Source organism: Leifsonia shinshuensis (genome assembly GCF_013410375.1).
Lineage (GTDB): Bacteria > Actinomycetota > Actinomycetes > Actinomycetales > Microbacteriaceae > Leifsonia > Leifsonia shinshuensis.
Genome location: NZ_JACCFL010000001.1, coordinates 3,315,157 through 3,542,341, shown reverse-complemented (window position 1 = coordinate 3,542,341; position 227,185 = coordinate 3,315,157). Strand labels below are relative to the sequence as shown.

The following is a 227,185-nucleotide window of genomic DNA, read 5'->3' as shown; positions in this document are numbered from 1 at the left end:
GGTGGACGACGGCTCCCACGTCATCCGGCTCGCCCACGAGGCGGCGCCGGACGTGCTGGAGACGATGATCGGCGCGGCGGAAGAGACGACGAGCGGTCTGCGCCCGCTCCGCGCCATGGCAGCGGAGGGGCGGCTGCGCATCCCGGTCGTGGCCGTGAACGACGCGCGCAGCAAGACCCTCTTCGACAACCGCTACGGCACCGGCCAGTCCTGCCTGTTCACCATCCTCGGCCTCACCGGACTCGACCTGGACGGCCGCACGGTCGCCGTCGCCGGCTACGGGCATGTCGGCGAGGGCCTCGCCCGGCACGCCAGGGCGTTCGGCGCGAGCGTGGTCATCGCCGAGCCGGACCCGGTGCGGGCGCTCGCCGCGGCCTTCGACGGATTCCGCGTCGCACCGCTCCTCGACGCGGTCGGCTCGGCGGACCTGGTCGTGTCGGCCACCGGCGTGCGGGACACCATCGGCCTCCCCGTCCTGCGCGCCTGCGCGCCGTCCGCCGTGGTCGCCGTCGCCGGCGGGGTGCCGCAGGAGGTCGCCGTCGACGACGCGCTCGCGGCAGGCGCCGTTCGCGAGAGCCTCGGCCGGAAACGCGAGCGTCTCGTCTTCCCCGACGGCCACGGCGTCGAGCTCCTCGACGACGGCGGCTGCATCAACGTCACCGCGGGGGAGGGCAACCCGATCGAGATCATGGACCTGTCCTTCGCCGTGCAGCTCTCCGCCATCGAGCACCTCGTCGCCACGGCGGGCGCCCTCGCCCCCGGCGTCCACCCGCTGCCCGCGCAGGCGGACGACGCCGTGGCCGCGGCGGCGCTCGCCGCAGCCGGCGTGCGCATCGACGCGCGCCAGCCCGCCCCGCCTGCCGCGGAACTCTGGCCGCGGTTCGGAGGCACGGCATGAGGGGCGACGTCACGGTCTACTCGGCCGCCCTGGTGGTGCCGATGACGGCGCCGCCCATCCTGCGCGGGGCCGTCGCGGTCGCCGACGGCCGCATCCTGCACGTCGGGGAGCGCCGCTGGGTGATCGATTCGCTGGAGCAGCAGGACGTCCCGTACCTCGAGCACTACTGGGACGGCGCACTGCTGCCGGGCCTCGTGAATGCGCACTCGCACCTGCAGTACACCGGCATGGCCGAGGTGGGCTCGCGGCGGTACACCGGCTTCGACGACTGGGCGGATGCCTTCACGGTCGTCTACGAGGAGCCGCACGACTGGCGGGCCGACGCGCTCCGCGGGGCGGACGAGCTCATCCGCAGCGGCGTCACGGCCGTCGCGGACATCGTCACCGACCGGGAGGCCTCCGACGTCCTGCACGTCGCCGGGCTGCGCGGGATCGCCTTCTGGGAGGTGATGAACTGGGAGACCGCCGAGTGGAACGCGCGCGGCCGCGAGCAGGTCATCGCCGACCTGGAGCGGATCCCCGCCACGCCGGGCGCCGGGCTGTCGCCGCACGCGCCGTACTCGCTCGACACCGTCCCCCTGCTCGACATGCCCGATATCGTCCGGCAGCGCGGCCAGCGGCTGCACATCCACCTGGGCGAGTCCGCGTTCGAGGAGGAGAGCCCCGACGCCGAGGGCGGCGAGACCCACCGGGCCTGGCACTTCGTCGGCGTGCAGAGCTTCCGCGCCCTGCGCTCCCTCGGCTTCGGCACCGGCGCGACGGAGTTCGTCGACCGGCTGGGCGTGCTCGGACCGGACTGCCACGTCGCCCACGGCGTCTACATGACGGCGAAGGACCGCGCCCTGCTGCGTGCGCGCGGGACGTCCGTCGCGCTGTGCCCGCGCTCGAACGAGGTCATCGGGCTCGCCCCGCCTCCCGTCGCGGCCTACCTGCGGGAGGGCAGCGCGATCGCCGTCGGCACTGACTCGCTCTCGTCCAGCCCGTCCCTCGACCTGATGAGCGACGTGGCCGCGCTGTACCGGATCGCGCGCGAGCAGGGCTACGCGCGCGCCGACCTGCACGAGCGACTGCTCTCCGCCGCGACCCTCGGCGGCGCGCACGCGCTGGGCCTGGACGTCGGCCCGGAACGGATCGGGCACCTCGCCGTCGGCGCGCTCGCCGACCTCGCCTTCTTCGACGTCGCGGTGGGCCGGGTGGACGACGCCCTCGCCGAACTGGTGGAGGCGGGCGCCGGCCGGGTGGCCGCCACCGTGATCGGCGGGACGACCCGGTGGTCGGCGCCGTCGTGGACCGGCCGGCGCGCGGTGGCGGAGGCGGCGTCGTGAGCGCGCCGGTCGCGCGGCGCACGGTCGACGGCGAGATCATCGAATGGGTGGTGCCCCCGGCGCGCGCCGTCGCCCTCGGGCTGGAGCCGCACCCGGAGGGCGGCTGGTATCGCCGGACCTGGACCGCAGGCGCCGCCGTGGCCACCGACCGGGGCGAGCGGCCGGCCGCCACCCTGATCTACTTCCTGCTGCCGCCCGGCGAAGCCTCCGCCTGGCACGTCGTCGCCTCCGACGAGCTCTGGCTGTGGCACGGACCCGACCCGCTGCTGCTCCAGCTCGGCGGCTCCGGCCCCGCTCCCCTCGCCGGGGAGGTCATCGCCCTCGGACCGCGGGAGGAGGCGGGGGAGCGCGCGCAGGCGCTGGTGCCCGCAGGGGTCTGGCAGCGCACGCTGCCCTCCGACGGGGAGACGCTGGTCAGCTGCGTCGTGTCTCCGGGCTTCAGCTTCGACGACTTCCGGCTGGGCGAAGAACACAATCCGTAACGTCCCGGAAGCGCTGTCCGGTTGTCTTCTACTATCGAATGATTTGGTCGCCCGAGACCGACTGAAAGGTGATTCCCGTGTCCGTTGCCTCCCGCTTCTCCCGTGCCATCGCTGTGGCCGGCGCCGTCGTCGCCATCACCGCCCTGGCGGCCTGCAGCTCGCCCGCATCGAACGCCGGCTCGTCCAGCAACGGCCTGCAGACGCAGACCGCGGGCAAGCTCACGATCGCGACCGGCCAGCCGGCGTACTCGCCCTGGGTGATCGACGACAAGCCGCAGAACGGCCAGGGCTTCGAGTCCGCGGTCGCCTACGCCGTCGCCGAGAAGCTCGGCTTCGCCAAGAAGGACGTCGTCTGGACCCGGACCACCTTCGACAGCGCGATCGCCCCCGGGCCCAAGACGTTCGACCTCAACATCCAGCAGTTCAGCATCTCGGCCGACCGCAAGAAGGCCGTCGACTTCTCCTCCCCGTACTACACGACGAGCCAGGCGCTGGTGACGACGAAGTCCTCGCCCGCCGCGTCCGTGACGACGGTGGCCGGGCTCAAGAAGATCAAGATCGGCGTCGCCACCGCCACCACGACCCTCACCCTGCTCAAGAAGGAGGTCGGCGGCGACGGCATCCAGGTGTTCAACTCCAACGACGACGCCGTGCTCGCGCTCAAGAGCGGTCAGGTCGACGCCGTGGCGACCGACCTGCCGACCGCCTTCTACCTCGCCGACTCGCAGGTGGACGGCGGGGTCGTCAGCGGGCAGTTCTCCGACACCTCGGGCGGGGACCAGTTCGGCATCGTCCTGCCCAAGGGCTCCCCGATCACCAAGCAGGTCAGCGCGGCGGTCGACGCGCTCCGCTCCAGCGGTGAGCTCGACGCGCTGACCAAGAAGTGGCTGTCGACCACGGTGAACGTCCCGGTCTTCAAGTGAGCGCACGGACGGCGGCGCCGGCCACGCGGCCCGACGGTTCGCCGGTCAGCGCGATCGAGCTGGACCGGCGGGCCTTCCGCGCGAAGCAGTCCGGCCGGTCGGTCCTGATCAGCCTCGCGAGCACGGTCGTGCTCGCCGTGCTGGTCTGGCTGACCGTGGTGAACACGCCGGGCTGGGCGCTCGTGCAGCAGTCGTTCTTCGACGTGAAGACCGGCTGGGAGTACCTCGGCTCGATCCTGCTCGGCCTCTGGCTGAACATCCAGATCCTGTTCTTCGCCGCGATCGGCGTCGCCATCGTCGCGACGCTGATCGCGATCGTGCGGAGCCTCCGCGGGCCGGTGTTCTTCCCGCTGCGCGTCATCGTGACGGTCTACACCGACCTGTTCCGCGGGATGCCGCTGATCATCGTGCTGTACCTCGTCGGCTTCGGCATCCCGGCGCTCGGGGTCTTCCCGCGGATGCCACCGGAGTTCTGGGGCACCACCGCCCTCATCCTCACCTACTCCGCGTACGTGGCGGAGGTGCTGCGCGCCGGGATGGAGGCCGTGCACCCCTCCCAGCGCCTCGCGGCGCGCTCGCTCGGACTGTCGCACGCCCAGATGCTGCGGCTGGTCGTCCTCCCGCAGGGCGTCCGCAAGGTCACGCCGGCGCTCGTCAACGACTTCGTGTCGATGCAGAAGGACGTCGGCCTGGTCTCCGTGCTCGGCGCCGTGGACGCGGTCCGGGCGGCGCAGATCGCGTCGGCCGACGCCTACAACTTCACTCCCTACGTCGTCGCGGGGCTCCTGTTCGTGGCGATCAGCTGGCCGCTGATCCGGCTCACGGACTGGCTGTCGGCGCGGGCGCAGCAGCGCGAGCAGATCGGAGGCGTCGTATGACCGGACCTGCAGCCGAGCAGGCCGCGGAAGCGGTGCTGCGGGTCGAGGGCCTGTACAAGAGCTTCGGCGACACCCCGGTGCTGCGCGGGATCGACCTGGAGATCGACCAGCACCAGGTGGTCGTCGCGATCGGGGCCAGCGGCTCCGGCAAGTCGACCCTCCTCAAGACGATCAACCTCCTGGAGCGCATCGACGACGGCCGCATCTTCCTCAAGGGGGAGGACATCAGCGACCCGCGCGTCGACGTGGACCGCACCCGCGCGCGGATCGGCGTCGTCTTCCAGCAGTTCAACCTGTTCCCGCACCTGAGCGTGCTCGACAACGTGACGCTGGCGAGCCGCAAGGTGCACGGGATCCCGCGCGCCGAGGCGGAGGCGACCGCGATGCACTGGCTGGAGCGCATCGGCCTCGGCGCCAAGGTGAAGGAGTTCCCGGATCGCCTCTCCGGCGGCCAGCAGCAGCGCGTCGCCATCATCCGCGCGATCGTCACCAACCCGGAGCTGCTGCTCCTGGACGAGATCACCAGCGCCCTCGACCCGCTGCTGGTCGGCGAGGTGCTGGACCTGGTGGCCGAGCTGAAGGCGGCGGGCTCCACGATCCTGATGACGACGCACGAGATGCACTTCGCCCGGACGGTCGCGGACCACATCATCTTCCTGAGCGACGGCGTCCTGCTCGAACAGGGTCCGCCGGACGAGGTCTTCGACCGTCCGCGCGAAGCGGCGACGCAGCAGTACCTGGCGCGGGTGCACGCCGGCTAGCGGCCGTCGCGCACCCGGCCGCGTCAGCTCACGTTGTCGGTGAACTCGATGTCGCGAGTCTCCTTCGAAAGCAGGAGCGCGACGAGCGTCAGCACGCCGGCGGCCGAGAGGTAGACGCCCACCCAGACCGTGCTGCCGCCGCCGATCGTCCACAGCCACACCGCGATCGTAGGCGCGACCGCCGCGCCGAGAACGCTGGACAGGTTGTAGGCGACGGCGGAGCCCGTGTACCGGACGTTCGTCGGGAACAGCTCGGGGAGCTCCGCGCCCATCGGGCCGAAAGTGAGGCCCATGAGCGTGAAGCCCACGATCAGCAGCGCCATCGTGCCGACCGTGCCGCCCGCGAACAGCGGGACGAACAGCAGGCCGAACAGGATGATCCCGATGGTCACCCAGATCAGGGTCTTCCTGCGGCCGAACCGCTCCGCGAGCGGACCGGCGACGAGGGTGAAGACGCCGAAGAACACCACACCGACGATCAGCATGATCAGGAAGTCGTTGCGCGGGTAGCCGAGGCCGGGCACGAAGCCGGCGGCGGAGAACGTCTTGCCGGCCTTCGCCGCGGCGGCCTGCGCCGCCTCCGGGGTCGCGGCGGTCGTCCCGTAGGTGAGCGTGAACGCGGTCATCAGGTAGAAGAGCACGTAGGTCGCCAGCATGATGAAGGTGCCGAGAACGATCTGCCGCCAGCTGGTCCGGAACACGCGCGCGACGGGGAGCTTCGCCACCTCGCCGGTGTCGACCACCTTCTGGAAGGCCGGGGTCTCGACCAGCTTCAGCCGCACGTAGAGGCCGACGATGACGAGCACCGCGCTCAGCAGGAACGGGATGCGCCAGCCCCACGCGGCGAACTGCTCCGCGTCGATGCTGAGGCTGAGCACCAGGAAGAGCAGGTTGGCGACGATGAAGCCGATCGGCGCGCCGAGCTGCGGGAACGTCCCGTAGATCGCGCGCTTGCCGGCCGGCGCGTTCTCGGTGGCGAGCAGCGCGGCGCCGCTCCATTCGCCGCCGAGCCCGAGGCCCTGGCAGAACCGCATCACCACCAGCAGGAACGGCGCCCAGAACTCCCAGCCCGGCACCTGCGCGGTGGGGAGGCAGCCGATCAGCACCGTCGCGATGCCCATCGTCAGCAGCGAGCCGACGAGGGTGCCCTTGCGGCCGATGCGGTCGCCGAAGTGGCCGAACAGGATGGAGCCGACCGGGCGCGCGATGAACGCGACGCCGAAGACGGCGAAGGAGGCGAGCAGGGCGGTGGTGGGGTCCTCGCTGGTGAAGAACAGTGCGGGGAAGACCAGCACGGCGGCGGTGGCGTAGACGTAGAAGTCGTAGAACTCGATCGAGGTGCCGATGAGGCTGGCGAGGATGACGCGTCCGCGCGTGTTGGCGGTGGCGGGAGGGGTGACGGAGGCCGTCGTGGACATGCGTGAAGAACTTCCGGTGACGTGACGAACAGCCGCAGAGCGTGGGCGTCGGTCGGGCGTCGCGCGGGCGGTGAGAGGAGGGACGGGCGCTTGTGGCGCCCTTTTCACCCTATGCCGCCCGCGTGGCCCGGCCGAATCGGGGCACGCGCACCGCTCGATAGGCTGGAGGCATGGAAACCCTCTTCGCCGTCCTGCACGTCGTGTCCGCCGTCTTCATCGTCGGGCCGATGGCCATCCTGCCGATGACCGCTATGCGCGCCGTGCGCGCGGGCAACGCCGGTCAGGTGGAGGTGCTCGCGAAGTCGACGAACCTGATCTCGCTGCTGTCGCTGCTCGTGGTCTTCTTCGGCTTCGGCGTGATGGGGCTCGCGGACAAGAAGTACGGCCTGAGCATCGTGACGCCGTGGATCCTCTGGTCGATCATCCTCTACGTCGTCGCGCTCGGGCTGACCCTGTTCCTCGTCGTGCCGACCATGCGCCGCGCCGCCGAGGCGCTCACGGCCGCGGGCGCCGCGGAGGGCGGGTCCGCGACCGCGACGCCCTCGAAGTACCCCGCCATCGCCGCCGGCTCCGGCGTCGCCAGCCTGCTTCTGGTCGCCGTCGTCGTCCTGATGGTGTGGAAGCCGTAGCCTTCGAGCGCCAGGCCGCCTCGATGTACCGGGCCTAGCCGCGCAGCTCCCGCAGCGCGATCGCGGTCGCGAGCGCCGCGTGCGCGGCCTCCTCGCCCTTGTCCTCCTTGGAACCGGGCAGGCCGGCGCGGTCGATGCCCTGCGCCTCGTCGTCCAGCGTGAGCACGCCGAACCCGACGGGCTTGCCGGTGTCCAGCGCCACGCGGGTGAGGCCGTCGGTCGCCGCCGCCGAGACGTACTCGAAGTGCGGGGTGCCACCGCGGATGATGACGCCGAGGGCGACCACCGCGTCCGCTCCGGACTCCAGCGCGGCCTTGCTCACGACCGGGAGCTCGAAGCTGCCGGGGACGCGCACGAGCGAGTAGTCCGCGCCCGACGCCTCCAGCGTCCTCGTCGCGCCCGCGATGAGCCCGTCGGTGATCTGCTCGTGCCAGGTGCCCGCGACGATGACGACCCGCAGGCCGCTCCCGTCGATGGCCTCGTTCGCGTTCGGCGCTCCGGCTCCGCTCATCGTGCTGTCCTCTCCGCCGCGATGGCGGCGTCGTCGTCTGATTCGATCTCGTCGATCACGTGACCCATCCGGTCGCGCTTGGTCTCCAGGTAGCCCTCGTTGAACACGCCGACGCCGACGACGAGCGGCACGCGCTCCGCGACGGTGATGCCGTGCTCCTCCAGCTGGCGCACCTTCTCGGGGTTGTTGGTCAGCAGGCGCACCGACTCGACGCCGAGGTCGTTCAGGATCGCGGTCGCCGCGCCGTAGTCGCGGGCGTCGATCGGCAGGCCCAGCGCGAGGTTGGCGTCAAGCGTGTCGAGGCCGTCCTCCTGGAGCTTGTACGCGCGCAGCTTGTTGATGAGCCCGATGCCGCGGCCCTCGTGCCCGCGCAGGTAGACGACGACGCCGCCCTCGCGCTGGATGGTCGCCAGCGCCGCGTCGAGCTGCGGGCCGCACTCGCACTTGAGCGAGCCGAACGCCTCGCCGGTCAGGCACTCCGAGTGCACCCGGACGAGCGTGCCCTCGGCGGCGGGCGTGCCGGAGACGATGGCGACGTGGTCGGCGCCGGTCATCCGGTCGCGGTAGGCGCGCATCCGGAACGAGCCGTTCGTGGTGGGGACGGTCGTCTCCACCTCGAAGATCACGCGCGACGACTCCGGGATCGGGGTCGGGGAGGCGAGCTGCTGGTCGCAGTGGAACTCCTGCAGGTACGCGATCAGCGCCTCGATCGTGATGACCAGGACGCCCTCGCGCTCGCCGAGCTCCAGCAGGCCGGGGAGGCGCATCATCTCGCCGTCGTCCGCGACGATCTCCGAGATCGCGGCGACCGGGTTGAGGCCGGCCAGCTTCAGGAGGTCGACCGCGGCCTCGGTGTGGCCGTCGCGCTCGCGCACGCCGCCGTCGACCGCGCGCAGGGGCATGATGTGGCCGGGCCGGTGCAGGCTGGCGGGGGTTGACTCGGTGTTCGCGAGCACGCGCAGGGTGTGCGCGCGGTCTGCGGCGCTGATGCCGGTGGACAGCCGGTTGGCGGCGTCGACGCTCACCGTGTAGTTGGTGCCGCGCGCGTCCTCGTTGTTCGCGACCATCACCGGCAGCTCGAGGCGGTCGGCGATCTCGTTCGTCATCGGCGCGCAGATGAAGCCGGAGGAGTTCTTGACCGTCCAGGCGATCCACTCCTGGCTGGCCAGCTCGGCGGCGATGACGACGTCGCCCTCGTTCTCGCGGCTCTCGTTGTCGACCACGATGACCGGCCGGCCGGCGCGCAGCTCGGTGAGGGCCTCGGGGATGGTGGCGAGTGTCATGACGCACTCCGTTCTGCAGCGGGCACTGCGGGTTCGAATCGGGCGGCGAAGTCGGGCTCGAGCGCGAGCATGCGCTCGACGTGCCGGGCGAGGATGTCGGTCTCGATGTTCACGCGGTCGCCGGGGACCCGGTCGCCGAGCGTGGTGGCGGTGAGGGTCTCCGGGATGAGCGAGACCTCGAACCAGCCATCCTGGCGGCCGCCGCCCACGTCGCTCACGGTGAGCGAGACACCGTCGATGGCGATGGAGCCCTTGCGGGCGACCAGCGGCGCGTGCTCCGGGTCCAGGCTGAGCCGGACGACGCGCCACGCGCTGCCGTCCTCGATGGAGAGGACGGTGGCGGTGCCGTCGATGTGGCCCTGGACGATGTGGCCGCCGAGGCGGTCGCCGACCTGCGCGGCACGCTCCAGGTTCACCCGCCGGCCCGGCGCGACGTCGTCGAGCGTGCTCATCGCGAGCGTCTCGGCCATCACGTCGGCGGTGAAGGTCTCGGCGTCCTGGTCGATCACGGTGAGGCAGACGCCGCTGACCGAGATGGAGTCGCCGTGGCCCGCGTCGCTGACCGCGAGCGGGCCGCGCACGGTGATCCGCATGGCGTCGGCGTCGCGCTCGACGGCGGTGACCTCGCCCAGCTCTTCGATGATTCCGGTGAACACGCTCAGGCCTCCTGGTGGCTGGTCGGGACGGGCACGGCCCGCAGGTAGAGGTCGACGCCGAGCCGTTCGACGTCGAGGATGCGCAGCTTGCGCTGGTCGCCGATGGTGTCCGCGCCGATGTCGCCGAGCGCGAGCTTCGGGCCGCCGAGCAGCGCGGGCGCGAGGTAGATGGCGAACTCGTCCACGAGCCCCGCGGCGACGAACGCGCTCGCCAGGGTCGGGCCGCCCTCCACGTAGACCCGGCGGAAGCCGCGCTGGTGGAGGTCCGCGACGACCTCGTGGAGGTCGTGGGTGCCCTCGAAGATCACGGGGTGCGGGTGCCGGAACACCGCGGCGTCCTTCGGGACGGCGCGCGTGCCCACGACGACCGGCGTCGGCTGCTTCGGCAACAGCTCGCCCGCGTCGCCGCGCGCGGTCAGGCTCGGGTCGTCGGCCAGCACGGTGCCGGTGCCGACGACGATCGCGTCGGAGGCCTCGCGCTGCTCGTGCACGCGCTGCCGGGCCGCAGCTCCGGTGATCCACCGGCTGGTGCCGTCGGCCGCGGCCGTGCGGCCGTCGAGGGTGCTGGCCCACTTGACCGTGATGTGCGGGCGGCCCAGCCGCGCGGCCGTCAGCCAGTCGCCGAGGAAGCGCTCCGCCTCATCCGCGAGGACTCCGCCGATCACCTCGACGCCGGCCTCCCGGAGCCGTTCGGCCCCTCCGCTGGAGTGCCGGCCCGGGTCCGCGACCGCGTAGACCACGCGGGCGACGCCGGCGGCGATCAGCGCCTCCGAGCACGGCCCGGTGAGTCCCCAGTGGTTGCAGGGCTCCAAGGTGACGACGGCGGTCGCGCCACGTGCGCCGCCCTCGGGGAGGCTGCTCAGCGCGTCCACCTCGGCGTGCGCGGTGCCCGCGCCGCGGTGGAAGCCCTCCGCGATCGTGCGGCCCTCGGCGTCGAGGATCACGCAGCCGACGCGCGGGTTCACGCCGGTGGCCGGACCGCCTTCGGCGAGCCGAAGCGCGGTGCGCATCGCCGCTTCCCATTCTCCAGTCCGGGTCATCCGGGCGTCGTCCTGTCTCTCGCTGCGAGATCTCTCTCGTCATGTGAGACGTGATGCCGGGGTCGCTGGAGCCGAAAGCTCGCGTTCGCGGCGGTTGTCGACCGCCGACGTGCGCCTCCCATCCGGACTGAGCGCCCAGGCTCTCGCCTGCACGCATTACCGTCGGTGCCGGAATTCCACCGGCTCGGCAGGGGGCTCTCGCCTCCCGCTCGCGGACTGTCACCGCCGGTTCGGACTCTCACCGACCCCGGAGCACGTTCTTCTGTTGTCGAGTGTAGATCAACGCCGGAACGCGCGGACTATTCCCGGACATATGCGGACATCGAGGAGCAGCGTCTTGCCTGCGGCGAGTTGGTAGGCTCAGGGGACGCTGGCGTCTCAGATGTATGAGTGCTGATGGAAGATTTCGTAGGCGAGTAAGGAGCAGTCATGCGGTTTGAAGATGCCCATGAATGGTCGAACGACATGACGATTCGCGTGTCCGACGGTGCGAACCTGATCGACCTCTTGTGGTTGCGCCACATGGCGGTGGGAAACGCCGAGCCGTCGTTGCCGCCGGCGACGCTTCCCGGGGAACCGGTTTCCTCGGATGACCACCGACTGGTCGGGACCTGGGAGAAGCTCTGGAAGGACAGCCTCGAGCACTCGCGGCGTGTGCATGAGCTCGACCCGCTCGCTGTGGCGGAGCACCCCGAACTCTGGGCTGCGCCCGACGTCGGAGCGTTCGCGGATGAGCTCGGTCTCGATGCCGGCGAGGGCGTGCGTTCGTGGCGAGGAGCCCCCGATTTCTACAATGCCGAGAGGGCGGTCGTCGAGGATGTCCGCGTCGCCTGGCAGCGCGGTCTGCGGACGGTCATCGAGCTCCCTCTCGCCGGCGGGTACTGGCGGAAGCTCTCCGCGGCGACGCTCGTCGTTTCGAGCGTCACCCGCCGCGACGTGGCCGGCTACTCGGAGGCGTTGCGTTCGTTCGGGCGGATTTGAGCAAGCGGGTGTGGCCGCCGCGATGACACCCGCTCGTCGTGCTCGGTCGGTCACGAATGGAAATTCTCTCCCGGCGATCCGGATGCGCAGACGGCCCCGTTGTTCATGACGACGTTGGAGCCAGGGAGCACGTTCGCGAAGCCATCCCCGGGCATGGAGAATGACCAGCTACTGCTCCAGGAGGACCCGCTCGCGCCGCCCCACCAGTACGAGGGCATGCCCGACCATCCCCACACCTGCACGGTCCAGTTCTTGGCGATCACCGGCCGCGGGACGACGAAACCAGTGGAGATGAATTTCGAGTTGCCGCGGCTGACGGCGTTGATCCAGGAGTTGCCGCAGGGACCCTCGACCCAGGTGGTACGGCTCATCGCGAGTGACTTCTCGAACCGGACGGCTTCGGGACTCACGGCGACCGAACGCTGCTGACCATCGCTGTCCGTGACGATCCGGTAACCGTTCGCTTCCGCGACGGCCGAGTCGAATCCGGACGGGACCATCGCGACGGAGATTGTCTCCGTCTCCGCGGTCGCGTCGTCGGCCTGGGCGGCGAGCGCGCCGGATAAGGCGAGCGCGCCGGCGAGCGCCGAAGCCATGCCGACACGGATTGCGTTGAGCCCAAAGGTCATGGGGTTCCCTTCATCGTTGAATTGGCGACCAGATTCCGATCGTCGACTTCAACACTACAAACGTTAGATTGCAGTTAGAAGGTTAAATTTCAGGCGACGTCAGGCCGCGTCCTCCACGGGCCCCACCGCCCCCGCCGCCTCGCCCGCCTCCCCAATATCCGCCAGCGCACGCGCCGTCCCCTCGTCCACGATCAGGTCGGTGATCAGCCCCGCCGCCAGCGCCCCGCGGAGGCTGTGCACCTTCGACGGACCCGACACGATGCACACCCGCCGCGGCACCCGCTTGATGAGGTCGATGTCCGGACCGCTCGCGCGCTCGTTCAGCGGGATCCCGTGGTGGCTGCCGTCCTCGCGGAAGAAGACCGTCGCCACGTCGCCGACCACTCCGGACGTGTCCAGCGACGCGTAGTCCGCCGCGTCGAGGTAGCCGCCGGCGTAGACGTGCGAGCGCACCTCCGAGAACGGCGAGCCGAGGCCGAAGAGGGCGACGTCCATGCGCTCCTGGATGTCGAGGATGCGCCGCGTGCTGCGTTCGCGCCACATCGCCTGCTTGGTCTGCGGGTCGTCGAACAGCGCCGGCACGGGGAACTCCTGGATCGTGCCCGAGTAGGTGTCGCCGAACCGGCGCAGGATCTCGGACGCGTAGAGCACGCCGGTCGTGTATGTGTTGCCCGCCCCGTTGAGCTGCACGAACTCCACGTTGTGCAGGTCCTTCGGGATGAGGTGCCGGCTGAGGGCGCTCATCGTCGAGCCCCATGCCACGCCGACCGTCATGTTGGAGTCGATGAAGCGGTCGAGAATCCGTGCAGCGGAGATCGCGACGCGCTCCAGCCGGTCGACGTCGCTGATGGCGCTCGGCATCGGGACGATGTGCGCGCCGATGCCGTAGCGGGCGTGCAGTTCCTGCTGGACGCGGGTGGCGCCCTCGTGCGGCTGGGCGATCTGGATGGTGACCAGCCCGGAGGCGCGCGCATAGGAGAGGAGCCGGGAGACGCTGGACCGCGAGGTGTGCATCTCGTGGGCGATGGCCTCCATCGTCAGGTCCTGCATGTAGTAGAGGTGGCCCGCTTTGAGGGCGTCGCGGACCTTCTCCGGGAGGTTCTGGGTCTCGGGTGCGGACATTCGGGGACCGCCTTCTGCTTTCGGGTGGTTGCACGTATGTGCATCCGGCTTGATCGAAGTTGTGCCGGCATCGAAGACTATAGCGAAACCCACCGCCGTTCAGTAGAAGCACCAGGAGTCACCGTGACGACGAAGTCGAATCCCCGCCCCGAGATCCAGCAGCTGCGCGAACGCCCGAACGCGCAGGTCGTCATCGTGGGCGGCGGCATCAACGGGCTCGGCACCTTCCGCGACCTCGCCCTGCAGGGCGTCGACGTGGTGCTCGTGGAGCGCAACGACTTCGTGTCCGGCGCGTCCGCGGCCTCCAGCCACATGATCCACGGCGGCATCCGCTACCTGGAGAACGGCGAGTTCCGCCTGGTCAAGGAGTCGGTCACCGAGCGCAACGGCCTGCTGAAGATCGCGCCGCACTATGTCAAGCCGCTGCAGACCACCATCCCGATCTACTCCACCTTCTCCGGCATCCTCGCCGCGCCGCTGCGCTTCCTCACCCACAAGCAGGGCAAGCCGAAGGAGCGCGGCGCGTTCCTCATCAAGACCGGCCTGACCATCTACGACACGTTCTCGCGCGAGGGCGGCACCGTGCCGCGGCACAGCTTCCACGGCCGCCGCAAGTCGCTGGAGACCCTCCCGAAGCTCAACCCCGAGCTCAAGTACACGGCGACCTACTTCGACGCCTCGGTGCACGACCCGGAGCGCCTGGCGCTCGACGTCCTCGCCGACGGGCTCGCGGCCGGCCCGCACGCCCGCGCCGCCAACTACCTGGAGGCGATCGGAGCGCAGGACGGCGGCGTGCTCGTCCGCGACCGGGAGACCGGCGACGAGTTCACGATCACCGCCGACATCGTCGTCAACGCCTCCGGTCCGTGGACCGACCTCACCAACGCGGCCCTGGGCCGGGCCACGCAGTTCATGGGCGGAACCAAGGGCTCGCACATCGTCCTCGACAACCCGGAGCTGCTGGAGGCGTGCGCCGGCCGGGAGATCTTCTTCGAGAACAACGACGGCCGCATCGTACTCATCTACCCGCTGAAGGGCAAGGTCATGGTCGGCACGACCGACCTCGAGGCCGACATGGCGGTCCCCGCGGTGTGCACCGAGGAGGAGATCGACTACTTCATCGAACTGGTGTCGCACGTTTTCCCAACGATCCCGGTGACCCGCGAGCAGATCGTCTACAGCTTCTCCGGAGTCCGCCCGCTGCCGCACCACGACGACACGGCGCCCGGCTTCGTCTCCCGCGACTACCGCATCGTGCCCGGCACGATCGCCGGCCTCGGAGACACCACCGTGCTCAGCCTCGTCGGCGGCAAGTGGACGACCTTCCGCGCCCTGAGCGAGCACCTCGCCAACGAGACGCTGGCGGCCCTGGGGATGACCCGCACCGTCGCGACGCTCGGCCTGCCGATCGGCGGCGGAGCCGGCTTCCCGGCCACGCCGGAGGCGGAGCGCGACTGGGTGGCCCGCTACGGCGCCGACGTGGGCGCCGCCCGCGCCACCGCGCTGCTGCACCGCTACGGCACCAAGGCGGCCTTCGTCATCGACGCCATCGCCGGCTGGGACGGCGACGACGCGCCGCTCGCCGCCGCTCCCGAGTACTCCCGCGCCGAGATCGACCACCTGGTGCGCACCGAGCGGGTCGCGCACCTCTCCGACGTCTTCCTGCGCCGGACGAGCCTCGCGTTCACCGGATCGGTCTCGATCCCGCTGGTCCGCGAGATCGGGGAAATCGTCGCAAACGCCCTCGGATGGTCGCCAAACCGTCGGTCGGAGGAGGAAGATGCGTTCCAAGCGGAACTGGCGGCCGCCCACCGGGTGAACCTGGCGTCGGGGGACGGAAGCGAGGCCGCGGCGCTCCGATAATGCACGAACGTGCATAGAACGGTCCTTGCCCGGGCGGACCCGACCGCAATAGCGTTCAAAGGCCCACCCTGGCGAGAGCCACACCATCGCACGACAGGGTGCGGGTCAACTGAACAACTGGAAGGTCAACGTGGACAATATCGGTATTGATTTCCTGTCAGAGTTGTGCGGAACGGCAATGCTGGTGCTTCTCGGTACCGGTGTCGTCGCGAACGTCGCCCTGATCAAGAACAAGGGCTTCAACGGCGGGTTCCTGATGGTGAACTTCGGCTGGGGCATCGCGGTCTTCTCGGGCGTCGTCGTCGCGTACAACTCGGGAGCCCACCTGAACCCGGCGGTCACGCTGGGCCTGGTCGCCAACGGAGCCAAGGCGTTCGGTAACGCCGCGGCGCACACGCTCGTGCCGGTCAACTTCGTCACCGTGCTCTTGTACATCGTGGCCCAGCTGATCGGAGCGTTCATCGGCGCCTGCCTGACGTTCCTGGCGTACAAGAAGCACTTCGACGAGGAGCCGGACCCGGGCAACAAGCTCGGCGTCTTCTCGACCGGACCTGCGATCCGCAGCTACGCGTGGAACCTGGTCACCGAGATCATCGGCACCTTCGTCCTGGTGTTCGTCGTGATCGCCTTCGGTCACCAGCCCGGCACCGCAGCCGGTCTCGCCGCCCTCGGCGCACTGCCCGTCGCCCTCCTCGTGGTCGGCATCGGCGCCAGCCTCGGTGGTCCGACCGGGTACGCGATCAACCCGGCGCGTGACCTCGGCCCGCGCATCGCGCACGCCGTCCTGCCCATCCGGGGCAAGGGCACCAGCGACTGGTCCTACTCGTGGGTCCCGATCGTCGGCCCGATCATCGGCGGCCTGCTCGCCGGCTGGCTCGCGCTGCTGCTGCTCCCCATCCTCACCAAGTAACACCCGGGGGCCGGCCGGGGGAGACCCCGACCGGCCCTCTTCAGTCCCACCCCCAAACAAAGGAGTTACGTATGGCCGACTACGTCGTCGCTATCGACCAGGGCACGACCAGCACGCGGGCGATCATCTTCGACAAGTCCGGGTCGATCGTGTCGACCGGGCAGCTGGAGCACGAGCAGATCTTCCCGCGCGCCGGCTGGGTCGAGCACGACCCGAAGGAGATCTGGAACAACACCCGCGAGGTGATCGGGCAGGCCCTCTCCAAGGCGGACCTCACCCGGCACGACATCGCGGCGGTGGGCATCACGAACCAGCGCGAGACCGCGGTGGTGTGGGACAAGAACACCGGTGAGCCCGTCTACAACGCCATCGTCTGGCAGGACACCCGCACCCAGCCGATCGTCGACCGCCTCGCGGCGGACGGTGGCGTCGAGCGGTTCAAGCAGATCGTCGGCCTCCCGCTGGCGACCTACTTCTCCGGCACGAAGATCGCCTGGATCCTGGAGAACGTGGAGGGCGCCCGCGAGCGCGCCGAGCGCGGGGACCTGCTGTTCGGCAACACCGACGCGTGGGTGCTCTGGAACCTCACCGGAGGCCCGGACGGCGGCGTGCACGCCACCGACGTGACCAACGCCTCCCGCACCATGTTCATGGACCTGGAGACCCTCAGCTGGCGCGACGACATCCTCGAGGTGTTCGGCGTGCCGCGCTCGATGCTCCCGGAGATCAAGGCCTCGTCCGAGGTCTACGGCACGGTCGAGTCCTCCAGCCTGCTCCGCGAGGTGCCCGTCGCGGGCATCCTCGGCGACCAGCAGGCGGCCACGTTCGGCCAGGCGGCGTTCGATCCGGGCGAGTCCAAGAACACCTACGGCACCGGCAACTTCCTCATCTTCAACACGGGTGAGGAGATCGTCCACTCCAAGAACGGCCTCCTGACGACGCTCGGCTACAAGCTGGGCGACGACAAGCCGCACTACGCCCTGGAGGGCTCGATCGCCGTCACCGGTTCGCTGGTGCAGTGGCTGCGCGACAACCTCGGCCTCATCTCCAGCGCCCCCGAGATCGAGGACCTGGCGAAGACCGTCGAGGACAACGGCGGCGCCTACTTCGTGCCGGCGTTCTCGGGCCTGTTCGCGCCGTACTGGCGGTCGGACGCGCGCGGCGCCCTCGTGGGCCTCACGCGCTACGTCAACAAGGGCCACATCGCCCGCGCCGCACTGGAGGCCACGGCCTTCCAGACCCGCGAGGTGCTGGACGCGGTCAACGCCGACTCCGGCGTGGACCTGACCGAGCTGAAGGTCGACGGCGGCATGATCGCCAACAACACCCTCATGCAGTTCCAGGCCGACATCCTCGGCGTGCCGGTCGTCCGACCGGTCGTCGCGGAGACCACCGCGCTCGGCGCCGCCTACGCTGCCGGACTGGCGGTGGGCTTCTGGGAGAACCTGGACGACCTGCGCAAGAACTGGCAGGAGGACCGCCGCTGGGAGCCGAAGATGGACGCCGCCGAGCGCGACCGCCAGCTCCGCCTCTGGAAGAAGGCCGTCACGAAGACGTTCGACTGGGTCGACGACGACGTTAAGTAGCCTCCGCACAACCAGCCTCTGGCCAGTGCCACCGAGCGCCGTCCGGCTTCCGCCGGGCGGCGCTCGTGCGTTGCAGTGTGGATGTGGATTCTTGCAGACTCCTCATCCCCGGGAAAGGATTCGCGCAGATTGCTGCCTTAGCTTCGAAGGATGCGTCATTCCACGGTCCCGCGACCGACCCCGGTACGGCACGGCCGTCTCCCGGTCCGTCGCGCCCGCGGACCGGTCGCGCGCCTGCTCGCGGCCATCGTCGCCGTCGCCGTGGTCTCCGCCGGAGCCGTCGCGGCGTACGCGGTGCAGGACACCGTCCGCTCCCTGAAGCCCTCCGTCCACCTGGTGTCCGCGGCAGGCAAGGCCGTGACGGTGCCCAGCATCGGCGCGGAGTCCGGAGCTGTCAACATCCTCCTGGCCGGCACCGACACCCGGACCGGCCAGGGCGGCCAGTTCGCCAGCGCTCAGGAGCTCGCCGGGAGCTCGGGCGCCGGCAACAACGACGTCACGATGGTCCTGCATCTCTCGGCCGACCACCAGCACGCGACGGTGATCAGCATCCCGCGCGACCTGATGGTGCCGATCCCGTCCTGCCCGACGTCCGGAGGCGGCTCCACCTCGCCCCAGGACAAGGCCCAGTTCAACACCACGCTGTCGACCGGCGGCCTATCCTGCGTCGTGCTCACGGCGGAGGCGCTCACCGGCCTCAGCATCCCGTACGCGGCGGAGGTGAGCTTCGACGGCGTCTCGGCGATGTCCGACGCCGTCGGCGGCGTCACCGTCTGCCTCGCGACGCCGCTCACCGACCCGTACGTCGGGCTCAAGCTCCCCGCCGGGCAGCAGACCCTGGTCGGCGCCCAGGCGCTCGCGTTCGTCCGCAGCCGGCACGGCGTCGGCGACGGCAGCGACCTCGGCCGGATCAGCAACCAGCAGCTGTTCCTGTCGTCGCTGCTGCGCAAGGTGACGAGCGCGGGCGTGCTGGCCAACCCGCTGACGCTGTTCACGCTCGCGAAGGCCGCGACCTCCAACCTCACGCTCTCGGACACGATGTCCTCCCCGACCACCCTGGTGTCGATCGGGCTCGCGCTGAAGAGCGTGCCGCTGAGCGACTTCGTCTTCCTCCAGTACCCGGCGATGACGGACCCGGAGAACGTCAACCGGGTCGTCCCCGAGCCGACCGGAGTGGACGCCCTCAAGCAGGCGCTCGCCTCCGACACCCCGGTCCAGCTCACCGGGACGACGGGCAACGGAACGGTGTCGGCGACGCCGAGCCCGTCCGCGACGCCGGCCACGCCCAGCACGGCCGCGACGCCCGCGCCGAGTGCGACGTCGAGCGCCGCGAGCGGCAGCACCGCCGGCGGCAGCACGGCGGGCGGCAGCACGGCGACGGGCAGCACGCCGGCCCCGACCTCGTCGGCGGTCAGCCTCCCGTCGAACGTCACCGGTCAGACGGCCGCGCAGCAGACCTGCACGAAGGGGAACTGACCGCGGGCCCTGACTCCCTGGCAGAACACGCCGTCTGGGTAGAGCGGCACGCGGCGTGTTGTGCCAAGCGGATCAGCGAGCGAGTGCCGCGGGCAGCTCGGCGAGCGTTGTGAGCTCGATCACGCCGAGCTCCGCGGCCTCCGCCGCATCCTCGCCCGTCGGCACATCCCCGCGCCGGTTGAGCCACACGCCCGTCAGCCCTGCGCGCGCCGCGCCGATCGCGTCCGTGCGGAGCCGGTCGCCGACATAGGCCGCCTCGGCGGGGAGCACCCCGAAGACCGCGCACGCGTGCTCGAAGATGCGCCGGTCCGGCTTCGCCACCCCGACCTCCCCGGAGGCGATCAGGTGCTCCATGCGGGCGTCCAGGCCCACAGCCTCCACCTTGCGTCGCTGGAACGCCAGGTCGCCGTTGGTGATGAGCCCGAACCGGACGCCGGGGATCGCGGCCTCCAACGCGTCCAGGCATGGGATCGCGTCGTCGTGCAGCGACCAGGCCGCCACGTAGTGCTCGAAGTAGTCCGCGAACCAGGCGCTCGCCTCGGCGTCGCTCAGCGCGACGCCGTGCCGGGCGGCGAAGTCGCGGGCGCGCGCCTGGCGCTGCCCCTCGAAGTCGAGCCGGCCGGCGAGGTAGGAGTGGTAGTGCTCCTCCTCCAGGTCGTGCCAGAGCGCGGTCAGGTCGACGGCCTCCATCGTGGCGTACGGCTCGCCGAGCCGGGAGGCGTAGTGCTGGATTCCCGTCGACACCGCCGCGCGATGCGCGAACAGGGTGTCGTCGAGGTCGAAGAGGACGACGCGAGGGCCGGTCACCGCGCGGCCTGCGCGGAGGTGAAGGCCGGCCAGCCGTCCGCGGGCTGCCGCGGGTCGCCGGGCAGGAGCGCTGCCTGCCAGTCGTCGCGCCGCACGCCGCGATGCGGGGCGCCCAGGCGGGCGACGCCCTCCCACTGGAAGCCGGCCCGGCGCGCGACCGCGGCGCTCGCGGCGTTGCCCGCGAAGGCGTGCCACACGACGCGCTGGAGGCCGAGCCCCGCAGACGCGTCGAACGCGTAGTCGAGCACCACGTCGACGGCGGCGGCCATCCAACCGCGCCCGCGGGCGCCCGCGGACAGCCAGAAGCCGATCTCGCCCTCGCCGTCGTGGAGGTGGTGCAGCCCGATCATCCCGTGCAGCAGGCGCGTCTGCGCGTCCCGGAGCGCCCAGGTGCACTCCCGGCCGCTCGCCCAGCCGTCCGGGACGATCCCGGCCACGAACTTCTCGGCGTCGGCGCGCTCGTACGGCGACGGCACCGTGGTCCAGGCTGCGATCTCCGGGTCGCGGCAGAACTCCGCGATCCGGTCGATGTCGGCCTCCACCGGCGCCGACAGGACGACGGGGCCGCCCGCCAGCTCCACCGGCGCCGGAGCCATCAGTGCGCCCGCCGCAGCAGGCCGATCGCGTTGTAGGCCTTCGCCAGCGTCCGCTCGGCGACCTCGCTGGCCCGCGCCGCGTTGCCCGCGAGGATGCGATCGAGCTCGGCCGGGTCGGACAGCAGGTCGAGGGCGCGCTCGCGGATCGGCCCGAACGTCTCCACCACGACCTCCACGAGGCCCTTCTTGAAGTCGCCGTAGCCCTTGCCGTCGTACTCCAGCTCGATGTCGGCCACCGCGCGGCCGGAGAGCGCGGAGTAGATGCTGAGCAGGTTGGAGATGCCCGGCTTGCCCGCGCGGTCGAACGACACGACGCCGTCGGTGTCCGTGACGGCGCGCATGATCTTCTTGCGCGTCACGTCCGGCTCGTCCAGCATCCAGACGATGCCGGCGCCAGACTCGGCGGACTTGGACATCTTCGACTCCGGGTTCTGGAGGTCGTAGATGCGCGCGCCGTCCTTGAGGATCATCGCCTGCGGCACCACGAACGTCTCGCCGAACCGGCTGTTGAACCGCTCGGCCAGGTCGCGGGTCAGCTCGACGTGCTGGCGCTGGTCGTCGCCGACCGGCACGACCTCGGAGTCGAACAGCAGGATGTCCGCGGCCATCAGCACCGGGTAGGCGAACAGCCCGACCGAGGTCGCGTCCGCGCCCTGCTTGGCCGACTTGTCCTTGAACTGCGTCATCCGGGAGGCCTCGCCGAACCCGGTGATCGTGTTCAGCACCCAAGCCAGCTGCGCGTGCGCGGGCACGTGCGACTGCACGTACAGGGTGGAGGCCGACGGGTCGATGCCCGCGGCGATGTACTGCGCCGCTGTGCGGCGGGTCTTTTCGCGGAGCTCGGCCGGGTCCTGCGCGACCGTGATGGCGTGCAGGTCGACCACGGAGAAGAACGCGTCGTGCGTGCTCTGCAGGTCCTTCCACTGCAGGAGGGCGCCGACGTAGTTGCCGAGGTGGAGGGAGTCCGCCGACGGCTGCATGCCGGAGTACAGGCGGGGGAGTGTGCTCATGTCACTGCTTTCGAAGTAGAAGGGGTGCGGATGCTAGAGGGCGTAGTCGACGACCACGGGGGAGTGGTCCGACCATCGCTCGTCGTAGGCGGCCGCACGGTCCACCGCATAGTTCTTCACCGTCGCCGCCAGCTCCGGGGAGGCCAGCTGGTAGTCGATCCGCCAGCCGGTGTCGTTGTCGAAGGCCTGCCCGCGCCACGACCACCAGGTGTACGGGCCGTCCACCTCGCCCGCGGCCTTGCGGCCGACGTCGACCCAGCCGAGCCCGGCGCCGTCGTTGTAGCGCGGGTCGTCCTCCGCACCCAGGATGCGGTCGAAGTAGGCGCGCTCCTCGGGGAGGAAGCCCGCCTTCTTGACGTTGCCCTTCCAGTTGCGGATGTCGAGCTTCCGGTGGCCCACGTTGAGGTCGCCCATCACGACGGCGTACGCGCTGTGCGCGGTCAGCCGGGGGAGCCGGGCCTCCATCGCGTCGAGGAAGGTGTACTTGGCGTCCTGCTTCTCGGTGCCCGCCTCGCCGGAGTGGACGTAGGCGCTGACCACCGTGACGACCGTGCCGTCGACCTCGTAGTCGGCCTCCAGCCAGCGGCCCGCGCTGTCGAAGTCGGCGGCGCCGAGCTCGACCCGGTGGATCTCGGCGCGCGGGTGCCGGCTGGCGATCGCCACGCCCGCGCGGCCCTTCGCCGTCGCAGGGTCGTGCACGACGTCCCACTCGGGACCGAGCAGGCCCTGGAGGTCTTCGGTGCTGGCGCGCACCTCCTGCAGTGCGAGGATGTCCACGTCCCTGGCGTCGAGCCACGCTCCCATGCCCTTGCGGTAGGCGGCACGGATGCCGTTGACGTTGACCGTCGCGATGCGCAGGGGTTTCGAGGGCATGCCTCCAGCCTAGCGGCGGGCGGCGACGCCGCTCTCGTCGAGCAGGTCGTTGAGCTGGTGCTCGGCCTTCTCGACCCTGCGCTGCGCGCTCAGCCGGGCGAGGAACTTCGCCCGCGCCAGTTCGTCCCGCGCGTTCTGCAGCTCCGCCTTGGCGACCAGCACCCGCGCCTCGTACTCCGCCGCCGCGCGCTCGGCCGCGGCCTGCTCGGGCGTGATCATCCGCGGCGAGATGCCGCTGTCGAACATCCCGACCGCGATCCAGGAGGCCGACAGCAGGATGACGCGCGACACCAGGTTGAACCAGATCAGCAGACCGACGAAGACGGCGAAGGTCGCCAGCAGCGGGTTCTTGGTCGCCCCGGTCAGCAGGAGGCCGCCGAGGGCGCTCAGCCCGGCGAGCACGCAGGCGCCGAGCAGCACGCCGAAGAACAGGTTGCGCCACGGGATCGCGACCCGCGCCATCACGCGGAACATCGCGCCCAGCGTGAAAATGTTGAGCACCACCGAGATCAGCAGCCCGGAGAACCGGGTGAGCGCGTCGGTCCAGAACGTGTCGGAGCTGAGTCCGACGAGCTGGAGGAAGAAGGCGACGGCCTGGGTGCTGATGATCGAGATCAGCGCGGAGAAGATGAGGACCAGCCCGAACCCGAGCGCGAGGAACAGGTCGCGGATCTTCTGCAGCACGTAGTTGGTGGTGTCCCGGCTGAGCCCGAAGACCGCGCGCACGGCCTGGCGGGTGTAGTACAGCCAGCCGATCGCGGTCCAGAGCAGGCTGACCGCGGCGACGACGCCCGACCAGCCGAACGACGTCGCCGACTCCAGCTGCTCGGAGTTGATGACGCCGGTCGACGTGGGCGTGGAGATGAGCCCGGGGATCGCCCGGTTGATGATCTCCACCAGCGACTCGTAGATGTCGTTGTTGCTGCTCAGCCAGACGCCCGCGACGGAGAACCCGAGCCAGACCGCCGCGAATACGGCGAACAGCGACTGGAAGCCCATCCCGGCGGCCCGGAGGTTGCCGTCGGAGTGCGAGAAGTTGATGTACACGCGGTACGGCCGTAGCGACTGCACCCACTTGGCCCAGCGGGAGACCCGCGCGACCGGCTTCTCGAGCCGCTCCTTCAGCGGCTCGGCGGCGTCGAGGATGCGCTCCTTGAGCGTCTCCTCCGGCTCGACCGTCCCCTCGGCGCGCTGGAGCGACGGATCGGGCTGCGCCGTCACCGTGCCCTCCCCGTGTCGCGACTTCCTGGCCACGCGGAAAGGATATCGACTCGCCGGCGGCGGCAGTGGCATCCGTCGTCCGGCGCCGGGGGCCTCCCTCTCGGCGGGACGCCTACAGCGCGACCGTGTAGCGCGCAAGTATTTGTATAGTTAGCGTACCGGTGCTAGATTTCAGGTTGGTACATGGTATTTGTCAGGCGTGACTGTCCGTCTCCCTCGCTCCACCTTCTCCATCGCTCCACCTGAAAGGACCTCGATGAACGACACCCCCGAGACCGAGCCCGCGCGCTCCGACCACCTCGTCTCCCGGCGCACGGTCGCCAAGACGGCGGCGTGGGCCGCGCCGGCGATCCTCGCGACCGTCTCCTCCCCGGCTTTCGCCGCTTCTTCGTCCCCGGCCGCCCTGGCAGTGAGCTTCGACAAGGCGCTGTACACCGTCGCGCCGAGCGAGAGCCTCCCGGCCGGCGGCGTCGTGGTCACGGTGGTCGACGCGGGCGGTCCCGTCGCGAACGCCCGCGTGACGGTCACGATCGCCCAGATCGACGACGTCGGCGGCCCGGGAGCCGACGACGGTGTGGACGGCCCGGGGGTCGAGGACCCGGGCGAGGGGGTCTCGGGCCTCGAGCGCCCCACGGCGAGGTTCGCCGCAGGCACGACGTTCGTCGGCGTGACCTCCCCGACGGGAGTGCTCGTGCTCCCGCTCATCACCGCCGGCGCGTGGCAGGGCGCTCTGAACGTCACTGCCGAGACCACGGTCGCGGGAGTCCCCGCCTCCGCCGCGGCGGTGCTCCGCGTCTTCCGCGACGCGGCCATCGTGTCCTGGGGCTACAACTATCTCGGCGTCCTCGGAGCCGGCATCGCGGCGGGAGACGCCGTGGTGCCGCTCGGCACGACCATCCCGGACATCGCGGGGCTCACACTGGGCCGCTCGGCGGGGGTCAGCCAGTTCGCGCTCGATCGGAGCACGGGCCGGATCTGGGGCTGGGGCTACGGAGTCCCCGGCATCCCCGGCAATAGCGTCGTCAACCCCGAACCGGTGAGCGTCGGCACCTTCCCCGGGGCCGTCGACGTCGTCTCCGGGTACTACGCCCACTACGCCCTGATGTCGGACGGTCGCGTCCTGTCGTGGGGCTACCGCGCCTACGCCATGCTCGGCGACGGCGACACCGCGGACCAGGGCGGCTACAAGCGCACGCCGTCCGAGGTGAAGTTCCCCGCAGAGGCGGGCAAGATCGTCAAGGTCGCCGCCGCGCTCTGGAACGTCTATGCGCTCGACGAGAACGGCGCCGTGTGGTCGTGGGGCGACATCGCCTTCGAGGCTCGCGGTGACGGCCTGGGCGTGCGGACGTGGGTGCCCACGCGGGTCCAGCTCCCGGAGGGCCGGCGTGCCACCGACGTGTCCGCCCACTTCTACGGCGGCCACGTGATCATGGAGGACCGCACGGTGTGGGGATGGGGCTGCGGGCTCTACGACATGCTCGGTGTGCCCTCCATCGCGGCCCGGGCGGCGGTGCTGCAGGTCCCGGGCATCGCGGACGCGCAGAGCCTGTTCGGCGGGTGGTACAACTCGGCGGTCGTGCTCGGCGACGGTTCGCTGCGCACCTGGGGCACCAGCGACTACGCGGCCAACGGCCAGGGCGTGAGCGGCGGCTACCCGGTCGGCGTCTTCGACAACGGACTCACCGGCGTGAAGAAGGTCGTGTTCAACGCCCACTCCGGCCTCGCTCTGAAGAACGACGGCTCGGTCTGGCACTGGGGCTACAACGGGTCGGGAGAGAACGGCAACGGCAACCGGGTCAGCCCCGTCCTGCGCCCGAAGCGGGTGGAGGGCCTGGTAGGGATCCGGGACATCGGCACGACACAGTACAGCTACTTCGCCAGCACTCGCTGACGAAGATCGAGCCAGGCGGAGGGGCGCTCTGGCGTGCCTTCGGGCGCCCCTCCGCCTTCACCCCTTCCGGGTTGCCGGTTGGATGCCGAGCAAGGAAGCGGACGAGAACCGCACATAGACGCTCCTGCGTGCCAGGTGCTAGATTGTACGTTGTACATTTCACGAGTTCCGCGAAAGGCTCCTTGACGTAGTGAACGGCATTACCCCCCCCCCCCCCGGAAGTCCGCATCCGTAACTGACGGGATCGCCCCCCCCCCCCCCCGCAGATGAGGGTGCGTCCTTCGGCATAACCCGGCGCACTGTCGCCAAGACCGCCGCCTGGGCCGCACCCGCCGTCGCCCTGGCGGTCGCTTCGCCGGCCTTCGCCGCGTCCCCTCCTCCCGTCGGCACGTTCACCGTCACGCTGACGTCGATGGTCTACACGACCAGGCCCGGCGAAGAGTTCGCCCTTCCCGCGGTCGCCGCCACTGTCCGCGACCGCAACGGCGTGGTGGCCGGTGCGCAGGTCGAGTTCCGCATCGACGAGATCGAGGACGGCGAGGCGCCCGAGCCGGAGGAGCCGGGCGAGGACGACGAGCCCGATACGGACGACCCTGGCAGCAGCTCCCCCGCCTCGGCCGGCTTCGGCGGCGTCGACGGTCCCAAGAAGGTCATTGTCACCTCCTCCGCCAGTGGCCTGGCGACCCCTCCGCCGGTCAGGGCGGGGCTGGGGCTGGGCGTGCTGCGTATCACCGTCACCGCCACCCGCACCATCGCAGGCAAGCCGGACGTCGCCACGGACGAGGGCTTCCTTCGCGTCCAGGCCGTCATGATGGTCCTGTCCGCCGGTTACGGCGGCACCGGCGAGCTCGGCAACGGGTCCACCCGCAACAGCCCGATCCCGTCCGGTGTGAGCATCCCGGCCAGCGTGGGCTCCATCCGGCTCATCGGCACGAGCCCCAACCGCAAGGGCTGGGCCGTCGACGCCTCCGGGACGCTCTGGGGCTGGGGGTCGGACGCCGGCCACGTCCAGGCCTCGCGGGGCACGAAGACCACCCCGCAGCCGATCCACGGCCTCCCGACGGACATCGCCCAGGTCGCGGGCACCGACAAGGCGACCTACGTCCTCACCGAGGACGGCCACGTCTGGGCATGGGGCTCCCGCGTGTATTACGCGATGGGCGACGGGAACAACAAGAGCGAACAGCTCACCCCCGTCCTGCTCGCCAACATCTCGAACGTCACGAAGATCGCCGCGAGCACCCGCACCGTCTATGCCATCGACGGCGACGGAGCCCTCTGGGTCTGGGGCCACGGCAACTACGGCTCGCTGGGCCTGGGCTCCGCGGGCGGCGACGCCCAGATCCCCACCCGCATCACCGGCTTCCCCCCGGGCCGGAAGGTCGTCGATATCGGCGGCCGGTACAACGGCGCGACCGCCGTCCTCGACGACGGGACGGTCTGGGGCTGGGGCCACAACGGCCACGGCGCTATCGGCGACGGCACCGTGACCAACCGCACCGTGCCGACCCGGGTGCCTGGCATCGACACCGCCGTGCGCGTCGACACCGGCTGGTACAACACCAGTGTCGTCCTCGCGGACGCGACGGTGCGGGCGTGGGGCCGCGGCAACTACTACAACATGGGCCTGGGCGACACGACCCGCCGCGTCAGCCCGGTCGACCTCGGCCTCAGCCACGTCCACTCGATGGCGTGGGGCTGCGAGACCGGCCACGCTCTCCTGACGGACGGAAGCGTGCTCGGCTGGGGTTACAACGGCAACTACGAGGTCGGAGCCGGTGTGAAGGAGTCCCGCACGAAGGTGCCGCGCGTGCTTCCGGGGGTCAAGGCCACTGCGATCGCATCCACGCAGTACGCGACGTTCATGCTGCAGGCGCGGGACTGAGGCCAGGCGAGTCGGAGGCGGGCGCCGGTGCATCGCCCGCCTCCGCCGAGCACCCACTGACCACTCGATCGCACCTCGATGTGCAATCGAGCATGGTTAGCAGGTAAGATTGGCGTGAGAAATTTCAGCACGCCAAGAAAGGCCTTCCTCTCGTGAACGACACACCCGACTCCGACGCGCCTCGTCTCGTCTCCCGACGCGCGGTCGCCAAGACGGCCGCCTGGGCCGCCCCGGCCATCGCCCTCGCCGCCGCCTCGCCGGCCCACGCCGCCTCGCCGGCCAAGGACCCCGCCGGCGTGATCGGCATCGACAAGAGCACCTACACGCTGGAGCCGGCCGGCGCCTACGTGGGGCGGATCACCGGAACCATCACTCCGGCGGCAGGGGGAGACGTCCCCGCGAACCTCGTCCTCACCGCGACCGTCGAGGACGCTGCTTACTTCGAGGTGCTGGCCCAGCCTGTCCTGAGCGACGACCGACGCACCTTCGAGATCATCGTGCACGGACTGCCCACAGGGGCGCGGACGGGCCGGGTGACGATCTCCGCCGCGAATCACGCCAACTGGGTGCCCGCCGAGGCCGCGCTGGAGAAGGACTTCCCCACCACCCCGCCCCCCGTGGGGACGCCGACGCTCGTCTACGACCAGTTCCTCTTCGAGAGCCCGCGCGGAGGCACGACCACGCTCACCGGAAAGATCCTGGTGCCCGAGGGCACGCAGCTGCCGGAGGGCGACATCGCTCTCGCGGCCTACTCGGCCATCGAGGGCTGGGAAGTCGTCGGGGGAGTGACGCTCGTGGGCAACACCTTCTCGTTCGACGTCAAGCAGACCCAGTTGGTCCGGCACTTCGGCTACTTCACGATCGTGTGGCTCGCACCGAACCTGGGTGCCGAGGTCAAGGTCCCGTTCGCCCGTGCCTACACGTGGGACGGTGTCAACTGATCGACGCCTGCACACGGTCGGCGCGGCCGTGACATAGCGACCACCACGCGCGGAAGCGCCCCCGAACATTCGGGGGCGCTTCCGCCCGTTCGGGCTGTCGCTTCCACCGCAGCGCCGCGCGCTGAGGCGCCGCGAACGACGGACGCAGCACATGGATCAGGGGCAGGTCGCTATGAGCAGTCGAGAGACGCGTGGCACGCCGAACGCCGAGCCCGATGAAGAGTCGTTCGCGTCGGAGACCGGCGTGGAGTTCTACTCATCGCCTGACGGTGCGGTGAAGCTGCCGGTGCGGTTCGACGGAGAGACGGTGTGGGTCACACAGGCGCAGATGGCGGAACTGTTCGCGGTCGATGTGCGCACCATCAACGAGCACCTGGGAAATGCTTTCAGCAGCGGCGAGCTCGAACGTGAGGCAACCATCCGGGATTTCCGGATAGTTCGACGTGAAGGCTCTCGCGATGTCGCACGAAGCATCCAGCACTACGATCTCGATGGAATCATCTCGGTCGGCTATCGGGTGCATTCGCCGAGAGGCGTTCACTTTCGACGGTGGGCTACCGGCATTCTCCGCCGGCGCATTCTGGACCAGAATGCCGCTGAACTCCACCGGCTGCGCCAGGTGACGGAGCTGCTCGCGACCTCCCACGATGAGCAGTTGGCGAGTATCGGTCGGATCATGCAGCGGTACGCCGGGGACCTCGACCGCCTCGCCGACTATGACCGAGGAGAGGTGAAAGTATCGGAGGAGGCGCTGGCGACCGCCCGTATTGACATCGCCGACGTCGAACGCATCGTCGAAGAACTCCGCGAGCGCTATCCGGACGATGAACGGCTGGGCATCGCAAAGGATGACTCCATTCACGGAGTCATCGGGCAGATTGACCAGACGTTCACGGGTCAGGACCTCTATCCGAGCGCGCAGGAGAAGGCCGCGAACCTTCTCTACCTGGTGGTCAAAGATCACCCGTTCGGTGACGGCAACAAGCGCACCGGGGCGGCGCTGTTCGCCTACTTCCTCGACCGGAACGGCATCGGGCTCGAAAAGGCGGTCCCGCGCAACATGCTGACTGCGCTCACCCTCATCGCGGCCGCCAGTGACCCCAGCAAGAAGAATGAGACGGTGGCCCTGATCCGGAGCCTCATCTCGGTCGATTAGGGCGAACGCACCGAATCGTTCAGTGAACCGCGAACGACGAAGGCGCCCCCGGTCTCCCGGGGCCGCCTTCGTCGTCAGCGGTTCGCTCAGGCCGTCGCGGCCGACGTCACGCCTTGCCGCGCATGATGGCCTGCTTGACCTCCGCGATGGCCTGCGTCACCTGGATGCCGCGGGGGCAGGCGTCGGTGCAGTTGAAGGTCGTGCGGCAGCGCCAGACGCCCTCCTTGTCGTTGAGGATGTCGAGGCGCACCTGCGAGTTGTCGTCGCGGGAGTCGAAGATGAAGCGGTGCGCGTTGACGATCGCGGCCGGGCCGAAGTACTGGCCGTCGGTCCAGAACACCGGGCAGGACGACGTGCACGCGGCGCACAGGATGCACTTGGTGGTGTCGTCGAAGCGGGCGCGGTCGGCGACGGACTGGATGCGCTCCTTGCCCTTCTCCGGCTTGCTGTTCGCGACCAGGAACGGCTGCACCTCGCGGTAGCTCGCGAAGAACGGCTCCATGTCGACGATGAGGTCCTTCTCCAGCGGCAGGCCCTTGATCGCCTCGACGTAGATCGGCTTGGAGATGTCCAGGTCCTTGATCAGCGTCTTGCAGGCGAGGCGGTTGCGGCCGTTGATGCGCATCGCGTCCGAGCCGCAGACGCCGTGGGCGCAGGAGCGGCGGAAGGTCAGGGAGCCGTCCTGCTCCCACTTGATCTTGTGCAGCGCGTCCAGGATGCGGTCGGTCGGGAACATCTCGACGTCGAAGTCCTGCCAGCGCGGCTCCGTGTCCACGTCCGGGTCGAACCGGCGGATGATGAGCGTCACGGTGAACGACTGGACCGGGGCCTCCGGGGCCGGGGGAGTCTCGAGCACGGCGCTGGACATCAGTACTTCCTCTCCATCGGCTGGTAGCGGGTCACGACGACCGGCTTCCAGTCGAGCGTGATGTGGTCTGCCGCGTCGGCGGAGTGCGGGTCGCCGGTGAGGTAGGCCATCGTGTGCTTCATGTAGTTCTCGTCGTCGCGCTTCGGGTAGTCGTCGCGCATGTGGCCACCGCGGGACTCCTTGCGGTTGCGGGCGGAGAAGACGACGACCTCGGCCAGGTCGAGCAGGAAGCCCAGCTCCACGGCCTCCAGGAGGTCGGTGTTGAAGCGCTTGCCCTTGTCCTGCACCACGATGTTCTTGTAGCGCTCGCGCAGGCGGTGGATGGTGCCGGTGACCTTCTCGAGCGACTCGTCGGTGCGGAACACCTGGGCGTTCCGGTCCATCTCGTCCTGCAGCTCCTTGCGGATGGCGGCGATGCGCTCGGTGCCGGTGGAGTTGCGGAGGCCCTCGATCATCTCGCGGACGTTCTTGGCGGGGTCGGCCGGCAGCGGGACGGCCGTGGCGGTCCGTGCGTACTCGACCGCGTTGTTGCCGGCGCGCTTGCCGAACACGTTGATGTCGAGCAGCGAGTTGGTGCCGAGACGGTTGGAGCCGTGCACGGACACGCAGGCGCACTCGCCGGCGGCGTAGAGACCGGGGACGACGGTGGTGTTGTCGCGCAGCACCTCGGCGTTGTTGTTGGTGGGGATGCCGCCCATCGCGTAGTGCGCGGTCGGCATGACCGGCACCGGCTCGACGACCGGGTCGACGCCCAGGTAGGTGCGGGCGAACTCGGTGATGTCGGGGAGCTTGGTCTCCAGGACCTCCGCGCCGAGGTGCGTGCAGTCGAGGAGGACGTAGTCCTTGTGCGGGCCGGCGCCGCGGCCCTCCGCGACCTCCTGGACCATGCAGCGGGCGACGATGTCGCGCGGCGCGAGGTCCTTGATGGTCGGCGCGTAGCGCTCCATGAACCGCTCGCCGGAGGCGTTGCGCAGGATCGCGCCCTCACCGCGGGCGCCCTCGGTGAGGAGGATGCCGAGGCCGGCGAGACCGGTCGGGTGGAACTGGAAGAACTCCATGTCCTCCAGCGGCAGCTTCTTGCGCCAGATGATGCCGACGCCGTCACCGGTGAGGGTGTGCGCGTTGGAGGTCGTCTTGAAGATCTTGCCGAAACCGCCGGTCGCGAAGACGATCGCCTTCGAGTGGAAGACGTGCAGCTCGCCGGTGGCCAGCTCGTACGCGACCACGCCGGCCGGCTGCTCGACGCCGTCGACCTCGTTCATGATCACGTCGAGGACGTAGAACTCGTTGAAGAAGTTGATGCCGAGCTTGACGCAGTTCTGGAACAGCGTCTGCAGGATCATGTGGCCGGTGCGGTCGGCGGCGTAGCAGGCCCGGCGGACCGGCGCCTTGCCGTGGTCGCGGGTGTGGCCGCCGAAGCGGCGCTGGTCGATCTTGCCCTCGGGCGTGCGGTTGAACGGCAGGCCCATGTTCTCGAGGTCGATGACCGCGTCGATGGCCTCCTTGGCGAGGATCTCCGCCGCGTCCTGGTCGACCAGGTAGTCGCCGCCCTTGACGGTGTCGAAGGTGTGCCACTCCCAGCTGTCCTCCTCCACGTTGGCGAGCGCCGCGGCCATGCCGCCCTGCGCCGCGCCGGTGTGCGAGCGGGTGGGGTAGAGCTTCGAGATTACCGCGGTCTTGGCGTGCGGTCCGGCCTCGATGGCCGCGCGCATGCCCGCGCCGCCTGCGCCGACGATGACGATGTCGAACTCGTGGTAGTGGACGCCGTCGATGACGGTGGATTCGGTGGTTTCAGTTGTCACAGCGTTTGTTTTCCGTCAATCAGTCACTTGGCCGGGCAGAACGAAGGCAGGTCGGCCGCGTGGGCTCCCGCCGGGCACGGGTCGAAGGTGAAGATCACCAGGGTGCCGAGCACGATCAGCACGACGACCGCCGCGAGCACCGCCCACTTGAGGATGCGGTTGACCAGGACGTTGTGCGCGTAGTCGTTGATCAGGGTGCGCATGCCGTTGCCGCCGTGGATCAGGGCGAGCCACAGCATGAGCAGGTCCCAGACCTGCCAGAACGGCGTGGCGTACTTGCCGGCGACGAAGGCGAAGTCGATCTGCTTGACGCCCGCGCCGAGCACGAGGTTGATCAGCAGGTGGCCGAAGATCAGGATCACCAGCAGGATGCCGGAGAGCCGCATGTAGATCCAGCCCCACTTCTCCCAGTTGACGCCCTTGCGGGCCGGGCGGGCCGGCGTGCGCGGAGCCTCGATGGTCGTCACGTCAGTTCACCTCCGAGAAGATGTGGATGAGCTGGGTCGGGACGAAGCCGGCCATGAGGATCACCCAGAGGGCGATGACGATCCAGAACATGACCTTCTGGTACTTGACGCCCTTGCTCCAGAAGTCGATCAGGATGATCCGGATGCCGTTGAAGGCGTGGAAGATGATCGCCGCGACGAGCGCCATCTCCCCGAATCCCATGATCGGGTTCTTGTAGGTGCCGATCACCGCGTTGTACGCCTCGGGGCTGACCCGGACGAGCGAGGTGTCGAGGATGTGGACGAGAAGGAAGAAGAAGATGGCGACGCCGGTGATGCGGTGAAGCACCCACGACCACATGCCCTCACGGCCGCGGTACAGCGTGCCGCCCGGCCTCGACTTCGTCGGTTGCAGGGTCCCTGCCGCTTGCTCTGGCACGAACAACCCTCCCTGGTTGCGATCGCTGAAAGAAGGCGCACGAAGCGCGTGGCAAGTCTATGCCGCGGGGCGGTTCCGCGCTGCTTAGGGTGCCCTTGGTTATCTCGACGTCGAGATAAATGGCGAGAGCGGCCCGGCGGTGCCGCTCAGAGCACGTCGGTCGAGCCGGTGACCTTGAGCGCGTCCACGACCGACTTCACCCGCTGGGCGTTGTCGGTGGTGGTGACGAGCAGCGCGTCGGGCGTGTCGACGATGACGATGTCCTTCACCCCGATCAGGCTGATGACCCGCTTGGTCTGGCTCACGACGATGCCGCTGGAGGCGTCGGCGAGCACGCGGGCGTCCGCGCCGAGGATCGCCAGGTCCGTGGTTCGGCCGCCGGAGTTCAGCTTGGAGAGCGACGCGAAGTCGCCCACGTCGTCCCAGTCGAAGTAGCCGGGGATGACCGCCAGCCGCCCGGCCGCCGCAGCGGGCTCGGCGACGGAGTAGTCGATCGCGATCTTCTCCAGGTTCGGCCAGATCCGGTCCACCGCCGGGCCGCGCGTGGCGGGGTCGTCCCACGCCTCCGCCAGCTCCAGCAGACCCTTCAGGAGGGCGGGCTTGGAGCGGCCGATCTCCTCCAGGAGCCGGTCGGCGCGTGCGATGAACATCCCCGCGTTCCACAGGTAGGAGTCGCTGGCGAGGTAGGCCTCCGCGGTGGGCAGGTCCGGCTTCTCGACGAACGACTCGACGGCGAGGGCGTTGGGAGCGCCGGTCACCGTCAGCTCGCCGCCGCAGCGGATGTAGCCGAACCCGACCGCGGCCTCGGTCGGCTTGATCCCGATGGTCGTGATGAAACCGGCGTCGGCGGCGGCGACGGCCTCCTTGACCGTGGCGGCGAACAGCCGCGTGTTGCGGATGACGTGGTCGGCGGCGAAGGACCCGACGATCACGCCGGGCTCCCTGCGCTCCAGGATGGCTGCGGCCAGCCCGATCGCTGCGGTGGAGTCCCGCGGCTCCGACTCGAGGACGATGTTGGCGTCCGCGAGCGCGGGCAGCTGGGCCTCGACGGCGGCGCGGTGGGCGCGGCCGGTGACGACCATGATGCGCTGCTCGCCGGCGATCGGGGCGAGCCGGTCCCAGGTGTCGCGCAGCAGCGTCTGCCCCGACCCGGTCAGGTCGTGCAGGAACTTCGGCGCGTCCGCCCGGGACAGCGGCCACAGCCGGGAGCCGATACCGCCGGCCGGGATGATGCTGTAGAACCGGTCGAGCGCGCCAGGAGAAGTCATGGCGAAAGGATACCGAGCGGTTCTGGACACCTTCCGTTCACAGCCCCGACATTCCCGCCCGGGACACTGTGGTCATGCGGGTCGCCGTCGTCAGCGAGAGCTTCCTCCCCACAGTGAACGGGGTGACCACCAGCGTCCTCCGGGTGCTCGATCATCTGGCCGCCGAAGGGCACGAGGCCATCGTGATCTGCCCCGAGGCGGGCGCTCCGGATGAATACGCGGGTTATCGCATCCACCAGGTGCCCTCCATCGCGTACCGGCAGTTCCCGGTCGGGCTGCCGAGCCCGCAGGTGCAGCGGATCCTGGCGAAGTTCGAGCCGGACGTGCTGCACGCGGCCTCTCCGTTCTTCCTCGGCGCGCAGGCGATCGCCGCCGCCAACCGGGTCGGCGTGCCCTCCGTCGCCATCTACCAGACCGACGTCGCCGGGTTCGCCCGCCGCAACGGGCTCGGGATGACGGCCGCCATCGCCTGGAAGTACGTGCGGTGGGTGCACGAGGGCGCCGACATCACCCTCGTGCCGTCCTCGGCCAGCGAGTACGACCTGCGCGAGGCCGGCGTCAGCCGGCTGGCGCGGTGGGGCCGCGGCGTGGACCTGGAGCGGTATCACCCCAACAATCGCCGGACGCCGGAGGCCGCCGCGCTGCGTGAGCGGCTCTCGCCGGACGGCGAGGTGGTCGTCGGCTACGTCGGCCGGATCGCGCCGGAGAAGCAGGTGGAGCGGCTGCGCGTGCTCCGCGGAGTGCCCGGCGTCTCGGTCGCGATCGTCGGCGACGGTCCCGCCAGGGAGACCGTCGAGCGTCAGCTGCACGGCGTCCCCACCACCTGGCTCGGCCGGCTCGGGGGAGCGGACCTGGGCGCCGCGTACGCGGCCTTCGACCTGTTCGTGCACACCGGCTCCGAGGAGACCTTCGGGCAGACCGTGCAGGAGGCGCACGCCTCCGGCCTCCCGGTGATCGCGCCGCGGGCCGGCGGCCCGATCGACCTGGTCGAGCACGGCGTGGACGGGTTGCTCTTCCCGCCGGCCGACGACCGCGGCCTGCGGGCCGCCGTCGCGATGCTCGCCACTGACGCGCCGCTCCGGCTGCGGATGGGGGAGGCCGGCCGCCGCCGCGTGCTCGGCCGCGGCTGGGACGTGCTCTGCTCCGAGCTCATCGGCCACTACGAACGGGTGATTCTGGACGCCTGCACGGACGTCCGCCGCGGCGGAGCCCCGCGGGTGGGCCGCCAGCGCGCATACAGTTAGGTGGCTCCTTCTCGCCCCGGCTCCGGCCGGTGTCGAACGGGCCACCTCACGTTTCCGTGCACCAGGAGGTGATCTTGGCGAACCTGAATCGACGCGGCATTCCGATGCCCTTCGTCTCCCGAGCCCGGCGGGCCGATCCTCCGAGCTCGCCGTCGCCGGTCCTCACCGAGCCGCAGCCGGCCGGCGCGCGCTCCAGCATGGTGGACAGCGCGATCTACGCGGACGGCGTGCGGGTGGCCTCGCCGCGCACCCTGGCCGAGACCTACCGCGCGCTGGACGACACCCCGGGCGGGGTCGCCTGGATCGGCCTCTACCGGCCGACCGAGCAGGAGCTGATGTCGCTGGCGGAGGAGTTCAACCTGCACCCGCTGGCGATCGAGGACGCGATCGTCGCGCACCAGCGGCCCAAGCTGGAGCGCTACGACTCCGTGCTGTTCGTCGTGCTGAAGGCGGCCAGCTACCTGGACGCGCCGGAGGAGGTCGAGTTCGGCGAGCTGCACCTCTTCGTCGGGCCGAACTTCGTCATCACGGTGCGCCACAGCGAGTCGCCCGACCTGTCGACGGTGCGCCACCGGATGGAGCGCGAGCGCGACCTCCTCGCCCTCGGCCCGCAGGCGATCCTCTACGCGATCATCGACGCCGTCGTGGACGCCTACGGCCCGGTCGTCGCCGGCCTCGCCAACGACATCGACGAGATCGAGACGCAGGTCTTCGGCGGCGACGTCCTGGTCTCCCGGCGCATCTACGAGCTGTCGCGGGAGGTCATCGACTTCCAGCGGGCGACCCACCCGCTCTCCTCGGTGATGGTCGCCCTCGAGCGCGGCTCGGCGAAGTACGGGGTCACCGAGGAGCTGGAGCGGCGCCTGCGCGACGTCGCCGACCACCTCACCCAGGTGAACGAGCGCGTCGACGGGTTCCGCTACCTGCTGCGCGACATCCTCACGGTGAACTCGACCCTCGTCGCCGAACGCCAGAACGAGGAGCTGACGCGGCTCGCGCACTCGTCGCACCGGCAGGGCGAGGAGGTCAAGAAGATCTCCTCGTGGGCGGCCATCCTGTTCGCGCCGTCGCTGATCGCGGGCGTCTACGGGATGAACTTCGAGAACATGCCGGAACTGGCATGGCCGCTCGGCTACCCGATGGCGATCCTCGCGATGCTGGGCCTGAGCAGCCTGCTGTACGCCATCTTCAAGAAGCGCGGCTGGATGTAGGGACGGTCTGCTCCTTTAAGAGGGACGGCCTCCGCGCGGACCCGCGAGTTCTGCTCAAATGAGCAGGTGCCAAACAGGCGCGCATTTGTAACGCTTGCATGAAGAAGCCGAATTCGACCACAGTGCGGTTCGTCACATTCGGTAACGTGCACTGCGTATCCTTGCCCGCGCGCACCCGAGCGGGCACCGCATCTTGGAGGACAACCTTGACAATCACAGCCCCGAAGGCCGCCCTCACCGGCCTTGTCGCAGCCGGCGTCGTCGCGCTGCTCGCAGCCTGCGGATCGGCGCCGAGCTCGACCAGCACCGCCGCGAACTCGAAGTACCTGCCCTGCATCGTGTCCGACCAGGGCGGCTTCAACGACCGCTCCTTCAACCAGCTCGGACTGGAGGGCGTCCAGGAGGCCGCTCAGAAGATCGGCAGCTCGTACAAGTCGGTCCAGTCGAAGAGCGCCAACGACTACCTGCCGAACATCAAGAGCCTGATCCAGCAGGGCTGCAACATCATCGTCGCCTCCGGCTTCAACCTCGTCGCGCCCGTCAAGCAGGCCGCCGCGGAGAACCCGAAGGTCAACTTCGTGATGGTGGACGACAACAGCATCAAGGCGGACAACGTCAAGCCCGTCGTCTTCAACACCGACGAGGCCGGCTTCCTTGCCGGCTACGCCTCGGCGAGCTACTCGAAGACCGGCGTGATCGGCACCTACGGCGGCCAGAAGCTGCCGTCGGTCACCATCTTCATGGACGGCATCTCGGACGGCGTCAAGTACTACAACCAGCAGAAGGGCGGCTCGAAGAAGGTCATCGGCTGGGACGTCGCCTCGCAGGACGGCCAGTTCGTCAACAGCTTCGTCGACCTGAACACGTCCAAGACGATCGCGCAGACCATGCTCGGCCAGAACGCCGACGTGCTCGCCCCGATCGGCGGACCGATCTACCAGGGCGCCGCCTCGGCGATCAAGGACGGCGGCAAGAACGTCGCCCTGATCGGTAACGACGCCGACGTCTTCCTGACCGACCAGAACGGCTACAACAGCCTGTTCCTCACCTCGATCATGAAGAACATCAAGCCGACCGTCTCGACGATCGTGCAGCAGGCCGCCTCCGGCAGCAAGTTCGACAACTCGCAGTACGTCGGCACGCTGAAGAACAACGGCGTCGGCATCGCCCCGTTCCACGACTTCGCCTCGAAGGTCGACCCCGGCCTGCAGGGCGAGCTCGACAAGATCAAGGCCGGCATCATCGACGGCTCGATCAAGGTCGAGTCCCCGTCGGCGTTCGCCGAGTAGTCGTCACCGACTGGTCGTAAGCGACACCCGGGAGGCCGGCCTCGTGCCGGCCTCCCCACCTCGTCCGCTTCCGGGCGACGCATCGCCCGACACCCACAAGGCCCCCACATGAAACTCGAACTCCGCGGTATCACCAAACGCTTCGGCGCGCTGGTCGCCAACGATCACATCGACCTCACGGTCGAACCCGGCGAGATCCACTGTCTGCTCGGCGAGAACGGCGCAGGCAAGTCGACCCTCATGAACGTCCTGTACGGCCTCTACCAGGCCGATGAGGGCGAGATCCTCCTGGACGATGTCGTCCAGGACTTCGCCGGACCCGGTGACGCGATGAAGGCGGGCATCGGGATGGTCCACCAGCACTTCATGCTCATCCCCGTCTTCACCGTCGCGGAGAACGTCATGCTCGGCCACGAGCAGACGAAGTTCGGCGGCCGGCTCGACCTGGCCGCAGCCCGCGCGAAGGTGCGCGAGATCTCGGCCCGCTTCGGGTTCGACCTCGACCCGGACGCGCTGGTCGAGGACCTCCCGGTCGGCGTCCAGCAGCGCGTGGAGATCATCAAGGCGCTCTCCCGCGACGCCAAGGTCCTCGTCTTCGACGAGCCGACCGCGGTGCTGACGCCGCAGGAGACCGACGAGCTGATGACGATCATGCGCCAGCTCGCCGAGAGCGGCACCGGCATCGTCTTCATCACCCACAAGCTGCGCGAGGTCCGCGAGGTCGCGACCCGCATCACCGTCATGCGGCTCGGCAAGGTGGTCGGCGAGGCGGAGCCCACGGCCTCCAACGCCGAGCTCGCCTCGCTCATGGTCGGCCGCAGCGTCGAGCTGAGCGTCCACAAGGAAGCCCCGACGCTCACCGACAACAGCCTCCGGGTCCGCGACCTCACGGTCTCCGACCCGAACGGCGTCGTCCTCGTCGACCATCTCGACTTCGAGGTGCGCGGCGGCGAGGTGCTCGCCATCGCCGGTGTGCAGGGCAACGGCCAGACCGAGCTGACCGAGGCCCTCCTCGGCCTGCAGAAGCGCGTCTCCGGCTCCGTCGAGCTGGACGGCAAGGAGATCCTCGGCCTGTCCGTGCGCAAGGTGCTCGACGCCGGCGTCGGGTTCGTCCCGGAGGACCGCAACGTCGACGGGCTCGTCGCCGAGTTCTCGATCGCCGAGAACCTGATGCTGGACCGCTCGGGCCGCGGCCCGTTCGTCAAGGGCTCGAACCTCCAGCTCAAGTTCCGCGACACGTTCGCGGAGGAGAAGACGAAGGAGTTCGACGTCCGCGCCCAGGGGATCACCACCCACGTGGGCCGGCTCTCCGGCGGCAACCAGCAGAAGGTCGTGCTCGCGCGCGAGCTGAGCCGCGACCTGCGGCTGTTCGTCGCCGCCCAGCCCACCCGCGGCCTGGACGTCGGCTCGATCGAGTTCGTCCACGAGCAGATCATCGCCGCCCGCGACTCGGGCGTGCCGGTCATCGTCGTCTCCACCGAGCTGGACGAGATCGTCTCGCTCGGCGACCGGATCGCCGTCATGTACCGCGGCGGCATCGTCGGGATCGTCCCGGCGTCGACGCCCCGCGAGATCCTCGGCCTGATGATGACGGGCGAGGCCCCGCCGGCCGAATACCTCGTCGATGCCCAAGGAGCCTCCGCATGAGCGAACAGATGCCCACTGCCGATGTCGAGGCCGCCGTCGGAGAGACCCCCGTCGACGTCCCGGCACTCGACCAGATCCCCGAGGAGCAGCGCGCCGCCGAGCCGCCCGCGCCGGAGATATCCAAGACCCACCGGATCCTGCGCGAGATCGCGTCGGGGAGCGTCGTGCTCTCCATCTGCGCGGTCATCGTCGCGCTCGTCGTCGGCGGCGTCTTCATCGCCCTGACCAACCAGCAGGTGCAGCAGGCGCTCGGCTACTTCTTCGCGCGTCCCGGCGACACCTTCGCCGCCATCGGCAACGCGGTGGGCGGCGCCTATGCCGCGCTGTTCCAGGGCGCGATCTACAACACCCACGCGCCCGACTTCGCGACCGGCATCCAGTCGCTGTCGACGACGCTCACCTTCGCCACGCCGCTGATCGCGGCCGGCCTCGGCGTCGCGCTCAGCTTCCGGGTGGGCCTGTTCAACATCGGTGGCCAGGGGCAGATGCTCATCGCCGCGCTGTTCGCCGGCCTGGTCGGCTTCAAGCTGCCGATGCCCCCGGGAATCCACCTGCTGATCGCGGTGCTCGCCGGCCTGATCGGCGGCGCGATCTGGGCGGCGATCGCCGGTGTCCTGAAGGCGTACACGGGCGCGCACGAGGTGATCGTGACGATCATGCTCAACTACATCGCGCTCAACCTGCTCAGCTATCTGCTGACCACCTCGTTCCTGCGCGCGCCCGGCGCGAACGACCCGCGCACCCCACCGACATTGCCGACCGCGGTATTCCCGAAACTGTTCGGGAGCAACTACTCGTTGGACATCGGCATCATCCTCGTGGTGCTGGCGACCGTCGCGGTGTGGTGGCTGCTGGAGCGCTCGAGCCTCGGCTTCCGCTTCCGTGCGGTCGGCGAGAACCCGAACGCCGCGCGTGTCGCCGGCATGTCGGTCCGCTCGATCTACGTCTGGGCGATGGTGATCTCCGGCGCCCTGGTCGGCCTCGCCGGCGCGACCCAGGTGCTCGGCCAGATCACGACCGGCTTCGGCAGCGACATCGACGCCGGCATCGGGTTCTCCGCGATCACGGTTGCCCTGCTCGGCCGGTCCCGCCCGTTCGGCGTGCTGGTCGCCGGCATCCTGATCGGCGCGTTCCAGGCCGGCGGCTTCGCCATGCAGGCCGCGGACAACGTCCCGGTCGAGGTCATCGCGATCATCCAGTCGGTGACCGTGCTCTTCATCGCCGCACCGCCGCTGGTGCGCGCCATCTTCCGGCTGCCCGCCCCGGGCAGCGCCCCGCGCCGTCGCCGCTCGGCGACCCGCACGAAGGGAGCGGTCGCACGATGACCGTCATCACCCAGCACCCGGCCCCGGCGCTCGCCGACGGCGAGAGCACGCGCGTGGTCGTCCGCCACTGGCGCCTGCCGATCGTCTTCGCGGTGTTCAGCGCGATCAGCATCCTGCTGTTCCTGGTCTTCCCGCGTCCGGGCACGACCACCTACACGTTCAGCACGAAGAGCGACTTCTTCACCATCCCGAACGTCCAGATCCCCTCGATCGCGACCGGCATCGTCGTGACGATCATCGCCCTGATCATCACCGCGGTCGCGTTCGTGCTGGTCGCCCGCGGCCGGAGCGTCCCGCTCTGGCTGGGCGCGATCTTCGCGGTCGCTCTCCTGGTCGGGTTCATCACGTGGTCGGTCGGCGACGGCACCGTGCCCGTCGCGGGCCTCCTCGCGGCCGCGCTCGGCCTCAGCGTCCCGATCATCTACGGCGCGATGGGCGGCGTGCTCTCCGAGCGCGTCGGCGTCGTCAACGTGGCGATCGAGGGTCAGCTGCTCGGCGGCGCGTTCACGTCGGCGATGCTCGCGACGATCACCCACTCGGTCGTCGTCGGGCTCATCGGCGCCGCGGTCGCCGGGATGATCGTGTCGTTCATCCTGGCCGCGTTCTCGATCAAGTACCTGGTCGACCAGGTGATCGTCGGCATCGTGCTGAACGTGCTCGTGTCGGGCGTCACCGGCTTCTTCTACACGGCCGTGATGGCGAACAACACGGCGGCGTTCAACCTGCCGCCGACCCTGCCGAACCTGCCGATCCCGCTGCTCAGCCAGATCCCGGTCGTCGGCCCGGTGCTGTTCAACCAGACCCTGATCGTCTACGTGATGTACGTGGCGGTCGCCGGCGTCTACTTCTTCCTGTTCCACACCCGCTGGGGCCTCCGGGTCCGCGCGGTGGGCGAGCACCCGAAGGCGGCGGACACGGTGGGCGTCAAGGTCAACCCGACCCGGTTCTGGACCGTGCTGATCGCGGGTGCGATCGCCGGCTTCGGCGGCGCGTACTTCACGATCGGCGGCGTCGGCGGCTTCGTCAAGGACATGACCAGCGGCCTCGGCTATATCGCCCTCGCGGCCGTGATCTTCGGACGCTGGGACCCGATCCGGGCCACCCTCGCCGCGCTGCTGTTCGGCTTCGCCGGCGCGCTGCAGAGCCTGCTCGGCCTGCTGCACGCGCCGATCCCGAGCGAGTTCCTGCGGATGCTGCCCTACCTCGTCACCATCTTCGCGGTGGCCGGGCTGGTCGGTCAGTCGCGCGGGCCGGCGGCGTCGGGCAAGCCGTACATCAAGTCATGACCGAGCGGATCGACTGGCCGGCGCTGCGCGCCGCCGCGAACGAGGCGATGACGCACGCGTACGTGCCGTACTCGCGGTTCCCGGTCGGCGCGGCTGCGCTGGTCGACGACGGCCGCATCGTCAGCGGCTGCAACGTCGAGAACGCCAGCTACGGCGTCACGCTGTGCGCCGAGTGCGGCCTGGTGTCGTCGCTGGCGATGACCGGGGGAGGGCGCCTCGTCGCGTTCACCTGCGTGAACGGCGACGGCGACACGCTCATGCCGTGCGGCCGCTGCCGCCAGTTGCTCTACGAGCACTCGGCGGAGGGGATGCTGCTGGAGACGGTCTCCGGCATCCGCACGATCGACGAGGTGCTGCCCGACGCGTTCGGCCCGCGCCAGCTCGTGGCGTACGCCGAGGAGCACAGCGGGGTCGACGACGGCACAGCAGCCGACTGAGACCCGCCCACCGACACGCCGCCCACTGACACACCGCCCACCGGCACAGCACGACGAACGAAGAGGGTTATCCATCGTGAGCACCGCAGCAGGAGTCGAGGCGTTCGACGCCGTCGACCTGATCAGGACCAAGCGCGACCGTGGCGAGCTGACCACGCCGGAGATCGACTGGCTGGTCGACGCGTACACGCGCGGCTACGTCGGCGACGAGCAGATGGCGGCCATGACGATGGCGATCTTCCTCAACGGGATGACCCGCCGCGAGATCAAGGACCTCACCCTCGCCATGATCGCGTCGGGCGAGCGCATGGACTTCTCCGGCCTCGGCAAGCCGACCGCCGACAAGCACTCCACCGGCGGCGTCGGCGACAAGATCACCCTCCCGCTGATGCCGCTGGTCGCGTCGTTCGGCGTCGCCGTGCCGCAGCTCTCCGGTCGCGGTCTCGGCCACACCGGCGGGACGCTCGACAAGCTCGAGAGCATCCCGGGCTGGCGCGCGAACCTCAGCAACGAGGAGATGTTCGCCCAGCTGCGCGGCCCGGGCGGCGTGATCTGCGCAGCGGGCTCCGGCCTCGCGCCCGCGGACGGCAAGCTGTACGCGCTCCGCGACATCACCGGGACCGTGGAGGCGATCCCGCTGATCGCGTCCTCGATCATGTCCAAGAAGATCGCCGAGGGCACCAGCGCGCTGGTGCTGGACGTCAAGTTCGGCTCCGGCGCCTTCCTCAAGGACATCGACAAGTCCCGCGAACTCGCCCGCACGATGGTCGAGCTCGGCAGGGACGCGGGTGTGGCGACCTCCGCCCTCCTCACCGACATGAACGTGCCGCTCGGCCTCGCCATCGGCAACGCCAACGAGGTGCGCGAGTCGGTCGAGGTCCTCGCCGGCGGCGGACCCGCCGACATCGTCGAGCTCACCGTGGCGCTGGCCCGGGAGATGCTGGCGCTGGCCGGGCAGCCCGACGCCGACGTGGAGGCCGCGCTGAAGGACGGCCGCGCGATGGACAAGTGGCGCGAGACGATCCGCGCGCAGGGCGGGGATCCCGACGCGGCCCTCCCCGTCGCCCGCGAGACCCACACCGTCGTCGCGGAGGCGGACGGCGTGCTGGTCGAGCAGCAGGCGCTGCCGTTCGGCATCGCGGCCTGGCGGCTCGGCGCCGGGCGCGCCCGCAAGCAGGACCCGGTGCAGCACGCCGCCGGCATCGACCTGCACGCCAAGCCCGGCGACGAGGTGCGCGCCGGCCAGCCGCTGTTCACGCTGTCGGCCGACGAGCCCGCCCGCTTCGAGCGCGCCCTGGAGGCCCTCGAGGGCGCCTACCGCGTCGCGCCGGTGGGCACCCCCTTCACGCGGACCCCTCTCGTCGCCGAGCGCATCGCCTAGCGCTCGCAGCGAGCACCCGGCGAGTACGCGAATAATCCACCGAAAACCGCCGAGTAGGCAGACTATTCGCGTACTCGGCGGCTGCCATCGACCACGCGCGCACCGATAGATTGAGAGCCATGAGCCTGAACGAGAACAGCACCTACACGCTCGCCGACGGGACCGACATCCGGGCGCTGCCCAAGGTCTCCCTGCACGACCACCTCGACGGCGGCCTGCGCCCCGAGACGGTCCTGGAGCTCGCGGACGGCATCGGCCTCGAGCTCCCGGCCGACGACCCGGTGGCGCTCGGCGCCTGGTTCGCCGAGAAGTCCAACTCGGGCTCCCTGGTCGAGTACCTCAAGACCTTCGACATCACCACCGCGGTGATGCAGACCCGCGAGGGCCTGACCCGCGTGGCCCGCGAGTTCGTGCAGGACCTGGGCGCCGACGGTGTCGTGTACGGCGAGATCCGCTGGGCGCCCGAGCAGCACCTGACCCGCGGCCTCACCCTCGACGAGACGGTCGAGGCCGTCCAGGAGGGCCTGGAGCAGGGCATCGAGGACGTGCGCGCCGACGGCGGCCGGATCCGCGTGGGCCAGCTGGTGAGCGCCATGCGCCACACCGACCGCAGCCTGGAGATCGCCGAGCTGGCCGTGCGCCACCGCGACCGCGGCGCCGTCGGCTTCGACATCGCCGGCCCCGAGGCCGGCTTCCCGCCCTCGAACCACAAGGCCGCCTTCGACTACCTGGCCGCCCAGTTCTTCCCGGCGACGGTGCACGCGGGGGAGGCCGACGGCCTGGAGAGCATCCGCGGCGCCCTGCTCGACGGGCGCGCGCTGCGCCTCGGCCACGGCGTGCGCCTAGCGGAGGACATCACGATCGAGCGCCAGGACGACGAGAACACCTACGTGACGCTCGGCACCCTGTCGCAGTGGGTGAAGGACCGCGAGATCGCGCTGGAGACCAGCCCGACCTCCAACCTGCAGACCGGTGCGATCGCCGCCTGGGGGAACGACATCCTCGACCACCCGTTCGACCTGCTGTACCAGCTCGGCTTCCGGGTGACGGTCAACACCGACAACCGCCTGATGAGCGGCACGACGCTGACGCGCGAGCTGAGCATCCTGGCCGACGCGTTCTCGTACGACCTGACCGACCTGGAGATCTTCCAGCTGAACGCCGCCGCCGGGGCCTTCCTCCCCATCGAGCAGCGTGAGGAACTGGCCGAGATCATCACAGCAGGTTTCGAGGGTTCGTGACCCGCTAACGCGTACGCTGGACCCATGCCGCTGCCACCGTTGCCCGACTCCGCCGTGACCGTCGGAGCCCACGCCTCCGACTGGCGCGAGGCGGTCGAGCTCGCCGGGGAGGCGCTGGCCCGCTCCGGGGCGACGGAGGAGACCTACGGCGCCCGGATGATCCAGGTGATCGAGGAGTTCGGCGCGTACATCGTGATCGCGCCCGGCCTCGCGCTGGCGCACGCCCGGCCGGGGCCGGACGTGAACCGCGACGGGCTCTCGGTGGTCACGCTGGACGCCCCCGTGGTGTTCGGCCACCCGCACAACGACCCGGTGTCGGTCGTGATCGGTCTCGCCGTCACGTCGCCGGAGGGCCATGTCACGAGCGTCGCCGAGCTGGCCAACGTCTTCAACGATCCCGACGCGATCCCGGCCCTGGCGGCCGCGACCGACGTCGCGGAGGTGCAGCGCATCCTCACGCTCAGCGAGGAAGCCGCGCGATGACAGGCACGGTCCTGTGAAGATCGTCGCGATCTGCGGCGCCGGCATCGGCACCTCCGGCATCCTCAAGGTGAACGCCGAGCGCGTCCTCGACCGCCTCGGCATCGACGCGGACGTGACCGCCGCCGACGCCGCCAGCGTCGCCACGGCGTCGAGCGACGCCCAGATCATCCTCACGTCGCCCGAGCTGGTCGACCGGATCGGGCCGACCAACGCGGACGTGATCGTGGTGCAGAACTACTTCGACCTCGACGAGCTGGAGCAGAAGCTCGACGAGGCGCTCGGCTGAGCTCCCCGACATTCGTCACGAATGTCGGCTCTCGCGTCGCCGAAGGCAACATTCGTCACGAAGGTGCGCGCACGACGACGCGGACATTCGTCACGAATGTCGACTCTCGCGCGGCGAAAGGCGACATTCGTGACGAATGTCGGGGCGATTACGCCGTGAGGGCGCGCATCGCGTCCGCCAGGGCGGCCACGCGGGCCGTGGCGGTGGCGCGACGCTCGGCGATGTCGCCCTGGTCGCTGGACGCGTCGATGTAGATCTTCAGCTTCGGCTCGGTGCCGCTCGGCCGCACCATGACGCGCGAGCCGTCCGCGAGGACGATGCGCAGCACGTCGCTCGGCGGCAGCGCGCCGAAGCCGTCGCGGAGGTCGTCGATGTGGTCGACGGCGACGTCGCCCAGGCGGCTCGGCGGGGTCGCGCGCAGCGCCGCCATGATCTCGCCGATGCGGGACAGGTCGGTGACGCGGAGCGAGATCTGGTCGCTGGCGAAGTAGCCGAAGCGCTCGGCGAAGGCGTCCAGGTGGTCCGCGATCGTCCGGCCGGAGGCGGCGAGCTCGTTCGCGAGGTCGAGGAACGCCGTGGCGGCGGAGATGCCGTCCTTGTCGCGGACCGTGGCGGGGTTCACCAGGTAGCCGAGCGCCTCCTCGAACCCGAAGATCAGGCCGGGGGCGCGGGAGACCCACTTGAACCCGGTGAGGGTGTCCGCGAAGTCGAGGCGGTAGGCGGCGGCGACGGCCGCAAGGGCGGGCGAGGACACGATCGAACACGCGAGCGTCCCGAACGCAGCCCCGGCGGTCGAGGTCCGCTCGGCCAGCTCCGCGGCGCGCCAGCCGAGCAGCGCGCCGACCTCGTTGCCGCTCAGGCGGCGGAAGCCGTCGGTGGAGCCGTCCGGGATGGCGACGGCCAGCCGGTCGGCGTCCGGATCGTTGGCGATGATGAGATCGACGCCGCCCGCGCGGCCGGTCGCGAACGACAGGTCCATCGCGCCCGGCTCCTCCGGGTTCGGGAAGGCCACGGTGGGGAACGCCGGATCGGGATCGCGCTGCTCCGCCACGACGACCGGCTTCGAGAAGCCGGCGCGCTCGAACACGGCCTCCGCCGTGCGCCAGCCGACGCCGTGCATCGCGGTGTACGCGAACGAGACGGCGTCGCGCGGGGCGGCGGTGGATGCGACGGCCGCGGTGGCCTCGATGTACGCGGCCTCCACGTCGCCCGACGCGATCTCGAACTGCTCCGAGCGCGGCAGGTCGCCGATGTCGCCCTTCGCGACCTCCAGGATGTGCGCCTCGATCTGCGCGTCCGTCGGCGAGACGATCTGCGAGCCGTGGTTCTCGCCGCCGAGGTAGACCTTGTACCCGTTGTCGTTCGGCGGGTTGTGGCTCGCCGTGACCATGACGCCGGCGCTGACGTCCAGATGCCGGACGGCGAAGGCGAGCACCGGGGTGGGCAGCAGGCGGGGGAGCAGGACGGCGCGCACGCCGGCGCCGGCCATCAGCTCCGCGGTGTCGCGGGCGAAGACGTCGGAGTTCTTGCGGCCGTCGTAGCCGATGACCACCGACGGCTGCGTGCCCGCGGCGTGCTCCAGCAGCCAGCGGGCGAACCCGGCGGCCGCCTGGGCGACCAGGACCCGGTTCATCCGGTTCGGGCCCGCCGCGATCGCGCCGCGGAGGCCGGCGGTGCCGAACTCCAGGCGGGTGTCGAAGCGCGCGTGGAGGTCCTCGACGGCCACCGCGGAGCCGGCCTCGGCGGCCACGATGAGCGACTGCAGCTCGGCGCGGGTCTCCGGGTCGGGGTCCTGCGCGAGCCAGGCGCGCGCCTGCTCGAGGAGCTGTGGGGTGTCGACGGCGTGTGCGTCTGCTGGGGTCACAGGGCCTCCACGATCTGGGCCAGGAGGGCGCTGATGACCGGCTCGGCCTCCCGGCCGGCGTCGATCACCTCCTGGTGGCTGAGAGGGGTCTTCTGGATGCCGGCCGCCAGGTTGGTGACGAGTGACATGCCGAGGATCTCCATGCCGGCCTGGCGGGCGGCGATGGCCTCCAGGGCCGTGGACATGCCGACGATGTGGCCGCCGATCGCCTTGGCCATCTGCACCTCGGCGGGGGTCTCGTAGTGCGGGCCGCGGAACTGTGTGTAGACGCCTTCGTCGAGGCTCGGGTCGATGGTCCGCGCGAGGTCGCGCAAGCGCTTCGAGTAGAGGTCGGTGAGGTCGATGAAGGTCGCGCCCTCCAGCGGGGAGTCCGCGGTCAGGTTGATGTGGTCGCTGATGAGGACCGGGGTGCCCGGCTTCCAGTGCTCCTTGATGCCGCCGGCGCCGTTGGTGAGGACCATCGTCGTCGCTCCGGCGGCCGCGGCGGTGCGGACGCTGTGAACGACCCGGCGCACGCCGTGGCCCTCGTAGTAGTGCGTGCGCGCGCCGATGACCAGCGCGTGCTTGCCGTTCGCCAGCCGGAGCGAGCGCAGGGTGCCGGCGTGGCCCTCCAGGGCGGGCTTGCTGAAGCCGACGATCTCGTGGGCGGGGAGGACGGCGACGGTCTCCCCGATCAGATCGGCGGCCTTGCCCCAGCCGCTGCCGAGCGTCAGCGCGATGTCGTGCTTCTCGACGCCGGTCTTCTCGGCGAGCTGCCTGGCCGCCTCCCTGGCGACCTCGAACGGGTCGGTCGCGGGGTCGTCGAGCGGGTTCTGCGTGGTTTCGAGCATGAGGCAACTCTACTGAGCGGGCCTCGGCGGTACAGCGCTCGCGTGGATGCGCATCGGTGCACCGGGATACGGAAGAATGAGTGGCATGGCCTATGAATTCGAGCGGAAGCAGCGCATCGCCGTCCTCGGCGGCGGACCGGGCGGTTACGAGGCGGCACTGGCCGGCGCGCAGCTCGGCGCTGACGTCACGCTCGTGGAGCGCTCGGGCGTCGGCGGCTCGGCCGTCATCACCGACGTGGTCCCGTCGAAGAGCCTGATCGCGACCGCCGAGGCCACCAACTCCATCGCCGAGGCGACCGACCTGGGCGTGCAGTTCTTCACCCGCGGCGCGAGCGGCAAGCCGGTGCGCCCGGAGATCGCCGTCAACCTCGCCGCCGTCAACAAGCGCCTGATGGGGCTGGCCCGGCAGCAGTCGGAGGACATGCGCGCAGAGCTCGTGCGCGCCGGCGTCCGCATCGTCACCGGCGAGGGCCGGCTCGACGGCGACGACGCGATCATCGTCTCCACCGGGACGGGCGCCGCCGGCACCGACTTCGACCGGGTGGAGGCCGACACCATCGTCATCGCGGTCGGCGCGAGCCCGCGCATCCTGTCCTCCGCCGTGCCGGACGGGGAGCGCATCCTCACCTGGACGCAGCTCTACGACCTCGCCACCGTCCCGGAGCACCTCATCGTGGTCGGGTCGGGCGTCACCGGCGCGGAGTTCGCCTCGGCGTACACCGCCCTCGGCTCGAAGGTCACGCTGATCTCGTCGCGCGACCAGGTCCTCCCGGGCGAGGACGCCGACGCCGCCCGCGTCATCGAGAACGTCTTCAAGCGCAACGGCATGCAGGTGCTCTCCAAGTCGCGCGCCGAGTCCGTGGTCCGCACCGAGAGCGGCGTGGTCGCGACGCTGACCGACGGCCGGACGGTGGAGGGCAGCCACTGTCTGATGGCGGTCGGCTCCATCCCCAACACGGCGGGCATCGGGCTGGAGGAGGCTGGCGTGCAGCTCACGCCGTCCGGCCACATCCGGGTCAACCGGGTCGCGCGCACCTCCATCCCGAACATCTACGCGGCGGGCGACTGCTCCGACCTGCTGCCGCTGGCGTCCGTCGCCTCCATGCAGGGCCGCACCGCGGTGTTCCACGCGATGGGCGACGCGGTCAACCCGATCGAGCTGCGGAACGTCACCTCCAACATCTTCACGCAGCCCGAGATCGCGACGGTCGGCTGGAACCAGAAGCAGATCGAGGAGGGCATCGCCCAGGGCGACATCTACAAGCTGGCGCTCAAGTCCAACCCGCGCGCCAAGATGCTCGGCATCCGCGACGGGTTCGTGAAGCTGTTCGCCCGCACCGGATCCGGCACCGTGATCGGCGGCGTCATCGTCGCGCCGCGGGCCTCCGAGCTGATCTTCCCGCTCGCCCTCGCCGTCGAGCACCGGCTCACGGTCGACCAGGTCGCGCGGGCGTTCACGGTGTACCCGTCGCTCTCCGGATCGATCTCGGACGCCGCCCGGGCGATGCACATCGTGCTCTAGGCGGGAGGCCGCGGCATGGAGGAGGTCCTGGTCGTCGGCGTCCTGGCCGTGCTGACCATCGCGGCCGCCACCGTCTACGGGCAGCGCTCGGGGGTGGCGTCGCCGCTCATCCTCGTGGTGTTCGGCATCCTGGTGTCGTTCCTGCCGTTCGTGCCGGTGCTGGAGGTCCAGCCGGAGTGGATCATCGCGGGCGTGCTGCCTCCGCTGCTCTACTCGGCGTCGGTCTCGATGCCGGCGATGAACTTCCGGCGTGAGTTCGGCGCGATCGGCGGCCTCTCGGTCGTGCTCGTGATCGTGAGCTCCGTGCTCCTCGGGATCTTCTTCGCCTGGATCATCCCGGGACTCGGACTGGCCTGGGGCGTCGCGCTCGGGGCGATCGTCAGCCCGACGGACGCGGTGGCGACCGGGATCGTGAAGCGCGCCGGGGTGTCGCCGCGCGTGGTGGCCATCCTGGAGGGCGAGAGCCTGCTCAACGACGCCACAGCGCTGGTGCTGCTGCGGGCGGCGGTCGCGGCCGCGGCGGTGGCCTCGTTCACATTCGGCGCGGTGACGCTGACGTTCCTGTACTCCGTTGTCGTGGCCGTGGTGTTCGGCTGGATCGTCGGGCGGCTAAACCTCATCGTGCGGGCCCGGGTCAAGGACGCGACGGTGAACACGGTGATCTCGTTCACGGTGCCGTTCCTGGCGTCCATCCCGGCCGAGGCGCTGGGCGCGTCCGGGCTGGTCGCCGCCGTCGTCGCCGGCCTCATCACCGGCAGCAGGGCGCCGCGCGTGCTGTCGCCGGAGCACCGGCTGTCGGACACGCAGAACTGGCGCACCGTGGAGCTCGTCCTGGAGGGGATGATCTTCCTCACGATGGGGCTGGAGCTGTTCGGCATCGTGCAGAAGGTGCAGACCGACCACTCCGGCGTTCTGCCCGCTGTGGGGATCGCGGCCGTCGCGCTGCTGCTGACCCTGGTCGTGCGGGCCGCGTTCGTCGCCCCGCTGCTCGCCCTGCTGGCGCGCAGAGGCCGCCGCCGCGAGCGGATGCGGCCGGCGCTCACCAAGCTGCAGGAGCGGCTGGAGGACCCGGAGGCCGCCCGGCGGCTGCTGGAGCAGGGTCCGCCCCCGCCCGACGCCGCTGCAGCCCTGCCGGCCGGGGTCGACCTGGCGGAGGATCCGGACGCGCACGCGGACGTGCTCGCCGCCGACCCGGACGTCGCCCACGCCGAGGTCGCGAAGGTGGCGGGCGTGCCGGAGGCGGCCGCCGTCACCCGCGACCGGCTCGGCACGGCGTCGGGATGGCGCGCCCGGCTGGTGCGGCGCCAGCGCGCCAGGCAGCGGGCCTGGACGGTCGAGAACCTGGCCAGGTTCGGCACCAGGCTGCGCCGGGTCCTCGCCGACATCGACTACTTCACCGCGGCCCCGCTCGGCTGGCGGGAGGGCTCCATCGTGGTGTGGGCGGGGATGCGCGGGGCGGTCACCGTCGCCGCGGCGCAGAGCCTCCCGTCGAACACGCCGGGCCGCTCGGTGCTCGTGCTGATCGCCTTCCTGGTCGCGGCCGGGTCGCTGCTCCTGCAGGGCGGCACGCTCGGGCTGGCGCTGCGGCTGGTGAAGCCGACCCCCGCCGATCCGGAGGCCGAGAAGGAGGAGCGGCGACGGCTGCTGGAGCTGTTGCACGAGGCCGGTCAGGCCGTGCCGATGCCGTCGACGACCGAGCGGACGCCGGAGGCGTTCACCCAGCACAAGACCGCGCGGCTGAAGCGCATCCGCGCGCAGCGCGACGCGCTGCTCGACGCCCGCGACGACGGCACCTTCAGCGCCGACGTGCTGGCCGGCGCCCTCAGCAACCTCGACGCCGACGAGATCAGCATCGACCTCAAGGGCGACCCCACCGAGGCCACCGGCTAGCCCACCGCGTCGTCGCCACCGGAGGAGATCCACCCTCCGGTAGCCCCGATCTCCTCCGTTGACTGCGATTCCCGGGCGGGTCGGTGCAAATCTCCTCCCCTCCCAACACCGCTGCCGGCGCGAGTTCTCCACAGATCAGGCGAGAGCCGGACCCGCGAGCGGATGGTTCCGCAGTGTGGGGGGATGAGTTGGCACAGGGTGCTTCGTGAACGGGGCGGGGCGGCGACGCGGCGGGAGTTGCGGAGCGTCACCGATCGCGCGCTGACGAACGCGGTGGACGAAGGAAGGCTTCTGCGACCGAGGCGGGGGATCTATGCGTTGCCGGAGCTGTCGCGCGAGGCGCTGGCGGCGCTTTCGGCAGGCGGGAGGTTGTCGTGCGTGTCGGCCGCGCGGAGCTATGGGCTGTGGGGAGGCCAGGACGGCCGGCTGCATCTGAGTGTCCACCCGCATGCCGGGCGGGTCGCCGACGACGCGGTGCGGCACTGGGGCGCGCACGACGAGAATCCCGAGCTGTGGCGGGTCTCTCTGGCGGACTGCCTCCGGTCGGTGGTCGAGTGCGCGGACGAGGAGACCGCTGTCGCGGTCCTCGACACCGCGCTTGCCGCGCGGCTGGTCAGCATGATCGGGCTGCGAGGCGTCTTCGCCGCGAGCACGGCTCAAGCCAGAGCGGTGGCCGCAGCCGCACGACCCGGATCCGACTCCGGGGTGGAGTCGATCCTCCGCCAACGCCTGACCGCCCGTGGTCATGTCGTCGAGCAGCAGGTGGCCGTGCCCGGAGTGGGGCGTGTGGATGCCCGGATCGACGGCCTCCTGTTCGTGGAGATCGACGGGTACGCGTTCCACTCGGGCAAGGAGGCGTTCGAACGGGACCGCACCAGGGACACCGCGCTGGCCCTCCTCGGCGCGCGACGGCTGCGCTTCCCGGCGCGGGATGTCCTGGCGGACGCCGATGCCGTCGTGGCGACGATCGAGGGCGTGTTGGCAACGGAGGAGTTCCGCGCGTGAAGGACCCCGAAACGCAGCTAACGGAGGAGATCGGGGCCTGGGGAGGGGGGATCTCCTCCGCTAGCTGCGGAAGAACGGGGGGTGGGGTGGGGTGGGGTGGGGTGGGGTGGTGGGGTGGAGGGGTTAGACGATGTTGAGGAGGAGGTGGCCGGAGGAGACGGTCTCGCCGACGGTGGCGTTGATGCCGGCGACGGTGCCGTCCTTGTGGGCGGTGAGGGGCTGCTCCATCTTCATGGCCTCCAGGACCAGCACCAGGTCGCCCTTGACGACCTCGTCCCCGTCGGCGACCGCGACCTTCACGACGGTGGCCTGCATGGGCGCGGTCACCGAGTCGCCGGTCGCGGTGTCGACGGCGTGAGCGCCGGAGCGCCGGCGCGGTGCCGGAGCCGCGGCCTCGGCCGGTCCGCCGCCCGCGAGCAGGCGGGCGGGGAGGGAGACCTCGATGCGCTTGCCCTCGACCTCGACCACGACGTTGCTGCGGCGCTCGGCCGCGCCGGCCTCGCCCAGCTCGCCGGACCACGGCTCGATGCCGCCGGCCCACTCGGTCTCGATCCAGCGGGTGTAGATCGAGAACGGCTCGCCGTCCTGCGGGGCGAAGGCGGGGTCGCGCACGATCGCGCGGTGGAAGGGGAGCACCGTCGGCAGGCCGGCGACCTCGAACTCGTCGAGGGCGCGGCGGGCGCGCTCCAGCGCCTCGTCGCGGCTGGCGCCGGTGACGATGAGCTTCGCCAGCATCGAGTCGAACGCGCCGGAGATGACGTCGCCCGCCTGGATGCCGCTTTCCACGCGGACACCGGGGCCGCCCGGCGCCTTGAAGACGTGCACCGGACCGGGGGAGGGGATGAAGTTGCGGCCGGCGTCCTCGCCGTTGATCCGGAACTCGAAGGAGTGCCCGCGCGGCGTCGGGTCGGCGTAGTCGAGCTCGCCGCCCTCGGCGAGCCGGAATTGCTCGCGGACGAGGTCGATGCCGGTGACCTCCTCGGAGACCGGGTGCTCGACCTGCAGGCGGGTGTTGACCTCCAGGAACGACACGGTGCCGTCCTTGCCGATCAGGAACTCGCAGGTGCCGGCGCCCTGGTAGCCGACCTCCTTGAGGATGGCCTTCGACGCGGTGTACAGCTTGTCGAGCTGCTCCGGGGTGAGGAACGGCGCGGGCGCCTCCTCGACCAGCTTCTGGTGGCGGCGCTGCAGCGAGCAGTCGCGCGTGGACACCACGACGACGTTGCCGTAGGCGTCCGCGAGGCACTGGGTCTCGACGTGGCGCGGCTGGTCGAGGTACTTCTCGACGAAGCACTCGCCGCGGCCGAAGGCGGCGATCGCCTCGCGCGTCGCGGAGTCGAAGAGCTCGGCGACCTCGTCGCGGGTGCGGGCGACCTTGAGGCCGCGGCCGCCGCCGCCGAACGCCGCCTTGATGGCGACCGGGAGGCCGTACTCATCGACGAAGTCGAGGACCTCGGCCGCGTCGGCGACCGGGTTGAGGGTGCCGGGGGCCAGCGGCGCGCCGACCTTCTCGGCGACGTGCCGGGCGGACACCTTGTCGCCGAGGCGCTCGATGGCCTCCGGCGACGGGCCGATCCAGGTCAGGCCGGCCGCGATGACGGCGCGGGCGAAGTCGGCGTTCTCGGCGAGGAAGCCGTAGCCGGGGTGCACGGCGTCGGCGCCGGAGCGGCGGGCGACCGAGAGGATCTTGTCGATGACCAGGTAGGTCTCCGCGCTGGTCGTGCCTTCGAGCGCGTACGCCTCGTCGGCGAGCCGGACGTGGAGGGCGTCACGATCCTGGTCGGCGTAGACGGCGACGGAGGCGATCCCGCTGTCTTTCGCGGCACGGATGACGCGGACGGCGATCTCGCCGCGGTTGGCGATGAGGACCTTGGAGATACGAGGCACAGTTACTTAGCCTATTCCGGGAGCGGGACCAGCTTTTGGACGATCCCCACAAAAAAGCATTTTCACGATGTCAGAGAGTCGACAAGTGACAGGGCGCGGGGATCATGCCCGGTTCCACAGTTCCGTCCACTCCACGCCGAGCCGCCGCACCAGCTCGCGCAGCGTCGACAGCGACAGGCCGACGACCGTGCTCGGGTCGCCCTCCACCCGGGTGATGAACGGGCCGCCGAGGCTGTCGATGGTGAACGAGCCCGCGACCTCGAGCGGCTCGCCGCTGGCGACGTAGGCGTCGATCTCCGCGTCGCTGACGTCGGCGAAGGTGACGGACGCCACCGCGGCCGCGCCCACCGCGCCGTTCTCGCGGCCGTCCCTGTGGTCGATCAGCCAGTGCCCGGAGTGGAGCATCCCGGTGCGGCCGCGCTGCTCCCGCCAGCGTTCGCGCGCCACCTCGGGCAGGTGCGGCTTGCCGTGGATGCGGCCGTCGATCGCGAAGGCGGAGTCGCCGCCCAGGATCAGGCCGTCGACCGGCGCGCCGTTCAGCGTGCCGCGCACCGCCTCCGCCTTGTGCCGCGCGAGCAGCTGCACCATCGCCTGCGGCGAGAGCGGGCCGTGCTCGGCCTCCGCCGCGGCGACGGCGGCCGGCTCGTCCACGTGCGACGGCACCACGATCGGTTCGACCCCGGCCGCGCGCAGCAGGGCGAGGCGGGCGGGGGAGGTGGAGGCGAGGTAGAGGCGCATGGTCACCTGTGGGATGCTCGATGGATGCCCCAGAAGGACGAGGTCGAACTCGACATTATCAATGTCGCGCACGGCGGCGTGTTCGTCGCCCGCCACGAGGGCCGGGTGGTCTTTGTGCCCGACACCCTCCCGGGGGAGCGCGTCCGCGCCCGCGTGGCCGACCGCGCGCACGACCGGTTCTGGCGCGCCGAGCTCCTGGAGGTCCTGGAGCCCGCCGCCGAGCGCCGCGAGCACGTCTGGGACGCTGCCTCCGTTCGCCGCGCCCCCGGACAGCGCGCGGGCGGCGCCGAGTTCGGCCACATCCGCCTCGACCACCAGCGCGAGCTCAAGCGCCGGGTCATCGTCGACGCGCTCCAGCGCACGGCCCGGCTGGACGCGGAGACCATCGACGCGCTCGGCGTCGACGGCGCGGGTCCGGCGGTGGAGGCCGTCTCCGGCGAGACCGAGGACGGCACGGGCTGGCGCACGCGCGTCCGCCTCCAGGTCGGCGAGGAGGGCGCGATCGGCCCGTTCGCCGCGCGAACGCACACCATCGTCCCGGTCACCGACCTGCCGCTCGCGACCGCGACGGTCGAGGAGTCCGCTCCGTTCGGCCAGCGCTTCCCCGGCGCGGAGTCGGTGGACGTCGTCGCGACCGGGTCCGGCGCGACCCATGTGCTGGTCAACGACCGCCCGGAGCGGCGCGGCAAGCGGCTCATCCGCCCGCGCCGCCGGCCGGTCCCGATCCGCGAGCGGGTGGGCGAGCGGGAGTTCCGGCTCGACGCCCGTGGCTTCTGGCAGGTGCACCGCCAGGCGGCGGCGACGCTGACGGAGGCGGTGCGCTCCGCCGTCGACGAGGCGCTATTCGACCCGCGCGCGGCGAACCTCGACCTCTACGGCGGCGTCGGCCTGCTCGCCGCGGCCCTCGGCGACCGGTTCGGCCCGACCCTGCGCATCACCTCGGTGGAGGCCGACGAGGCGGCCACCGACGACGCCGCGGAGAACCTGGCCGAGTGGGTCGGCGCGACCGCCGTCACCGCGCGCGTCGAGCGCTTCGTGACCGGGCTCGCCGCCGAGGCCACCGCCGCCGAGCGCTCCCGGTTGCGCGCGGCGACGGTCGTGCTCGACCCGCCGCGCTCCGGCGCCGGCCGCGAGGTGGTGGACGCGATCGCGTCGATGCGCCCGGCCCAGGTCGTCTACGTGGCCTGCGACCCCGTCGCCCTGGCCCGCGACGTCGCCTACTTCGCCGAGCGCGGGTACCCGCTGCGGACGCTGCGCGCCTTCGACCTGTTCCCGAACACCCACCACGTGGAGGCCGTCGCCACGCTGACCCCCTGACGCCGGAATACTTGTACTCGCGCACTACGATGGTCAGCATGGTGCGAGTGGCAATCGTCGACGATCACGAGTCCGTGCGGCTCGGGCTCAAAGCGGCCTGTCAGGACGCCGGCTACGACGTGGTGGTCGCAGCGGCGACGGTGGACGACTTCGTCCGGCAGCTCGGCTCGCAGGAGTGCGACGTCGTGGTCCTCGACCTCTCCCTGGGCGACGGCTCCAAGGTCACCGACAACGTCAAGCGCGCGCAGGCGACCGGCGCAGCCGTGCTCGTCCACAGCATCGCCGACCGGGTCGCGAGCGTGCGCGAGGCGCTCGCCGCGGGCGTCATCCCCAAGTCCTCGCCGACCACGACCGTGATGAACGCGATCGAGACGGTCGCGCGCGGCGACGTGCTCAACAACCTGGAGTGGGCGACCGCGATCGACGCCGACAGCGACTTCGCGAAGGCCCAGCTCGGCCGCCGCGAGCGCGACGTGCTGCACCTGTACGCGTCCGGCCTCCCGCTCAAGGCCGTCGCGGCCCAGCTCGGGATCGCGAACTCGACGGCGCGCGAGTACCTCGACCGCATCCGCGTCAAGTACGTGGAGGTGGGCCGTCCGGCCCCGACGAAGGTCGACCTGCTGCGCCGCGCGGTGGAGGACGGCATCCTGCCCGGGCTCGACCCCGACACGGGCAATGAGCGCTCCTAGCCTCGAGCGCTCCACGGCGGGAGCACCCCTCGAGACGTCCAAGCCACGCAATCCGCTGAGTCGCGCCAGGATCGAGCGCATCGCCGACCGCACGGTGTCGGCGTTCGGCCTGGTGTTCGGCCTGCAGTCCTTCCCGACGGCGCTCGGCCAGCTGGGCGCGCTGCGCAGCCCGTGGGGCCTGGTCGTGCTGGTGCTGGTCTTCGGCGGCCTCGCGTTCACCGTGCTGCTGGCGATCTTCGCGCAGCGCTTCGTCAAGATCACGATGGGCGTGCTCTCGCTGGTGTACTTCGCCGCGATCGTCACCTGGCCGCTGCTCGCCGACGACCCGCAGGCGTTCGCCTCGGACAAGCCGTGGGTGTGGTTCCTCTGCTCGGTGTTCACCGCGTTCGCCGCCGTCGCCTACCCGCTCTGGCTGGCGATCGTCTACACGTTCATCACTCCGATCGCGTACGGCGTCGTCCGCGCGCTGCCCGCCGGCGGCGGGGTCGGCGCCGAGCTGGCGGGCCTGGACGCGGTGTACGCGATCATCCTCGGCGGCGTGATCCTGGCCATCATCGCGATGATGCGCCAGGCGGCGACCGCTGTCGACGTCGCGCAGAGCCAGGCGCTCGCCAAGTACGGCAACGCCGTTCGGCAGCACGCCACGGAGGTCGAGCGCGTGCAGGTGGACGCGATCGTGCACGACAGCGTGCTGACTACCCTGCTCTCCGCCGCGAGCGCCCGCACGCCGGAGCAGAAGGACCTCGCGGCCCGGATGGCGGCGGACGCCATCGGCCACCTGCACGCCGCGGAGGCGTCCGGACCGGAGGACCAGACGCAGGTCGGTGTGGAGCAGCTCTCCGACCGGCTGGTCACGGCGGCCCGTGCCTTCTCGTCGCCGTTCGAGGTGGACGTGCGCGACGACGCCGAGCTGCACAGCCTCCCGGTCAACGTCGCGGAGGCGGTCTATTCGGCGGCCGTGCAGGCGATGGTCAACAGCATGCAGCACGCCGGGGGAGAGGACGTCCACCGCAGCGTGGTCGTGCGCGGCGGCGACCACGGCGCCGCGGTCAGCGTGGTGGTGAGCGACGACGGCCGCGGCTTCGACGCCGACGAGGTCCCCGCGGAGCGGCTCGGGCTCCGGGTCAGCATCCGGGAGCGCCTCGCCAAGGTCGGCGGCCGGGCGACGGTCGTGTCGGCCCCGGGCGAGGGCACCTCCGTCACCATCGTCTGGCCGGCGGGCGAGCGCGGCTCCGTCGTGGAGCGCGAGCAGGAGGCGGCCGGATGATCACCCTCAACCGCCTGCTGTTCCTCGGGCTCGGGGCGCTGTTCTCGGCGTACCACCTGTTCCTCGGCCTCTCGTCGCTGTCGATCCCGCGCACGCCCGTCCCGGCGGTCGTCGCGATGGCGCTGTACGCGGTCGCGACCGTCATCAGCCTGTGGCCGACGAGCCCGACCAAGATGCCGCTGTGGCTCGCCGCGTTCGACCTCGCGGTGTGCGTCGTCATCCCGATCCTGGTCACCAGCGAGCTGAACCCGGCCAAGGACAACGGCTACGCGACCTGGTACGTCGCGGCCGTCGGCACGCTGATGACGATCGCCGCGGTGCGCCGCCAGCAGTTCGTCGCGTGGGTGGGCGTCGGCTTCCTCGCGGTGCAGACGGTCGTCTGGGCGGGTCCGGGTGCGCTCGCCGGCCTGGGCGTGATCGGCTCCGTCGTCTGGGTGGGCGTCGCCGTCGTCATCTCCGGTTCGCTCGCCAAGGCGGGCAGGGACGCCCTGCAGTTCGCGCGCGCCGAGCGGGAGGCCACCGAGTGGCAGGCCGCCCAGGAGGCGCACGTCATGGAGCGCCAGCTGCGGCTGCGGCAGACCTACCGGGTCGCCGCTCCCATGCTCGCCGAGATCGTGCGCAGGGGCGGCGACCTCACCGAGGCGGAGCGCCGGGAGTGCCGCTACCTGGAGGGCGCGATCCGCGACGAGATCCGCGGCCGCCGGCTGCTCAACGACGACGTGCGGCGCGAGGTCATGGACGCCCGCCGTCGTGGAGTGGTCGTCAGCCTGCTCGACGAGGGCGGGATCGACGACCTGGACCAGACGGGCCTGGAGACGGTCCTGCGGCGGCTGGCGGACGCCATCCGCGGCACGACGACGGACAAGCTGATCGTGCGCACCGTGCCCCGCTCGTCGAAGACCGCCGTGACGGTGGTCGGCCTGCGGATGTCCGACGACGGCGCCGCCAACGCGCTCGGGGCGGAGTCGGAGGACGACGAGGTCGACCTCTGGCTGGAGATCCCGCGGCCCGTCGCCGTCGCCTCCTCCTGAGCCCCCTGCGCTGCGTAGCCCCGGAACGCCCCTCGGGCGTGCGGCTGGGGCCGTTCACGTGCTCCCGGCCGATGACGCGTGGTCCGACTGCGCGTTAAAAGGAGAAAGGGGCCGACACCCGAATTTGTCGGCCCCTTTTCAAACCCCGAGTCAGGGCGACAACCCGAATATCGCCCTGACTCGCCCCCAAAGCACTCGCCCGCTTACCCTAGTCGGCGAGTGATTGGCGGTGTGACTCACGAGGAGAGACACCTAGCAATAACAATATTGTCGGCCCGGGCGATAAATACATAGTCGTCATTTTGGGGGACCCCTGGGGGACACTTTTCCGGCGTCGCAAAACGAGTGTGGCGGAATGTCGACTGACCCACGAGTGGGGGACTCCCCGATCGGGGTACAAATCCGGTTTCGGGGTACGTTGCCCCGCGCTCGGGGGACGCCTCAGCCGGAGAACGAGCGCCACACGCCCGGGCCCGGCGTGAGCGGCGAGCGGAGGCCGCGCTGGGTGCGCTGCCAGCCGTCCGGACCCCGCTGCGGGCGCGCGTCGCGCGCCGCCGCCGCGGCCTCGGCGGCGGCGGTCGCGAGCACAGCGGTGACCGCTGCGATCTCCTCCGGGGTCACGCCCTTCGTGAGGAACCGCAGCTGCGACGGGTCGAGCGGGGACGGGCCGGCCGACGCCTGATGCGCCCCGCTCACAGCGGGATGTTCCCGTGCTTCTTCGGCGGCATCGACGCGCGCTTGGTGCGCAGCGCACGCAGCGCCTTGATGACCGAGATGCGGGTGGCGGCCGGCTCGATCACGCCGTCCAGCTCGCCGCGCTCGGCGGCGAGGAACGGGCTGGCCACGTTGTAGGTGTACTCGCTGGCGAGGCGGGCGCGCACGGCGGCGACGTCCTCGCCGGCCTCCTCCGCGCGCTTGATCTCGCCGCGGTAGAGGATGTTGACCGCGCCCTGACCGCCCATGACCGCGATCTCGGCCGTCGGCCAGGCGAGGTTCATGTCGGCGCCGAGCTGCTTGGAGCCCATCACGATGTAGGCGCCGCCGTAGGCCTTGCGGGTGATGATCGTCACCAGCGGCACCGTGGCCTCGGCGTACGCGTAGAGCAGCTTCGCGCCGCGCCGGATGACGCCGGTCCACTCCTGGTCGGTGCCGGGCAGGTAACCGGGCACGTCGACCAGGGTGAGGATCGGGATGCTGAACGCGTCGCAGAAGCGTACGAACCGGGATGCCTTCTCGCCAGCGTCGATGTTGAGGGTGCCGGCCATGGAGCTCGGCTGGTTGGCGACGATGCCGACCGAGCGGCCCTCCACGCGGGCGAAGCCGATCACGATGTTGGGCGCGAACAGCGGCTGGATCTCCAGGAACTCGCCGTCGTCGACGATGCCCTCGATGATCGTGGTCACGTCGTACGGCTGGTTGGGGGAGTCCGGGATGATCGTGTCGAGCCGGCGGTCGGCGTCGGTGATCTCCAGCTCCGGCTCCGCCTCGAACACCGGCAGCTCGGCCAGGTTGTTCTGCGGCAGGTAGCTGAGCAGGGTGCGCGCGTAGTCGAGGGCGTCCTCCTCGTCGCTCGCGAGGTAGTGCGAGACGCCCGAGATCTTGTTGTGCGTCAGCGCGCCGCCGAGCTCCTCGAACCCGACGTCCTCGCCGGTGACGGTCTTGATGACGTCCGGGCCGGTGACGAACATGTGGCTGGACTTGTCTACCATGATGACGAAGTCGGTGAGGGCGGGGGAGTACACCGCGCCGCCCGCCGCCGGGCCCATCACGATGGAGATCTGCGGGATGACGCCGGAGGCCGCGGTGTTGCGGCGGAAGATCTCGCCGTACTTGCCCAGGGCGACCACGCCCTCCTGGATGCGTGCGCCGCCGGAGTCGAGGATGCCGATCATCGGCACGCCGGTCTTCAGCGCGTGATCCATGACCTTGATGATCTTCTCGCCGGCGACCTCGCCGAGGCTGCCGCCGAAGATGGTGAAGTCCTGGCTGAAGACCGCGACGTTGCGGCCGTGGATGGTGCCGACGCCGGTCACGACCGCGTCGCCGTACGGCCGCTTGGCCTCCATGCCGAACGCGTGGGTGCGGTGGCGCACGAACTCGTCGAACTCCACGAACGAGCCCTGGTCGAGGAGCAGGTCGATGCGCTCGCGGGCGGTCAGCTTGCCCTTCGCATGCTGCTTCTCGATCGCGGCCTGGCCGCTCGCGGTCACGGCCTCGTGGAACCGCTCCTTGAGGTCGGCGAGCTTGCCGGCGGTCGTGAAGGGATCGGGGGTCTGACGTGCTTCGGTGTCGGTCACGCCGTTCACTCTACCTGCCAGCCGAACAGCCATGCCGTCTAGGGAATCCTACAAATCCGCGCCCGTTCGCTGGCAGAATTGAGCAATGAGCTTCCGTCGCAGCAGGGCCGTCGTCCCCGTCCTCGAGGTGCTGCCGGAGGCCGCATCCACCAACGACGTGCTGCAGGCGCGCGCCGGAGACCTGCCCGACCTCGCCGTCGTCGTCACCGACAACCAGACCGGCGGCCGCGGCCGGCTGGGCCGGGTCTGGGTCTCCCCGCCCGGCAAGGCGCTGGCGATCTCCGTGCTGCTGCGTCCGGAGGGCCTCGGCCCGGAGGCGCTCGGCTGGTTTCCGCTCCTGGCGGGGGTCGCGATGAGCCGCGCGCTCTCCGGCTTCGTCTCCCGCGACGTCGCGGTCAAGTGGCCGAACGACGTGCTCATCGAGGAGGCGAAGGTCTGCGGCATCCTCTCGGAGCTGCTCCCCGGCATGGACGGCGTGATCGTGGGAGCGGGGGTGAACCTGACGCTGGAGCAGGACGAGCTGCCGACCCCGACCTCCACCTCGCTGGCCCTCGCCGGCGCGGAGGACATCGACCCGGACGCCGTGCTGGCGGCGTACCTCACCCAGCTCAGCGTGCTCTACCGGGAGTTCGTGGCCGCGGGCGGCGACCCGGTGCGCAGCGCGCTGCGCGACGAGGTCGTGGAGGCCTGCCACACCATCGGGCGCTCGGTGCGCGTCGAGCTGCCCGGCGGCGACGTGCTGCTCGGCACCGCGACGGGGATCGACGAGACCGGCCGGCTGATCGTGGAGTCGGATGACGGCCCGACGGCGGTGGCGGCGGGCGACGTGACGCACCTGCGGTATTAATGGGAGACATGAGCAGCACGCCGGAGGGTACGCCCGCGCCGCCGCCCGAGCGGGTCATCGCCCGGCTGCGATCGAACGCGCGCGCGATGTTCTGGCCGAGCCTCGTTCTGATCCTCGCTGCGGGCGGCGTCGGCTACTTCGCCGGACGCGTCTCGGAGGTGTGGGAGGTCGTGCTGCTCTGGAGCGCCGCGGCCGCCGTGGTCCTGCTGCTGTTCCTGCTGCCGCTCGCGGCCTGGCTGAGCCGCCGCTACACGATCACCACGCGCCGGCTCATCCTCCGGCACGGGTTCTTCGTGCGGGTGCGGCAGGAGCTCCTGCACAGCCGCGGCTACGACGTCGCGGTCAAGCGGAACTGGCTGCAGAGCATGTTCCGCTCCGGCGACGTGCGGATCAACTCCGGGCTCGACCACCCGGTCGTCCTCAAGGACGTGCCGAAGGCCGATCAGGTGCAGCGCGCGCTGACCGAGCTGATGGAGCACGCGCAGACCGTCGTCGCGGTGCGCAGGCAGCAGTCGGAGTCAGTCTCCGACGAGACCACCGTCTGGGGTTCGCGCTAGCGTCGAGGCCGTCGTCGCCGCGGGCTCGATCGCGGCCTCGCGCTGCGCGGCCTTCGCGGCGCCGCGGCCGGGCGCGAAGACCCACCAGCGGTAGAGGGCGAAGCGGAACAGCATGCCGATCGCCAGGCCCACGACGTTCGCCGAGATGTTGTCGGCGACCGGGTTGGCCATGCCCAGCAGGTAGTGCGACACCCACACGCAGACCAGCGGGATGCCGGTGCCGGTGGCGAGGCTGACCGCGAAGAACTCGACGCCCTCCCGCGCGGCGTTCTCCTGGCGCTGGCCGGAGAACGCCCAGTAGCGGTTGCCGATCCAGTTGGTGAGGATGGCGATGACCGTGGCGATGATGGTCGAGTAGATCGTCGCGTGCTGCACGTTGCGCAGCACGATCAGCAGCATCACGTTGAACACGACGAGGTTGACGCCGAAGCCGACGGCGCCCACCGCGCCGAACTTGATCAGCTGCGGGAGGATGCGCGCGGTACGGCGCGCTGTGGTCGTCTCGGTCGTCATGCTCCAGCCTGGTGATGCGAGAAGATAGGAGTGCGTTCGCCACAATACGCGGCCCAGGTGTCCGGTATCTGGGAGTTGCCCGCGCACCATGTGAAGAGTATCGAGGAGAGACATCGGAGATGGCCAGGAACAGGGTCGGTGTGATCGGCGGCGGACAGCTGGCACGGATGATGATCCCTCCCGCGGTCGAGCTCGGGATCGACCTCCGCGTCCTCGAGGAGGCGGAGGGGATGAGCGCCGATCTGGCCGCGACCGGCGTCGGCGACTACCGCGACCTGGACACCGTGCTCGCGTTCGCCGAGACGGTCGACGTGGTGACCTTCGACCACGAGCACGTGCCGCCGGCGATCCTGCGCGAGCTGGTCGGCCGCGGCATCCCGGTGCACCCGGGCCCCGACGCGCTGCTGTACGCGCAGGACAAGCTGCAGATGCGCGCGAAGCTCAGCGAGCTCGGCCTGCCGGTGCCGGACTGGGCCGCGGTCGAGTCCGCGGATGAGCTCGGCGTCTTCCTCGCCGACCACGGCGGCCGCGCGGTCGTGAAGACGGCGCGCGGCGGCTACGACGGCAAGGGCGTCCGCGTGGTGACCGAGGCGTCGGGAGCGGACGACTGGTTCCTCGCGCTCGCCGAGGACGGCCACGGCGGCGCGCTGCTGGTCGAGGAGCTGGTCGACTTCCGCCGGGAGCTGGCCCAGCTGGTCGCCCGCCGGCCCTCCGGCGAGGTCGCTGCGTGGCCCGTGGTGGAGACGGTCCAGCGCGACGGCGTCTGCGCCGAGGTGATCGCGCCGGCCCCCGGCGCCGCCGGCCGGGTCGCGCAGGCATCCGCCGACATCGCCCGCCGCGTCGCCGAAGGCCTCGGCGTCACGGGCGTGCTCGCGGTGGAACTGTTCGAGACCACGGACGACCGCGTCCTGATCAACGAGCTCGCGATGCGCCCGCACAACAGCGGCCACTGGTCCATCGAGGGCGCCGTCACCGGCCAGTTCGAGCAGCACCTGCGTGCCGTCCTCGACCTGCCGCTGGGCTCCACGGCCCCCCGCGAGGACTGGTCGGTCATGGTCAACATCCTCGGCGGACCGGCCGAGGGGACCCTCCAGGACCGCTACCCGGCCGCGCTGGCGGCGCACCCCGAGGCGAAGTTCCACGGCTACGGCAAGGCGCCGCGGCCGGGGCGGAAGGTCGGGCACGTCACGGTGGGCGGCGACGACCTCGACGACGTGGTCTACCGGGCGCGGGCGGCCGCGGCGTTCTTCGAGGGGTGAGCGGCGCCGTTAGGCCCGCACCTCCGCGCGCCTAACCCGCCCATCCCGCGGCGCCCCTATCCTGGTTCCCATGCCCGCACAGTCCCTGCCTTCGGTGTCCGTCATCATGGGCTCCGACTCCGACTGGTCGGTGATGGAGGAGGCCTCGAAGGTGCTCACCGAGTTCGGTGTCGCGCACGAGGTGGAGGTCGTCTCCGCGCACCGCACGCCCGAGAAGATGATCGCCTTCGGCAAGGCGGCGGCCGCGCGCGGCGTGCGCGTCATCATCGCCGGCGCCGGCGGGGCGGCGCACCTGCCCGGCATGGTCGCGGCGGTCACGACGCTCCCCGTCATCGGGGTGCCGGTGCCGCTCGCGCGGCTGGACGGGCTGGACTCGCTGCTGTCGATCGTGCAGATGCCGGCCGGCGTCCCCGTCGCCACGGTCTCCATCGGCGGCGCCAGGAACGCCGGGCTGCTCGCGATCAAGATCCTCGCCACCTCCGACCCGGAGCTGTCGGACGCTCTTGCGCGCTTCGCCGCCGACCTCGAGGCGAGCGTGGAGGAGAAGAACCGGGCGCTGCAGTCGCGGCTATGAGCTCGGCGACCCCGCTTCGCCACCCTGACGTCTCGTCGCCGGGGGAGATGACCGCGCGCGGCTGGTGGCTGGTCGGCCTGAACATCCTGCTCCCCGGCACGCCGCAGCTGGTCGCGGGCAACCGGGTCCTCGGACGGGTGGGGATCCTCGCGACGCTGCTGCTCTGGCTCCTCGGGATCGTGGCGCTGATCCTCGCGCTCGCGTCCCCGTCGTCGCTCTACACCTTCGCGACGCAGGCGGGAAGCCTGACGGCCGTCCAGCTGCTGCTCAGCGCGTACGCCATCCTGTGGGTCGTGCTCACGCTCGACACGCTGCGGCTCGTCCGGCTGGTCAAGGCCCGAGCGAACGCGCGCGGCTGGATCGCCGCGTTCTCGGTCGTCGTCCTGGTCGGGCTGGCGGGCACCGCTGCCTACGGGTCGGCGGTGGCCGGGTCGGCCCGCGGCGCCCTCGGCGACATCTTCGCTGACGCGGCGCCCGTCGCGCCGGTGAACGGCCGCTACAACATCATGTTGCTGGGCGGCGACGCCGGGCCGGACCGGCAGGGACTGCGGCCGGACAGCATGTCGATCGTCAGCATCGACGCGAGCACCGGCAAGGCGGTCACGATCGGCCTGCCGCGCGACCTGAACCCGGTGCCCTTCCCGGCCGGCTCGCCGCTGCACGCCCTCTACCCGGACGGCTACGGCTATCACGACAAATGCGATGTCGACGTCTGCCAGCTCAACTCCATCTACACGGAGGTCGAGCTCTACAAGCCGGACCTGTACCCGGGTGCGAAGAAGCAGCAGAGCGAGCCGGGCATCGAGGCGATGCGCGACGCGCTGGCGGGCGCGACCGGCCTGACGATCCAGTACTACGTCCTCATCGACATGCAGGGTTTCGCCGACCTCATCGACGCGCTCGGCGGCGTCGATGTCACGGTGAGCGAGAAGGTGCCGATCGGCGGCGACGAGAACCTGAACGGCGTCGTGGAGTGGATCCAGCCCGGCCAGCGCCACCTCGACGGCTATCACGCCCAGTGGTACGCCCGGGCGAGGCACGGCACCAGCGACTACGACCGGATGGCGCGGCAGCGGCAGCTGCAGGACGCCATCCTCAAACAGGTCAACCCGCTCAACGTGGTCACGAAGTTCCAGGACATCGCCAAGGCCGGCACGCAGGTGATGAAGACCGACATCCCGCAGTCGATGCTCGGCTACTTCGTCGACCTCGGCATGAAGACCCGCGCGCAGCCCGTCGACAAGCTGGAGCTGGTCCCGCCCACGATCCCGGACCCGACGGACCCGGACTACACGCAGATCCACCGGCTTGTGCGGCAGGCGCTGACGCCGTCGACCGCGACCCCCGCCCCGGCCGGGCACTGAGGCGGAATCGGCGCAATTCCGCGCAATTCCGCGCCCGCGGATGGCCCCGCCGCTCCCAGGTGACCCCTGAACAGGTCACAGGAACCGCCCAGGGCCCGCCGGTACCGTCGCCCGCCTATGACGGGTACTGGTGGACGTGTGGACGAGAAGACGGTGACGAAGAACGGTGCACGCCTGACGGCCCTCGACGGGCTGCGCGGACTTGCGGCGGTCGTGGTCGTGCTGCACCACTCGCTCTACACGAACCCCGAGTTCCCGGGCGCCCCGGGCGGCGGGCACGCCCCGGCCGGGTCGTTCATGTGGTGGATCAGTTACACGCCGCTCAAGCTCGCGACCGCCGGCGTGGAGTCGGTGATCGTGTTCTTCGTGCTGTCCGGGCTCGTCGTCACGCTGCCCGTCGTGCGGCGCCGCGGCTTCGACTGGGTCGCCTACTTCCCGCGCCGCGTGGTGCGGCTGATGGTGCCGGTCGCGGCGTCCGTCGTGCTCGCCGCGGCGTGGGTCGCCGCCATCCCGCAGGTGAGTCCGCAGCCGAGCGGCACGTGGCTCAGCAACTCCTCGACCCCCGACTTCTCCTGGGAGTACATCGTGAAGGCGATCGACCTCCTGGGCGGGGACGGGCAGATCAACAACCCGCTGTGGTCGCTGCGCTGGGAGCTCGCCTTCTCGCTGCTGCTGCCGGTGTTCGCGATCGCGGCGCTCGCCGTGCGCAGGTGGTGGATCGGCGGCCTGGCGCTGGCGTGCGCGCTGACCTGGCTGGGCGCGCACGCCGGGTCGGGGGAGCTGGAGTACTTCCCCGCGTTCTTCGTCGGCGCGATCGTCGCGGTGCGGCTGGACGCGGTCCGCGACGCGGCCGCGCGGATCAACACGCGCTGGTTCCGGCATCCGCTCTGGGCCGGGCTCACCATCGGGAGCGCACTGCTGCTCATCGCGCCGTGGCTGGTCGGGCCGGGCGTCGGGAGCATCCCCGAGCTGGACAACGTGCTGAAGGGGCTCGTCCCGCTGGCGGCGGCCGGTCTCGTGGTGGCCGCGCTCGGCTGGACGCCCCTGCGCGCGGTGTTCGAGTCGCGGCCGTTGCAGTTCCTCGGCGCGATCTCGTTCAGCCTGTACCTGGTGCACGTGCCGATCATCCTGTTCAGCACCTACCTGTTCGCCGGTCAGACCTGGTACGTGCCGCTGCTGTTCGCCATCCCGCTCGCGGTGCTGGTCGCCGTGGGGTTCACCTGGCTGATCGAGAAGCGCAGCCACGGCTGGTCGAAGGCCGTCGGCGTCTGGGCGTCCGCCCGCTACCGCGCCTGGTTCGGCCCCGAGGACGCGGCTGACGCCGCTCCCCGCGAGCCCATCGCCTCCTCGACCCGCGCCTGACGCCGCTCACATTCGTCACGAATCGCGGCTTTCGCGCGAGAATTCACCACATTCGGCACGAATCGCGGGGACGCACATTCGGCACGAATCGCGGGAATGGGGCGCTGATTCGCGACATACGGCACGAATCGCGTGGAGTGCGCGTGCGCGTCAGAGGTCGGCGTGCAGCGCCCAGACCCGCTCGGCGGAGTCGCGCCAGCTGAACGCCCGCGCCCGGTCGGAGGCGAGCACGCCGAGCCGGCCGCGCAGGTCGGCGTCGTCGAGCACCCGGCCGATCGCGCCGGCGAGGCGCTCGCTGTAGCCGGCGTCGTCCTCGGCGGAGGCCGGCCGCTCCACGACTAGGCTCGCGCCGGCGGCGACCTCCACCAGCGCCGGGTCGTCGGAGTGGATCACCGGGAGGCCGAACTTGAAGGCCTCCACGATCGGCAGGCCGAAGCCCTCGGCGAGGCTCGGGTAGACGAAGAGCGTGGCCCGGTCGAGCACCACAGCGAGGTCGGCGTCGTCGAGCCGGCCGAGCGCGCGCACGCGGTCCTCCGGCAGCCCGGCCGCCGCCGCGACGCCGGTCGCGGTGCCGTCGCCGTAGCGGTCCGGTCCGGCGATGAGCAGCGGGATGTCGTGCGCCTCCGGCCGGGCGACGGCGCGGATCAGCGGGGCGATCCCCTTGCGCGGCATGATCGAGCCCAGCGTGAACGCGTAGGCGTCGGGGAGCTCCAGCCGGGCGGCCCGCTCGTCGGCGTCGGCCGGGAGCCGGAGCGTCGTCGCGGGCGCGCCGCCGATGACGCGGATGCGGTCGCCGAAGTCGAGCGACTCGGCCAGGCTGTTCGCGACGGCGTGGGTCGGCACGACGATCGCGTCGGCGTGCTTGCGGGCGCGCTTGGCCATCGACTTCGTCCACATCACCGTGGTGGCGCCGAGCGTGTCGGGGTGCGTCCAGGCGAGCGCGTCGTGGATGGTGACCGCGATCTGGTCGCCGTCGTTGATGGTGTCGTGCTTGCGCAGCGGGGCGAGGAGGCTCGGCGCGTGCACCATGCCGCGGATGCCGCCGACGGCGATGCCCGACTGCCAGGCCAGCGAGAGCTCCCGCCGGGCGAGCGGGAGGCGCACCAGGTCGGCGAGGCCGGGCAGGAGGGCGCGCAGCTCGTCCAGCTGCTCGTCGGGGATGTTCGACACGTACGCGCGCACTTCGCACCCCGCGGGTGCGGTGGCGATCAGCTGACGGGTCAGCTCCTCGGTGTATCGGCGGGCTCCGCCGGTATCGGCCGAGGTGAGCTCATCGACCACCACGCTGAGTGTCGTCATTCGTCTCCAGGTCCAGGACTCCCTGCCGCGCGGCGTCTGCCAGGGCGGCCTCCCACGACCGCATCGGCGCCAGTCCGGCCTTCGCCCAGGCCCCGTGCGCGAGCACGGAGTAGGACGGTCGGGGTGCGGGACGGACGAACGTCGCGCTGTCGGTCGGTGTGACCCTATCAGGGTTCAATCCGGCCGCGCTGAAGACCGCCTTCGCGAACTCGAACCAGCTGGCCTGGCCGGAATTCGTGCCGTGGTAGACCCCGGACGGTGCGTCCGACTCGAGGAGCGCGACGATCTGCTCGGCGAGGTCGCCGGTCCAGGTCGGCTGGCCCAGCTGGTCGGCGACGACGCTCACGGTCTCGTGGCTGCCGGCGAGCTTCACCATCGTCTTGGCGAAGTTCGCGCCGCCCGCGCCGTAGAGCCAGGCCGTGCGCACGATGTACGTGCCGTCGGGGTGGGCCGCGAGCGCGAGCTCCTCGCCGGCGGCCTTGGTGCGGCCGTAGGCGTTGATCGGGTCGCGCGGGGTGTCCTCGGCGTACGGCTCCGTGGCGTGGCCGTCGAACACGTAGTCGGTGGAGACCGTGACGTAGCGGGCGCCGGCCTCGGCCGCGGCGACGGCGAGGTTCTCGGTGCCGAGCGCGTTGATCGCGTAGGCCTCGTCCTCGTGCGTCTCGGCGTCGTCCACCTTCGTGTAGGCGGACGCGTTGACGACGGCGTCGTGCCCGGACGCGGCGGCGACGGCCGCGGCGCGGTCGGTCACGTCGAGGTCGGCGCGGCCGAGCGCCGTCACCTCGTGGCCGTGGGCGGCCAGGGCCTTCCGCAGGTCCTGGCCGAGCTGTCCGTTCGCTCCGGCGACGAGGACGCGCATCAGTTGTCCAGCGCCGCGCGGGCCTTGAGCGGCTCCCACCAGTCGCGGTTGTCGCGGTACCACTGCACGACGTCGGCGAGGCCCTGCTGGAACGGGACCAGCGGCTGGTAGCCGAGCTCGTTCTGGATCTTGGAGATGTCGACCGAGTAGCGCAGGTCGTGGCCGAGGCGGTCGGCGACCCGGTCGACGTACGACCAGTCCTTGCCGGTGGCGTCCAGCAGCAGCTGGGTGAGCTCCTTGTTGGTGAGCTCGGTGCCGCCGCCGATGTTGTAGATCTCGCCCGCGCGGCCGTTGACGAGCACCATCGCGATGCCGCGGGTGTGGTCGTCGACGTGCAGCCAGTCGCGGATGTTGTTGCCCTCGCCGTACAGCGGGACGTGCTTGTCGTCGATGAGGTTGGTGACGAACAGCGGGATGACCTTCTCGGGGAAGTGGTACGGCCCGTAGTTGTTCGAGCAGCGCGTGATCGACAGGTTCAGCCCGTGGGTGCGGAAGTAGCTGCGCGCGAGCAGGTCGCTGCCGGCCTTGGATGCCGAGTAGGGCGAGTTCGGCTCCAGCGGGCGGTCCTCCGCCCACGAGCCTTCGGCGATCGAGCCGTAGACCTCGTCGGTGGAGACGTGGACGAAGCGCTCGACCTTGTTGCGCAGCGCCGCGTCGAGCAGCTGCTGGGTGCCGAGGACGTTGGTCTCCACGAAGATCGACGCGTCGCGGACCGAGCGGTCGACGTGCGACTCGGCGGCGAAGTGCACCACCGCGTCGATCGTGGGGAAGAGCTCGTCGAGCAGGCCGCCGTCGCGGATGTCGCCCTTGATGAAGGTGTAGCGCGGGGAGTCCGCGACCGGTGCGAGGTTCGCCAGATTGCCCGAATAGGTCAGTGCGTCGAGGACGACGACCTCGGCCCCCTCCAGGCCCGGATAGGCGTCCTGCAGCGTGCGGCGGACGAAGTTGGAGCCGATGAAACCGGCGCCACCGGTGACGAGAATCTTCATAGGGGGTATGACCTGCCTTGGGAGATCGGAAAATGTCCGGCCCGATTCTACCGGGTCGTTGACGGGAGCCCACTGAGGACCGATATCCTGCGGAGATGGTCTCTGGGGGGAAGCGGACTGTGCTCCGCGTCATTGTCACGTCCGTCATCGCGCTCGCGGTCGCCGCGGCCACAGCGGTTCCGGCTGTCGCCGCGAACGATGCCGGCCACGGCGCAGGCTCGGGAGGTTTCGACCAGCCGAGCAACGCGCAGCTGCAGAAGAACCTGGAGGAGGGGCTCCGGGGTTCGTTCTCGCCGTCGTCCGCGGCCGACGCCGACCTGACGAAGTTCATCGACGGCGACCTGGTCAGCGACGCGGTGTTCTACAACGGGACCGCATGGGACCAGACGCGCATCCAGTCATTCCTGGACATGAAGGCGACGAACAACCATTGCGCTCCCTCGTCGGGTGGGCCGTCGTGCCTCAACGCCTTCTCGATGACGACGCCGTCGAAGGCGAGCAGCACCGCGTGCCAGGCGTACACGGGCGTCACGAACGCATCGGCCGCTCAGATCATCGCGGGTGTCGGCGCCGCCTGCGGCATCAACCCCGTCGTGCTGCTGGCGATGATCCAGAAGGAGCAGGGCCTCGTCTCCACGGGCACGCCGACCCAGCGGATGTACGACTACGCGACGGGCTGGAACTGCCCGGACGTGGGCGGCGACCCGTCGTGCGACAACTCGCCGACCTCGACCGGCTTCTTCAACCAGGTGTTCGGGGCCGCCTGGCAGCTCAAGCAGTACGGCTCCGACCCGTACTTCAGTGACTACCCGGTCGGCAAGGTCAGCGCGGTGCTCTACCACACCGACCCTTCCAACTGCGGCACCAAGCAGGTCGCCGTCCAGAACAAGGCGACCGCGGCGCTCTACTACTACACGCCGTACACCCCGAACGCGGCCTCCCTCGCGAACTACCCTGGCGAGGGCGACAACTGCTCCGAGTACGGGATCCGCAACTTCTGGTACCTCTTCAACGCCTGGTACGACGGCCCCTCCACCGCCGGCTCCGTCCCCGCGAGCACGCGCATCGCCGGCGGCGACCGCTTCGCCACCTCGGCCGCCGTCTCGCAGGCCGCGTTCCCGAGCCCCGGCGCCGGCATCCCGGCCGCGTACATCGCCAACGCCTACAACTTCCCGGACGCGCTCGGCGCCGCCCCGGCCGCGGCCAAGCGCCAGGGGCCGCTGCTGCTCTCGATGCCGACCGCGGTCCCGACCGTGATCCTGAACGAGCTGACCCGGCTCAAGCCCGCCACCATCTACGTCGCCGGCGGCGTGTTCGCCCTCTCCGACTCCGTGGTGTCCCAGCTGCAGGGGCTCTCGTTCCACCCGACCGTGACCCGGGTCGCGGGCTCCGACCGCTTCGACACCTCGCGCACGATCGCGCAGGACGCCTTCGGCACGTCGTCGAGCAAGGCGTACCTCGCGAACGGCGTCAACTTCCCCGACGCGCTCTCCGCGGGCGCCGCCGCCGGAGCGCTCGGCCAGCCGGTGATCCTGATCAACGGCCCGACGCCCGACGACGCGACGGTGTCCACGCTCAAGAACATGGGCGTCACCTCGGTCAAGGTCGTCGGCGGCAGCGCGGTGATCCCGGACTCGTACCTTTCCGGCCTGTCGGCGCAGGGCATCACCGCCACGCGCGTGAGCGGCGCCGACCGGTACGCCACCAGCCTCGCGATCTCGCAGGACGCCTTCCCGTCGGCCACCCCCGCGGCGTTCTTCGCGTCCGGAGCGCTCTTCCCGGACGCGCTCTCCGGCGCGGCCTACGCGGCCAAGGTCGGCTCGCCGCTGTTGGTGACCCCGGGCGGCTGCGTGAGCGCGGGAGCGGCGGAGGTGGCGATGCGCACGCAGACCATCGGCGTGATCGGCGGGGCGAACGCCCTGGCGGACGCCGTGGGGATGCTCAGCATCTGCCAGTAGACTCCCGGGGTGCAGATCCGAGAACTTTCGATCCCCGACGCCTACGAGATCACCCCGGTGCAGCACGCGGACGACCGCGGCCTGTTCTTCGAGTTCTACCGGTTCGACCGGTTGGCGGAGGCCGTCGGCCACCCGCTGGACCTGAAGCAGGGCAACACGTCCGTGTCGCGGCGCGGCTCGGTGCGCGGCATCCACTTCGCCGACATCCCGCCGAGCCAGGCCAAGTACGTGATGGCGCCGCGCGGCGCGGTGCTCGACTTCGTGATCGACATCCGCGTCGGCTCGCCGACGTTCGGGCAGTGGGACTCGGTGCTCCTGGACGACACCGACCGCCGGGCGATCTACGTGGCGGAGGGCCTCGGGCACTGCTTCGTCGCGCTGACCGACGACGCGACCGTGAGCTATCTGGTGACCGACGTCTACAATCCGGGGCGTGAGCACGGGATCAACCCGCTGGACGGCGACATCGCCCTCGAGTTCCCCGTGCCGGCGGACGAGCTGCTGCTCTCCGCCAAGGACACCGACGCCCCCGGCCTCCACGAGGCGAAGGAGAGCGGGCTGCTCCCGACCTGGGATGCGGCGCGCGCCTTCTACGCCTCGCTGGACCAGAAGTAAGGACGACCACAAGAACATGCGCGGAATCATCCTGGCCGGCGGGTCCGGCACCCGGCTCTGGCCCATCACCAAGGGCATCTCGAAGCAGCTCATGCCCATCTACGACAAGCCGATGGTCTACTACCCGCTGTCGACCCTGATGATGGCGGGGATCAACGAGATCCTGATCATCACGACCCCGGAGTACAACGAGCAGTTCCGGGCGCTCTTCGGCGACGGCTCCCAGCTCGGCATCCGGCTGGAGTACGCCGTGCAGCCGTCGCCGGACGGCCTCGCGCAGGCGTTCATCATCGGCGAGGAGTTCATCGGCGACGAGTCGGTGGCGCTGGTCCTCGGCGACAACATCTTCCACGGCACCGGCCTCGGCTCGGCGCTGCGCCAGCACAACGACATCGACGGCGCCCTGATCTTCGCCTACCAGGTCAGCGACCCCACGGCCTACGGCGTCGTGGAGTTCGACGACAACTTCACCGCGCTCTCCATCGAGGAGAAGCCGGCGGTGCCGAAGAGCAAGTACGCCGTGCCCGGCCTCTACTTCTACGACAACTCCGTGGTCGGCATCGCGAAGACCATCGAGCCGAGCGCCCGCGGCGAGCTGGAGATCTCCACGGTCAACGAGCGCTACCTCCAGTCCGGCAAGCTGCAGGTGCAGGTGCTGGACCGCGGCACCGCGTGGCTGGACACCGGGACGTTCGAGTCGATGATGCAGGCGTCCGAGTACGTGCGCGTCATCGAGGACCGCCAGGGCTTCAAGGTCGGCTGCGTCGAGGAGATCGCGTGGCGGGCCGGCTGGATCGACGACGCCCAGCTGGCCGAGCTGGCGGCGCCGCTGGTGAAGAGCGGCTACGGCCGGTATCTGAAGGGCCTGCTCGGCTGAGGGGTACCCCCCGTGGCTACCCCCCAATGGGGTGAATCCCCGAGTGACGCCGGTTTTCGCGGCGTTCGCTGTGGTTAGCTAGCTGCGACTCCGTGGCTCGACGCGGAGCCGGAGAAGGGCTGGCCCAGTGGTTTCTGCGCGTTCGATGTTCGCCGGTGTCTCGGTGTTGGCTCTGACCGGAGCTCTGCTCGCCGTGGGGGTCGGCGCACCGGCGGCGACGGCGGCGGCGCCGGCCGCTACGGGGACTCCGAACGGCCCGTCGCACGCGCCGACGCCGACCAAGATGGGCGACTACTCCGCATCCCGCTTCGCCGCGGCGGCGGCCCAGCTGCCGCCCGCGCTGGCGGACGCGGTCGAGCGCGACCTGGGCACCACGCCCCAGCAGTACCTCAGCGACAGCGCGGCGGCGGCGGATGCCGCGGGCGTCGTCCAGCACCTGCGCGACAGCGGCGTGAAGGTCACCGACGCGCGCATCGACGGCACCACCCTGCGGCTGCGGGTGGCCTCGGCGGCGGACGTGGCCGCGGCGAAGGCGACCGGCGCCCAGGTGAGCGTGGGGGCGAAAGAGCCGTCACCGTACGAAGGCAAGCACTTCAATGCCGCCAACCAGACCGCGAACGGCGGGACGGCGTGGGGCTACATCTCCGGCAGCAGCGGCTACCGCTGCTCGGTCGGCTTCAACGGCTACGGCCCGGCCAAGCGGACCGACTTCGTGACAGCGGGCCACTGCGTCGCCGGCTATTCGGGCAACGTGTTGGGGATCACCCAGACGCGCCCGACCGTGACCGGCGCCCAGACGTCATTCGACCAGACGATGGGATCCGTCGCTGGTGTGAGCCAGTTCGGAAACAATGTCGACACCGCCCGGGTGAACGTGACGAACACCGGCTACTACGCAAACCCCTTCGCTGTCGCTACCTGGGGCGGAGGGCCTGGAGACGTGGCTGCGAGCCCTCTCGCGGTCCGTGGCGACGCGGCCGCCATCAAGGGTGCTTCGATGTGCAAATCTGGTTCGACGACCGGATGGACCTGCGGAACCATCATGGACGTCGATGAGACGGTGACCGTCGGCCCCGATAGCACCTATCCACAGGTGAATTCGATCGTCACCTCTGCGTGTGTCCTGGCTGGTGACAGCGGCGGTGCGGCGATGCTCGGTGGGTTCGCTTTGGGGACGACCACCGGAAGTTCTCATGGGGAGAACGAGCATGCGTGCACTCCGGGCAATGAGCTATCCGTCTTCTTCCCGATGAAGTCCGCGACCCCGTACAGCATCGAGGCTGTGCAGACCGACTGGGAACTCGGCGTGACCGTCTCCACGCCCGTCGTGAGCACCCCCGCGACCGTGTGGACCGGCGGCACGTTCTCCGGGCAGGTGCCGGGCGCCAACGCGCAGACCACCGTCTCGCTGTACTGGGACGGCGCCGCCGTGCCCAGCGCGACGACGCACCCGGACGGGACCGGCGCCTGGTCGTTCCCGCTCCCGGCCGCGGGCACCCACAGCTACAAGCTCGTAGCGAGCTGGGGCGCGAACTCCGTCTCGGCGCCGGCGACCGGCAGCCTCCAGGTCGTGCCCAAGCCGACCGCGTCCCGCATCGCGGGCGGCGACCGCTTCGACTCGTCGGTGCAGATGTCGCAGGCGGCGTTCCCGTCCCCTGCGCACGTGCCGTACGTGGTCATCGCCAACGGCGTCGCCTTCCCGGACGCCCTGAGCGCGGCGCCTGCCGCCGTCAAGCTCGGCGGACCGCTGCTGCTCACCGCGCCCGGCTACCTGCCGGCGAGCGTCCAGGCCGAGGTCCAGCGGCTGCACCCCGACCACATCCTCGTCGTCGGCGGCCCCAACGCGGTGTCCGATGATGTGTTCACCTCCCTGAACGCGATCGCGCCGACCGAGCGCGCCTACGGCGGCGACCGCTTCGGCACCGCGCAGGCCGTCGCGACGAAGGCGTTCACCTCCACGGCCTCGTCGGTGTACCTGGTCTCCGGCGGCAACTTCCCCGACGCGCTGTCCGCGGGCGCCGCCGCGAGCCACGCCGGTGGTCCGGTCCTGCTCGTGCCGGGCGGCGGCACGGCCGACGCGGGCACCCTGGCGGCCATCGACCGCCTGCACCCGACCGCGATCAAGGTCGTCGGAGGCGTCAACGTCATCGCCGACAGCTATGTGCAGTCGCTCTCGGGCCACGGCACCGTCACGCGACTGGCCGGGGGAGACCGCTTCGCGACGGCCCAGGCGGTCAACGCGGACGCCTTCGCCTCGGCGGCGAACGTCGAGCTGGCGTCCGGGGTGGCGTTCCCCGACGCGCTCGCCGGGTCCGCCCTCGCGGGCAACCGCGGCGACCCGCTCTACATCAGCCTGCCGGGCTGCATCCCCGCGTCCGTCGCCTCCGAGATGGGCCGGCTGGGAGCGACCAGCCTCACCGCGCTCGGCGGAACGGCCGCACTCGGCCCCGCCATCGACTCGTTGACGCTGTGCTGAGGGAGAGTGGTCCCGTGACCGTCCGAGGCTCCGTCCGCCCGCTGGTCGCAGCGGTCGCGGTCCTGGCCGTGCTGGTGACCGGAGTCATCGTCGGCGCCGCCGCCCCGGCCCCGGCCACGGCAGCGCCGGTGGGCGGTCCGGTGAAGGCGGCCGTCGCGTCGAGCTTCGACCCCGGCTACATCATCAGCGACTACAACTTCTACGCGGGCCAGGCGCTCTCCGTCTCGACGATCCAGACGTTCCTGAACAGCAAGGTGAGCTCCTGCCGCGCCGGCTACACCTGCCTCAAGGACTACGCCGTCTCCACGACCTCCCGGGCCGGGGACGCGATGTGCGGGCCGTACACCGGTGCGGCCAACGAGACCGCCGCGACCATCGTCTACAAGGTCGGCGTCGCCTGCGGGATCAGCCAGAAGGTGCTGCTCGTGCTGCTCGAGAAGGAGCAGAGCCTCGTCACCGACGACTGGCCGACCACCGGCCAGTACATGAAGGCCACCGGGTACGCCTGCCCGGACACGTCGGCCTGCGACACTCAGTACTACGGCTTCTACAACCAGGTCTACATGGCGGCCTGGCAGTACAAGCGCTACGGCAACCCGCCGGGGACGAGCAACGCGTTCACCTGGTTCCCCGTCGGCCAGACCACCGCCGTCCGCTACAGCCCCGACGCGACCTGCGGCTCGAGCCCCGTCTTCATCCGCAACGCCGCCACCGCGGCTCTGTACTACTACACGCCGTACCAGCCGAACGCCGCGGCCCTCGCGAACCTGTACGGCACCGGCGACGCCTGCTCCGCCTACGGCAACCGCAACTTCTGGCGGCTCTACACCGACTGGTTCGGCCCGACGAACGCCAGCGTCCCGCCGATCGGCAACTACGAGTCGGCGGCGCTCGGCTCCACCACGTTCACGGTCGCCGGATGGGCCATCGACCAGAGCGTGATGAACGCCGTCGCGAGCGTCCAGATCACCTGGAACACCCCGGCGGGCGTCAGCACCACGACGGTGGCCGCCAACGGCACGCGGCCGGATGTCGGCAACGCCTACCCGTCCGCCGGCGCCGCCCACGGCTTCAGCGCCAGCGTGCCGCGCAGCGGCGACGGCCAGTACTCCGCCTGCGTCACGGCGCTGGCGCTCCCGCAGAACCCCGCGGGGAATGCCGACTTCGGCTGCCGCACGGTGTTCTTCTCCACCGCGGCGGGCGGCACGCCGGCGACCAGCAGGCTGCAGGGCTCCGACCGCTTCACGACGTCGACCGTGATCTCGCAGGCCGCGTACCCGACGCCCGGTGTGCCTGTCGTCTACATCGCCTCGGGCATCGACTTCCCCGACGCCATCTCGGCCGCTCCGGCGGCCGCGGCGCAGAAGGGACCGCTGCTGCTGAGCATGCCGGGCGGCCTCCCGGCGGCGACCCTCGCGGAGGTCAAGCGCCTGGCGCCGAAGAAGATCGTCGTCGTCGGCGGCACCTCCTCGATCACGGACGGGGTGTACGCGACGCTCGCGGGCATCCAGCCGAACATCGTGCGCGTCGCGGGCGGCGACCGGTTCGAGACCTCCCGGGCCCTGGCCGCGTACGCGTTCCCGGCGGCCAAGGGGGCCTACTTCGCGAGCGGGCTGGCGTTCCCGGACGCCCTCTCCGCCGCGTCGGCCGCGGCGGCCACCAACCAGCCGGTGATCCTGGTCACCGGCTACGGCGCCGCGGACGCCCCGACGTCGTCGTACGTGACGACGGCGAAGCTGACCAGCGCGACGATCGTCGGCGGCGTGAACGCCATCGCCCCGGCGTTCGACACCTCGCTCCAGGCGATCGGCGCCGCGCCGACCCGCGTCGGAGGCGGCGACCGCTACGACACCAGCCACATCGTGAACTCGCGCGCGTTCCCGACCGCCTCCACGGTCTACATCGCGTCCGGCATCGACTTCCCGGACGCGCTGTCGGGGTCGACGATCGCCGGGGGGACGAAGTCGCCGCTGTTCATCACGCCGGGCTGGTGCCTGCCGCGCGCGATCGGCAACGACATCGTGACCATGCGGAGCACGAAGGTGGTGTTCATCGGAGGGACGACCGCGCTCGCGCCGGACGTGGCCGCCTTCAAGCCCTGCTGAGCGGGCACAGGAAGCCCTGCTGAGCGGGCACAGGAAACCGTGCTGAGCGGGCTCAGACCGCGTCGTCGAGCTGCAGGTAGCGGTAGAACTCCGCCTTGCGCTCGGCGAGCGTGTGGTGCTGGTTGGTCTCGTCCAGGACGAACTCGACCGGGGTGTCGACCTTGCGCAGCAGCCAGCCGCGCTTGCGGGCGTAGCCGCACATCCAGATGTCCTCGAGGAACGCGAAGTAGCGCGGCAGCTCGGTGAAGAACGACAGGTCGGCCACGATGTCGATGTCGCACGCGCAGCCCCCGGTGCCGACGTAGCTGACCCGGTCGCCGGGGAAGGCGGGCACGCGGGCCCAGTAGTCGCCGGACATGGTCCACGCCCAGTAGCCGGCGATGGTGTGCGGGCCGGAGGCGGCAAGCAGGTCGGCGAGGAAGTGGTCGCTGACGTCCTGGTCGTCGTCCAGCATCACGAACGTGCCGCGGTACCCCTCCGTGCGCAGCCGCCGGGCGATGAAGAAGCGGCCGAGGCCGCCGACGTTGACCCGGCTGCTGACCAGCGAGACCTCGGCGAGGGCGCCGTGCGGGGTGTAGGCCGCGATCCGCTCCCGGTAGAAGTCGTCGTCCGCCGGCCGGTTGTTCCAGAGCAGGAGGCGCACCCGCGGGCCCTGCTGGGCGTCCAGCTGCGTGAGCAGCGCGTCGATGCGCTCCCTGCGGTTCCAGAGGCAGACGATGACGGCGATCGGGGCCGGGGCGCCGGGCTCGCCTCCGCGGCCGCGCAGGAGCGTCCTGGACCGGAACCGTCCGGCCCGGTAGCGGCGCATGGCGATCCGCCAGTCCAGCGCGGAGCGGGCCCGGCGGACGAACGCGACCGGCGCGCTCACCGGCGCGCCGCTCACCGCGACACCCACCAGAGCCGCCCCCAGAGCCCGAGGCGCACGGCGAGGCGGAGCGGCGCGAAGTACCAGGCGGCGTAGCGGCGGGAGAGGTAGCGGTAGGCGCTGTCGTGGTGCGCCTTCTCCATCGTGCGCCGGACGCGCGAGGTGGAGTGCGCGCCGGTGTGGGTGACCACCGCCTCCGGGACGTAGAGGTTGCGCCAGCCGGCCCGGCCGAGCCGGTCGCCGAGATCGACGTCCTCGAAGTACATGAAGTAGCCGTCGTCGAAGCCGTTCACGTCGCGGTACGCGCTCGCCCGGATCAGCAGGCAGGCGCCGGAGAGCCAGCCGGCGGAGCGCCGGGTCTCCGTCTCGTTCTCGGCGCGATAGCGCACCGTCCACGGGTTCGACGGCCAGATGCGCCCGAACAGCGCGTGCGCGACGCCGGTCCGCAGCGACGGCAGCCGGCGCGCGGACGGGTACACCGTGCCGTCGGCGTCGAGGATCTTGGGGCCAAGCGAGCCGGCGTCCGGGGTCTGCTCGGCCGCAGCCGCGAGCGCGTCGATCGCGCCGGGGGCGAACACCACGTCGGGGTTCGCGACCAGGATGAGGTCGGGATCGTGCCGGGCCGCGTCCACCGCCGCTCGCACGCCGCCGCCGTAGCCGAGGTTGCGGTCGAGGGCGACGAAGGTGCCGCCCGCCGCGCGCACGCGCTCGCCGACGACGCCGGCCTCCTCGGAGTGGTTGTCCACGACGACGAGCTCGTCCACCGTGCCGGCCTCCGCCAGCGACTCCAGGAACGCGTCGATCGTGTCAGCCGAGTTGTAGGCGACCGTGACGACCAGGACCCTCACGCGGACGGCTCGACGACCTCGGGCACCGCGTGGACCATCCCCACCGCGAGGGGATAGTAGGGCGCGTCGAACGAGCAGGCCTGCGGCATGTCCGAGAGGTGGCGTCCCGCGCTGTCCATCAGCGAGGCGTTCACGAAGTACTTGCCGGCGCCGAACCGGGCGTCGCGCAGCACGAAGGCGACCGTGCGGCGCTCCTTCAGCGGCGTGAGCGCCGAGCCGACGCGGGTGGTCGTCGTGCCGTAGACGGGCTGGCCCAGGGTGTTGTCGATCTGGATGGCGCACATCCAGTCGGTGATCCCGGTGTCGTGCTCCAGGGTGACCTCGATGCGGAGGTCGTCGCCCGGCTGCACGGGCTCGCCCGGCTCGCGGCCCTCGGCCCAGGCGGCGGCGGAGACGACCCTGCCGTGCTCGACCACGGGGTCGACGCCCTTCGCGACCTGCACGGCGGCCTCCGCCTCGGCCTCCTTGACGCGGCGGCCCTCCAGGATGTTGCGGAACTGGGTGACCGCTCCGCCCGGCTCGCCGTCGTAGACGACCTCGCCGCGGTTGAGCAGGATGGCGCGGTCGGCGAGCTCGGTGACCTGGCTCAGGTTGTGGGTGACGAGGATGATCGTGCGGCCCTCCTCCTGGAAGGACCGGATCTTGTCGAGGCACTTGCGCTGGAAGGCCTCGTCGCCGACGGCGAGCACCTCGTCCACGAGCAGCAGGTCGGGGTCGGTGTGCACGGCGACCGCGAACGCGAGCCGCACGTACATGCCGGAGGAGTAGAACTTGACCTGCGTGTCGATGAAGTCGCCGATACCCGAGAAGCTCAGGATCTCGTCGAACCTGGACTCGGTCTCCTCGCGGCTGAGCCCGAGGATGGAGGCGTTGAGGTAGACGTTCTCGCGCCCGGTGAGGTCGGGGTGGAAGCCCGCGCCGAGCTCGAGCAGCGCGGCGATCCGGCCGCGGCGCGCGACGCTGCCGCTGCTCGGCTCGATGATGCCGCCGATGACCTTGAGGAGCGTGCTCTTGCCGGAGCCGTTGTGGCCGATGAGCGCGACGGTGTGTCCCGCCTGGATGTCGACGGTCACGTCCTTGAGCGCCCAGAACTCCTCGCGGTGCTGGCGCCCGCGCCCGAAGGCGACGAGGCGCTCCTTGAGCGAGTTGTCCTTGCGGATCACGAACCGCTTGGACACGTTCGTCACGCGGACGATCTCAGGGGTCTCGGTGGACTCCGTGCTGGTGGTCTCGATGCTGGTCATCTCACACCACCTGCGCGAAGTTGCCCTGCAGCCGCGAGAACACGCGCTGGAAGCCGAGGAGGAGGACGACGCCGATCACGAACGCGATCGCCATCCGGCCCAGGAGGAAGTCCGGGTACTCCGCGACGCCCTGGCCGCCGACCCACATCGCCTTCTGGAAGCCGAGCACGGCCAGGGTGACGGGGTTGTCGGTGTAGATGTCGAGGGCGAGGCCGTGGCCGAGCGCGTCCTTCACCATCGTCCACGAGTAGACGATGGGGGAGGCCCAGAGCAGGAGGAGCAGGACGACCTCGACGAGGTACTGGATGTCGCGCAGGTACACGTTGACCGCCGACAGCAGCAGGCCGAACGCCGTGCCGAATACGAGCAGCAGCAGCACCGACGGGATGAGGTACCACGTCTCCGGATGCAGCGGCGGCTTGCCGATGACGATGGTCGCGCCGAGCAGGATCACGAACTGGATGAGGAAGTTGAAGATCGCGGAGCCCACACTCGCCAGCGGGAAGATCTCCCGCGGCAGGTAGATCTTCTTGATCAGCCCGGCGTTGCCGACGATGGACGCGGTGGTCCCGCTGATGATCTCGGAGAACAGCGCGTACACCGTCAGGCCGGTGAACACGTAAATCGCGAAGTCGGGGATGTTCTTGGCGGCGCCGAGCACCTTGCCGATGACGATCGCGTAGATGAGCAGCTGGGTGAGCGGGCGCACCAGCGTCCAGACGAAGCCGAGGACGCTGTCCTTGTAACGCGATTTGAGATCGCGGCGGACCAGGAGCGAGAGGAGCTCCCTGTGCCGGAAGATGTCGACGAGCGATGCCCACGACCCTCCGGACTTGTCGTCGCCGCCGACCGTCACCATGCGCTCTGTCGCGAGCGCGCGGTATCGATCCTGTGCTGTCATTCAGTCGTCAATTCTGTTTCGGGAACTGGGGAGATTATAGCTGGCGGCCCCGCCGCGAGGCCCAGGTGGAGACCGTGCGCAGCGGCCGGGTGACCCGCCAGGACGAGCTGGACTCCAGGCCGGCGATGCGCGTGCGGAGGTCGTTCGCGATGCGCGTGCGCTCGGAGACGATGCCCTGGACGTGGTCGGGGGCCGGGCTGGGATCGGCGCAGAACGCGAGCAGCGGCTGCAGCGTCTTCTCCCAGGTGTGGTCCTTGGAGTACTCGGCGATGTTGGCGGCGATGCGCGCGCGGGCGTCGCCGTCGTAGAGGAGCTCCTCGATCGCGCGGGCCAGGGCGTGCGGGTCCTCCGGCGCCACGACCCGGCCGAGGTCGTGCTCGCGGATGATCCCGGCGAAGGTGTCGCCGTCCGTGCTGATGATCGGCAGCGACGCCCACAGGTAGTCGAGGATGCGCGTGCGGAAGCTGAAGGCCGTCTCGAGGTGCTCGTAGTGCGTGCTGACGCCGAGGTCGGCGTCCAGGAGGAAGTCGGCGCGGTCGGTGTAGGGCACCCACGACGCGTTGAAGAAGACCGTCTCGCCCAGCAGGCCGAGCTCCTCGGCCCGCTCGCGGGCGGCGACGGCCATCCGCATGGTGGGGATGTTCGGGTTGGGGTGCGCCGCTCCGAGGAAGAACAGGCGCAGGTCGGGGTGCGCCTCGCGGGCGATCGCGACGGCGTCGATGAGGGTCAGCGGGTCGAACCAGTTGTAGATCCCGCCGCCCCAGATGATGACCTTGTCGTCCGGCCCGATGCCGGGGACCGTGCCCTTGATGCCGTGCTTCTTCTGAACGGGCGGCTCATTCTGCACGCCGAACGGCACGACGTCGAGCAGCGTGCGGAGGCTGGGGTCGCGGTCGTAGGTGGCCGGGTTGATCCGGGCGAGGCCGGCGAGCTGGCCGAGCCAGAAGTCGCGCTGCTTCTCGGACGCGCAGACCAGGAAGTCGGCGCGCTCCAGCTGGTCGTTGAGGACCTCCACGGTGTCGATCGCGACGGCCAGGCGGTCCACCGGCTCCAGGTCCTTGCCCTGCTCCAGCTGCTCCAGGTGCATCGGGTCGTAGATGTCGGCGACGATGATCGTGTCGGTGTCCTTGATCCACGGGTAGCTGCGCAGGATGTGGCCCTGGAAGACCAGCACCTCCGCCCACTCGACGTGGCCGCGCAGGGCCGCCTCGTCGGAGAAGGCGACGTGGAACGCGTCGGCCGAGATGGTGGACTTGGTGGTCGAGACCAGCCGGACGTCGGCGGTCGCCGAGAGCGCCTTGGCGATCTCCCAGGAGCGGATCGCGGGGCCGGCCATGAGCTCGCCCAGCGTGTCGGGCGTGACGACAAGGATCCGTCTGCGTGGAGCCGGTGACGGCGCGGTGACGGACATGTCTGCTCTCCTGTTCCTGCGGCGCGTCGTGCTCGCGCGCCGACGTCGTCGTGGTGGCCCCCATACGCGACCGCGAGTACGCAACCGCGTTCCGAGCGCTCCTAGCCGCTGGGCAGGTTACCACTGCGCCCGGAGAGGAAGATGGACGGACCCGTCGGTCAGCGCCGCCGGAGGAGCCGGGCGGCGCCGTCGGTGAGGCGCACGACGCGGCGGTTCGCCATCCTGGCGAGCTGCTCCCTGGCCTGGCGGAGCTCCTCGCGCGCGACGGCGGCGTCGGCCTCCGCCCGGTTCGCCCGGTCCGCCGCGTCGGCCACCTGGCGGTCCAGGTCGGCGAGCGCGAGGCCCATCGGCCGCTGCGCCGCGGCGGACTCCTCGTCCAGCGGCCGGTCGGCGACCGGGGACGGCACGGCGTCGGCGATCCGCCGGTCCGTGACGAACGTGCCGTCCGCTAGACCCGCCTCGAGCTCGTCGGCGTCCGGGTGGCGCACCAGGTAGAGCGGGAGGAGCACGCCGTCGAGCAGCCGCCGGTAGTCGCGCATTCCGTGGTGGTTGGGGCTGGGTGTGAGCTGAGAGTTCTCGTAGGCGCTGCCGGCGTTGCGCACCTTCCTGGCGTACTGGTCCCAGGAGCGCCACGGGAAGTGCAGGACCTCGATCTCCGCGCCGGCCGGGACCGCTCCGCGGTTCTCGAGGTTCACGAAGTGGTTGCCCTGGACGACCTCGACGGCCGGGTCGCCGATGTGGGCGACGTCGTGCGTGGCGTGCGCGCGCAGGCCCACCCGGCGCAGCTGCTCGGTCGTCCGCAGGTCGCGGTGCACGAGCCGCTGCAGGCCGCTGCCGGCCATCGCCGCCGGGCCGATCATGTCGTGGACGGGAACGTCGAAGGCCTGGATCGCGACCGGGATGCGCTCGAAGGCCTCCTTGAGCGTGAGCCCCGGCGCCGCGGGCAGCCAGAACTCGTCGGCGTCGGCGTTGATCACCCAGTCGGCGCCGTGCAGCTCGGCGGCGTCGCGCGCCATCCGGGTGACCGTCTGCGCCTGCTGCTTGCGGTGCTCCGGGTCGTGGCGCAGCTCGATCAGGCCGCGCCGCTCATAGTCGGCGAGCAGCTCCGCCGTGCCGTCCACCGAGCCGTTGTCGGTGACGATGATCACGTCGACGCCCTGGCCCAGGTGGTGGTCGAGCATCGCGCCGACGATGTCGGCCTCGTCGCGGACCATCAGGGTCATCGCCAGTCTCACACGCGCCTCCCGGCTCCCCATCCTAGACGGGCGGCCTGGACGGGGTGGTCCTGGACCGGGTGGTCGCGGGCCCGCCGATACACTGGCACGGATGACTTCATGGATGGATGGCGCCGGCAAGGCGCTGCGCACCGTCGTCGCACCCGGGACGACAGTGGGGAAGACCCTTCGAGCGAGCAAAGACGCCGCCAGGGCCTTCCGCGACGGGGTGTGGCCGGTCGAGCCCGCCCCGGAGCCGGTGCGCGAGGGACCGGGACTGACCGACTATGCGGAGTGGCTGGCCGAGCAGCCCGAGCTGGATCCGCTGCCCGACGCCCCGGCGACGGACTTCCTCGTGCTGATCGAGGCGCCGGCCGGTGCGGACGAGGCCGCCGCCGAGGCCGTGGCCGTGACGGCGGAGAGCGTGCGCTCGCAGGGCTCCGCCCGGGCGCGGACGCTCGTCGTGACGACGGGCACGCCGATGCGCGACGCGCTCGACGGCGCCACGGAGGGATTCGTGCTGTTCCTGCGCGCCGGCTCGGTGCTGCGGGAGCACGCGCTGGAGCAGATCGCCAAGCGCTACCGGGTCGACCCGGTGCTGACCCTGGTCGCGTTCGACGCCGACACGCTGGCCGGCGACGGCGAGCGGATCGAGCCGCGCTTCCGGCCGGCCTGGTCGCCGGAGATGCTGCTGGGCGCCAACTACCTGGGCCGCGCGTTCGCGATCCGCTCCGAGCTCGCGCGGGACGTCCCGTCCGGCGCCGTGGACGATCACGGGGTGTGGCGGCTGCTGCTCTCCGGCGAGTTCGCCGAGGACACGGTCGGGCTCGTCCCGCACGTCCTGCTGTCCGAGCCGGAGGGCGCCACCCCTGCGATCCGGGACGCCGACGCGGCGATGGTCGCCGCCGTCCTGACCGCGCGGGGCGAGCCGGCGACCGCGGAGGTCGTCAACGGCGTCGTGCGGGTGCGCTTCCAGCAGGAGCAGTGGCCGACGGTGTCGATCGTGGTGCCGTCGCGGCACTCGCGCGCGAACCTCGAGCGGCTGCTGACCAGCCTGGTGACCACCGACTACCCGACCTTCGACGTGACCGTGGTCGACAACGGCGGCGCGTCCGACGACAACGACGAGTGGTACGCCACGCTGCAGCCCGGCTTCCCGCTCCGCCACGTCTGGTGGACGGAGGAGCCCTTCAACTACTCGCGCGTCAACACCGTGACCGCCCGCGAGACCGAGGGCGACGTCCTGGTCTTCCTCAACGACGACACCGAGATCGTGGACGCCGGCTGGCTCCGCGAGCTCGTCGGGCTGCTGCTGCGCGACGGCGTCGGCACCGTGGGCTTCCAGCACCGCACGCAGGACGGGCTGGTGCAGCACGCCGGCGTCATGATCGGCCCCGGCGGGTTCGCCGCGAACCTGTTCGCCGGGCTCGACCCGGACGACGACACCCTGATGGGACCGGTGCGCTGGTACCGCGACTCGCTGGCCGTCACCGGCGCCTGCGTCGGCATCCGGCGCGAGCACTTCGAGGAGGTCGGCGGGTTCGACCAGCGCTTCCAGCTGACCGGCAGCGACGTGGTGCTGGGGCTGGACCAGGTCATCCGGGGACGCCGCAACGCGGTCATCCCGTTCGACGCCGTCCGCCACTTCGAGTCGCTGACCCGCGGCGCGCACGCCCCGCGGGCCGACTCGTTCGCGAGCTACTGGCGCTACCAGCCCTGGATCGCCGGCGGCGACCCGTACATCTCGCCCAACGTGTGCAGGCTCACCGCGGTGCCGCGCTTCGCGGCGGCCGACGACCCGACGCCGACCGAGCTGGCGCTCGCGGGCCTCGGCCGGCCGTTCACCTCCAGCGCGCAGCAGCAGTCCACGATCTCGGAGGACGCCACCAGCCTGCTCCCGATCGCCGACATCTCCGCCGCCGAGGTGGCCGCGGTGCTCGACACGCACCGGTCGACGACCGGGCGCCGCGAGGTCCGGACGGTCAACTGGCTGCTCCCCGGCTTCGACCTGCCGTTCTTCGGCGGGGTGAACACGGCGCTGCGGATCGCGGACAAGCTGCGCCGCGACCACGGCGTCGAGAACCGGTTCTTCGTCAACGGCCACCCGCACGACGAGTTCTACTCGTCCGCCATCGCGGCGGCCTTCCCCGCGCTCGCGGACGCGCTGGTGACCAACTACTACGGCACCGACGAGGGCCTGGCCGCGATCCCGCCCGCCGACGCGGCCATCGCGACGTTCTGGCTGACGGCGCGGGACGTGGCCAAGACGCCGGGGACGCCGCGCAAGTTCTACCTCGTGCAGGACTACGAGCCCTCGTTCTACCCGGCGAGCACCATGTTCGCGATGACGGAGCAGACCTACCGGCTCGGCCTGTACGGCATCTGCAACACCCGCAGCATGCACGACATCTACGCGGGCGGGTACCGCGGCACGGCCACCTACTTCACGCCGGCGGTCGACCGCGGGATCTTCCATCCCGAGGGCAGGCGGCAGAAGGGCGAGGACGAGCCGCTGACGATCTTCGCCTACGCCCGCGACCACTTCCGCAACTGCTGGGAGCTGGTCTTCGCCGCGCTCAGCGAGATCAAGCGGCGGCACGGCGACGGCGTCCGCATCATCGCGGCCGGGGCGAAGTACCTGCCGCCGAGCGCCGACTTCCTCGACCTCGGCCTGCTCGACTACCGGGCGACCGGCCGGCTCTACCGCACGACGGACATCGGCGTGACCATGCAGATCTCCCGGCATCCGTCGTATCTGCCGCTGGAGCTGATGGCGAGCGGCGTGGCGATGGTGGTTCCCGACTCGCCGTGGTTCCGCTGGCTGTTCCGCTCGGGTGAGAACGCGCGCACGACCATGATGACCGTGGACGACGTGGTCGCCGGCATCGAGCAGCTGATCGTCGACGCGCGGCTGCGCCGCGACATCGCCACGGCGGGCACGGAGACGATCGACCGGTCGCACTCCGACTGGGACGTCGCGCTCGACGGGATCTACGACTTCCTCGCGGACCCCGAGGGCACGGCCATCCCCACCTCCGCTCCGGAGTGGATCGCCCCCTGAGACGAGGTGCGGCCCGCCGGCTCAGCCGGCGGGCACCACCATCGACGCCAGGAACACGACGACGCCTGCCGCGCCGAGCAGCGCGCCGGGGACCGGGCGGCGGGGGAGCAGCAGCGCCGCGCAGCCCAGGGTCAGCGGCAGCAGCGAGATCCCGTAGCGCGACGGCAGCGGGAACGGGTACGTGCCCAGCGTGACGTAGGTCGCGATGGTGAGCAGCGGAGCCGACACGATCACGGCGATGAAGACGCCGAGCGCGATCGCCGCGCGCCTGCGGCCCCAGCGGGACACGATCAGCAGGCCGATGGTGCCCGCGATGGCGAGCCAGGTGGTCACCAGCTGGATGAGCAGGCCGGGGGCCCGCAGGACCGTGCCGGTGTCGCCGACGCCCGCGGAGGCGCCGCCGAGGAAGAGGCCGGCCTGCGACAGCAGCTGGGTGATGCTCAGGGGCGGGACGGCGCCCATGTCCGGGGACGGGCCGACGGCGGTCGCCGTGCGGAGGCCGAGCCAGAGCAGCTGCGCCACCACGCCTGCGACGACGCCGATGATCGCCGAGAGCGCCCGTGGATCGCGGAACCCGCGGCCGATCCAGCCCCAGCGCGACGGCCGCTCCCGGTAGGCGGCGATGCCGGCGCGCAGCAGCAGGAAGAGGGCCGCCGCCGCGACCGCGGCGAGGTTCTGCACCTTCAGCAGCGTCACGAACGCGGAGGCGAGGGCGAACCAGACCACGCCCTTGCCCTTCAGGTCGAGGCGCACGGCGAGGTAGAGCATGAGCGCGCCGGCCGGCAGGGCGGTGGCGTCGGTGCTGATGTAGGTGTTCGACCAGTACGCGGGCAGCGAGCCGATGATGAGCAGGCCCGTGCCGAACGCGGGCAGCGCGGCCACCTTGAGCCGCCGCAGCGACAGATAGAGGAGCACGGCCGCCACGGCCAGCCAGAGGGCGCCGACGGCGCGGCCCGCGTCGGTGAGGCCGACGCCGAACCAGGTCAGCGGCTGCGCGAGCGTCCAGGTGACCATGAAGTACGCCGGCGAGTAGATGTCGGCGCTGGTGCGGCCGCCGAACGGGAACCGCCCGTTGTCGGCGGCGACGGAGACCTGGCAGCGGTCGTCCGGCGACGGCGCCAGCAGGCGCAGGCCGCGGCAGCCGAGCTGCGTGCGTGCGTACGAGCCGGTCTGCTCGCCGCGGTGGACGTAGCCCTCGGTCGGCACCTTCGAGAGGTAGTCGATGTAGGTGTACTCGTCGATCGGCGACAGGGTCTTGTGCTGAGGGACGTGCACGATCCCGACGAGCAGCGCCGCGATGACGAGGACGATGGGGGCCAGCGCCGGCGCGGCGAGGAAGCGGCCCAGCCGCCCGCGGGGAGCGGGGCGCTCGCCCGGGGCCTGGCGTCCTCCGGAGGCGGTCGGTCCCGTCTGGACGGCAGGCTCGGGGTTCATCAGGGCGGACCTCGCAGGGAGTGGATGCGGTCGGGGCGGATCGGGCCGGTCGGGCCGCAGCAAGCATAGCGCGGCGGGCCTGCGAGGCCCGGGCGGCGGGCCCGGCTGACGGGCGATCGACGGGTGCCCTTGGTAGGCTGGCCGCCGCAGCAAGCGAAAGGACCCCATGCCCGAACAGCGCTCCGGAGTCGTCTCCGTCGTCCTCGTGAACTTCCGGGGGACCGACGACACGCTCTCCGCCATCGAGCACCTCGGCCGGATCGACTGGCCGGCGGACCGGCTCGAGATCATCGTGGTCGAGAACGCCTCGGGCGACGACAGCGCCGAGCGCATCCGCCGGGAGGCCCCGGGCGTGCGGCTCATCGAGTCCTCGGAGAACCTCGGCTTCGCCGGAGGCTGCAACCTCGGCGTCGCGGCGTCCAGCGGCGAGTACGTCGCCTTCCTCAACAACGACGCCCGGCCGGACGCCGCCTGGATCAGCGCGGCGGTGGGCCGCTTCGAGCAGAGCGCGCGCGTCGGCGCCGTCGCCTCGCGCGTCCTCGACTGGGACGGCGAGAAGGTCGACTACATCGGCTCGGCGATGACCTGGTTCGGCCAGGGCTACAAGCCGCTGACCGCCCAGCCCGTCCCGGCCACCCCCGACCGCACGAAGGACGTGCTGTTCGGCACCGGCTCGGCCATGTTCGTCCGCCGGAGCGTCTACGACCAGCTCGGCGGCTTCGACGAGCGCTACTTCATGTTCTTCGAGGACGTCGACCTCGGCTGGCGGCTCAACCTGCTCGGCCACCGCTTCGTCTACGAGCCCGACTCGCTCGCGTTCCACAAGCACCACGCGTCGATGTCGTCCTTCGGCGCCTTCAAGGAGTCGTACCTGCTGGAGCGCAACGCGCTCTACACGATGTTCAAGAACCTCGGCGATGAGGCGCTCGACGATCTGCTCCCCGCCACGCTCGCCCTGACCGTCCGCCGCGGCGTCGCCAAGGGCGGCCTGGACTCCGCGTCGTTCGATCTGCGGGCCGGCGCCTCCAACGACCCCACGATGGAGATATCCAAGGAGACGGTCGCCGCGGTGTACGCGATCGACCAGTTCGTCGAGAACCTGCCCGGCCTGGTGGAGGCGCGCGAGGCGGTGCAGGCCTCCCGCGTGGTCTCCGACAGCCGGATCTGGGCGCTGTTCGGCGAGACCGACGCGCCGTCCTACACCGACGAGCACTACCTGGAGGGCTACGACAAGCTCGCGAACGCCTTCCCGGTGACCGAGAGCCCCGCGGTGACGCGCGTCCTCATCGTCACCGGCGACCCGCTCGGCGCGAAGATGGCCGGCCCGGCGATCCGCGCCTGGAGCATGGCGGAGGCGCTGGCGAAGGACAACCTGGTGACCCTCGTCTCGCTCGCCGGCGTCGAGCCGATGTCGGCCCCGTTCGAGATCGCGCACGTGCGGCCGGGCGACGACCGGGCGATGAAGCGCTTCGAGCAGGAGACCGACGTGGTGGTCTTCCAGGGCCTCGCGATGGCGCTGTTCGACAGCCTCCGGACCACGGACAAGATCGTCGTCGCCGACATCTACGACCCGATGCACCTCGAACAGCTGGAGCAGGGCAGGGAGCTCGGCGCCGCGCAGTGGGACAAGCAGGTCCTCGACGCCACCGACGTGCTCAACGAGCAGCTGGAGCGCGGCGACTTCTTCCTCTGCGCCTCCGAGCGGCAGCGTCACTTCTACCTCGGCCAGCTCGCCGCGCTCGGCCGGATCAACCCGGCCAACTACGCCGATGACCCGGACCTCGAGCGGCTCATCGCCGTCGTCCCGTTCGGGCTCTCGGAGCAGCCGCCGGTGCACGAGCGCTCGGTGCTCAAGGGCGTGCTGCCCGGCATCGGCGCCGACGACAAGGTGCTGCTGTGGAGCGGCGGGCTCTACAACTGGTTCGACCCGACCTCGCTCATCCGCGCCGTCGCGAAGGTCTCCGAGACCCACGACGACGTCCGGCTGTTCTTCCAGGGCACCAAGCACCCGCACCCCGGCGTCCCCGAGATGGGGATCGTGGCCCAGTCGCGCGCGCTGGCGTCCGAGCTCGGCGTCCTCGGCCGCTCGGTGTTCTTCAACGACTCCTGGGTCGACTACGCCGACCGGCAGAACTACCTCACCGAGGCGGACGCGGGCGTCAGCACGCACTTCGCCCATGTCGAGACGACGTTCTCGTTCCGCACGCGCATCCTCGACTACCTATGGGCCGGCCTGCCGATGGTCGTGACCGAGGGCGACCACTTCGCCCAGCTCGTCGCCGAGGAGAAGCTCGGCGTCGTGGTCCCGTCCGGGGACGTCGACGCGCTCGCGGCCGCGCTGGAGACGGTGCTGTTCGACGAGAAGTTCATCCGCGCCGCCAAGCGCAACGTCCAGCGGGTCCGCGAGCGCTACTTCTGGGGCACCGTGCTCGAGCCGCTGACCGCCTTCGCCGCCGACCCGCGGCACGCCGCCGACCTGGTCGCGCGCGGGGTGGTCTCCGGCGGGTCGCCCGCGCGGCGCACCACCCGGCGGCGCAAGAAGCACGGCCTGCGCCACGACGTCGGGCTGTTCTTCCACTACCTGCAGAACGGCGGCCCGAAGGTCGTCGTCACCAAGGTGAGAAGCCGGCTCGGGAGGCGCTGACGTGACCATCTCGGTCGCGCTCTGCACCCACAACGGCGAGCGGTTCGTCGGACGCCAGATCGCCAGCATCCTGGACCAGACGCGCCAGGCGGACGAACTGGTGCTCTCCGACGACGCGTCGGCGGACGGGACGGTCGCGGTCGTGGTGGACGCGTTCGAGCAGGCCCGGCTCGCGGGGCGCGCGGTGCCGGAGCTGATCGTGCTCCGCAACCCGGAGCCGCTCGGGGTGACCGCGAACTTCGAGGCGGCGCTCGCCGCGTGCAGCGGCGACCTTCTGGTGCTGAGCGACCAGGACGACGAGTGGGAGCCCGACAAGCTGCAGCGCCTGGAGGAGGGTTTCGCCGCCCGGCCCGGGCTGCTGTTCCTGCACTCCGACGCCGCGCTGATCGACGACGCGGGCACGCCGGCCGGCGGCACGCTGTTCGGCGCGCTGGAGGTCGGCGAGGCCGAGCGGGCCGCCGTCCACTCCGGAGCCGCTTTCGGGGTGTTCCTGCGGCGCAACCTGGCGACCGGGGCGACCTCGGCGATCGCGCGCGAGCTCCTGGCGCTCTCCCGGCCCTTCCCGGCCGAGTGGGTGCACGACGAGTGGCTGGCCATCCAGGCGGCAGCGCGGGAGCGGCTGGACCTGACCGAGCGGGTGCTCACCCGGTACCGCAGGCACGACGCCAACCAGATCGGCGCGGGCGACCCGACTCTCCGGCACAAGGTCTCCCGCGTGCTGGGCACGCGCGGCGACCGCAACCTCCGGCTGGCGAGCCGGTCGGCCGTGCTCCGCGACCGGCTGGCGGAGGCCGCCGACGTCCCGCGCGGCCATGTCGCAGCGGCCGCGGCCAAGGCCGAGTTCGAGCGCACGCGGGCCGCGTTCCCGGCGTCGCGGCTGCGGAGGTTCCTGCCGACGCTGCGCCTGGCGCTCGGCGGCGACTATGCGCGGTACGCGAGCCGGGGCAGGCTCGACATCATTCGAGACCTGTTGCAGCCGGTGTGACCAACGCGGGCGCGGGCTTCGGCGCCCGCGGGCCGAACGCCTCGCGGAGGGTGAGCCACACACCGACGACGCAGAGCCCGGCGAACAGCGCCAGCAGCGCGGCAGCCCCTCCCGGTGGAGTCCAGGGGGAGGAGCCGACCAGCATCTGCTTGAGCGAGCCGCCGATGCCCACCGTGTAGCGGCGCAGCGTGTTCTCGAACGAGTAGAACTGGCCGAACGCGAGCGCGACGGCCACGATCCAGCCGAGCCGCCGCCAGGTGACAGAGGCCCACGGCGCCGTCGTCCAGTGCCCGGGTCCCGTCGCGCCCTCGAGGACCGACTCGCCCAGCAGCACGCCGACGCCGACGACCATGCAGAGGAACATCGGCAGGTTGTAGCGGCCCTGCCAGATCAGGCCGCCGCCGGTGATGTAGACGCCCTGGACGATCGGAGGCAGCAGCAGGAACGCGCCGAGCAGCAGGCCGGCGAGCAGCAGCCGGCGCCGGCGGAGCAGAGTGAAGGCGGCGAGCAGCATCAGGCCGACCAGCGCCGCCCAGAGGAAGTAGACCTCGGCCGGGGCCGGCGTGTCCAGCCAGCCGAAGATGCCGACGACGCCATGCGCGAACTCCACGGTGCGGGTCAGGGTCAGCCAGGCTCCGGTCAGCGGGTTCGTGCCGACGCCGGCGTAGTGCTGCGGCGTCTGGTCGGGGTTGTCGACCGCGTTGAGGAGGGAGTTGCTGCCGAGCGTCCACGCCAGCGCGGCGACGGCGCCCACCGCGATCGCGCCGATCGCCGTCAGCACCGCGGGCCGGCGGAGCAGGGCGCCGAGCTCTCGCCCGCTGAGCAGGACCAGGGGCAGGACCGCGGCGACGAACACCCAGAGCGGGGAGAGGCCGCGCGCGTTGACCGCGACGATCCCCGAGACGCCGGCGATGACCGCGCGGTGCCAGATCAGGCCGGGACGGCGGTCGATGACCACGGCGAGCACACCGGCGAAGACGGCCAGCGTGGCCGTGGCCTCGATGCCGTTCGGGTTGACGGAGGCGTTGAGGAAGAGCGTCATCGGCGTGATCGCGACCGCGAACCCGAGCGCCGCGATCCGGCGGCCCGGGAGCGTGCGCAGGACGCCGAACGCCAGCGCGGCGAACAGCGAGGCGATGACCGCGCTGACGAGCCGCATCGCGTAGATGCCGCCGCTGTCGTGGAAGAGCAGGCTCGTCCAGCCGACGGCCGCGTAGTAGAGCGGGTTGTAGAGCCCCGCCGTCGTCGTGGCGGTCGTGAGGGCCCCCGGCGCGGCCGGCGCGGCGACCGGGCAGTTCGCCGTCACATCCGGCTTGAACGCGAAGCAGGTGTCCTTCTGCGTCAGCGCGATGTACTCCGGGACCGTGACGACGTGCCCGTCGGGCGACGGCGTCCCGACGATCTGGCCCCTGGCCACGCTCGCAGCCCGGACGATGTGCGCCGGCTCGTCCGGCGAGGCGCCGATCGGCGTCGCCAGCGCCCAGACGGCGGAGAGCGCGGACAGCAGCGCCCAGACGACGAACGTCGCGCGCCAGGGGAAACGGAGGCGGGCCGCCGTGCCGGCGTCGCGGGGCCCGGACATCGGGCTACTCCTCGTTCCGCGGCAGCTTGGCGATCCGGTCGCGCAGCTCCTCGATCTCGAGCTGCTGCAGCGCGCTGCGCTCGGCGAGCGTGCGCGTCTTGCTCTCGAGGTTGGTGAGCTCGGTGCTGTGCTGGATGCAGACCAGGAACAGCACCGCGATGCTCACGAAGAACACCAGGTTGACCGGGGCGCCGACGCCGATCAGCTCGGCGAACCAGTCCAGGATGCCGGGGAAGATGCCGATGATGAGCGCGAGGACGCCCGCGAGCAGCCACCAGATCGCGTGCCGCTCGCGCATCCGGCCGCGCCGCAGCAGGTCGACGACGACCGCGAGGGTGAAGAGCGCGGCGAGCATGCCGAAGATGTAGGTCGTGAGGGACATCAGGCTGTCGAGGTCTCCTTGTTCGCGGCGCGGGGACGCAGGAGCGCGACGACGAGCGCCAGGAAGGCCCTGCCCAGGTAGACGGCCGACTTCACCGGGTTGTGGCTCGGGGTGCCGCCGGAGCGCGGCCGCATCGAGACCGGGAGCTGGGTGACGCGCAGGTGGCCGCGCGCGGCGATCACGAGGGCCTCGACGGTGTCGCCGAGGTATTCCGCGGGGTAGTTCTGCGCGAACATGGCGATGGCCCTGGGGCCGCTCGCCTTGAAGCCGCTCGTGGTGTCGTCGAGCTTGGCGCCGGTGATGCGGCTCAGCACGGACGACAGCAGCCGCATCGCCCACTTGCGCGGGCCGCGGACCTCGTAGTCGCCCTGCCCGGCGAAGCGCGCGCCGATCACGATGTCGGCGTCGTCGAGTGCGGCGACCAGGGCGGGGACGCCGGTCGGATCGTGCTGCCCGTCCGCGTCGACCTGGACGACGGCCTCGTAGTGGTTCTCGACCGCGTACTGGAAGCCGAGCCGCATCGCGCCGCCGACGCCCATGTTGAACGGGAAGCGGGCGACGAGCGCTCCCGCCGCCCTGGCCTCCTCGGCGGTGCGGTCGGTGGAGCCGTCGTCGACGACGAGCACGGCGACCGTCGGCAGGGCGGCGTGCACCTCTGCGATGACGGCGGCGACGGTGGCCTCTTCGTTGAACGCGGGCATGACGATGAGCGTTCGATCGAGGCGGTCGGGCATGGCGTTCACGATACTAGACACGTTCTGAATGGTCGGTCACCGGGGAGCCCGGTTGCTGAAGATGTGGCGGACCAGGGTGTCCCGGCCCTCGGCGTCGCCGCCGCGGATCGCGCCGGGGAGCTTGGTGAGGGCGTTCAGCCTGCTGGTGACGTGGCGGCGGGCCGCGCGAGCGGCGCGCTTCCAGCCCATCCCCTCGAGCCGGACGGCGACGTCGTTGAAGAACCGGCGCTCCTCGTCGAAGCGGCCGCCGTAGCGCGCGGCCGACGACGACACGCTCGCCTCGTGCCGGCGGTAGCGGAACTCCACCTCGGGCAGCAGCGCCAGGGAGCCGCCGTCCATGATGATGCTGAGCTGCAGCGCGAGGTCCAGGACGATGTCGTACCGGCTGTCGAAGCCGCCGGCCGCGCGCACGGCGTCGGTGCGCCAGCAGATCGACGGGAAGTAGGTCCAGTTGCCGCGCAGCAGGCTGACGGCCAGCGGCTCCCCGCGCAGCACCGACGCGCGCGAGCGCGACGGGCGCGTCCAGCGCTTCACCCGGTCGGAGAGCGGGAGGATCTCGTCGCCGCGGTCCGACATGACCGTCACCTGGGGCTGGAAGTAGGACGTGCCGGGGAACTGCCGGATGGCGTCGGCCATGCGCGCGACGTAGCCGGGCTCCAGTGCGTCGTCGCAGCCGATCAGGACGAAGTGCTCGCTCTCGACCAGGTCGAGGGAGCGGGAGAAGTTGCCGCTGACCCCGAGGTTCCTCTCGTTGAGCAGGTAGTGCACGCGCGGGTCGTCCAGGGAGCGCACCCATTCGCCGGGCTTCGGGTCCGGGTACTGGTCGTCGATGACGACGAGCCGCCAGTCCGGGTCGGACTGGTCGAGGACGCTCTGGACGGCGACCCGCAGCTGGGCGGGGTCGCCGTAGAACGGCATCATGATGTCGATCGTCACGTTGGGGGGGAAAGCTCTCGTCGTGGAAGAATCGGCGCGCTGCCGCTGGCGGGTCGGGTCCTCCTATCTTCGCACGGCGGCCTGTGAGGTCACGCCACGAGCTGCCGGGCGCGCCCTCTCCGCAGGCCGAACGTGTCGCGTGGCCAGGACAGCGCGGCGGCGGCCGCCAGGACGATCAGGAAGGCGAGCGAGCCGATCCCCCAGACCCAGATCGGCCCGATCGGAAGCCCCGACCACCACCAGGCGGTGCCCGCGTCCAGGTTGAGCCCCTTGGCATTGTCGCCCGTCACGTAGCGGCGGAGGTTCGTGTAGAGCGCGATGTGGTTCGCGAGCCAGAGCGCGCCGACGATGAGGATCAGCTGGAAGCCGGACAGCCCGATGCCGATCCGGTTGAGCCCCCAGAGGCAGAGGCCGACGAACAGCAGGATGAGCGGGTAGATGTAGCGCGGCTGCACGCCGGCGCCCACCAGGATGCGGTCGTGCACCAGCACGTACAGCGGCACGACGATCAGGGCGAGCCCGACGAGCGCGACGACGATCGACTTGCGGAGGTCGGCGAACCGGAGCGCGCCGAACGCGACGCCTGCGACGATCGTGATGGACGGCATCCAGACGATGGCGGGCATCATCGTGTCGAGCCAGCCGAGTCCCCAGGTGCCCAGCGTGCCGGTCCAGAGCGACGGGAGCATCAGCAGGTTCATCATCGCCAGGTGGAGCGTGGCGCGCCCGCTCAGCGGTGTGGCGCTCTCCGGGTTGATGACGCCGCCCTGGCTGCCGGACAGGTAGAACGCGACGCAGATCACCGCGAGCACGAGCGTCCAGAGCGACAGCAGCCAGAACCGCTTGGTGCGCTCCGCCTTCAGCACCATCACGACGATCATCGCGAGCACGGAGTACGTCGCGGCGTCGGACCGGGCGCCGGCGCCCATGAGCGTGGTCAGCAGCGCGAGCGCGCCGAAGCCGATCAGTCTGCCCCGCGTCCTCGCCTCGTAGAAGCCGACGAGCGAGAGCCACAGCGTGGCGGCGGAGATGGACGCCCAGCCGGACGGATTGACGCTGGGGATGATGAACATGCCGAACGGCACCAGCGCGATCAGGCCGCCCCACAGCACGATCCCGCGTCTGCGCGGCTCCAGGAGCAGGAACAGCGCCGTCAGGATGCCGACGAACAGCAGGGCGTTGAGTGTGCGCATGGCGAGGACGGAGGCCGCGGTGTCATGGCTGACGAAAACGCTCATGGTCACGTAGAACAGCGGAGGGTAGCCGTTGTCGTTGAACGTGCCGCGCTTGCTCTTCTCGAGCTGCTGGGAGTCGGCGGCGGGGCAGTAGCCGCTCAGGTCGGCGCGGAACGCGTAGCACTTGGCGGCCATCGTGACGGCCTTGGGCACCAGCTTGACCCCCGGGTCCGAGGTGGACTCGCAGAAGCCGGCGCGGTCGCCCTGGGCGCACCAGATGCTGCCGAGGTGGTAGTCCTCGTCCGGGCTCGCGCCGACGGGGGAGGCGAACGCCCAGGAGACGAGCGCGAAGAACAGGGCGACGGGGAGCAGCGCGGCGACGATGACGCGCCAGCGGCGCGGCCGGGCCCGGGGCGTGCTGACGGGCGCCTCGACCGTCGGGGCGTCGGTCACCGGCCGGCCCGATTCTCGTCCAGCACGGACTCGATGGCGATCTCGCGCTCCTCCGCGGCGGACCGCACGACCGCCTCGGCGACGCCGAGGGTCGTGGTGCCCTCCGCCATCGTGACGATGCCGGGGGTGCCGTTCACGATCGCGTCGCGGAAGGCCTCGTGCTCGATCCGGAGCGGCTCGCGCTTCTTGAGGGCGTAGCGGATGACCGAGCCCTCCGCGACCCCGCGGAACGCCGTGACGGCGTCCCACTCGGTCTCGACGGTGCCGTTCTCGTAGAAGGTCAGGTCGCCGCTGATCGTGTCCGCGACGAACGCGCCGCGCTCACCGGTCACGACGGTGACGCGCTCCTTCATCGGGGAGAGCCAGTTCACCAGGTGGTTGGTGATGATGCCGTCGTGCAGGTGCCCGTTGAAGGCGACCATGTCCTCGTGCGGGCGCCCGCTGCGGCGGGAGGTGCTCGCGTAGACGGTCTGGAACGGGCTCTGCGCCAGCCAGGCGGTGAGGTCGATGTCGTGGGTGGCGAGGTCCTTGATCACGCCCACGTCCGCGATGCGCACGGGGAACGGCCCCTGGCGGCGGGTCGCGATCTGGTAGACGGTGCCCAGCTCGCCGGCCTCCAGGCGCGTGCGCAGGTTCTGCAGCGCGGGGTTGAACCGCTCGATGTGGCCGACGGCGCCGACCAGCCCGCGTTCGGCGAACGCCTCCGTCATCCGGTGCGCGCCGTCGAGGTCCGCCGCGATCGGCTTCTCGACCAGGGCGTGGACGCCGGCCTCCGCGAGGCGGAGGGCGACCTCCACGTGCATGGTGGTGGGAACCGCGACGACGGCGGCGTCGATCCCGGCCTCCAGCAGCGAGTCCAGCTCGGCGTGGACCGGGACGGCGAGGCGGTCGTCGTGCGCGGCGAACGGGTCGACGACGCCGACCAGCTCGACGTCCTCCAGCTCGCGCAGGACGCGGGCGTGGTTGCGTCCCATCACGCCGAGGCCGACGACGCCGTAGCGCAGCCCGGCCATCAGCTGCCCGCCTTCGCGAGGCGGTTGACGGCGTCGACGATGCGGTCGAGGTCGGCGTCGGTCAGCGAGGGGTGCACCGGGAGGGACAGGGCGGTCGCCGCGGCGCGCTCGGTCTCCGGCAGGTCGTCGGACTGCGCGAACGAGGGCAGTCGGTGGACGGGCGTCGGGTAGTAGACGCCGGTGCCGACGCCGTACTCCTCGCGCAGGGCGCGCGCGAAGCCGTCGCGGTCCTCGGCCACCCGGATCGTGTACTGGTGGTAGACGTGCTCGACGCCCGGGGCGACCGGGGGAGTGACCACGCCCTCCAGCTCGGCGTCGAGGCGGCCCGCGTTGCGGCGGCGGTCGGCGGTCCAGCCGGCGAGCTTGCGCAGCTGCACCCGGCCGATCGCGGCGTGCAGGTCGGTCATGCGCGCGTTGAAGCCCGCGACCTCGTTCTCGTACTGGCGCGCCATGCCCTGGTTGCGGAGCAGCCGGACGCGCTGGTCGGTGGCCTCGTCGGCCGAGACGACCATGCCGCCCTCGCCGGAGGTCATGTTCTTGGTCGGGTAGAGGCTGAACATCGCGAAGCGGCCGAAAGTGCCGACCTGGCGGCCGTCGATGGTGGCGCCGTGGGCCTGGGCGGCGTCCTCGAAGACGGCGAGCGAGTGCCGGTCGGCGACGGCGGCCAGCGCGGCCATGTCGGCCGGGTGGCCGTACAGGTGCACCGGCATGATCGCGGCGGTGCGCGGGCCGATGACGCTCTCGACCGACGCCGCGTCCAGGTTGAACGTCGCGGGGTCGATGTCGGCGAAGACCGGGGTCGCGCCGGCGAGCACGACGGCGTTGGCGGTCGCGGCGAAGGTGAAGGAGGGCACCACGACCTCGTCGCCGGGGCCGATCCCCGCAGCGAGCAGGCCGAGGTGCAGGCCGGACGTGCCGGAGTTGACCGCGGCGGTGGGCCGGCCTCCGCCGAGCTCGGCGGAGAACTCCGACTCGAAGGCGGCGACCTCCGGGCCCTGCGCGAGCATTCCGCTGCGCAGCACGGCGTCGACCGCCGCGCGCTCCTCGTCGCCGATGATCGGCCGGGCGGCCGGGATGAGTGTCGTGTCGGTCATGCGATGATCTCGAGAGCGTCTCCGCGCTCTCTGTACCTTTCTCCAGTCTGTGGGCAGACCCAGTCGTCGCCGTCGGAGGCCAGCGGCACGCCCGCTCGCCCGACCCAGGCTATCCGCCGGGCGGGGACGCCGGCGACGAGGGCGAAGTCGGGGACGTCCTTGGTGACGACGGCGCCCGCCGCCACCGTCGCCCAGGCGCCGACCGTCAGCGGGGCGACGCACACCGCGCGGGCCCCGATGGAGGCGCCGGTGCGCACCGTCACCCCGACGGGGTGCCAGTCGGCCGCGGACTTCAGCGTGCCGTCCGGGTTGACCGCGCGCGGGTAGGTGTCGTTGGTCAGGACGACGGCCGGGCCGATGAAGACGCCGTCCTCGAGCACGGCCGGCTCGTAGACGAGCGCGTGGTTCTGGATCTTGCAGCCGTCGCCGACCGCCACGCCGGAGCCGATGTACGCTCCGCGGCCGATGATGCAGTCGCGGCCGATCGTTGCGCCCTCGCGCACCTGGGCGAGGTTCCACACCTTCGTGCCGTCGCCGACGGTCGCCTCCGCCGAGACATCGGCGTCCTCCGCTACGAACACGGCTCCTCCTCCTGAACACGGCCGGGCCGGACGGGCGCCGGCCGGATCGCCGGGTGGTGCGCGCATCGGGCGTGCTCCCGCCTCGATGTCGGCCCCCCGGGCGAAAACGGTCCTGCAAGAAGGTATCATTCCGCCGGTCCCGACTCCGTGCAGCGGCTGTGGGGATATTCAGCATCCTCATGGTTGAATGGTCCGTGGCTCCGGCCGGAGCGAGCGTCCTGAACCACCCGCGGCCGGCACCCCGCGACGCACTCCTGGCGGAGTCCCCGGTGCGTCCGCCACCCGCGACCCACGACCCAGAAGGCCCCTGAAGCAGCACATGATCGTCTTCATCTACGGAACCACTGCGGAGGCGATCAAGATCGCCCCGGTGATCCGCCGCCTCCGCGACCGCGGTGTCCAGACGCAGCAGTGGATCACGATGCAGCACACCGAGGCCCTGGTGAAGGTCATGGGCCAGCTCGGGCTCGGCGAGCCGGACATCGTCATCGCGCACGGCGCCAAGGGCCGTCCGCTGCGCGGCAGCAAGGACGTCCTGACCTGGGGCACGACCATCGCGGGCTGGCTGCGCCGCAACCGCAAGCGGCTCAAGGCGACGCTGCCCGACAACACCGTGATCGTCGTCCACGGCGACACGATGACCAGCGTCGTCGGCGCCTACATCGCCAAGCGCCTCGGCCTCCCGTGCGCGCACATCGAGGCGGGACTGCGCAGCGGCAACTGGCGGCACCCGTTCCCCGAGGAGCTCGACCGGCGGATCGTCGGGACGATGGCGACCGTGCACTACACGCCGTCCGAGGAGGCCACGCGCAACCTCGCCAAGCGCAAGAACGTCGTCTACACCTACGGCAACACCGCCCTCGACGCGGTGCTCGACCACGGCGACCAGGCCGGCGCCGCCGACGACCCGTTCGGCGTCGTCCTGCTGCACCGCTACGAGTTCATCTCCAACCCGCAGCTCGTGGACGACACGATCGCATCGCTCCAGCAGAGCCCCGTCCCGCTGCGGCTCATCGTCGACGTCTACAACCGCGAGACGCTGGAGAAGTCGCTGGCGAAGTCCGGCGGCGACCGGATCACGATCATCCCGAAGCTCAGCCACGACGCGTTCGTCGAGATGCTCAAGAGCGCCTCGTTCGTCGTCACCGACTCCGGCGGCATCCAGGCCGAGAGCGCCCTGCTCGGGCTGCCGACGCTCATCCACCGCAAGACGACGGAGCAGGGCGAGGGCATCGGCCGCAACATCGTGCTCTCCGAGTGGGACCTGGGCCGGCTGACCGGCTTCCTCTCCGACTACGAGTCGATGCGGCACGGGCTGGAGCGCCCGGAGCACTCGCCGTCCGACATCATCGTCGACGACCTCATCGCCAGAGGGTACGGCCATTAGCGGAACGCCCGCCGCAGCGCCCGGCCGCGAGCCGGGCCTCGTCGCCCGGCACGGCAGGGCGCTCGTCGAGATCGCGTTCGTCAGCGGCCTCGGCATCCTGGCGACCACGGCGTTCCAGATCATCACGATCCGCGGGCTCGGCCCGGCGTCGTACAGCCTCCTGGCCGCCGCGCTGGCGCTCATCAACGTGGCCGCCATCGGCAGCTCGGCGCTCCGCAACTCCGTCGCGGTGACCACGGCCGAGGCGCTGCACGAGTCGGCGCTGCACGCTCCCGCCGCGCCGCTGGTCCCCGGCCGCCGGCGCCCGGACGGCTCGCTGATCGAGGCGCTCGTCCTCGGCGGGATCGGCACGATCGGCGTGTTCCTGCTCGCCTCGACCCTCGCGGCGCCCGGCGCCACGGGCGTGTGGATCGTCGTGCTGACGGCCGCGGCGATGATCCCGAACTTCCTGTTCGCGCGCGCCCAGGGCCGCCTGCAGGGCGCGGGCGACTCCCGGGCCGTCGTCTGGTGGTCGACCGGAGCGCAGGTCGCGCAGGCCGTGCTCGCGCTCGTCGCCGTGCTGCTCGGCGCGCAGACCACGGCCATCCTGCTCATTCTCGTGGTCACGGCCCTCGCGGGCGCGATCGGCGCCGGCTGGCAGGCGCGGCGGGAGACCCTGCCGCTGCACGGCCGCGCCTTCACGGCGAGCAGCACCGTCGTGCTCCTCCTCACGATCGGCTTCGCCTGGCTGACCAACGCCGACGTGGTGTTCGTTCGCGCGCTCGCGCCGGAGAACGCGGCCGGCGCCTACGCCGCCGCCGCGGTGCTCATCAAGACCACCCTGATCGTGCCGGCCACCTTCTCGCTGTACCTGCTGCCGCGGTTCGTCCGCAGCCGCGGCAACGCCGCGCTCACCAACCTCGGCGTGACGGTGATCCTCGCGATCACCCTCCTGACCGGACTGGTCATGTTCGGCCTCGTCTCGATCGCGGGCCCGTGGATCGTCGGCCTGCTGTTCGGCTCGCACTACGCGCAGACCGCGCAGATCGTCGTCGGCTTCTCGATCGCCTGGATCCCGTGGGCGCTCGCGCAGGGCATCCTGGTGCGGATCACCGCGGCGGCGTCGAAGGCCGCGCTCGCCGTCTTCGCGCTCGCCGCCGTTGCGCAGTGGGTCGTCGCCCAGCTGGCGCTGCCCGACCTCACGCTGTGGCTGATCGGCAACGGCGCGGTGGGCCTGTTCGTGTTCGCGTCGCTGTACGTGATCCACTGGAGCATGCTCCGCACGAGCCGCAAGGAGACGGCATCACCAGCTACGAGCCGCTGAACGAGCCGCTGCCCGGCGAGGACGGCGCCCCGGCCGCGTCGGGGTCGTCCCGGACCACCGTGCCCCTGCTGCTCGCCGCGACCGTCGTCTCGGGCCTCGCCGGCTACGTGGTGACCTGGCGCGTCTTCGTGGAGGCCGGGGCCGCGGGCTACGGCGTGTTCTCGGTGTTCTGGTCGGCGCTGTTCCTCGTCGTCGGCGTGCTGTTCGGCGTGCAGCAGGAGGCCACCCGCGCCGTCGCCCAGACGGATCCGGGGAGTCTTGCGGACCCTCGCACGCCGGGGCCGCGCACCTCCCTCGCCACGTTCGCGCCGGCGCTGGCCGCCGTGGTGGTGCTGGTCGTCCTCGCCACCTCGCCGCTCTGGGCGCCGTCCGGGCTCGGCCCGGCGAACGCGGGCCTGGCCTGGTTCGTCGCGGTGGGCGCCGGCTTCAACTGCCTGGTGGCCGCGGCGTCGGGGATCCTGGCCGGCGCCGGCCTGTGGCGGCAGCTCGCCGCGATCATCTCCCTGGATGGCATCCTCCGCGTGGTGTTCGTGCTGGTGGCGCTGGCGGCCGGCGGCCCGCTCTGGCTGCTCGCCCTCGCGGTCATCCTGCCGTTCCCGCTGTCGCTGCTGGCGGTGGTCGCGTCCGCGCCGCGCCGCATCCTCGGCCGGGTGACCGTCTCCGAGAGCTTCGGCTCGCTCGCCGCCAACACCGGCCGGACGATGCTGGCCGCGTCGGCGACGGCGGTGCTGATCAACGGATTCCCGCTCGTCCTCTCGTTCTTCGCCACCGGCTCCGGCCACGCCGGGCTGGGCTCGCTGGTGCTCGCGGTCACCCTCACCCGGGCCCCGATCCTGGTGCCGCTCACGGCGCTGTCCAGCTTCCTGGTGAGCCGTTTCACCCACCACCCGGAGCAGGTCGCCCGCACTCTCACGGCCATCATGGCCGGCATCGCGGCGCTCGCGGCGGTCATGTGCCTGTGCGCGTACCTGTTCGGCCTCCCGGTCATGAAGGCCGTGTTCGGCCCCCAGTTCGACCTGGCCCCCGGCGCGCTGACCGCCCTGGTCGGCTCGGCGGCCCTGATCGGCGCGCTCAGCGTCAGCGGCGCGGCCGTCCTGGCGCGCGGCAAGCACGGGATGTACGCGGCAGGCTGGGTGGCCGCGTCGGTGATCACGCTCGCGCTGCTCTTCCTCCCGCTCCCGCTCGCCCCGCGCGCCGCGCTGGCGCTGGCGGCGGGGCCGGCGGTGGGGGTGGCGATCCATCTGTTCGCGCTGCGGGCGGGATCCCGTGACCGTTCCGGCGCGCTGTCCGCCGTCCCGACCGAAGGAGACCCCAGGTGACCGACGCTTCCGTGCCGACCCCGGAGCCGACAGCGGAGGCCGCGCCCGACGCGGGCGCGCCCGACCTCAGCATCGTCATCGCCTCCTACAACTCCGCCCCATGGCTCCCCACCACCATCGGCTCCCTCACCACCGCCCTCGGCCGCTCCTCGCTGCGCGCCGAGATCGTCGTCGTGGACGACGGATCGACCGACGACACCGCCGCCGTGCTCGCCGGGCTCGCCGCCGGGTCGCCGGTGCCGCTGCGCGTCGTCTCGCAGGAGAACCGCGGGCGCTTCCTCGCGCGCTGGGAGGGCGTGCAGGCGGCGCGCGCCGAGCGCGTGCTGATCTTCGACTCCCGGCTGCTCATGGACCCGGACGCGTTCGCGTATCTGGAGGTCGCCGACCGCGGGCTGCCCGCCGGCCAGGTGCACGTCGGGCACGTGCCCACCGATCCGTCCGCTCCGCTGGTCGGGCGGTTCTGGGAGGTGCCCACCCACATCTTCTGGGGCGACTACCTCGCCCATCCCGCGCCGACCGACATCACGCCGGAGAACTTCGACCGGGTGCCCAAGGGGACCGGCTGCCTGGTGATCGACAAGGCGCTGTTCGTGGAGGCCTGCCGAGCGGCATGGCCGGAGAAGGACGCCGACCTGGTCTCCGACGACACCAAGCTGCTGCGGTTCGTCGCCGAGCGCCGGCCGCTCCGGCTCGACCCCGGGTTCAGCGCGCTGTACCGGCCGCGGATCACCGTCCGCGGGTTCCTGCGGCACGCCTACGACCGCGGCACCCTGTTCGTGGACAGCTACGCGGGGACGAGCGCCCTGCGCAGCGCGGTGCTGATCGCGCTCGCCGTGGTCCCGGTGCTGGCGCTCCTGGTGCTGCTGGTCGCCCTCGTCGCCGGGCTCTGGTGGCTGGTCGTCGTGCTGCTCGCGCTCGTCGTCCTCGGGCTCCTCGCCCCCGCCGCGGTCGCGGCGCTGCGGCGCGCGCCGGGCCGGGCCGTGCTGGCCTACCTCACGTACGTCGTCCCGTTCGGGGCGGTGTTCTGGGCCGGGCTCGTGCGCGGGATCCGGGTGCACCGGAGCGCGTTCAGCCGCTGACGTCCTCGCGGTGCGGCAGGCGCAGCCGCCAGCTCATGCCCTGCGACGCCTTGACCGTGCAGATCACGAGCAGCATCCACCCCGACTCGATCAGGATGGAGCTCTCGAACACGCTGGTGACCAGCAGCGCCACGAGTACGAGCGGCGCCCACGCGTAGACGACGCTGCGGCGGTTGGAGGCGAGCAGCCACGACCGGCTGAAGGCCAGTGCGATCAGCGCGACGAACAGCAGCAGGCCGATGAACCCGACCTGGAGGTAGACGTCCAGGTAGGCGTTCAGCCCGTCTGCGTGGTAGACGCCGGTGGCGTCCTGGATGGCGTTGAACGGGTACACGTCGCTCGGCCATGCCCCGGTCCAGCCCCAGCCGGCGATCTGGTTGATCGGGATGAGCTCCCAGATCTGGATCCACAGCTTGTAGCGCACCTGGAAGTCGGCGCGCGCGTTGAGCAGGTCGATCACGCGCGTGCGGTAGATGTACGCGACGACCAGGGCCGCGACGGTGACCACCGCCAGCCCCCACTGCACGAGCGTCCGCCGGTTCGCCGGGACCTTGCGCAGCAGGTAGAGGGCGAGCGTCGCGAAGCCCACCACGACCGAGACGGCGGCGATGACGGGGGAGTGCGCCAGCAGGATGCAGAGCGCCGCGAGGGTGATCGAGAACGCGGCCAGCGCCGGGCGCACCGACCGGGTGCGCAGCTCGACCAGGAAGGTGACGAACGCGATGAGCGCGACGATGCTGAGCTGGTTGCGCGAGCCGAACAGGCCCTGGATCGGGCCGCCCGCCGCGATGTTGCCCGCGATCCCGAGGAAGCGGATGGGCATGTCCAGCAGCAGGCCGCTCAGCACCTCCAGCGCGAGCGACACCGTGAGGAGGACGCGGAGGGCGTCGCCGACCACCCGGACGATCTGGATGGCGTCGCGCACCAGCGCGATGTACACGGCGAGGAATGCGAACAGCAGCTGGTAGACCACGCCGGCGACGGTCGCCAGCTGGTAGTCGCTCCAGATGATCGAGAGCGCGCACCAGCCCACGAAGAGCAGGGCCGAGATGGGCAGCAGGCCGTGCCATTCGATGAGCTTGCGCTGGGCGATGAACGACAGGGCGGCGAGCACGGCGATCGTGCCGAGCACGCCGATCAGGCCGGGCCAGCCGATCACGGCGCGGATCGCGTGCGTCGAGAAGCCGGTCACCACGGCCAGCAGGGCCAGCGTGGAGGTGAACCTGGCCGATCCGAGGAACTCGGTGACCGCGGGCGGCACCAGGGTTCGACGCGGTTGGGCCATGAAGAGAATCCTACGTGGCGGACTGCTTGGTCTTCAGGGAGATGAGCACCAGGAGTGTCCAGCCGCCCTCGATGAGGATGCGGCTCTCGGCGAGGCTCTGGGCGAGCAGTGCGGCGAGCAGCAGCAGCGGCAGGAGCGCGAGCGCGGTGTACGGCAGGTCGTCGGCGACGGCGACCCTGGGCCGGTCCACGGCCTGGAACCACGACCGCCAGAGCGTGCTCAGCACGAGCAGGGCGAAGATCACCAGGCCGACGATCCCGAGCTGCAGCCAGACGTCCAGCCAGGCGTTGTGCGCCTGCAGGTAGACGACGCCGCTGCGGACCGCGAGGTTCTTGAACGGCTCCACCCAGGGCGCCCAGTAGCTCACCCAGCCCCAGCCGAACGCCGGCCGCTCCTGGGCGAGGTGGATGACCGAGTTCCAGATTGTGAGCCGGCCGGTGAGGTCCTCGCTCTTGCCCAGCAGCACCGGGATGCGCGAGGCGAACAGCACGACCGACACCACGACCACGACCGCGAGGGCGGCGGCGGTCAGGTACACCGGCCGCCGCCGCTCGGGTCCGGCGCGGCGCGTCCAGAGCGCGAAGCCGAGGACCACGGCGGTGAACACCGTGGCGATGAACACGGTCGACGAGCGGGTCAGCGCGAACACCACGACGGCGATGACGAGCCAGGTGATCGCCGTGCCGCGGCGGACGCTGCGGTCGGCGAGCTGGACGCCGAACACGATCAGCCCCAGCAGCGCGATCATCGCCAGGAGGTTGCTGTTGCCGACGATGCCCTGGATCTGCCCGCCGTGGAAGAGCAGGTCGCGGCTCCAGTAGAACGCCGAGGGGATGTGCGACGGCACCGGCTGCGCTGGCGTGAGCGGGAGGACGGGCTTGCGCACGAACACCGCCACGATCAGCTCGAACAGCAGCGACAGCCCGAGGATCCAGCGGAACGCGTTGGCCAGTGCGGTCAGCAGCGACGGCCAGCTCAGGCAGAACGCCAGGAACACCGCGGCGGCCGTCGTGGCGAACTGCGCGACGAGCCCGAGCGCGGTGGCGCCGGGGTAGTCGGACCAGGCCAGCGAGACGACGGCGAACGCGAGGAAGAGCACCAGCGACTTCGGCAGCTTCCGCCACCGGACCGTGGGCCGCATCCGCAGGAAGAGGACGACGCTGCCGACCGCCAGCGCCCCCGCGAGCACGAAGTAGCCCGGCCAGCTGATCAGGTTGCGCCAGAAGTCCCCGGCGAACAGCGTGAACAGCAGCAGCACCGCGAACATCGATGCCCCGGTCCCGGTCGTGCCGCGCGCGGCGGCGATGCGGTCGCGCAGGGACGCCGGTCGCGGCGCAGGACGGGACGGGTTGCTCACCCCCGCAGGATAACTCACCGGTTCGGCGTGGCCAGGAAGAGTGTGCCGCCGCCGGAATATACGGTCAGCTCGCGCTCGTCCGCCGTCACCACGGCCGCCTCGCCGCGGGAGAGCCGGAGCGCGCCCCCGGCGCCGCGGAGCTCGACCTCCCCGGCGGTGCAGAGCGCGATCGCCGTGCCGGGCAGGTCGACCGAGGCCGACGGCACGTCGCCGCCGACCTCGATCCGCACGAGCCGGAAGTCCGGCACGTCCGGGACGAACTCCTCGACGCCGGGAGCCGGCCGCTCCCTGACCATCGGGGTCACCGCGAACGGCGCGAAGTCGAGGACGCTCACCAGCTCCGGCACGTCGATCCGCTTGGTCGTGAGGCCGCCGCGCAGCACGTTGTCGGAGGCCGCCATCAGCTCGACGCCGAGCCCGCGCAGGTACGCGTGGATGTTGCCGGCCGGGAGGTAGAGTGCGTCGCCGGGGCGCAGCGCCACCCGGTTGAGCAGCAGGGCGAGGACGATCCCCGGGTCGCCGGGGAACGCCTCGGCGAGCAGCCGCACGGTGTCGGCGTCGACGCTGTCGGCGGCCGTGCCCCGGGCGGCCACCGCGGCCGCCACGACGGCGTCGACGACCGCCGACACCTCGGGCGCGCCCCCGAGCAGCCACTCGGTCGCGCCGCGCAGCGCCCGCTGCGGGTCGCCGTCGAGTGTGGCCGCGAAGGCCGCGACAGCCGGGTCGCCGCCCGCGAGCCGCTCGAGCGCCGCCCGGCTGTCGGCCGGCTCGCGGAACCCGCAGAGCGCGTCGAACGGATCGGAGAGCGCGAAGATCATCTCCGGCTTGTGGAACGGGTCCTTGTAGTTGCGCTCGGGGGAGTCCGGCGCCAGCCCCTCCGCGTTCTCGCGCTCGAACCCGGCCAGGGCCTGGGCGGAGGAGGGGTGCGCCTGCAGCGAGAGCGGTCCGGCGGCGGCGAGCACTTTGAGGAGGTACGGGAGCTTCCCGGCGGTCTCGCTCCAGTGGGCGAGGTCGGCGGCTCCGCCGGCCTGCTCCGGGTCGAGGATCCGGGCGGGGGAGCCCGGGTGCGCGCCCAGCCACAGCTCCGCCTCCGGCGCCCCGCTCGGCGTCGTGCCGAGGAGGTGGGCGATCGCCGTGGTGGAACCCCACGCGTAATCGCGCGGTGTGTTGCCGATGCGCACAAACATCCGTCGTGTTCCCTTCGATCCGGTTAGACCAAAGTACCAATCGCTTTGCCGCGCCCCCGGCCGGTCCCTAGGCTGGCGGTCTCTGCCGACCGCATGCACTGGAGCACATATGGCCTTCGAATCCCTCGCCAGCGACTTCTACGGCTTCGAGAACCAGCTGACCGAGCGCGAGCGCGAGTTCATCGCGAACCTGCGCGCGGCGCTCGAGACCGAGCTGAAGCCGATCGTCAACGAGTACTGGGAGCGCGCGGAGTTCCCGCGGCAGATCGTCGACGTGCTGCACGGCGCCCGCGCGATCGGCCTGGGCTTCGAGGAGACGGCGCCGTTCGAGAACTCGGCGGTCTTCCGCGGCTGGGTCGCCCTGGAGCTCGCCCGCGTCGACGCGTCGGTCAGCACCTATGTGGGAGTGCAGAACGGTCTGGCGCTCGGCGCGATCGGCATCTGCGGCTCGAAGGAGCAGCGGGCGGAGTGGCTGCCGAAGCTCGCCAGCGGGGAGGTGATCGGCGCGTTCGGGCTCACCGAGCCCGACTCCGGCTCCGACTCGGCCCAGGGGCTGCGCACGATCGCGACGCGCGACGGCGACGACTGGATCCTCAACGGCTCCAAGCGCTGGATCGGCAACGCCACCTTCAGCGACATCACGGTGATCTGGGCCAAGAGCGCGGAGGACGGCCAGGTGAAGGGCTTCATCGTCCCCACCGGCACGCCCGGCTACACCGCCACCAAGATCGAGGGCAAGCAGTCGCTGCGGATCGTCCAGAACGCCGACATCACGCTCGAGAACGTGCGCGTGCCGGAGTCGCTGCGCCTCCAGAACGCGAACAGCTTCCGCGACACCGCCGCCGTCCTCCGCGAGACCCGCGCCGAGGTCGCCTGGGCCGCCGTCGGCGTCGCCGTCGGCGCCTACGAGGCGGCGCTGCGCTACGCGAAGGAGCGCGTCCAGTTCGGCAAGCCGATCGCCAAGCACCAGCTGATCCAGGACCTGCTGGTGAAGTCCATCGGCGACATCACCGCCTCCATCGCCCTCTGCACCCGGGTCTCCCAGATGCTGGACGCCGGCGAGCAGCGCGACGAGCACTCCGCGCTCGCCAAGGCGTTCGCGACGGCGCGGATGCGCGAGACCGTCGCCCGCTGCCGCGAGCTGATGGGCGGCAACGGCATCGTCATCGAGTACGACGTCGCGCGGTTCTTCGCCGACGCCGAGGCGGTGTACTCCTACGAGGGCACGCGCGAGATGAACACGTTGATCGTGGGCCGGGCGATCACCGGGGAGGCCGCCTTCGTCTGACCGGCGGCGCCGGGCGCACGGCGGCGGCCCGGAGGGCTTCGAACGCTAGGGTTGCTGTGAATCCCTCGTTCCGTATCGAAGCAGGAGGACGCCCGTGGCGTGGTTGGTGACTGGAGGGGCCGGCTACATCGGCTCCCACGTGGTGCGGGCGTTCCTCGCCGAGGGCATCGAGGTCGTCGTGGTCGACGACCTCTCCAGCGGGCACGAGGAGTTCGTGCCGGCGAGCGTGCCCTTCTACCGCGGCACCATCCTCGACGGTGCGCTGCTGGAGCGGATCTTCCGGGAGAACACCGTCACCGGGGTCGTTCACGTCGCCGGCTTCAAGTACGCCGGGGTGTCGGTCCAGCGCCCGCTGCACACCTACGAGCAGAACGTCACGGCGACCGCGGTGCTGCTCGCCGCGATGCAGGAGGCGGGGGTCGACGCGATCGTCTTCTCCTCCTCGGCCGCGGTGTACGGGACGCCCGACGTCGACATCGTCACCGAGGCCACGCCGAAGAGCCCGGAGTCGCCGTACGGGGAGTCCAAGCTGATCGGGGAGTGGCTGCTGCGCGACCAGGGCGTCGCCGCGTCGCTGCGGCACACCTCGCTGCGCTACTTCAACGTCGTCGGCTCCGGCGACCCCGCGCTGCGCGACACCAGCCCGCACAACCTGTTCCCGCTGGTCTTCGACGCGCTCGTCGCCGGCCGGACCCCGCGGGTCAACGGCGACGACTACCCGACGCCGGACGGGACCTGCGTGCGCGACTACATCCACGTCGCCGACCTCGCCGTCTCGCACGTCGCCGCCGCCAAGCGGCTCGACGCGGGCGAGCCGATCGAGGCCGTCTACAACCTGGGCAGCGGCGACGGCGTCAGCGTGGGCGAGATCATGTCCACGGTGGCCCGCGTGACGGGGATCGCCTTCACCCCAGAAGTGGGGCCTCGACGGCCGGGCGACCCGGCGAGGATCGTTGCCTCAGGAGAGCTCGCCGCGCGCGATCTCGACTGGAAGATGCGCCACACTCTCGCCGAAATGGTAGGCAGCGCCTGGGAAGCACGCCAGGCGGCGTCCTGATCTCCCGGTCGATGGGGGTAGACAGGTCGGGCGTGTCGCGATTGTTGTCGAGCCTCGGCGCGTCGTGAACTCTCGACCAGGCATCCAGGCTTTACGATTCGCGACTTGACGGAAGCGAATGACAACGGTGTAATTATTGCGACACGACAAATGTGTCCTCGGCAGTTAAGGGTGGGGAGACCGATATGGCAATTCCTGAATATCGTTCTGGGGTACCCGACGACTGGTTCATCGATCCGGTGCGACTCGGGGTTCCGGGAGTCCGGGCGGGTGTCGACGACGACAACCCGCTCGCCTGGCAGTCCGACGCCCTGTGCGCGCAGACGGATCCGGAGGCGTTCTTCCCCGAGAAGGGCGGCTCCACGCGTGACGCGAAGCGGATCTGCACCTCGTGCGAGGTCCGGTCCCAGTGCCTCGAGTACGCGCTCGCCAACGACGAGCGGTTCGGGATCTGGGGCGGGCTCTCCGAGCGCGAGCGCCGCAAGCTCCGCAAGCGCGCGGGCTGACCGGGTCGAATACGCGCCGCGCCCGACGCACTACCGGGATCGGCGCAGCCCCAACTTAGGCTGACTCCCGATGTATCCGAGAGTCACCGCCATCGTCGTCGCCCCGAGCGGCGGCACCCGCCTGCAGCGCACTCTCGACGCCCTCGCGGCGCAGACCCGTCAGCCGGACGCCGTGATCGCCGTCGACTGCGCGAGCACGGACGATGCCGCCCGCCTGCTCGCCGACGCGAAGCCCACCCAGCTTCTCCGGAGCCCGGAGAAGCTGCCTTTCGGCGCCGCGATCGCGACCGCCGTCCGCGTCCTTCCCCCCACCAGCTCGTCCGACGAGCTGCTCTGGCTGCTCGCCCACGACACCGCCCCGGAGCCCGAGGCGCTGGAGCGGCTGCTCGGCGCGCTCGAGGTGTCCCCGTCGGTGGCCGTCGTCGGGCCCAAGCTGGTCGACGCGGAGGACGCCGCGTTCATCCGCGAGTTCGGCGAGTCGATGACGCCGTTCGGCGCGTCCCTCCCGCTGGTCGAGAACGAGCTCGACCAGGCGCAGCACGACGGCCTCAGCGACGTGCTCGCCGTCTCCTCGGCCGGCATGCTCGTCCGCCAGCCGGTGTGGGAGGCCCTCGACGGCTTCGACCCCGCCCTGCCGACCATCGACGACGGCCTCGACTTCTGCACCAGGGCCCGCCTGGCGGGCTACCGCGTCACGCTCGTGGCTCAGGCCCGCGTCGCGGTCGGCGGCGACGGGGTCGCCGGCCCGAACCTGTCGCGCAAGTGGTCGGTGCGCCGCAAGCTCGCCGGGGAGCGCCGGCGCGCGCAGCTGCACCGCCGGATGGTCTACGCGCCGGGCTGGGCGCTCGTCCCGCACTGGCTGACCCTGGTGCCGCTCGCGATCCTGCGCTCGCTGCTGCGCGTGCTGCGCAAGGAGCCCGGCTCCGTCGGCGGTGAGCTCGGCGCGGCGTTCCGGGTCGCCTTCTCCGGACTCGCGGTCAGCAACGCGCGCCGCAGGCTCGCCCGCGCCCGCACGGTGGGCTGGGCGGCGATCGCCCCGCTGCGCCTGCCGTTCGCCGAGGTGCGCCGCGGCCGCGCGCTCAAACGCGAAGCGGCGATGGTGCGGCAGCAGGGCGAGCGCCAGGACCTCGACTTCTGGGGCACCGGAGGCGGCTGGACCGTGCTCGCGATGCTGGCCGTCGGCGTTGTGCTGTTCTACCCGCTGGCCGGCTCCGGCGCGATCACCGGCGGCGGGATGCTGCCGCTGAACAGCTCGGTCGGCGAGCTCTGGGCGAACCTCGGCTACGGCTGGCGCGACATCAACCTCGGCCTCACCGGCGCCGCCGACCCGTTCTCCGCGGTCCTCGCCGTGCTCGGCACCCTGACCTTCTGGCAGCCCAGCGTCTCGCTCGTGGCGCTCTGGCTGCTCGCGCTCCCGCTGGCGGCGCTGGGAGCCTGGCTCGCCGCCGCGCGACTGACCGTGCGGCCCACCCTGCGGGCCTTCGCCGCCGTCGTCTACGCTCTCGCGCCGACCCTGTTCGTCGCGCTGCAGGGCGGCCGGCCGGGCGCGGTGCTCGCGCACGTGCTGCTCCCGTGGCTGTTCTTCGCGGGGCTGGCGGCCCGCCGGTCCTGGACCGCCAGCGCGACGACCGCCCTGATCGCCGCGGCGACCGTCGCCTGCGCGCCCGTGCTCATCCCGGCTCTCGTGGTGGCCTGGATCGCCGCCATCGTGTTCGCCGGCCGGCGCGCGGCGCGCATCGTCTTCATCCCCCTGCCCGCCGTGGTGCTGTTCGCGCCGCTGGTCTGGCAGCAGGTCTCCCGCGGTGCCTGGCTCTCGATCTTCGCGGACCCGGGCGTCCCGCTCGACGCCAGGCAGACGCCGGCCTGGCAGCTCGCCCTCGGCTTCCCGGACGGCGCCCTCGGCGGCTGGCACACCCTCGCGCAGTCCTTCGGCCTGAGCGCACTGCCCGGCAACGTGATCGTCCCGATCCTGCTGGCGCCGCTCGGCGTCCTGGCCATCCTCGCCCTGTTCCTGCGCGGCACGGTCCGCGCGATCGTCGCGCTGCTGGTCGCCCTCGCCGGGTTCCTGACCGCGGTGCTGGCGCTCCACCTTGAGCTGGCGGTGTCCGGCTCTGCCGTCGTCCCGATCTGGCCGGGCAGCGCGGTGAGCCTCTACTGGCTCGGGCTGGTCGGAGCGGCCGTCCTGGCGCTCTCGGCGCTCCGCCGCGGCGCGCTGGCCCCGGCGTGGGTCGCGATGGCGACCATCGCGATCGCGGCGGTGCCGTCGGCGCTCGCCACCCACGACGGCCAGGCGCTGGTGACGGCGAGCGACGGCCGCACGATACCGGCGGTCGTCACCGCGAAGGCGGCCACCCAGCCGCGGGCCGGGACGCTCCGGATCACCCCGCAGCCGGACGGCGGCATCCAGGCCGAGGTCGTCCGTGGCGCGGGCGTGACCCTCGATGGCCAGAGCACGCTCAGCTCGACCGCGCGCTCGCTGACTTCCGGTCAGCGCGAGCTCGCGACGCTCGCCGGCAACCTGTCGTCGCGGAGCGGCTACGACGCGTCCGGCGAGCTCAAGCGGCTCGGGATCGACTTCGTGCTGCTGTCCCCGTCGGCGACCGCCCTCGACGAGCACGTCGGGGTGAAGCCGGACACCGCGGCCGCCGACGCCACGCGGACCCGGGCGGGCGTCGCGATGGACGCGAACTCCCTGCTCGTCCCGGTCGGCCAGACCGCGACCGGCTCGCTCTGGGCCTTCGACCGCGGCACCGCCGCGGTGCCGCCCGCGGCGCAGATCCCGCCGGACGCCGGCGGGATGTGGCGGCTGATCGTGCTCCTCGTCCAGGGCGTGATCGTCGGCCTGACGCTGCTGCTCGCCATCCCGACCACGCGCTCCGCGGACCGGGTGTCCGAGCTCAACTCCCGCCGCCCCGCGCGCAAGCACGGCGGAGAGCCGCCCGCGGTCGAGCCGGACGACGAGCCGGAGACGCCGACGGACGGCGACCACCCGCTCGCCGAGGAGACGCTGGACGAGTGGGACGCCGAGCCCGACGACGAGGCGGCGATCGAGTCGGCGGACGAGGACGAGGCCCGCGAGGCCCGTCACGAGTCGGCGGACTCCGCACGGTCGGAGCCGGCCGCCGAGGCCGCCGTGGCGCCTGAGCAGCCTGCGCTGCTGCCGGACGCGTTCGTCGAGCCCGAGCCGGTCGCGGCCGAGCCCGTGGCCGCGGAGCCGGTGGCCGCCGAGCCGGTGTCGGCAGAGCCCGAGCCCGCCGTCGCGCCGACGCCCGAGCCCGCGCCCGAGCCCGCCGTCGCGCCGACGCCCGAGCCCGCACCCGAGCCCGAGGCCGGGACGCCTCGCACCTCCGAGCCGGTGGCCCCGGAGCCCGACTCGGCCGCGCGCGACTTCGCCCTCCAGGCCGTCGTCTCCTTCGACGCGCCGACCACCCTGGAGGACGGTCTGGACGAGACCATCATCCGACCCCGCCCGTCCATCGAGAGGAGCGATCGTGGCTGACCGCCGTGCCCTCGCCCAGGGCGGCGCCCGTGCGATCGGAGCCCTCGTCGGCGTCGGGATCGCCGTCGCCGTGATCGCGGGGGCGACCCTGCTGCCGCTGCCCGACTTCGCGATCGGCGCGCCGTCGCAGACCGTGCACCCGGTGCCGGCCGACCAGCAGCGCGTCTGCCCCGGTCCGGTGCTCGCCCTCGCGGCCGACGCCGGGCAGGCCTCCCGCCCGAGCGCGATCGGCAACGCGTCGTCCGTCTACGGCACGGACGGCCCCGACGTCCAGACCCGGAACCTCACGCCGGACGCCTCCGCCGCCGCGCCCGACCAGGCCCCGCTGGCCCTGACCGCGGCGACCCCGCGCGGCGCGACCAAGCCGCCGCTGTTCGGCGGCGCCCAGATCCAGAACGTCGTCAGCCCCGACCTCTCCGGCCTGGCCGCGGCCTCCTGCGCCGAGGCGTCGGCCGACAGCTGGCTGGTGGCCGGAGCGACGACGCTCGGCCAGACCAGCCTCGTGCTGCTCTCCAACCCGACGTCCGTGGACGCGACCGTCAACCTCGACATCTTCACCGAGACCGGGCGGGTCAGCGCGCCGGGCGCCACCGGCATCGTCGTCCCGGCCGGCGCGCAGAAGGTGGTGCCGCTCGCCGGCCTCGCCCCCTCCGCGACCGCTCCGGTCGTCCACGTGTCCACCAGCGGCGGCGAGGTCGTCGCCACGATGCAGCAGAGCTTCGAGCAGGGCATCGAGCCGCGCGGCGCGGAGCTCGCAGGCCCCACCGGTGCGCCCTCCCGGGTGCAGACCATCTCCGGCGTCACGATCGCGTCGCTCGCCGCCATCACGGCCGCGCAGTCCTCCGAGAGCGTCAGCGTGGAGTTCCCGACCGTGCGGCTCTTCGTGCCCGGCACGCAGGACGCGCAGGTCACGATCGGCGCCGTCGGCGAGAGCGGCACCGCCGCGGGCGACTCGTACGCGCAGACGGTGAAGGCCGGCAACGTCGCGGAGATCCCGCTCGACCACCTCAAGGACGGCAACTTCACCGTCACCGTCCGCTCCAGCGTCCCGGTCGTGGCCGCGGTGCGCACCTCGGTGATCGGGAGCAAGACCCGCGACTTCGCCTGGTTCGTCTCGTCGCCGCCGCTCACGGGCGACCAGCTGGTCGCGATCCCGGTCGGGCCGAAGACGCTCGTCCACTTCGCGAACGCCGAGGACAAGGACGTGAAGGTCAAGCTCCAGCCCGAGTCCGGGTCGCCGATCGCCCTGACGGTGCCCGCGGAGGGCGGTGCGAACGCAGGGGTGACTGCCGGCCGCTACACCGTGACGGGCGCGGAGGGGCTCGTGGTCAGCGTCAGCTTCGCCGGCGACGGGCAGGCCAGCTCGTACGCCGTCTCGCCGGCCGGACCGCTCGCGGCGCCCATCGAGGTCTACCCGCACTGAGCCCGTGCCGCGCTGCGGCGGCTCCGGTCAGAAGTGCCGGAAGCGGTCGGGCGCGAGGTCCCAGGGGTCCTTGCCGAGGAGCTCGGCGACGGCCCGGAACACGCAGCCCTCGATGTACATCCGGCGGTGCAGGTCGTCGTCGCGGTGCAGCTTCGTCAGGCGCTGGATGGGCACCCGGTAGAGCACGATCCTGCGGCGGGCGTGGTCGACGTACCAGCGGTCGACGCCGTCGCTCCCGGTGTTGCCGACCGGGGTGGCCGCGACCTCGAAGTGCACGTTCGCCAGCTCGTCCGGCCAGACGCCCTTGAGGTAGTCGGCGGTGGAGGCGACGGTCATGTCGAAGAAGTCGATGCGGTTCTGCAGCATCGGCAGGTGCGGGCCCGTCACCGGCCCGCGCGCGCCGCGTCCGTGACGGCTGCGCCACCGGCTGGTCGCCGGGGGGTTGCTGCTGGTGCGGCGGTTGCGGGGCATGTCGCAATCCTACGTCGGCGGCGCTCGGGTAGTCTGAGCGCGATGTTGAGCCGCCCGTGTTCCCGTGTCGCGTGTCCGCGCGACGCCGTGTCGACGCTGACCTACGTGTACGCGGACTCGATGGCCGTCCTCGGCCCGCTCAGCCTCCACCACGAGCCGCACTCCTACGACCTGTGCGCCATCCACGCGGAGCGCCTGTCGGCGCCGCAGGGCTGGCAGATCGTGCGGCACGAGGTGTTCGGCGAGATCAAGTAGGGTGACCGGATGCACACATCTGACTCGATCGACGACGTCCGCGAGGCCCTGGCCGGGGTGGTCAAGACCTACGACGTCCGCGGGCTGGTCGGCAGCGGACTGACCCCGGAGGTCGTGACCGCGATCGCCGCGGGCTTCGTCGACGAGATCGGCGCGGCGGGCTCGGAGGTCGTCGTCGGCCACGACATGCGCGACTCCTCGCCGGAGTTCGCCGCCGCGTTCGCCCGGGGCGCCCAGGCGCGCGGAGCGGACGTCGTGTCGATCGGGCTGTGCTCCACCGACGAGTCCTACTTCGCGTCCGGCGCCCTGCAGGCGCCCGCCGCGATGTTCACCGCCAGCCACAACCCGGCCAGCTACAACGGCATCAAGCTGTCGCGCGCCGGCGCCCAGGGCCTGAGCCTCGACACCGGCCTCGCCGCCATCCGCGACCGCGCCGCCGTGTACCTGGTCGAGGGTCTGGAGTCCGTGGCCGAGCCCGGCTCCTACCGCGAGCAGGACGTCCTGGCCGACTACGCCGCCTACCTGCGCGGGCTGGTCGACCTCAGCGCGATCCGGCCGATCCGCGTCGTGGTCGACGCGGGCAACGGCATGGGCGGTCTCACCGTCCCCGCCGTGCTGGGCGAGGCCGCCGGGCTGCCCGCGCTGCCGATCGAGATCGTCCCGCTGTACTTCGAGCTCGACGGCACCTTCCCCAACCACGAGGCCAACCCGCTGGAGCCGGCGAACCTGGTCGACCTCCAGGCGGCCGTGGTCGAGCATGGCGCCGACCTCGGGCTCGCCTTCGACGGCGACGCCGACCGCTGCTTCGTCGTCGACGAGACCGGCGCCGCGGTGTCGCCCTCCGCGGTCGCCGCCATCGTCGCGCTCCGCGAGATCGACCGCGCCCGCGCGGAGGACCCGGACGCGCCGATCACCGTCATCCACAACCTGATCACCTCGAACATCGTCCCGGAGACGATCGAGGCGGCCGGGGCGACGCCGTACCGCACGCGCGTCGGCCACTCGCTCATCAAGGCCGCCATGCGCGAGACCGGGGCGGTCTTCGGCGGCGAGCACTCGGCGCACTACTACTTCCGCGACTTCTGGAGCGCCGACAACGGCATGCTGGCCGCGATGCACCTGCTGGCCGAGTTCGGCGCGCAGGAGCGGCCGCTGTCCGAGCTGGCCGCCGCGTACTCGCCGTACTCGCAGTCCGGCGAGCTCAACTCGACGGTGGAGGACGTCCCCGCCGCCTACGCGCGCGTGGTCGAGGCGTTCACCGGCCGCGCGGAGTTCGACGAGCTCGACGGACTCACCGTCACCGGCTTCACCGACGAGACCGAGCCGTTCTGGTGGTTCTCGGTGCGTCCGTCCAACACCGAGCCGCTGCTGCGCCTCAACGTGGAGGCCGCGGACGCCCCCACGATGACGCGCATCCGCGACGAGGTGCTGGCGCTCATCCGCGCCGACTAGCCCGCAGGGGCGTCATCCCACTGGCGCGCGAGCGCATGCATGGGAGAATAAGCGCATGCCTTCCGCCGTCACTGAAACATCCCTGCCGTTCCGCGTCGCCGACCTGTCGCTCGCCGAGGCCGGCCGGCACCAGATCCGGCTCGCCGAGAACGAGATGCCCGGCCTGATGGCCCTCCGCGCGGAGTTCGGCGCGTCCAAGCCGCTCACCGGCGCGCGCATCGCGGGCTCCCTGCACATGACCGTGCAGACCGCGGTGCTGATCGAGACGCTCGTGGCCCTCGGCGCGCAGGTGCGCTGGGCGAGCTGCAACATCTTCTCCACCCAGGACGAGGCCGCCGCCGCCATCGCCGTCGGCCCGGGCGGCACGCCCCAGGCGCCGGCCGGCGTCCCGGTCTTCGCATGGAAGGGCGAGACCCTCGACGAATACTGGTGGTGCACGCAGCAGATCTTCGACTGGAGCTCCGAGGCGGCAGCGGCTGGCGCCGACTGGACCGGCCCCAACCTGATCCTCGACGACGGCGGCGACGCCACCCTCCTGGTCCACAAGGGCCGCGAGTTCGAGCTCGCCGGCGCCGTGCCGGACGACGCAGAGGGCGACAGCCACGAGTACCGCGTCATCCTCGCCGCGCTGCGCGCGTCGCTGGCGACCTCCACCGACCGCTGGACCCGGATCGCGGACGGCATCCTCGGCGTCACCGAGGAGACCACGACCGGCGTGCACCGCCTCTACGAGCTGGCCAAGCACGGCGAGCTGCTGTTCCCGGCGATCAACGTCAACGACTCGGTCACCAAGAGCAAGTTCGACAACAAGTACGGCATCCGGCACTCCCTGCCCGACGGTCTCAACCGCGCCACCGACGTGCTCATGGGCGGCAAGGTCGCGTTCGTCGCCGGCTACGGCGACGTGGGCAAGGGCGCGGCGGAGGCGCTCCGCGGCCAGGGCGCCCGCGTGATCGTCAGCGAGATCGACCCGATCAACGCGCTGCAGGCGGCGATGGACGGCTTCCAGGTCGCCACGCTGGAGTCCGTGATCGACCAGGTCGACATCGTCATCACCGGCACGGGCAACGTCAACGTGGTCACGCTGGACCACATCCTCGCGATGAAGCACCTCGCCATCGTCGCCAACGTCGGCCACTTCGACAACGAGATCGACATGGCCTCCCTGGAGGCGCTGCCCGGCGCCGAGAAGGTGGAGATCAAGCCGCAGGTCCACGAGTGGCGGCTGCCGAACGGCCGCAGCGTCCTGGTGCTCTCCGAGGGCCGGCTGATGAACCTCGGCAACGCGACCGGCCACCCGAGCTTCGTGATGAGCAACTCGTTCGCCAACCAGGTGCTCGCCCAGCTGGAGCTGTTCGTCTCGACCGAGAACTACCCGATCGGCGTGTACGTGCTGCCGAAGCACCTCGACGAGAAGGTGGCGCGGCTGCACCTCGCCGCCCTCGGCGTGCAGCTGACCACCCTCACGGACGAGCAGGCCGCCTACATCGGCGTGCCGGTCGACGGCCCGTACAAAGTCGACCACTACCGCTACTGATGGCGCTGGACTTCGCAGACCGGGAGCTCCCCGGCGGCCTCCTGCTGCGCCTGCGCCGGGAGGAGGACGCCGCGGCGCTCGCGGCCGCCTACACCCGCAACCGCGGCCACCTCGCCCCCTGGGACCCGACCCGCTCCGAGGACTTCTTCACCGAGGCCGGCCAGCGCACCCGCACGCTCGAACTGCTCGCGCTGCGCTCGCTGGAGACGGCGGTCCCGCTCGTGATCGTGGACGGCGACGAGATCGCCGGAGGGATCGACCTGAGCAACATCGTCCGCGGAGCGTTCCAGAGCGCGATGGTCGGCTACTGGCTGGATCGCGGCCACACCGGCCGCGGCCTCGCCTCGGTGGCGCTGACGGCGCTCCTCGACGCGGCGAGGGACGACTACGCCCTGCACCGCGTCCAGGCGGCGACCCTGCTGGCCAACCACGCGTCCCAGTCGGTGCTCACCCGCGCCGGCTTCGAGCGCATCGGCGTGGCCCCGAACTACCTGAAGATCGCGGGGCGCTGGCAGGACCACGTGCTGTTCCAGAAGATCCTGCACGACTGAGCGAGGTTGCGGAGGGTCACACCTCCGCGAACGCCCGCACCGGGAACGTCCCGAAGCCCTCGACCGCCGGCGGCGCCGCCGTGAAGCGCGCGCCGCGGGCGGGGAGGTCGCCGAGGCGGGTGAGGTGCTCGACCACGTGGATGCTGTGGGCGAGCAGGATGCTGTGCGCCGGGCGGGAGCCGTCGTTCTCGGTGTCGTCGATGTTGAGGGAGTCGATGCCCACCAGCGTCACTCCCGCGTCGGCCAGGTGCTGCGCGCCCGCCTCGGTGAGGTAGGGCGCGCCCGACGCGTAGGCGGGCGTGCCGAACCGGGCGTCCCAGCCGGTGTGCAGCAGCACGGCCGTGCCGGCCAGATCGCGGTCGAAGAACACCTCCGCGGGGATGCCGCGCTCGCCGGCGTCCTGGAGGTGGAACACCTCGGCGGGGAGGCCGACCAGCGTCGACAGGTCGAGCGACGCGAGGTCGCCGCCGTCGGCATAGCGGTGGTAGGGGCTGTCGAGGTAGGTGCCGGTGTTGCCGATCATCGTGATGACGTCCATCGCGAATTCGGTGCCGGGGGCGTAGCGCTCGCGGGACGCCTCCCGGGTGAGGTGCGGGGTGATGGCCGGGGCGGGCAGCCCGGGGTAGGTCACCAGGCCGGTGCGGATGGGGTGACTGAGATCGACCACCCGGCCCGAATGCGCCTCCTGCGCCGCGGGAGGCGTCGCGACCCCGCGGCTCCCGCGGTGCGGCTCCTTGACGATGCGCAGGTCGCGCAGCTCCACGGCGCCGACGAGCGCGAGGCCGAGGTGGCGGACGAACAGCTCGGCGACCTCCTCCTCGCCGACGTCCGCGGACGGGACGTCGAGCCGGAAGCCCTCCGCGGTCAGGCCGCCGCCGTTGACGAACGACACGGCGGCGTCGAAGTGGGCACGGTACTCGGTCATCGGGGCTCCAGGGATGGTCGGCCCGGCCGCTGCGGGGAGGTGCTCAGCGATCCGGGAACGAGTGCGGGAGGGCGTCCAGCACGGGCTGGAGGCGCTGCAGCCGCTCGGCCTCCAGCGCCAGCCCGGCCGCGTCGCGCCGGCGGCGCAGCACGGCGACGCCGACCAGGAACGTCTCGGCGTCGACCGGCGGCAGCGGCGACACGTACGGCGCCGCCTCGCGGGCGAGCTCCGTGCTCAGCCCGATCCGTGCGGCGGCGGTCAGCTGCGGGGCTTGCCGGACGAACTGCGCGATCCGGCGGGAGAGCCGGTCCGGCAGCCTCCCGACGTCGGCGTTCACAGCCCAGGCCGACAGCTGCGGCGGCAGGTACAGCGCGAGCGGCTGGGGCTTCGGGACCCGCTCCAGCTGGCTGTAGGTGCCGGCCAGCAGGTCGCCGAGGCGCTTGGAGCGCGAGTTGAGGAGGCCGGTCAGCGCGGCGATCCCGCCGAACGTCAGGTAGATCTCGAGCACGCCGGTGAGTGCGCGGATGAACGCGTGCCGGAAGCCGGTCGCCCCGCCGTCGTCGCGCACGATCCTGGCGCCGACCGCGAGCCGGCCGAGCGAGCGGCCCCGGGTCAGCAGCTCCATCGCGGTGGGCAGGATCACGGTGCCGAACACGAGGATGAGCACGATCAGCACCCGGATGAGCGCCTGGTCGAGGCCGCCCCCGGTCGCCACCAGGAGCAGGACGCAGCCGAGCATCACCAGCATGGAGAACAGCCAGTCGATCATCGTGCCCGCGGCGCGCAGGATGTAGCTCGCCGGCTTGACGTCGAGGGTGACGGCCTCGCCGGTGATCAGCTCGCGCTCGCCGGGCGCCGCGCCCCGCGGCCCCGGACTCGACAGGCCCGCGTTCGGAAGCCCCCCGCTCGGGAGGATGGGCGCGGATGCCGTCATGGCTATCATTCAAGCAGATGGATCTCGACGCATACACTGCAGCGCACGGCGCGGACTGGGAACGCCTCGGCCGGCTGGCCCGGCGGCGCCGCCTCGACGGCCGCGACGCCGACGAGCTGATCGACCTCTACCAGTCCGGGGCGGCCGACCTGTCCGCCATCCAGACGAGCGCGGGCTCGACCACGGTGGGGGACCGGCTCTCGGTGACGCTCGCGTCGGCCCGGCTCCGCTTCACCGGGGCGGGCGCGAACCCGCTGTCGCAGCTCCCGCGCTTCTTCGCCCTCCAGCTGCCGGCCGCGCTGTACCGGATCCGCTGGATCGTGCTGGCGGTGGCGGTCGCGACGATCATCGTCTCGACGCTCTACGCGCTGTGGATCACCGGCAACCCCGGCGTGCTGCGCAACCTCGGCGACGACGCCGCGCTGAAGCAGTACGTGAACCACTCCTTCGTCGACTACTACTCGAACAACCCCGCCGCCTCGTTCGCCGGGCAGGTGTGGACCAACAACGCCTGGATCGCCGCGCAGTGCATCGCCTTCGGGATCACCGGGATCTGGGTGCCGTACGTGCTCGTGCAGAACGCGGTCGGCATCGGCACGGCGGCGGGCGTCATGTTCGCGTACGGCCGCGGCGACGTGCTGTTCTCGTACATCCTGCCGCACGGCCTCCTCGAGCTCACCAGCGTCTTCGTCGCCGCCGCGGCGGGCCTGCGGATCTTCTGGGCCTGGATCGCGCCGGGCGCGCGCACCCGCGGGCAGGCGCTCGCCGAGGACGGCCGCGCGCTGTTCACGGTCGCGGTCGGCTGCGCGATCAGCCTCTTCGTGTCCGGGCTGATCGAGGGCTTCGTCACCCCGTCGGACCTGCCGGTGTGGGTCAAGATCGGGATCGGCGTGCTCGCCCTCGGCGCGTACCTCTTCTACATGCTGTTCGTCGGCCGCCGCGCGGTGCGCGCGGGCGAGACCGGGGACCTCACCGAGTTCGAGGCGGGCGACCGCCGCGTCGTCGCCGGCTGACCCTCCCGGCATTCGGCACGAATGTCTGCTTTCGCGTCGCCAAACCGCACATTCGTCACGAATCTGGCGCTCCAGGCTAGGGCGCGATTCGGCACGAATGTGCGGTATCGGGACGCGCGACGCGACATTCGGCACGAATGTGCCGGTGGTGCTCAGAGGCGGCCGGCGGCCTTCAGCGCGAGGTAGCGGTCCGCGAGCGCGGGCGGGAGGTCGGCGGGGGAGCCCGTGACCACCTCGCCGCCGAGCCGGCGGACCGCGGCGGACACGCGCGCGACGTCCAGCAGCGCACGCTCGGCGGAGGCCGCCAGGTAGACGTCCTCGCGTCGATCCCGCCGGGCGATGGCGGCCTCGGTGTCGGGGTCGGTGACGCTCGCCACCAGCACGAGGTGCTTCCGGGTGAGCTGCGGCAGCACGGACAGCAGGCCGCGCGAGCCGCCGGGGGCGTCGAGCGAGGTCAGCAGCACGACGAGCGAGCGCTGGCTGGTCATCGCGCCCACCTGCGCCGGCACCGCCGACCAGTCCATCTCGATGAGCGCGGGCTCGATTCCCGCCATCGCGTCCACCATCCGGGACAGCAGCTCGGGACCGGCCGCCCCCTGCACGCGCCCGCGCACGACCCGGTCGTACGCCAGCAGGTCGACGCGGTCGCCCGCCCGGGTGGCGAGGGCGGCGAGCAGCAGCGACGCCTCGAACGCCGTGTCGATGCGCGGCTCGTCCGCGATGCGCGCCGCGGAGGTGCGGGCGGTGTCGATCACCAGGACCACCCGGCGGTCGCGCTCCGGCCGCCAAGTGCGCACCATCACGCGCGCGCCGCGGCCTCCGGTCGGGTCGTGCCTGCGGGCGGTCGCCCGCCAGTCGATGGAGCGCACGTCGTCGCCGCGCACGTACTCGCGCAGCGAGTCGAACTCGGTGCCCTGGCCGCGCAGCATGACGCTCGTGGCGCCCTCCAGCTCCCGGAGCCGGGCGAGCCGCGACGGCAGGTGCTTGCGCGAGGCGAACGGCGGCAGCACCCGGATGCGGCCGGGCGCGGCCAGCGTCGCCTGGCGCGCCCACAGGCCCAGCGGCCCCCACGCCCGGACGGTGACCTGCTCCACCCGTCGCTCGCCGCGCCGCCACGGCGTCAGCGACACCTGCACGCGCCGGCGTTCCCCCGGCGGGATGGCGATGGCGGTGCGGGTCGGCTCGGCGCCCGCGGACGGCTCCCAGGCGTCCCGGAGCGTGCCGCGCAGCGTCCGCGTCCCGGCGTTCGTGACGAACAGCGCGCTCGTGGCCTCCGTCCCGAGGCGCACCCGGGCGGGCAGCTCCCTGCTGAGCCGGAGCCGGCGCGGGGACACTGCCAGCGCGAGGTCGATCGACCCCAGCGCCAGGCACAGCAGCACCCAGCCGCCGAGCGCGGCGTAGGCGAGCCCCGCCTGGCCGCCGAGCAGCACGACGGGGACGGCGCCCAGCGCGAGCAGGGCGACGAAACGTCCGGACACGGTCATCTGCGGGCCTAGATCGGGACCTGGACCTGCTGGACGATCGAGCGCAGCACGGCGTCGGCGCCCACGCCCTCCAGCTCCGCCTCCGGCCGCAGCTGGATCCGGTGCCGCCAGACCGGCACGAGCATCGCCTGGACGTGGTCCGGGGTGATCGAGTCGTAGCCGGAGAGCCACGCCCACGCCTTGGCGGCCGCGAGCAGGGCGGTCGTGCCGCGCGGGCTCACACCGAGGCGCACGGACGGGCTGCGCCGGGTGGCGCGCGCCAGGTCGACGATGTAGGCCAGCACGTCGGGGTTCGCGCCCACCGCGGCCGCCGCGGCGCGCGCGGCCTCCAGCTGGCGGGCGTCGAGCACGGGCGTGACTCCCGCGCCGGCGAGGTCGCGCGGGTCGAAGCCGCCCGCGTGCCTGCGCAGCACCTCCACCTCGGCGTCGCGCTCCGGCACGTCCAGGGTGAGCTTGAGCAGGAAGCGGTCGAGCTGCGCCTCGGGGAGCGTGTACGTGCCCTCGTACTCGATCGGGTTCTGGGTGGCCGCCACGATGAAGGGATCGGGGAGGCGGCGGCTCACGCCGTCGACGCTGACCTGGCGCTCCTCCATCGCTTCCAGGAGCGCCGACTGCGTCTTCGGCGGCGTCCGGTTGATCTCGTCGGCGAGCAGGATGTTCGTGAAGACGGGACCCTCGCGGAACACGAAGCCGCCGGTCTGCGCGTCGTACACGAGCGAGCCGGTCACGTCGCCCGGCATCAGGTCGGGCGTGAACTGGATGCGGGTCGTCGAGAGGCTGAGGGCCTGGCTGAGCGAGCGCACCAGCAGCGTCTTCGCGACGCCGGGCACGCCCTCCAGGAGGACGTGGCCGCGGGCGAGGAGCGCGATGATCAGCCCGGTGACGGCGCCCTCCTGGCCGACGACGGCCTTGCCGACCTCCGCGCGCACCCGCGCCAGCGCGTGCCGGAGGTCGGTGGAGCCGGCGGAGGACGGCGCCGCCGCGGCGCCCTGCGCTGCCGTGACGGAGGGGGATCCGGTCGTGAGGTCGGTCATTGTTCCATTCTTCCGGTCGTTCGCGGGGTGTGCGGCGAGGCGGCGTCGGCCGTCGCGCGTTCGAGTTCGGCGAGCCCGTCGGAGAGCGCGATGAGCTCCCGGTCGCTGCGCGGATGCTGCTCGAGGAGCAGGAACAGGATGCCGGGGCGGTCGCGGCCGGTGATCGCCGCGACGGCGTCGGCGACCTCCTCGGTGGTGGCGACGCGGGGGAGGCCGACCAGCCCGGCGAGGCGGCCGATCGCCCCGATCCGCAGCGCGTCGGCGGCGCGGAGCCGCGCGGACGAGCGCTGATAGAGGCGGGCGCGGCCCTCGCGCGTCTCGCCCGCGCGCACGACCACGGGGAGGTGCTCGACCACGAGCGGGCCGAACCGCCTGCCGCGCCAGATCGCCGCGGCGAGGAACACCAGCGTCAGCAGGATCACGACGGGGGTCACCCATCCCGGGGTGAGCGACGCGAGGTCGGGCGCTCCGGTGACCGGCCGGTCGAGGAGGCCGGGAAGGTACCAGACCAGCGTGCGGTGATCGCCGAGCAGGCCGAGGCCCAGCGCGGCGTTGCCCAGCCGCTCCACGCCGTCGTTCATCAGAACGCTGGCCGAGCCGAGCAGGTGGACGTTGCGGCCCTCGTGCGTCGTGCTCACCAGGGCCGCGCGGCCGCCGGAGGACTCGAAGCACGCGGTGGCGTCGCCGGTCGCCCGGAAGCTGCCCGGTGAACTCGCGCCGTCGGTGTCGGCGGTCGGCCGCGGGTCGATGCTCCCGGCGCGCCGGGCGGCCGGCAGGTCGCAGCCGGCCGTCGCGGTGGAGTCGGTGGCGCCCGCGGCGTGCACGCCGGGAGCGAGGGCCTGCAGCGCCGCGAAGTCCGGCTCGACCAGGACGATGGTGCTCGCGATCGAGCTGAGCTGTTCGTACCCCTGCCGGTCCAGGTTGCCCTGCGGGTCGAAGACGAGCACCGTGGTGTCGTCGCCCGCCGCCGAGCGCACCTCGTCCAGCGTGCCCGCCGTGCGGACGGTCACGCCGTGCTGGCCGAGGACCTGCGCGATCGCCCGGCCGCCGGCCGGGCCCGGGTTGGTCGAGCTCAGCGGGTCGCCCACGACGGCGCCGCCGCCGTTCAGCAGGAGGCCGGAGAGGGCGACGAGCACCGCGATCGCGGCGAGGACGATCCACGGGACCGCCCGCCGGGCCGTGCGCCGCACGGTGGGGGAGACCGCGGGGGCGACGTCCGGCTCGGCCGGCCGGTCTGTGTGCGGTGCGAAGGTCCCTGTCATGCGACAACGGCCTCCTGGTCCGGCCGGACGCGCTGCAGCTGCCCGTCGAGGTCGAGGAGCTGCCGGTAGCCGGCCTCGGAGCCGGGCCGGTCGAGGTAACGGACCTCGTCGAAGGTCCGGGCGGCCTGGCGGAGCGCGGCCGCCTTCGCGGGCGCCGCGCGCGAGGCCTGCGACGCGAACTCGGTCGCGGTGGTGCCGGGCCGCACCTCCACGAGGGTGCGCTCGTCCAGCGAGACCGCGATCGCGCGGAACTGCTCCTCGATCGCCAGCGGCCAGTCCTCCGCGCGGGCGGCGTCGGCCGCCGAGCGCCGCAGCTCGTCCGCGGAACGGGCGTCGCCCGCGCCGAACAGCGCGCGCGGGGCGGACGCGGCGCGTCGGTTGACCCGCGGGCGCCCGAAGACGACGAACGCGACGACGATGAGCGCGGCGGCGATCAGCACGACCACCACCAGGAGGACGGGGCCCGCGCTCCCGGTCGGCCCGTTGAGCAGCGAGGCGAGCCAGTCCTGCACCGCCTTGGAGGCGATGTCGAACCAGGTCGGCTTGGCCGCCTGGTACTCGGGCTTGGCGAGCTCGTTGCGGATCCAGTCCTGAGCCTGCGGCGAGCTCGGGTCGACCGGGACGTCGAAGCGCACGCTCAGGCGCCCGGCCAGGTCGCTGTCGGCGCCGGCTGCGTGTACGGGTCGGGGAGGTCCTGGCCGGTCTGCCTGGCCTCGACGAACCGCACGAGCTCGAGGTCGAGCCCCTCCTTGCGCATCCGCAGGTCGATGTAGATCAGGCCGAGCGCGGCGGACTGGACGACGCTGCCGATCGCGCCGACGATCGCCGTGACGACGGACGAGATCAGGTTGACGCCCAGCTGACTGACGAAGATCTGTGCGAACGAGCTCTGATCGGGCGTGCTCAGCGACGTCGGCGCGAACACGCCCCCGAGCATGCCGCCGAGGAGCGCGAACGGGAACGCGATCACCTGGGTCACGGCGTAGATGATCAGCCAGAGCAGGATGATCACGCCGAAGGTGCGCCAGAAGTAGCCGGTCGTGAGCCGCCAGGAGCGCGAGATCGCGGCGCGGAACGGCAGCCGCTCGATGACCAGGGCGCTCGGCACGATCGAGAGCTTGGTGTAGAGCCAGACGAAGACGACCACCAGGCCGATGCTCCCGCCGAGGCCGACGAGGACGGCGCCGATGACCCCGGCCGTGCCGCCCAGCATCGCGAGGGCGACGATGATCGCGACCACGAGCGCGAGGGCGACGAGCCAGAACAGGGACCAGAGGAACGTCCAGCCGACCAGCGCGCCGAAGCGCGTGCGGAAGAGCTGCCAGAGCGCGCGGAAGGTCAGCTTCTCGCCGAGGGTCTCGCGGGACACCTCGGAGACGACGATGCCCTGCAGCAGCGCGCTGAAGATGCCGGAGATGACGACGACGAGCACGCCGAGGACGATGCTGCCGCCTACGGCGCCCGCCGTGATGGTGTCGCGGTCCGCGGCGCTCGCGTTCTGGATGCGGGAGAAGAGGAGGAAGAAGCCGCCGTAGAGGAGGGCCGTGACCAGGATCGTCGGGACGCCCTGGAGGAGGAGCGCGGCCCCGACGGTGATCTTGGGGTTGCGGCGCAGAGCCTGGAAGGGCGCGCCGATCAGTGTGCCGAACGACAGCGGACGCAGCGGGATCAAGCCCGGCTTGGGCGGCGGGGCCCAGCCCGGCTGCGCGCCGGCGGACCCGTAGGGCTGCTGCCAGCCCTGCTGCTGCCAGCCCTGCGAGTAGTCGTACTGCCAGCCGGGCTGCTGGTACCCCTGCTGCGGGTAGCCCTGCTGCGGGTAGCCGGGCTGCGGATAGCCCTGCTGCCCGTACGGCGGCTGCTGCGGATAGCCGGGTTGCTGCGGATACCCCTGCTGCTGCCCGTACCCCGGCGCGTACTCGCCGTACTGCGGAACCGCGGGAGCCGCGGCGGGAGCCGCGGGCGGCGGAGCGGAGGGCGTCGACCCGTCCGGCGCAGGCACTCCGGGCGCCGCGTCGCCCGCCCCTGCGCCCTCGGACGCCTCCGGTGCCCGCCAGCTCTGGTCGTCGCTCACGCCGTGCCTCTCATCCCCCGTCTGATGCGGTGCTCCCATGCTGGCACATCCGACGCTGCGGCGATGCCCCGCCCACAGGGCACGCGGACGACCCGTTCCTCCACAGTCTCGACGTGCCCACAGCGCGCATCGGGCGGGCATACAAGGCTCGTGCAGCCTCAGCGACTACGCTTGTCCCGTTACAGCTGCGGCGCGCGCCGCCCGAGAGGGGTTCAGGGGATTCTTCGGACATGACTAGTCGCATCCTGGTGGTCGACGACGACACCGCCCTCGCCGAGATGATCGGCATCGTGCTCCGCACCGAGGGATTCGACCCCGTGTTCTGCGAAGACGGCGCCCAGGCGCTCGACATCTTCCGCGCGGCCAAGCCCGACCTCGTCCTGCTCGACCTGATGCTGCCCGGCCTCGACGGGATCGAGGTCTGCGGTCGCATCCGCGCCGAGTCCGGCACCCCCGTCATCATGCTCACCGCCAAGTCCGACACCGCCGACGTCGTCAAGGGCCTGGAGTCCGGCGCCGACGACTACATGGTCAAGCCCTTCAACCCGAAGGAGCTGGTGGCGCGCATCCGCACCCGGCTGCGGCCCGCACCGACCAGCCCGCCCGCCGAGCAGCTGCGAGTCGGCGACCTCGTCGTCGACGTCGCCGGCCACGAGGTGCGCCGCGGCGACTCCCGCATCGCGCTCACGCCGCTGGAGTTCGACCTCCTGCTCGCGCTGGCCTCCAAGCCGCAGCAGGTGTTCACCCGGGAGATGTTGCTGGAGCAGGTCTGGGGCTACCACTACAAGGCGGACACCCGGCTGGTGAACGTGCACGTCCAGCGCCTGCGCGCCAAGGTGGAGCAGGACCCGGACAACCCCAAGATCGTGATGACCGTGCGCGGGGTGGGCTACCGCGCCGGCGCGGCGACCTGACCGGGAGGCCGCGATGCGCTTCCGGTGGCCGGACAGGGAGTGGTGGCGGCAGCTGCCCTCCGACCTGGCGCGCCTCTGGAGACGCTCGCTGCAGCTGCGCACCGTCGCGATCACGCTGCTCCTGACCGGCGTCGCGATCCTCGTCACCGGCGTCTACATGGCGCTCAGCATCAGCAACGACCTCTACCAGTCGCGGCTCGACCAGGCGCTGCGCGACTCCAGCCGGGCGACGACGGCCGCCCAGTCGACGCTGAACGCGTCGGACATCTCCTCGGGCGACAGCGGGAAGAACCTGCTCAACTCCACCCTGCAGGCGGTGCAGGCGTCGACCTCCAGCCGGCTGATCGCCGCCTACCGCGTGCCCGGGCAGGACACCAGCGTCCTCGCTCCGCCGGACCGCGGCAGCCCCGCGCTCAACCCGGTCATCTCGCAGCAGCTGCGCACGGCCGTCGAGAACGGCGGGACCAAGCAGTTCTACCAGTCGGTCGCGCTCCCCGCCGGAACGGACTCCACCGACCCCGGCATCGTGGTCGGCACCCAGCTCACCCTGCCGATGTACGGCCACTACGAGCTGTACATCGGCTACAACCTGCGCGACTCGGAGAACACGCTGCTGTTCGTGCAGAACACTCTCCTCCTGGCCGGACTTGCGCTGATCGTGCTGATCGGCGCGATCACCTGGCTGATCGTGCGCTTCGTGGTCGAGCCGATCCGCGTCGCCGCCCGCACCAGTGAGCGGCTGGCCGCCGGCGACCTCGCGGTGCGCATCCCCGAGAAGGGCGAGGATGTCTTCGCGTCGCTCGCCCGCTCGTTCAACGGGATGGCGGACAGCATGCAGAGCCAGATCAACCAGCTCGCGACGCTCTCGCAGCTCCAGCAGCGCTTCGTGTCGGACGTGTCGCACGAGCTGCGGACGCCGCTGACGACCATCCGGCTCGCGGGCGACGTCATCTACGACCAGCGCGGCTCCTTCCCGCCGGCGACCTCGCGCACGGCCGAGCTGCTGCACACCCAGATCGAGCGCTTCGACCGGCTGCTCTCCGACCTGCTCGAGATCAGCCGCTACGACGCCGGCTCCGTGGCGCTCGACCCGGAGCCCACCAACCTCGTCCGGCTGGGCGAGGAGGTCGTCGACGAGCTCCGCACCCTCGCCGAGCAGAACGGCTCGGAGCTGCGGCTGGAGGCCCCCGGCGGCTACTTCGATGTGGGCATGGACCCGCGCCGCATCCGCCGCGTCGTGCGCAACCTCATCGGCAACGCGATCGAGCACGGCGAGGGCGCGCCGGTGGTGGTCACCGTGGACAGCAACGAGACGGCCGTCGCGCTGACCGTCCGCGACTACGGGATCGGCATGAGCCAGCAGGACGTCAACCACGTCTTCGACCGGTTCTGGCGCGCCGACCCGTCCCGCAAGCGCACGCTCGGCGGCACCGGGCTCGGCCTCGCCATCTCCCTGGAGGACGCCACGCTGCACTCGGGCTGGCTCCAGGTCTGGTCGATGCCGGGGGAGGGGTCGTGCTTCCGGCTGACCCTGCCGCGGTTCACGGGCAAGGGGATCATCGCCTCCCCGCTGCCGCTGCCTCCCCTGGACGCGGGGACGAAGCCGGGGCGGCGCGAGCCGGCGGCGGCCGACGCCGGCCCGGCCGGCGACGCCGAAGTGGACGACACGCCGGCCTACGACACCGCCGTCGACGACGCCCCCCTGCCGGGAAGCGAGGCCCGCGCATGAGGCCGCGGACGGTGCGCGGCCTCGGAGCGGCGATCGCCGCGGTCCTCGCGCTGGCGCTGGCGGCGTGCGCGAGCATCCCGGACGCCGGGCCGGTGCGCCAGGGCGGCCCCGTGGCCCAGGTCAACGACCAGCTCGACCTCGACTTCAACCCGTCGCCGCCCGAGAACGGCGCGACCCCGCAGCGGATCGTCCAGGGCTTCATCGACGCCGCGTCCAGTCCGAAGAACAACTTCGCCATCGCCCGGGAGTACCTCACCCGGTCGATGGGGGCGTCCTGGAACCCGGACGAATCGGTCACGGTGGACGACGGCCGCAGCCGCACCTTCGACCACACGGGCAACCAGTGGTCGGTGGACGTCAACCCCGTCGCCAATGTGGACAGCGTCGGCGCGTACCACCCGGTGTCGAGCAACGCGCCCGTCGGACTCAGCTATCAGCTCACCAAGGAGAACGGCCAGTGGCGCATCGCCGTGGCCCCCGACGGTGTCGTCATCGACGACCCGACCTTCCGCGCCGTCTACAGCCAGCAGACGCTCTACTTCTACAACGCGGACTACTCCTACCTGGTGCCGGACGCCCGCTGGTTCCCCGCCCGGGTCGCGGCCGCCGCCACCCGCGTGGCGAGCGCCGTGCTGGCCGGCCCGGCCAAGTGGCTGAACGGCGCCGTGACCAGCGCCTTCCCGCAGGGCACGCAGCTGGCCGTGCCGTCGGTCACCACGTCGAACGGCGTCGCGCACGTCGACCTGAGCTCGGAGGCGGGCCAGGCCGATCAGCTGCAGCTCCAGCGGATGCAGTTGCAGCTGGAGCAGAGCCTCGGCTCGCTGGCGTCCTCCGTCCAGCTGTCGATCGAGGGCAACACCCAGCAGATCGCGCAGCTGCCGGACAACGCGGTGCCCTTGCAGGATCCGCCGGTGGACTCGCACGCCATCGTCTACCGCGGCGAGTCGTTCGGGCTCCTCAACGGGTCGACCATCACGCCGCTGAGCGGGCTCAGTGACAAGGTGGTCGCCCTCCAGCCGTCCGCCGCGACCGTGAACGCGGCCCGCGACGAGGTGGCGGTGCTCTCGCACGGCGTGGCGGTGCTCGTCCGCAAGTCCGGCGACCCGGTGCACGTCGACCTGCGCCCGGGCTTGATCGCTCCCGCGCTGGACAACCAGGGCTGGCTGTGGAGCGTGCCGTCGACGGCCCCGAACGCGATCCAGGTTGCCGGAGCCAACGGCCAGCCGCACGCCGTCAAGGTGGACTGGCCGGGCGCGGTCGGGATCGTCGCGCTCGCCGTCTCGCGCGACGGGACGCGGGTGGTCGCGGTGCTCCGGACGGGGAGCGGCTACGCCGTGGTCGCGGCCGGGGTGGTGCGCGGCGCGGACGGCCTGCCGACCTCCATCACGGCGCCTATCGAGCTGACGGTCGGCGACGGCAGCCCGACTTCCATCGCCTGGACGGGCGAGCTCACGGTGGTCGTGCTCAGCGCCACCAGCGGCGACGCCACAGGGATCAACGAGCAGACCATCGGCGGCACCTCGTCCACCACAGCCGGCCCGTCGGCCGGCCGGACGATCGTGGGCGCAGGCGGGCTGTCGCGGTACCTCGTGCTCGCCGGCGACGGCACTCTGCAGGCGCCGACGGGCAGCGGCTGGCAGACCCAGACCGACAAGGTCGGCGCCGTCGCGGTGCAGCTCGGGCAGCCCTGAGGCCGGTTCTCCGCGCGGCCCGCTCCTCCACAGCAGGGCTCTGCCGATCGGTTCTCCACGGATCCGCTCGGACCGGCCGGAGGGCGCGCTGCCGCGGCCAGGCTGGGGTCATGACGATCTCCGACACGCGCTCCCGTCCCTCTCCGCTCCCGCTGCTGCGCGACGCCGTCCTCGACGCGGCGGCCGTGCTGCTCCCGGTGAGCTGCGCGGGATGCTCCGCCCCCGACCGCTCGCTCTGCGCCGACTGCACCAGGGCCCTGACGCAGGACCTCCGCAGCCGGACCGTGCAGGGCGTGACCGTGTGGTCGTCCCTCGACTACGCGGATGTCCCGAGAGCCGTGCTGCTGGCGTACAAGGACGCCGGGCGGGTGGACACGACCCGCGCCCTGGCGCGCTCGCTGCGGCCCGCGCTCGCCGCGGCGCATGACGGCGGACCACCGGGACACGGCGTCCCGAGCGTCCCCGTCCTGATCCCGTCGACCCGCGCGGCCTGGCGGAAGCGCGGCTACCATCCGACCGGCGCGGTGCTCGCCCGCACCCGGGTGCTGCCGCCTCCGCTCTGGCGCGCGCTGCGGCTCACCCGGCAGACCGCCGACCAGGCGGGGCTCGGGAGCGCGGCGCGGGCGGGCAACCGGGCGGGCAGCATGGTGGCGTCCCGCCGGCTGCGCGGACGGCGCTGCGTGATCGTCGACGACATCGTGACGAGCGGGGCCACGATCGCGGAGGCCGCCCGGGCGATCACCGCGGCCGGCGGGTCGGTTGCGGGCGCCGCGACGATCGCGCGTACGCCGCTTCGCCGGCGGTGACCAGGTCCGCGTAGCCGCATTCAGCGGACGTCCAGTCGAATCCTGGAATTCACCCGTCGATCACGGTTCCGTTACGTGCGGGGGAGCACTACGGTAGTCGAAAAGGCGCGAGCGATCCGCCCTTCGTGATCCGGGCGGACGTCACGCCGGATCAGGGAGGTCTCCATGGACATCAACATCGTCGGACGCAACCTGGGAATCACTGATCGCTTCCGTGAATACGCGACCGAGAAGGCCGACAAGGTCGCGCATCTCGCCGAGCGGGCCATCTCCTTCGAGATCAAGGTCAGCCGGCACAACGAGAAGCTCGGATCCCAGAACGGAGACGACCGGGTCGAGCTGACCCTGGTCGGACCGCGAGCAGTGGTCAGGTCGGAAGCGACCGGAACCGACAAGTACGCTGCGTTCGACATCGCGCTCGGGAAGCTTCTCGAACGCGTGCGGAGGGCCAAGGACAGGCGCAAGGTGCATCGCGGCCAGCATCGGCCGACATCGCTGCGCGAGGCGAGCACGGACGGCTTCAGCGCGGTCGGGCTCGCGGCGGCCCCCGTCTCCGTGCTCGACCAGGTGCGGACGGGCAGCGTCCCCGCCGTCACGGACGAGGCCGAGGAGGCGGGCGAGACGGAGGAGGAGTACAGCCCCGTCGTCATCCGCCAGAAGGTCTTCGCGAGCATCCCGATGACCGTCGACGACGCCCTCTACTACATGGAGCTCGTGGGCCACGACTTCTACCTGTTCGTGGACCAGGAGACCAAGCGGCCGAGCGTCGTCTACCGGCGCAAGGGCTGGGACTACGGAGTGATCGCCCTCGACGACGACGCCGAGGAGCTGCAGGAGGTCGCGACCGCCAGCCGCAAGCTCGGCTAGGTCAGACGCGCCGATGGCGTGCGCCCGGGCGGCGCGCGCCATCGGCGTTCCTCTGCGCGGAAATGAGTGTGGTCACTCTTTGAGCTGTGCGCCGCTCCGCTGGGACATGAACCATCGCACCTTCTTCGGGTTGTTGTCGGCACCTTCAAGAGCTTCTCGATATAGTCGCGCCCAGGTGATGCAGAGTGCTCGTCGGCGATCCGTGTCACGCGCATAAAGCGACGTTGCCAGTGCCAAGCAGACCAGAATCCCCGCGATGATCAGCACCTCGAACTGCAGGGTGCTCAGTGCATTCATTGTGTCGCGCGGTTCATCGCCACGGACCAAGCCCGTCTGTGGGTCGATCAGTGGTGCTACCGAAGTGAAGAAACCGTTGAGCAGCGCGACGTAGACAGCCGCGAAGACGGTCACGAACGTCGCAGCAACGGTCATGAGGGTCGATGTCGCCATGGAAAAGGCGCCCGCTTGTCTCCGCTCTGCGCGGGCGTCGAGTTCTGCGAGGATCTGGCGCTGTTCGTCGGCGGATAATCTGCGAAATGCTGCAATCTTCTCGGCTACATTGTGCAGGTTCTGCTCGCTTCTTCGGACATGCTCGGCAGCGGCTGCGGCATGCGGGTCCGGACGTGATCGACTCATCCAGCGAGTTTGGCACGAAGGGGGGCGTGCGACCGCGGCGCTGACGCGCTGTGCAACCCGCCCCTTGACCGACGACATCCCGTTCACCGGTCTTACAGCGCCCTCCCAGGGACCACGGGACGTGCTCAGGGGAGGACCAAGTACGATGTTCTCTAACGTCGGCGGAGTGTGCCGTGCGGCGTGCGCCCGCCGGGGCGCGGGCATCATCGGCCCGACCGAGCAAAATGGAGTGCATCAGTGGCCTCAGTTCTTGAAAAGGTTCTCCGCGTCGGCGAGGGACGCACCCTCCGGCGCCTGGAGGCGTACGCGAAGGCGGTCAACGCCCTCGAGGACGACTTCAGCGAGCTGACCGACGACGAACTCATGCACGAGACCGTCGAGCTCCGCGAGCGCTACAGCAACGGCGAGTCGCTGGACGACCTCCTCCCCGAGGCGTTCGCCGCCGTGCGCGAGGCGTCCAAGCGGACGCTCGGCATGCGTCACTTCGACGTGCAGATCATGGGCGGAGCGGCCCTCCACCTGGGCAACATCGCCGAGATGAAGACCGGTGAGGGCAAGACGCTGGTGGCGACCACCGCGGCCTACCTCAACGCGATCGCCAGCCGCGGCGTGCACGTCATCACGGTCAACGACTACCTGGCGAGCTACCAGTCGGAGCTGATGGGCCGCGTCTTCCGCGCCCTCGGCATGACGACCGGCGTCATCCTCTCCGGCCAGACCCCGGAGGAGCGGCGCGAGATGTACGCCGCCGACATCACCTACGGCACGAACAACGAGTTCGGCTTCGACTACCTGCGCGACAACATGGCGTGGCAGGCGAGCGACATGGTCCAGCGCGGCCACTACTTCGCGATCGTCGACGAGGTGGACTCGATCCTCATCGACGAGGCGCGCACCCCGCTCATCATCTCCGGGCCGTCCTCGGGCGAGGCCAACCGCTGGTTCAACGAGTTCGCCAGCCTCGCCACCCGTCTGACGCCCGACGTCGACTACGAGGTGGACGAGAAGAAGCGCACCGTCGGCGTGCTGGAGCCCGGCATCGAGAAGGTCGAGGACTACCTCGGCATCGACAACCTGTACGAGTCGGCGAACACGCCGCTCATCTCGTTCCTCAACAACGCGATCAAGGCCAACGCCCTGTTCAAGCGCGACAAGGACTACGTCGTGATGAACGGCGAGGTGCTCATCGTCGACGAGCACACCGGCCGCATCCTGGTCGGCCGCCGCTACAACGAGGGCATCCACCAGGCGATCGAGGCCAAGGAGGGCGTCGAGGTCAAGGCCGAGAACCAGACCCTCGCCACGGTCACCCTGCAGAACTACTTCCGCCTCTACAAGAAGCTGTCCGGCATGACCGGCACCGCCGAGACCGAGGCGGCCGAGTTCATGAGCACCTACAAGCTCGGCGTCGTCCCGATCCCGACGAACAAGCCGATGCAGCGCAAGGACCAGCCGGACCTGGTCTACAAGAACGAGAAGGCCAAGTTCGACCAGGTCGTGGAGGACATCGCCAAGCGGCACGAGAAGGGCCAGCCGGTCCTGGTCGGAACCACGAGCGTCGAGAAGAGCGAGTACCTCTCGCGCCTGCTCGCGAAGAAGGGCGTCCGCCACGAGGTCCTGAACGCCAAGAACCACGCCCGCGAGGCCGCGATCGTCGCCCAGGCGGGACGCCTCGGCTCGGTCACGGTCGCCACCAACATGGCCGGCCGTGGAACCGACATCATGCTCGGCGGCAACGCCGAGTTCATCGCGGTTGCCGAGATGAATGCGCGCGGGCTCTCGCCGGTCGAGACCCCGGACGAGTACGAAGAGGCCTGGGAGGGCGTCTTCAACGAGGTCAAGGCCAAGGTCGCCGAGGAGGCCGAGAAGGTCATCGAGGCCGGCGGCCTCTACGTGCTCGGCACCGAGCGCCACGAGTCGCGCCGTATCGACAACCAGCTCCGCGGTCGTTCCGGCCGCCAGGGCGACCCGGGCGAGAGCCGGTTCTACCTGTCGCTCACCGACGACCTGATGCGCCTCTTCAACGCCGGCGCCGCGGAGAGCCTGATGGGTCGCACGAGCGTCCCCGACGACATGGCGATCGAGTCCAAGGTGGTCAGCCGCGCCATCCGCAGCGCCCAGTCGCAGGTGGAGGCGCGCAACGCCGAGATCCGCAAGAACGTCCTCAAGTACGACGACGTGCTCAACCGTCAGCGCGAGGCGATCTACAGCGACCGCCGGCACATCCTGGAGGGTGACGACCTGCACGAGCGCGTGCAGAAGTTCCTCACCGACGTGATCGATGACATCCTCGACCAGCACACCGGCGAGGGCAGCGGAGACGACTGGGACTTCGACGCGCTCTGGGCCGAGCTCAAGACGCTCTACCCGGTCGGGGTCTCCATCGACGAGGTCATCTCGGAGGCGGGCAATAAGGGTCGCATCAACCGCGACTTCATGCGCCGCGAGATCATGTCCGACGCCAAGATCGCGTACCAGAAGCGCGAGGAGTCGATCGGCTCCCCGGCGATGCGCGAGCTGGAGCGCCGCGTGGTGCTGTCGGTCATCGACCGCCGCTGGCGCGACCACCTCTACGAGATGGACTACCTCAAGGACGGCATCGGCCTGCGGGCGATGGCCCAGCGCGACCCGCTGGTCGAGTACCAGCGCGAGGGCTACGCCATGTTCCAGCAGATGATGGGCGCGATCCGCGAGGAGACCGTCGGCTTCCTCTTCAACCTCGAGGTGGAGGTCAACGAGGCTCCCGACGAGGTCGCCCCCGCGGTGGCCGCCAAGGGCCTCGGCCGCGGCGAGTCCGACGCCCGCCTCAGCTACTCCGCTCCCGGTGAGCAGGGCGAGGTCGAGGTGCGCAACCAGCGCGGCCAGCTCGAGAAGGCCGCCACGGACCGCGCCCAGCGACAGCAGCGCCAGGCCGCCCCCGCGCAGGCGGCTCCGCCCGCGCAGGGCGCGACGCAGCGCGGCGCATTCGGCCAGCGCGTGGAGGACGGGGAGGCTCCCGTCAACCGCGCGGAGCGGCGGGCGCAGGCCAAGAAGCGCTGAGCCGAGAGGTTCCGCGGACGGCGGGGTGGTCGACGACCGCCCCGCCGTCCGTCGTCTCGGGCGAGCCGTGGATGGCCGAAGGACGCACGCCCGCTACAGCACGGTGATCGCGGTCGCCCGCCAGCGCGTCCGGTGGCGTTCCAGCCGCAGGGCCACCGCTCGGGAGCGGGTCGGCTGGTGGATCATGACGACCGCCTCCACGATCGAGTCGCCGAGGCGATGCAGCAGCGGCTCGCCGACGCGCACGCGCGGGCGGCGGGCCTCGTCGCCCGTGACCTCCCGGGAGCGCGCGGCGATGACCGTGCGGCGCAGCAATTGGATGAAGACGGCGTCGCTGACCCAGCGGCCCAGCTGGTCGAGCGGCCGCGCGCCCGCCAGGATCTCGATGACGCAGAGCGCGAGCTTGGCGCAGAGCAGCCGGGCGTCCTCGCCGATGCCGGAGTCGGTCCGCAGCTCGGGGTCCGGCGCGTGCGGCGCAGGGCTCGCGCTCTGCGGTCCGCTCGGGCTCGCCGGCGGCTGTCCGGTCGCCCGGGCCGCCTCGCCGGGGTCGTCCGCCTCCTCGCGCTCGAGCGCCTCCTCGCGCTCGAGCGCCTCCTCGCGCTCGTCCGGCTCCAGCAGCGGCGGCACCAGCCGTAACGGCGGCCGGGCGGCGGGCGGACGATCGAGGCCGGGCAGATCGAGGCCGGGGCGGTCGAAGCCGGGGCGATCCAGGAATGGGGAGAGGAGTGCGTTCATTGCAGGCGGTGCTCGATTCTTTCTCGTCGACGTGGTCGTCGGTTCGTGGTGAACACTCAATCAGCGCGCCTCGCCGGTGGTCCAGGGCCTGAACGCGGGTGTGGACAACCGGTGCGGCACGGCTGCCCGCCGTGGTCTGTCTATAGTGGGGGAGTGTCGACGCTCAGTGATCTCGTCCATGCCCAAGGTCGTTCCTCCGAGGCGGACGTGGAGTGGCTCCACAGCCTCGTCGGCGACTGGCAGCTTCTGGCCGACCTGGCCTTCGCCGACATCGTGCTCTGGGTGCCGACCACCGACGACGACTTCGTCGCGGTCGCGCACGCCCGGCCGTCCAGCGCCGCGACGCTCTTCTACCGCGACTTCGTCGGCCAGCGCATCAAGCCGGAGTGGCGCCAGCAGGTCACCGACGCGTACCTGACCAAGCAGATCATCGACACCTCCGCCCCCGACTGGTACGAGGAGACGCCGACGCGCGTGCGCGCCGTCCCGGTCATCCGCCGGCTCAGCGTCCACTCGCCGCAGACCGCGGATGAGCCCGTCGCCGTCATCACGCGGCACACGAACCTCAGCGAGGCCCGCACCCCCAGCCGGCAGGAGCTGACGTTCAACGACTGCGCGAACGACCTGTTCGCCATGATCGCGACCGGCGACTTCCCCGACCTCGGCGCCCCCGCCGCCCCTCGCCGCGGCGCCCCGCGCGCGGCGGACGGCCTCATCCGCCTCGACGTCGACGGCATCACCACCTTCGCCAGCCCGAACGCGCTGAGCGCCTTCAATCGGATGGGCTTCACCGGTGAGCTGGAGGGCGAGTCGCTGGCGACCGTCACCACCAAGCTCCTCGCCGGCACCATCACGGTGGACGAGTCGCTCCCGCTGGTCGTCACCGGCCGAGCGCCGTGGCGCACCGACATCGAGGCGCGCGGGGTGACGGTGTCGCTGCGCACCATCCCGATCCGCAACCGCGGGGAGCGCGTCGGCGCGATCGTGCTCTGCCGCGACGTCTCCGAGCAGCGTCACCAGGAGCGCGAGCTGATCACCAAGGACGCGACGATCCGCGAGATCCACCACCGGGTGAAGAACAACCTCCAGACGGTCGCGTCTCTGCTGCGCATCCAGGCGCGCCGCACGCACTCGGAGGAGGCCCGCGAGGCCCTGAGCCAGGCGATGCGGCGCGTGGCGGCCATCGCCGTGGTGCACGACACCCTGTCGACCGGGCTCGCGCAGATCGTGGACTTCGACGACGTGTTCGACCGTGTGCTGCTGCTCGTGGCCGAGGTCGCCGCCAGCCACACCACGACGGTCCACCCCAAGAAGTCGGGCACCTTCGGCTCGCTGCCGAGCGAGTACGCGACGCCGCTGGCGCTCGCGCTGACCGAGCTCGTCACGAACGCCGTCGAGCACGGCCTGGCCGGGCGCGAGGGCCAGGTCGAGATCGTGGCGAACCGGACCGAGGACTCGCTGACCGTGAAGGTGGTCGACAACGGCTCCGGGCTGCCGGAGGGCAAGGTCGGCTCCGGGCTCGGCACGCAGATCGTGCGCACCCTGATCCAGGGCGAGCTCGGCGGCGCCATCGACTGGCACACCATGATGGGCCAGGGCACCGAGGTGACCATCGAGGTCCCGCTCCGCTACCTCACCACGGTCTGACCGCCGGGGCGGCGGACGAGAAACGCCGAGGGGCGCTTCCGGACGATGACGTCTGCTAGGTGTTCGGAAGCGCCGCCTCGGCGGCGATAGCGCTGTGTATCGGGAGTGTCGCTGTGATCAGGACGCGCGGCGGGCGCGGGCGGCGCGGCGCTTGAGAGCGCGGCGCTCGTCCTCGGAGAGACCGCCCCAGACGCCGGAGTCCTGGCCGGTCTCGAGGGCGTACTGCAGGCAGATCTCGGTCACGGTGCAGCGCGCGCAGACCGCCTTCGCCTTGTCGATCTGGTCGACCGCGGGTCCCGTGTTGCCGACGGGGAAGAACAGCTCGGGGTCCGCGGTCAGGCAGGCGGCTTTGTCGCGCCAATCCATGAAGATATGCTCCTTGTTTGCTGGATGTTTCCTGGCCCGAGGGGCCTAGAATGCAGGTAAGCAGCCGCGTTACAGGGTTCTTCAGATCCATGGGGAATGAGACCTGCCCACCACCCTGTGAGCACTAACTCGGCCTTGAATATGCTCCCATAGCAGTTGATTCGGATCAATAGTTTTGCATGAGATAACGCTGTGAACACGAGCCCGAAACGTCAGGATGCTATAGTGACCGATCCCTCTGATCAGCGGCCTGCCGAGCCACGTCCGGCCCCGTCCCGGCCTCCGCTGCTGATCGCCCTCGCGGTGATCCTGGCGCTGGAGGCGGCGCTGGTCACCGGACTCGCGGTCTGGCTGCTGTACGAGCTTCTCACGACGACCACGCGGTCGTACACCACCGCCGTCGCGATCACGATCCTCGTCGCGCTGGGCGCCGCCTGGCTGATCGCCACGCTGGTCGGCATCCTGCGCCTGCACGCGTGGGCGCGCGCCTCCATCGTCACCATCCAGATCCTGATGATCGCCGTCGCGGTCGGCAGCTTCCAGGGGCTGGTCGGCGGCCCCGACGTCGGCTGGGCGCTGCTCGTCCCCGCCGTCATCGCCGGCGTGCTGGCGCTCGCGCCGTCCGTCGTCCGGGCGACGGGCCGCCGCAATACGGAGTCACACGAATAGCGGGAGCGCGGGAAGAAAGCGCAGACTCGGTCTGTTATGCCCCACATCGTGACTGAACTCTCCGCACCGGCCCTCGCATCCCCGTCCACCATCCAGACCGCGGAGGCCGGCTACGCCGACTGGCGCGCCTGGCGGCTCGCCTCCGTCGCAGCCCCGACCGGCAACCTCGCGCTCATCGAGACCCGCTGGCTCGCGGACGACGACGAGACCACGCCGGAGCAGGCGCTCGCCGGGCACCCGGACACGGTCATCGCCACGGAACTCAGGCGCCGCAACCTGGACACCGGCGCCCCGGAGCGCGGCATCCGGCTCTGGGACGCGGACTCGCCGGCGATCCGTGCGTTCGAGACGATCGAGGCTTTCCCGTTCGATCCCTCCTGGATCGTGGAGGCCACGTTCACGCCCGTGAGCGACGAGCGCACCATCCCGTTCGAGCACATCCGCGACAACGGCCTCACCCGCGACCTCGTCGTGCCGGGCGACATCACCTTCGAGCGCGAGGGCGTCGAGTACACCCTCAGCGCGTTCGACGACGACGGCACCCTCCTGCTGGTGTTCGGCGACCCGACCAACGGCGACGACGGCCCGGACGGCACCTACGCCTCCGGCCGCTTCCTCTTCGTCACGCGCGACGGCGACCGAGCCGTCCTCGACTTCAACCGCGCCTTCGTGCCGCCCTGCGGCTTCTCGGACCAGTACAACTGTCCGCTGCCGCCCCGGAACAACCGCTTCCCCGTCCCCGTCACCGCGGGCGAGAAGCGCGTCGTGCTCCGCGACGGCGCCGCGCACTGAGCCTCGGCTCGCCCTCTGCTTCACCCCTCGAACACCCCCACTCCACACAGCACAGGAGAACTCCGTTGAGAAAGACCCCCCTGCTCGCCACGATCGCGATCGGCATCGCCGCCTCCCTGGCGCTCGCCGGCTGCTCCGGCGCGTCCTCGTCGTCCTCGGCCGGCACTGACGCATCCATCGCCGTCGGCTCGCTCTACGAGCCCGTCAACCTGGACAACACCGCCGGCGGCGGCCAGGGCGTCACCGAGGCCCTGAACGGCAACGTCTACGAAGGCCTGTTCAAGCTCACCGACGACGGCAAGGTCGAGCCGCTGCTCGCCACGAAGTACACGACCAGCGCCGACGGCCTCACCTACACGTTCACCCTCCGTGACGGGGTGAAGTTCCACTCCGGCAAGGCGCTCACCAGCGAGTCCGTCAAGACCAGCATCGAGCGCGTGCTCGCGAACGACTCCCAGTCGGCCCGCAAGTCGCAGCTGGCGGTCATCTCCGGCATCCAGACCCCCGACGACAAGACCGTCGTGATCTCGCTGAAGTCGCGCTCCATCTCGCTGCCCTACAACCTCAGTTACGTCTGGATCTACGGCCCGGGAACGACGAACTACAAGACGGCGGAGGACGGCACCGGCCCGTACACTCTCGGCACCTGGAAGCGCGGCAGCTCGCTGAGCCTCGAGCGCTGGAACGGCTACTGGGGCACGAAGGCGAAGAACAAGGAGGTCGTCTACGACTACTTCACCGACGCCAGCGCCCTCTCCAACGCCCTGCTGACCAACCAGGTCGACATCGTCACCAGCATCCAGAGCCCCGACTCGCTGACCCAGTTCGAGGGCAACAAGAACTACACGATCAGCAACGGGAAGTCGACGACGAAGGAGCTCCTGGCCTTCAACGACAAGGTCGCGCCCTTCGACAACGCGGAGGTCCGCAAGGCGGTCTACTCGGCGATCGACACCAAGAAGCTGCTCAGCTCGATCTGGGGCAAGTACGGCACGCTCATCGGCTCGATGGTCCCGCCGAGCGACCCCTGGTACGAGGACCTCACCAAGGTCAACCCGTACGACGTGACGCTGGCGAAGAAGGAGCTGGCCGCGGCCGGCCTCCCGAACGGCTTCACCTTCACCCTCGACACCCCCACCTACGACCCGCACCCCGCGGTCGCGGAGTTCCTGAAGAGCGAGCTCGCCAAGGTCGGCATCACGGTGAACATCAACTCCATCTCGGCCGACCAGTGGTACACCAAGGTGTTCAAGAACCACGACTTCACCGCGACCCTGCAGGAGCACGTGAACGACCGCGACGTGGTCTGGTACGGCAACCCCGACTTCTACTGGGGCTACGACAACCCGCAGGTCACCGCGTGGGTGAACGAGGCCGAGCAGTCCACCACCACGGCGGAGCAGACCGCGAAGCTCAAGCTCGTCAACGAGCAGATCGCGAAGGACGCCGCCAGCGCGTGGCTGTACCTCTACCCGCAGATCGTGGTGGCGTCGAGCTCGGTGAGCGGCTACCCGGTGAACGGGCTCAACTCCCAGTTCTACGCGTACGACATCACCAAGAAGTAGGCACCACCGCCGATGCTCGGGAGGCCCGGACCGGGTCTCCCGAGCATCTACGCTTGACATGACCATGACCTCGTATCTCCTCCGCCGCACCGCGTTCCTCGTGGTGTCCCTGCTGCTGGCGATGGTCGTGCTGTTCTTCCTGCTGCGGGTGCTGCCGGGCGACCCGGCGAACGCCCTGCTGTCGGCCAGCGCGACGCCGGAGCAGATCAAGGCCGCGCAGGAGCAGGTCGGCAGCAACCTGCCGCTCGCGCAGCAGTTCGTGAACTGGTTCGGCTCGCTCCTGACGCTGAACCTCGGGCAGTCGTTCATCACGTCCCTCCCGCTCGGCCCGGAGATCGCTTCGCGGCTGGCGGTGACCATCCCGCTCACGCTGCTGGCGTTCGTGCTCGCGCTCGTCCTCGCGCTGCCGATCGGCTTCGTCGCCGCCTGGAAGGCCGACCGCTGGTACGGCCTCGTGCTGTCCGCCTTCTCGCAGCTCGGCATCGCCGTCCCGGTGTTCTGGGTGGGCATCCTACTGGTGGACGCCTTCGCGGTGAACCTGCGCTGGTTCCCGTCCGGCGGGTTCCCGCGCGACGACTGGGCCGACCCCGCGGCGGCGCTGCAGTCGCTCGCGCTGCCGGTCGTGACGATCGCCATCGTGATGAGCGCGTCCATCGCCCGGTATGTGCGCAGCGCGACGCTCGACGTCATCGGCAGCGACTACCTGCGCAACGCCCGCGCGCTCGGCTCCGGCTTCGGGCGGGCGATGTGGCGGCACGGCCTGCGCAACGGCGCGGTGCCGGTCATCTCCATCCTGGGCATCGAGCTCGCGACGACGTTCCTCGGCGCCGTCGTGGTGGAGAGCGTCTACACGTTGCCGGGCCTAGGCAGCATGCTGCTCACGGCGATCCATCAGCACGACTACCCGGACATCCAGGGCATCCTGTTCGTCTCGACGCTGCTGGTGCTGATCGTCGGCTTCCTCGCCGACATCGCGCAGCGGCTGATCGACCCGCGGCTGCGGCAGAGCATCTCGGGCAACCGATGAGCGCGGTCGTGGAGCAGGCGGCGCAGACCGCGCCGGACCCGCGGCAGCGGGCACGCCGGCGCGCGCGCCGCTCGGTGACGCTCGGGATCGGGCTGACCCTGGTGGGCATCGTCGTGCTCGTCGCGGCGATCTCGTTCGTGTGGCTTCCGTTCACCCAGGGCGACACCTCGGGGGGCCGGCTGCAACAGCCGGGTGCCGCGCACTGGCTGGGCACCGACATCTTCGGGCATGACCTCACGACGAAGCTCATGATCGGCGCGCGCATCGCGCTGGCCGTTGGCGTCGGCGCGGTCCTGATCGGCGCCGTGGTCGGCGTCACGATCGGGATGCTGGCCGCCTTCGCGACGCGCTGGCTGGACGACACCATCTCGGCGGTGCTGGACATCATCATCGCTTTCCCCGTGCTGCTGCTCGCCATGCTGATCGTGGCGGCCCAGGGTGCTTCGCTCGGCACGGCCATCCTGGCGATCGGACTGGCGATGTCCGCGGTCGTCGCCCGGCTCACCCGGGTGCTGTCCAAACGCGTGCTCGCGCAGCAGTACGTGACGGCGGCGCGGACCTCCGGCACGTCGTGGGGCGGTGTCGTCGCCCGGCACGTGTTCCCGAACATCTGGCCGACCCTCGGCGTCAACCTTGCGCTCCAGTTCGGGGTCGCCGTGCTCGCGGAGGCGAGCCTGTCGTACCTCGGCCTCGGCGCGCCGTCGCCCAACGCCTCGTGGGGTCGCCTGCTGCAGGAGGCGCAAGGCACCGTCGCCGTCGCGCCGGTCGGCGCGATCGCGCCCGGCGTGGCGCTCGTCGTGCTCGTGGTCGGCGTCAACCTGATCGCGGACGGCCTGCGCGACGTGGCCGACCCGACCAGGAGGAGGTCGCGATGATCCTCGACGTGCGGAACCTCGGCGTCACGGCCCGGGACGGGTCGCCGCTGGTGTCGGACGTGTCGTTCCGGCTCGACGCGGGGGAGCGGCTGAGCCTGATCGGGGAGTCCGGGTCGGGTAAGTCGCTGACCTCGTTCGCGATCACCGGCCTCCTGCCGGACGGCCTGACCGCCACCGGGAGGGTGGAGCTCGCCGGCGTCCAGGTGGTCGGCGCGAAGGAGCGGGCGTTGGTCCCGCTGCGCGGCCGGACGGCGTCGACCGTCTTCCAGGAGCCGCTGACGGCCCTCGACCCGTTGATGCGGCTCGGCGCGCAGGTGGCGGAGCCGCTGCGCCGCCACCTCGGGCTGCGCGGCGCCGCGCTGCGCGACGCCGTCCACACGGCGCTCGAGGAGGTCCGCCTCCCGGACCCGGAGCGGATCGCGCGCGCCTACCCGCACGAGATCTCGGGAGGCCAGCGCCAGCGGGTCGCCATCGCCGCCGCGCTCGCCTGCCGCCCGCAGCTGCTCATCGCCGACGAGCCGACCACGGCGCTCGACGTGACCGTGCAGGCGGACATCCTCGCTCTCCTCGACTCCCTGGTGGCCGAGCGGGGGATGGCGCTGCTGTTCGTCAGCCACGACCTCGCGGTCGTCTCCCGCATGACCGAGCGCGCGCTGGTGCTGCGCGCGGGGCGCGTGGTGGAGGAGAGCACGATCGAGCGCATCCTCACCGCCCCCGCCGACCCGTACACGGCCGAACTGGTGCGCAGCGCGCGCGAGCTGGACTCCGCCCTGGAGGTGCGATGACCGCCGTCCTCGAGCTCCGCGACGCGGGCTTCCGCTACCGCCGCGCCGCCGCTCCGGCGCTGGAGGGCGTCTCGTTCGCCGTGGAGCCGGGCCGCAGCGTCGGCCTGGTGGGGGAGTCCGGCGCGGGCAAGACCACCCTGCTGTCGCTGCTCCTCGGGCTGACCGGCCCGACCTCCGGAAGCGTCCTCTTCGACGGGCGGCCGCTGGACCGGCGCGACCGCGCGCTGATGCGGGAGTTCCGCCGCAGCGTGCAGACCGTCTTCCAGGACCCGTACTCCTCGCTCGACCCGCGCCAGAGCGTCGGCCGGATCGTGGCCGAGCCGCTCGCCTCGCTCCGGATCGCGTCCGGCGCGGACGCCCGCGCCCGGGTCGCGGAGGCGCTGCGCGCGGTCGCACTGCCCGAGGACGCGGCAGGCCGCTACCCGCACGAGTTCTCCGGCGGCCAGCGTCAGCGCATCGCGATCGCCCGCGCGATCGTCTCGCGGCCCCGCGTCCTCCTCGCCGACGAGCCGGTCAGCGCGCTCGACGTGACCACGCGCATCCAGATCATCGAGCTCCTGGGCGGGCTGGCCGCGCAGGAGGGTATGACGGTGGTCATGGTCTCCCACGACCTCAGCGTCGTCGCCACCCTGTGCGAGGAGACCGTCGTCCTGCGCTCCGGCCGCGTGGTCGAGCAGGGGCCGACCCGCGACGTGCTCGGCGTCCCGAGCGACGCGTACACGCAGCGGCTCATCGCGTCGGTGCCGCGGCTGCCCGCCTGATCAGCCGCGCGGCCACACCGGGAGCACGTCGCGCTTCCACGTCGCGTTCGTGACGCCCGCCCACGCGGTGTAGAGCGCGACCGCTGCCGTCGCCAGCCCCAGCCAGCCGCCGGCCTGCGTCGCCCCGGCCGCGCCCGCCAGGTCGCCGATCGACAGCGCGACGAAGGTGAGGGTCAGCAGGACGAACACCGTCAGCGTCGCGCCGTTGGTCTTCGCCGCCGCGACCGTCATGAGCGACGTGAAGATCGTCCAGGCCAGCAGGAAGAACCCGACTCCGGCCGAGCCGGCGTCCTCCGCCAGCCCCGGCGCCGTGCGCAGCCACCAGAACGCCAGCCAGAAGGCGCCGTAGGACGTGAAGGCGGTGGCCCCGAAGGTGTTGCCGCGCGCGAACTCCCACAGCCCGGCCGCGAACTGCGTCAGGCCGCCGCAGAAGAGCGCCATCGCGACCGCGGTGGCGCCGGCCTCGGTGACGATCCCCGCGTTGGCGAGGCTCAGCAGCATCGTCGTGAGCGCGAACGCGGCCAGGCCGAGCGGGCCGGGGTCGGCGACCCCGGCCCGGGCCGTGTCCGGGGCCGTGGCCGGGGTGGTGGATGGGGCGATGGCCCGCTCGGCGGTTGCGCTCATGCTGTGCACTCCTTCGTACGAGGTCGGCCGGACCGGCCGTCCCTCGACCCTAGAATGCCAGATGGGAGATTGCAAACACCTCTGCTCAGTCGAGCCCGAGCTTCTTCCGCAGCGACGCCACGTGTCCGGTCGCCTTCACGTTGTAGAGCGGCAGCCGGACGGTGCCGTCCGGGTTCAGCACGAAGGTGGAGCGGATGACGCCGGTGACCGTCTTGCCGTAGAGCTTCTTCTCGCCGTACGCGCCGTACGCGCTGTGCACCGCGAGGTCCTCGTCGGACAGCAGCGGGAAGTTGAGGCGCTCCTGCTCCTGGAACTCCTTGTTCTTGGCGGGGGCGTCCTTCGAGATGCCGATGACGCGGTAGCCGCTGGAGGCGAGCGAGTTCAGGTTGTCGCGGAAGTCGCAGGCCTCCGTGGTGCAGCCGGGCGTCATCGCGGCCGGGTAGAAGTAGACGATCACGTTGTCGCCGGAGTAGTCGGAGAGCGAGACGGGCGTGCCGTCCTGGTCCTGGAGCGTGAAGGCGGGCGCGGGCTGTCCCGCTTCGAGTCGAACCTCAGTCATGACACCATTCTGCCGTGCCCGCGGCGCCGGGAGTCCGCGCTCAGCGCGCGAAGGTGGCGAGGAGGCGCTGCAGCGAGTCGAGGCGCGCGCGCCCGGTCTCGCCGAGGCGGCCCTCCTCGACGGCCTCGATGATCGCGCAGTCGGGGGCGTCGGGCAGGTGCGTGCAGCCGCGCGGGCAGTCCTCGGCGATGGCGGCCAGGTCGGTGAACGCCTTGAGGATGCTGGCGGTGTCCACATGCCCGAGCCCGAACGAGCGCACGCCCGGAGTGTCGATGACCCAGCCGTGGCCCTCGGCGTTCTCCACCCGCAGAGACACCGTGGAGGACGACGTGTGCCGGCCGCGGCCGGTCACCACGTTGACGTGCCCGGTCGCGCGCTTGGCTCCGGGCACGATCGCATTCACGAGCGTGGACTTGCCGACGCCCGAGTGGCCGACCACCACGGTGTCGTGGCCGACCAGGGCGGCCTTTATCTCCTCCACCGGGATGTGGTCCTCCCGGCTGGTGAACACCGGGAGGTCGAGGCCGGCGAAGTTCTCCAGGAACGGCGCCGGGTCGGCGAGGTCGATCTTGGTGACGCAGAGCATCGGCTCGATTCCGGCGTCGTACGCGGCGACCAGGTAGCGGTCGACCAGCCGGGTGCGCGGCTCCGGGTTGGCCGCGGCCACGACGATGAGCATCTGGTCGGCGTTGGCGACGATCACGCGCTCCACGTCGTCGGTGTCGTCCGCGCTGCGGCGCAGCAGGGTCGAGCGCGGCTCGATGCGCACGATGCGGGCGAGCGTGCCCTCCTCGCCGGTGGTGTCGCCGACGACGGCCACGCGGTCGCCGGTGACGATCGGCTTGCGCCTCAGCTCGCTCGCGCGCGCCGCCGTGACCTGGCGCTCGTCGGCGGTGTCCTCGTCCAGCAGCACCGTGTACCGGCCGCGGTCGACGCCGAGGACGCGCGCGATCTCGGCGTCCGCGTGCTCCGGCCGGGTCTTGGTGCGCGGCCGGTTCCCTTTCGGGTTCGGCCGGGAGCGGATGGTGGACTCGTCGTAGAGGTCGTACTCGTCGTCCTCGTCGTCGTCATCCGACCACCAGGACATCTACGCCGCCGTGCCTTCGCCGAGCATCCTGGTCCAGAGCTGCGGGAACTGCGGGAGGGTCTTGGCGGTGGTGGCGATGTTCTCGATCTCCACGCCGGGGACGACCAGGCCGACGATCGCGCCCGCGGTCGCCATCCGGTGGTCCTCGTAGCTGCGCCAGACGCCGCCCGTCAGCGGCTTCGGCTCGATGCGGAGACCGTCCTCCAGCTCGGTCACGGCGCCGCCGAGACCGTTGAGCTCGGCCGCGAGGGCGGCGAGCCGGTCGGTCTCGTGATGGCGGATGTGGCCGATGCCGGTGATCTCGCTCGTGCCGTCGGCGAAGGCCGCGATGGCCGCGATCGCCGGGACGAGCTCGCCGCCGGTGGAGAGGTCGATCGTGATCGGCCGGATGCGCTCCGGGCCCGTCACGGTGAGGCGGTCGCCGTCCTTCGTCACGGTCGCGCCGAAGAGCGGCAGCAGATCGGCGAGGTCGGCGCCCACCTGCGTGGTCGACTCCGGCCAACCGGTGATCGTGACCGAGCCGCCGGTGACGACGGCGGCCGCGAGGAACGGGGCCGCGTTGGAGAGGTCGGGCTCGATGTCGACGTCGCGGGCGGCGATGGCGCCGGGGCGGACGACCCAGCGGCCGATCTCCGGCGACTCCACCGTCACGTCGCGTGCGGCGAGGGCGGCGATGGTCATCTCGATGTGCGGGAGGCTGGGGAGGCGCTCGCCGGAGTGCGTGAGGTCGATGCCCTCCTCGAACCGGCTCGCCGACAGCAGCAGGGCGCTGACGAACTGGCTGGAGCTGGATGCGTCGATCCCGATGGCGCCGCCCTCGACCGTGCCGGTGCCGTGCACCGTGAACGGGAGGGCGCCGCGGCCGTCGTCGTTCACGTCGACGCCGAGCGCGCGCAGCGCGGCGATGATCGCGCCCATCGGCCGGCCGCGGGCCGAGTCGTCGGCGTCGAACATGGTCGGGCCGAGCGCCAGACCGGCGAGCGGCGGTACGAAGCGCATGACGGTGCCCGCCTGGCCGCACTCGATGGTGGTGCTGCCGAGCAGCTCCTCCGCCGGCGTGATGAGGAAGTCGGCGCCGAACTCGCTCTCGCCCGGCTTCTCGACGATCGAGACGCCGAGCGCGCGCAGCGCCTCCACCATGTTGGCGGTGTCGCGCGAGTGCAGGGGCGCGCGCAGCAGCGACGAGCCGTCGGCGAGGGCCGAGAGCACCAGCTCGCGCGCGGTCAGCGACTTGGAGCCGGGGAGCGAGACGGAGGCCGTGACCGGGCCGCCGGCGACCGGCGCGGGCCACAGCCTGTTCGGCTCCTCGGCGCGGTTGTCGCCGTACGGATCGAAGTCAGGGGCGGAATATTTCGAGATGAGCATTGTTGTCAAGATTATCCGCGATCGAGCCCGAAGGAAGGACCGGCCCGTGCCAGCAGCAACCGCTGTCCTCGACGCCCCGCGCACCCGTGCGCTGGCGCCGTCGTCGGTCCGACCCTCCCGACGGGTCGCTCGGCGGTCGCCGCAACTAGACTGGCCGGTGATGAGCACCGAAACCGAGGACAAGGGCGCGCTGTTCGAAGAGCAGGCGCTTCCCTTCATGGACCAGCTCTACGCGGCCGCACTGCGCATGACGCGCAACCCGGCGGACGCGCAGGACCTGGTGCAGGAGACGTACGTGAAGGCGTACGCCGCCTTCGCGCAGTTCCAGCAGGGCACGAACCTGAAGGCGTGGCTGTACCGCATCCTCACCAACACGTTCATCAACACCTATCGCAAGAAGCAGCGTGAGCCGTACCAGGGGACGATCGACGAGCTCGAGGACTGGCAGCTCGGCGGCGCGGAGTCGATCTCCGCGTCCTCCAGCCGCTCGGCCGAGGCGGAGGCGATCGACCACCTGCCCGACAGTGCCGTCAAGGACGCGCTGCAGGCCATCCCGGAGGACTTCCGGCTGGCCGTCTATCTCGCCGATGTCGAGGGATTCTCCTACCAGGAGATCGCCGACATCATGAAGACCCCGATCGGCACCGTCATGAGCCGCCTCCACCGCGGCCGACGGATGCTCCGGGAGCTTCTGACCGACTACGCGCACGAGCGCGGGCTCTCAGCGGTCCAGGGCCCGGCCGTGCAGACCACCAGGAGAACGAAATGACCGACTGCGGCTGTGAGAAGGCGAAGGCCGAACTCGAGGAGTACCTGCGCAACGAGCTCTGCAACGAGGATGCTGCAGACGTCCGCGAGCACCTCGCGAACTGCGACGGCTGCTCGAGCGAGGCGCACCTGAACGTCGTGCTCACCGAGGTGGTGCAGCGCGCCTGCAAGGAGACCGCGCCGGAGACCCTCCGCACCGAGGTGCTGCTGCGCATCCGGTCGTTCCAGGCGTCTGTGCACTGAGGGTCCCGCCCCGATTCGTCACGAATGTCGCGTTTCCCGCGCGGAATGGCGCGATTCGTGACGAATGTTCTGTGCGGCTGACCGCGCGATTCGTGACGAATGCCGGCGGCTCAGGCGATGGAGCCGGGGACCTCCTGCAGGAAGAACAGGCCGCCGAGCGGGTCGGTGACCTGCGCGAAGCGACCGAACTCGCTGTCCCAGGGGTCGCGGATCGCGGTGCCGCCGAGTTCCACCACGCGCGCGACGGCCGCGGCGGCGTCCTGCACGCCGAAGTACACGACCCAGTGCGACGGCACGTCCGGCGGCAGCATGCCGTCGGCGTCGTAGACCCCGCCGCTCGGCGACTCCGGGTCTCCGAAGGTCAGGTAGCGGAAGTCCGCGGTGTCGCCGAGCACCTTCGTCTGCCAGCCGAAGACGCGCGTGTAGAACTCGACCTGCTCCGCGTAGCTGCGGGCGTACAGCTCGTGCCAGGACAGCCCGCCCGGCTCGGCGACGAGCTCGAAGCCGCGGTGCTGCTCGGGCTCCCACAGCCCGACGACCGCTCCGCCCGGGTCGGCCACCACCGCGAGCCTGCCCTGATCGCCGACCGCCATCGTGGGGGAGAGCAGCTGCGCGCCCGCCGCCGTGGACGCCCGTTCGCCGGCCTCGGCGTCCTCCACCAGCAGATACGTGAGCCACGCGTTCGGCCGGGAGCCCTCCATCGCCTCGCCCAGCCCGGCGACCAGGCGGCCGTCCCGGCGGAAGGTCACGTAGCCGCCGTACTCGCCGCCGCCGGCCTCGGCGGTCCAGCCGAACAGCGACGTGTAGAACTCCTGGGCGCGAGGGAGGTCGGTGGCGGCGTAGTCCACCCAGCAGGGCTCGCCGAGGCGGTGCGTGGTCACGACGGTCATGGCGTCAACGTACGCCCGGCGGAGGCCGCCCGGCTAGGGAGGCGCTAGGCCGGCCTCGCCGTCGCGGCCGGTCCTCCCGCCGACGCCGTCGCCGTCCGCGGCAGGAGCAGCGCCGCGATCAGCCCCGTCGCGCCGAGCACCGCCACCACGGCCATCGCGATGCCGTACGCCTCGCCGCCGCGCTGGAGGTTCGCCACCAGGATCGTGCCTGCGATGGCGGTGCCGAAGGTCGAGCCGAGGTTGGAGACGCTGCGCGAGAGCCCGGAGATCTCGCCCTGCACCCGCTCCGGGAACGCCGACTGCACCACGTTCACCGACGGCGTCAGCATCAGGCCGAGGCCGGCGCCGATCAGGAAGAGGCCGGGCACGAACGGCCAGCCGCCCGTGGTCCCTTCGACCAACGCGATCAGCAGCACCACCCCGGGGACGCAGAGCACGAACCCCGTGATGATCAGCCCGCGCTGCGAGAACCGGCGGGCCAGCCTCCCGGCCAGCAGCGACGTCAGCAGCAGCCCGACCGTCGCCGCCGTGAAGATGACGCCGGTCTGGATCGCGTTGTAGCCGCGCACCACCTGGAGGTACGCCGACACCGTGAACGACGTGCCCATCAGGATCACCCACTGCAGGTTCTGGGTGATCAGCGCGAGGTTCGACACGCGCACGCGGAACAGGCTCGTGGACAGCAGCGGCACCTTCCCGGCCCGTTCGCGCCGCCGCACCCAGAGGAAGAACCCGACCAGGATCGCGACGCCCACGAGGACGAGCACGAGCATCAGCGGCACGCTGGTGTCGGCGGCGAGGATCCCCATCACCAGCACGAACAGCCCGAGCGCCGAGAGGATCGCGCCGACCGTGTCGAACGGCCGCTTCGGGTCGGCGGGGAGCGGGTCGGTGAGCGAGCGGCTGAGCAGCAGGATGAGCGCGATCACGAGCGCCTGGAACAGGAACGCGGCCCGCCAGCTGATCCCGGTCGTGATCAGCCCGCCGATCAGCGGCCCCGCCGCCGCGCCGACGCCGCCCATCCCGCTGATGATCCCGAACGCGACCGCGCGGGTCGGGATGTCCGGGAGGCAGATCGTGGTGAGGATGTAGACCGGCGGGATGAGCATGGCCGTGCCGATGCCCTCCAGCAGCGAGTTGCCGAGGATGACCGCCCACAGCCCGGGCGCCGCCGCCGTGATGAGCGCGCCGACGCCGTAGACGACCAGGCCGATCAGGAAGCTGCGCTTGCGGCCGATGTTGTCGGTGAGCTTGCCCATCGGGATCATGAGGGCCGCCATCGTCAGCAGGAACAGCGTGATGCTGAGCTGGATGCCCTGGACGGTCGTGCCGAGGTCCCGTGACATGTCGTTGATCATCACGTTCATGTTGGAGCCGGCGAAGCTGCAGATGAACTGCGCGAGGGCCAGCGGGGCGATGATGCGGCGGATCGTGGACTGCGATGCGGCGGCGGTCGTTCCGGTCATGTCGGCTCCCGGTCTCTGCTCCTGCTCCCTGCTTCGGCCGGATCGTACTGCGCCCCGATCGCCCCGCGCAATCGGTCTTGCCGCCGCCGATCCCGCCGCGTTAGGGCGCGCCCGTCCGGCGTCGCCGGCGTCACCCGGCGGCGTGCGGCCGGAGCCGAAGGGGGACCCCATGCCCGCAGCGTTCCGTGGCCGCACGCCGCGGCCCCAGCTGACCAGCCCGCGGAACCGCTATGTCTCCCAGATCGGCGACGCGGAGGTCCCGGAGTCACAGGCGGCCAACATCCGCAACGCTCCTACACGATCGGCGCGCTCGTCGACCTGCCGGGGCCTGGGGCGCACGGTGTGATCTTCACGGGCGGCACGCTGCACCGCGTCGTCGTGGATGTCAGCGGCGAGCCCTACGTCGACCTGGAGCGGCAGGCGGCCGCGATGCTGGCGCGGGAGTAGCGGGGACGGCCCGCGCTGTCGGCCTCGACGGTGTCGGGAGCCGCCGATACGTTGGCCGTATGGCCATCGACGACTTCCGTGTCCACGTGCCCGACGACGTCCTGGCGGACCTGAGGGACCGCCTCGCGCACACCCGCTACCTGCGCTCGCCGCGGGCCGGCTGGGAAGGCGGGCTCGGCGGCGAGGAGTTGCGTACGCTGGTCGACGGCTGGCTGGCCTTCGACTGGCGCGCGGAGGAGGAGCGGCTGAACGCCGTCGAGCAGCACGTCGCCGACGTGGCCGGTCACCGCCTGCACTTCGCCCGCGTGCGGGGCACGGGAGCCGGGCCGCACACTCCGCTGCTGCTCCTGCACGGCTGGCCGAGCGCGTTCGTCGAGTACCTCCCGCTCGCGCGGCTGCTGTCGGATTCGTTCGACGTCGTCATCCCGTCGCTCCCCGGGTTCGTCCACTCGGAGGCACTGGAGCCGCCGCTGACCCGGCGGGCGATCGCGGACACGCTGCACGGTCTGATGACCGAGGCGCTCGGCTTCGAGCGCTACGCGACCTTCGGCGGCGACATCGGCGGGGGAGCGTCCACCTGGCTGGGGGTCGACCACCCGGAGAGCGTCGTCGGCATCCAGCTCCTGAGCGGGCCGTTCCCGGAGGGCGACCCGGTGGACGACGATGAGGCGCGCTACCTCGCCGCTCTGGACGAGTACGACCGCCTCGACGGCGGCTACAGCGAGATCATGCTCACCCGCCCCGACACGATCGCGGCCGCGCTGAACGACTCCCCGGCCGGGCTGCTCGCCTGGATCGCCGACAAGTGGCACGACTGGATCGACGACAGGGAGGAGGGCGCCTGGCAGCGCGTGGTCGACTCCGGCGTCCTCTACACGATCGCGACGCTGTACTGGAGCACCGAGAGCATCGGGACGTCGTTCCAGCAGTACTACGACTACGACCAGAACCCGCCCCGCCCGCCGCTCGCGGCGCCGGTCGGCGTCTACCTCGCGCGGGAGCCGGCCATGGCGGGCTTCCCGCGCTCACTGGCCGAGCGGGCGGCGCCGCGGCTGCTGGCGTTCGTGGAGGCGCCGGCGGGCGGGCACTTCGCCGGGTTCGAGTATCCCGAGCGCGCTGCGGAGGCGATCCGCGCGTTCCACGAGCGGGTGCGGGAGGCCTGACCCGGCGTCAGACCGACCGCAGGAACGACGACACGATGTCGAGCGAGCCCGGCACGATCCGGTAGTACGCCCAGGTGCCGCGCTTGCTGCGCCTGAGGAACCCGGCCTCCACCAGGATCTTGAGGTGGTGCGACACCGTGGGCTGCGAGAGTTCGAGCGGCTCGGTGAGGTCGCAGACGCACGCTTCGCCGTCGTCGTGCGCGGCGACCATCGAGAGCAGCCGGAGCCGGGCCGGGTCGGCCAGCGCCTTCATCGCGCGCGCGACCGAGGCGGCGTTCTTCTCGCTGATGACCTCGCGGGTGATCGGCGCGCAGCAGGCCTGGAGGTCGCGCAGGGGGAGGAGCTCGGTGATCGCCATGCGTCGATCATCGCGCATACATTGACAACCGTCAATGTATGTGTTCATCCTGGGTTCATCGACAACCGTCGATGTTGAAGGGAGAATGTACATGGGATGCTGCGACACCACCGAATGCCAGCCGCTGCCGGACGGGTCCTGCCCGCCCGATTGCTGCTGACAGCACAGCGCTGTTGACAGCACAGCGCTGCTGACGGCACGGTGGGCCGCCGCTCCCCGCGGGCAGCGGCCCACCCTCTTCCCCGAACCTGGAGACCCCGAATGACCGACACCACCCCGACCGTCCTCTTCGTCTGCGTCCACAATGCCGGCCGCTCGCAGATGGCCGCGGGCTACCTGAGCGCGCTCGGCGGGGACCGGGTGCGCGTGCTGTCCGCCGGCTCAGAGCCCGCCGACCGGCTCAACCCGATCGCGGTGCAGGCGATGGCGGAGGAGGGCATCGACATCGCCGCGAACACGCCCGCGATCCTCACCACCGAGGCCGTGAAGGAGTCCGACGTCGTCATCACGATGGGGTGCGGCGACACGTGCCCGATCTTCCCGGGCAAGCGCTACGAGGACTGGGACCTCACCGACCCCGCCGGCCGGCCGATCGAGGAGGTGCGGCCGATCCGCGACGAGATCAAGCGGCGGGTGGAGAACCTGCTCGCCGAGGTGCGGGGGTAACGGAGGAGATCCACCACGGCGTACCCCCGAAACGCAGCAAACGGAGGAGCCGCGACCCGAAATGGGCCGCGGCTCCTCCGTTCGTAGCGCGGACTAGAGCGTCAGCGCGCGCTGGATGAGCAGCGACTGCTCCTGCGCGTGGCGCTTCGCCGAACCCGCGGCCGGGGAGGCCGACGCGGGCCGGGAGATGACGCCGATCGGACGCGGGCCGAGCTTGGAGGTCTCCAGGATGATGTACGGCCACGCGCCCTGGTTCTCCGGCTCGTCCTGCACCCACACCAGCTCGGCGTCGGGGTAGGAGTCGGCCACGGCCTTCAGCTCGGCGGCGGGGAGCGGGTAGAACTGCTCCACGCGCACCAGCGCGATCTCCGGGTTGGGGTTCTTCTCCAGCTCGTTCACGAGGTCGTGGTAAAGCTTGCCCGCCATGAACAGCACGCGCTTGACGGCCGACTTGTCGGTGATCCGCGCATCGTCGATGACCGGCTCGAACTTGCCGTTCGTGAAGTCCGCGACGTCGCTGGACGCGCCGCGCAGGCGCAGCATCGCCTTCGGCGTGAAGACCACGAGCGGCCGGCGCGGCCGGGCGTACGCCTGGCGGCGCAGCAGGTGGAAGTACGACGCCGGGGTCGACGGACGCGCGACGGTCATGTTGTTCTCGGCGCACAGCTGCAGGTAGCGCTCGATGCGGGCGCTGGAGTGGTCCGGCCCCTGACCCTCGTAACCGTGCGGGAGCAGCAGCACGAGCGACGAGCGCTGTCCCCACTTCTGCTCGGCCGAGGAGATGAACTCGTCGATGATGATCTGGGCGCCGTTGGCGAAGTCGCCGAACTGCGCCTCCCACAGCACCAGCGCGTCGGCCCGCTCGACCGAGTAGCCGTACTCGAAGCCCATCGCCGCGTACTCGCTGAGCAGCGAGTCGTAGATCCAGAACTTCGCCTGGTTGTCGCTGAGGTTCGCCAGCGGCAGCCATTCCTGGCCGTTGGTCCGGTCGTGCAGGACCGCGTGGCGCTGCACGAAGGTGCCGCGGCGGGAGTCCTGGCCGACGAGGCGCACCGGGGTGCCCTCCAGCAGCACGCTGCCGAGCGCCAGCAGTTCGCCGAAGCCCCAGTCGATGCCGCCGTTGCGGCTCATGTCGCTGCGCTTGTTGAGCAGCTGCTGGAGCTTGGGGTGCACCGTGAAGCCCGCGGGCGGGTTGTTGAACGCGTCGCCGATGAGCGAGATGACCTGCTCGCTGACGGCCGTGGTGTCCGGCTCGCCGACGTTGTCGTTCTCGTCCTGCTGGGCGATCGGGTGCTCGAGGTCGGCCGTGGCCTCGCCCTGCGTGATGATCGGCACCGAGTTGGTCTGCGCGGCGTGCGTCTCCATGAAGGCGCGCTCGAGGCGGTCCTGGAAGTCGGCGTGCGCCGCCTCGTACTCCTCCTGGGTGATGTCGCCGCGGCCGACCAGGGCCTCGGTGTACAGCCGGCGGACCGAGCGCTTGGCCTCGATGAGGTTGTACATCAGCGGCTGGGTCATCGACGGGTCGTCGCCCTCGTTGTGACCGCGGCGGCGGTAGACGATGAGGTCCACGACCACGTCGCGCTTGAACTCCTGGCGGTACTCGAACGCGAGCTGCGCGACGCGCACCACGGCCTCCGGGTCGTCGCCGTTCACGTGGAAGATCGGCGCCTGGATGGTCTTCGCCACGTCCGTCGAGTAGACCGACGTGCGGCCCTCGGCGGGCGGCGTGGTGAAGCCGACCTGGTTGTTGATGTTGACGTGGATGGTGCCGCCGGTGCGGTACGCCCGCAGCTGCGACATCTGCATCTGCTCGACCACGATGCCCTGGCCGGCCATCGCCGCGTCGCCGTGGACGAGGATCGGCAGGGTGAGGAAGGTGCCGGCGGGTCGGCGGTCCTGCTTGGCGCGGACGATGCCCTCCAGGACGCCGTCGACGGCCTCCAGGTGCGACGGGTTCGCGGCCAGGTAGACCGGGATCTCCGCGTTGTCCGCGCCCTTGAAGGTGCCCTCGGTGCCGAGGTGGTACTTGACGTCGCCGGAGCCCTGGACCGTGCGCGGGTCCTGGGTGCCCTCGAACTCGCGGAAGATCTGACCGTAGGTCTTGCCCGCGATGTTGGTGAGCACGTTCAGCCGGCCGCGGTGGGCCATGCCGATGGCGGCCTCGTCGAGCCCGGCCTCCGCTGCGCCCTGCAGGATGGTGTCGAGCAGCGCGATGGTCGACTCGCCGCCCTCCAGGCTGAACCGCTTCTGCCCGACGTACTTGGTCTGCAGGAAGGTCTCGAACGCCTCCGCCTCGTTGAGCTTGCCCATGATGCGCAGCTGCTCGTCGTGGGTCGGCTTCTCGTACGGGCGCTCCAGCTTGTCCTGGAACCACTTGCGCTGGGCCGGGTCCTGGATGTGCATGTACTCGACGCCGACCGTGCGGCAGTACGAGTCGCGCAGGACGCCGAGGATGTCGCGCAGCTTCATCTTGCGCTTGTCGCCGCCGAACGCGCCGGTCACGAACTCGCGGTCCAGGTCCCAGAAGGTGAGGCCGTGGTTCTCGATCTCGAGGTCCGGGTGGCTGCGCTGGACGTACTCCAGCGGGTCGATGTCCGCCATGAGGTGGCCGCGCACCCGGTAGGAGTTGATGAGCTCCTGCACGCGGGCGGTCTTGTCGACGGCGCTCGCCAGGTCGACCGAGATGTCCGGGTTCCAGTGGATCGGCATGTAGGGGATGCGCAGCTCGGCGAAGATGTCCTCGTAGAAGTTGCGCTTGCCGATCAGCAGCTCGTGCACGATCTTCAGGAACTCGCCGGAGCCCGCGCCCTGGATGACGCGGTGGTCGTAGGTGCTGGTCAGCGTGATCGTCTTGCCGATCGCGAGGCCGGCCAGCGTCTTCTCGCTGGAGCCCTGGAACTCGGCCGGGTACTCGAGCGCGCCGGCGCCGATGATGGCGCCCTGGCCCTTCATCAGGCGCGGGACGGAGTGGACCGTGCCGATGCCGCCCGGGTTGGTGAGCGAGATGGTGGTGCCGGCGAAGTCGTCCGCGGTGAGCTTGTTGTTGCGCGCCTTGGAGACGAGGTCCTCGTAGGCGGCGAGGTACTCGCCGAAGCGCATCGTGTCGGCGCGCTTGATGCTCGGCACGAGCAGGGCACGGGTGCCGTCCGGCTTCGGCAGGTCGATCGCGATGCCGAGGTTGATGTGCGCCGGCGCGACGACCGAGGGCTTGCCGTCGACCTCGTCGTAGTAGACGTTCTGGCTCGGGAAGTCCTTGAGCGCCTGGATGAGCGCCCAGCCGATCAGGTGGGTGAAGGACACCTTGCCGCCGCGGGCGCGCTTGAGGTGGTTGTTGATGACGATGCGGTTGTCGATCATCAGCTTGGCGGGGATGGTCCGCACGCTGGTGGCGGTCGGGACGGTGAGCGACGCGTCCATGTTGGTGGCCAGCGACTTGGCCATGCCGCGCAGCGGGGTGACCTTGTCCTCCTCGGCGGGCTCCACCGTGGCGTTGGGGGAGGTGACCGGCGCGTCGGCGGGGACGGGCTGCGGCTTCGGCGCGATCGAGGTGGTGCGGGCCACCGGCTGGGCGCCGATGATCGGGATGGGGGTCGTGACGGGGCGGGGCTCGGACGGCGCTGCGCCGGCCGGCGGGGCGGGCTGCTCAGGAGCTCCGGGGGCGGGCGCCGGCGGCTGCGCGGGAGGCGTCGGGACCGTGGGCTCCGCCGGGGCCGGGACGGTCGGCTCGCTCGGCGTCGGGACGCCCGGCTCGGCAGGGGACGGCGCCGGCGTCTCGCTCGGAGTCGAGGACTCGCCCTCCTCCACGGTCGGCTTGTAGCTCTCGAGGATGGGCCACCAGGACTTGTCCACCGAGTTCCTGTCCTGGAGGAACTGTTCGTACAGCTCCTCGACGAGCCATTCGTTGGCTCCGAACTCGCCCGACGAACCGTCGTCGGTACCCACTCCGGTCAATTGGCTCGACACAGCCGATCGCCCACTCTCTCCGTTGATCTCGTTACGTCCGGGCGGCCTGGGACCGCCCGTTCCATCCGAGCATCAAGCCTAATCCCATCCGCGACCGGGTGCGGGCGTTCGGCCCGGGAGGATACCGTTATTCTCATGCAGTTCTATGCGACGACTCCGCGGCACGACCTCACGTACTCCGACGTCTTCCTGGTCCCCTCGCGATCCAGCGTGACGAGCAGGCTGGACGTGTCGCTCGCCCCTCAGGACGGCACGGGCGCGACCATCCCCATGGTGTCCGCGAACATGAACTCGGTGACGGGCAAGCGGCTGGCCGCGACCCTCGCTCGCCGCGGCGGCCTGGGCGTCCTCCCGCAGGACATGCACCTGCAGGACCTCGACGAGGCCATCCGCTGGGTCAAGGCCCAGCCCGTCGCGTTCGACACCCCCTACGAGGCCCGGCCGGAGGAGACGGTGGCCGATGTGCTGCGCCGCGTCCCGGCCGTCGAGGGCCACGGCGTCGTGGTGAGCGACGACGCGGGGAAGTACCTGGGCTGTCTCGCCGCGATCCAGCTCGGCTCCGCGCTGCCGGACGCGCGCATCGGCGACCTCCTGCACGGAGCTCTCACCTCGCTGGAGGCCGACGACCTCCCCGACGGCCGCGCGGCCTTCGAGGTCATGGACGCCGCGGGGCTCGCGTTCGCGCCCGTGCTCTCGCACGGCCGCGTCGTCGGCACGCTGAGCCGCACGAGCGCGCTGCGCTCCACGATCTACACGCCGGCGCTCGACGCGCACGGGCGGCTGCGGGTCGCCGCGGCCGTCGGCATCAACGGCGACGTCGCAGCCAAGGCGAAGGCGCTGGCCGCGGCGGGCGTCGACGTGCTGGTGATCGACACCGCGCACGGCGACCAGGACGGCATGCGCCGCGCCATCCGCACCGTCAAGCAGCTCGGGCTCGGCCTGCCGATCGTCGCCGGCAACGTCGTGACGGAGCAGGCCGTGCGCGACCTCGTCGCCGCCGGCGCGGACATCCTCAAGGTCGGCGTCGGCCCGGGCGCCATGTGCACCACGCGCATGATGACCGCGGTCGGGCGTCCGCAATTCTCCGCCGTGCTGGAGACCAGCGCCACCGCGCGCGAGCTCGGGGCGCACGTCTGGGCGGACGGCGGCGTGCGGTACCCGCGCGACGTCGCGCTGGCGCTCGCCGCGGGCGGCTCGTCCGTGATGATCGGCTCGTGGTTCGCCGGCACGATCGAGGCGCCCGGCGCGATCGCGAGCGACGATCGCGGCGCGCTCTACAAGGAGAGCTGGGGGATGGCCTCCACCAAGGCGGTCACCGGCCGGTTCGAGCGGCTCGACGCGTTCGAGCGCGCCCGCAAGACCCTGTTCGCCGAGGGCATCTCGAGCTCGCGTATCTACCTCGACCCGCTGCGGCCATCGGTGGAGGACCTGCTCGACATGATCACGACCGGGCTGCGCAGCTCGTTCACCTACGCCGGGGCGCGCACGCTGGCCGAGTTCCACGACCGCGCGCTCGTCGGCATCCAGTCGGCCGCCGGCTACGAGGAGGGCAAGGCCCTCCCGGTCAGCTGGTGAGCACCCGCCGAGTACGCGGATAATCTGCGTACTCGGCGGTTCTCGCCTGATTTTCGGCGTACTCGGCGGTGGGTCAGGAGCCGTTTCCGGAGCCGGACTGGCCGCCGAAGCCGCCGTTGCCGGACTGGCCGCCGAAGCCGCCGTTGCCGGACTGGCCGCCGAAGCCGCCGTTGCCGGACTGGCCGCCGTTGCCGCCGTTGCCGCCGTTGCCTCCGAACTGGCGCGGGCTGAAGTTCTGGTTGGTGCCGAAGCCGGCCCGCGCGCCGCCGTCGAACGCGTGCGCCGTGAAGTAGCCGGCGAAGAAGACCACGACGAGGATCGCGACCGCCCCGACCGCGAGCGCCGTGTTCTGCGCCCAGGAGGGCCAGCGGTGGAGGACGCTCCCGTTCGACGGCCGCACCGGCTTGGCGGGCGGCACGCCAGGTCCTTGGGGCGCGTACTGCGGCGCGGGCTGGGCGTACTGCGGCTGGGCGTACTGCGGCGCGGGCTGCCCGTAGCCGGAGGGTGGAATCTGCTGCGGGGCCGGCTGCCAGGGCTGGCCGGGGTTCGGGGCTGTGGTGCTCATGGGACGGTTCCTCTCGGTGGGCCTTCTGCCGCGAGGATGACGCCGCACGCTTCGGGCGGCCTTTGGCGAATCGATGCGCGCGCTGGGAATCGCGGCACCGCCCGGGACGCCCGGCATTCCCGCGGGTCGCGCCGCTATACTGACTCGCGAAATGGACGACCCTCCTTCTGCCAGCCCATTCCATCCGATGAGCCCGCCCGAGCGGGGTGGTCGCCGTGCTCTCTGAGTGGGCCATGCTGGGGGTCGGTCTCCTCCTGACGATCGGCACCGGTCTCTTCGTCGCCAGCGAGTTCGCCCTGGTCAACCTCGACCGGGCCGACCTGGAGGCGCGTCGCGAGCGGGGCGAGTCGCGGCTGACGATGACGATCGCCGCCCTCAAGATCACCTCGACGCACCTCTCCAGCGCGCAGCTCGGCATCACGCTGACGACGCTCCTGACCGGTTACACGATGGAGCCCGCGATCAGCTCGCTGCTGCGCGGCCCGCTGGGAGCGCTCGGCCTGCCGCAGCTCGCCGTCGTGCCGATCGCGTCGATCGTCGCGATCACGGTGGCGACCCTGCTGTCGATGATCCTCGGCGAGCTGGTGCCGAAGAACTTCGCGCTCGCGCTGCCGATCGCGACGGCCAAGCTGGTCATCCCGTTCCAGACCGTCTTCACGACGGTGTTCCGGCCCGCGATCTTCGTGCTCAACGGGACGGCCAACGGCTTCCTGCGGCTGCTCGGGATCGAGCCGAAGGAGGAGCTGTCCGCCGCCCGCACTGCCGACGAGCTGTCCTCCCTGGTGCGGCGGTCGGCGAGCGCGGGCGTGCTGGAGGCCGACACCGCGACCCTGCTCAGCCGCACGCTGGCGTTCTCGTCGCGCACCGCCTCCGACGTGATGACCCCGCGTCCCCGCGTGGAGGCCGTCAAGCGCACCGACCCGGCGCAGACCGTGATCGGGCTCGCGCGGACCACCGGCTACTCCCGGTTCCCGGTCGTGGACGAGGACGTGGACGACGTCGTCGGCTTCGTGCACGTCAAGCAGGCCGTCGCCGTGCCGCGCCAGCGCCGCGCGCGCGTGCCCGTGTCCGCCCTGCAGACCGAGGCGCTCCGGGTGCCGGAGACGATGACGCTCGACACCCTGCTCGGCGAGCTCCGCGGCCGCGGCTACCAGATGGCGGTCGTCGTGGACGAGTACGGCGGCACGTCCGGGATCGCCACGCTGGAGGATCTGGTCGAGGAGATCGTCGGCGAGGTCGCCGACGAGCACGACCGCACGCGGGCCGGCGTGGTCCGCGGCCGCGACTCCATCACGTTCCCCGGCATCCTGCGGCCCGACGAGCTGCTGGAGCAGGCCGGCGTGACCGTGCCCGAGGAGGGCCCGTACGAGACGGTCGCCGGCTTCGTCATGAACGAGCTCGGCCGGCTGCCGAAGGTGGGCGACGAGGTCCCGATCGACGGCGGCACGCTGCGCGTCGAACGGCTGGAGGGGAGGCGGGTCGACCGGATCCGCTACACGCCCGACCCGGACGAGCCGGCGACGGGAGGTGCCGCATGAGCGACTGGGCCGGCATCGCCTGGCTGGTGGTGCTCCTCCTCGTGAACGCGTTCTTCGTCGCCGCGGAGTTCGCCGTCATCTCCGCGCGCCGCTCCCAGATCGAGCCACTCGCCGAGCGCGGCAAGCGCAGAGCCAAGACCGCGCTGTACGCGATGGAGCACGCCACGCTCATGCTCGCGACGACGCAGCTCGGCATCACCGTCTGCTCGCTGCTCATCCTGAACGTCTCCGAGCCGGCGATCCACCACCTGCTGGAGGTGCCGCTGCTCGCGACCGGCTGGTCGGAGGACGTGATCGGCACGGTGGCCTTCATCATCGCGCTGGTGCTGGTGTCGTTCCTGCACGTCGTGTTCGGCGAGATGGTGCCGAAGAACATCTCGTTCTCGATGCCGGACCGGGCCGCGCTGCTGCTGGCGCCTCCGCTGGTGGGCATCGGGCGGGTCGTCCGGCCGATCATCGTCGCCCTGAACGCGAGCGCGAACGCGGTGCTCCGCCTGTTCCGGGTGCAGCCGAAGGATGAGGCGGCCAGCACGTTCACGCTCGACGAGGTCGCGACCATCGTGAGCCAGTCGACCAGGGAAGGCGTGCTGACCGACCGGATCGGTGCGCTGACCGCGGCGTTCGAGTTCACCGAGAAGAAGGTGCGCGACGCGATGGTGAAGCCGGAGACGCTGGTCTCGCTGCCGCTGTCGCCGACCCCCGCCGACGTGGAGAAGGCGGTCGCCAAGTACGGCTTCTCGCGCTACGTGGTGCCCGACGCCGGCGGCGAGCCGACCGGCTACCTGCACCTCAAAGACGTGCTCGACCTGGAGGAGACCGGGTTCGACCTCCCGGTCCCGGCCAAGCGGGTGCGGCGGCTGGTGACGGTCTTCGTCGACGCCGACCTGGAGGACGCACTCGCCAGCATGCGCCGCACCGGCAGCCACCTGGCGCGCGCGGTCGACGGCGAGGGCACGACAGCGGGGGTGGTGTTCCTGGAGGACATCATCGAGGAGCTGGTCGGCGAGGTGCAGGACGCGACGCGGCGCCTGTAGTGCCTTCTGTCGGCTCTAGACCGTTCTGTTCAGGGGGCCAAAGCCCCACGCCCGGAGTAGCATCCTGCGCGGAATGAAGAGGAGGATCTCTCATGTTGTCGTCGAGCAAGACGTACTCCGTCCTTCCCGCTTCGGACCTGGCGCGCGCCACGGCGTGGTTCCGCGACAAGCTCGAACTCGAGCCGGAGGACACCAGTGAACAGGGCGTCCGGTACCGCACCGGAGGCGACTCGTGGATCTACGTCTACGAGACCGCCAACGCCGGGACCGCGCAGAACACCGCCATGTGCTGGCTGGTGGAGGACATCGAGGCCGAGATGGAGCACCTGCGCGGCAGGGGAGTGGAGTTCGCGGACTACGACTTCCCCGGCCTCAAGACCGAGAACGGGGTCGCCACCGACAGCCAGGGCAAATCGGCCTGGTTCCAGGACAGCGAGGGCAACTATCTGTGCCTGACGCAGCCCGCCGTGCCGATGTAGCGGAGGCCCAGGCGACGGCTCAGTCGCGCCACGCCGCCCGGAGGTACTGCGGCGGCCAGTAGTCGATGCTGACGCCGAGTTCGTGCGCGGCCCGCAGCGGGAAATGCGGGTCGCGCAGCAGTTCGCGCGCCAGCATCACCGCGTCCGCGCTGCCGCCCTCCACGATGTCCGCCGCCTGCTGCGGCGTCGTGATGAGGCCGACGGCGCTGACGTCCACCTCGGCGGAACTGCGCACGTGCTCCGCGAACGGCACCTGGTAGCCGGGCTGGAGCGGGATGCGCACGCCGGTCTGGATGCCGCCGGAGGAGATGTCGAAGAAGTCCGCGCCGGCCTCCTGCGCCCAGCCCGAGACCGTCGCCGTCTGCTGCTCGTCCCAGCCGCCGGGCGTCCAGTCGCTGCCGGAGAACCGCACGAAGAGCGGCACGTCGTCGCCGACCTCCTCGCGCACGGCCGTCACGATGCGCAGCAGGAGCCGGGCGCGGTTCTCGAGCGAGCCGCCGTACTCGTCGGTGCGGTGGTTGGCGATCGGGGAGAGGAACTCGTGCAGCAGGTAGCCGTGCGCCGCGTGCAGCTCCAGGATGCGGAAGCCCACGTCGACGGAGCGGCGGGCCGCCGCGCGGAAGTCCGCCACGATCCGCTCGATGCCGGCGAGGTCGAGCTCCTCGGGCACGTCGTCGTCTCCGAACGCGATCGGGGACGGCGCGACGGCCCTCCAGCCGCCCTCCTCGGGCGGCACGGTGCCGTGCCGGTCCTCGAAGCCCCAGGCCGGCCAGGTCGACGCCTTGCGGCCGGCGTGCGCGAGCTGGATGGCGGGGACGGCGCCCTGCGACGCGATGAACTCCACGATCGGCCGCCAGGCCTCCGCCTGCTCGTCCGTCCAGATGCCGGTGTCGCGCGGCGAGATGCGGCCCTCGGGGTTGACGGCGGTCGCCTCCGTGAAGACGATGCCGCTGCCTCCCGTCGCGAGCGCGCCGAGGTGGACGAGCTGCCAGGTCTGCGGCACCCCCGAGTGGTCGAGCACGGAGTACTGGCACATGGGGGAGGTCCAGATGCGGTTGCGGACCGTCACGCCGCGCAGGGTCAGCGGATCGAAGAGCGAAGTCATACTCGTTACTAAGCCGCCAGCGACTCGAGATATGCCCGGAGGTCCTCCGCGGACGTGTAGACGTGGCCGGCGATCCCGAGCGCGCGGGCGCCCTCCACGTTCTCGGGCTTGTTGTCGATGAAGATGGTCTGCGCGGGCGTTACGCCCAGCTCGGCCATGACGTGCTCGAAGATCTCGGCGCTCGGCTTCACCGTCCCCAGCTCGCCGCTCACGAACACCTGCTCGAACAGGTCGCCGAGCGTCCCGTGCCGGAAGTAGGAGCCGAAGTCGCGCCCCGCGTTCGACAGCAGCGCGAGCCGTGTGCCGCCCTCCTTCAGGTCGAGCAGCACCTGGAGGGTGTCGTGGTCGATGGTGAGCCAGCTGCGGAAGTCGGCCAGCCACAGCCGGTGGATGGTCGCGTCCTCCCAGCTCTCGCCGAGCTCGCGCTCGATGCCCCGCCAGTACTGCTGGATGGTGAGCGTGCCCTGGTCGAGCGCGTTGCGGTGCCGCCAGTACGCGGGCCAGAACTGCTCGGCGTCGCCGCCGGCGATCCCCACCAGCGCGGTGCGGTCCGCGTCGCTCGGGGTGACGGAGATGACCTCGCCGTAGTCGAAGACGACCACCGAACCGGGGATGGAGATGCTCACCTCTTCAACCTATCGTGGGCAGGGGAGCAGATGACGGTGTTGTCACGCGGTCTTCAACCTATCGTGGGCCAGGAGCAGATGCGGAGGTTCGATGCAGGAGATGACGACCCCGTCCGACCTGACGGTGGGGACGGCCTGGAACGGGGAGCTCGCCCGCGGCTGGATCGCCGTGCCGACCGCGTCCGACGACAAGTACTCCCGCGGCGTCCTCGGCATGGTCACCGGTTCGGCGCGCTATCCCGGCGCCGCGGTGCTCGGCGCCGAGGCGGCAGCGCGGACCGGGGTGGGGATGATCCGCTACCTCGGCGCCGAGCGCGCCGCCCACGAGGTGCTGCGCCGCCGCCCCGAGGTCGTGTCCGCCCCCGGACGCGTGCAGGGCTGGCTGCTCGGCTCCGGGATGGACGCCGACGACCGCGACGCCGACGATCTTCGCCGGCTGCGTGAGGCCCTCGACGACGGCACTCCGCTGGTGGTCGACGCCGGAGCCCTCGACCTGGTGATGCGGGCACGCGGGCCGGTCGTCATCACTCCGCACTACCGCGAGCTGTCGCGGGCCCTCGCCGCGGCGGCCGACGACGGCGCGCCGACGCCGGAGCCCGACGAGATCCGCGCGGATCCCGGCAGGTGGGCCGAACGCGCCGCCTCCACCCTCGGCGCGACCGTGCTCCTGAAGGGCCACACCACCCACGTCGCCACCCCGGACGGCTCGCGCGTCACCGTCACAGCGGGCCCGCCGTGGCTGGCAACGGCCGGCAGCGGCGACGTGCTCGGCGGGGTCCTGGGCGCGCTGGTCGCCACGCACGCCGACGCCATCCGGGAGCGCGGGCACGAGGCGCTCGCGGCGCTCGCCGCGACCGCCGCCTGGGTGCACGGCCGGGCCGGCGAGGCCGCCTCGCAGGGTGGACCGGTGGCGGCGCTCGACGTGGCGGAGGCGGTGCCCGCGGTGCTGCGGAGGCTCCTCGCCCGAAGCTGAGCGACCTCGCACGTGCGTCGGCTCGCGGGGGCGGTGCCTCGGATACGGGTCCCATAAGATGAGGCGCTATGGGGATAGACGCCGCGGGGATGGACGCCGCTCCGGTACCGCTTCCTGCGCCGCGCGGGGGATCGGCCGCGACGACACTGCGGCGGATCGCCGCCAGCCCGCTGAGCCTGTGGATCGGCTTCCTGATCGTCCACCTCGTCATCGGCGGCTTCGGGCTGCTGCAGCACACCGGCTTCGGTGATGTCTTCTGGGTCTACAAGCCGTGGGCGCAGCTGGCGGCGCAGGGCACCGAGATCGTCGGCCTCAACGCCGACTGGGTCTACCCGTTCGGCGCGATCGTGCCGATCATGCTCCCGCTGCTGTTCGGCGAGGACAACTACCTCGGCGGCTGGCTGACGATGGTCATGCTGCTGAACGCGGCCGCCTTCGCCGTCCTCATCGTCGGCCGCGAGCCGCGCAGGCTCGTCGCCGCCTGGTGGTGGCTGGGCTTCCTGCTGCTCCTGGGCCCGATCTCGCTCGGCCGCCTCGACGCCGTCTCCGGCTCCCTCGCGATCATCGGACTGCTCTGGCTGACCTTCCACGAGCGCGTCGCCGTGGTGACGCTGACCATCGCCACGTGGATCAAGGTGTGGCCGGCCGCCATCATCGTCGCCGCCGTGATCGCGATGAAGACGCGGTGGCGGATCGTCGTGATCGGAGCGGTGACCAGCCTCGTCATCGCGGCCGTGCCGCTCATCTTCGGCGGCGGCATGCACGTCTTCAGCTTCATCACGACGCAGACCGACCGCGGCATCCAGATCGAGGCGCCGGTCGCCACCTTCTGGATGTGGCAGGCCGCGTTCCACGTCCCCGACGCCGTCGTCTACTACGACCAGGACCTGCTCACCTTCCAGGTGACGGGCCAGGGGACGGTGGCGGCCGGCTCGCTGATGAACCCGCTGCTCGCGCTCACCGTGCTGGTCGTCGCGCTCATCGGCATCCGCTCGCTGCGGCGGGGGACGCCGTACACGCGCATCCTCCCGGAGTTGTCGCTGGCGCTCGTGACGGCCTTCATCGCCTTCAACAAGGTGGGCTCGCCGCAGTACATCATCTGGCTCGCCGCCCCCGTCGTGATCGGGCTGGTCTATCAGGGCCGCGGGTTCAAGACGCCCGCGATCCTGGTGCTGACCATCGCGGCGCTCACCCAGGTCATCTATCCGTACCTGTACTCCGGCCTCCTCGTGCCGCTCCCGTCGATGGTCGCGGTGCTCACGGCGCGCAACCTGATGTACTTCGTCGTCCTCGGCTGGACCATCGGGGCGCTCTGGCGCAAGCGGCACCGGGATGAGGCGGCGGGCGATCTGCTGCCCGCGCACGCGTGGCCGTTCCGCTCGGCGCCCGACGCGCACCCGGTGCCGGTGGGCGAGGCCCGCTAGTGTTCCGGCCGCGACGCATCGCAGCCTCCTAGACTGGCTCGTGCGCCGGACGTACCATCCCGGTGCGTGACAGAAGGAGGGCTCATGCTGGTCGCATTCTCGGTCGCCCCGAGCGGGGCGGAAGGACCGGAGGGCTCGGTGCACGACGCCGTCGCCGCGGCGGTCCGGATCGTGCGCGAGTCGGGGCTCCCGAATCGCACGAACTCGATGTTCACGGAGATCGAGGGCGAGTGGGACGAGGTCTTCGACGTGATCCGCCGCGCGACGGAGGCCGTCGGCGCGTACGGCCCGCGCGTCTCGCTGGTGCTGAAGGCCGACATCCGCCCCGGCCGCACCGGTGAGCTCGACGGCAAAGTGGAGCGGCTGGAGGCCGCGTTGAAGCGAGGCGAGGCGGCGCCGGAGGGCGAGTAGATGAACCCGTTCCTCACGATCGGCTACCTCGTGCTGCTCTACGGGTGGCCGATCTACCTGCCGGTGCTCGTGCTGGTCGCGGGCAGTCTCCTGGGCGCGGTCATCGTCGCGATCGTGGGCGCGGTGCGATCCGGGTTGCGCGGGCCGGAGCCCGCCGAGGAGGACGTGGACGTCGCCGAGTTCTTCGACGGGCAGCCGCGCTAGCTGTCGTGCCGGGGCTGCCGCGCTAGTCGATCGGCACCGGGTCGGGCCGCTGCGCGTGCACGACACCGGTGTCCACGCCGCGCCGGATGCGCGAGCGGTCGATCCCGAACGACACCAGTGCGAGGACGATGCCCGCCACGGCGAGGATCGCGCCGACCACGATCGGTGACAGGTAGCCGAAGCCGGCTGCGATGGTCAGGCCGCCGAGGAAGGCGCCGGACGCGTTGGCGATGTTGAGCGCCGAGTGGTTCAGCGCGGCCGCGATCGACTGGCTGTCGTGCGCGACGTCCATCAGGCGCGTCTGGATCATCGGCGACAGCGCGGAGGCGGCCAGGGCGATCACGAACACGGAGATCAGCAGGCCGGCGAGCAGCTGAGCGCTGAAGAACAGCGCAGCCAGCCCGGCCAGCATGATCGCGAAGAACAGCAGCATCCCGCGCTCCACGCTGCGGTCGGCCATGCGGCCGCCGAGGATGTTGCCGACCGTCATCCCGACGCCGATCAGGATGAGGACGAGCGGCACCGCCGACGCCGGCAGCCCGGTGATCGTCGTGACCATCGGCGCCACATACGTGTACACCGCGAAGAAGCCGCCGAAGCCGATCGCGCCGATCAGCAGGGCCAGCCAGACCTGCAGCCGGGTGAACGCCTTGAGCTCGTTGCGCAGCGTGGCCCTCGGGTCGCCCGCCTGCCACGGCACGAGCAGGGCGACCGCGACGAAAGTGAGGGCGAAGATCGCGGCGACGACGATGTAGGCGATGCGCCAGCCGTGGGTCTGCCCGATCCAGGTGATGAACGGGACGCCGATGACGTTGGCGATGGTGAGTCCCGAGAGGACGAACGCGACGCCCTGGCCGCGCTTGCCCGGCCCCATCAGGGAGGCGGCCACGAGCGAGGCGATGCCGAAGTAGGCGCCGTGCGGCAGCGCGGAGAGGAACCGGGCGACCAGCACGAGCTGGAACGTCGGGGCGAGCGCCGACGCGATGGTGCCGACGGTGAACGCGACCAGCAGCCAGAGCAGCAGCTTCTTGCGCGGCCAGCGCGCGGCGACGGCCGCGATGGTCGGGGCGCCCACGACGACGCCGAGCGCGTACGCCGAGATGATCCAGCCGGCCTGCGCGTTCGCGGCGGTGGGGGAGGCCGCGTAGAGCTGGGGCAGCAGGTCGTGGGCGATGTTCGGCAGCAGGCCCATCGCGACGAATTCGGTCGAGCCGATGCCGAAGCCGCCGAGGGCGAGCGCCAGGAGCGCAAGACGAGTACGGGCCGGCGACAACGTCGTCGGCCCGTCGATAACCGGGTTCACCGTGTCAGTCTAGTCGAATCGTTTCGACCGTAACGTTTCACTCGCGTTACCGCGACGCGAACAGACGCAGCGCGCGTCAGTCGTTCTGCAGCAGGATGCCGTCCTGGATGGCGCGCTTGCGCAGCGCCACCTTCGTGCCGACGTCGTAGCCGGCCACGCGGTACTTCTCGCGGATGCGCTTGAGGTAGCTCTTGGCGGTCTCGTCCGAGATCCCCAGCTGGAAGGCGACGGCCTTCACCGGCTCGCCCGCGCCGTACAGAGCCATCACCCGGCGCTCCTGGGCGCTGAGCTTCGGCGCGCCGCCCAGCTCGCCCGCGTTGAGGGCGAGGTCGAGCTCGGCGGAGATGAAGGACTCGCCCTTGCTGGCGGCGCGGATGGCCTCCACGATCATCTCGGCGTCCTCGCTCTTCACCAGGTAGCCGAGCGCGCCGGCGGCCAGCGCCTCGCGCACGACGGCGGGCTCGGAGTAGGTGCTCATCAGCACGGTGCGCACACCGGTCGTCTTCAGCGTCGACAGCTTGAGCGAGATCGGGATGTTGTCTTTGAGGTCGAGGTCGAGGAGCACGACGTCCACCGGGAACTCGGGGTGGGTCAGCAGCTCCGGCCAGCTCGCGACGGCCGCGACCATGCGGATGTCGTCGGCGGCGCCCCGGATCCACTCGGTGAGTGCGCCGAGGAGCATCTTGTGATCGTCGACGATGGCGATCCTGATAGGGGGAGTCTCGCTCATGAGCAGCCCTTTCTTCCGGTGTGACCGGTCTTCCTGGTGTGCCGGTTCGGGTCAGACCGGCTCGGCCGTGGTGTCGCTCACGGTGGTGATCTCGATGCGCAGCGCCGAGTCGCTGAACGACTCGGTGTGGCGTCCCACCTTACGGATAGCTTGCCACGCCGCAGGGTCTACCCCGTTTCGCGGCACACCGGTGGTCGTGATCACGATAGCCATTGTGGCACCGGTCGCCACGGCCGACCCCGCGGCGACCTGCGGCCCTGCGGCCCGCTCGATGTCGAGGGTGAGACTGCGGGCCTGGCCGGCCCCCGAACGCACCGGGTCGCTGATGAGCAGCCACACCGCGGTCAGCAGGCCGTCGCGCTGGTCGCGCGTGAGGCCGGCGGCGAGGCCGTCCGGGTCGGTGAGGGTCACCGTCGGGCCGAGCAGGGCGGACTCGGTGACCGCGTGGTAGAGCCAGGTCTCCTTGCGGCCCTGGATGAGGTGCAGGCGCAGCTCGGTGGCGATGGAGGCCGCCTGGTCGGCCGTCGCCTCGTCGAGCGGGAGCGCGGTGCGGCCGGTCGCGACGCCGTCGAGCAGCCGCTCGGCCGCGAGGTCGAGCCTGGCGAGCTCCTCCGAGGCCATCATCCCGACCGCGTAGCCCGGCGACGACACGGTGCTCTGCACCTGCACGAGGTCCAGCTCCAGCTGGACGAGCGTGCGGAGCGAGCGCACGACCTCGACGCCGACCAGGGGAGGGGCGACCGCGATGGCCACGGTCGCGATGCCGGGGCCGAGCATCTGGATGTCGCCGAACGACCGCAGCAGCAGGACGACCGCGAGGGCGACGCCGAGCGCGGCCGTCGCGATCAGGATGTCGCGCGCGGGCCGGACGGGGACGCAGAGCAGCAGCGCTGGCCCGACCGAGGCGGCGGCGGTCAGCGGGAACCATCCGTTCGGGGACGCCGTGCCGAGGATGTCGAGCACGACGACGGCGGCCCACAGCACGAGTGCGGCGGCGAACAGCGCGTCCGGCAGCAGGTCGGGCAGGCGGAAGCGCAGGACCAGCGCGGTCACCAGCGTCACGATCAGGATGCCCCAGGCGGCCAGGCTCAACGGCAGCTCCGGGTAGTACGGCGCGGTGATCAGCATGATCGCGAACAGGAACGCGATGAGCGCGATCGAGGCGATGTTGAAGCCGAGGTCGAGCCGTGCCCGGCCCAGCGCGTCGCGCTCCTGCCGGCCGCGGGGGAGGGCGCCCGCAGCGAGCGCGGCCGTCCCCGTGGCGCCCGCTTTCGACCGCGCCCGCGACGATCCGGGTCCGCGCCCGTTCAGGATCCCGCGCGAGATCGGGATGGTGCGGTCGTTCCGGCTCACTTGGGCACCTCCAGCACCACCGTGGTCCCGCTGCCCGGGGACGAGAACAGCCGGGCGTTGCCCCCGACGTCGCGCAGGCGGGCGACGATCGACTCGGTGAAGCCGAGCCTGCCCTCCTCGATGCTGGCGACGTCGAAGCCCTTGCCCGCGTCGGTGACCATCGCGCGCACCGTGGTCTCGTCGTCGGTGATGGTCACGTGCGCCTCGTTCACGCCGGAGTGCCTGCGCACGTTCTCCAGGCACTCGCCGAGGGCGAGCAGGAACGAGTCGAGGACGTCACTGGGCAGCAGCACCTGGCCGGCGCCGTGCCAGTTGACCTCCAGCCCCATCCGGCGGAAGCGCTGCTTGACCGACTCGAGCGTGTTGCCGAGCGTCGACTCCTCCACGGGCTTGAGCCGGTAGTCGCCGGAGCGCGTCGGGTCGGGGGTGAAGCCGAGCCGCAGCTGGCGGAGCAGCGCGGCGTCCTCGGCGGCCTGCTCGCGCAGCGCGCCGACGCCGACGCCGACGCCGGAGTGCGCCAGCAGGGTGAGGGTGGCGAGCACGGTGTCGTGCAGGAGCCGGGCGCCCTGGCGGCGGCGGGCCTCCGTCTCGCTCGCCTGGCGCTCGACCCGGTAGGCGCGGCTCATCGTGGAGATGCGCTTGAGGGTGCGCGGCACCGTGCGCGAGAGCCAGATGCCGGTCGCGGTGAGCGCGACCCAGCCGGCGGCGATGAAGATCAGCACCTCGGCGAGCCGGGACCCGGTGGCGGCCAGCGTGCTCACCGTCGCGGCGATCGTGAGGGCGCCTGCCGTGATCGCCAGCAGCGTGCGGGCGCGGGAGGTCGGCGCGATGACCGAGACGCTGGCGATGCCGACGGCGCCGATGACGCCGATCGTGGTCACCGCCGACGGCCCGAGCTGCGCCATCGGCAGCAGGTGCAGCAGGATCAGCCCGACCCCCGCGACGACGATCACGCACATCCAGACCGTCAGGCGGCTGAGGGTGGCGAGCTGGAACTGGGCGACGCCCATGCAGGTCAGCAGCACCAGCGAGGCGAAGTAGAGCGGCAGCGGGATGGTCCCCGGCACGCTGAGGGTGAACAGCGTCGTCGCCGTGGCGGTGAGGCCGACGGTGCGGGCGGTGGTGGCGAGTAGCCGATCACGCTCCTTCTGGATGCGCGACATGCCCCTCCGTTCCCCTCTATGCCGCCAGCAGCCTCCTCAGCTGCTCGCTGACCGCGTCGTCCTCGATCAGGAATCCGTCGTGACCGAAGTCGGAGCGGATCACCACCGGAACTCTACCGTCGATCGTGTCCGGGAGGTGGGAGGCGATGAGCTGCTGGCCCTCCAACGGGAACAGCCGGTCGCTGTCGATGCCGACCACCAGGGTGCGCGCCGTCACGCGGGAGAGCGCGGCCACGAGGCCGCCGCGTCCGCGGCCGACATCGTGGGAGTTCATCGCCTCGACCAGCGTCAGGTAGCTGTTCGCGTCGAAACGGCGGGTGAACTTGTTGCCGTGGAAGTCGAGGTACGACTCCACCGCGAACCGGCCGCCGCCGCCGAGCGGGCTGATCCCGCTCTGCCACGCGCGCTCGAAGCGCTCGTTGAGCTCGGACGGGCTGCGGTAGTTGAGCAGCGCCATCCTCCTGGCCAGCGCCAGCCCGCGGTGCGGGCCCTCGCCGTCCTTCTCGTCGTAGTAGTAGCCGCCGTGGAAGAGCGGGTCGGTGCGCACGGCCTCGATCTGCACGGAGTTGAGCGCGATCTGGTCGGCGGTGGAGAACGGCGGAGCCGCGAGCACGGCGAGCCGTTCCACCCGCTCCGGGAAGGTCACGGCCCACTCCAGCGCCTGCATGCCGCCCATCGAGCCGCCGATGACGGCGGCCCAGCGGTCCACGCCGATCGCGTCGGAGAACGCGGCCTGCGCGTTGACCTGGTCGCGGATGGTCGTGAATGGGAAGCGCGGGCCCCACTCGGCGCCGTCCGGTGCGATCGAGGCGGGGCCGGTGGTGCCCTGGCAGCCGCCCAGCATGTTCGGGACGACGACGAACCAGCGGTCGGTGTCGATCGCCTTCCCCGGGCCGATGATCCCCTGCCACCAGCCGGCCGTGGGATGTCCGGGACCGGAGGCGCCGACGGCGTGGCTGTCGCCGGTCAGCGCGTGCAGCACGAGCACGGCGTTGTCGCGCGCCTCGGACAGCTCGCCCCACGTCTCGTAGGCGACCCGGACGAACGGAAGACTCTCGCCGCTCTCGAACGCGAAGGCGCCGATGCCGGCGAAGGACCGCGACCCCGGCGGGTCGGACTCCTTCCACGCCCCGCTCGCCGCGGGCTTGCCGAGCAGCGACCGCGCCTGAGCCTCCGTGATGAAGCTCGAGGGTGCCGTGTCCGCCGAGGTCTGCCACTCCATGGGCCCATTCTCCCCGAGCGCGGGACCGGGCGGCTCAGTGTTACGCCCGGGGCTAGTCCTCGTCGTCCGCCTCGCGGTCGGCCCGGTCCGCCGGCCGGTGCTCCCGCGCCCGCCGCTCCCTGGCCTGCTGGGTCTGCTCGCTGAGGTAGTTGACGATGGTCGCGCTCGCGGTGCCGACGATCGCGATGCCGCCGATCATCAGCACGATGGCGAGCAAGCGGCCGGTGACCGTGACCGGGTAGTAGTCGCCGTAGCCCACGGTCGCCATCGTCACGCACGCCCACCACAGCGAGTCGCCGAACGAGTGGATATTCGAGCCGGGCGCGTAGCGCTCGACCTGGTACACGGCGAGCGAGATGACGTAGATGAACATCACCACGAACGTGCCGGCGACGATCAGGATGCGCCGGCGCAGGTGGCTCCCGCTGCCGCCGCGGAGGCTCGGGAGCCGGAACAGGTCGGCGATCAGCCGGAACGGGCGCGCGACCGGGATCAGCACCGACAGCAGATCCACGACGTTGTGCTTCACGAAGCTCCGCTTGTCCTCCGCGAGCCGGAAGCGCACCACGTAGTCGACCAGGAAGGCGACCCAGATCAGCGCGAGCAGTGTGATGAGAACGCTGTAGAGCAGCCTCCCCATGTTCGGCTCGAGGACGGTCCACGAGTAGGCGACCAGGAAGACGACGCTCGAGACGACGCCCGGCCACACCGTGGCCGCCTCCCAGCGCTTGCGCTTCGCGTCGTCCGCCACCGTCGCCGTCCCGTCAGCCCTTGACCGTCAACTCGCCCTTGGCGAACCGGTAGGAGGCCGCCTGCGCGACCGGCTTCACCACGATCAGGTCGAGGTCGACGTGCCGCGGCAGCTCGAGCGCGTGCACGATGGTCTCCGCGACGTCCTCGGCGGTCAGCGGCTCCGGGACGTCCTCGTAGACGGCGTCGCGCTTGTCCTTGTCGCCGCCGAAGCGGACCAGCGAGAACTCCTCGGTGGCGACCATGCCCGGCGCGACCTCGACCACGCGGATCGGCTCGCCGTTCAGCTCCAGGCGCAGCACCTCGGTGAGGGCGTGCTCGGCGAACTTCGCCGCGTTGTACCCGCCGCCGCCCACGTAGGCGTTGAGGCCGGCGATGGAGGTGAGGTTGACGATGTCGGCGTGCCCGGTCGCCCGCGCGCCGTCGCGCAGCAGCGGGAGCAGCGCGCTGATCACGCGCTTGGTCCCGATGACGTTGATCTCGTACATCCAGACCCAGTCGTCCACGCTGGAGGCCTCCACCGAGTCGAGCCCCTTGGCGCCGCCCGCGTTGTTGACCAGGGCGTGGATCGGGCCGGTCGCGGCGAGGTGGTCGCGCAGCGCGTCCACGTCCTCCTGGCGGGTCAGGTCGGCGGCGAAGACCTCGGCGCCGGTCTCGGCCGCGAGCTCGTCCAGGCGCTCCTGTCGGCGGGCGACACCGACGACCTCCCAGCCCCGCTCGCGGAACAGGCGGACCGTCGCCGCACCGATCCCCGAACTCGCTCCCGTCACGACCACACGTCTGCTGCTCATGCTGCCTATTCTCACGGGTTACGGCATGTTTCGGGCACGTTGCCCGCGCGCGGCCGCGAGTCTAGCGTGTGAGCGACCACCTTTCGGTGACACCACCCGAAGGCCATCACCCGAACAAGGAGCTCAAGCCATGACCGACGCCGCCGACTGGCAGTTCGAGACCAAGCAGATCCACAGCGGCGCCGCGCCGGACCCCGTCACCAACGCGCGCGCCACGCCGATCTACCAGACGACCTCCTACGTCTTCAACAACGCGCAGCACGCGAAGAACCTGTTCGCGCTCGCCGAGTTCGGAAACATCTACACCCGCATCCAGAACCCGACCCAGGCGGTCGTCGAGGAGCGCGTCGCCGCGCTCGAAGGGGGCACCGGCGCCCTCCTCGTCGCGTCCGGCCAGGCGGCGGAGACCTTCGCGGTGCTGAACATCGCCCAGGCCGGCGACCACATCGTGTCCTCCAGCTCGATCTACGGCGGCACCTACAACCTGTTCAAGTACACGCTGGCGAAGCTCGGCATCGAGACGACGTTCGTGGAGAACCAGGACGACGCCGAGGAGTGGCGCCGCGCCGTCCGCCCGAACACCAAGCTGTTCTTCGCGGAGACCATCGGCAACCCGAAGATCAACATCCTCGACATCGCCCTCGTCGCCGACGTCGCGCACGAGGCCGGCGTTCCGCTGATCGTGGACAACACGATCGCGACCCCGTACCTGATCCGCCCGTTCGAGCACGGCGCCGACATCATCGTGCACTCGGCCACCAAGTTCCTCGGCGGCCACGGCACGGTCATCGGCGGCGTCGTCGTCGACGGCGGGAAGTTCGAGTGGTCGAAGAACGCCGACAAGTTCCCCGGCCTCACCCAGCCGGACCCGTCGTACCACGGCGCCGTCTACACGGCCGCGGTCGGCGACGGCCTCGCCTACATCATCAAGGCCCGCGTGCAGCTGCTCCGCGACCTCGGCTCGGCGATCGCGCCGGCCAGCGCCTGGCAGCTCATCCAGGGCATCGAGACCCTCTCGCTGCGCGTCGAGCGGCACACCCAGAACGCGCAGGAGATCGCGGAGTTCCTGGAGGCCCACCCCGACGTGGCCTCCGTGAACTACTCCGGCCTGCCGACCAGCCCGTGGTACGCCGCCGCGAACAAGTACGCCCCGAAGGGCGTCGGCGCGGTGCTGTCGTTCGAGCTCAAGGGCGGCGTGGACGCGGGCGCGGCCCTCGTCGACAGCCTGAAGCTGTTCAGCCACCTCGCCAACATCGGCGACGTGCGCAGCCTGGTCATCCACCCGGCGTCGACCACGCACTCCCAGCTGACCCCGGAGCAGCAGCTCACCGCGGGCGTCACGCCGGGCCTGGTGCGCCTCTCGGTCGGCCTGGAGAACATCGACGACCTCAAGGCCGACCTCTCCGCCGGCCTGGCCGCCGCCCGAGCCGTAGCCGACGCCGCCCGCGTCTAACCCTCCATCGAAACGTGAGTCGTTGCGGAAACCAGTGACCTGGAATCCGCAACGACTCACGTTTCGTCGCACGGGTCAGCGGCGGGCGAGGGCCACGCACTGGCGGAGGAGGGCGATGGCTTGCCGGGCGTCGGCGGTGACGAAGGTCTGCCGCTCGCCCGCGCGGTCGCGCACGGCGCGGTCGAGGAGGTCGGCGTGCTCCGGCCAGCGGGCCGCGGCCGCTCGGGCGGCGTCGGTCTTGGAGACGATGCGGCCGGACTCCATCGTCTCCACCAGGCGGATGGGGCTGAGGGCCAGCCAGCGCACCGTCTCCGGGCGCACCGGGTCGTCCGGTCCGCGGTCGGCGAGCTCGGCCTCGGCGCTGTCGCCGACCGGCTCCCAGAAGTCGATGAGGTCGCTGCGGGCGCGGGTCGCCAGGTGCGTCGCAGTGTCCGGGTGCCGGTCCGCGGTCGGCGTCCAGATCACATCGCCGCCGTCCACGACGCCCTGCACGCCGTCCTCCAGCTCCCGCCAGGTCGCCCAGGTCAGGCTGCCGCCGGCGAGGGCGCTCAGCAGCACGCCCTCCACCACCTGCGGCGCCGCCTCCACCTGGTCGGGTCCGCGGGCGATCTCCGCCTCGGTGAGATAGACCCCGTCGATGTGCGGCGACGACTCGGCGTGCAGGGGAGCGAGCGCCGGGAGGTCGTCCACCGGGTCGCGGGTGACGACGAACACCACGTCGATGTCGCTGACGCCGTCGTGCCAGTCGCCGGTCGCCGCGGATCCGGTGACGACGGCGCGGCTGACCAGGCCGGGGGCGAGACGCCGTTGCTCGAGAAGAAATCGGGTGAGTGCCTCGCCGACCTGCGGCGGTAGCTGCGTGTCCATGATCCCCCTCTGATCGGGTCCTGTCAGACGATCGTCGCCTCCGCGTCGGCGAAGGCCAGGCGCGGCACGAAGAACAGCAGCACGGCGGCCACCAGTGCGCCGAGCCCGCAGATGGTCCAGACCAGCATGTAGCCGAACAGGCTCGCCGCGGTCGCCGTGACGGTCGCGGCGCCGGTGAGCAGCACGACGCCGAAGACGGCGGACGCGAACGAGCCGCCGATCGTCTTGGTCGTGTTCGTCATCGCGGTCGCGACGCCGGTCTGCCCGCGCGGGGCGGCGGCCGCCGCAGCGGCGGGGAGCGCCCCGACCAGGGCGCCGGAGCCGATGCCCGCGATCGCCATGTTGGTGAACACCTGCCAGGTCTCCAGGTGGAACGGCAGGAAGAGCAGGTACCCGATCGCCACCAGGAACGACGCCCCGATCAGCGTCACGCGCGGGCTCAGCCACGACGAGACGACCGGGAAGAGCACCGCACCGACGATCATCGAGATGAGGTACGCGCCGATCAGGATGCTGCGCTGCCCGGCGCTCAGCCCGAGGCCGTAGCCGTTCACGGGGTCGGTGCCCGCGTAGGTGCTGAGCGGGGCCTGGGCGCCGAGCAGGCTGATCCCGATCAGGCCGGCGGTGAGCTGCACCGGCCACATGTTCGGCTGCCGCAGCACGCGCAGGTCGATCGCCGGGTCCTTCTGCCTGAGCTCCCAGCGGCCGAAGGGGATGAACGCGAGGACGCCGAGGACGATCAGCGCCCAGACCCACCAGGTGCCGACCCCGTCGATGCGGAGGAACGTCAGGCCGGAGGTGATGAGCAGGAGGGCGAGGGTCAGCAGGACGAAGCCGACGCCGTCCAGGGTCCGGCCGCGGACCGGCTCCGACTCCGGGACGCCGAACAGGATCGCGAAGAACACGAGCGTGACCGCGGCGGCGGGCACCATGAGGGTGGTCGTCACGTTCTGGCCGAGCGCGTCGAAGAGCAGCCCGGCGCCGATCGCGCCGACGATGGCGCCGAACTCCAGGGCCACCACGAGCAGGCCGGCGGCGCGCCGGGTGCGCGACGCCGCGGTGTTCGTGCGGCGGCCGCGGTCGAAGATCAGCGCGATCTCCAGCGGCAGCCAGACCACGTAGAAGCCCTGCAGCGCGAAGGCGATGAGGTACGTCGTGAAGTCGTGCGAGAAGGCGAGCGCCCAGCTGGACAGCGCGGTGAGCACGGTCGCGACCAGCAGGATGCGCTTGTGCCCGAACATGTCGCCGAGCTTGGCGAGCACGGGGACGACGAGGGCGGAGAGCAGCAGCTGGGCGGCCTCGAACCAGTTGTAGTCGGCGTCGTGGATGCCCAGATGCTTGACGATGTCGGAGATCAGCGGCACGTAGTAGCCCTGCAGGATGCCGCTGGTGAGCTCGACCAGCGCGAGCCAGCCGATCAGCGCAGCGGTCGCGCCGATCGCAGTGGCCGCCCGACGCTGGGCGACCGTGTTCTCCGAAGTCATGCGCGGATGCTAGCACCTGCCGTGCCCTTGTACGGTAGATGTGTGGCCAGCGAACTCGACGATTCAGGTGCAGACGTCCTCGAAGAGACGGAACGGGAGGTCCTGGGCTGGCTCGAGTTCGGCGACGCGGCCCGTCACCTGGCGGGTGAGGTGGTCGAGTCCGGCTTCGAGCCCGACATGGTCGTGGCCATCGCGCGCGGCGGCCTCCTGCTCGCCGGCGCCATCTCCTACGCCCTCGGCATCAAGGCCTGCGGCGCCCTGAACGTCGAGTTCTACACCGGCGTCGACACCCGGCTGCCCGAGCCGGTCCTCCTCCCGCCGATGCTCGACTCCTCCGCCCTGGAGGCCAAGCGCGTGCTGCTGGTGGACGACGTCTCCGACTCCGGCCGCACCCTGGCGATGGTCGTCGACCTGATCGCGGCCTCCGGCGCCGACGTGCGCACGGTGTGCCTGTACTCCAAGCCGCGCACCGTCCTGGACCCCGACTTCGTCTGGCGCCGCACGGACCGGTGGATCACGTTCCCGTGGTCGGCGCTGCCGCCGGTGACGGCCTCCGGCCACTGAGCGGGACCGCCGCGCCCATGGTGAAGACGCTGGCGGAGCTCGCCGCCGACGGGTCGATGGATCCGGGCTGGGCGCAAGCGCTCGCCCCGGTCGCCGACCGCATCGCCGGGATGGGCGACTTCCTGCGCGCCGAGGTCGCGGCGGGGAGGCCGTATCTGCCCGCCGGCGACAACGTGCTGCGGGCGTTCCGCGCGCCGTTCGCGGACGTGCGGGTGCTGATCGTCGGGCAGGACCCGTACCCGACGCCGGGGCACCCGATCGGCCTCTCGTTCGCGGTCGAGCGCCACGTGCGCCCGATCCCGCGCAGCCTGCAGAACATCTACCGCGAGCTGCGCGACGACCTCGGCGTGGTCCCGCCGCCGCACGGCGATCTGAGCGCCTGGGCCGGCCACGGCGTGATGCTCCTGAACAGGGTGCTGACCGTGCGTCCGGGCGCTCCCGCCTCGCACCGCGGCAAGGGCTGGGAGCCCGTGACCGAGCACGCGATCCGCGCCCTGGTCGCGCGCGGCCGCCCGTTCGTGAGCATCCTCTGGGGGAGGGACGCCGCCACCCTGAAGCCGATGCTCGGCGGCAACCCGGTCATCGAGTCCCCGCACCCGAGCCCGCTGTCGGCGTCCCGCGGCTTCTTCGGGTCGCGCCCGTTCTCCCGCGCGAACGCCCTGCTGGAGCGGGCGGGCGAGAAGCCGGTGGACTGGTCGCTGGAACCGTAACGCCGCCGAAACGTGCGACGACGTACCCTGGAACGGTGCTGGAAGAGGAATACGAGACACGCCGGGTGCTGCCGCGGCACCTGCGCAAGCCGGAGCCCGCGGAGGCGCCGTTCGAGTACAGCATCCGCGAGGCGCGCGCGGAGGACCTCCCGCACGTCCGTGAGATCTACAACCACTACGTCGCGAACAGCACCGTCACCTTCGACGAGGACGCCATGACGCTGAGGGAGTGGAAGAGCAAGTTCGCGTACCTGCACAAGCTCGGGATGCCGTTCATCGTGGCCGAGTCGCCCAGCGGGCAGATCCTCGGCTACGCCCTGGTGTCGCCGTGGAAGCAGAAGCGCGCCTACCGTTTCACGGTCGAGAACTCGATCTACCTGGGCGCGGCGTCCACCGGCAAGGGCCTCGGCCCGATCCTGATGCAGGAACTGATCGACCGCTCGAAGGCGGCCGGCCTGAAGGAGATGATCGCGGTCATCGCCGACAAGGGCGCCGAGGCCTCGATCAAGATGCACGAGAACTTCGGCTTCACCGAGATCGGCCGCATGGGCCGCGTCGGCTACAAGTTCGACCGCTGGCTGGGGACGGTGCTGATGCAGAAGTCGCTGAAGTAGCCGATCCTTCAAGTCGGCCGGCCGCGCCGCTAGGGTGTGGTCCGTGACCACCGCCACCCCGCACCCCGGCGAGGTCGCCTCCGCCGCCCCGGCGACGCCCGCGAACCTCCCGCTCCGAAAGCGTCCGTTCGACATCTTCTTCGTCGTGATGTTCTCGCTGTTCAGCCTGACCTGCGTCATCAGCGACGCCATCCCGACGCTCGGGATCCCGCAGACCGCGACGACGACCAACATCCTCGCGCAGTGGAACTACACTTACTCGTCGCAGTACGACCCGCTGTACCAGCACGAGGCGCTGTGGCTGCGGTTCATCACCGGCACGAGCGCGTTCGTGTACCTGCCGTTCTACATCCTGCTCATCGTGTGCCTGGTCAAGGGGCTCAACTGGATCCAGCTCTACTGCGTGATCTACGCGACGATGATCATCAGCCTGACGGCCATCCCGATCTTCGGCGTCGAGTTCTTCGGGCCGGTGGGGGAGCGCACCCCGAACCCGGTCGTCTTCCTGCTCTACAACGGCCCCTACGTGCTGGTGCCGCTGCTGCTGCTCATCCGGATGCGCAAGCCGATGCCGTTCACCAGGAGGTTCTGAGATGCCGCTGCTGGAAGACCTGTCCGTCTACGAGGACGGCGACCTGTTCACCGTCTACGACCACTCCTACGAGGACGAGGACGCCGAGCCCGGCCGCGGGAGACTGCTGGGAACCGTGACGCGCGGCGCAGGCGGCGACTACGTCCCCGACGGGCCTGGCGCGATGTTCGCGTGGGTCTCGCCCGCGCGCACCATCGACGACGCGCTCGCCGCGTTCGTCGGCTGAGGCGGGCGCCGCCGGTTCACGCAGCCGGGTGCCGGCCGCCCAGCTCCAGCAGGCCGACGCCGCCGATCAGCAGCACCAGGCCGAGGATCTGCACCCAGGTCAGGGACTCCTTGAAGAACACCCAGGAGATGACGGCGATGACGGCGACTCCGACGGCCGACCAGATCGCGTAGGCGACGCCGAGCGGCACGCCGCGCGACAGCGACTGCGACAGCGCGACGAAGGAGGCGACGTAGCCGACGACCACGATCGCGAACGCCCACCACTTGGGGTTGTCGCCCGACGTGAACTTCAGGAAGGTCGTCGCCACGACCTCGGTCACGATGGCGATGGCGAGGAAGATGTAACCCAGCACGGGACCACGGTATCGATCGGAGGAGCACAGCGGATGGACGACACAGCACCGGTGCGGCAGTTGCGCATCGTGGTGGAGGCCGAGGACTACGACGAGGCGCTCGCGTTCTTCCGCGACGTGCTCGGGCTGCCCGAGCAGGCCAGCTTCGCCGGCGACGGCGGTGCGCGGGTCGCCATCCTCGACGCCGGCCGGGCGACGCTGGAGCTCGCGAACCCGGAGCAGAAGGCCATGATCGACGACGTGGAGGTCGGCCGTCCGGTCGCTCCCCGCATCCGGCTGGCGTTCGAGGTCGACGACGGGCGCACGGTCACCGCGCGGCTGGTGGAGGCCGGCGCCGAGCTGATCGCGCCTCCGACGGTGACGCCGTGGAACTCGCTGAACTCGCGCCTGGCGACGCCGGCGGACCTCCAGGTGACGGTGTTCCAGGAGCTGGGCGACGACGGCGCATAACGATTCGGGCATGCTCATCACGATTCGGGCATACGCGGCGGCGCTGTCTCGCAGGCGGCCCTAGGATTCGATCACGCAGCGACCGACCAGACGGCGCTGCACGGTACGAGTCGCGGGATTCGATGAAGGTTTTTCGCGCGCCGGTCGTCGGCGCATCAGGGGCGGCGCTCGTCCTGCTCGGGCTGCTGACGGCATGCGCCGCACCGAGCCCGGCCGCGCCGACGGCGCCCGGCCGGCCGAGCACTCCCACTCCGACGGCGACCGTGGCGTCGGCGCCGGCCCTGCGGGTGGCGACGACGTGCGACGCCCTCCTTCGGCCGCATCCGCGACGGCTGCGGCCGGGGCGGCGGTCCAGCAGCATGAGTGGACGCCCGCCACCCGCGGCGCGGTCCAATACGCGGACCTGCGAGCCGGTGGGCTCACCTGCGAGTACCGCGGGGAGGCGGCGAAAGACACGCCGTGGCTCGCCCCGGACGTGTTCGTGGGAGTGCTCCCGACGCTCGGTGCCAACGACGCTTTCGGCGTCTTCGCGAACACCGCGGGAGTGCCCGTCGACGACGACCACTACTTCGGCTGCCTGGACTGGTCCGGCTCGGCCGCGTTCTGCGAGTTCGGCGCGATCGTGGGCGACTACCAGGTGATCGGGAGCGTGCGGGTCCTCGATCGCGCCGCGCTCGACGAGGCAGCGGTCCGAACGGTATTCACGAACGCGACCGCCGTCGTCGGTCGCCTGGGCGCGCCCGCGCCGCTGTGGCAGCCGGCGGGCGGGAGCCTGCGCGGGGTCACCGCGCCGGACGGCTTCCTCCCGCTCGATCGGATCGCCGCCGCACTCGGCGTCGCCTCTGTGAACACCCCGAAGGAGGAGGGCGGCGAGTACACGACCACGCAGCTCGCCTCCGCCCAGCTCAGCGGCTCCTACTGGACGGACTTCAACGCGTCGGACAACACGGCCGGCGTCGCCATCGCGGTGCTTCCGGGAGGCGCGAGCTACTACGACGACGCCAAGCGCGCACCCCTGCCGGGCACGGGCGACATCACGCCCGTCCCGGGGCTCGGCGATGCCGCCTACCTCTCGACGTTCCGGGACGTCCTGCCGAGCGGTCCGGGCAGCCCGGTCCAGTACCTCGACGTGAAGGTGAAGAACAGCTGGCTGCAGCTCTCCGGCGCCTCGCCGGCCGTGCTCGAGCGGCTTGGGCGCGAAGTCATTGCGAACCTGTCCTGAGCCTTCTATGAGTCTCCTGCGGATCCGATCGCGGAGTTCCGCGGCGACCTAGGCTGACGTCGACGACATCGTCGGACGGCCCGCGTGGCGGGTCGGCCGAGTGAGGCCGATGGCACAAATCGTGGCCGGGAGCAGGGCTCCCGGCCACGTCCATGTCCGCCGGTCGTCGCGGCGCCGTTCCCCTCAACTCCGTGGCGTCGCCCTCCCGAGCACCGCGAACCCGGCCAGCGCGGCCAGCGCCGTCGGGACCAGCAGCCACGCCGTGACCCCGAGCGGTCCGTTGGCGGCGAACCAGGCGCCGACCGCCGGCCAGCTGGCGGTGAAGGTGATCAGCGCGGCGCCGCCGACGAGGAGCAGCACCAGCGCCGCGACCACCGCGAGCACTCCGTACAGCCGCCACCGCATGAACAGTGCCGCCGAGAACGCCCCGATCGCGAAGAAGAACAGCATCCCGCTGAAGACGATGAACAGCCGCCCCGCGAACGACTCGCCCGCGAAGTACACCGACGTGAACAGGTGGCCGCCGAGTCCCCAGCCGTTCGTCCACTCCTCGACCATCGACAGCACCGCGAAGCCCAGCGCGTAGCCGGCCGACAGCAGCAGGAAGGTGAGGCCGGAGCCGAGGGAGAAGTCGCGCCGCGTCACGCTGTAGCCGAGCGCGAACGGGAAGGTGGCCGAGATGACCTGGATGCCGACCACCAGCATGTAGACGAAGATGTAGAACGCTCCGCCGCTCCATTGCGTGCCGTCCAGCGCCTTCGCGCGGTCGGCCGGGGCGGTGGCGCCCCAGATGATCCACCAGATCAGCCAGTTCACCAGCCAGATGAAGAACATGATCATCACCGGCACGTAGATCGTCGTCCACTTGTTGACGAGGTTCAGCCGGACGATGCGCCAGGTGCGCGCGGCGGCGCCCGGGGAGGTGTGCAGTGCCGGCGCGCCGGGGGTCTGCGAGAGGGTGGTCATGCGCTCTGCTCGAATTCTGTCTCACGGACGTTGGTCTTGCGGACGATGAGTTGCTGGAGGGAGACCGGGGCCAGCTCCAATCCCGCGGCGGCGGCCTCGGCGCGCTCGGCGCTTCCGAGCCCGGAGACGGTCACGGAGGCCAGGCCGCCGATCCCGTCGCGGTGCAGCACCTCGCGGCGCGCGACGAAGGCGTCCACGGCGCCGCGCGGGCCGACCACGGTGGTCGCCGACGTGCGCAGGGTCTCGGCGTCGTCGTCCATCAGGATGCGACCCTGATCGATGACGATGACGTGCTCGAGGAGGTTGGCGACCTCGTCGATCAGGTGGGTGGAGAGGACGACCGTGCGCGGGTGCTCCGCGAAGTCCTCCAGGAGCCGGTCGTAGAACAGCTGCCGGGCGACCGCGTCGAGCCCCAGGTACGGCTCGTCGAAGAACGTCAGCGGGGCGCGGGAGGCCAGGCCGACGATGACGCCGACGGCGGAGAGCTGCCCGCGGGAGAGCTTCTTGATCCGCCGGTTCAGCGGGAGCCGGAACTCCTCGATCAGACGGTCGGCGAAGTCCGCGTCCCAGTTCTCGAAGAACCACGGCGCACTGCGGAAGACGTGCCGGGGCTGGAAGTCCTCCGGGTAGCGCTGGCTCTCCTTGATGAAGCAGATGCTCTTCAGGACGTGCGCGTTCTCGGTGGGCTTCTCGCCGAAGACCCGGATGTCGCCGGCCGTGACGAAGTCCTGTCCGGTGATGAGCTGCATCAGCGTGGTCTTGCCTGCGCCGTTGCGGCCGAGGAGGCCGTGGATGCGGCCGGGCTTGATGGTGACGGAGACGTCGTCGATCGCGGTGAACGATCCGAACCGCTTGGTCACCCCCGACACCTGCACCGCTGGAGCGATGGAGGTCGGGGCGGGGGCCTGGCTCATGCGCTGACACCTTCCTTCTGGATCATCTGGCTGAGCTGGTCGGGGCCGATCCCGAGCTTCGCCGCCTCGGCGAGCAGGGGCCGGAGGTATTCGTCGCGGAAGGCGTCGCGCCGTTTGGCGACGAGCCGTTCGCGCGCGCCGTCGGAGACGAACATGCCGATGCCTCGTTTCTTGTAGAGGATCCCCTCGTCGACGAGGAGGTTGACGCCTTTGCCGGCCGTGGCCGGGTTGATCCGGTAGAAGGCCGCGAACTCGTTCGTGGACGGCACCTGGGTCTCGGGCGGGTAGACGCCGTCGATGATGTCGTTCTCGATCTGCTCGGCGATCTGGACGAAGATCGGCTTGCCTTCTTCGATCATCCGAACCTCATGGGTTCATTAGTCATGTAACTAAGTAAGCAACAATGCTTCTATTTTGTCAAGGCTCTGTCTCGAGGGCATAGCGTGGACCCGTGGAACTCCATGAGATGACGGCGCTGGCGTTGTGGCAGGAACTGCAGGCAGGGCGGGTGTCGCCCCGGGAGCTGGCCACCCACTACCTGGACCGCATCGAGCGGCTGAACCCGCAGCTTGGCGCGTTCGTCACCGTCACGCGCGAGCGCGCGCTGGAACGGGCGGACGAGGTCGCCGAGCGGGTGCCGAAGACCGCTCCGCTGTGGGGTCTGCCCTCAGGCGACAAGGACCTCTGGCTGCGCGCGGGCGTCCCCGCCGGCTTCGGCTCCCGGGTGATGGCGGGCTTCGTCCCCGACCGCTCCGACGAGATCGTGGAGACCCTGGACGCCGCGGGCGCGGTGAGCCTGGGCAAGACCAACGCCCCGGAGTTCGGCCTCCCCGCCTACACCGAGTCGCTCGCGGCCCCGCCCGCCCGCAACCCCTGGGACTCCGGACTCGGCGCCGGCGGGTCGAGCGGGGGAGCGGCCGTCGCGGTGGCGAGCGGGATGCTGCCGTTCGCGCCCGGCTCCGACGGCGGCGGCTCGATCCGCATCCCGGCCGCCGCCTGCGGCCTGGTCGGGCTGAAGCCGTCGCGCGGCCTCGTCCCCGCCGGCAGCGGGATCGACTCGCTCGCGGGACTCGTCGTGGACGGCCCGCTCGCCCGGACCACCACCGACGCCGCCCTGCTGCTGGACGGGATGATCGCGAAGGTCGGCGGCCGCATCGACCACCACTACACACTGCGCGCGCCCTACGAGGACGACGGGCCGTTCCTCGGCACGGCGATCCGCGGGGAGGGCCGGTTCCAGCTGGGCGTCATGACGACCTCTGCCTGGGACGACGCCTACGACATCGTGATCTCGCCCGAGGCCCGGTCGGCGCTCGATGCGGCGGTCGAGGCGTTCGCGGCGATGGGCCACGGCGTCGAGGAGACGGCGCTGGAGCCCGACCCGACCTACGCGCCGGCGTTCCGGACCATCTGGCAGGCCGGCGCCGCGCGCATTCCCGCCGAGGGGGAGGCGCTCGCCTTGCTGGAGCCGCTCACGGCGTGGCTGGTGCAGCGCGGGCGGACCATCCTCGCCCGAGAGCTGAGCGAGGCGCTGAGCGCGCTCACCGCGTACGAGCGCTCCTTCATCCGGCAGCTGGCGTCGTACGACGCGGTGCTGACGCCGGCGCTCGCGCTCACGCCGCGGCCGCTCGGCTGGTACGACCAGGAGGACGGCGAGCGGAACTTCGAGCAGCAGGTGCTCTACACGCCGTTCACGTCGATGCTCAACGTCACCGGGCTGCCCGCGATCGTGCTGCCGGTGGCGGAGACCCAGGACGGCCTCCCGATGGGAGTGCAGCTGATCGGGCGGCCGGGCGGCGAGCGCACCCTGCTCTCGCTGGCCGCGCAGCTGGAGCGCCGCATCCACTGGGAGACCCGCCGGCCGCCGCTGTGGTGACCCCGCCACTCCCGGAGGCCGTCGCTGCCGGAGGAGATCGCCCCTCCCCAGCCCCCGATTCCCTCCGCTGACTGGTCCACCGCGGCGTGTCGGCCCGGTTCTCCTCCGTTGTCGACGCCGGCTCCGGAGGGCTACCCTGCCGGTGTGGACGATGAGTTCCGTCCGGTGCTCGGCGAGGCCGCCGCGCTCGCCGGGCGATGGCTGGACGGCGTCCGCGACGGGGCCATCCCGCCGACGGCCGACGTCGAGTCCGTCAAGGACGCGCTGGGCCGGCGGCTCCCCGGGCACGGCCCTGCGGCCACCGACGTCCTCACCCACCTGGCGTCCGCCGTCGAGCCCGGCCTGATCCGGATGCACTCGCCGCGGTTCCACGGCTGGGTGATCGGCGGGGCGCAGCCCGTCGCGCTCGGCGCCGACTGGCTGGTCGCCGCATGGGACCAGAACTCCGCCCTCCGGTCGGTGACGCCGGGAGTGGTCGCCGCGGAGGAGCTCGCCGCCGAGTGGCTGCTCGACCTGCTCGGCCTCCCCGGCGGCGCGGAGGTCGGTTTCGTGACCGGCGCGACCGTCGCGAACCTGGTCGGCCTGATCTGCGGCCGAGACGAGAGCCTGCGCCGCGCGGGCTGGGACGCCCGGACCGACGGCCTCGCGGGAGGGCCGCGGGTGCGGTTCCTCGTCGGAGCCGAACGCCACGGCTCCGTCGACAGCGCCGCCGTGCTGGCCGGGCTCGGCGCCGGCCGCCCGGTCGCCGCCGACGACCAGGGCCGGATGCGCGTGGACGCGCTGCGGGAGGCGCTCGCCGACGGGGACGGTCCCGCGGTGGTGGCGCTGCAGGCCGGCAACGTCCACTCGGGGGCGTTCGACCCGCTCGCCGACGCGATCGAGGTGGCGCACGCGGCGGGCGCCTGGGTGCACATCGACGGCGCGTTCGGGCTGTGGGCCGCCGCGGCCCCGGGCCTCCGGCACCTGACCGAGGGGATGGCGGCCGCCGACTCCTGGGCCACCGACGCGCACAAGACCCTCAACGTCCCGTACGACAGCGGCGTCGCCGTCGTCGCCGATCCTGGCGTCCTGCACGCGTCGCTGGCGCAGCACGCCGCCTACCTCGCCGCCTACGCGGGAGCCTCCGACCCCGAGGACCGGGTGCCGGAGCTCAGCCGCCGCGCCCGCGGCGTCCCGGTCTACGCGGCGCTGGCCCAGCTGGGACGGGCGGGCGTGGCCGGCCTCGTCCAGGGCCTCGCCGACGCTGCGACGGCGATCGCGGACGGCCTCGCGGGTATCCCCGGAGCGCACGTGCTCAACGACGTGGTCTACACGCAGGTCTGCGCGACCTTCGGCGACGACGAGCGCACCCGTCGGGTGGGGGAGGCGCTGCGGGCGGGCGGCGTCGCCCTGGCCTCGCCCTCCGCCTGGCACGGCCGGGCGGTGCTGCGATTCTCGGTCAGCAACTGGCTCACCGACGCGGCCGAGGCCGCCCGGACAGTCCAGGCGGTCCGGGAGGCCGTGGCGGTCACGGCCTAGGCGGTCGCGGTCAGCGTCCCGCCGCGTACCCCTGCATCCCGCGCGGGTTCGCGGCCGCCGACAGCACGCCGGTCTCCGGGTCGCGTCCGACCGACGACAGCCGGCCGAGCGTCCAGCCACCCGCCCGGGTGACGACGTGCCCGCGCGCCTCCAGCCCGGCGATGACCTCCTCGCCCAGCCGCGACTCCACGACGGCGCCCGCCGGCACCCAGGTGCGCGGCCAGAACGACTCCGCCAGCGACGTGGTGTGCAGCGCCGGAGCGTCGATCGCCTGCTGCGGCGTGTAGCCGCCGACGAGCGTGCGCAGTAGGTAGAGCAGCTGCCACTGGTCCTGCTGGTCGCCGCCCGGCGAGCCGAGCGCGGTCACCGGCACGCCGTCGCGCAGCACGAGCGTCGGGGTGAGGGTGGTGCGCGGGCGCTTCCCCGGCGCCAGGGTCGAGGCGGACCCCTCCTCCAGCCAGGTCATCTGCAGGCGGGTGCCCAGGCAGAAGCCGAGCGCGGGGATCGTCGGAGACGACTGCAGCCAGCCGCCCGACGGTGTCGCCGAGACGATGTTGCCCCAGCGGTCGACCACGTCGAGGTGGCAGGTGTCGCCCCGGGTGGTCCCGTCGCGGGCGACGGTCGGCTCGCCCGTGCCCGCGATGGCCTCCGCCGCCGGGGGTTCGTAGGCCGTGCGCAGCGGCGGGAGGAACGGCTCGGCGCCCGCGATGCGGCCCGGACGGAACTCCGCGGAGGCCCGCTCGCCGATCAGCGACCGGCGCGCGGCGATGTAGCCGGGCGCGAGCAGCTCGTCCACCGGGACGCGCGCGTCGCCGAAGTACGCGTCGCGGTCGGCGTACGCGAGCTTCTGCGCCTCCAGAATGGTGTGCGCGCCGAGCTCTGTCGACGGGTCGAGGCGGTCGTCGTCGAAGCCGTCGAGGATCGCCAGCGTCTCCAGCAGCGCCGGCCCCTGGCCCCAGGCGCCGGTCTTGGCGATGGTCCAGCCGCGGAACTCCAGCGTCGTGGCGGGATCGTACGTCGCCCGGAAGGCGGCGAAGTCGGACTCCGCGATCACGCCGGCGTGGTCGGTGCCGGGGGAGTGCCGGTGCGGGATCCGCGCGAACGCGGCCGCCTCTCGCGCGACGAGGCCGGTCGCCCACTCGGTGCGTGCGGCCTCGACGCGCTCCTCGCGGGTGGTCGCGCCGCCGCGGGAGGTCGCCTCGTCACCCGCCGCGATCAGCCCGCGCAGCACGGCGGCGTAGGCGGGATTGCGGATCAGCTCGCCGGGCTCGGGGATGCGCCCGCCCGGCATCCACCGCTCGGCGGACGACGGCCAGTGCTCGGCGAACAGGCCGGCGACGGTGCGGATGGTGGCGCAGACGCGCTCCAGCACGGGATGCCCGTCCTCGGCGTACCCGATGGCGAACGCGAGCACGTCGGCGAGCTCCCAGGTGCCGTGATCCTTCAGCAGGAGCAGCCACGCGTCGACCGCGCCGGGAACGGCCGCCGCCAGCGCGCCCGCGCCGGGGACGAGCTCGAGCCCCTCGGCGAGGTAGTGCTCCCGCGTCGCGGCGGCCGGCGCGGGACCCTGCCCGGCGAGCACGACGGGCGTCGGGTCGTCCGCCGTCGCGAACAGTGCCACCAGGTCGCCGCCCGGGCCGTTCAGGTGCGGCTCCACGACATGCAGCACGAAGGCGGCGGCGACCGCGGCGTCGAACGCGTTGCCGCCGCGCTCCAGCACGGCCTGCGCGGTCGCCGCCGCCAGCCAGTGCGTGGAGGCGGACATCCCGAACGTCCCGGTCAGGGTGGGGCGGGTGGTGACGGCGGGCGGCGGGGTGAACGTCATGGTCCCCAGTCTGCACCGGGTCCGCGGGCGCCCCTCCTCGAATAGGGTGGTGCTCCGTGTCCGTCACTCACCGCCTGGGCCGCGCCGACGCCGATCGGCTGCACCTCGCCCTCATGCTCGCCCTCACGTTCTCGACCGGTGTCGTGGACGCCACCGGCTACCTCGGCCTCGACCGGGTGTTCACCGGCAACATGACCGGCAACGTCGTGCTGCTCGGGATGGCGCTGACCGGCACGACGAACCTTCCGATCCTGCGGCCGCTGCTGGCGCTCGCCGCGTTCCTCGCGGGCGCCGTCGTCGGCAGCAGGCTCGTCCGCCGCGACGACGGCTGGTCTGGCCGGGTGACCGCGACCCTGTGGGTGATCGCCGGCCTCTTGACCGCGATCGCCGTGCTGCTGGCGTTCGCGCTGCACCTCGACCCGCAGCTGGTGGGCACCATCGCCACCTCGGCGCTCGGCTTCGCGATGGGGATGCAGGCGGCACTTGCCCGCCGGGTAAAGGTCGCCGATGTGACGACCGTGGTGGTGACCTCCACCCTGACCGGCCTCGCCGCCGACAGCCGCCTCGCCGGCGGGAACGGCTCGCTCTGGGTGCGGCGCGCGCTCGCCGTGCTGCTCATCACCGCCGGCGCGGCGGCGGGCGCGCTCGCGCTGCTCGTGCACGTGTCCCTCGGCGTGCTGGTGTCGGCCGCGATCACGATCGTGGTCGCCTCCCTCGGCCACACCGGCCACCGCGCCCGCGCGTCGAGCGGCGCCTAGTCGACGCGCAACGCATTCGTGACGAATGTCGCCTTTGGGGGCGCCAAACGCAACATACGTCACGAATGTGCGGTCAGCCGATGCGTGCAGATTCGTGCGGAATGTCGACATTGGCGGCGCCAAACGCGACATTCGTGCCGAATGTCCGCTCAGTCGAGGAGGTGCCGCAGCGGCGCCGGCGCCCGGTTGCGCCACGCGTCGGTGATCAGCTCCCGCAGCAGCCCCGGCTCGATGTCGGAGAAGTCGACGTGCGCCGACGACAGCCGCCCGGCGTACCACTGCTCCGAGCAGTGCTCCGGCCACGCCGCCGCGGCCTCCCGGATGCCGGCCTCGCCGAGCATCAGGTTGACCGTCGAGGTCTCCGGGTCCAGCATCGTCGCGAACCGCTTGCCGCGGACGCGGAACGCCGGCAGGCCGCCGTGCTCGTACTCCTCGGCCTCCGGGAGGCCCAGGGCGAGGCGATGCACGGCGGCGGCGTCCATCAGTTGACGGGACCCGTGTACTTCTCGCCCGGCCCCTTGCCGATCTCGTCCGGGAACGGCGACGCCTCGCGGAACGCGAGCTGCAGCGAGCGGAGGCCGTCGCGCAGGCTGCGCGCGTGCTGGTCGCCCAGGTGCGCGGCGCTCGCCGTCACCAGGCCGGCGAGGGCGTCGATCAGCTTGCGGGCCTCGTCCAGGTCGGTCTGCTGCTCCGGGTCGTCCGCCAGCCCGGTCTTCACCGCGGCGGCGCTCATCAGGTGCACGGCGGTGGTCGTGATGACCTCCACCGCGGGCACCTCGGCGATGTCGCGCGTGGCTCCCGCGATCGCCTCCTCCTCGTGGTTGTGACCGTCGGAAATGGGGGATGTGTCGCTCACTGCTTTCCTCTGTTAGAATCGTTCGGGCTCCGGGGCATCTGCCTCGGGACGAAAGTGGAGATTCCTCCCACCCGCGCTTGACCGCTTTTACAGGTTACCGGGTCGTTGCACTCCGCCGACGTGCGTCAGCACGGCGGTAGCCAGGGTGCTGCACCAGCCCTGCGAGACGAATCCTTCGGGAAAATCGGGTCGCGGGGCTGCGCTGGTGCGTGGAATCCCCGCTTTCTCCGAACCGTCGAAAGACGGCCCGAGCACTCGAAGCATCGCTCATCAGAGGAGACTGACATCAGCGAACCCCGTACGAATGACCGTATCCGCGTCCCCGAAGTTCGACTCGTCGGCCCCAGCGGAGAGCAGGTCGGCGTCGTCAAGATCGAGGTCGCCATCCGACTCGCGCAGGAGGCCGATCTCGACCTGGTCGAGGTCGCGCCCAATTCCAAGCCGCCGGTCGCGAAGATCATGGACTACGGCAAGTTCAAGTACGAGGCTGCGCAGAAGGCCAAGGAGGCCCGGCGCAACCAGGCGAACACCATCCTCAAAGAGGTCCGGTTCCGCCTCAAGATCGACAAGCACGACTACGAGACCAAGCGCAAGCGCGCCGAAGGCTTCCTGAAGTCCGGCGACAAGGTGAAGGCCATGATCCTGTTCCGCGGCCGCGAGCAGTCGCGCCCCGAGCAGGGCGTCCGCCTGCTGCAGCGCTTCGCGGAGGACGTCGCCGAGTTCGGCCAGGTCGAGTCGAACCCGACCATCGACGGCCGCAACATGGTGATGATCATCAGCCCGCTCAAGAACAAGTCCGAGGCCAAGGCCGAGGCCAACGCACAACGTGCCGCTTCCAAGGCGCGCGCCCAGGGGCGCGACCAGGAGGCGGTTGCTGAGACAGCCGACGCTGCTCAGTCCGAAGAGAGTTCGCCCGCCCAGGCGACGAACGAGGAGAAGTAATGCCCAAGCAGAAGTCCCACTCCGGCGCCAAGAAGCGCTTCAAGATCACCGGCAGCGGCAAGGTCATGAAGCAGCAGGCCGGTATGCGCCACAACCTGGAGGTCAAGTCCAGCGACCGGAAGCGCCGCCTCAACCAGGAGCAGGTCGTTCCCGAGGTGGATGCCAAGGTCATCCGCCGGATGCTCGGCAAGTAATCCCCCCGACACGCACGTAAGGAATATCGACTAATGGCAAGAGTGAAGAGGGCCGTCAACGCCCACAAGAAGCGTCGGGTCATCCTCGAGCGCGCCGAGGGCTACCGCGGTCAGCGGTCGCGCCTCTACCGCAAGGCGAAGGAGCAGGTCACCCACTCGCTCGTCTACGCGTACCGTGACCGCCGCCAGAAGAAGGGCGACTTCCGCCGTCTCTGGATCCAGCGGATCAACGCCGCGAGCCGCGCGAACGGCCTCACCTACAACCGCTTCATCCAGGGCCTGGGCCTGGCGGGCGTCGAGGTCGACCGTCGCATCCTCGCCGAGCTGGCCGTGAACGAGCCCGCGACCTTCGCGGCCCTCGTCGAGACCGCGAAGAAGGCCCTCCCGGCCGACACCTCGGCTCCGAAGGCCGCCGCGTAAGCAGCAGCACCACCACGAACGGCCCGGTCGATCCCGACCGGGCCGTTCTGCGTTCCCGGACCCCGTCGGTATTCGCGGAGATCGCGCTCGCGGGGCGCGGAATCTCCGCACGCCACGGTGTGCGGCGGAGCTACGGATGCGGGAGGCCGCGCCGATAAGCTGTGCGCATGCTCGATAACCCGCGCTCCCCGCGCGTCCGCGCCGTGGCGAAGCTCGCCAAGCGCCCCGCCCGTGCCGAGACCGGGCTGTTCCTGCTCGAGGGTCCGCAGGCCGTCTCCGAGGCGCTCACCTATCGTCCGGAGCTGGTGGTCGAGCTGTACGCGACGCCTACCGCGCTGGAGCGCTACCAGGACATCGCGCAAACCGCAGTGGAGGCCGGCGTCGACGTCGAGTTCGTCACCGAGCATGTGCTCGGCACGATGGCCGACACCGTCACCCCGCAGGGTTTCGTGGCGGTGTGCCGGCAGTTCCCGACCTCCGTCCGCGACATCTTCGCCGACGAGCCCCGGCTCGTGGCGATCCTGGAGGAGGTGCGCGACCCCGGCAACGCCGGCACGATCATCCGCGCCGCCGACTCCGCGGGCGCCGACGCGGTGGTGCTCACCGGCCGTACCGTCGACCTGTACAACCCCAAGGTGGTGCGCTCCACGACGGGCTCGCTGTTCCACGTCCCGGTCGCCGTCGGCGCCGACCTCGCCGACGTCGTCGGCCGCGCGCACACCGCGGGCCTGCAGGTCCTGGCCGCCGACATCAAGGGGGAGGACCTCCTCGCCGCCCGTCAGGAGGGCCAGCTCGCCCGGCCGACCGCGTGGGTGTTCGGCAACGAGGCCCACGGGCTCGCCGACGACCTTCTCGGGCTGGTGGACCGGGTGGTGACGGTGCCGATCTACGGCCGCGCCGAGTCGATGAACCTCGCCACGGCGGCGTCGGTGTGCCTGTACGAGTCGGCGTTCGCGCAGCGCTCGGAGTGATCGATAAGCCTTGCGTTATATAACGCAGGCTTGATAGATTGACCGCATGGACGGTCTGGAGGCGGTGGGCGACCCCGTGCGGCGTCGCTTCGTCGAGCTGCTCGCGCGCGGTGAGCGCACGGCCGGTGACCTCGCGATGCTCGCCGCTGACGAGTTCGGGATCACCCAGCCCGCAGCGTCCCGGCACCTGAGGGTGCTGCGCGAGGCCGGCGTCGTCGCCTCCCGGGTAGACGGCCAGCGCCGCGTCTACGCGCTGGAGCCGACCGGGCTGGAGGACGCGGCGGCCTGGTTCGATGCCTTGGGGACAGCGTGGGAGCAGCGGCTGGACGCGCTCGGAACCGAGCTGGCGCGCGGACGGCGGCTGCAGCGGGGAGCCGCCGCGCGCCGAGGCCGCGGAACCTCGTCCCAGCCCCACGACACCGGGAAGGCCGCATCGTGACCCTCTGGGGAGAGCTCGCCCTCGACGGCCCGCGCCGCTCGGTCACGGTCTCCCGGGAGTACCCCGCCACCCCGGCGGATCTCTGGGCCGCACTCACTGAGCCCGACCGGCTGGCCCGCTGGATCGGCCGCTATGAGGCGACCGCCGACGGCTTCCGCCTCGAAATGGGCGGACCCGACGCCGACGCCGTTGTCGACGGCCGCGTTCTGGCCTGCGAGCCCGAACACCGCCTCCTGGTGACCTGGCGCTTCAGCGGCGCCGGCCAGGTGGAGGCGCCGACCGAGCTGGAGGCCGTCATCGAGCCCGCAGGGGAGGGCCGCGTCCTCCTCACGCTGACGCACCGCCGCGTGCAGGCGGTCACGGCCTCCGTGTACGGCGCCGGCTGGCAGGACGTCCTCACCCACCTTGCTCGCGAGCTCGGCGCGGAGGCGTCGCCGCAGGAGCACGACGGCTACCTCGGCGAGGCCGCCGATCCCGCGGCGTTCGACGCTGCGCTGGACGAGTACCGCCGCGAGGAGGCCGCGCTGGTCGCCGCGACGATGGAGCGCACCCGCGGCCGGTCCGCGGTCTCGCTGAATCGCCTCCTCGACGCCTCGGTGGACGAGGTCTGGGACGCCCTCACCCTCCCCGACCGCGTGGGCCGCTGGCTGTGGCCGGTCGTGGAGTGGCCGGACGATCCCGCACGCGAGCGCCGGCTGCGGCTCGGCGACGTCATGCGCCTCGGCGACGAGAACGTCGAGGGCGCCGTGCAGGTCCTGGAGGTGCTGGAGCTCGAAGACCGCGCGCACCTCCGCTTCAGCTGGGGCGCCGCCGCGGTGAGCATCCGGCTGACCGAGACCGGCGACGGCACGCTGCTGTCGCTCGACCAAGACGGAGTAGAGGACACCTTCGGCGCCGGGCGGCTGCGCTCGGCGCCCGACTTCGCGGCGGGCTGGCACCAGCTGATCGACCAGCTGACCCTTCTGCTCGCGGGGCTGACCGTCCCGGCGCCCGACCGGCTGTGGGAGGCCGCGTACCTGGTGTACTCGGCGGAGTAGCGCGCCTCAAGGCCGCCGAGCCGCCCGACCCGGCCGCAGAGCCCTCCACTTCCACCGACTAAACTGGGGAACCGTGTCTGAAACCACAGAAATCACCGAGGAGTCCGTCGAGGCGGCCGTCTCCGCGGCGCTCGCCGCGATCGACGCCGCCGGCACCTCGGACGCGCTGAAGGCCGTCCGCCACGACCACACCGCCGAGGCCTCGCCGCTCGCCCGGCTGAACGCCGCCATCCGAGCGCTCCCAGGCGACCAGAAGGCCGCGGCCGGCAAGCTCGTCGGCGGTGCCCGTGCCCGCGTGAACCAGGCGTTCGCCGCCAAGGAGGCCGTGATCGCGGCCGAGGAGGACGCCGCCCGGCTCGCCGCCGAGGCCGTGGACGTCACCGCCGTCCCGATCCGCTGGACGCCCGGCGCCCGGCACCCGCTCAGCCTCCTGCAGGAGCGCATCGCCGACATCTTCGTCGGCATGGGCTGGGAGGTCGCGGAGGGCCCGGAGCTGGAGAGCGAGTGGTACAACTTCGACGCGCTCAACTTCGACGCCGACCACCCGGCGCGCGCCATGCAGGACACCTTCTTCGTGGAGCCCACGAACGCGCACCTCGTGATGCGCACCCACACCTCGCCGGTGCAGCTCCGCGCCCTCCTCGGCAACGAGCTGCCGGTCTACCGCATCGCACCGGGCCGGGTGTTCCGCACCGACGAGTTCGACGCCACGCACCTCCCGGTCTTCACCCAGACCGAGGGCATCGCCGTCGACAAGGGTCTGACGATGGCGCACCTGCGCGGCACGCTCGACCACTTCGCCAAGACGCTGTTCGGCGAGGGCGCGCGCGTGCGGCTGCGACCCAACTACTTCCCGTTCACCGAGCCGAGCGCCGAGCTCGACCTGTGGCACCCGACCTTCAAGGGCGGCGCGCGCTGGATCGAGTGGGGCGGCTGCGGCATGGTGAACCCGAACGTGCTGCGCTCCGCGGGCATCGACCCGGAGGTCTACTCCGGGTTCGCGTTCGGGATGGGCGTCGAGCGGGCGCTGATGTTCCGCAACGACGTCAAAGACATGCGCGACATGGCCGAGGGCGATGTCCGGTTCTCCCAGCAGTTCGGAATGGTGGTCTGATGCGCGTCCCCCTGAGTTGGCTCGGCGAGTACGTCGACCTGGAGCCCGGTACGACGGCCGAGGAGGTCCACGCCGCCCTCGTGTCCGTCGGGCTCGAGGAGGAGGACGTCCACACCTTCGAGATCACCGGCCCTGTGGTCGTCGGCCAGGTGCTGGAGTTCGAGGAGGAGCCGCAGAGCAACGGCAAGACCATCCGCTGGTGCCGCGTGCGCGTCGCACCGGAGGGGCAGAAGGCCGCCGACGGCGGCGAGGACGTGCGCGGCATCGTCTGCGGCGCCCGCAACTTCCTGCTGGGTGACAAGGTCGTCGTGACGCTGCCCGGCTCGATCCTGCCCGGACCGTTCCCGATCGCCGCGCGCAAGACCTACGGCCACGTCTCGGACGGCATGATCGCCTCCGCGCGCGAGCTCGGCCTCGGCGACGACCACGAGGGCATCCTGCGGCTGTCGACGCTCGGGCTCGACCCGGAGGTCGGCACCGACGCCATCTCGCTGCTCGGCCTGGACGACACCGCTGTGGAGGTCAACGTCACCCCCGACCGCGGCTACGCGTTCTCGATCCGCGGCATCGCCCGCGAGTACTCGCACGCGACCGGCGCGGCCTTCCGCGACCCGGCCGAGGCGGTCCGCGTGCACTCCGCCGGTGCGCACGCGCACGGCTTCAGCGTGACGATCGACGACCGCGCACCGATCCGCGGCCGCGTCGGCGCGACCGTGTTCGTGACCCGCGTGGTCCGCGACGTCGACGGCTCCCGGCCGACCCCGCCGTGGATGGTCGCGCGGCTGAAGCTCGCCGGCATCCGCTCCATCTCGCTCGTCGTGGACATCACCAACTACGTGATGCTCGAGCTCGGCCAGCCGATCCACGGCTACGACCTCGACAAGCTCTCCGGCGGCATCGTCGTGCGCCGCGCGCACCCGGGCGAGACCCTGGTGACGCTGGACGACCAGACCCGGGCGCTGGATCCGGAGGACCTCCTCATCACCGACGAGTCCGGCGCGATCGGCCTGGCCGGCGTGATGGGCGGCGCGTCCACCGAGATCGGCGCGGGCACCAGCAACGTGCTGGTGGAGGCCGCCAACTTCGACCCGGTGTCCATCGCCCGCACCGCCCGCCGGCACAAGCTGCCGAGCGAGGCGTCCAAGCGGTTCGAGCGCGGCGTGGACCCGCGGGTCGCCGTCGCGGCGGCCGCGCGCGTCGTGCAGCTCCTGGAGCAGCTCGCCGGCGGCCACGCCGACGAGCTCGGCTCGCTGCTCGACACCGCGGGGGAGGCCGAGCCCATCCGCCTGCCGAACGCGTACATCCCGAACTTGATCGGCGTGGACTTCACCGACGACGAGGTCCGCGGCGCGCTCGCGGAGATCGGCGGGACGGTGACGAGCGACGGCGACGCGCTGCTGGTCGTGCCGCCGAGCTGGCGTCCCGACCTGCGCGACAAGTCCGACCTGGCCGAAGAGGTCGCCCGCATCGTCGGATTCGACCGCATCCCGTCGGTGCTGCCCGTCGCGCCCCCCGGCCGCGGGCTGACCCGCGCGCAGAAGCTGCGCCGCGCCGTCGCGCAGATGCTCGCCGACAACGGCGCGACCGAGGTGCTCGCCTTCCCGTTCGTCTCGGAGGCGCAGAACGACCTGTTCGGCTCGCCCGAGGCCGGCGGCGTGCCCGCGGTCCGCCTGGCGAACGCGCTCGACGCGACCGCCCCGTACCTGCGGACCTCGCTGCTCCCCGGCCTGATCGACGTGGCCAAGCGCAACCTGGCCCGCGGTCTCGTCGACCTGCGCCTCTACGAACTCGGCACCGTCTTCCTGCCGAGCGGCGCCGCCCTCGGCAGCGAGGAGCTGCCGCTGGGCGCCGCCCTCCCGGGCGACGACGTCCTCGCCGCCCTGAACGCGGGCATCCCCGCGCAGCCCCGCCACCTCGCCGGCCTGATCGTCGGCAACGTCGTGGAGAAGCAGCCGGGCCAGGCGCCCCTCGCGGCCGGCCTCGCCGACGCGCTGACCGCCGTCCAACAGACCGCGACGGCCGTGGGCGTGCGGATCGAACCGGTGCAGAGCCGCCACCACGCCTTCCACCCCGGACGCACGGCGCAGCTGGTCGCGCACGCCGCAGACGGCTCGCGCGTCGTCGTCGGTTACGCCGGGGAGCTGCTGCCCGCGATCGCGGAGGACCTCGACCTCCCGCGCGTCGTGGCCGTCTACGAGCTCGACCTGGACGCGCTCATCGACGTGGCGCCCGCCGACATCGTCGCGGGTGTGATCGCCGGCTTCCCGGCGGCGACGCAGGACCTGTCCCTGGTCGTGCGCGACGAGGTCCCCGCGGGCGACGTGCTCGCCGCAGTGCGGGACGGCGCGGGCGAGCTCCTGGAGGACATCCGTCTGGTCGACGACTACCGCGGCGCGGGCCTCCCGTCCGGCCACAAGAGCCTCACTTTCGCGCTGCGGTTCCGTGCGGACGACCGCACCCTCACCGCGGCCGAGGCCAGCGAGGCGAAGCTCGCGGGCGCGGCGCGGGCGGAGGAGCTGTTCGGGGCGCACATCCGCGAGTAGAAGCCGCCGATTCGTGCCGAATGTCGACTCTGGCGCCGCCAGAGTCGACATTCGGCACGAATCGCGGTGGGCACATTCGTCACGTATGTGGACTCGGCTGCGCCGAACGCGACATTCGGCACGAATCGCGTGGTGGCGGGCGTTGTGTGACGACGGCGATTTGGCGACCGACCCGGCCAGGGCGCTAGGGTGGTCTACATGCTTACCGTCGGTGCCCCCTCGATGCGCCGACGCCTGCGCGACCGCCGAAGCTAGGCGGCGCTCGGGCGACCCGTGGGGTCGGACATGGGCGTCGCCGGATCCTCGGCCCCCTGTCGTCCACCTCATCAAGGAACAAGCATGACTCTCTCGGTTGCCGTCGCCGGTGCCTCCGGGTACGCGGGTGGCGAGCTGCTGCGCATTCTCGCCGACCACCCCGACTTCGAGATCCGCACCGTGACCGCGCACAACAACGCCGGTCACCCGCTCGCCGCGCACCAGCCGCACCTGCGCTCGCTCGCCCACCTCACCCTCTCCGAGAGCACGCCGGAGACCCTCGCCGGTCACGACGTGGTCTTCCTGGCGCTGCCGCACGGCCGGTCGGGGGAGGTCGCCGCGCAGCTCGCCGCCGACACCCTCGTGGTGGACGCGGGCGCCGATCACCGGCTGGAGGATCCCGCCGACTGGGCGGCCTTCTACGGCGGCGAGTACTACGGCTCGTGGGCGTACGGCGTCCCCGAGCTCATCGTCGGGCCGGACGGCGCCAAGCAGCGCGCGAACCTCGCCGGGGCGAAGCGGATCGCCGCGCCCGGCTGCAACGCCAGCGCCGTCTCGCTCTCTCTCGCGCCCGGGATCCACGCCGGCGTGATCGAGGAGGAGGACATCGTCAGCGTCCTCGCCGTCGGGCCGTCCGGGGCGGGCAAGTCGCTCAAGACGATGTACCTCGCCAGCGAGATCCTCGGGTCCGCCAACCCGTACGCGGTCGGCGGCACCCACCGGCACATCCCGGAGATCCAGCAGAATCTCCGTAAGGCCGGCGCGACGGAACCGACCCTCTCGTTCACCCCGGTGCTCGTGCCGATGTCGCGCGGCATCCTGGCGACCTCCACGGCCCGGGTGAAGCCGGGGGTGACCGCAGCACAGGTGCAGGAGGTCTGGGAGGCCGCCTACGCCGACGAGCCGTTCGTGCACGTGCTGCCCGCCGGCAGCGTGCCGCGCACCGCGGACGTGCTGGGCTCGAACAGCGTGCTGGTCGGGGTCGCCCTCGACCAGGCGGCGGGCCGGGTCGTCACCGTGCTCGCGATCGACAATCTGTACAAGGGAACGGCCGGTGCGGCGATCCAGTCCGCGAACCTCGCCCTCGGGCTCGCCGAGACCGCCGGCCTCAGTGTGAACGGAGTCGCGCCATGAGCGTCACCACCGCCAAGGGATTCTCGGCCGCCGGCGTCGTCGCCGGCCTCAAGTCCAGCGGCAAGCGCGACCTCGCGCTCGTCCAGAACCGCGGGCCGCTCACCGCGGCGGCGGCGGTCTTCACGACGAACCGCTGCAAGGCGAACCCGGTCCTCTGGAGCGAGCAGGTCATCGCGGACGGCGTCGTGTCCGCCATCGTCCTCAACTCCGGCGGCGCCAATTGCTACACCGGCGCGCAGGGGTTCCAGACCACGCATGCGACGGCGGAGGCCGTCGGCGAGGCGCTCGGCGTCTCGGCCGGCGACGTGCTGGTCTGCTCCACCGGCCTGATCGGCGACCAGCTCGACGTCGACAAGCTGACCGCGGGCGTCGCCCAGGCGGCCACCGCGCTCGCCGGCGACTCCGGGCTCGGCGCCGCCGAGGCGATCATGACCACCGACACCAAGCCCAAGCAGGCCGAGCAGGTCTCGCCGGCCGGCTGGGCGGTCGGCGGCATGGCCAAGGGCGCGGGGATGCTCGCGCCGGGCCTCGCGACCATGCTCGTCGTCATCACCACCGACGCGGTGCTCGACTCGACGCAGCTCGACACCGCCCTCCGCGCCGCCACCCGGGTCACCTTCGACCGGCTCGACTCGGACGGCTGCATGTCCACCAACGACACCGTCGCGCTGCTCGGCTCCGGTGCCAGCGGCGTCACGCCGGACCTCGCCGAGTTCACGCTCGCGCTCACCGAGGTCTGCCGCAGCCTGGCCAAGCAGCTCCAGGAGGACGCCGAGGGCGCCTCCCACGACGTCACGATCGAGGTGGTCAACGCCCGCACCGAGGACGACGCCGTGACCGTCGGCCGCGCCGTGTCCCGGTCCAACCTGTTCAAGGCGGCCATCTTCGGCAACGACCCCAACTGGGGCCGCGTGCTCGCCGCGGTCGGCACCACCGACGCGGAGTTCGACCCGTACGGGATCGACGTCGCGATCAATGGCGTGCAGGTGTGCACGGCGGGGGAGCCGGATCAGCCGCGCGACCTCGTCGACCTGACGCCGCGCGCCGTCCACGTGCTCATCGACCTGCACGCGGGCGACGAGACGGCGGCCATCCTCACCAACGACCTGACCCACGACTACGTCCACGAGAACAGTGCCTACTCCAGCTGACATGACCACAGTGACCGACGACACCGCCACCGACGGCACCGACACCGACGACACCGACACCGGGGAGGCCGCCGAGCGCGCCGCCGCCGCGGACAAGGCCGCGACCCTGATCGAGTCGCTGCCCTGGCTGAAGACCTTCCACGACCGCATCATCGTCGTGAAGTTCGGCGGCAACGCCATGGTGAGCGAGGACCTCCAGCGCACCTTCGCCGAGGACATCGTCTACCTGCGCTACGCCGGCCTCCGTCCGGTCGTCGTGCACGGCGGCGGCCCGCAGATCTCCGCGATGCTCGACCGGCTCGGCATCGAGAGCGAGTTCCGCGGCGGCTTCCGGGTGACCACACCCGAGGCGATGGACGTGGTCCGCATGGTGCTGACCGGGCAGATCAACCGCGACATCGTGAGCAACATCAACAAGCACGGCCCGCTCGCCGCCGGCCTGTCCGGGGAGGACGCCGGGCTGTTCCAGGGCCGCAAGCGCGGCGCCGTGGTCGACGGCGCCGAGGTCGACCTCGGCCTGGTCGGCGACGTCATCGGCGTGAACCCGGAGGGCGTGCTCGCCCAGCTCGACGCCGGCCGCATCCCGGTGGTCTCCTCGATCGCACCGGACATCGACGACCCGGGCCAGGCGCTCAACGTCAACGCGGACGCCGCCGCGGCCGCCCTGGCGGTCGCGCTCGGCGCGGCCAAGCTGGTCATCCTGACCGACGTCGCCGGGCTCTACAGCGACTGGCCGAACCGGGACTCGCTGCTGTCCAAGATCACGGCGCCCGAGCTGCGCGAGCTGCTGCCGTCGCTCGAGTCGGGCATGATCCCCAAGATGGCGGCCTGCCTGGACGCCGTCGACGGCGGCGTCCCCAAGGCCGCGATCATCGACGGACGCGTGGCGCACTCGATCCTGCTCGAGGTCTTCACGCAGTCCGGAATCGGAACGGAGGTGGTGCCCGCATGAGCGCACGGATCGTGCCCGGCACGGAGGCTAACACCCAGGGCCGCTGGAAGCCGCGCTTCGGCGATGCCATGATGCGCACGCTGGCGACGCCCAAGCTCATGCTCGCCCGCGGTGAGGGCTGCCGGGTCTGGGACGTCGACGGCAACGAGTACCTGGACTTCCTCGCCGGGATCGCGGTCAACTCGCTGGGCCACGCGCATCCGGTGCTGGTGGAGGCCGTGAGCAGCCAGGTGGCGACACTCGCGCACGTGTCCAACTACTTCTCCACGGCGCCTCAGCTGGAGCTCGCCGAGCGCCTGCGCGCGATCACCGGAGCGGGCGAGCAGGGCCGCATCCTGTTCGGCAACTCGGGCGCGGAGGCCAACGAGGCCGCGTTCAAGCTGGCCAGGCTCAACAAGGGCCCGCACGGCCGCCGCACCCGCGTGCTCGCCCTGCACAACGCCTTCCACGGCCGCACGATGGGCTCGCTCGCGCTGACCGGCAAGCCGCCGATGCGCGAGGCGTTCGAGCCGCTGCCCGGCGGCGTCGAGCACATCGACTCCACCATCCAGGCGCTGGAGGCCGCGATCGACGACCGTGTCGCCGCGCTGTTCGTCGAGCCGATCAAGGGGGAGGCCGGCGTGCTCGACCTCCCGGAGGGCTTCCTCCAGCGCGCCCGCGAGCTCACCGAGCAGCACGGCGCGCTGCTGATCATCGACGAGATCCAGACCGGCATCGGCCGGACCGGTCGCTGGTTCGCCTACCAGCACGCGGACATCCTTCCGGACGCGATCACGGTCGCGAAGGGCATCGCCGGGGGAGTGCCGATCGGCGCCCTCATCACTTTCGGGCGCGCCTCGGAGCTGTTCAGCCAGGGCCAGCACGGCTCGACGTTCGGCGGCAACCCGCTCGCGACGGCCGCGGGCAACGCGGTGATCGGCGAGATCGAGCGGGCCGACCTGGTCGGCAACGCCGCCCGGCGCGGCGAGGAGCTGCGCGCCATCCTGCGCTCGTTCGACTCGCCGCTGATCGGAGACATCCGCGGCGCGGGCCTGCTGATCGGCGTCGGCCTCACCGACGGCGAGGCGCACCGGCTCTCGGACGCGGCGCTCGCCAACGGCCTCATCATCAACGCGCCGAACGAGTCCAGCATCCGGCTCGCCCCTCCGCTGATCGTCGGCGACGCCGAGCTCGCGGAGTTCCGCGAGCGTTTCGGCCGCGCGCTCGCCGACGTGCACGCCTCCTGACCTTCCGACCGACGCAGACCAAGGACTCCCGATGACCCGTCACTTCCTCCGCGACGACGACCTCAGCCCGGCCGAGCAGGCCGAGGTGCTCGACCTGGCGGCCCGCCTGAAGGCCGACCGCTTCTCCGCGAAGCCGCTCGCCGGCCCGCAGACCGTCGCCGTGATCTTCGACAAGACCTCCACCCGCACCCGCGTCTCGTTCGCGGTCGGGATCGCGGACCTCGGCGGCAGCCCGCTGATCATCCAGAGCGGCGAGAGCCAGCTCGGCGGCAAGGAGTCGCTGGCCGACACCGGTCGCGTGCTGGAGCGCATGGTCGCCGCGATCGTCTGGCGCACGTTCGCGCAGACCGGGCTGGAGGAGATGGCAGAGGGCACGACCGTCCCGGTGATCAACGCGCTCTCCGACGAGTTCCACCCGTGCCAGATCCTCGCCGACCTGCAGACCATCCGCGAGCACAAGGGCCGCACCGCGGGGCTCACGCTCGCGTTCTTCGGCGACGGCGCCAGCAACATGTCGCACTCCTACCTGCTCGGCGGCGCGACCGCGGGGATGCACGTCCGCATTGCGGCGCCGGCGGCCTACGCGCCGGACGCGGCCGTCGTCGCCGACGCGGCCGCCATCGCCGAGCGCACCGGCGGCTCGGTCGCGGTGTTCACCGACGCGCGGGAGGCCGCCGCCGGCGCCGACGTCGTCATCACCGACACCTGGGTGTCGATGGGCAAGGAGGACGAGAAGGCCGAGCGCGTCGCCGTCTTCGGCGACTACACGGTGGACGCCGCGCTGATGGGGCTCGCGGCCGACGACGCCGTCTTCCTGCACTGCCTGCCCGCCTACCGCGGCCTGGAGGTGACGGCCGACGTGATCGACGGCCCGCAGTCGGTGATCTGGGACGAGGCCGAGAACCGCCTGCACGCCCAGAAGGCGCTGCTGGCCTGGCTGCTCGCCAAGAACGAGCCGATCACCAACGAGCCCACCACGAACGAGCCCACCACGAACGAGGAGGCGGCGGCATGACCGACGCGAACGACGGCGTCGGCAAGACCGACGAGGGCAAGCTCTGGGGCGCACGCTTCGCGGGCGGACCCTCACCCGAGCTGGCCGCGCTGAGCAAGTCCACCCACTTCGACTGGGCGCTCGCCTCCTACGACATCGCCGGCTCCCGCGCGCACGCCCGCGCGCTCGCGGCCGCCGGCTACCTCTCCGACGTGGAGCTCGCCGGGATGATCGGCGCCCTCGACGTTCTGGAGGCCGACGTGGTCTCCGGCTCGTTCGTCGCCGCCGAGAGCGACGAGGACGTCCACGGCGCCCTGGAGCGCGGCCTGATCGAGCGGGCGGGCGCCGAGCTCGGCGGCAAGCTGCGCGCCGGACGGAGCCGCAACGACCAGATCGCGACGCTCGTCCGCCTCTACCTGCGCGACCACGCCGGCATCATCGCGGAGCGCCTGATCGCGCTCATCGACGCCATCGCCGCGCAGGCGGACGCGCATCCGACCGCGATCATGCCCGGCCGCACCCACCTCCAGCACGCGCAGCCCGTGCTGCTGGCCCACCACCTGCTCGCGCACTGCTGGCCGCTGCTGCGCGACCTGGAGCGCCTGGCCGACTGGGACCGCCGCGCCAACGTCTCGCCGTACGGCTCCGGCGCGCTCGCCGGCTCGACCCTGGGCCTGGACCCCCTGCTGGTCGCCAGGGAGCTCGGCTTCGCCGACAGCTCGGAGAACTCGATCGACGGCACCGCGGCGCGCGACGTCGTGGCCGAGTTCGCCTTCGTCGCGGCGCAGATCGGCGTCGACGTGTCGCGCTTCGCGGAGGAGATCATCCTCTGGAACACGCGCGAGTTCGGCTTCGTGACCCTCGACGACGCCTACTCGACGGGCTCGTCGATCATGCCGCAGAAGAAGAACCCCGACATCGCCGAGCTTGCGCGCGGCAAGGCCGGGCGGCTGATCGGCAACCTGACCGGGCTGCTGACGACGCTGAAGGGCCTCCCGCTCGCGTACAACCGCGACCTCCAGGAGGACAAGGAGCCGGTGTTCGACTCGGTGCAGACGCTGGAGGTGGTCCTGCCCGCGTTCGCCGGGATGGTCGCGACGCTCCGCTTCCACACCGACCGGATGGCGGAGCTCGCGCCGCAGGGCTTCTCGCTCGCGACGGACGTCGCGGAGTGGCTGGTCAAGCAGCACGTGCCCTTCCGCAACGCCCACGAGATCACCGGCAGCCTGGTGAAGTCCGCCGAAGACCTCGGCGTGGAGCTGAGCGACCTCACGGACGAGCAGCTCGCCGCCGTCTCGCCGCTGCTCACGCCGGAGGTGCGCTCGGTGCTGACCGTCGAGGGCTCGGTCGCGAGCCGCACGGGCGCCGGCGGGACCGCTCCGGACCGCGTGGCCGAGCAGCTCGCCGCGCTGACCGAGCGCGTCCGCGCGCTGACCCGCACCCTGATCGCGACGCGACGGGACCTGGGCTGATGGCGGGCAGGCGCCCGGGCTGGCTGATCCCGCTGATCGTCGTGGTGGCGGCCGCGGTGATCGTGGTCGGCCTCATCGTGACCGTCGTCGCCGGCGGCCGGATCTTCTGAGCCGGCGGGCGACGTGACCCTCTACCGGCCCGGGCGCGACGTGTTCCTGACGTCGGCGCTGGAGGTCGCGCCGAAGCTGCTCGGCGCGGTGCTCCGGCACGAGACGGCGGAGGGCGCGGTCGCCGTGCGCATCACCGAGGTGGAGGCCTACATCGGCGACGGCGTCGACCCCGGCTCGCACTCCTTCCGCGGCCGCACCAAGCGCAACGCCGTGATGTACGGCGGCCCCGGCCACCTGTACACGTACTTCACCTACGGGATGCACGTGTGCGCGAACGTGGTCTGCTCGCCGGAGGGCGTGTCGTCGGCCCTGCTGCTGCGGGCCGGCGAGGTCGTGGAGGGCGTGGACCTGGCGACGCGGCGGCGGTCCGGCCCGTCAGGACGCGCGATCCCGGAGCGGGACCTGGCGCGCGGGCCGGCCCGGCTGGTGGTCGCGACGGGCATCCTGCTCTCGGAGAACGGCTCCGACCTGTTCGCTCCGCCGTTCGACTTGCACCTTCCGGCCGTGCAGCCGCCCTACGAGACCGGCCCGCGCACCGGCGTCTCCGGCGCCGGCGGCAGCCTGACCTTCCCCTGGCGGTTCTGGATCCCCGGCGACCCCACCGTCAGCCCGTACAAGCGGCACCCGAAGTCCCACTGAGCGAGTCCCGCTGAGCAGCCATCGCTTCCTCACTTCCTCCCGCGACACGCCGGGCGGGAGCGGGAGGAAGTGAGGAAGCGTTGACTGCGGTCAGGCGATCGCGAAGCGGAACAGGCCGGCGCAGACGCACGCCCAGATCAGGCTCACGAGCGTGCCGATGATGAAGCGCTCGCGCGCCTCCGGCGCCTCCAGCTCTGTGAACCGGCCGACGCCCTTGATCGCGATGATCACGCCCAGCGCCTCCGGGAAGCCCGCCATGATCGAGCCGGTGGTCGCGAAGCGTTCGAGGTAGCCGATGGTGGTGCCGCCGCGCAGCACCTCGCGGGTCTCCTCCAGTCCACTGACTTTGTCGTGCACGACGATGCCGCCGTGGACCCCCGGCACCGACGTGCTCCGGGTGGCGAGGGCGAGCGCGAGCTGGGCCGCGGGTCCGCCGCCGACCACGCTCAGCACGAGCGCGACGACGCCGATGAGCACACGGAACACCAGCGGCGCGCCCTGCTGGGGGAGGGCGACCAGGAGGAATGCCAGCCCGAGGAGACCGGCGGCGGTGTAGACCAGGGGCCGGCGGGGCGAGCGCAGGGTGGCGATCATGCAGCACACGGAGGCGATGGCGAGGACCAGCGCGAGGGCCCACAGCACGAACGGCAGCACGGCCGTCAGGAACTGCGGGACGGGCAGTGACGTCATCCATCCTCCGGTCGCTCGGCCGACTGCTGGGCTGCGTCGGCGGTCTGCAACAGCCTAACCAGGGCCGGCTGCGCGGCGAGGTCGGCGCGCAGGCCGGCGGCGCGGGCGCGGTCGCTGGCGGACTGCGGGGTGATGCCCAGCCGGGCGGCGGCCTCCGCCTGGGTCAGGCCGGATGCGACGAGGTCGTAGAGCTCCCAGCCCGCCTCGGTGCGCTGGGCGCGCAGGGTGAGGAGCAGGCCGATCAGGGACTCGACGTCGGCCGCCGGCTCCGGGGCGGCGACCGCCTCGGCTGCGAACCGCGTCGGCGTGCGCTTGGCGCGGGTGACGGCGGCGCGCGCCGCCACGAACGCGTCCCCGCTGGCCTCCCGGGTGGCGTCGGGAAGGGGCGACCGCACGCCGCCGATGCCGAGGCCGACGCTCCAGACGCCGCCGCGCGAGAGCAGGGTGATGAGGTCGAGGGCGGTCGCCGCGTCTCCGGTGAGCGCCTGGAGCTCGTCGCCGGCGTTCCGGTCGGCGGGGAGGGCGAGCCGGTCGCCGTACCTCTCGGTGAGCTCGGCGAGCACGGGCGCGACGATGTCGGGCCGGCTGCGGCTGTCGACCTGGTCCGCAGTGACGACGAACATGGGAACCCTCCTCATCAGGGTTGAACACCTGATCCGCAGGCTATCAGGACTCTAGTCCTGATACAACCATCATCAGGCCAGCTGGCCTGATCCATCGGATGGGTGCCCGGTGCTCCGCTGCTACTCTGTGGAGGTGCCAGAAACCGCCACCGCAGCAGAGCAGAGCAGCGCAGAGCAGAGGCTCAGCGCGCAGACCAACGACCCGTCGTTCGACGACGTCTGGGACGAGCTGAAGTGGCGCGGACTCGTCCACGTCTCCACGGACGAGGCCGCGCTCAAGGAGCTCCTGGCCGGTGATCCGATCACGTACTACTGCGGCTTCGACCCGACCGCGCCGAGCCTGCACCTCGGCAACCTCGTGCAGCTCCTGACCATGCGCCGCCTCCAGCTGGCCGGGCACAAGCCGCTCGGCCTGGTCGGCGGTTCCACCGGCCTGATCGGCGACCCGCGGCCCACCGCCGAGCGCACGCTGAATACCAAGGAGACCGTCGCCGAGTGGGTCGGCTACCTCCAGCAGCAGGTCACCCGCTTCCTGTCGTCCGAGGGCGACAACGCCGTCCGGCTGGTCAACAACCTGGACTGGACGGCGCCGCTCTCGGCGATCGACTTCCTGCGCGAGATCGGCAAGCACTTCCGCGTCGGCACGATGCTGAAGAAGGACGCCGTCGCCGCGCGCCTCAACTCCGACGAGGGAATCTCGTACACCGAGTTCAGCTACCAGATCCTCCAGGGCATGGACTTCCTGGAGCTCTACCGCCAGTACGGCTGCGTGCTGCAGACCGGCGGCAGCGACCAGTGGGGCAACCTGACCAGCGGCACCGACCTGATCCGCAAGGTGGAGGGCGTGCACGCCCACGCGATCGGCACCCCGCTGATCACGAACAGCGACGGCACCAAGTTCGGAAAGAGCGAGGGCAACGCGATCTGGCTGGACGCGAGCTTCACGAGCCCCTACCGGATCTACCAGTTCTGGCTCAACGCCGACGACGCCGACGTGATCGACCGCCTCAAGGTGTTCACCTTCCTGCACCGCGACGAGATCGAGCGCCTGGAGCGCGCGGTCGCCGAGGAGCCGTTCCGCCGCGAGGCCCAGCGCCGGCTGGCCTACGAGGTGACGGCGCTCATCCACGGCGTGGAGGCGACGGAGGCCGTCATCGCGGCGTCCGAGGCCCTCTTCGGCCAGGGCGACCTGGCCGACCAGGACCGCGGCACGCTGGAGTCTGCGCTCCGCGAGCTCCCCAACACGACGACCGCGGCGTCCACCACGATCGCCCAGGCCCTGGTCGACACGGAGCTCACCAAGAGCCTCGGCGAGGCCCGCCGCGCGGTCGCGCAGGGCGGCGTCTACGTCAACAACGTCAAGGTGGAGGACGCCGAGTCCGCGGTGGGCGACCACCTGCTGCCGGGCGGGATGGTCGTGCTGCGGCGCGGGAAGAAGACGCTCAGCGGGGTGTTCGTCGAATAGCGGACGCGCGCGGGTAAGGTGACGGACATGCAGAGCCAGGCGGCAGGGGACGGCGACCGGCCGGACGACGGTCCGGCGACCCCGGACGGTCTCCTGTCGCAGCTCGAGGTGATCGAGGAGCAGCCGCTCGCCGCGCGCGCCGAGGCGTACGCGCAGCTCCACGAGGAGCTGTCCGCCCGGCTCGAAGGCGCCGACGCCCCACGGCATGGCTGAACGTCTGGACGTCGCGCTCGCCGCGCGCGGGCTGGCTCGGTCGCGGACGCACGCCGCGACGCTGATCGCGGACGGCCTGGTGACCGTCGACGGCAAGCCCGTCGTGCGGGCCTCCGCCAAGGTGGGGGAGGAGCAGGTGCTCGTCGTCGCCGGCGCCGACCACTACGTGAGCCGCGGCGCGCACAAGCTCATCGCGGCCCTGGACGCGTTCGAGGTCCCGGTCGAGGGCCGGGTGGCGCTCGACGCCGGCGCCTCGACGGGAGGATTCAGCCAGGTGCTGCTGGAGCGCGGCGCGCGGCTCGTGATCGCGGTCGATGTCGGGCACGGGCAGCTCGCACCCGAGCTGGGGCGGGAGGACCGGCTGTTCTCCTACGAGGGCGTGAACGTCCGGGAGCTGACCCGCGAGTCGTTCGGCGCGCTCGTCGGCTCCGAGCTCCGTCCGGACCTGGTCGTCGCCGACCTGTCCTTCATCTCGCTCGCGCACGTGCTCCCCGCGCTGCGCGAGGTCGCCGCCCCGGACGCGGACTTCGTCCTGCTGGTCAAGCCGCAGTTCGAGGTCGGCCGCACCGGTGTCCGCGAAGGGATCGTGCGCGACGCCGGACTGCGCGCGGACGCCGTCGACGGCGTGCTGTGGAGCGCCTGGGATGCGGGCCTCGGCACCGCCGGAGTGATCGCCTCGCCCATCGCCGGATCCCACGGCAACCAGGAGGCCCTGGTGCACCTGACGGAGCGCGGGAGCAATCCGACGGACTGGCTGGAGAAGGTGCGCGCGGTCACGGCGTGAGCGTCGACGCCTTCTGTCGCCGCGTGTGAAAGCGGAGGCGAAGCTGAGGCCCCTGTTGTGCGGATCGGCCGCTCAGGTCGCGCGAGAGAGGCGTGCGGGTCGATATTCTCTGTCGAGCAAAATGAAATGTGAAACTTCGGTCGCCTCCCCGTGCTTCCGTGCCGCTCGAAGCCGAAACGAGGCCGCCCGCTGTGACTCCGCTCCCTCCGGTGTCGTGGCGGACCAGACTCGGCCGAGGGCGGATCCTGTTCTCGGTCTTCGTCGGGTATCTCGCAGTCCCGGTGCTCAACGCAGTGTCACCCCTCCTCGCCCTGCCCGCGATCACAGCGACGCACGGCAGCGGTGCGTGGACGGCGGTCGCGCTCGGGCAGTCGCTCGGCGGAACGGCCGGTGTCGTCGTGGAGCTCGGGTGGGGCCTCAGCGGAACGCAGCGTGTCGCGCGCATGTCGGAGCGGAACCGCGCTCGCGTATTCGCCACCTCATTGATCACGAAGGCTGCGGTCGCGATTCCCGTTCTCGGAATCGCCATCCCCGTCGCGGCACTGCTCGCACCGGAATCAGACGGCGTCGCCGCCCTCATCGCTCTGGCGACCGGGTTGGCCGTCATGGGCGGCGGATGGATCTTCATCGGGATGATGCGGCCGCGACTGTTCCTCTTCACGGAGGTGCTCCCGAGAACCCTCCTGATCGCGTTGTCCGCGTGGGCCATCGCCGCAGGTCTTTCGTTGTACGCCTACCCGATCGCTCTTCTCCTCGGGGCCCTGATCTCGCCTGCGGCAGCCGCTCTCGTGCTCGGTGTCCGCGGCGCTGACTTCGTCGCCCTCGGGCCTCGACGTATCGCGCGTGTCATCAGCATGCAGGGGCACGCGCTGAGCACGAACATCTTCTCGTCGATGTATCTGTCCCTCGGCACGACCGTCGCGACTCTCGGGTCGGTGAATGCCACCCTGCTCTACGCCTCGGTCGACCGAATCAAGCGGATGGTCCAACAGGTCATTTCGACCCAGCAGTATGTGCTCAAGGGGTGGGTCGGGCGCGAGGTCGATCCCGCCCAACGGATCGCGCGCGCGGTGCGCGCCACCCTCATCAGCTCGGGTATCGGGGTGCTCTGCGGTATCGCATTCGCTTTCGGGGCATCGACGGCCGCCCACATGGTCTTCTCGGGCACGGTAGACATTCCGCCGCTTGCGGCGGCGCTCGGTGGCGCGAACGTCGCGATCGTCTGTGCGAGCATGGCGTCCGGGCCTGTGCTCCTGGTCGCGCTCGGGCGCATGTCGGCCATCTCCCGGTCTGCGGCGATCGGCGCTGTGGTCGGTCTGCCCTCGATATTCGTCGGTGCCGTGTTCTTCCACGGAACCGGAGCGCTCGGCGGCCAGCTCATCGCGGAGACAGCGGTCCTGCTCGTGCAACTGCTCGCCATCCGCGCGCGCTTCCGGGACCTGCGCCGTCACGATCGCGGGGGCGGCGGTGCGGTCTCCACATCCGCCGCTGAATGAACGTTCTCCACAATCTCCGCGCCTCCGGCACATCCCGCCCCGAAAACCGACAGAATGGTGGGACGGCCTGAAACGGGGCGCGAACACAACAGGGAGGCGACGTGGCGGCATCGGGTGACGCGCAGCGATACATCCTCGTCGTCGCGCACACCGGTCGCCAGGACTCCCTCGACGCGGGCGTGCAGGTGTGCCGGCAGCTCATCTCCGCCGGGGTCGTGCCCGTGCTCAGCGAGGACGAGCGGCGCGACCTGCTCGTCGCCGCACCCGATCTCGACGCGGTCGCCGTCCTCGGCGACGAGGTGCAGGCGAGCGATCTCGAACTGGTGATCGTGCTGGGCGGCGACGGCACCATCCTGCGCGCGGCCGAGCTCGTCCGCGGTTGCACCGCCCCGCTGCTCGGCGTCAACCTCGGGCACGTCGGCTTCCTCGCCGAGAGCGAGCGCGACGACCTCGAGATCGCCGTCGCCCGCGGGCTCGCGAAGGATTACGAGGTGGAGGAGCGCATGACGCTCTCCGCCCGGGTCAAGGTCGGCAAGGAGGTCGTCTACGAGAGTTGGGCGCTCAACGAGGCGACCGTCGAGAAGGCGAGCCGCGAGCGGATGCTCGAGGTCGTCATCGAGGTCGACGGGCGGCCGATGTCGAGCTTCGGCTGCGACGGCGTCGTGATGTCCACGCCCACCGGGTCCACCGCCTACTCGTTCTCGGCCGGCGGACCGGTGGTCTGGCCGGGCGTCGCCGCTCTCCTGCTCGTGCCGCTGAGCGCGCACGCCCTGTTCTCGCGGCCGCTCGTGGTCGACGGCAACTCCTCCCTCGCCGTGGAGCTGCTGGACCGCGCGGGCGGGGAGGGCATCCTCTGGTGCGACGGGCGCCGGCAGTTCGACCTGCCGCGCGGCGCGCGCGTCGTCGTGCGCCGGTCGCCGATCCCGGTGCGGCTCGCGCGGCTGCACCCCGGGCCGTTCACCGACCGGCTCGTGCACAAGTTCGACCTCCCGGTCTCGGGATGGCGGGGGCCGGCCGGACGTGACTGAGCACCACCCGAACCGCAGCAGCGCAGACCGCAGCAGCGCAGACCGCAGCAGCGCAGGCCCCAACCGCGCGGACCGCAACCGCGGCGGCATCGACGAGATCTCCATCCGCGACCTGGGCGTCATCGCCGACGCCGCCCTGCCGCTCGGGCCGGGCTTCACCGCGATCACCGGCGAGACCGGCGCGGGCAAGACGATGGTCGTCTCCGCACTCGGCCTCCTGCTCGGCGAGCGCGCCGACACCGGGGCCGTCCGGCTCGGCAGCCCGCAGGCCTGGGTCGAGGGACGCTGGCGCGTCGAGGAGCCGGGGGAGGTCGTGGAGCGCGTGCGCGATGCCGGCGGCGACGTCGACCCGCTCGGCGACGGCGCGGCCGAGCTCGTGCTCAGCCGGTCGGTGTCGGCCGAGGGCCGGTCGCGCGCGGTCGTCGGCGGCCGCAGCGCCCCGGTGAGCGTGCTCACCGAGCTGGGCGAGCAGCTCGTCGTCGTCCACGGCCAGTCCGACCAGCTGCGGCTGCGGTCCGCCGTCGCGCAGCGCGAGGCGCTGGACCGGTTCGCCGGCCCCGAGCTGGCGGCCGCGATCGACGCCTACGCGCAGGTGTTCCACCGCTGGCGCGACAACGCGACCGAGCTGGACGAGCTGTTGGCCGACCGCGACCGGCGCGCCCGCGAGGCCGACGACCTCCGGGTCGCCATGGCCGAGATCGAGACCGTCGCGCCGCAGCCGGGGGAGGACGAGGAGCTGGCCGAGCGCGCCGAGCGGCTGACCAACCTGGAGGAGCTGCGCCTCGCCGCCTCCGGCGCCCGCGAACTGCTCTCGGCCGAGGAGTCCGAGGAGCCCGACGTTGTCGGCCTCCTGGAGGCCGCCCGCCGCCAGGTCGAGCGCGTCGCGCCCCACGACGCCGAGCTCGCGCCGACCGTGGAGGCCGTGGCCAACCTCAGCTACCTGGCGTCCGACATCGCCGCGCAGCTCTCCACCTACCTCGCGGCGCTCGACACCGACGGCTCGCGCGAGCTGGAGGCCGTCCAGGAGCGCCGTGCGGAGTTGTCCACGCTCGTCCGCAAGTACGGGCCCACGCTCGACGACGTCATCAGCACGCTGGAGACCGGCAGCCTCCGGCTCCTGGAGCTCGACGGCGACGCCGACCGCATCCAGGAGCTCACCGCGGAAGTGGAAGCTGACAGGGCGCTCGTCGTCGAGCTCGCCGCCGACCTGAGCGAGCGCCGCCGCGCTGCCGCCGAACGCCTCGCCGCCGCCGTCTCCGAGGAGCTGTCCGCCCTCGCCATGCCGGACGCCCGCGTGGTCGTGGAGGTCACCCAGCGCGACGAGGCCGACCCGCAGAGCTACACCGCCAGCGGCCGCGACCAGGTCGCGATCCTGCTCCGCCCGCACCCCGGGGCCGAGCCGCGCCCGCTCGGCAAGGGCGCGTCCGGCGGCGAGCTCTCCCGCGTCATGCTCGCGATCGAGGTTGTCATCGCCGCGACCGACCCGGTGCCCACGTTCATCTTCGACGAGGTGGACGCCGGCGTCGGCGGCGCCTCCGCCATCGAGATCGGCCGCCGGCTCGCGCGCCTCGCCGAGAGCGCCCAGGTGATCGTGGTCACCCACCTCGCGCAGGTGGCGGCGTTCGCGAACAACCACCTCACCGTCGTCAAGGGCAGCGACGGCGCTGTCACGGCCTCCAGCGTGCGCCGGCTCGACGGCGACGAGCGCATCGCCGAGATGGCGCGGCTGCTCTCCGGCCTCCCCGACTCCGAGAGCGGCCTCGCCCACGCGCGCGAGCTCGTGGACATGGCGGCGACCGCGCGCTGAGCCGCGACACGCGCGGGACTCCCCGCCGCAGGTGATAAGCTGAGAGCCCGTGGTGGATTATTCAGACGCGGCGCAGACCAACAGCAAAAACGGCACTACCAAGCACATCTTCGTGACAGGTGGTGTCGTTTCTTCGTTGGGGAAGGGCCTCACAGCGGCCTCCCTCGGCAACCTCCTGACGGCCCGCGGTCTCCGCGTCGTCATGCAGAAGCTCGACCCCTATCTCAACGTGGACCCGGGCACGATGAACCCGTTCCAGCACGGCGAGGTCTTCGTCACCGACGACGGCGCGGAGACCGACCTCGACATCGGCCACTACGAGCGCTTCCTCGACATCAACCTCTCCCAGTCGGCGAACGTCACCACCGGCCAGATCTACTCGAACGTGATCGCCAAGGAGCGCCGCGGCGAGTACCTGGGCGACACCGTCCAGGTCATCCCGCACATCACCGATGAGATCAAGCGCCGTATGCGCCTCCAGGCCCAGCCCGGCCCGGATGGCGAGCCCGCGCCCGACGTCATCATCACCGAGATCGGCGGCACGGTCGGCGACATCGAGTCGCAGCCGTTCATCGAGTCCGCCCGCCAGGTGCGCCACGAGCTCGGCCGCAAGAACTGCTTCTTCGTGCACGTCTCGCTCGTGCCGTTCATGAACGCGTCCGGCGAGCAGAAGACCAAGCCGACGCAGCACTCGGTCGCGGCGCTGCGCTCCATCGGAATCCAGCCGGACGCGCTCGTCCTGCGCAGCGACCGGCCGGTGTCCGAGTCGAACAAGCGCAAGATCGCGCTGATGTGCGACGTGGACGAGCAGGCCGTGGTGAACGCGGTGGACGTCCCGAGCATCTACGACATCCCGACCATGCTGCACGAGCAGGGCCTGGACGCCTACATCATCGACCAGCTCGGCCTCGACAAGGCGACCGACGTCGACTGGAACGGCTGGGCGCGCCTCCTGGAGGCCGTGCACGACCCCAAGCACGAGGTCACCATCGGCCTGGTCGGCAAGTACATCGACCTGCCGGACGCCTACCTGTCGGTCACCGAGGCGCTGCGCGCGGGCGGCTTCGCCCACCGCACCAAGGTGAAGCTCAAGTGGATCCCGTCCGACGAGTGCCAGACGCCGGAGGGCGCCGCCGCCCAGCTCGGCGACGTCGACGCGATCTGCGTGCCGGGCGGCTTCGGCGTGCGCGGCATCGAGGGCAAGGTCGGCGCGCTGCGCTTCGCCCGCGAGAACGGCATCCCGGCCCTCGGCCTGTGCCTCGGCCTGCAGTGCATGGTCATCGAGTACGCGCGGCACGAGGCCGGCCTGGCCGGCGCCTCCTCGTCCGAGTTCGACCCGGAGACCGAGTTCCCGGTGATCGCGACGATGGCGGAGCAGGTGGAGATCATCGCCGGCGGCGACCTGGGCGGCACCATGCGCCTGGGCCTCTACCCGGCCGTCCTCGCCGAGGGCTCCCTCGCCGCCGACCTGTACGGCGCACCGGAGGCCAGCGAGCGCCACCGGCACCGCTACGAGGTCAACAACAACTACCGCGAGCAGATCGCCGACGCCGGTCTCTGGTTCTCCGGCACCTCGCCGGACGGGCACCTGGTCGAGTACGTGGAGCTGCCGCGCGACGTGCACCCGTTCTACATCGGCACCCAGGCCCACCCGGAGCTGCGGTCGCGCCCGAACCACGCGCACCCGCTCTTCGCCGGGCTGGTCGGCGCCGCGCTCGACCGCCAGAAGGCCAGCCTCCTGTTCGAGGTCGCGGCGGACGACGAGGTCGGCGCGGCGGCCGCGGCCGACAGCCTCGAAGTCGGCGCGGACGCCTGATGGCGGCGGAGGGCGCCGCGGCGAAGGGTGCGCCGGCGGAAGGTGCCGTGCTTCGCGACGAGCCGTTCCGTCCCGAGATCGTCTCGTCCGAGGTCGCCTTCGACGGCCGGATCTGGGATGTGCGGCGTGACACCTTCCGCTACAACGGCGAGGAGATCACCCGCGAGTACGTGGACCACACCGGCGCCGTCGCGGTGCTCGCGCTGGACGACCAGGACCGCGTGCTGCTGATCAAGCAGTACCGGCATCCCGTGCGGCACCGCGACTGGGAGATCCCGGCCGGCCTGCTCGACATCCGCGGAGAGGACCCGCTGACCGCGGCGCAGCGCGAGCTGGCCGAGGAGGCCGACGTCGAGGCCGGCAGCTGGAACGTGCTGACCGACATCTTCACCAGCCCCGGCGGCAATGACGAGGCGATCCGGATCTACCTGGCGCGCGACGTCCGCCCGACGGGTTCGGCGTTCGAGCGCGAGGCCGAGGAGGCCGACATCCAGGTCGCCTGGGTGCCGCTGGAGGAGGCCGTCGACGCGGTGCTGGAGCGACGCGTGCACAACGCCCCGCTGAGCGTCGCGGTGCTCGCCGCGCACGTCGCCAGGGAGAGGGGCTGGACGAGCCTGGGCGCGGCCGACGCGCCGTGGCCGAGCCACCCGAAGCTGGCCGATGCGGAGGGCGCCGCCGAGCTGAGCGAGCAGAGCGCCGCGGGATGACCGTCGCGGCCGACGCGGACGCCTTCCTCAGGCACGTCGCCATCGAGCGCGGCCTCTCGGCGAACACGGTCGCCGCCTACCGCCGTGACCTCGCCGTCTACGCTGCCTGGCTGGACGGCGAGGGCGTGCTCGACGTCCGTCAGGTCGCCCCGGCGACCGTCTCGCGCTACCTCGCGCACCTCGGCTCCCGCGAGGAGTCGCCGCTGACCGCGACCTCCCTGGCCCGGATGCTCTCGACCGTCCGCGGCTTCCACCGCTTCCTCCTGGAGGAGGGACGCGTGGAGGTCGACGCCGCCCGCGACGTCCGTCCGCCGAAGCTGCCGAGCACGCTGCCGAAGGCGATCAGCGTCGACCAGGTCGCCGCGCTGCTGGCGGCGACCGACGGCGACGAGCTGGACCACCTCCGCGACAAGGCGCTGCTGGAGCTGATGTACGCGACCGGCGCCCGGGTCAGTGAGGCGGTCGGCCTGAACGTGGACGACGTGATCGACACCGACGTCGTGCGCCTGACCGGCAAGGGCGCCAAGCAGCGGATCGTCCCGCTCGGCAGCTACGCGCAGACCGCCGTCGCCGCCTACCTGGTCCGGGCGCGCCCCGTGCTGTCGGCGCGGGGGAGGGCGACGCCCGCCCTGTTCCTCGGGATGCGCGGCGCCCGCCTGTCCCGGCAGAACGTCTGGCTGATCATCCGCGCGGCCGCCGAGCGCGCGCAGCTCGGGGTGGAGATCTCGCCGCACACGCTGCGCCACTCGTTCGCGACGCACCTCCTCGCCGGCGGCGCCGACGTGCGCGTGGTGCAGGAGCTGCTCGGCCACTCCTCGGTGGCGACGACGCAGATCTACACGCTGGTCACGGCCGACGCGCTGCGCGACGTCTACGTGACGGCGCACCCGCGGGCGCGGTAGCGCGTCCGGGCCGGCTGGCGCCCTGGTGACCCGCCGCCGTCGCGGCCCGCGGACGGGGGAGCACGCGGATAGGATGGACCCCGTGAACAGGCCGTGAACGGCCGTCGATCGAAAGGGACGAGGATCAGCCAGGTGACGCGCAACGACGAGGTCAGGACGGAGCTTCCCGGCATGGACACCGCATCCCTCGCCGCGCCGCTCGGACCCACCGGGCGCCCGCTGCGCGCGTTCCCCGTCCCCGCCGCGCTGAAGCAGCACGGGCCCGCCAAGATCGTGGCGCTGTGCAACCAGAAGGGCGGCGTGGGCAAGACCACGACGTCCATCAACCTGGGCGCCGCCCTGGCCGAGTACGGCCGCCGGGTGCTCGCGATCGACTTCGACCCGCAGGGCGCCCTCTCGGCCGGCCTCGGCGCGCAGACCCACGACGTCA

At 71.4% G+C, this 227,185-nt stretch carries 209 protein-coding genes and 1 riboswitch (2 of these 210 running past the window's edge); of the genes, 124 read left to right on the top strand and 85 right to left on the bottom strand.

Annotation, left to right across the window (positions count from 1 at the left end; genetic code table 11):
• The 6 genes from HNR13_RS17145 to HNR13_RS17120 form a co-directional block, all read left to right on the top strand.
• Positions 1-898, top strand: partial view of an adenosylhomocysteinase gene (locus HNR13_RS17145; protein ID WP_179607750.1) — the 3' portion only. 746 nt of this gene lie to the left of the window's left edge; the window shows 898 of its 1,644 coding nt (coding positions 747-1,644); the start codon falls outside the window, past its left edge; it ends in the stop codon at positions 896-898.
• Entirely contained in the window at positions 895-2,223 is a 1,329-nt protein-coding gene (locus HNR13_RS17140; RefSeq protein ID WP_179607749.1) for an amidohydrolase family protein, read from the top strand. The genes HNR13_RS17145 and HNR13_RS17140 overlap by 4 nt, the downstream gene beginning before the upstream one ends.
• A complete protein-coding gene (locus tag HNR13_RS17135; protein WP_343063597.1) occupies positions 2,220-2,705 on the top strand; it encodes a cupin domain-containing protein in 486 nt (161 codons plus the stop codon). The genes HNR13_RS17140 and HNR13_RS17135 overlap by 4 nt, the downstream gene beginning before the upstream one ends.
• 77 nt (positions 2,706-2,782) lie before the next feature.
• Positions 2,783-3,628 (top strand): transporter substrate-binding domain-containing protein, encoded by an 846-nt coding sequence (locus HNR13_RS17130; RefSeq protein ID WP_179607746.1) that lies wholly within the window; start codon positions 2,783-2,785, stop codon positions 3,626-3,628.
• The gene (locus tag HNR13_RS17125; RefSeq protein WP_179607744.1) at positions 3,625-4,506 is read left to right on the top strand and encodes an ABC transporter permease subunit; all 882 of its coding nucleotides are present in this window, start codon (positions 3,625-3,627) and stop codon (positions 4,504-4,506) included. Before HNR13_RS17130 ends, HNR13_RS17125 begins: the two co-directional genes overlap by 4 nt.
• Entirely contained in the window at positions 4,503-5,267 is a 765-nt protein-coding gene (locus HNR13_RS17120) for an amino acid ABC transporter ATP-binding protein (RefSeq protein WP_179607743.1), read from the top strand. The genes HNR13_RS17125 and HNR13_RS17120 overlap by 4 nt, the downstream gene beginning before the upstream one ends.
• A 23-nt stretch (positions 5,268-5,290) precedes the next feature.
• Here HNR13_RS17120 and HNR13_RS17115 read toward each other — a convergent pair whose 3' ends face one another.
• Positions 5,291-6,685 carry an MFS transporter gene (locus tag HNR13_RS17115; RefSeq protein ID WP_179607741.1) on the bottom strand — a complete coding sequence of 465 codons (1,395 nt, stop codon included), beginning with the start codon at positions 6,683-6,685 and terminating at the stop codon, positions 5,291-5,293.
• Between the two features lie 170 nt (positions 6,686-6,855).
• Between HNR13_RS17115 and HNR13_RS17110 the strand changes: the two genes are divergently transcribed.
• Positions 6,856-7,314 carry a DUF2269 family protein gene (locus HNR13_RS17110; protein WP_179607739.1) on the top strand — a complete coding sequence of 153 codons (459 nt, stop codon included), beginning with the start codon at positions 6,856-6,858 and terminating at the stop codon, positions 7,312-7,314.
• A 34-nt stretch (positions 7,315-7,348) separates the two neighbouring features.
• On the opposite strand, the gene ribH is transcribed toward HNR13_RS17110, so the two are convergent.
• Genes ribH through ribD form a run of 4 tightly spaced genes read right to left on the bottom strand, consistent with a single transcriptional unit; the run spans position 7,349 to position 10,774 of the window.
• A complete protein-coding gene (gene ribH, locus HNR13_RS17105; protein ID WP_179607737.1) occupies positions 7,349-7,825 on the bottom strand; it encodes a 6,7-dimethyl-8-ribityllumazine synthase in 477 nt (158 codons plus the stop codon).
• The gene (ribA, locus tag HNR13_RS17100; RefSeq protein ID WP_179607736.1) at positions 7,822-9,108 is read right to left on the bottom strand and encodes a GTP cyclohydrolase II; all 1,287 of its coding nucleotides are present in this window, start codon (positions 9,106-9,108) and stop codon (positions 7,822-7,824) included. Before ribA ends, ribH begins: the two co-directional genes overlap by 4 nt.
• Positions 9,105-9,764, bottom strand: a complete 660-nt coding sequence (locus HNR13_RS17095) for a riboflavin synthase (RefSeq protein WP_179607734.1) — start codon at positions 9,762-9,764, stop codon at positions 9,105-9,107. Before HNR13_RS17095 ends, ribA begins: the two co-directional genes overlap by 4 nt.
• Before the next feature lie 2 nt (positions 9,765-9,766).
• Positions 9,767-10,774 (bottom strand): bifunctional diaminohydroxyphosphoribosylaminopyrimidine deaminase/5-amino-6-(5-phosphoribosylamino)uracil reductase RibD, encoded by a 1,008-nt coding sequence (gene ribD, locus HNR13_RS17090; protein ID WP_179607732.1) that lies wholly within the window; start codon positions 10,772-10,774, stop codon positions 9,767-9,769.
• A 136-nt stretch (positions 10,775-10,910) separates the two neighbouring features.
• A riboswitch (FMN riboswitch) is annotated at positions 10,911-11,063 on the bottom strand.
• Positions 11,064-11,233: 170 nt separating this feature from the next.
• On the opposite strand from ribD, the gene HNR13_RS17085 reads away from it, so the two are divergent.
• Entirely contained in the window at positions 11,234-11,785 is a 552-nt protein-coding gene (locus HNR13_RS17085; RefSeq protein WP_179607731.1) for a hypothetical protein, read from the top strand.
• 50 nt (positions 11,786-11,835) lie between these two features.
• Here HNR13_RS17085 and HNR13_RS17080 read toward each other — a convergent pair whose 3' ends face one another.
• Both HNR13_RS17080 and HNR13_RS17075 read right to left on the bottom strand, forming a co-directional pair.
• A complete protein-coding gene (locus tag HNR13_RS17080; protein WP_179607729.1) occupies positions 11,836-12,414 on the bottom strand; it encodes a hypothetical protein in 579 nt (192 codons plus the stop codon).
• A 99-nt stretch (positions 12,415-12,513) separates the two neighbouring features.
• A complete protein-coding gene (locus tag HNR13_RS17075) occupies positions 12,514-13,536 on the bottom strand; it encodes a sugar-binding transcriptional regulator (protein ID WP_179607727.1) in 1,023 nt (340 codons plus the stop codon).
• A gap of 123 nt (positions 13,537-13,659) precedes the next feature.
• Between HNR13_RS17075 and HNR13_RS17070 the strand changes: the two genes are divergently transcribed.
• From HNR13_RS17070 to HNR13_RS17055, 4 genes are all read left to right on the top strand, one after another.
• A complete protein-coding gene (locus HNR13_RS17070) occupies positions 13,660-15,399 on the top strand; it encodes an FAD-dependent oxidoreductase (RefSeq protein ID WP_179607726.1) in 1,740 nt (579 codons plus the stop codon).
• Between the two features lie 130 nt (positions 15,400-15,529).
• Complete coding sequence (locus HNR13_RS17065; protein ID WP_179607724.1) at positions 15,530-16,309, top strand: aquaporin; 780 nt, start codon at positions 15,530-15,532, stop codon at positions 16,307-16,309.
• 71 nt (positions 16,310-16,380) lie between these two features.
• Positions 16,381-17,895 (top strand): glycerol kinase GlpK, encoded by a 1,515-nt coding sequence (gene glpK, locus HNR13_RS17060; protein ID WP_179607723.1) that lies wholly within the window; start codon positions 16,381-16,383, stop codon positions 17,893-17,895.
• Between the two features lie 150 nt (positions 17,896-18,045).
• Complete coding sequence (locus HNR13_RS17055) at positions 18,046-19,371, top strand: LCP family protein (RefSeq protein WP_179607721.1); 1,326 nt, start codon at positions 18,046-18,048, stop codon at positions 19,369-19,371.
• Positions 19,372-19,443: 72 nt separating this feature from the next.
• Here the strand turns inward: HNR13_RS17055 and HNR13_RS17050 are convergent, their stop codons facing one another.
• Genes HNR13_RS17050 through HNR13_RS17030 form a run of 5 tightly spaced genes read right to left on the bottom strand, consistent with a single transcriptional unit; the run spans position 19,444 to position 23,911 of the window.
• On the bottom strand, positions 19,444-20,178 hold the full coding sequence (locus tag HNR13_RS17050) for an HAD-IA family hydrolase (protein ID WP_179607719.1): 735 nt from the start codon (positions 20,176-20,178) through the stop codon (positions 19,444-19,446).
• Positions 20,175-20,774 carry a GNAT family N-acetyltransferase gene (locus tag HNR13_RS17045; RefSeq protein WP_179607718.1) on the bottom strand — a complete coding sequence of 200 codons (600 nt, stop codon included), beginning with the start codon at positions 20,772-20,774 and terminating at the stop codon, positions 20,175-20,177. The genes HNR13_RS17050 and HNR13_RS17045 overlap by 4 nt, the downstream gene beginning before the upstream one ends.
• Positions 20,774-21,784, bottom strand: coding sequence for a tryptophan--tRNA ligase (trpS, locus tag HNR13_RS17040; RefSeq protein ID WP_179607716.1), 1,011 nt, complete (start codon positions 21,782-21,784; stop codon positions 20,774-20,776). The genes HNR13_RS17045 and trpS overlap by 1 nt, the downstream gene beginning before the upstream one ends.
• Before the next feature lie 33 nt (positions 21,785-21,817).
• Entirely contained in the window at positions 21,818-22,657 is an 840-nt protein-coding gene (locus tag HNR13_RS17035) for an exodeoxyribonuclease III (protein ID WP_179607715.1), read from the bottom strand.
• Positions 22,658-22,666: 9 nt separating this feature from the next.
• Positions 22,667-23,911 (bottom strand): YhjD/YihY/BrkB family envelope integrity protein, encoded by a 1,245-nt coding sequence (locus HNR13_RS17030; protein WP_179607713.1) that lies wholly within the window; start codon positions 23,909-23,911, stop codon positions 22,667-22,669.
• A 223-nt stretch (positions 23,912-24,134) separates the two neighbouring features.
• Here HNR13_RS17030 and HNR13_RS17025 point away from each other — a divergent pair, with 223 nt between their 5' ends.
• The 4 genes from HNR13_RS17025 to HNR13_RS17010 all read left to right on the top strand — a co-directional run bounded on the left by HNR13_RS17025 (position 24,135) and on the right by HNR13_RS17010 (position 29,751).
• On the top strand, positions 24,135-25,769 hold the full coding sequence (locus HNR13_RS17025; protein ID WP_179607712.1) for an RCC1 domain-containing protein: 1,635 nt from the start codon (positions 24,135-24,137) through the stop codon (positions 25,767-25,769).
• A gap of 412 nt (positions 25,770-26,181) precedes the next feature.
• Positions 26,182-27,654, top strand: coding sequence for an RCC1 domain-containing protein (locus HNR13_RS17020; protein ID WP_179607709.1), 1,473 nt, complete (start codon positions 26,182-26,184; stop codon positions 27,652-27,654).
• Positions 27,655-27,806: 152 nt separating this feature from the next.
• A complete protein-coding gene (locus HNR13_RS17015; protein ID WP_179607708.1) occupies positions 27,807-28,595 on the top strand; it encodes a hypothetical protein in 789 nt (262 codons plus the stop codon).
• A 172-nt stretch (positions 28,596-28,767) separates the two neighbouring features.
• Complete coding sequence (locus HNR13_RS17010) at positions 28,768-29,751, top strand: virulence RhuM family protein/type II toxin-antitoxin system death-on-curing family toxin (protein ID WP_179607706.1); 984 nt, start codon at positions 28,768-28,770, stop codon at positions 29,749-29,751.
• A gap of 106 nt (positions 29,752-29,857) precedes the next feature.
• Here the strand turns inward: HNR13_RS17010 and HNR13_RS17005 are convergent, their stop codons facing one another.
• The 5 genes from HNR13_RS17005 to HNR13_RS16985 form a co-directional block, all read right to left on the bottom strand.
• Positions 29,858-30,619: a succinate dehydrogenase iron-sulfur subunit gene (locus tag HNR13_RS17005; RefSeq protein ID WP_179607705.1), complete on the bottom strand. Its 762-nt coding sequence runs from the start codon at positions 30,617-30,619 to the stop codon at positions 29,858-29,860.
• Positions 30,619-32,421, bottom strand: a complete 1,803-nt coding sequence (gene sdhA, locus HNR13_RS17000; protein ID WP_179607703.1) for a succinate dehydrogenase flavoprotein subunit — start codon at positions 32,419-32,421, stop codon at positions 30,619-30,621. The genes HNR13_RS17005 and sdhA overlap by 1 nt, the downstream gene beginning before the upstream one ends.
• Before the next feature lie 23 nt (positions 32,422-32,444).
• Positions 32,445-32,888 (bottom strand): succinate dehydrogenase/fumarate reductase transmembrane subunit, encoded by a 444-nt coding sequence (locus HNR13_RS16995; RefSeq protein WP_179607702.1) that lies wholly within the window; start codon positions 32,886-32,888, stop codon positions 32,445-32,447.
• 1 nt (position 32,889) lies between these two features.
• Complete coding sequence (gene sdhC / locus HNR13_RS16990) at positions 32,890-33,306, bottom strand: succinate dehydrogenase, cytochrome b556 subunit (protein WP_179607700.1); 417 nt, start codon at positions 33,304-33,306, stop codon at positions 32,890-32,892.
• Positions 33,307-33,452: 146 nt separating this feature from the next.
• The gene (locus HNR13_RS16985; protein WP_179607698.1) at positions 33,453-34,574 is read right to left on the bottom strand and encodes a mannose-1-phosphate guanylyltransferase; all 1,122 of its coding nucleotides are present in this window, start codon (positions 34,572-34,574) and stop codon (positions 33,453-33,455) included.
• 74 nt (positions 34,575-34,648) lie between these two features.
• Here HNR13_RS16985 and HNR13_RS16980 point away from each other — a divergent pair, with 74 nt between their 5' ends.
• The 11 genes from HNR13_RS16980 to HNR13_RS16930 all read left to right on the top strand — a co-directional run bounded on the left by HNR13_RS16980 (position 34,649) and on the right by HNR13_RS16930 (position 46,404).
• On the top strand, positions 34,649-35,818 hold the full coding sequence (locus tag HNR13_RS16980) for a glycosyltransferase family 4 protein (RefSeq protein ID WP_179607696.1): 1,170 nt from the start codon (positions 34,649-34,651) through the stop codon (positions 35,816-35,818).
• Positions 35,819-35,922: 104 nt separating this feature from the next.
• Positions 35,923-37,029 (top strand): magnesium and cobalt transport protein CorA, encoded by a 1,107-nt coding sequence (locus HNR13_RS16975; protein ID WP_179607695.1) that lies wholly within the window; start codon positions 35,923-35,925, stop codon positions 37,027-37,029.
• Between the two features lie 206 nt (positions 37,030-37,235).
• Positions 37,236-38,318, top strand: a complete 1,083-nt coding sequence (locus HNR13_RS16970; RefSeq protein ID WP_179607693.1) for a BMP family lipoprotein — start codon at positions 37,236-37,238, stop codon at positions 38,316-38,318.
• 108 nt (positions 38,319-38,426) lie between these two features.
• The gene (locus HNR13_RS16965; protein WP_179607692.1) at positions 38,427-39,965 is read left to right on the top strand and encodes an ABC transporter ATP-binding protein; all 1,539 of its coding nucleotides are present in this window, start codon (positions 38,427-38,429) and stop codon (positions 39,963-39,965) included.
• Positions 39,962-41,290, top strand: coding sequence for an ABC transporter permease (locus HNR13_RS16960; RefSeq protein ID WP_246312796.1), 1,329 nt, complete (start codon positions 39,962-39,964; stop codon positions 41,288-41,290). Before HNR13_RS16965 ends, HNR13_RS16960 begins: the two co-directional genes overlap by 4 nt.
• Positions 41,287-42,576, top strand: a complete 1,290-nt coding sequence (locus HNR13_RS16955; protein WP_179607690.1) for an ABC transporter permease — start codon at positions 41,287-41,289, stop codon at positions 42,574-42,576. Before HNR13_RS16960 ends, HNR13_RS16955 begins: the two co-directional genes overlap by 4 nt.
• On the top strand, positions 42,573-43,013 hold the full coding sequence (locus tag HNR13_RS16950) for a cytidine deaminase (protein WP_179607689.1): 441 nt from the start codon (positions 42,573-42,575) through the stop codon (positions 43,011-43,013). The genes HNR13_RS16955 and HNR13_RS16950 overlap by 4 nt, the downstream gene beginning before the upstream one ends.
• 76 nt (positions 43,014-43,089) lie before the next feature.
• On the top strand, positions 43,090-44,394 hold the full coding sequence (locus HNR13_RS16945; RefSeq protein ID WP_343063596.1) for a thymidine phosphorylase: 1,305 nt from the start codon (positions 43,090-43,092) through the stop codon (positions 44,392-44,394).
• Between the two features lie 119 nt (positions 44,395-44,513).
• Positions 44,514-45,635, top strand: coding sequence for an adenosine deaminase (locus HNR13_RS16940; protein ID WP_179607687.1), 1,122 nt, complete (start codon positions 44,514-44,516; stop codon positions 45,633-45,635).
• Positions 45,636-45,659: 24 nt separating this feature from the next.
• Positions 45,660-46,118: a PTS sugar transporter subunit IIA gene (locus tag HNR13_RS16935; protein ID WP_179607685.1), complete on the top strand. Its 459-nt coding sequence runs from the start codon at positions 45,660-45,662 to the stop codon at positions 46,116-46,118.
• A gap of 13 nt (positions 46,119-46,131) precedes the next feature.
• Positions 46,132-46,404 carry a PTS sugar transporter subunit IIB gene (locus tag HNR13_RS16930; RefSeq protein ID WP_179607684.1) on the top strand — a complete coding sequence of 91 codons (273 nt, stop codon included), beginning with the start codon at positions 46,132-46,134 and terminating at the stop codon, positions 46,402-46,404.
• Between the two features lie 148 nt (positions 46,405-46,552).
• Here the strand turns inward: HNR13_RS16930 and HNR13_RS16925 are convergent, their stop codons facing one another.
• Together HNR13_RS16925 and HNR13_RS16920 are read right to left on the bottom strand one after the other, a co-directional pair.
• A complete protein-coding gene (locus HNR13_RS16925) occupies positions 46,553-48,268 on the bottom strand; it encodes a phosphohexomutase domain-containing protein (RefSeq protein WP_179607682.1) in 1,716 nt (571 codons plus the stop codon).
• Positions 48,265-49,098 (bottom strand): purine-nucleoside phosphorylase, encoded by an 834-nt coding sequence (locus HNR13_RS16920; protein ID WP_179607681.1) that lies wholly within the window; start codon positions 49,096-49,098, stop codon positions 48,265-48,267. Before HNR13_RS16920 ends, HNR13_RS16925 begins: the two co-directional genes overlap by 4 nt.
• A gap of 85 nt (positions 49,099-49,183) precedes the next feature.
• Between HNR13_RS16920 and HNR13_RS16915 the strand changes: the two genes are divergently transcribed.
• The 3 genes from HNR13_RS16915 to HNR13_RS16905 all read left to right on the top strand — a co-directional run bounded on the left by HNR13_RS16915 (position 49,184) and on the right by HNR13_RS16905 (position 53,515).
• Entirely contained in the window at positions 49,184-50,620 is a 1,437-nt protein-coding gene (locus tag HNR13_RS16915; protein WP_179607679.1) for an NAD(P)H-quinone dehydrogenase, read from the top strand.
• A gap of 15 nt (positions 50,621-50,635) precedes the next feature.
• Positions 50,636-52,510, top strand: a complete 1,875-nt coding sequence (locus HNR13_RS16910; protein WP_179607677.1) for a cation:proton antiporter domain-containing protein — start codon at positions 50,636-50,638, stop codon at positions 52,508-52,510.
• A gap of 183 nt (positions 52,511-52,693) precedes the next feature.
• Positions 52,694-53,515, top strand: a complete 822-nt coding sequence (locus tag HNR13_RS16905; RefSeq protein ID WP_179607675.1) for a type IV toxin-antitoxin system AbiEi family antitoxin domain-containing protein — start codon at positions 52,694-52,696, stop codon at positions 53,513-53,515.
• Positions 53,516-53,638: 123 nt separating this feature from the next.
• On the opposite strand, the gene HNR13_RS16900 is transcribed toward HNR13_RS16905, so the two are convergent.
• Positions 53,639-55,402, bottom strand: a complete 1,764-nt coding sequence (locus HNR13_RS16900; RefSeq protein ID WP_179607674.1) for an ATP-binding protein — start codon at positions 55,400-55,402, stop codon at positions 53,639-53,641.
• A 102-nt stretch (positions 55,403-55,504) separates the two neighbouring features.
• Positions 55,505-56,140, bottom strand: coding sequence for a Maf family protein (locus HNR13_RS16895; RefSeq protein ID WP_179609589.1), 636 nt, complete (start codon positions 56,138-56,140; stop codon positions 55,505-55,507).
• Positions 56,141-56,164: 24 nt separating this feature from the next.
• Between HNR13_RS16895 and HNR13_RS16890 the strand changes: the two genes are divergently transcribed.
• Genes HNR13_RS16890 through HNR13_RS16875 form a run of 4 tightly spaced genes read left to right on the top strand, consistent with a single transcriptional unit; the run spans position 56,165 to position 60,444 of the window.
• The gene (locus tag HNR13_RS16890) at positions 56,165-57,457 is read left to right on the top strand and encodes a class I SAM-dependent RNA methyltransferase (RefSeq protein WP_179607672.1); all 1,293 of its coding nucleotides are present in this window, start codon (positions 56,165-56,167) and stop codon (positions 57,455-57,457) included.
• 38 nt (positions 57,458-57,495) lie between these two features.
• Positions 57,496-58,146: a response regulator transcription factor gene (locus HNR13_RS16885; RefSeq protein ID WP_179607670.1), complete on the top strand. Its 651-nt coding sequence runs from the start codon at positions 57,496-57,498 to the stop codon at positions 58,144-58,146.
• On the top strand, positions 58,133-59,413 hold the full coding sequence (locus HNR13_RS16880) for an ATP-binding protein (RefSeq protein ID WP_179607668.1): 1,281 nt from the start codon (positions 58,133-58,135) through the stop codon (positions 59,411-59,413). The genes HNR13_RS16885 and HNR13_RS16880 overlap by 14 nt, the downstream gene beginning before the upstream one ends.
• Positions 59,410-60,444 (top strand): hypothetical protein, encoded by a 1,035-nt coding sequence (locus tag HNR13_RS16875; RefSeq protein WP_179607666.1) that lies wholly within the window; start codon positions 59,410-59,412, stop codon positions 60,442-60,444. The genes HNR13_RS16880 and HNR13_RS16875 overlap by 4 nt, the downstream gene beginning before the upstream one ends.
• Before the next feature lie 441 nt (positions 60,445-60,885).
• Here HNR13_RS16875 and HNR13_RS16870 read toward each other — a convergent pair whose 3' ends face one another.
• Positions 60,886-61,140 carry an acyl-CoA carboxylase epsilon subunit gene (locus HNR13_RS16870; RefSeq protein ID WP_179607664.1) on the bottom strand — a complete coding sequence of 85 codons (255 nt, stop codon included), beginning with the start codon at positions 61,138-61,140 and terminating at the stop codon, positions 60,886-60,888.
• Complete coding sequence (locus HNR13_RS16865; protein ID WP_179607662.1) at positions 61,137-62,774, bottom strand: acyl-CoA carboxylase subunit beta; 1,638 nt, start codon at positions 62,772-62,774, stop codon at positions 61,137-61,139. The genes HNR13_RS16870 and HNR13_RS16865 overlap by 4 nt, the downstream gene beginning before the upstream one ends.
• 52 nt (positions 62,775-62,826) lie before the next feature.
• On the opposite strand from HNR13_RS16865, the gene HNR13_RS16860 reads away from it, so the two are divergent.
• A complete protein-coding gene (locus HNR13_RS16860; RefSeq protein ID WP_179607660.1) occupies positions 62,827-63,588 on the top strand; it encodes a biotin--[acetyl-CoA-carboxylase] ligase in 762 nt (253 codons plus the stop codon).
• A gap of 8 nt (positions 63,589-63,596) precedes the next feature.
• Complete coding sequence (locus tag HNR13_RS16855; protein ID WP_218881250.1) at positions 63,597-64,145, top strand: PH domain-containing protein; 549 nt, start codon at positions 63,597-63,599, stop codon at positions 64,143-64,145.
• Here HNR13_RS16855 and HNR13_RS16850 read toward each other — a convergent pair.
• Positions 64,107-64,658 (bottom strand): GtrA family protein, encoded by a 552-nt coding sequence (locus HNR13_RS16850; RefSeq protein ID WP_179607658.1) that lies wholly within the window; start codon positions 64,656-64,658, stop codon positions 64,107-64,109. The two genes, HNR13_RS16855 and HNR13_RS16850, sit on opposite strands and share 39 nt — an antisense overlap.
• 14 nt (positions 64,659-64,672) lie before the next feature.
• Here HNR13_RS16850 and HNR13_RS16845 point away from each other — a divergent pair, with 14 nt between their 5' ends.
• The 4 genes from HNR13_RS16845 to HNR13_RS16830 all read left to right on the top strand — a co-directional run bounded on the left by HNR13_RS16845 (position 64,673) and on the right by HNR13_RS16830 (position 69,217).
• Complete coding sequence (locus tag HNR13_RS16845; protein WP_382312045.1) at positions 64,673-65,917, top strand: 5-(carboxyamino)imidazole ribonucleotide synthase; 1,245 nt, start codon at positions 64,673-64,675, stop codon at positions 65,915-65,917.
• 70 nt (positions 65,918-65,987) lie between these two features.
• Positions 65,988-66,491 carry a 5-(carboxyamino)imidazole ribonucleotide mutase gene (gene purE / locus HNR13_RS16840; protein WP_179607655.1) on the top strand — a complete coding sequence of 168 codons (504 nt, stop codon included), beginning with the start codon at positions 65,988-65,990 and terminating at the stop codon, positions 66,489-66,491.
• Positions 66,488-67,855 (top strand): LCP family protein, encoded by a 1,368-nt coding sequence (locus HNR13_RS16835; protein ID WP_179607653.1) that lies wholly within the window; start codon positions 66,488-66,490, stop codon positions 67,853-67,855. Before purE ends, HNR13_RS16835 begins: the two co-directional genes overlap by 4 nt.
• A gap of 153 nt (positions 67,856-68,008) precedes the next feature.
• Positions 68,009-69,217 (top strand): acyltransferase family protein, encoded by a 1,209-nt coding sequence (locus HNR13_RS16830; protein WP_343063595.1) that lies wholly within the window; start codon positions 68,009-68,011, stop codon positions 69,215-69,217.
• A 150-nt stretch (positions 69,218-69,367) separates the two neighbouring features.
• Here HNR13_RS16830 and HNR13_RS16825 read toward each other — a convergent pair whose 3' ends face one another.
• From HNR13_RS16825 to rfbB, 3 genes are read right to left on the bottom strand one after another with little or no spacing between them, the layout of a single operon-like run.
• On the bottom strand, positions 69,368-70,516 hold the full coding sequence (locus tag HNR13_RS16825; protein ID WP_179607651.1) for a glycosyltransferase family 4 protein: 1,149 nt from the start codon (positions 70,514-70,516) through the stop codon (positions 69,368-69,370).
• A complete protein-coding gene (gene rfbD, locus HNR13_RS16820) occupies positions 70,488-71,375 on the bottom strand; it encodes a dTDP-4-dehydrorhamnose reductase (protein ID WP_179607649.1) in 888 nt (295 codons plus the stop codon). The genes HNR13_RS16825 and rfbD overlap by 29 nt, the downstream gene beginning before the upstream one ends.
• The gene (rfbB, locus tag HNR13_RS16815; RefSeq protein WP_179607647.1) at positions 71,375-72,364 is read right to left on the bottom strand and encodes a dTDP-glucose 4,6-dehydratase; all 990 of its coding nucleotides are present in this window, start codon (positions 72,362-72,364) and stop codon (positions 71,375-71,377) included. The genes rfbD and rfbB overlap by 1 nt, the downstream gene beginning before the upstream one ends.
• Before the next feature lie 119 nt (positions 72,365-72,483).
• On the opposite strand from rfbB, the gene HNR13_RS16810 reads away from it, so the two are divergent.
• The 5 genes from HNR13_RS16810 to HNR13_RS16790 all read left to right on the top strand — a co-directional run bounded on the left by HNR13_RS16810 (position 72,484) and on the right by HNR13_RS16790 (position 80,395).
• On the top strand, positions 72,484-74,322 hold the full coding sequence (locus HNR13_RS16810) for a cell wall-binding repeat-containing protein (protein ID WP_179607645.1): 1,839 nt from the start codon (positions 72,484-72,486) through the stop codon (positions 74,320-74,322).
• A gap of 9 nt (positions 74,323-74,331) precedes the next feature.
• Positions 74,332-74,937 carry a dTDP-4-dehydrorhamnose 3,5-epimerase family protein gene (locus HNR13_RS16805; protein ID WP_179607643.1) on the top strand — a complete coding sequence of 202 codons (606 nt, stop codon included), beginning with the start codon at positions 74,332-74,334 and terminating at the stop codon, positions 74,935-74,937.
• Positions 74,938-74,953: 16 nt separating this feature from the next.
• Positions 74,954-75,814 carry a glucose-1-phosphate thymidylyltransferase RfbA gene (gene rfbA / locus HNR13_RS16800; RefSeq protein WP_179607641.1) on the top strand — a complete coding sequence of 287 codons (861 nt, stop codon included), beginning with the start codon at positions 74,954-74,956 and terminating at the stop codon, positions 75,812-75,814.
• A gap of 127 nt (positions 75,815-75,941) precedes the next feature.
• The gene (locus HNR13_RS22070; protein WP_179607639.1) at positions 75,942-78,290 is read left to right on the top strand and encodes a cell wall-binding repeat-containing protein; all 2,349 of its coding nucleotides are present in this window, start codon (positions 75,942-75,944) and stop codon (positions 78,288-78,290) included.
• 14 nt (positions 78,291-78,304) lie between these two features.
• Complete coding sequence (locus HNR13_RS16790; protein WP_179607637.1) at positions 78,305-80,395, top strand: cell wall-binding repeat-containing protein; 2,091 nt, start codon at positions 78,305-78,307, stop codon at positions 80,393-80,395.
• A gap of 52 nt (positions 80,396-80,447) precedes the next feature.
• Here the strand turns inward: HNR13_RS16790 and HNR13_RS16785 are convergent, their stop codons facing one another.
• From HNR13_RS16785 to HNR13_RS16760, 6 genes are all read right to left on the bottom strand, one after another.
• Entirely contained in the window at positions 80,448-81,278 is an 831-nt protein-coding gene (locus HNR13_RS16785) for a glycosyltransferase family 2 protein (protein ID WP_179607635.1), read from the bottom strand.
• On the bottom strand, positions 81,275-82,108 hold the full coding sequence (locus HNR13_RS16780) for a glycosyltransferase (protein ID WP_179607633.1): 834 nt from the start codon (positions 82,106-82,108) through the stop codon (positions 81,275-81,277). Before HNR13_RS16780 ends, HNR13_RS16785 begins: the two co-directional genes overlap by 4 nt.
• Entirely contained in the window at positions 82,105-83,352 is a 1,248-nt protein-coding gene (locus HNR13_RS16775; RefSeq protein ID WP_179607631.1) for an ABC transporter ATP-binding protein, read from the bottom strand. Before HNR13_RS16775 ends, HNR13_RS16780 begins: the two co-directional genes overlap by 4 nt.
• A gap of 1 nt (position 83,353) precedes the next feature.
• Positions 83,354-84,253, bottom strand: a complete 900-nt coding sequence (locus tag HNR13_RS16770; protein WP_179607629.1) for an ABC transporter permease — start codon at positions 84,251-84,253, stop codon at positions 83,354-83,356.
• Positions 84,254-84,287: 34 nt separating this feature from the next.
• Positions 84,288-85,664 (bottom strand): glycosyltransferase family 4 protein, encoded by a 1,377-nt coding sequence (locus tag HNR13_RS16765; RefSeq protein WP_179607627.1) that lies wholly within the window; start codon positions 85,662-85,664, stop codon positions 84,288-84,290.
• Positions 85,665-85,822: 158 nt separating this feature from the next.
• Positions 85,823-86,887 carry a glycosyltransferase family 2 protein gene (locus HNR13_RS16760; RefSeq protein WP_179607625.1) on the bottom strand — a complete coding sequence of 355 codons (1,065 nt, stop codon included), beginning with the start codon at positions 86,885-86,887 and terminating at the stop codon, positions 85,823-85,825.
• A 103-nt stretch (positions 86,888-86,990) separates the two neighbouring features.
• Between HNR13_RS16760 and HNR13_RS16755 the strand changes: the two genes are divergently transcribed.
• Positions 86,991-89,939: a rhamnosyltransferase WsaF family glycosyltransferase gene (locus HNR13_RS16755; protein WP_179607623.1), complete on the top strand. Its 2,949-nt coding sequence runs from the start codon at positions 86,991-86,993 to the stop codon at positions 89,937-89,939.
• 21 nt (positions 89,940-89,960) lie between these two features.
• Here the strand turns inward: HNR13_RS16755 and HNR13_RS16750 are convergent, their stop codons facing one another.
• Positions 89,961-91,373, bottom strand: a complete 1,413-nt coding sequence (locus HNR13_RS16750; protein WP_179607621.1) for a hypothetical protein — start codon at positions 91,371-91,373, stop codon at positions 89,961-89,963.
• A gap of 166 nt (positions 91,374-91,539) precedes the next feature.
• Between HNR13_RS16750 and HNR13_RS16745 the strand changes: the two genes are divergently transcribed.
• Positions 91,540-94,017, top strand: coding sequence for a glycosyltransferase (locus HNR13_RS16745; RefSeq protein WP_179607619.1), 2,478 nt, complete (start codon positions 91,540-91,542; stop codon positions 94,015-94,017).
• A gap of 1 nt (position 94,018) precedes the next feature.
• On the top strand, positions 94,019-95,002 hold the full coding sequence (locus tag HNR13_RS16740; protein ID WP_179607617.1) for a glycosyltransferase: 984 nt from the start codon (positions 94,019-94,021) through the stop codon (positions 95,000-95,002).
• On the opposite strand, the gene HNR13_RS16735 is transcribed toward HNR13_RS16740, so the two are convergent.
• The 8 genes from HNR13_RS16735 to HNR13_RS16700 form a co-directional block, all read right to left on the bottom strand.
• Positions 94,974-96,584, bottom strand: a complete 1,611-nt coding sequence (locus tag HNR13_RS16735) for a DUF2142 domain-containing protein (protein WP_179607615.1) — start codon at positions 96,582-96,584, stop codon at positions 94,974-94,976. The genes HNR13_RS16740 and HNR13_RS16735 overlap by 29 nt on opposite strands.
• A gap of 4 nt (positions 96,585-96,588) precedes the next feature.
• Positions 96,589-96,966 (bottom strand): DUF2304 domain-containing protein, encoded by a 378-nt coding sequence (locus tag HNR13_RS16730; RefSeq protein WP_179607613.1) that lies wholly within the window; start codon positions 96,964-96,966, stop codon positions 96,589-96,591.
• On the bottom strand, positions 96,966-97,700 hold the full coding sequence (locus tag HNR13_RS16725) for a glycosyltransferase family 2 protein (protein ID WP_179609583.1): 735 nt from the start codon (positions 97,698-97,700) through the stop codon (positions 96,966-96,968). Before HNR13_RS16725 ends, HNR13_RS16730 begins: the two co-directional genes overlap by 1 nt.
• 36 nt (positions 97,701-97,736) lie before the next feature.
• On the bottom strand, positions 97,737-98,636 hold the full coding sequence (locus HNR13_RS16720) for a glycosyltransferase (protein ID WP_179607611.1): 900 nt from the start codon (positions 98,634-98,636) through the stop codon (positions 97,737-97,739).
• A gap of 89 nt (positions 98,637-98,725) precedes the next feature.
• Positions 98,726-100,264: a DUF2142 domain-containing protein gene (locus tag HNR13_RS16715; RefSeq protein ID WP_179607609.1), complete on the bottom strand. Its 1,539-nt coding sequence runs from the start codon at positions 100,262-100,264 to the stop codon at positions 98,726-98,728.
• Positions 100,261-101,277 (bottom strand): Gfo/Idh/MocA family protein, encoded by a 1,017-nt coding sequence (locus HNR13_RS16710; RefSeq protein WP_179607607.1) that lies wholly within the window; start codon positions 101,275-101,277, stop codon positions 100,261-100,263. The genes HNR13_RS16715 and HNR13_RS16710 overlap by 4 nt, the downstream gene beginning before the upstream one ends.
• Positions 101,277-102,371, bottom strand: a complete 1,095-nt coding sequence (locus tag HNR13_RS16705; RefSeq protein WP_179607605.1) for a DegT/DnrJ/EryC1/StrS family aminotransferase — start codon at positions 102,369-102,371, stop codon at positions 101,277-101,279. Before HNR13_RS16705 ends, HNR13_RS16710 begins: the two co-directional genes overlap by 1 nt.
• Positions 102,368-102,952 carry an acyltransferase gene (locus HNR13_RS16700; RefSeq protein WP_343063594.1) on the bottom strand — a complete coding sequence of 195 codons (585 nt, stop codon included), beginning with the start codon at positions 102,950-102,952 and terminating at the stop codon, positions 102,368-102,370. The genes HNR13_RS16705 and HNR13_RS16700 overlap by 4 nt, the downstream gene beginning before the upstream one ends.
• 319 nt (positions 102,953-103,271) lie before the next feature.
• Between HNR13_RS16700 and HNR13_RS16695 the strand changes: the two genes are divergently transcribed.
• From HNR13_RS16695 to HNR13_RS16680, 4 genes are all read left to right on the top strand, one after another.
• Positions 103,272-104,339 carry a UDP-N-acetylglucosamine 2-epimerase gene (locus HNR13_RS16695; protein WP_179607602.1) on the top strand — a complete coding sequence of 356 codons (1,068 nt, stop codon included), beginning with the start codon at positions 103,272-103,274 and terminating at the stop codon, positions 104,337-104,339.
• Positions 104,340-104,526: 187 nt separating this feature from the next.
• Positions 104,527-105,642, top strand: coding sequence for an MATE family efflux transporter (locus HNR13_RS16690; protein WP_343063593.1), 1,116 nt, complete (start codon positions 104,527-104,529; stop codon positions 105,640-105,642).
• Positions 105,643-105,701: 59 nt separating this feature from the next.
• A complete protein-coding gene (locus HNR13_RS16685) occupies positions 105,702-106,961 on the top strand; it encodes a polysaccharide biosynthesis protein (protein WP_179607600.1) in 1,260 nt (419 codons plus the stop codon).
• Positions 106,958-108,040, top strand: a complete 1,083-nt coding sequence (locus HNR13_RS16680; protein WP_343063592.1) for a glycosyltransferase family A protein — start codon at positions 106,958-106,960, stop codon at positions 108,038-108,040. The genes HNR13_RS16685 and HNR13_RS16680 overlap by 4 nt, the downstream gene beginning before the upstream one ends.
• On the opposite strand, the gene HNR13_RS16675 is transcribed toward HNR13_RS16680, so the two are convergent.
• The 3 genes from HNR13_RS16675 to manA are packed head-to-tail and all read right to left on the bottom strand — an operon-like array spanning position 108,030 to position 111,869.
• Positions 108,030-109,325, bottom strand: a complete 1,296-nt coding sequence (locus HNR13_RS16675; protein WP_179607598.1) for an O-antigen ligase family protein — start codon at positions 109,323-109,325, stop codon at positions 108,030-108,032. The two genes, HNR13_RS16680 and HNR13_RS16675, sit on opposite strands and share 11 nt — an antisense overlap.
• A 10-nt stretch (positions 109,326-109,335) precedes the next feature.
• A complete protein-coding gene (locus HNR13_RS16670) occupies positions 109,336-110,682 on the bottom strand; it encodes an O-antigen ligase family protein (RefSeq protein WP_343063591.1) in 1,347 nt (448 codons plus the stop codon).
• Positions 110,683-110,696: 14 nt separating this feature from the next.
• Positions 110,697-111,869 carry a mannose-6-phosphate isomerase, class I gene (gene manA / locus HNR13_RS16665; RefSeq protein WP_179607595.1) on the bottom strand — a complete coding sequence of 391 codons (1,173 nt, stop codon included), beginning with the start codon at positions 111,867-111,869 and terminating at the stop codon, positions 110,697-110,699.
• 109 nt (positions 111,870-111,978) lie between these two features.
• Between manA and HNR13_RS16660 the strand changes: the two genes are divergently transcribed.
• The 5 genes from HNR13_RS16660 to HNR13_RS16640 all read left to right on the top strand — a co-directional run bounded on the left by HNR13_RS16660 (position 111,979) and on the right by HNR13_RS16640 (position 119,642).
• Positions 111,979-113,157 (top strand): acyl-CoA dehydrogenase family protein, encoded by a 1,179-nt coding sequence (locus HNR13_RS16660; protein WP_179607593.1) that lies wholly within the window; start codon positions 111,979-111,981, stop codon positions 113,155-113,157.
• A 94-nt stretch (positions 113,158-113,251) separates the two neighbouring features.
• On the top strand, positions 113,252-114,214 hold the full coding sequence (gene galE, locus HNR13_RS16655; RefSeq protein ID WP_179607591.1) for a UDP-glucose 4-epimerase GalE: 963 nt from the start codon (positions 113,252-113,254) through the stop codon (positions 114,212-114,214).
• A gap of 185 nt (positions 114,215-114,399) precedes the next feature.
• A complete protein-coding gene (locus tag HNR13_RS16650) occupies positions 114,400-114,720 on the top strand; it encodes a WhiB family transcriptional regulator (protein WP_179607589.1) in 321 nt (106 codons plus the stop codon).
• A 70-nt stretch (positions 114,721-114,790) separates the two neighbouring features.
• A complete protein-coding gene (locus tag HNR13_RS16645; protein ID WP_179607587.1) occupies positions 114,791-118,219 on the top strand; it encodes a glycosyltransferase in 3,429 nt (1,142 codons plus the stop codon).
• A complete protein-coding gene (locus HNR13_RS16640; protein ID WP_179607585.1) occupies positions 118,212-119,642 on the top strand; it encodes a DUF5719 family protein in 1,431 nt (476 codons plus the stop codon). The genes HNR13_RS16645 and HNR13_RS16640 overlap by 8 nt, the downstream gene beginning before the upstream one ends.
• Before the next feature lie 27 nt (positions 119,643-119,669).
• On the opposite strand, the gene HNR13_RS16635 is transcribed toward HNR13_RS16640, so the two are convergent.
• Entirely contained in the window at positions 119,670-120,113 is a 444-nt protein-coding gene (locus HNR13_RS16635) for a metallopeptidase family protein (protein ID WP_179607584.1), read from the bottom strand.
• A gap of 42 nt (positions 120,114-120,155) precedes the next feature.
• On the opposite strand from HNR13_RS16635, the gene HNR13_RS16630 reads away from it, so the two are divergent.
• The 4 genes from HNR13_RS16630 to HNR13_RS16615 are packed head-to-tail and all read left to right on the top strand — an operon-like array spanning position 120,156 to position 123,908.
• Entirely contained in the window at positions 120,156-120,368 is a 213-nt protein-coding gene (locus HNR13_RS16630) for a DUF3499 family protein (protein ID WP_179607582.1), read from the top strand.
• A gap of 9 nt (positions 120,369-120,377) precedes the next feature.
• A complete protein-coding gene (locus HNR13_RS16625; protein WP_179607580.1) occupies positions 120,378-121,820 on the top strand; it encodes a phosphomannomutase/phosphoglucomutase in 1,443 nt (480 codons plus the stop codon).
• Positions 121,821-121,875: 55 nt separating this feature from the next.
• Positions 121,876-123,357, top strand: a complete 1,482-nt coding sequence (ahcY, locus tag HNR13_RS16620) for an adenosylhomocysteinase (protein WP_179607579.1) — start codon at positions 121,876-121,878, stop codon at positions 123,355-123,357.
• Complete coding sequence (locus HNR13_RS16615) at positions 123,357-123,908, top strand: GNAT family N-acetyltransferase (RefSeq protein WP_179607577.1); 552 nt, start codon at positions 123,357-123,359, stop codon at positions 123,906-123,908. The genes ahcY and HNR13_RS16615 overlap by 1 nt, the downstream gene beginning before the upstream one ends.
• 16 nt (positions 123,909-123,924) lie before the next feature.
• On the opposite strand, the gene HNR13_RS16610 is transcribed toward HNR13_RS16615, so the two are convergent.
• On the bottom strand, positions 123,925-124,833 hold the full coding sequence (locus HNR13_RS16610) for a cyclase family protein (protein WP_179607575.1): 909 nt from the start codon (positions 124,831-124,833) through the stop codon (positions 123,925-123,927).
• 43 nt (positions 124,834-124,876) lie between these two features.
• Positions 124,877-125,767, bottom strand: coding sequence for an RDD family protein (locus HNR13_RS16605; protein WP_179607573.1), 891 nt, complete (start codon positions 125,765-125,767; stop codon positions 124,877-124,879).
• Positions 125,768-125,784: 17 nt separating this feature from the next.
• Between HNR13_RS16605 and HNR13_RS16600 the strand changes: the two genes are divergently transcribed.
• Positions 125,785-126,780, top strand: coding sequence for a stage II sporulation protein M (locus tag HNR13_RS16600; protein ID WP_179607572.1), 996 nt, complete (start codon positions 125,785-125,787; stop codon positions 126,778-126,780).
• Positions 126,781-126,932: 152 nt separating this feature from the next.
• Here HNR13_RS16600 and HNR13_RS16595 read toward each other — a convergent pair whose 3' ends face one another.
• Genes HNR13_RS16595 through HNR13_RS16575 form a run of 5 tightly spaced genes read right to left on the bottom strand, consistent with a single transcriptional unit; the run spans position 126,933 to position 132,631 of the window.
• Positions 126,933-128,264 carry a DUF58 domain-containing protein gene (locus HNR13_RS16595; protein WP_179607570.1) on the bottom strand — a complete coding sequence of 444 codons (1,332 nt, stop codon included), beginning with the start codon at positions 128,262-128,264 and terminating at the stop codon, positions 126,933-126,935.
• Between the two features lie 8 nt (positions 128,265-128,272).
• The gene (locus HNR13_RS16590) at positions 128,273-129,298 is read right to left on the bottom strand and encodes an AAA family ATPase (protein ID WP_179607568.1); all 1,026 of its coding nucleotides are present in this window, start codon (positions 129,296-129,298) and stop codon (positions 128,273-128,275) included.
• Entirely contained in the window at positions 129,295-130,560 is a 1,266-nt protein-coding gene (locus tag HNR13_RS16585; protein ID WP_179607566.1) for a DUF4350 domain-containing protein, read from the bottom strand. Before HNR13_RS16585 ends, HNR13_RS16590 begins: the two co-directional genes overlap by 4 nt.
• Entirely contained in the window at positions 130,557-131,195 is a 639-nt protein-coding gene (locus HNR13_RS16580; protein ID WP_343063590.1) for a DUF4129 domain-containing protein, read from the bottom strand. Before HNR13_RS16580 ends, HNR13_RS16585 begins: the two co-directional genes overlap by 4 nt.
• A 2-nt stretch (positions 131,196-131,197) precedes the next feature.
• Entirely contained in the window at positions 131,198-132,631 is a 1,434-nt protein-coding gene (locus HNR13_RS16575) for a DUF7847 domain-containing protein (protein ID WP_179607564.1), read from the bottom strand.
• Between the two features lie 230 nt (positions 132,632-132,861).
• Between HNR13_RS16575 and mtrA the strand changes: the two genes are divergently transcribed.
• The 5 genes from mtrA to hpf all read left to right on the top strand — a co-directional run bounded on the left by mtrA (position 132,862) and on the right by hpf (position 138,638).
• Positions 132,862-133,545, top strand: coding sequence for an MtrAB system response regulator MtrA (mtrA, locus tag HNR13_RS16570; protein WP_179607562.1), 684 nt, complete (start codon positions 132,862-132,864; stop codon positions 133,543-133,545).
• Positions 133,546-133,558: 13 nt separating this feature from the next.
• The gene (gene mtrB / locus HNR13_RS16565; protein WP_179607560.1) at positions 133,559-135,274 is read left to right on the top strand and encodes an MtrAB system histidine kinase MtrB; all 1,716 of its coding nucleotides are present in this window, start codon (positions 133,559-133,561) and stop codon (positions 135,272-135,274) included.
• On the top strand, positions 135,271-136,965 hold the full coding sequence (locus tag HNR13_RS16560; protein WP_179607558.1) for an LpqB family beta-propeller domain-containing protein: 1,695 nt from the start codon (positions 135,271-135,273) through the stop codon (positions 136,963-136,965). Before mtrB ends, HNR13_RS16560 begins: the two co-directional genes overlap by 4 nt.
• Before the next feature lie 110 nt (positions 136,966-137,075).
• Positions 137,076-137,771 carry a ComF family protein gene (locus HNR13_RS16555; protein ID WP_179607557.1) on the top strand — a complete coding sequence of 232 codons (696 nt, stop codon included), beginning with the start codon at positions 137,076-137,078 and terminating at the stop codon, positions 137,769-137,771.
• A gap of 165 nt (positions 137,772-137,936) precedes the next feature.
• A complete protein-coding gene (gene hpf, locus HNR13_RS16550; protein WP_179607555.1) occupies positions 137,937-138,638 on the top strand; it encodes a ribosome hibernation-promoting factor, HPF/YfiA family in 702 nt (233 codons plus the stop codon).
• A 72-nt stretch (positions 138,639-138,710) separates the two neighbouring features.
• Here the strand turns inward: hpf and HNR13_RS16545 are convergent, their stop codons facing one another.
• The gene (locus HNR13_RS16545; RefSeq protein ID WP_179607553.1) at positions 138,711-139,274 is read right to left on the bottom strand and encodes a hypothetical protein; all 564 of its coding nucleotides are present in this window, start codon (positions 139,272-139,274) and stop codon (positions 138,711-138,713) included.
• Between the two features lie 237 nt (positions 139,275-139,511).
• On the opposite strand from HNR13_RS16545, the gene secA reads away from it, so the two are divergent.
• Positions 139,512-142,313 carry a preprotein translocase subunit SecA gene (gene secA, locus HNR13_RS16540; protein WP_179607551.1) on the top strand — a complete coding sequence of 934 codons (2,802 nt, stop codon included), beginning with the start codon at positions 139,512-139,514 and terminating at the stop codon, positions 142,311-142,313.
• Positions 142,314-142,406: 93 nt separating this feature from the next.
• Here secA and HNR13_RS16535 read toward each other — a convergent pair whose 3' ends face one another.
• Entirely contained in the window at positions 142,407-143,048 is a 642-nt protein-coding gene (locus HNR13_RS16535) for an Rv3235 family protein (protein ID WP_179607550.1), read from the bottom strand.
• 153 nt (positions 143,049-143,201) lie between these two features.
• Here HNR13_RS16535 and HNR13_RS16530 point away from each other — a divergent pair, with 153 nt between their 5' ends.
• On the top strand, positions 143,202-144,695 hold the full coding sequence (locus HNR13_RS16530) for a histidine kinase N-terminal domain-containing protein (protein ID WP_179607548.1): 1,494 nt from the start codon (positions 143,202-143,204) through the stop codon (positions 144,693-144,695).
• A 117-nt stretch (positions 144,696-144,812) separates the two neighbouring features.
• Here the strand turns inward: HNR13_RS16530 and HNR13_RS16525 are convergent, their stop codons facing one another.
• Positions 144,813-145,061 carry a WhiB family transcriptional regulator gene (locus tag HNR13_RS16525; RefSeq protein WP_018190103.1) on the bottom strand — a complete coding sequence of 83 codons (249 nt, stop codon included), beginning with the start codon at positions 145,059-145,061 and terminating at the stop codon, positions 144,813-144,815.
• Positions 145,062-145,286: 225 nt separating this feature from the next.
• Here HNR13_RS16525 and HNR13_RS16520 point away from each other — a divergent pair, with 225 nt between their 5' ends.
• The 7 genes from HNR13_RS16520 (at position 145,287) to HNR13_RS16490 (ending at position 151,535) form a co-directional block, all read left to right on the top strand.
• The gene (locus tag HNR13_RS16520; protein WP_179607546.1) at positions 145,287-145,730 is read left to right on the top strand and encodes a hypothetical protein; all 444 of its coding nucleotides are present in this window, start codon (positions 145,287-145,289) and stop codon (positions 145,728-145,730) included.
• Between the two features lie 36 nt (positions 145,731-145,766).
• Positions 145,767-146,522, top strand: a complete 756-nt coding sequence (locus tag HNR13_RS16515) for a DUF1684 domain-containing protein (protein ID WP_179607544.1) — start codon at positions 145,767-145,769, stop codon at positions 146,520-146,522.
• Positions 146,523-146,587: 65 nt separating this feature from the next.
• Positions 146,588-148,087, top strand: a complete 1,500-nt coding sequence (locus HNR13_RS16510) for an ABC transporter substrate-binding protein (RefSeq protein WP_246312795.1) — start codon at positions 146,588-146,590, stop codon at positions 148,085-148,087.
• A gap of 64 nt (positions 148,088-148,151) precedes the next feature.
• Positions 148,152-149,114: an ABC transporter permease gene (locus HNR13_RS16505; protein ID WP_179607542.1), complete on the top strand. Its 963-nt coding sequence runs from the start codon at positions 148,152-148,154 to the stop codon at positions 149,112-149,114.
• Positions 149,111-149,989 carry an ABC transporter permease gene (locus tag HNR13_RS16500; RefSeq protein WP_179607540.1) on the top strand — a complete coding sequence of 293 codons (879 nt, stop codon included), beginning with the start codon at positions 149,111-149,113 and terminating at the stop codon, positions 149,987-149,989. The genes HNR13_RS16505 and HNR13_RS16500 overlap by 4 nt, the downstream gene beginning before the upstream one ends.
• Positions 149,986-150,774 carry an ATP-binding cassette domain-containing protein gene (locus HNR13_RS16495; protein WP_179607538.1) on the top strand — a complete coding sequence of 263 codons (789 nt, stop codon included), beginning with the start codon at positions 149,986-149,988 and terminating at the stop codon, positions 150,772-150,774. Before HNR13_RS16500 ends, HNR13_RS16495 begins: the two co-directional genes overlap by 4 nt.
• The gene (locus tag HNR13_RS16490) at positions 150,771-151,535 is read left to right on the top strand and encodes an ABC transporter ATP-binding protein (protein WP_179607536.1); all 765 of its coding nucleotides are present in this window, start codon (positions 150,771-150,773) and stop codon (positions 151,533-151,535) included. The genes HNR13_RS16495 and HNR13_RS16490 overlap by 4 nt, the downstream gene beginning before the upstream one ends.
• On the opposite strand, the gene HNR13_RS16485 is transcribed toward HNR13_RS16490, so the two are convergent.
• The 4 genes from HNR13_RS16485 to aroA form a co-directional block, all read right to left on the bottom strand.
• Entirely contained in the window at positions 151,536-152,159 is a 624-nt protein-coding gene (locus tag HNR13_RS16485; RefSeq protein ID WP_179607534.1) for an acetate uptake transporter, read from the bottom strand.
• Positions 152,160-152,244: 85 nt separating this feature from the next.
• Positions 152,245-152,718, bottom strand: coding sequence for a thioredoxin-dependent thiol peroxidase (gene bcp, locus HNR13_RS16480; RefSeq protein WP_179607532.1), 474 nt, complete (start codon positions 152,716-152,718; stop codon positions 152,245-152,247).
• 40 nt (positions 152,719-152,758) lie between these two features.
• Positions 152,759-153,805 (bottom strand): ribosome small subunit-dependent GTPase A, encoded by a 1,047-nt coding sequence (gene rsgA, locus HNR13_RS16475; protein WP_179607530.1) that lies wholly within the window; start codon positions 153,803-153,805, stop codon positions 152,759-152,761.
• Positions 153,806-155,170 carry a 3-phosphoshikimate 1-carboxyvinyltransferase gene (aroA, locus tag HNR13_RS16470; RefSeq protein WP_179607528.1) on the bottom strand — a complete coding sequence of 455 codons (1,365 nt, stop codon included), beginning with the start codon at positions 155,168-155,170 and terminating at the stop codon, positions 153,806-153,808.
• Between the two features lie 160 nt (positions 155,171-155,330).
• Here aroA and HNR13_RS16465 point away from each other — a divergent pair, with 160 nt between their 5' ends.
• Together HNR13_RS16465 and HNR13_RS16460 are read left to right on the top strand one after the other, a co-directional pair.
• A complete protein-coding gene (locus HNR13_RS16465; RefSeq protein ID WP_179607526.1) occupies positions 155,331-155,939 on the top strand; it encodes a sigma-70 family RNA polymerase sigma factor in 609 nt (202 codons plus the stop codon).
• Positions 155,936-156,181, top strand: coding sequence for a zf-HC2 domain-containing protein (locus tag HNR13_RS16460; RefSeq protein WP_179607524.1), 246 nt, complete (start codon positions 155,936-155,938; stop codon positions 156,179-156,181). Before HNR13_RS16465 ends, HNR13_RS16460 begins: the two co-directional genes overlap by 4 nt.
• Positions 156,182-156,291: 110 nt before the next feature.
• Here HNR13_RS16460 and HNR13_RS16455 read toward each other — a convergent pair whose 3' ends face one another.
• The gene (locus tag HNR13_RS16455; protein WP_179607522.1) at positions 156,292-157,071 is read right to left on the bottom strand and encodes a VOC family protein; all 780 of its coding nucleotides are present in this window, start codon (positions 157,069-157,071) and stop codon (positions 156,292-156,294) included.
• Between the two features lie 44 nt (positions 157,072-157,115).
• Positions 157,116-158,537 (bottom strand): MFS transporter, encoded by a 1,422-nt coding sequence (locus HNR13_RS16450; RefSeq protein ID WP_179607519.1) that lies wholly within the window; start codon positions 158,535-158,537, stop codon positions 157,116-157,118.
• A 506-nt stretch (positions 158,538-159,043) separates the two neighbouring features.
• Between HNR13_RS16450 and HNR13_RS16440 the strand changes: the two genes are divergently transcribed.
• Entirely contained in the window at positions 159,044-160,147 is a 1,104-nt protein-coding gene (locus tag HNR13_RS16440) for an epoxide hydrolase family protein (protein WP_179607518.1), read from the top strand.
• Positions 160,148-160,154: 7 nt separating this feature from the next.
• Here HNR13_RS16440 and HNR13_RS16435 read toward each other — a convergent pair whose 3' ends face one another.
• A complete protein-coding gene (locus tag HNR13_RS16435) occupies positions 160,155-160,505 on the bottom strand; it encodes an ArsR/SmtB family transcription factor (RefSeq protein ID WP_179607516.1) in 351 nt (116 codons plus the stop codon).
• A 261-nt stretch (positions 160,506-160,766) separates the two neighbouring features.
• Between HNR13_RS16435 and HNR13_RS16430 the strand changes: the two genes are divergently transcribed.
• Complete coding sequence (locus tag HNR13_RS16430) at positions 160,767-161,171, top strand: arsenate reductase ArsC (protein WP_179607514.1); 405 nt, start codon at positions 160,767-160,769, stop codon at positions 161,169-161,171.
• Positions 161,172-161,264: 93 nt separating this feature from the next.
• Here HNR13_RS16430 and HNR13_RS16425 read toward each other — a convergent pair whose 3' ends face one another.
• The gene (locus HNR13_RS16425; protein ID WP_179607512.1) at positions 161,265-165,134 is read right to left on the bottom strand and encodes a multifunctional oxoglutarate decarboxylase/oxoglutarate dehydrogenase thiamine pyrophosphate-binding subunit/dihydrolipoyllysine-residue succinyltransferase subunit; all 3,870 of its coding nucleotides are present in this window, start codon (positions 165,132-165,134) and stop codon (positions 161,265-161,267) included.
• A gap of 135 nt (positions 165,135-165,269) precedes the next feature.
• Here HNR13_RS16425 and guaB1 point away from each other — a divergent pair, with 135 nt between their 5' ends.
• Complete coding sequence (guaB1, locus tag HNR13_RS16420) at positions 165,270-166,709, top strand: GMP reductase (RefSeq protein WP_179607510.1); 1,440 nt, start codon at positions 165,270-165,272, stop codon at positions 166,707-166,709.
• Between the two features lie 73 nt (positions 166,710-166,782).
• On the opposite strand, the gene HNR13_RS16415 is transcribed toward guaB1, so the two are convergent.
• Complete coding sequence (locus tag HNR13_RS16415) at positions 166,783-167,274, bottom strand: hypothetical protein (protein WP_179607508.1); 492 nt, start codon at positions 167,272-167,274, stop codon at positions 166,783-166,785.
• A 233-nt stretch (positions 167,275-167,507) separates the two neighbouring features.
• On the opposite strand from HNR13_RS16415, the gene HNR13_RS16410 reads away from it, so the two are divergent.
• The 3 genes from HNR13_RS16410 to HNR13_RS16400 all read left to right on the top strand — a co-directional run bounded on the left by HNR13_RS16410 (position 167,508) and on the right by HNR13_RS16400 (position 170,325).
• Entirely contained in the window at positions 167,508-168,812 is a 1,305-nt protein-coding gene (locus tag HNR13_RS16410) for a hemolysin family protein (protein ID WP_179609573.1), read from the top strand.
• Positions 168,809-169,846, top strand: coding sequence for a hemolysin family protein (locus HNR13_RS16405; RefSeq protein WP_179607506.1), 1,038 nt, complete (start codon positions 168,809-168,811; stop codon positions 169,844-169,846). The genes HNR13_RS16410 and HNR13_RS16405 overlap by 4 nt, the downstream gene beginning before the upstream one ends.
• 92 nt (positions 169,847-169,938) lie before the next feature.
• Positions 169,939-170,325 (top strand): VOC family protein, encoded by a 387-nt coding sequence (locus tag HNR13_RS16400; RefSeq protein WP_179607504.1) that lies wholly within the window; start codon positions 169,939-169,941, stop codon positions 170,323-170,325.
• Between the two features lie 19 nt (positions 170,326-170,344).
• Here HNR13_RS16400 and HNR13_RS16395 read toward each other — a convergent pair whose 3' ends face one another.
• Together HNR13_RS16395 and HNR13_RS21670 are read right to left on the bottom strand one after the other, a co-directional pair.
• Entirely contained in the window at positions 170,345-171,430 is a 1,086-nt protein-coding gene (locus HNR13_RS16395) for an NADH:flavin oxidoreductase/NADH oxidase (protein ID WP_179607503.1), read from the bottom strand.
• A gap of 8 nt (positions 171,431-171,438) precedes the next feature.
• Positions 171,439-172,056, bottom strand: coding sequence for an HAD-IA family hydrolase (locus HNR13_RS21670; protein WP_179607501.1), 618 nt, complete (start codon positions 172,054-172,056; stop codon positions 171,439-171,441).
• 100 nt (positions 172,057-172,156) lie between these two features.
• On the opposite strand from HNR13_RS21670, the gene HNR13_RS16385 reads away from it, so the two are divergent.
• The 4 genes from HNR13_RS16385 to HNR13_RS16370 all read left to right on the top strand — a co-directional run bounded on the left by HNR13_RS16385 (position 172,157) and on the right by HNR13_RS16370 (position 175,068).
• Positions 172,157-173,029, top strand: a complete 873-nt coding sequence (locus tag HNR13_RS16385) for an ADP-dependent NAD(P)H-hydrate dehydratase (protein ID WP_179607499.1) — start codon at positions 172,157-172,159, stop codon at positions 173,027-173,029.
• Positions 173,030-173,097: 68 nt separating this feature from the next.
• The gene (locus HNR13_RS16380; protein ID WP_179607497.1) at positions 173,098-174,453 is read left to right on the top strand and encodes a glycosyltransferase 87 family protein; all 1,356 of its coding nucleotides are present in this window, start codon (positions 173,098-173,100) and stop codon (positions 174,451-174,453) included.
• An 84-nt stretch (positions 174,454-174,537) separates the two neighbouring features.
• Positions 174,538-174,864: a thiamine-binding protein gene (locus HNR13_RS16375; protein ID WP_179607495.1), complete on the top strand. Its 327-nt coding sequence runs from the start codon at positions 174,538-174,540 to the stop codon at positions 174,862-174,864.
• Positions 174,865-175,068 (top strand): hypothetical protein, encoded by a 204-nt coding sequence (locus HNR13_RS16370; protein WP_179607493.1) that lies wholly within the window; start codon positions 174,865-174,867, stop codon positions 175,066-175,068.
• A gap of 22 nt (positions 175,069-175,090) precedes the next feature.
• Here the strand turns inward: HNR13_RS16370 and HNR13_RS16365 are convergent, their stop codons facing one another.
• The 7 genes from HNR13_RS16365 to HNR13_RS16335 all read right to left on the bottom strand — a co-directional run bounded on the left by HNR13_RS16365 (position 175,091) and on the right by HNR13_RS16335 (position 182,380).
• Positions 175,091-176,371 (bottom strand): MFS transporter, encoded by a 1,281-nt coding sequence (locus HNR13_RS16365; protein ID WP_179607491.1) that lies wholly within the window; start codon positions 176,369-176,371, stop codon positions 175,091-175,093.
• Between the two features lie 76 nt (positions 176,372-176,447).
• Positions 176,448-177,101 carry a response regulator gene (locus HNR13_RS16360; RefSeq protein ID WP_179607489.1) on the bottom strand — a complete coding sequence of 218 codons (654 nt, stop codon included), beginning with the start codon at positions 177,099-177,101 and terminating at the stop codon, positions 176,448-176,450.
• Between the two features lie 51 nt (positions 177,102-177,152).
• Entirely contained in the window at positions 177,153-178,454 is a 1,302-nt protein-coding gene (locus HNR13_RS16355; protein WP_343063587.1) for a hypothetical protein, read from the bottom strand.
• Positions 178,451-179,617 carry a sensor histidine kinase gene (locus HNR13_RS16350; protein ID WP_179607487.1) on the bottom strand — a complete coding sequence of 389 codons (1,167 nt, stop codon included), beginning with the start codon at positions 179,615-179,617 and terminating at the stop codon, positions 178,451-178,453. Before HNR13_RS16350 ends, HNR13_RS16355 begins: the two co-directional genes overlap by 4 nt.
• 16 nt (positions 179,618-179,633) lie before the next feature.
• Positions 179,634-180,839 (bottom strand): homoserine O-acetyltransferase MetX, encoded by a 1,206-nt coding sequence (gene metX, locus HNR13_RS16345; protein ID WP_179607485.1) that lies wholly within the window; start codon positions 180,837-180,839, stop codon positions 179,634-179,636.
• Between the two features lie 52 nt (positions 180,840-180,891).
• Complete coding sequence (locus HNR13_RS21915) at positions 180,892-181,590, bottom strand: ion channel (protein WP_179607483.1); 699 nt, start codon at positions 181,588-181,590, stop codon at positions 180,892-180,894.
• Between the two features lie 13 nt (positions 181,591-181,603).
• The gene (locus HNR13_RS16335) at positions 181,604-182,380 is read right to left on the bottom strand and encodes an SDR family oxidoreductase (protein ID WP_179607481.1); all 777 of its coding nucleotides are present in this window, start codon (positions 182,378-182,380) and stop codon (positions 181,604-181,606) included.
• A gap of 130 nt (positions 182,381-182,510) precedes the next feature.
• Here HNR13_RS16335 and HNR13_RS16330 point away from each other — a divergent pair, with 130 nt between their 5' ends.
• Positions 182,511-183,833 carry a bifunctional o-acetylhomoserine/o-acetylserine sulfhydrylase gene (locus tag HNR13_RS16330; RefSeq protein WP_179607479.1) on the top strand — a complete coding sequence of 441 codons (1,323 nt, stop codon included), beginning with the start codon at positions 182,511-182,513 and terminating at the stop codon, positions 183,831-183,833.
• Positions 183,834-183,908: 75 nt separating this feature from the next.
• On the opposite strand, the gene HNR13_RS16325 is transcribed toward HNR13_RS16330, so the two are convergent.
• Together HNR13_RS16325 and HNR13_RS16320 are read right to left on the bottom strand one after the other, a co-directional pair.
• A complete protein-coding gene (locus tag HNR13_RS16325; protein ID WP_218881248.1) occupies positions 183,909-184,700 on the bottom strand; it encodes a nucleotidyltransferase domain-containing protein in 792 nt (263 codons plus the stop codon).
• Between the two features lie 23 nt (positions 184,701-184,723).
• A complete protein-coding gene (locus HNR13_RS16320) occupies positions 184,724-186,184 on the bottom strand; it encodes an MFS transporter (protein ID WP_179607477.1) in 1,461 nt (486 codons plus the stop codon).
• Between the two features lie 42 nt (positions 186,185-186,226).
• Between HNR13_RS16320 and HNR13_RS16315 the strand changes: the two genes are divergently transcribed.
• The 5 genes from HNR13_RS16315 to HNR13_RS16295 are packed head-to-tail and all read left to right on the top strand — an operon-like array spanning position 186,227 to position 188,890.
• Complete coding sequence (locus tag HNR13_RS16315) at positions 186,227-186,748, top strand: phosphoribosyltransferase family protein (protein ID WP_179607475.1); 522 nt, start codon at positions 186,227-186,229, stop codon at positions 186,746-186,748.
• 17 nt (positions 186,749-186,765) lie between these two features.
• Positions 186,766-187,458, top strand: a complete 693-nt coding sequence (locus tag HNR13_RS16310; RefSeq protein ID WP_179607473.1) for a uracil-DNA glycosylase — start codon at positions 186,766-186,768, stop codon at positions 187,456-187,458.
• Between the two features lie 35 nt (positions 187,459-187,493).
• Positions 187,494-188,072: a GNAT family N-acetyltransferase gene (locus HNR13_RS16305; protein WP_179607472.1), complete on the top strand. Its 579-nt coding sequence runs from the start codon at positions 187,494-187,496 to the stop codon at positions 188,070-188,072.
• Positions 188,073-188,115: 43 nt separating this feature from the next.
• A complete protein-coding gene (locus HNR13_RS16300) occupies positions 188,116-188,664 on the top strand; it encodes a DUF2781 domain-containing protein (RefSeq protein ID WP_179607470.1) in 549 nt (182 codons plus the stop codon).
• A 1-nt stretch (position 188,665) separates the two neighbouring features.
• Positions 188,666-188,890: a hypothetical protein gene (locus HNR13_RS16295; RefSeq protein ID WP_179607468.1), complete on the top strand. Its 225-nt coding sequence runs from the start codon at positions 188,666-188,668 to the stop codon at positions 188,888-188,890.
• 16 nt (positions 188,891-188,906) lie between these two features.
• Here the strand turns inward: HNR13_RS16295 and HNR13_RS16290 are convergent, their stop codons facing one another.
• Positions 188,907-189,245 carry a DMT family transporter gene (locus HNR13_RS16290; RefSeq protein WP_343063586.1) on the bottom strand — a complete coding sequence of 113 codons (339 nt, stop codon included), beginning with the start codon at positions 189,243-189,245 and terminating at the stop codon, positions 188,907-188,909.
• Positions 189,246-189,278: 33 nt separating this feature from the next.
• On the opposite strand from HNR13_RS16290, the gene HNR13_RS16285 reads away from it, so the two are divergent.
• Both HNR13_RS16285 and HNR13_RS16280 read left to right on the top strand, forming a co-directional pair.
• Entirely contained in the window at positions 189,279-189,695 is a 417-nt protein-coding gene (locus tag HNR13_RS16285) for a VOC family protein (RefSeq protein ID WP_179607466.1), read from the top strand.
• A 193-nt stretch (positions 189,696-189,888) separates the two neighbouring features.
• On the top strand, positions 189,889-190,917 hold the full coding sequence (locus HNR13_RS16280) for a hypothetical protein (protein WP_179607464.1): 1,029 nt from the start codon (positions 189,889-189,891) through the stop codon (positions 190,915-190,917).
• 183 nt (positions 190,918-191,100) lie between these two features.
• Here the strand turns inward: HNR13_RS16280 and HNR13_RS16275 are convergent, their stop codons facing one another.
• The 3 genes from HNR13_RS16275 to HNR13_RS16265 are packed head-to-tail and all read right to left on the bottom strand — an operon-like array spanning position 191,101 to position 193,156.
• Positions 191,101-191,883 (bottom strand): hypothetical protein, encoded by a 783-nt coding sequence (locus tag HNR13_RS16275; RefSeq protein WP_246312794.1) that lies wholly within the window; start codon positions 191,881-191,883, stop codon positions 191,101-191,103.
• Positions 191,880-192,797 carry an ABC transporter ATP-binding protein gene (locus HNR13_RS16270; protein WP_179607462.1) on the bottom strand — a complete coding sequence of 306 codons (918 nt, stop codon included), beginning with the start codon at positions 192,795-192,797 and terminating at the stop codon, positions 191,880-191,882. Before HNR13_RS16270 ends, HNR13_RS16275 begins: the two co-directional genes overlap by 4 nt.
• Positions 192,794-193,156 (bottom strand): GntR family transcriptional regulator, encoded by a 363-nt coding sequence (locus HNR13_RS16265; RefSeq protein ID WP_179607460.1) that lies wholly within the window; start codon positions 193,154-193,156, stop codon positions 192,794-192,796. The genes HNR13_RS16270 and HNR13_RS16265 overlap by 4 nt, the downstream gene beginning before the upstream one ends.
• A gap of 107 nt (positions 193,157-193,263) precedes the next feature.
• Between HNR13_RS16265 and HNR13_RS16260 the strand changes: the two genes are divergently transcribed.
• The gene (locus HNR13_RS16260) at positions 193,264-194,673 is read left to right on the top strand and encodes an amidase (RefSeq protein ID WP_179609563.1); all 1,410 of its coding nucleotides are present in this window, start codon (positions 193,264-193,266) and stop codon (positions 194,671-194,673) included.
• A 144-nt stretch (positions 194,674-194,817) separates the two neighbouring features.
• Positions 194,818-196,191 (top strand): aminotransferase class V-fold PLP-dependent enzyme, encoded by a 1,374-nt coding sequence (locus HNR13_RS16255; protein ID WP_179607458.1) that lies wholly within the window; start codon positions 194,818-194,820, stop codon positions 196,189-196,191.
• A gap of 10 nt (positions 196,192-196,201) precedes the next feature.
• Here the strand turns inward: HNR13_RS16255 and HNR13_RS16250 are convergent, their stop codons facing one another.
• Positions 196,202-198,016, bottom strand: a complete 1,815-nt coding sequence (locus tag HNR13_RS16250; protein WP_179607456.1) for a gamma-glutamyltransferase family protein — start codon at positions 198,014-198,016, stop codon at positions 196,202-196,204.
• Positions 198,017-198,072: 56 nt separating this feature from the next.
• On the opposite strand from HNR13_RS16250, the gene HNR13_RS16245 reads away from it, so the two are divergent.
• On the top strand, positions 198,073-198,774 hold the full coding sequence (locus HNR13_RS16245) for a YoaK family protein (protein ID WP_343063585.1): 702 nt from the start codon (positions 198,073-198,075) through the stop codon (positions 198,772-198,774).
• A 149-nt stretch (positions 198,775-198,923) separates the two neighbouring features.
• On the opposite strand, the gene HNR13_RS16240 is transcribed toward HNR13_RS16245, so the two are convergent.
• On the bottom strand, positions 198,924-199,256 hold the full coding sequence (locus HNR13_RS16240; protein WP_179607454.1) for an MmcQ/YjbR family DNA-binding protein: 333 nt from the start codon (positions 199,254-199,256) through the stop codon (positions 198,924-198,926).
• Positions 199,256-199,630 (bottom strand): DUF1844 domain-containing protein, encoded by a 375-nt coding sequence (locus HNR13_RS16235; protein ID WP_179607452.1) that lies wholly within the window; start codon positions 199,628-199,630, stop codon positions 199,256-199,258. Before HNR13_RS16235 ends, HNR13_RS16240 begins: the two co-directional genes overlap by 1 nt.
• A 285-nt stretch (positions 199,631-199,915) precedes the next feature.
• Here HNR13_RS16235 and infC point away from each other — a divergent pair, with 285 nt between their 5' ends.
• The 15 genes from infC (at position 199,916) to HNR13_RS16160 (ending at position 215,224) form a co-directional block, all read left to right on the top strand.
• Positions 199,916-200,572 (top strand): translation initiation factor IF-3, encoded by a 657-nt coding sequence (gene infC / locus HNR13_RS16230; protein WP_179609559.1) that lies wholly within the window; start codon positions 199,916-199,918, stop codon positions 200,570-200,572.
• Positions 200,572-200,766: a 50S ribosomal protein L35 gene (rpmI, locus tag HNR13_RS16225; protein WP_179607450.1), complete on the top strand. Its 195-nt coding sequence runs from the start codon at positions 200,572-200,574 to the stop codon at positions 200,764-200,766. Before infC ends, rpmI begins: the two co-directional genes overlap by 1 nt.
• A 33-nt stretch (positions 200,767-200,799) precedes the next feature.
• A complete protein-coding gene (gene rplT / locus HNR13_RS16220; RefSeq protein WP_179607448.1) occupies positions 200,800-201,186 on the top strand; it encodes a 50S ribosomal protein L20 in 387 nt (128 codons plus the stop codon).
• Positions 201,187-201,353: 167 nt separating this feature from the next.
• Complete coding sequence (locus tag HNR13_RS16215; protein WP_179607446.1) at positions 201,354-202,157, top strand: TrmH family RNA methyltransferase; 804 nt, start codon at positions 201,354-201,356, stop codon at positions 202,155-202,157.
• A 46-nt stretch (positions 202,158-202,203) separates the two neighbouring features.
• Positions 202,204-202,596: an ArsR/SmtB family transcription factor gene (locus tag HNR13_RS16210; protein WP_179607444.1), complete on the top strand. Its 393-nt coding sequence runs from the start codon at positions 202,204-202,206 to the stop codon at positions 202,594-202,596.
• On the top strand, positions 202,593-203,633 hold the full coding sequence (locus tag HNR13_RS22065) for an SRPBCC domain-containing protein (RefSeq protein WP_179607442.1): 1,041 nt from the start codon (positions 202,593-202,595) through the stop codon (positions 203,631-203,633). Before HNR13_RS16210 ends, HNR13_RS22065 begins: the two co-directional genes overlap by 4 nt.
• Positions 203,634-203,706: 73 nt before the next feature.
• Complete coding sequence (gene pheS, locus HNR13_RS16200; protein ID WP_179607440.1) at positions 203,707-204,747, top strand: phenylalanine--tRNA ligase subunit alpha; 1,041 nt, start codon at positions 203,707-203,709, stop codon at positions 204,745-204,747.
• Entirely contained in the window at positions 204,747-207,290 is a 2,544-nt protein-coding gene (pheT, locus tag HNR13_RS16195; RefSeq protein WP_179607438.1) for a phenylalanine--tRNA ligase subunit beta, read from the top strand. Before pheS ends, pheT begins: the two co-directional genes overlap by 1 nt.
• 339 nt (positions 207,291-207,629) lie before the next feature.
• Complete coding sequence (gene argC, locus HNR13_RS16190) at positions 207,630-208,679, top strand: N-acetyl-gamma-glutamyl-phosphate reductase (RefSeq protein ID WP_179607436.1); 1,050 nt, start codon at positions 207,630-207,632, stop codon at positions 208,677-208,679.
• Positions 208,676-209,830 carry a bifunctional glutamate N-acetyltransferase/amino-acid acetyltransferase ArgJ gene (gene argJ / locus HNR13_RS16185; RefSeq protein ID WP_179607434.1) on the top strand — a complete coding sequence of 385 codons (1,155 nt, stop codon included), beginning with the start codon at positions 208,676-208,678 and terminating at the stop codon, positions 209,828-209,830. Before argC ends, argJ begins: the two co-directional genes overlap by 4 nt.
• A 1-nt stretch (position 209,831) precedes the next feature.
• Positions 209,832-210,782, top strand: a complete 951-nt coding sequence (argB, locus tag HNR13_RS16180; RefSeq protein WP_179607432.1) for an acetylglutamate kinase — start codon at positions 209,832-209,834, stop codon at positions 210,780-210,782.
• Complete coding sequence (locus HNR13_RS16175) at positions 210,779-212,008, top strand: acetylornithine transaminase (RefSeq protein WP_179607430.1); 1,230 nt, start codon at positions 210,779-210,781, stop codon at positions 212,006-212,008. The genes argB and HNR13_RS16175 overlap by 4 nt, the downstream gene beginning before the upstream one ends.
• Before the next feature lie 31 nt (positions 212,009-212,039).
• Positions 212,040-213,023, top strand: coding sequence for an ornithine carbamoyltransferase (argF, locus tag HNR13_RS16170; protein WP_179607428.1), 984 nt, complete (start codon positions 212,040-212,042; stop codon positions 213,021-213,023).
• Positions 213,020-214,474, top strand: a complete 1,455-nt coding sequence (gene argH / locus HNR13_RS16165; protein WP_179607426.1) for an argininosuccinate lyase — start codon at positions 213,020-213,022, stop codon at positions 214,472-214,474. The genes argF and argH overlap by 4 nt, the downstream gene beginning before the upstream one ends.
• A 123-nt stretch (positions 214,475-214,597) precedes the next feature.
• Positions 214,598-215,224, top strand: a complete 627-nt coding sequence (locus HNR13_RS16160) for a DNA-3-methyladenine glycosylase (RefSeq protein ID WP_179607424.1) — start codon at positions 214,598-214,600, stop codon at positions 215,222-215,224.
• 90 nt (positions 215,225-215,314) lie between these two features.
• Here HNR13_RS16160 and HNR13_RS16155 read toward each other — a convergent pair whose 3' ends face one another.
• Complete coding sequence (locus HNR13_RS16155; RefSeq protein ID WP_179607422.1) at positions 215,315-215,914, bottom strand: hypothetical protein; 600 nt, start codon at positions 215,912-215,914, stop codon at positions 215,315-215,317.
• Positions 215,911-216,537: a DNA-binding protein gene (locus tag HNR13_RS16150; protein ID WP_179607416.1), complete on the bottom strand. Its 627-nt coding sequence runs from the start codon at positions 216,535-216,537 to the stop codon at positions 215,911-215,913. The genes HNR13_RS16155 and HNR13_RS16150 overlap by 4 nt, the downstream gene beginning before the upstream one ends.
• Before the next feature lie 133 nt (positions 216,538-216,670).
• Here HNR13_RS16150 and tyrS point away from each other — a divergent pair, with 133 nt between their 5' ends.
• The 10 genes from tyrS to HNR13_RS16100 form a co-directional block, all read left to right on the top strand.
• Entirely contained in the window at positions 216,671-218,002 is a 1,332-nt protein-coding gene (tyrS, locus tag HNR13_RS16145; protein ID WP_179607414.1) for a tyrosine--tRNA ligase, read from the top strand.
• 27 nt (positions 218,003-218,029) lie between these two features.
• Complete coding sequence (locus tag HNR13_RS16140; protein ID WP_179607412.1) at positions 218,030-218,215, top strand: hypothetical protein; 186 nt, start codon at positions 218,030-218,032, stop codon at positions 218,213-218,215.
• Positions 218,208-218,999 (top strand): TlyA family RNA methyltransferase, encoded by a 792-nt coding sequence (locus tag HNR13_RS16135; protein ID WP_179607410.1) that lies wholly within the window; start codon positions 218,208-218,210, stop codon positions 218,997-218,999. Before HNR13_RS16140 ends, HNR13_RS16135 begins: the two co-directional genes overlap by 8 nt.
• A gap of 209 nt (positions 219,000-219,208) precedes the next feature.
• Entirely contained in the window at positions 219,209-220,495 is a 1,287-nt protein-coding gene (locus tag HNR13_RS16130; RefSeq protein ID WP_179607408.1) for a polysaccharide biosynthesis protein, read from the top strand.
• Positions 220,496-220,596: 101 nt separating this feature from the next.
• Positions 220,597-221,523: an NAD kinase gene (locus HNR13_RS16125; RefSeq protein ID WP_179607407.1), complete on the top strand. Its 927-nt coding sequence runs from the start codon at positions 220,597-220,599 to the stop codon at positions 221,521-221,523.
• A gap of 88 nt (positions 221,524-221,611) precedes the next feature.
• Positions 221,612-223,330, top strand: a complete 1,719-nt coding sequence (recN, locus tag HNR13_RS16120) for a DNA repair protein RecN (protein WP_179609557.1) — start codon at positions 221,612-221,614, stop codon at positions 223,328-223,330.
• A 52-nt stretch (positions 223,331-223,382) separates the two neighbouring features.
• Positions 223,383-225,146: a CTP synthase gene (pyrG, locus tag HNR13_RS16115; protein WP_179609555.1), complete on the top strand. Its 1,764-nt coding sequence runs from the start codon at positions 223,383-223,385 to the stop codon at positions 225,144-225,146.
• Entirely contained in the window at positions 225,146-225,853 is a 708-nt protein-coding gene (locus HNR13_RS16110) for an NUDIX domain-containing protein (protein ID WP_179607405.1), read from the top strand. The genes pyrG and HNR13_RS16110 overlap by 1 nt, the downstream gene beginning before the upstream one ends.
• The gene (gene xerD / locus HNR13_RS16105; protein WP_179607403.1) at positions 225,850-226,755 is read left to right on the top strand and encodes a site-specific tyrosine recombinase XerD; all 906 of its coding nucleotides are present in this window, start codon (positions 225,850-225,852) and stop codon (positions 226,753-226,755) included. Before HNR13_RS16110 ends, xerD begins: the two co-directional genes overlap by 4 nt.
• 132 nt (positions 226,756-226,887) lie before the next feature.
• Positions 226,888-227,185, top strand: the 5' end (the start) of a protein-coding gene (locus HNR13_RS16100; RefSeq protein ID WP_179607401.1) for an AAA family ATPase. It continues 602 nt past the right edge of the window; only the first 298 of its 900 coding nucleotides appear in the window; it begins with the start codon at positions 226,888-226,890; its stop codon lies beyond the right edge, outside the window.

Excerpts from the sequence above, each read along its gene's own strand:
- HNR13_RS16175 (WP_179607430.1), top strand. The coding sequence starts at position 210,779 with ATGAGCGCACGGATCGTGCCCGGCACGGAGGCTAACACCCAGGGCCGC.
- argH (WP_179607426.1), top strand. The coding sequence starts at position 213,020 with ATGACCGACGCGAACGACGGCGTCGGCAAGACCGACGAGGGCAAGCTC.
- HNR13_RS16745 (WP_179607619.1), top strand. The coding sequence starts at position 91,540 with ATGCCCGAACAGCGCTCCGGAGTCGTCTCCGTCGTCCTCGTGAACTTC.
- HNR13_RS16675 (WP_179607598.1), bottom strand. The coding sequence starts at position 109,325 with ATGGCCCAACCGCGTCGAACCCTGGTGCCGCCCGCGGTCACCGAGTTC.
- HNR13_RS16280 (WP_179607464.1), top strand. The coding sequence starts at position 189,889 with ATGCGCCGCACCGAGCCCGGCCGCGCCGACGGCGCCCGGCCGGCCGAG.
- bcp (WP_179607532.1), bottom strand. The coding sequence starts at position 152,718 with ATGACTGAGGTTCGACTCGAAGCGGGACAGCCCGCGCCCGCCTTCACG.
- HNR13_RS16450 (WP_179607519.1), bottom strand. The coding sequence starts at position 158,537 with ATGACCGGAACGACCGCCGCCGCATCGCAGTCCACGATCCGCCGCATC.
- HNR13_RS16860 (WP_179607660.1), top strand. The coding sequence starts at position 62,827 with ATGAGCTTCCGTCGCAGCAGGGCCGTCGTCCCCGTCCTCGAGGTGCTG.
- HNR13_RS16395 (WP_179607503.1), bottom strand. The coding sequence starts at position 171,430 with ATGACTTCGCTCTTCGATCCGCTGACCCTGCGCGGCGTGACGGTCCGC.
- HNR13_RS16845 (WP_382312045.1), top strand. The coding sequence starts at position 64,673 with ATGCGAGAAGATAGGAGTGCGTTCGCCACAATACGCGGCCCAGGTGTC.
- HNR13_RS16905 (WP_179607675.1), top strand. The coding sequence starts at position 52,694 with ATGAGTTGGCACAGGGTGCTTCGTGAACGGGGCGGGGCGGCGACGCGG.
- HNR13_RS16150 (WP_179607416.1), bottom strand. The coding sequence starts at position 216,537 with ATGTTCGTCGTCACTGCGGACCAGGTCGACAGCCGCAGCCGGCCCGAC.
- HNR13_RS16385 (WP_179607499.1), top strand. The coding sequence starts at position 172,157 with ATGACGACCCCGTCCGACCTGACGGTGGGGACGGCCTGGAACGGGGAG.
- HNR13_RS16350 (WP_179607487.1), bottom strand. The coding sequence starts at position 179,617 with ATGTCGCGCATCCAGAAGGAGCGTGATCGGCTACTCGCCACCACCGCC.
- HNR13_RS16515 (WP_179607544.1), top strand. The coding sequence starts at position 145,767 with ATGCCCCACATCGTGACTGAACTCTCCGCACCGGCCCTCGCATCCCCG.
- hpf (WP_179607555.1), top strand. The coding sequence starts at position 137,937 with ATGGACATCAACATCGTCGGACGCAACCTGGGAATCACTGATCGCTTC.
- HNR13_RS17080 (WP_179607729.1), bottom strand. The coding sequence starts at position 12,414 with ATGACCTTTGGGCTCAACGCAATCCGTGTCGGCATGGCTTCGGCGCTC.
- rpmI (WP_179607450.1), top strand. The coding sequence starts at position 200,572 with ATGCCCAAGCAGAAGTCCCACTCCGGCGCCAAGAAGCGCTTCAAGATC.
- argF (WP_179607428.1), top strand. The coding sequence starts at position 212,040 with ATGACCCGTCACTTCCTCCGCGACGACGACCTCAGCCCGGCCGAGCAG.
- HNR13_RS16770 (WP_179607629.1), bottom strand. The coding sequence starts at position 84,253 with ATGACAGCACAGGATCGATACCGCGCGCTCGCGACAGAGCGCATGGTG.
- HNR13_RS16440 (WP_179607518.1), top strand. The coding sequence starts at position 159,044 with ATGGCCATCGACGACTTCCGTGTCCACGTGCCCGACGACGTCCTGGCG.
- HNR13_RS16380 (WP_179607497.1), top strand. The coding sequence starts at position 173,098 with ATGGGGATAGACGCCGCGGGGATGGACGCCGCTCCGGTACCGCTTCCT.
- HNR13_RS16265 (WP_179607460.1), bottom strand. The coding sequence starts at position 193,156 with ATGATCGAAGAAGGCAAGCCGATCTTCGTCCAGATCGCCGAGCAGATC.
- HNR13_RS16490 (WP_179607536.1), top strand. The coding sequence starts at position 150,771 with ATGACCGCCGTCCTCGAGCTCCGCGACGCGGGCTTCCGCTACCGCCGC.
- HNR13_RS16625 (WP_179607580.1), top strand. The coding sequence starts at position 120,378 with ATGCACACATCTGACTCGATCGACGACGTCCGCGAGGCCCTGGCCGGG.
- HNR13_RS16660 (WP_179607593.1), top strand. The coding sequence starts at position 111,979 with ATGGCCTTCGAATCCCTCGCCAGCGACTTCTACGGCTTCGAGAACCAG.
- HNR13_RS16850 (WP_179607658.1), bottom strand. The coding sequence starts at position 64,658 with ATGACGACCGAGACGACCACAGCGCGCCGTACCGCGCGCATCCTCCCG.
- HNR13_RS16955 (WP_179607690.1), top strand. The coding sequence starts at position 41,287 with ATGACCGTCATCACCCAGCACCCGGCCCCGGCGCTCGCCGACGGCGAG.
- glpK (WP_179607723.1), top strand. The coding sequence starts at position 16,381 with ATGGCCGACTACGTCGTCGCTATCGACCAGGGCACGACCAGCACGCGG.
- HNR13_RS16135 (WP_179607410.1), top strand. The coding sequence starts at position 218,208 with ATGGCTGAACGTCTGGACGTCGCGCTCGCCGCGCGCGGGCTGGCTCGG.
- rfbD (WP_179607649.1), bottom strand. The coding sequence starts at position 71,375 with ATGCGCGTCCTCGTCGCCGGAGCGAACGGACAGCTCGGCCAGGACCTG.
- HNR13_RS16775 (WP_179607631.1), bottom strand. The coding sequence starts at position 83,352 with ATGACCAGCATCGAGACCACCAGCACGGAGTCCACCGAGACCCCTGAG.
- HNR13_RS16310 (WP_179607473.1), top strand. The coding sequence starts at position 186,766 with ATGGTGAAGACGCTGGCGGAGCTCGCCGCCGACGGGTCGATGGATCCG.
- HNR13_RS16275 (WP_246312794.1), bottom strand. The coding sequence starts at position 191,883 with ATGACCACCCTCTCGCAGACCCCCGGCGCGCCGGCACTGCACACCTCC.
- mtrB (WP_179607560.1), top strand. The coding sequence starts at position 133,559 with ATGCGCTTCCGGTGGCCGGACAGGGAGTGGTGGCGGCAGCTGCCCTCC.
- HNR13_RS17075 (WP_179607727.1), bottom strand. The coding sequence starts at position 13,536 with ATGTCCGCACCCGAGACCCAGAACCTCCCGGAGAAGGTCCGCGACGCC.
- HNR13_RS16455 (WP_179607522.1), bottom strand. The coding sequence starts at position 157,071 with ATGACCGTCGTGACCACGCACCGCCTCGGCGAGCCCTGCTGGGTGGAC.
- HNR13_RS16155 (WP_179607422.1), bottom strand. The coding sequence starts at position 215,914 with ATGACGTCACTGCCCGTCCCGCAGTTCCTGACGGCCGTGCTGCCGTTC.
- HNR13_RS16215 (WP_179607446.1), top strand. The coding sequence starts at position 201,354 with ATGCTCGATAACCCGCGCTCCCCGCGCGTCCGCGCCGTGGCGAAGCTC.
- HNR13_RS16755 (WP_179607623.1), top strand. The coding sequence starts at position 86,991 with ATGACTTCATGGATGGATGGCGCCGGCAAGGCGCTGCGCACCGTCGTC.
- HNR13_RS16765 (WP_179607627.1), bottom strand. The coding sequence starts at position 85,664 with ATGTCCGTCACCGCGCCGTCACCGGCTCCACGCAGACGGATCCTTGTC.
- ribD (WP_179607732.1), bottom strand. The coding sequence starts at position 10,774 with ATGCGCACCGCGCTTCGGCTCGCCGAAGGCGGTCCGGCCACCGGCGTG.
- HNR13_RS17020 (WP_179607709.1), top strand. The coding sequence starts at position 26,182 with ATGGTCTACACGACCAGGCCCGGCGAAGAGTTCGCCCTTCCCGCGGTC.
- HNR13_RS16605 (WP_179607573.1), bottom strand. The coding sequence starts at position 125,767 with ATGACGGCATCCGCGCCCATCCTCCCGAGCGGGGGGCTTCCGAACGCG.
- HNR13_RS16610 (WP_179607575.1), bottom strand. The coding sequence starts at position 124,833 with ATGACCGAGTACCGTGCCCACTTCGACGCCGCCGTGTCGTTCGTCAAC.
- HNR13_RS16825 (WP_179607651.1), bottom strand. The coding sequence starts at position 70,516 with ATGACGACACTCAGCGTGGTGGTCGATGAGCTCACCTCGGCCGATACC.
- HNR13_RS16895 (WP_179609589.1), bottom strand. The coding sequence starts at position 56,140 with ATGCGCCTCTACCTCGCCTCCACCTCCCCCGCCCGCCTCGCCCTGCTG.
- HNR13_RS16415 (WP_179607508.1), bottom strand. The coding sequence starts at position 167,274 with ATGAGCACCACAGCCCCGAACCCCGGCCAGCCCTGGCAGCCGGCCCCG.
- rfbB (WP_179607647.1), bottom strand. The coding sequence starts at position 72,364 with ATGAAGATTCTCGTCACCGGTGGCGCCGGTTTCATCGGCTCCAACTTC.
- HNR13_RS16260 (WP_179609563.1), top strand. The coding sequence starts at position 193,264 with ATGACGGCGCTGGCGTTGTGGCAGGAACTGCAGGCAGGGCGGGTGTCG.
- HNR13_RS16975 (WP_179607695.1), top strand. The coding sequence starts at position 35,923 with ATGCCCTTCGTCTCCCGAGCCCGGCGGGCCGATCCTCCGAGCTCGCCG.
- HNR13_RS16330 (WP_179607479.1), top strand. The coding sequence starts at position 182,511 with ATGACCGACGCCGCCGACTGGCAGTTCGAGACCAAGCAGATCCACAGC.
- HNR13_RS17115 (WP_179607741.1), bottom strand. The coding sequence starts at position 6,685 with ATGTCCACGACGGCCTCCGTCACCCCTCCCGCCACCGCCAACACGCGC.
- HNR13_RS16915 (WP_179607679.1), top strand. The coding sequence starts at position 49,184 with ATGGCCTATGAATTCGAGCGGAAGCAGCGCATCGCCGTCCTCGGCGGC.
- HNR13_RS16855 (WP_218881250.1), top strand. The coding sequence starts at position 63,597 with ATGAGCAGCACGCCGGAGGGTACGCCCGCGCCGCCGCCCGAGCGGGTC.
- HNR13_RS16730 (WP_179607613.1), bottom strand. The coding sequence starts at position 96,966 with ATGTCCCTCACGACCTACATCTTCGGCATGCTCGCCGCGCTCTTCACC.
- HNR13_RS16880 (WP_179607668.1), top strand. The coding sequence starts at position 58,133 with ATGAGCGCTCCTAGCCTCGAGCGCTCCACGGCGGGAGCACCCCTCGAG.
- HNR13_RS16325 (WP_218881248.1), bottom strand. The coding sequence starts at position 184,700 with ATGGACACGCAGCTACCGCCGCAGGTCGGCGAGGCACTCACCCGATTT.
- HNR13_RS16485 (WP_179607534.1), bottom strand. The coding sequence starts at position 152,159 with ATGAGCGCAACCGCCGAGCGGGCCATCGCCCCATCCACCACCCCGGCC.
- HNR13_RS16585 (WP_179607566.1), bottom strand. The coding sequence starts at position 130,560 with ATGACAGGGACCTTCGCACCGCACACAGACCGGCCGGCCGAGCCGGAC.
- HNR13_RS16590 (WP_179607568.1), bottom strand. The coding sequence starts at position 129,298 with ATGACCGACCTCACGACCGGATCCCCCTCCGTCACGGCAGCGCAGGGC.
- HNR13_RS16320 (WP_179607477.1), bottom strand. The coding sequence starts at position 186,184 with ATGACTTCGGAGAACACGGTCGCCCAGCGTCGGGCGGCCACTGCGATC.
- HNR13_RS16370 (WP_179607493.1), top strand. The coding sequence starts at position 174,865 with ATGAACCCGTTCCTCACGATCGGCTACCTCGTGCTGCTCTACGGGTGG.
- trpS (WP_179607716.1), bottom strand. The coding sequence starts at position 21,784 with ATGAGCACACTCCCCCGCCTGTACTCCGGCATGCAGCCGTCGGCGGAC.
- HNR13_RS16985 (WP_179607698.1), bottom strand. The coding sequence starts at position 34,574 with ATGACTTCTCCTGGCGCGCTCGACCGGTTCTACAGCATCATCCCGGCC.
- HNR13_RS16270 (WP_179607462.1), bottom strand. The coding sequence starts at position 192,797 with ATGAGCCAGGCCCCCGCCCCGACCTCCATCGCTCCAGCGGTGCAGGTG.
- HNR13_RS16140 (WP_179607412.1), top strand. The coding sequence starts at position 218,030 with ATGCAGAGCCAGGCGGCAGGGGACGGCGACCGGCCGGACGACGGTCCG.
- HNR13_RS16865 (WP_179607662.1), bottom strand. The coding sequence starts at position 62,774 with ATGGCTGTTCGGCTGGCAGGTAGAGTGAACGGCGTGACCGACACCGAA.
- argB (WP_179607432.1), top strand. The coding sequence starts at position 209,832 with ATGACCACAGTGACCGACGACACCGCCACCGACGGCACCGACACCGAC.
- HNR13_RS16615 (WP_179607577.1), top strand. The coding sequence starts at position 123,357 with ATGGCGCTGGACTTCGCAGACCGGGAGCTCCCCGGCGGCCTCCTGCTG.
- HNR13_RS17055 (WP_179607721.1), top strand. The coding sequence starts at position 18,046 with ATGCGTCATTCCACGGTCCCGCGACCGACCCCGGTACGGCACGGCCGT.
- HNR13_RS16555 (WP_179607557.1), top strand. The coding sequence starts at position 137,076 with ATGACGATCTCCGACACGCGCTCCCGTCCCTCTCCGCTCCCGCTGCTG.
- HNR13_RS16410 (WP_179609573.1), top strand. The coding sequence starts at position 167,508 with ATGCTGGGGGTCGGTCTCCTCCTGACGATCGGCACCGGTCTCTTCGTC.
- HNR13_RS16250 (WP_179607456.1), bottom strand. The coding sequence starts at position 198,016 with ATGACGTTCACCCCGCCGCCCGCCGTCACCACCCGCCCCACCCTGACC.
- manA (WP_179607595.1), bottom strand. The coding sequence starts at position 111,869 with ATGTTTGTGCGCATCGGCAACACACCGCGCGATTACGCGTGGGGTTCC.
- HNR13_RS17010 (WP_179607706.1), top strand. The coding sequence starts at position 28,768 with ATGAGCAGTCGAGAGACGCGTGGCACGCCGAACGCCGAGCCCGATGAA.
- HNR13_RS16525 (WP_018190103.1), bottom strand. The coding sequence starts at position 145,061 with ATGGATTGGCGCGACAAAGCCGCCTGCCTGACCGCGGACCCCGAGCTG.
- HNR13_RS16210 (WP_179607444.1), top strand. The coding sequence starts at position 202,204 with ATGGACGGTCTGGAGGCGGTGGGCGACCCCGTGCGGCGTCGCTTCGTC.
- HNR13_RS16890 (WP_179607672.1), top strand. The coding sequence starts at position 56,165 with ATGCCCCAGAAGGACGAGGTCGAACTCGACATTATCAATGTCGCGCAC.
- HNR13_RS16650 (WP_179607589.1), top strand. The coding sequence starts at position 114,400 with ATGGCAATTCCTGAATATCGTTCTGGGGTACCCGACGACTGGTTCATC.
- HNR13_RS16960 (WP_246312796.1), top strand. The coding sequence starts at position 39,962 with ATGAGCGAACAGATGCCCACTGCCGATGTCGAGGCCGCCGTCGGAGAG.
- HNR13_RS16875 (WP_179607666.1), top strand. The coding sequence starts at position 59,410 with ATGATCACCCTCAACCGCCTGCTGTTCCTCGGGCTCGGGGCGCTGTTC.
- HNR13_RS17045 (WP_179607718.1), bottom strand. The coding sequence starts at position 20,774 with ATGGCTCCGGCGCCGGTGGAGCTGGCGGGCGGCCCCGTCGTCCTGTCG.
- HNR13_RS16705 (WP_179607605.1), bottom strand. The coding sequence starts at position 102,371 with ATGACCGACACGACACTCATCCCGGCCGCCCGGCCGATCATCGGCGAC.
- ahcY (WP_179607579.1), top strand. The coding sequence starts at position 121,876 with ATGCCTTCCGCCGTCACTGAAACATCCCTGCCGTTCCGCGTCGCCGAC.
- argJ (WP_179607434.1), top strand. The coding sequence starts at position 208,676 with ATGAGCGTCACCACCGCCAAGGGATTCTCGGCCGCCGGCGTCGTCGCC.
- xerD (WP_179607403.1), top strand. The coding sequence starts at position 225,850 with ATGACCGTCGCGGCCGACGCGGACGCCTTCCTCAGGCACGTCGCCATC.
- HNR13_RS17140 (WP_179607749.1), top strand. The coding sequence starts at position 895 with ATGAGGGGCGACGTCACGGTCTACTCGGCCGCCCTGGTGGTGCCGATG.
- HNR13_RS16940 (WP_179607687.1), top strand. The coding sequence starts at position 44,514 with ATGAGCCTGAACGAGAACAGCACCTACACGCTCGCCGACGGGACCGAC.
- HNR13_RS16725 (WP_179609583.1), bottom strand. The coding sequence starts at position 97,700 with ATGCCCGACCGCCTCGATCGAACGCTCATCGTCATGCCCGCGTTCAAC.
- aroA (WP_179607528.1), bottom strand. The coding sequence starts at position 155,170 with ATGCTCATCTCGAAATATTCCGCCCCTGACTTCGATCCGTACGGCGAC.
- HNR13_RS16950 (WP_179607689.1), top strand. The coding sequence starts at position 42,573 with ATGACCGAGCGGATCGACTGGCCGGCGCTGCGCGCCGCCGCGAACGAG.
- HNR13_RS16735 (WP_179607615.1), bottom strand. The coding sequence starts at position 96,584 with ATGTCCGGGCCCCGCGACGCCGGCACGGCGGCCCGCCTCCGTTTCCCC.
- HNR13_RS16645 (WP_179607587.1), top strand. The coding sequence starts at position 114,791 with ATGTATCCGAGAGTCACCGCCATCGTCGTCGCCCCGAGCGGCGGCACC.
- HNR13_RS16430 (WP_179607514.1), top strand. The coding sequence starts at position 160,767 with ATGACCGACACCACCCCGACCGTCCTCTTCGTCTGCGTCCACAATGCC.
- HNR13_RS16760 (WP_179607625.1), bottom strand. The coding sequence starts at position 86,887 with ATGACCCTGATGGTCCGCGACGAGGCCGACATCGTCGGCGCGATGCTC.
- HNR13_RS16920 (WP_179607681.1), bottom strand. The coding sequence starts at position 49,098 with ATGCTCGAAACCACGCAGAACCCGCTCGACGACCCCGCGACCGACCCG.
- HNR13_RS16750 (WP_179607621.1), bottom strand. The coding sequence starts at position 91,373 with ATGAACCCCGAGCCTGCCGTCCAGACGGGACCGACCGCCTCCGGAGGA.
- HNR13_RS16110 (WP_179607405.1), top strand. The coding sequence starts at position 225,146 with ATGGCGGCGGAGGGCGCCGCGGCGAAGGGTGCGCCGGCGGAAGGTGCC.
- purE (WP_179607655.1), top strand. The coding sequence starts at position 65,988 with ATGCCCGCACAGTCCCTGCCTTCGGTGTCCGTCATCATGGGCTCCGAC.
- ribH (WP_179607737.1), bottom strand. The coding sequence starts at position 7,825 with ATGAGCGGAGCCGGAGCGCCGAACGCGAACGAGGCCATCGACGGGAGC.
- HNR13_RS16360 (WP_179607489.1), bottom strand. The coding sequence starts at position 177,101 with ATGAGCGAGACTCCCCCTATCAGGATCGCCATCGTCGACGATCACAAG.
- HNR13_RS16500 (WP_179607540.1), top strand. The coding sequence starts at position 149,111 with ATGAGCGCGGTCGTGGAGCAGGCGGCGCAGACCGCGCCGGACCCGCGG.
- HNR13_RS16635 (WP_179607584.1), bottom strand. The coding sequence starts at position 120,113 with ATGCCCCGCAACCGCCGCACCAGCAGCAACCCCCCGGCGACCAGCCGG.
- argC (WP_179607436.1), top strand. The coding sequence starts at position 207,630 with ATGACTCTCTCGGTTGCCGTCGCCGGTGCCTCCGGGTACGCGGGTGGC.
- HNR13_RS16375 (WP_179607495.1), top strand. The coding sequence starts at position 174,538 with ATGCTGGTCGCATTCTCGGTCGCCCCGAGCGGGGCGGAAGGACCGGAG.
- pheT (WP_179607438.1), top strand. The coding sequence starts at position 204,747 with ATGCGCGTCCCCCTGAGTTGGCTCGGCGAGTACGTCGACCTGGAGCCC.
- HNR13_RS16695 (WP_179607602.1), top strand. The coding sequence starts at position 103,272 with ATGATCGTCTTCATCTACGGAACCACTGCGGAGGCGATCAAGATCGCC.
- HNR13_RS16505 (WP_179607542.1), top strand. The coding sequence starts at position 148,152 with ATGACCTCGTATCTCCTCCGCCGCACCGCGTTCCTCGTGGTGTCCCTG.
- HNR13_RS17110 (WP_179607739.1), top strand. The coding sequence starts at position 6,856 with ATGGAAACCCTCTTCGCCGTCCTGCACGTCGTGTCCGCCGTCTTCATC.
- HNR13_RS16545 (WP_179607553.1), bottom strand. The coding sequence starts at position 139,274 with ATGAGTCGATCACGTCCGGACCCGCATGCCGCAGCCGCTGCCGAGCAT.
- HNR13_RS16885 (WP_179607670.1), top strand. The coding sequence starts at position 57,496 with ATGGTGCGAGTGGCAATCGTCGACGATCACGAGTCCGTGCGGCTCGGG.
- HNR13_RS16435 (WP_179607516.1), bottom strand. The coding sequence starts at position 160,505 with ATGGCGATCACCGAGCTCCTCCCCCTGCGCGACCTCCAGGCCTGCTGC.
- HNR13_RS16295 (WP_179607468.1), top strand. The coding sequence starts at position 188,666 with ATGCCGCTGCTGGAAGACCTGTCCGTCTACGAGGACGGCGACCTGTTC.
- HNR13_RS16400 (WP_179607504.1), top strand. The coding sequence starts at position 169,939 with ATGTTGTCGTCGAGCAAGACGTACTCCGTCCTTCCCGCTTCGGACCTG.
- ribA (WP_179607736.1), bottom strand. The coding sequence starts at position 9,108 with ATGACACTCGCCACCATCCCCGAGGCCCTCACCGAGCTGCGCGCCGGC.
- HNR13_RS16405 (WP_179607506.1), top strand. The coding sequence starts at position 168,809 with ATGAGCGACTGGGCCGGCATCGCCTGGCTGGTGGTGCTCCTCCTCGTG.
- HNR13_RS16465 (WP_179607526.1), top strand. The coding sequence starts at position 155,331 with ATGAGCACCGAAACCGAGGACAAGGGCGCGCTGTTCGAAGAGCAGGCG.
- HNR13_RS17085 (WP_179607731.1), top strand. The coding sequence starts at position 11,234 with ATGCGGTTTGAAGATGCCCATGAATGGTCGAACGACATGACGATTCGC.
- HNR13_RS17035 (WP_179607715.1), bottom strand. The coding sequence starts at position 22,657 with ATGCCCTCGAAACCCCTGCGCATCGCGACGGTCAACGTCAACGGCATC.
- HNR13_RS16600 (WP_179607572.1), top strand. The coding sequence starts at position 125,785 with ATGGATCTCGACGCATACACTGCAGCGCACGGCGCGGACTGGGAACGC.
- HNR13_RS16535 (WP_179607550.1), bottom strand. The coding sequence starts at position 143,048 with ATGAACGCACTCCTCTCCCCATTCCTGGATCGCCCCGGCTTCGACCGC.
- HNR13_RS16495 (WP_179607538.1), top strand. The coding sequence starts at position 149,986 with ATGATCCTCGACGTGCGGAACCTCGGCGTCACGGCCCGGGACGGGTCG.
- HNR13_RS16835 (WP_179607653.1), top strand. The coding sequence starts at position 66,488 with ATGAGCTCGGCGACCCCGCTTCGCCACCCTGACGTCTCGTCGCCGGGG.
- HNR13_RS16910 (WP_179607677.1), top strand. The coding sequence starts at position 50,636 with ATGGAGGAGGTCCTGGTCGTCGGCGTCCTGGCCGTGCTGACCATCGCG.
- metX (WP_179607485.1), bottom strand. The coding sequence starts at position 180,839 with ATGGAGTGGCAGACCTCGGCGGACACGGCACCCTCGAGCTTCATCACG.
- HNR13_RS16335 (WP_179607481.1), bottom strand. The coding sequence starts at position 182,380 with ATGAGCAGCAGACGTGTGGTCGTGACGGGAGCGAGTTCGGGGATCGGT.
- HNR13_RS16710 (WP_179607607.1), bottom strand. The coding sequence starts at position 101,277 with ATGGCCGGGCTGCGCTACGGCGTCGTCGGCCTCGGCGTGATGGGACGC.
- HNR13_RS16240 (WP_179607454.1), bottom strand. The coding sequence starts at position 199,256 with ATGGACGCCGCCGCCGTGCATCGCCTCGCCCTGGGCCTCCCGGAGGCC.
- HNR13_RS16285 (WP_179607466.1), top strand. The coding sequence starts at position 189,279 with ATGGACGACACAGCACCGGTGCGGCAGTTGCGCATCGTGGTGGAGGCC.
- HNR13_RS16595 (WP_179607570.1), bottom strand. The coding sequence starts at position 128,264 with ATGACCGTGTCCGGACGTTTCGTCGCCCTGCTCGCGCTGGGCGCCGTC.
- rfbA (WP_179607641.1), top strand. The coding sequence starts at position 74,954 with ATGCGCGGAATCATCCTGGCCGGCGGGTCCGGCACCCGGCTCTGGCCC.
- HNR13_RS16630 (WP_179607582.1), top strand. The coding sequence starts at position 120,156 with ATGTTGAGCCGCCCGTGTTCCCGTGTCGCGTGTCCGCGCGACGCCGTG.
- rsgA (WP_179607530.1), bottom strand. The coding sequence starts at position 153,805 with ATGTCCTGGTGGTCGGATGACGACGACGAGGACGACGAGTACGACCTC.
- HNR13_RS16980 (WP_179607696.1), top strand. The coding sequence starts at position 34,649 with ATGCGGGTCGCCGTCGTCAGCGAGAGCTTCCTCCCCACAGTGAACGGG.
- rplT (WP_179607448.1), top strand. The coding sequence starts at position 200,800 with ATGGCAAGAGTGAAGAGGGCCGTCAACGCCCACAAGAAGCGTCGGGTC.
- guaB1 (WP_179607510.1), top strand. The coding sequence starts at position 165,270 with ATGCAGTTCTATGCGACGACTCCGCGGCACGACCTCACGTACTCCGAC.
- HNR13_RS16935 (WP_179607685.1), top strand. The coding sequence starts at position 45,660 with ATGCCGCTGCCACCGTTGCCCGACTCCGCCGTGACCGTCGGAGCCCAC.
- mtrA (WP_179607562.1), top strand. The coding sequence starts at position 132,862 with ATGACTAGTCGCATCCTGGTGGTCGACGACGACACCGCCCTCGCCGAG.
- HNR13_RS17120 (WP_179607743.1), top strand. The coding sequence starts at position 4,503 with ATGACCGGACCTGCAGCCGAGCAGGCCGCGGAAGCGGTGCTGCGGGTC.
- HNR13_RS16965 (WP_179607692.1), top strand. The coding sequence starts at position 38,427 with ATGAAACTCGAACTCCGCGGTATCACCAAACGCTTCGGCGCGCTGGTC.
- HNR13_RS17025 (WP_179607712.1), top strand. The coding sequence starts at position 24,135 with ATGAACGACACCCCCGAGACCGAGCCCGCGCGCTCCGACCACCTCGTC.
- HNR13_RS17005 (WP_179607705.1), bottom strand. The coding sequence starts at position 30,619 with ATGTCCAGCGCCGTGCTCGAGACTCCCCCGGCCCCGGAGGCCCCGGTC.
- HNR13_RS16460 (WP_179607524.1), top strand. The coding sequence starts at position 155,936 with ATGACCGACTGCGGCTGTGAGAAGGCGAAGGCCGAACTCGAGGAGTAC.
- HNR13_RS16560 (WP_179607558.1), top strand. The coding sequence starts at position 135,271 with ATGAGGCCGCGGACGGTGCGCGGCCTCGGAGCGGCGATCGCCGCGGTC.